The sequence below is a fragment of the Pseudomonas sp. GW823-FHT04A03 genome, assembly GCF_058796615.1.
The window spans coordinates 115,344-288,579 of sequence record NZ_JBXAIV010000001.1; the positions used below are offsets into that span (position 1 = coordinate 115,344).

154 protein-coding genes, 1 tRNA gene, 2 pseudogenes and 1 riboswitch (1 of these 158 running past the window's edge) are annotated in these 173,236 nt (G+C 60.6%); of the genes and pseudogenes, 78 read left to right on the forward strand and 79 right to left on the reverse strand.

The window, feature by feature from the left end; genetic code table 11:
- The 8 genes from AC1Q9F_RS00445 to AC1Q9F_RS00480 all read right to left on the reverse strand — a co-directional run.
- Positions 1-520, reverse strand: partial view of a FecR domain-containing protein gene (locus AC1Q9F_RS00445; RefSeq protein ID WP_492619361.1) — the 5' portion only. The gene continues 458 nt to the left of window position 1, outside the view; 520 of the gene's 978 nt are visible here — the first part of the coding sequence; its start codon is at positions 518-520; its stop codon lies beyond the left edge, outside the window.
- Positions 521-1,036 carry a sigma-70 family RNA polymerase sigma factor gene (locus AC1Q9F_RS00450; RefSeq protein ID WP_039771138.1) on the reverse strand — a complete coding sequence of 172 codons (516 nt, stop codon included), beginning with the start codon at positions 1,034-1,036 and terminating at the stop codon, positions 521-523.
- A gap of 84 nt (positions 1,037-1,120) precedes the next feature.
- Positions 1,121-2,305, reverse strand: a complete 1,185-nt coding sequence (locus AC1Q9F_RS00455) for an aminotransferase class V-fold PLP-dependent enzyme (RefSeq protein ID WP_492619360.1) — start codon at positions 2,303-2,305, stop codon at positions 1,121-1,123.
- A gap of 14 nt (positions 2,306-2,319) precedes the next feature.
- Positions 2,320-3,564, reverse strand: coding sequence for an MFS transporter (locus tag AC1Q9F_RS00460; protein WP_492619359.1), 1,245 nt, complete (start codon positions 3,562-3,564; stop codon positions 2,320-2,322).
- A 13-nt stretch (positions 3,565-3,577) separates the two neighbouring features.
- On the reverse strand, positions 3,578-5,431 hold the full coding sequence (locus AC1Q9F_RS00465; protein ID WP_492619358.1) for an IucA/IucC family protein: 1,854 nt from the start codon (positions 5,429-5,431) through the stop codon (positions 3,578-3,580).
- A gap of 45 nt (positions 5,432-5,476) precedes the next feature.
- Positions 5,477-6,625, reverse strand: coding sequence for an NAD/NADP octopine/nopaline dehydrogenase family protein (locus tag AC1Q9F_RS00470; protein ID WP_492619357.1), 1,149 nt, complete (start codon positions 6,623-6,625; stop codon positions 5,477-5,479).
- A 28-nt stretch (positions 6,626-6,653) separates the two neighbouring features.
- Positions 6,654-7,697, reverse strand: a complete 1,044-nt coding sequence (locus AC1Q9F_RS00475) for a PLP-dependent cysteine synthase family protein (RefSeq protein WP_492619356.1) — start codon at positions 7,695-7,697, stop codon at positions 6,654-6,656.
- Between the two features lie 14 nt (positions 7,698-7,711).
- Entirely contained in the window at positions 7,712-9,106 is a 1,395-nt protein-coding gene (locus tag AC1Q9F_RS00480) for a Y4yA family PLP-dependent enzyme (protein WP_492619355.1), read from the reverse strand.
- 588 nt (positions 9,107-9,694) lie between these two features.
- On the opposite strand from AC1Q9F_RS00480, the gene AC1Q9F_RS00485 reads away from it, so the two are divergent.
- The 22 genes from AC1Q9F_RS00485 to AC1Q9F_RS00590 all read left to right on the forward strand — a co-directional run bounded on the left by AC1Q9F_RS00485 (position 9,695) and on the right by AC1Q9F_RS00590 (position 33,347).
- Positions 9,695-10,582 carry an HpcH/HpaI aldolase/citrate lyase family protein gene (locus AC1Q9F_RS00485; protein ID WP_492619354.1) on the forward strand — a complete coding sequence of 296 codons (888 nt, stop codon included), beginning with the start codon at positions 9,695-9,697 and terminating at the stop codon, positions 10,580-10,582.
- 15 nt (positions 10,583-10,597) lie between these two features.
- The gene (locus tag AC1Q9F_RS00490) at positions 10,598-10,999 is read left to right on the forward strand and encodes a ParB N-terminal domain-containing protein (protein ID WP_127797825.1); all 402 of its coding nucleotides are present in this window, start codon (positions 10,598-10,600) and stop codon (positions 10,997-10,999) included.
- A gap of 160 nt (positions 11,000-11,159) precedes the next feature.
- A complete protein-coding gene (locus AC1Q9F_RS00495) occupies positions 11,160-13,364 on the forward strand; it encodes a TonB-dependent receptor (RefSeq protein ID WP_492619353.1) in 2,205 nt (734 codons plus the stop codon).
- A 101-nt stretch (positions 13,365-13,465) separates the two neighbouring features.
- Complete coding sequence (locus AC1Q9F_RS00500; protein WP_127797827.1) at positions 13,466-13,837, forward strand: fe2+ zn2+ uptake regulation protein; 372 nt, start codon at positions 13,466-13,468, stop codon at positions 13,835-13,837.
- Between the two features lie 206 nt (positions 13,838-14,043).
- Positions 14,044-15,000, forward strand: a complete 957-nt coding sequence (locus tag AC1Q9F_RS00505) for an AraC family transcriptional regulator (RefSeq protein WP_115077509.1) — start codon at positions 14,044-14,046, stop codon at positions 14,998-15,000.
- A gap of 141 nt (positions 15,001-15,141) precedes the next feature.
- Complete coding sequence (gene benA / locus AC1Q9F_RS00510) at positions 15,142-16,497, forward strand: benzoate 1,2-dioxygenase large subunit (protein WP_007958099.1); 1,356 nt, start codon at positions 15,142-15,144, stop codon at positions 16,495-16,497.
- Positions 16,497-16,985, forward strand: a complete 489-nt coding sequence (gene benB / locus AC1Q9F_RS00515; RefSeq protein ID WP_492619352.1) for a benzoate 1,2-dioxygenase small subunit — start codon at positions 16,497-16,499, stop codon at positions 16,983-16,985. Before benA ends, benB begins: the two co-directional genes overlap by 1 nt.
- A 46-nt stretch (positions 16,986-17,031) precedes the next feature.
- Positions 17,032-18,039 carry a benzoate 1,2-dioxygenase electron transfer component BenC gene (benC, locus tag AC1Q9F_RS00520; RefSeq protein ID WP_492619351.1) on the forward strand — a complete coding sequence of 336 codons (1,008 nt, stop codon included), beginning with the start codon at positions 17,032-17,034 and terminating at the stop codon, positions 18,037-18,039.
- Between the two features lie 27 nt (positions 18,040-18,066).
- Positions 18,067-18,828 carry a 1,6-dihydroxycyclohexa-2,4-diene-1-carboxylate dehydrogenase gene (locus AC1Q9F_RS00525; protein WP_492619350.1) on the forward strand — a complete coding sequence of 254 codons (762 nt, stop codon included), beginning with the start codon at positions 18,067-18,069 and terminating at the stop codon, positions 18,826-18,828.
- Between the two features lie 22 nt (positions 18,829-18,850).
- Complete coding sequence (locus AC1Q9F_RS00530; protein ID WP_492619349.1) at positions 18,851-19,972, forward strand: muconate cycloisomerase family protein; 1,122 nt, start codon at positions 18,851-18,853, stop codon at positions 19,970-19,972.
- Between the two features lie 18 nt (positions 19,973-19,990).
- The gene (gene catC, locus AC1Q9F_RS00535; RefSeq protein ID WP_007958078.1) at positions 19,991-20,281 is read left to right on the forward strand and encodes a muconolactone Delta-isomerase; all 291 of its coding nucleotides are present in this window, start codon (positions 19,991-19,993) and stop codon (positions 20,279-20,281) included.
- A gap of 41 nt (positions 20,282-20,322) precedes the next feature.
- Entirely contained in the window at positions 20,323-21,237 is a 915-nt protein-coding gene (gene catA / locus AC1Q9F_RS00540) for a catechol 1,2-dioxygenase (RefSeq protein ID WP_492619348.1), read from the forward strand.
- A 213-nt stretch (positions 21,238-21,450) separates the two neighbouring features.
- Complete coding sequence (locus AC1Q9F_RS00545) at positions 21,451-22,503, forward strand: isopenicillin N synthase family dioxygenase (RefSeq protein WP_492619347.1); 1,053 nt, start codon at positions 21,451-21,453, stop codon at positions 22,501-22,503.
- 42 nt (positions 22,504-22,545) lie between these two features.
- The gene (locus AC1Q9F_RS00550; protein ID WP_492619452.1) at positions 22,546-23,355 is read left to right on the forward strand and encodes a MetQ/NlpA family ABC transporter substrate-binding protein; all 810 of its coding nucleotides are present in this window, start codon (positions 22,546-22,548) and stop codon (positions 23,353-23,355) included.
- On the forward strand, positions 23,352-24,152 hold the full coding sequence (locus AC1Q9F_RS00555; protein ID WP_492619346.1) for a methionine ABC transporter ATP-binding protein: 801 nt from the start codon (positions 23,352-23,354) through the stop codon (positions 24,150-24,152). The genes AC1Q9F_RS00550 and AC1Q9F_RS00555 overlap by 4 nt, the downstream gene beginning before the upstream one ends.
- Entirely contained in the window at positions 24,149-24,820 is a 672-nt protein-coding gene (locus AC1Q9F_RS00560) for a methionine ABC transporter permease (protein WP_007955507.1), read from the forward strand. The genes AC1Q9F_RS00555 and AC1Q9F_RS00560 overlap by 4 nt, the downstream gene beginning before the upstream one ends.
- An 8-nt stretch (positions 24,821-24,828) precedes the next feature.
- Entirely contained in the window at positions 24,829-26,385 is a 1,557-nt protein-coding gene (locus AC1Q9F_RS00565) for a sugar ABC transporter ATP-binding protein (RefSeq protein WP_492619345.1), read from the forward strand.
- Positions 26,378-27,403, forward strand: a complete 1,026-nt coding sequence (locus AC1Q9F_RS00570; protein WP_492619344.1) for an ABC transporter permease — start codon at positions 26,378-26,380, stop codon at positions 27,401-27,403. Before AC1Q9F_RS00565 ends, AC1Q9F_RS00570 begins: the two co-directional genes overlap by 8 nt.
- Positions 27,404-27,434: 31 nt before the next feature.
- A complete protein-coding gene (locus AC1Q9F_RS00575) occupies positions 27,435-28,490 on the forward strand; it encodes a substrate-binding domain-containing protein (protein ID WP_102686711.1) in 1,056 nt (351 codons plus the stop codon).
- Between the two features lie 9 nt (positions 28,491-28,499).
- A complete protein-coding gene (locus AC1Q9F_RS00580) occupies positions 28,500-29,165 on the forward strand; it encodes a sulfite oxidase-like oxidoreductase (protein WP_492619343.1) in 666 nt (221 codons plus the stop codon).
- A gap of 387 nt (positions 29,166-29,552) precedes the next feature.
- The gene (locus tag AC1Q9F_RS00585) at positions 29,553-31,940 is read left to right on the forward strand and encodes a TonB-dependent receptor plug domain-containing protein (protein WP_207985929.1); all 2,388 of its coding nucleotides are present in this window, start codon (positions 29,553-29,555) and stop codon (positions 31,938-31,940) included.
- Positions 31,941-31,982: 42 nt separating this feature from the next.
- Entirely contained in the window at positions 31,983-33,347 is a 1,365-nt protein-coding gene (locus AC1Q9F_RS00590; protein WP_492619342.1) for an APC family permease, read from the forward strand.
- On the opposite strand, the gene AC1Q9F_RS00595 is transcribed toward AC1Q9F_RS00590, so the two are convergent.
- On the reverse strand, positions 33,344-33,805 hold the full coding sequence (locus AC1Q9F_RS00595) for a DUF3574 domain-containing protein (protein ID WP_492619341.1): 462 nt from the start codon (positions 33,803-33,805) through the stop codon (positions 33,344-33,346). The genes AC1Q9F_RS00590 and AC1Q9F_RS00595 overlap by 4 nt on opposite strands.
- 390 nt (positions 33,806-34,195) lie before the next feature.
- On the opposite strand from AC1Q9F_RS00595, the gene AC1Q9F_RS00600 reads away from it, so the two are divergent.
- Positions 34,196-34,705 carry a hypothetical protein gene (locus AC1Q9F_RS00600; RefSeq protein ID WP_007955499.1) on the forward strand — a complete coding sequence of 170 codons (510 nt, stop codon included), beginning with the start codon at positions 34,196-34,198 and terminating at the stop codon, positions 34,703-34,705.
- A gap of 65 nt (positions 34,706-34,770) precedes the next feature.
- Here AC1Q9F_RS00600 and AC1Q9F_RS00605 read toward each other — a convergent pair whose 3' ends face one another.
- The 6 genes from AC1Q9F_RS00605 to AC1Q9F_RS00630 all read right to left on the reverse strand — a co-directional run bounded on the left by AC1Q9F_RS00605 (position 34,771) and on the right by AC1Q9F_RS00630 (position 39,346).
- A complete protein-coding gene (locus tag AC1Q9F_RS00605) occupies positions 34,771-35,361 on the reverse strand; it encodes a helix-turn-helix domain-containing protein (RefSeq protein ID WP_165369529.1) in 591 nt (196 codons plus the stop codon).
- A 53-nt stretch (positions 35,362-35,414) separates the two neighbouring features.
- Positions 35,415-35,576: a hypothetical protein gene (locus AC1Q9F_RS00610; protein WP_007955494.1), complete on the reverse strand. Its 162-nt coding sequence runs from the start codon at positions 35,574-35,576 to the stop codon at positions 35,415-35,417.
- A gap of 112 nt (positions 35,577-35,688) precedes the next feature.
- Positions 35,689-36,573: a LysR family transcriptional regulator gene (locus tag AC1Q9F_RS00615; protein WP_492619340.1), complete on the reverse strand. Its 885-nt coding sequence runs from the start codon at positions 36,571-36,573 to the stop codon at positions 35,689-35,691.
- A 104-nt stretch (positions 36,574-36,677) separates the two neighbouring features.
- Positions 36,678-37,865, reverse strand: a complete 1,188-nt coding sequence (locus AC1Q9F_RS00620) for an MFS transporter (protein WP_492619339.1) — start codon at positions 37,863-37,865, stop codon at positions 36,678-36,680.
- A 152-nt stretch (positions 37,866-38,017) separates the two neighbouring features.
- Complete coding sequence (gene ahr / locus AC1Q9F_RS00625; protein ID WP_039773073.1) at positions 38,018-39,049, reverse strand: NADPH-dependent aldehyde reductase Ahr; 1,032 nt, start codon at positions 39,047-39,049, stop codon at positions 38,018-38,020.
- A gap of 51 nt (positions 39,050-39,100) precedes the next feature.
- Positions 39,101-39,346 carry a hypothetical protein gene (locus AC1Q9F_RS00630; RefSeq protein ID WP_085604716.1) on the reverse strand — a complete coding sequence of 82 codons (246 nt, stop codon included), beginning with the start codon at positions 39,344-39,346 and terminating at the stop codon, positions 39,101-39,103.
- A 163-nt stretch (positions 39,347-39,509) separates the two neighbouring features.
- Between AC1Q9F_RS00630 and AC1Q9F_RS00635 the strand changes: the two genes are divergently transcribed.
- From AC1Q9F_RS00635 to AC1Q9F_RS00645, 3 genes are all read left to right on the forward strand, one after another.
- Positions 39,510-40,157, forward strand: coding sequence for an ATPase (locus AC1Q9F_RS00635; protein ID WP_492619338.1), 648 nt, complete (start codon positions 39,510-39,512; stop codon positions 40,155-40,157).
- A gap of 86 nt (positions 40,158-40,243) precedes the next feature.
- A complete protein-coding gene (locus AC1Q9F_RS00640; protein WP_492619337.1) occupies positions 40,244-40,585 on the forward strand; it encodes a hypothetical protein in 342 nt (113 codons plus the stop codon).
- A gap of 155 nt (positions 40,586-40,740) precedes the next feature.
- Entirely contained in the window at positions 40,741-41,133 is a 393-nt protein-coding gene (locus AC1Q9F_RS00645) for a DUF1801 domain-containing protein (RefSeq protein WP_492619336.1), read from the forward strand.
- A 51-nt stretch (positions 41,134-41,184) separates the two neighbouring features.
- Here the strand turns inward: AC1Q9F_RS00645 and AC1Q9F_RS00650 are convergent.
- The 6 genes from AC1Q9F_RS00650 to AC1Q9F_RS00675 all read right to left on the reverse strand — a co-directional run bounded on the left by AC1Q9F_RS00650 (position 41,185) and on the right by AC1Q9F_RS00675 (position 44,824).
- Positions 41,185-41,259, reverse strand: a tRNA-Gln gene (locus AC1Q9F_RS00650).
- A 229-nt stretch (positions 41,260-41,488) separates the two neighbouring features.
- Positions 41,489-41,695 (reverse strand): hypothetical protein, encoded by a 207-nt coding sequence (locus AC1Q9F_RS00655; protein WP_007955480.1) that lies wholly within the window; start codon positions 41,693-41,695, stop codon positions 41,489-41,491.
- Between the two features lie 95 nt (positions 41,696-41,790).
- Complete coding sequence (locus tag AC1Q9F_RS00660) at positions 41,791-43,254, reverse strand: GDL motif peptide-associated radical SAM/SPASM maturase (protein ID WP_492619335.1); 1,464 nt, start codon at positions 43,252-43,254, stop codon at positions 41,791-41,793.
- A 103-nt stretch (positions 43,255-43,357) separates the two neighbouring features.
- Positions 43,358-43,936, reverse strand: coding sequence for a DUF1842 domain-containing protein (locus AC1Q9F_RS00665; protein WP_492619334.1), 579 nt, complete (start codon positions 43,934-43,936; stop codon positions 43,358-43,360).
- A gap of 41 nt (positions 43,937-43,977) precedes the next feature.
- Complete coding sequence (locus AC1Q9F_RS00670) at positions 43,978-44,604, reverse strand: DUF1842 domain-containing protein (RefSeq protein WP_492619333.1); 627 nt, start codon at positions 44,602-44,604, stop codon at positions 43,978-43,980.
- A gap of 34 nt (positions 44,605-44,638) precedes the next feature.
- On the reverse strand, positions 44,639-44,824 hold the full coding sequence (locus tag AC1Q9F_RS00675) for a DUF1843 domain-containing protein (protein WP_041475227.1): 186 nt from the start codon (positions 44,822-44,824) through the stop codon (positions 44,639-44,641).
- Positions 44,825-45,390: 566 nt separating this feature from the next.
- On the opposite strand from AC1Q9F_RS00675, the gene AC1Q9F_RS00680 reads away from it, so the two are divergent.
- Positions 45,391-46,308, forward strand: coding sequence for a LysR substrate-binding domain-containing protein (locus AC1Q9F_RS00680; protein WP_492619332.1), 918 nt, complete (start codon positions 45,391-45,393; stop codon positions 46,306-46,308).
- Positions 46,309-46,345: 37 nt separating this feature from the next.
- On the opposite strand, the gene leuD is transcribed toward AC1Q9F_RS00680, so the two are convergent.
- The 3 genes from leuD to AC1Q9F_RS00695 form a co-directional block, all read right to left on the reverse strand.
- The gene (gene leuD, locus AC1Q9F_RS00685; protein WP_492619331.1) at positions 46,346-46,954 is read right to left on the reverse strand and encodes a 3-isopropylmalate dehydratase small subunit; all 609 of its coding nucleotides are present in this window, start codon (positions 46,952-46,954) and stop codon (positions 46,346-46,348) included.
- 3 nt (positions 46,955-46,957) lie between these two features.
- A complete protein-coding gene (gene leuC, locus AC1Q9F_RS00690) occupies positions 46,958-48,379 on the reverse strand; it encodes a 3-isopropylmalate dehydratase large subunit (RefSeq protein WP_492619330.1) in 1,422 nt (473 codons plus the stop codon).
- Positions 48,380-48,495: 116 nt separating this feature from the next.
- Positions 48,496-49,425: a LysR substrate-binding domain-containing protein gene (locus AC1Q9F_RS00695; RefSeq protein ID WP_492619329.1), complete on the reverse strand. Its 930-nt coding sequence runs from the start codon at positions 49,423-49,425 to the stop codon at positions 48,496-48,498.
- Between the two features lie 176 nt (positions 49,426-49,601).
- On the opposite strand from AC1Q9F_RS00695, the gene AC1Q9F_RS00700 reads away from it, so the two are divergent.
- The 6 genes from AC1Q9F_RS00700 to AC1Q9F_RS00725 all read left to right on the forward strand — a co-directional run bounded on the left by AC1Q9F_RS00700 (position 49,602) and on the right by AC1Q9F_RS00725 (position 56,526).
- Positions 49,602-51,149, forward strand: a complete 1,548-nt coding sequence (locus AC1Q9F_RS00700) for a GMC family oxidoreductase (protein ID WP_492619328.1) — start codon at positions 49,602-49,604, stop codon at positions 51,147-51,149.
- 61 nt (positions 51,150-51,210) lie between these two features.
- On the forward strand, positions 51,211-52,134 hold the full coding sequence (locus AC1Q9F_RS00705; protein WP_207985946.1) for a LysR family transcriptional regulator: 924 nt from the start codon (positions 51,211-51,213) through the stop codon (positions 52,132-52,134).
- A gap of 115 nt (positions 52,135-52,249) precedes the next feature.
- Positions 52,250-53,779 carry a GMC family oxidoreductase gene (locus AC1Q9F_RS00710; protein WP_492619327.1) on the forward strand — a complete coding sequence of 510 codons (1,530 nt, stop codon included), beginning with the start codon at positions 52,250-52,252 and terminating at the stop codon, positions 53,777-53,779.
- Between the two features lie 19 nt (positions 53,780-53,798).
- Complete coding sequence (locus AC1Q9F_RS00715; protein WP_492619326.1) at positions 53,799-55,256, forward strand: aldehyde dehydrogenase family protein; 1,458 nt, start codon at positions 53,799-53,801, stop codon at positions 55,254-55,256.
- Positions 55,257-55,261: 5 nt separating this feature from the next.
- Complete coding sequence (locus AC1Q9F_RS00720) at positions 55,262-56,299, forward strand: catalase family peroxidase (RefSeq protein ID WP_492619325.1); 1,038 nt, start codon at positions 55,262-55,264, stop codon at positions 56,297-56,299.
- Positions 56,296-56,526, forward strand: a complete 231-nt coding sequence (locus AC1Q9F_RS00725) for a hypothetical protein (protein WP_492619324.1) — start codon at positions 56,296-56,298, stop codon at positions 56,524-56,526. Before AC1Q9F_RS00720 ends, AC1Q9F_RS00725 begins: the two co-directional genes overlap by 4 nt.
- A gap of 12 nt (positions 56,527-56,538) precedes the next feature.
- Here the strand turns inward: AC1Q9F_RS00725 and AC1Q9F_RS00730 are convergent, their stop codons facing one another.
- The 4 genes and pseudogenes from AC1Q9F_RS00730 to AC1Q9F_RS00745 form a co-directional block, all read right to left on the reverse strand.
- Positions 56,539-57,051: a GNAT family N-acetyltransferase gene (locus AC1Q9F_RS00730; protein ID WP_492619451.1), complete on the reverse strand. Its 513-nt coding sequence runs from the start codon at positions 57,049-57,051 to the stop codon at positions 56,539-56,541.
- Positions 57,049-57,606: pseudogene (locus tag AC1Q9F_RS00735) on the reverse strand (HD domain-containing protein); the annotation flags it as partial. The pseudogene AC1Q9F_RS00735 and the gene AC1Q9F_RS00730, both read right to left, overlap by 3 nt.
- Before the next feature lie 85 nt (positions 57,607-57,691).
- Entirely contained in the window at positions 57,692-58,249 is a 558-nt protein-coding gene (locus tag AC1Q9F_RS00740; RefSeq protein ID WP_492619323.1) for a helix-turn-helix domain-containing protein, read from the reverse strand.
- 78 nt (positions 58,250-58,327) lie between these two features.
- Positions 58,328-58,732, reverse strand: a complete 405-nt coding sequence (locus AC1Q9F_RS00745) for a RidA family protein (RefSeq protein WP_492619322.1) — start codon at positions 58,730-58,732, stop codon at positions 58,328-58,330.
- Between the two features lie 133 nt (positions 58,733-58,865).
- Here AC1Q9F_RS00745 and AC1Q9F_RS00750 point away from each other — a divergent pair, with 133 nt between their 5' ends.
- A complete protein-coding gene (locus AC1Q9F_RS00750; RefSeq protein WP_492619321.1) occupies positions 58,866-59,813 on the forward strand; it encodes a LysR family transcriptional regulator in 948 nt (315 codons plus the stop codon).
- 67 nt (positions 59,814-59,880) lie between these two features.
- On the forward strand, positions 59,881-61,041 hold the full coding sequence (locus AC1Q9F_RS00755; protein ID WP_492619320.1) for a radical SAM protein: 1,161 nt from the start codon (positions 59,881-59,883) through the stop codon (positions 61,039-61,041).
- Here the strand turns inward: AC1Q9F_RS00755 and AC1Q9F_RS00760 are convergent.
- Positions 61,023-61,910: a LysR substrate-binding domain-containing protein gene (locus tag AC1Q9F_RS00760; protein ID WP_492619319.1), complete on the reverse strand. Its 888-nt coding sequence runs from the start codon at positions 61,908-61,910 to the stop codon at positions 61,023-61,025. The two genes, AC1Q9F_RS00755 and AC1Q9F_RS00760, sit on opposite strands and share 19 nt — an antisense overlap.
- A gap of 137 nt (positions 61,911-62,047) precedes the next feature.
- On the opposite strand from AC1Q9F_RS00760, the gene AC1Q9F_RS00765 reads away from it, so the two are divergent.
- Genes AC1Q9F_RS00765 through AC1Q9F_RS00780 form a run of 4 tightly spaced genes read left to right on the forward strand, consistent with a single transcriptional unit; the run spans position 62,048 to position 66,283 of the window.
- Positions 62,048-63,100, forward strand: coding sequence for an agmatine deiminase family protein (locus AC1Q9F_RS00765; protein WP_492619318.1), 1,053 nt, complete (start codon positions 62,048-62,050; stop codon positions 63,098-63,100).
- A gap of 3 nt (positions 63,101-63,103) precedes the next feature.
- Positions 63,104-64,012 (forward strand): N-carbamoylputrescine amidase, encoded by a 909-nt coding sequence (gene aguB / locus AC1Q9F_RS00770; RefSeq protein WP_285355254.1) that lies wholly within the window; start codon positions 63,104-63,106, stop codon positions 64,010-64,012.
- A gap of 1 nt (position 64,013) precedes the next feature.
- Entirely contained in the window at positions 64,014-65,117 is a 1,104-nt protein-coding gene (locus tag AC1Q9F_RS00775) for an extracellular solute-binding protein (protein ID WP_492619317.1), read from the forward strand.
- A gap of 47 nt (positions 65,118-65,164) precedes the next feature.
- The gene (locus AC1Q9F_RS00780; RefSeq protein ID WP_492619316.1) at positions 65,165-66,283 is read left to right on the forward strand and encodes an agmatine deiminase family protein; all 1,119 of its coding nucleotides are present in this window, start codon (positions 65,165-65,167) and stop codon (positions 66,281-66,283) included.
- A 9-nt stretch (positions 66,284-66,292) separates the two neighbouring features.
- On the opposite strand, the gene AC1Q9F_RS00785 is transcribed toward AC1Q9F_RS00780, so the two are convergent.
- The 4 genes from AC1Q9F_RS00785 to AC1Q9F_RS00800 form a co-directional block, all read right to left on the reverse strand.
- On the reverse strand, positions 66,293-66,955 hold the full coding sequence (locus AC1Q9F_RS00785) for a glutathione S-transferase family protein (protein ID WP_492619315.1): 663 nt from the start codon (positions 66,953-66,955) through the stop codon (positions 66,293-66,295).
- A 30-nt stretch (positions 66,956-66,985) separates the two neighbouring features.
- The gene (locus AC1Q9F_RS00790; RefSeq protein WP_492619314.1) at positions 66,986-67,393 is read right to left on the reverse strand and encodes a RidA family protein; all 408 of its coding nucleotides are present in this window, start codon (positions 67,391-67,393) and stop codon (positions 66,986-66,988) included.
- Between the two features lie 24 nt (positions 67,394-67,417).
- On the reverse strand, positions 67,418-67,912 hold the full coding sequence (locus tag AC1Q9F_RS00795) for a PaaI family thioesterase (protein ID WP_492619313.1): 495 nt from the start codon (positions 67,910-67,912) through the stop codon (positions 67,418-67,420).
- Positions 67,913-68,076: 164 nt separating this feature from the next.
- Complete coding sequence (locus AC1Q9F_RS00800; protein WP_207985963.1) at positions 68,077-68,346, reverse strand: FecR/PupR family sigma factor regulator; 270 nt, start codon at positions 68,344-68,346, stop codon at positions 68,077-68,079.
- A gap of 215 nt (positions 68,347-68,561) precedes the next feature.
- On the opposite strand from AC1Q9F_RS00800, the gene AC1Q9F_RS00805 reads away from it, so the two are divergent.
- Positions 68,562-70,472, forward strand: coding sequence for a tyrosine-protein phosphatase (locus AC1Q9F_RS00805; protein WP_492619312.1), 1,911 nt, complete (start codon positions 68,562-68,564; stop codon positions 70,470-70,472).
- Between the two features lie 29 nt (positions 70,473-70,501).
- Here the strand turns inward: AC1Q9F_RS00805 and AC1Q9F_RS00810 are convergent, their stop codons facing one another.
- From AC1Q9F_RS00810 to AC1Q9F_RS00820, 3 genes are all read right to left on the reverse strand, one after another.
- Complete coding sequence (locus AC1Q9F_RS00810) at positions 70,502-71,476, reverse strand: AraC family transcriptional regulator (RefSeq protein ID WP_492619311.1); 975 nt, start codon at positions 71,474-71,476, stop codon at positions 70,502-70,504.
- 166 nt (positions 71,477-71,642) lie between these two features.
- Positions 71,643-73,325, reverse strand: a complete 1,683-nt coding sequence (locus AC1Q9F_RS00815; protein WP_492619310.1) for an MFS transporter — start codon at positions 73,323-73,325, stop codon at positions 71,643-71,645.
- 229 nt (positions 73,326-73,554) lie between these two features.
- A complete protein-coding gene (locus AC1Q9F_RS00820; protein ID WP_207985966.1) occupies positions 73,555-73,938 on the reverse strand; it encodes a DUF6124 family protein in 384 nt (127 codons plus the stop codon).
- 464 nt (positions 73,939-74,402) lie between these two features.
- Here AC1Q9F_RS00820 and AC1Q9F_RS00825 point away from each other — a divergent pair, with 464 nt between their 5' ends.
- The 4 genes from AC1Q9F_RS00825 (at position 74,403) to AC1Q9F_RS00840 (ending at position 78,306) form a co-directional block, all read left to right on the forward strand.
- On the forward strand, positions 74,403-74,834 hold the full coding sequence (locus tag AC1Q9F_RS00825) for an HhH-GDP family DNA glycosylase (protein ID WP_492619309.1): 432 nt from the start codon (positions 74,403-74,405) through the stop codon (positions 74,832-74,834).
- Positions 74,831-75,562, forward strand: a complete 732-nt coding sequence (locus AC1Q9F_RS00830; protein ID WP_492619308.1) for a DUF72 domain-containing protein — start codon at positions 74,831-74,833, stop codon at positions 75,560-75,562. Before AC1Q9F_RS00825 ends, AC1Q9F_RS00830 begins: the two co-directional genes overlap by 4 nt.
- A 101-nt stretch (positions 75,563-75,663) precedes the next feature.
- Positions 75,664-76,044, forward strand: a complete 381-nt coding sequence (locus AC1Q9F_RS00835) for a RidA family protein (protein ID WP_207985969.1) — start codon at positions 75,664-75,666, stop codon at positions 76,042-76,044.
- A gap of 273 nt (positions 76,045-76,317) precedes the next feature.
- Entirely contained in the window at positions 76,318-78,306 is a 1,989-nt protein-coding gene (locus AC1Q9F_RS00840) for a peptidase U32 family protein (protein WP_492619307.1), read from the forward strand.
- Positions 78,307-78,366: 60 nt separating this feature from the next.
- Here AC1Q9F_RS00840 and AC1Q9F_RS00845 read toward each other — a convergent pair whose 3' ends face one another.
- Positions 78,367-79,677, reverse strand: a complete 1,311-nt coding sequence (locus AC1Q9F_RS00845) for an MFS transporter (protein WP_492619306.1) — start codon at positions 79,675-79,677, stop codon at positions 78,367-78,369.
- A 369-nt stretch (positions 79,678-80,046) separates the two neighbouring features.
- On the opposite strand from AC1Q9F_RS00845, the gene yddG reads away from it, so the two are divergent.
- Entirely contained in the window at positions 80,047-80,985 is a 939-nt protein-coding gene (gene yddG / locus AC1Q9F_RS00850; protein ID WP_207985971.1) for an aromatic amino acid DMT transporter YddG, read from the forward strand.
- Here yddG and AC1Q9F_RS00855 read toward each other — a convergent pair.
- The 4 genes from AC1Q9F_RS00855 to AC1Q9F_RS00870 form a co-directional block, all read right to left on the reverse strand.
- Entirely contained in the window at positions 80,951-82,105 is a 1,155-nt protein-coding gene (locus AC1Q9F_RS00855; RefSeq protein ID WP_207985972.1) for an MFS transporter, read from the reverse strand. The genes yddG and AC1Q9F_RS00855 overlap by 35 nt on opposite strands.
- 86 nt (positions 82,106-82,191) lie before the next feature.
- Entirely contained in the window at positions 82,192-83,427 is a 1,236-nt protein-coding gene (locus tag AC1Q9F_RS00860) for an aromatic ring-hydroxylating oxygenase subunit alpha (RefSeq protein ID WP_492619305.1), read from the reverse strand.
- A 121-nt stretch (positions 83,428-83,548) separates the two neighbouring features.
- Complete coding sequence (locus AC1Q9F_RS00865) at positions 83,549-84,889, reverse strand: MmgE/PrpD family protein (protein ID WP_492619304.1); 1,341 nt, start codon at positions 84,887-84,889, stop codon at positions 83,549-83,551.
- Positions 84,890-85,012: 123 nt separating this feature from the next.
- Positions 85,013-85,972, reverse strand: coding sequence for a LysR family transcriptional regulator (locus AC1Q9F_RS00870; RefSeq protein ID WP_114882519.1), 960 nt, complete (start codon positions 85,970-85,972; stop codon positions 85,013-85,015).
- 366 nt (positions 85,973-86,338) lie between these two features.
- On the opposite strand from AC1Q9F_RS00870, the gene AC1Q9F_RS00875 reads away from it, so the two are divergent.
- From AC1Q9F_RS00875 to AC1Q9F_RS00910, 8 genes are all read left to right on the forward strand, one after another.
- Positions 86,339-87,373, forward strand: a complete 1,035-nt coding sequence (locus AC1Q9F_RS00875; RefSeq protein ID WP_492619303.1) for a quaternary amine ABC transporter ATP-binding protein — start codon at positions 86,339-86,341, stop codon at positions 87,371-87,373.
- 51 nt (positions 87,374-87,424) lie between these two features.
- The gene (gene proW, locus AC1Q9F_RS00880; RefSeq protein WP_169430059.1) at positions 87,425-88,378 is read left to right on the forward strand and encodes a glycine betaine/L-proline ABC transporter permease ProW; all 954 of its coding nucleotides are present in this window, start codon (positions 87,425-87,427) and stop codon (positions 88,376-88,378) included.
- Positions 88,379-88,420: 42 nt separating this feature from the next.
- Entirely contained in the window at positions 88,421-89,443 is a 1,023-nt protein-coding gene (gene proX, locus AC1Q9F_RS00885; protein WP_192564685.1) for a glycine betaine/L-proline ABC transporter substrate-binding protein ProX, read from the forward strand.
- A gap of 179 nt (positions 89,444-89,622) precedes the next feature.
- The gene (locus tag AC1Q9F_RS00890) at positions 89,623-90,939 is read left to right on the forward strand and encodes an NAD(P)/FAD-dependent oxidoreductase (protein WP_085604594.1); all 1,317 of its coding nucleotides are present in this window, start codon (positions 89,623-89,625) and stop codon (positions 90,937-90,939) included.
- A 63-nt stretch (positions 90,940-91,002) separates the two neighbouring features.
- Entirely contained in the window at positions 91,003-92,331 is a 1,329-nt protein-coding gene (locus AC1Q9F_RS00895; protein ID WP_492619302.1) for an MFS transporter, read from the forward strand.
- 66 nt (positions 92,332-92,397) lie between these two features.
- Positions 92,398-93,300, forward strand: coding sequence for a dihydrodipicolinate synthase family protein (locus tag AC1Q9F_RS00900; protein ID WP_492619301.1), 903 nt, complete (start codon positions 92,398-92,400; stop codon positions 93,298-93,300).
- Position 93,301: 1 nt separating this feature from the next.
- Positions 93,302-94,792: an aldehyde dehydrogenase gene (locus AC1Q9F_RS00905; protein ID WP_492619300.1), complete on the forward strand. Its 1,491-nt coding sequence runs from the start codon at positions 93,302-93,304 to the stop codon at positions 94,790-94,792.
- 128 nt (positions 94,793-94,920) lie between these two features.
- Positions 94,921-95,946 carry a GlxA family transcriptional regulator gene (locus AC1Q9F_RS00910; RefSeq protein WP_492619450.1) on the forward strand — a complete coding sequence of 342 codons (1,026 nt, stop codon included), beginning with the start codon at positions 94,921-94,923 and terminating at the stop codon, positions 95,944-95,946.
- Positions 95,947-96,070: 124 nt separating this feature from the next.
- On the opposite strand, the gene dmpG is transcribed toward AC1Q9F_RS00910, so the two are convergent.
- The 7 genes from dmpG to AC1Q9F_RS00945 form a co-directional block, all read right to left on the reverse strand.
- Complete coding sequence (gene dmpG, locus AC1Q9F_RS00915) at positions 96,071-97,090, reverse strand: 4-hydroxy-2-oxovalerate aldolase (RefSeq protein ID WP_492619299.1); 1,020 nt, start codon at positions 97,088-97,090, stop codon at positions 96,071-96,073.
- Positions 97,091-97,100: 10 nt separating this feature from the next.
- The gene (locus tag AC1Q9F_RS00920; RefSeq protein ID WP_492619298.1) at positions 97,101-98,042 is read right to left on the reverse strand and encodes an acetaldehyde dehydrogenase (acetylating); all 942 of its coding nucleotides are present in this window, start codon (positions 98,040-98,042) and stop codon (positions 97,101-97,103) included.
- Between the two features lie 58 nt (positions 98,043-98,100).
- Positions 98,101-98,892, reverse strand: coding sequence for a 2-keto-4-pentenoate hydratase (locus AC1Q9F_RS00925; RefSeq protein WP_492619297.1), 792 nt, complete (start codon positions 98,890-98,892; stop codon positions 98,101-98,103).
- Complete coding sequence (mhpA, locus tag AC1Q9F_RS00930; RefSeq protein ID WP_492619296.1) at positions 98,889-100,640, reverse strand: bifunctional 3-(3-hydroxy-phenyl)propionate/3-hydroxycinnamic acid hydroxylase MhpA; 1,752 nt, start codon at positions 100,638-100,640, stop codon at positions 98,889-98,891. Before mhpA ends, AC1Q9F_RS00925 begins: the two co-directional genes overlap by 4 nt.
- 13 nt (positions 100,641-100,653) lie before the next feature.
- Entirely contained in the window at positions 100,654-101,664 is a 1,011-nt protein-coding gene (locus tag AC1Q9F_RS00935; RefSeq protein ID WP_492619295.1) for a VOC family protein, read from the reverse strand.
- A 9-nt stretch (positions 101,665-101,673) separates the two neighbouring features.
- A complete protein-coding gene (locus AC1Q9F_RS00940; RefSeq protein WP_492619294.1) occupies positions 101,674-102,543 on the reverse strand; it encodes an alpha/beta fold hydrolase in 870 nt (289 codons plus the stop codon).
- Between the two features lie 169 nt (positions 102,544-102,712).
- Positions 102,713-103,351, reverse strand: coding sequence for a TetR/AcrR family transcriptional regulator (locus AC1Q9F_RS00945; RefSeq protein WP_492619293.1), 639 nt, complete (start codon positions 103,349-103,351; stop codon positions 102,713-102,715).
- Positions 103,352-103,513: 162 nt separating this feature from the next.
- On the opposite strand from AC1Q9F_RS00945, the gene AC1Q9F_RS00950 reads away from it, so the two are divergent.
- Together AC1Q9F_RS00950 and AC1Q9F_RS00955 are read left to right on the forward strand one after the other, a co-directional pair.
- Positions 103,514-104,587, forward strand: coding sequence for an amidohydrolase family protein (locus tag AC1Q9F_RS00950; protein WP_492619292.1), 1,074 nt, complete (start codon positions 103,514-103,516; stop codon positions 104,585-104,587).
- 110 nt (positions 104,588-104,697) lie between these two features.
- Positions 104,698-105,993, forward strand: coding sequence for an OmpP1/FadL family transporter (locus AC1Q9F_RS00955; protein ID WP_492619291.1), 1,296 nt, complete (start codon positions 104,698-104,700; stop codon positions 105,991-105,993).
- Here the strand turns inward: AC1Q9F_RS00955 and AC1Q9F_RS00960 are convergent.
- Together AC1Q9F_RS00960 and AC1Q9F_RS00965 are read right to left on the reverse strand one after the other, a co-directional pair.
- Entirely contained in the window at positions 105,981-107,075 is a 1,095-nt protein-coding gene (locus tag AC1Q9F_RS00960) for an alpha/beta fold hydrolase (RefSeq protein WP_492619290.1), read from the reverse strand. The two genes, AC1Q9F_RS00955 and AC1Q9F_RS00960, sit on opposite strands and share 13 nt — an antisense overlap.
- Positions 107,076-107,285: 210 nt before the next feature.
- Complete coding sequence (locus AC1Q9F_RS00965) at positions 107,286-107,480, reverse strand: PLD nuclease N-terminal domain-containing protein (RefSeq protein WP_492619289.1); 195 nt, start codon at positions 107,478-107,480, stop codon at positions 107,286-107,288.
- 167 nt (positions 107,481-107,647) lie between these two features.
- Here AC1Q9F_RS00965 and AC1Q9F_RS00970 point away from each other — a divergent pair, with 167 nt between their 5' ends.
- From AC1Q9F_RS00970 to AC1Q9F_RS00990, 5 genes are all read left to right on the forward strand, one after another.
- Complete coding sequence (locus AC1Q9F_RS00970) at positions 107,648-108,484, forward strand: AraC family transcriptional regulator (RefSeq protein WP_492619288.1); 837 nt, start codon at positions 107,648-107,650, stop codon at positions 108,482-108,484.
- Positions 108,485-108,535: 51 nt separating this feature from the next.
- Positions 108,536-109,132 carry a LysE family translocator gene (locus AC1Q9F_RS00975; RefSeq protein ID WP_492619287.1) on the forward strand — a complete coding sequence of 199 codons (597 nt, stop codon included), beginning with the start codon at positions 108,536-108,538 and terminating at the stop codon, positions 109,130-109,132.
- A gap of 108 nt (positions 109,133-109,240) precedes the next feature.
- On the forward strand, positions 109,241-109,948 hold the full coding sequence (locus AC1Q9F_RS00980; protein ID WP_492619286.1) for a class I SAM-dependent methyltransferase: 708 nt from the start codon (positions 109,241-109,243) through the stop codon (positions 109,946-109,948).
- Positions 109,949-110,064: 116 nt separating this feature from the next.
- Positions 110,065-110,760, forward strand: coding sequence for a tRNA (adenine(22)-N(1))-methyltransferase (locus AC1Q9F_RS00985; RefSeq protein WP_492619285.1), 696 nt, complete (start codon positions 110,065-110,067; stop codon positions 110,758-110,760).
- Positions 110,761-110,812: 52 nt separating this feature from the next.
- Positions 110,813-110,977: a DUF2986 domain-containing protein gene (locus AC1Q9F_RS00990; protein ID WP_492619284.1), complete on the forward strand. Its 165-nt coding sequence runs from the start codon at positions 110,813-110,815 to the stop codon at positions 110,975-110,977.
- Between the two features lie 77 nt (positions 110,978-111,054).
- On the opposite strand, the gene AC1Q9F_RS00995 is transcribed toward AC1Q9F_RS00990, so the two are convergent.
- The 5 genes from AC1Q9F_RS00995 to AC1Q9F_RS01015 form a co-directional block, all read right to left on the reverse strand.
- Complete coding sequence (locus AC1Q9F_RS00995; RefSeq protein WP_492619283.1) at positions 111,055-116,157, reverse strand: hypothetical protein; 5,103 nt, start codon at positions 116,155-116,157, stop codon at positions 111,055-111,057.
- 3 nt (positions 116,158-116,160) lie between these two features.
- Positions 116,161-120,426 (reverse strand): hypothetical protein, encoded by a 4,266-nt coding sequence (locus AC1Q9F_RS01000; protein WP_492619282.1) that lies wholly within the window; start codon positions 120,424-120,426, stop codon positions 116,161-116,163.
- A gap of 24 nt (positions 120,427-120,450) precedes the next feature.
- The gene (locus AC1Q9F_RS01005) at positions 120,451-121,629 is read right to left on the reverse strand and encodes a hypothetical protein (RefSeq protein WP_492619281.1); all 1,179 of its coding nucleotides are present in this window, start codon (positions 121,627-121,629) and stop codon (positions 120,451-120,453) included.
- Between the two features lie 287 nt (positions 121,630-121,916).
- The gene (locus tag AC1Q9F_RS01010; protein WP_492619280.1) at positions 121,917-122,759 is read right to left on the reverse strand and encodes a hypothetical protein; all 843 of its coding nucleotides are present in this window, start codon (positions 122,757-122,759) and stop codon (positions 121,917-121,919) included.
- 225 nt (positions 122,760-122,984) lie between these two features.
- Complete coding sequence (locus tag AC1Q9F_RS01015) at positions 122,985-125,375, reverse strand: DUF3772 domain-containing protein (protein WP_492619279.1); 2,391 nt, start codon at positions 125,373-125,375, stop codon at positions 122,985-122,987.
- A gap of 158 nt (positions 125,376-125,533) precedes the next feature.
- Between AC1Q9F_RS01015 and AC1Q9F_RS01020 the strand changes: the two genes are divergently transcribed.
- The 4 genes from AC1Q9F_RS01020 (at position 125,534) to AC1Q9F_RS01035 (ending at position 131,642) form a co-directional block, all read left to right on the forward strand.
- Positions 125,534-125,875 carry a hypothetical protein gene (locus tag AC1Q9F_RS01020; RefSeq protein WP_492619278.1) on the forward strand — a complete coding sequence of 114 codons (342 nt, stop codon included), beginning with the start codon at positions 125,534-125,536 and terminating at the stop codon, positions 125,873-125,875.
- Positions 125,876-125,974: 99 nt separating this feature from the next.
- A complete protein-coding gene (locus AC1Q9F_RS01025; RefSeq protein WP_492619277.1) occupies positions 125,975-127,231 on the forward strand; it encodes a TolC family protein in 1,257 nt (418 codons plus the stop codon).
- Positions 127,228-128,475, forward strand: a complete 1,248-nt coding sequence (locus AC1Q9F_RS01030; RefSeq protein WP_492619276.1) for an efflux RND transporter periplasmic adaptor subunit — start codon at positions 127,228-127,230, stop codon at positions 128,473-128,475. The genes AC1Q9F_RS01025 and AC1Q9F_RS01030 overlap by 4 nt, the downstream gene beginning before the upstream one ends.
- Positions 128,472-131,642 (forward strand): efflux RND transporter permease subunit, encoded by a 3,171-nt coding sequence (locus AC1Q9F_RS01035; protein WP_492619275.1) that lies wholly within the window; start codon positions 128,472-128,474, stop codon positions 131,640-131,642. The genes AC1Q9F_RS01030 and AC1Q9F_RS01035 overlap by 4 nt, the downstream gene beginning before the upstream one ends.
- Positions 131,643-131,706: 64 nt before the next feature.
- On the opposite strand, the gene arsH is transcribed toward AC1Q9F_RS01035, so the two are convergent.
- From arsH to AC1Q9F_RS01065, 6 genes are all read right to left on the reverse strand, one after another.
- Positions 131,707-132,396 carry an arsenical resistance protein ArsH gene (gene arsH / locus AC1Q9F_RS01040; RefSeq protein ID WP_492619274.1) on the reverse strand — a complete coding sequence of 230 codons (690 nt, stop codon included), beginning with the start codon at positions 132,394-132,396 and terminating at the stop codon, positions 131,707-131,709.
- Between the two features lie 11 nt (positions 132,397-132,407).
- Positions 132,408-132,878 (reverse strand): arsenate reductase ArsC, encoded by a 471-nt coding sequence (locus AC1Q9F_RS01045; protein ID WP_492619273.1) that lies wholly within the window; start codon positions 132,876-132,878, stop codon positions 132,408-132,410.
- A gap of 25 nt (positions 132,879-132,903) precedes the next feature.
- A complete protein-coding gene (locus tag AC1Q9F_RS01050) occupies positions 132,904-134,187 on the reverse strand; it encodes an arsenic transporter (RefSeq protein WP_492619272.1) in 1,284 nt (427 codons plus the stop codon).
- Between the two features lie 22 nt (positions 134,188-134,209).
- Positions 134,210-134,557, reverse strand: coding sequence for a metalloregulator ArsR/SmtB family transcription factor (locus AC1Q9F_RS01055; protein ID WP_011333823.1), 348 nt, complete (start codon positions 134,555-134,557; stop codon positions 134,210-134,212).
- Positions 134,558-134,673: 116 nt separating this feature from the next.
- On the reverse strand, positions 134,674-135,294 hold the full coding sequence (locus AC1Q9F_RS01060; RefSeq protein WP_492619271.1) for a LysE family translocator: 621 nt from the start codon (positions 135,292-135,294) through the stop codon (positions 134,674-134,676).
- Between the two features lie 44 nt (positions 135,295-135,338).
- Positions 135,339-135,806, reverse strand: a complete 468-nt coding sequence (locus AC1Q9F_RS01065) for a metallophosphoesterase family protein (RefSeq protein WP_207985998.1) — start codon at positions 135,804-135,806, stop codon at positions 135,339-135,341.
- Between the two features lie 260 nt (positions 135,807-136,066).
- Between AC1Q9F_RS01065 and AC1Q9F_RS01070 the strand changes: the two genes are divergently transcribed.
- Both AC1Q9F_RS01070 and AC1Q9F_RS01075 read left to right on the forward strand, forming a co-directional pair.
- Positions 136,067-137,599 carry a hypothetical protein gene (locus AC1Q9F_RS01070; RefSeq protein ID WP_492619270.1) on the forward strand — a complete coding sequence of 511 codons (1,533 nt, stop codon included), beginning with the start codon at positions 136,067-136,069 and terminating at the stop codon, positions 137,597-137,599.
- Positions 137,600-137,712: 113 nt separating this feature from the next.
- Positions 137,713-138,183 (forward strand): hypothetical protein, encoded by a 471-nt coding sequence (locus tag AC1Q9F_RS01075; RefSeq protein WP_492619269.1) that lies wholly within the window; start codon positions 137,713-137,715, stop codon positions 138,181-138,183.
- A gap of 685 nt (positions 138,184-138,868) precedes the next feature.
- On the opposite strand, the gene AC1Q9F_RS01080 is transcribed toward AC1Q9F_RS01075, so the two are convergent.
- Positions 138,869-139,231 (reverse strand): DUF6124 family protein, encoded by a 363-nt coding sequence (locus tag AC1Q9F_RS01080; RefSeq protein WP_085690553.1) that lies wholly within the window; start codon positions 139,229-139,231, stop codon positions 138,869-138,871.
- Between the two features lie 475 nt (positions 139,232-139,706).
- Here AC1Q9F_RS01080 and AC1Q9F_RS01085 point away from each other — a divergent pair, with 475 nt between their 5' ends.
- Together AC1Q9F_RS01085 and AC1Q9F_RS01090 are read left to right on the forward strand one after the other, a co-directional pair.
- A complete protein-coding gene (locus tag AC1Q9F_RS01085; protein WP_492619268.1) occupies positions 139,707-140,246 on the forward strand; it encodes a GNAT family N-acetyltransferase in 540 nt (179 codons plus the stop codon).
- 277 nt (positions 140,247-140,523) lie between these two features.
- Positions 140,524-141,375, forward strand: a complete 852-nt coding sequence (locus AC1Q9F_RS01090; protein ID WP_492619267.1) for a LysR family transcriptional regulator — start codon at positions 140,524-140,526, stop codon at positions 141,373-141,375.
- A gap of 5 nt (positions 141,376-141,380) precedes the next feature.
- On the opposite strand, the gene AC1Q9F_RS01095 is transcribed toward AC1Q9F_RS01090, so the two are convergent.
- The gene (locus AC1Q9F_RS01095; RefSeq protein ID WP_492619266.1) at positions 141,381-142,835 is read right to left on the reverse strand and encodes an MFS transporter; all 1,455 of its coding nucleotides are present in this window, start codon (positions 142,833-142,835) and stop codon (positions 141,381-141,383) included.
- A gap of 231 nt (positions 142,836-143,066) precedes the next feature.
- Here AC1Q9F_RS01095 and AC1Q9F_RS01100 point away from each other — a divergent pair, with 231 nt between their 5' ends.
- Positions 143,067-143,825, forward strand: coding sequence for an SDR family NAD(P)-dependent oxidoreductase (locus tag AC1Q9F_RS01100; RefSeq protein ID WP_492619265.1), 759 nt, complete (start codon positions 143,067-143,069; stop codon positions 143,823-143,825).
- A gap of 186 nt (positions 143,826-144,011) precedes the next feature.
- Here the strand turns inward: AC1Q9F_RS01100 and AC1Q9F_RS01105 are convergent.
- The 6 genes and pseudogenes from AC1Q9F_RS01105 to AC1Q9F_RS01130 form a co-directional block, all read right to left on the reverse strand.
- Positions 144,012-144,373 (reverse strand): annotated as a pseudogene (locus tag AC1Q9F_RS01105) (DUF6124 family protein).
- A gap of 418 nt (positions 144,374-144,791) precedes the next feature.
- A complete protein-coding gene (locus AC1Q9F_RS01110) occupies positions 144,792-145,853 on the reverse strand; it encodes an XdhC family protein (RefSeq protein ID WP_492619264.1) in 1,062 nt (353 codons plus the stop codon).
- 11 nt (positions 145,854-145,864) lie between these two features.
- Positions 145,865-147,217, reverse strand: a complete 1,353-nt coding sequence (locus tag AC1Q9F_RS01115) for a c-type cytochrome (RefSeq protein WP_492619263.1) — start codon at positions 147,215-147,217, stop codon at positions 145,865-145,867.
- A 17-nt stretch (positions 147,218-147,234) separates the two neighbouring features.
- Positions 147,235-149,487, reverse strand: coding sequence for a xanthine dehydrogenase family protein molybdopterin-binding subunit (locus AC1Q9F_RS01120; RefSeq protein WP_492619262.1), 2,253 nt, complete (start codon positions 149,485-149,487; stop codon positions 147,235-147,237).
- A complete protein-coding gene (locus AC1Q9F_RS01125) occupies positions 149,487-149,942 on the reverse strand; it encodes a (2Fe-2S)-binding protein (RefSeq protein WP_440094113.1) in 456 nt (151 codons plus the stop codon). The genes AC1Q9F_RS01120 and AC1Q9F_RS01125 overlap by 1 nt, the downstream gene beginning before the upstream one ends.
- Before the next feature lie 87 nt (positions 149,943-150,029).
- Positions 150,030-150,962 carry an AraC family transcriptional regulator gene (locus AC1Q9F_RS01130; protein WP_492619261.1) on the reverse strand — a complete coding sequence of 311 codons (933 nt, stop codon included), beginning with the start codon at positions 150,960-150,962 and terminating at the stop codon, positions 150,030-150,032.
- 229 nt (positions 150,963-151,191) lie between these two features.
- Between AC1Q9F_RS01130 and AC1Q9F_RS01135 the strand changes: the two genes are divergently transcribed.
- The 4 genes from AC1Q9F_RS01135 to AC1Q9F_RS01150 all read left to right on the forward strand — a co-directional run bounded on the left by AC1Q9F_RS01135 (position 151,192) and on the right by AC1Q9F_RS01150 (position 155,157).
- The gene (locus AC1Q9F_RS01135; protein ID WP_492619449.1) at positions 151,192-152,400 is read left to right on the forward strand and encodes an MFS transporter; all 1,209 of its coding nucleotides are present in this window, start codon (positions 151,192-151,194) and stop codon (positions 152,398-152,400) included.
- Positions 152,401-152,692: 292 nt separating this feature from the next.
- Complete coding sequence (locus tag AC1Q9F_RS01140; RefSeq protein WP_492619260.1) at positions 152,693-153,226, forward strand: leucine-rich repeat domain-containing protein; 534 nt, start codon at positions 152,693-152,695, stop codon at positions 153,224-153,226.
- 210 nt (positions 153,227-153,436) lie between these two features.
- Positions 153,437-153,958, forward strand: a complete 522-nt coding sequence (locus AC1Q9F_RS01145) for a MarR family winged helix-turn-helix transcriptional regulator (protein WP_492619259.1) — start codon at positions 153,437-153,439, stop codon at positions 153,956-153,958.
- The gene (locus AC1Q9F_RS01150) at positions 153,955-155,157 is read left to right on the forward strand and encodes an FAD-dependent monooxygenase (RefSeq protein ID WP_492619258.1); all 1,203 of its coding nucleotides are present in this window, start codon (positions 153,955-153,957) and stop codon (positions 155,155-155,157) included. Before AC1Q9F_RS01145 ends, AC1Q9F_RS01150 begins: the two co-directional genes overlap by 4 nt.
- A gap of 3 nt (positions 155,158-155,160) precedes the next feature.
- Here the strand turns inward: AC1Q9F_RS01150 and AC1Q9F_RS01155 are convergent, their stop codons facing one another.
- The 10 genes from AC1Q9F_RS01155 to AC1Q9F_RS01200 all read right to left on the reverse strand — a co-directional run bounded on the left by AC1Q9F_RS01155 (position 155,161) and on the right by AC1Q9F_RS01200 (position 163,031).
- A complete protein-coding gene (locus tag AC1Q9F_RS01155) occupies positions 155,161-156,078 on the reverse strand; it encodes a bifunctional helix-turn-helix transcriptional regulator/GNAT family N-acetyltransferase (protein WP_492619257.1) in 918 nt (305 codons plus the stop codon).
- Positions 156,079-156,135: 57 nt separating this feature from the next.
- A complete protein-coding gene (locus AC1Q9F_RS01160; protein ID WP_492619256.1) occupies positions 156,136-156,828 on the reverse strand; it encodes a phytanoyl-CoA dioxygenase family protein in 693 nt (230 codons plus the stop codon).
- 21 nt (positions 156,829-156,849) lie between these two features.
- Positions 156,850-157,173 carry a gamma-glutamylcyclotransferase family protein gene (locus tag AC1Q9F_RS01165; protein WP_492619255.1) on the reverse strand — a complete coding sequence of 108 codons (324 nt, stop codon included), beginning with the start codon at positions 157,171-157,173 and terminating at the stop codon, positions 156,850-156,852.
- 67 nt (positions 157,174-157,240) lie between these two features.
- A complete protein-coding gene (locus tag AC1Q9F_RS01170) occupies positions 157,241-158,278 on the reverse strand; it encodes an alpha/beta hydrolase family protein (RefSeq protein ID WP_492619254.1) in 1,038 nt (345 codons plus the stop codon).
- Between the two features lie 18 nt (positions 158,279-158,296).
- Positions 158,297-158,728: a bleomycin resistance protein gene (locus AC1Q9F_RS01175; protein WP_492619253.1), complete on the reverse strand. Its 432-nt coding sequence runs from the start codon at positions 158,726-158,728 to the stop codon at positions 158,297-158,299.
- A gap of 37 nt (positions 158,729-158,765) precedes the next feature.
- A complete protein-coding gene (locus tag AC1Q9F_RS01180; protein ID WP_207986018.1) occupies positions 158,766-159,248 on the reverse strand; it encodes an HIT family protein in 483 nt (160 codons plus the stop codon).
- 161 nt (positions 159,249-159,409) lie between these two features.
- Positions 159,410-159,712: a hypothetical protein gene (locus AC1Q9F_RS01185; RefSeq protein WP_492619252.1), complete on the reverse strand. Its 303-nt coding sequence runs from the start codon at positions 159,710-159,712 to the stop codon at positions 159,410-159,412.
- 99 nt (positions 159,713-159,811) lie between these two features.
- Entirely contained in the window at positions 159,812-160,738 is a 927-nt protein-coding gene (locus tag AC1Q9F_RS01190) for an ABC transporter substrate-binding protein (RefSeq protein ID WP_492619251.1), read from the reverse strand.
- Positions 160,735-161,094 (reverse strand): (2Fe-2S) ferredoxin domain-containing protein, encoded by a 360-nt coding sequence (locus AC1Q9F_RS01195; protein ID WP_492619250.1) that lies wholly within the window; start codon positions 161,092-161,094, stop codon positions 160,735-160,737. Before AC1Q9F_RS01195 ends, AC1Q9F_RS01190 begins: the two co-directional genes overlap by 4 nt.
- Entirely contained in the window at positions 161,094-163,031 is a 1,938-nt protein-coding gene (locus tag AC1Q9F_RS01200) for a TonB-dependent receptor plug domain-containing protein (protein ID WP_492619249.1), read from the reverse strand. Before AC1Q9F_RS01200 ends, AC1Q9F_RS01195 begins: the two co-directional genes overlap by 1 nt.
- A 93-nt stretch (positions 163,032-163,124) precedes the next feature.
- A riboswitch (cobalamin riboswitch) is annotated at positions 163,125-163,331 on the reverse strand.
- A gap of 29 nt (positions 163,332-163,360) precedes the next feature.
- On the opposite strand from AC1Q9F_RS01200, the gene AC1Q9F_RS01205 reads away from it, so the two are divergent.
- The 5 genes from AC1Q9F_RS01205 to AC1Q9F_RS01225 all read left to right on the forward strand — a co-directional run.
- Positions 163,361-164,680, forward strand: coding sequence for an EAL domain-containing response regulator (locus AC1Q9F_RS01205; RefSeq protein WP_492619248.1), 1,320 nt, complete (start codon positions 163,361-163,363; stop codon positions 164,678-164,680).
- A 151-nt stretch (positions 164,681-164,831) separates the two neighbouring features.
- Complete coding sequence (locus AC1Q9F_RS01210; protein ID WP_179695259.1) at positions 164,832-165,458, forward strand: response regulator transcription factor; 627 nt, start codon at positions 164,832-164,834, stop codon at positions 165,456-165,458.
- Entirely contained in the window at positions 165,459-169,139 is a 3,681-nt protein-coding gene (locus AC1Q9F_RS01215) for a transporter substrate-binding domain-containing protein (protein WP_207986024.1), read from the forward strand.
- Between the two features lie 171 nt (positions 169,140-169,310).
- Positions 169,311-170,453: an EAL domain-containing response regulator gene (locus AC1Q9F_RS01220; RefSeq protein ID WP_492619247.1), complete on the forward strand. Its 1,143-nt coding sequence runs from the start codon at positions 169,311-169,313 to the stop codon at positions 170,451-170,453.
- A gap of 262 nt (positions 170,454-170,715) precedes the next feature.
- On the forward strand, positions 170,716-173,236 hold a 2,521-nt coding region (locus AC1Q9F_RS01225; protein ID WP_492634776.1), incomplete at its 3' end, for an ESPR-type extended signal peptide-containing protein.

The following is a 173,236-nucleotide window of genomic DNA, read 5'->3' on the forward strand; positions in this document are numbered from 1 at the left end:
AAGGTCGAGGCTGCGCGGCGTTGTCCGGCGCGGTCTGCACCAGGATTTCGCCTTCGCGTAAATGGATCAGCCGCTGCCGGGTGTCGAACAGGATGTCGATGGCCGTGTCGGTGTTCAGGGTGATTTGCGAGCCGTCGGCCAGGGTCAGTTCGCGGCGCTGACCGACGGCGGTGTGGTAATCGGCGGACCATTGCTGCGACTGCGCGAGTTTCCAGCTGCCCCAACCGGCGGGTACCGCTGCCAGCAGCAAGGCCAGTTTGCCCAATGCTGCGCGGCGTTCAGGGTTGCTCGGGCGGTCCAGTGCCGACATCGCCAGCGACGGCGGCAGGCCGCCGAACTTGCTTTGCAGCAACTGTGCGCGGGCCCACGCGCGGTTGCGCTCGGGGCTGCTGACTTTCCAGTATTCCCACTCTGCACGCTCGGTTTCGCTGAGGTCGTTTTCACTCAGGCGCATCAGCCACTCGGCGGCTTCTTCGAGGATTTTCGGATCGAGCGGCGGTTCACTGCGGCGCGTGAGCATTCATTCCACCAGCATCAGGCACTGCACGAAAGCCTGTTTCATGTAGCGCTTGACGGTGATCAGCGAGACGTCCAGCTGCTCGGCAATGTCGGCGTATTTCAAACCGCCGATCTGCGACAGCAGGAATGCGCGTTTGACCAGCGGCGGCAGGGTGTCGAGCATCGCGTCGATTTCGTGCAGGGTTTCCAGCACCACGAAGCGCAACTCGGGGGAGGGCACTTCCGGCGCCGGCAAATGCGCGAGGGCGTCGAGGTAGGCGCGTTCCAGTGCCTTGCGCTGGTACCAGTTGATGAGGATGCCCTTCGCCACGCAACTGAGGTACGCCCGCGGTTGCTCGATGGTCGTGACCTGGGAGGCGAGGATCCGGGTGAAGGTATCCTGCGCCAGATCCGCCGCATCCATGGCGTTACCCAGTTTTTTCTTCAGCGTGGCGTACAGCCAGCCGTGATGGCCGCTGTACAGCGCTTCGATCACGCGCAGATGGTTGTCGTTGTTCGCGGGAAGGGTTTCGCTCATGGCTGCAGTGTTTTGCAATTGAGAAGTATTCCCAATGCTAGTGTACAAAGAGCCCGCGACGCAAGCGCGAATCAGCATCCGTTTTCAGGCGCGGGGCATTCTCAACAACGCGTTTACCATGGCGTCGATTTCGGCCTCGGTGTTGTAGGCGTGCAGCGATGCGCGGCTGACTTCCAGCAGGTTCCGTTGCTGCATGTCGAGCATGGTCGAGCGGAAGGTCGATGTCGTGACGTTGATGCGTTTTTCCTGCTTCGCCAGCCATACCTGGACTTGCGCCGCGCCGGCGTCCTGGCAGGTGAAGGTAACGATGCCAGACCTGACCGCGCCCCGATCCTGCGATGTAATCCCCGGAATATCAGCCAAACGGCTGCGCAGGTGTGCCGACAATCGTTGAATGCGCTGCCACATCGGCTCGATGCCTTGCGCCAGCGCATAACGGGCCGCCGCGCCCATGCCCAGTTTCGCCGCGACGTTGCATTCCCAGTTTTCGAAACGCCGGGCATCTCCGCGAATTTTGAAGGTGTCCGGGGTCAGTAATGAAGCCGCATGCAGGTCGAGAAACGCTGGCTCAAGGTTTTCGCACAAAGTCTTTTCGACGTAGAGAAACCCCATGCCCCGAGGGCCGCGCAGGTATTTGCGGCTGGTGGCCGCCAGCATATGACAGCCGATTTTCTGCACATCGATCGGCATCTGCCCGACGCCCTGACAGGCATCCAGTAGAAACAGAACCCCGGCCGCGCGGGCGAGGGCGCCGATCTGTTCGATGGGCTGCACCGGGCCGCCGTTGGTGGCGATCACCGGCAGCGACACCAGGGCAACCCGATCGTCGCCGAGCATGTCCCGCAGCGCCGGCAATGACACCTGGCCCTGTTCATCGTTGGGAATGACCCTGATCTCGATGCCGCGCTGTTGCTTGAGTTGCAGATAGGGAATGTAGTTGCCGGCGTATTCGGTGGTCGACGTCAGCACCACATCGCCGGGCCGCAGCGGCAATGAATAGAAGGCCATATCCCAGGCGCGGGTCGCGTTTTCGATCACCGCGATCTCTTCGGGCCGCGCGTTGATCAGTTGGCCGATGGCGTCGTAGACGTCCTCCACTTCCCTGGCCTGTTGCCCGGCGGCTTCATAACCACCGATCCGCGCCTCAAGTTGCAGGTGACGAGTCATCACTTCGATCACCGGATCGGGTATCAGCGCCGCGCCGGCATTGTTGAAGTGAATGAGTTGCTCGACACCCGGAGTGTCGGCGCGCAGTTGTTCAATGTTCAAAGCAAACTCCTTGATCAGTCACCCGGCGGGATCTGGCTCGGTTGCATGACCATGGGCCGGTAGCGCAACACAACGATGGGAATCAGCGCGAGGATGTAGGCGAGGCATACGAACAGGTAGGTGTACTGCAAACCATAGACCTGGCTGAGCAGACCACCGGCCGAGATTCCGGCAATGGACGCGAACTGTGCGGTGCTTTGGGCAATGCCCAGCACGTAGCCCTGGCGCGAGCTGTCGGCGGTTTTGGAGATCAGCGCCATCAATACAGGCGTCGTGGCACCGAGCAATACGCCCCAGATGAAGTAGGTACCGACGAATACGATCGGATTGCGGGTGACGCCGGCGAGTGCCGTCAGCGCGATGCAGCCGATCACGACATAAGTGATGCGTTGCAAGGTGTCCTGCTGGCTACGGTGCTCGAAGTATCGCGACCACGCGGTTGCCGACAGAATGAAACCCAGCGCCAGCAAGCCATAGCACAGCCCGACCACCGAGTTGCTGACCTCGAACACCGAGCTGACGTACAGCGAGAACGATGTCTGCGGCAGCATCCGCGCCAGCAGCAAAATGCCCATGACACCCAGCAGCGACAGCAGGGGCGTGCCTTGCCAGACGCTGGTGTTGTGGCTGACCGGAGCTTCTTTATCGGCAACCGGTGCTTTCTTCACCGGCGGCACGTCCGGCAATGTCACGGCGGCGACCACGGTGCAGATGGCGCACAGCACCGCAGCGATCATGTTGATCCAGAAGAACGTCGCGTAATCGAGGATCAACCCGCCAACCACCGCGCCGAGCAGCGAGCCGACGTTGGTGGAAATCTGCAGGATCGCGAACAGTCGCGCCCTGCGTGAAGGGGCCTCGATACTCACGCCATAGGCCTGGGCCGGGGCGATGTAGCCGGCGAAGGCGCCTTGCAGGAAGCGCAGGATCAGGATCACCCAGATGTCACTGCACAGGGCCAGCCCAAGCTGGGTCAATGACAGGCCGGCGAGGGCGCGGATCATCATCAACTTGTGGCCGTAGCGATCGCCGATACGGCCCCAGAATGCACTGGTCAGAATAATGCCCAGCATCGGCCCGACGTACACAGCGATGCTGGCGAAGCTGAATAGCGAGTCTGACGAGGTCAGCCCGCGCAGGTGGACGGGCCAGAACGGCCCGCTCATTTCCATCGCGCCCATCGAAATGAGCTGGATCGCGAACAGAAGATAAATCAGGACTCTTACGCGCGAACCCGCGATGGCACCTGCTTGGGTCATGGGTCAGCCTCGGTTATTGAACGACATTGAGCGGGTTGGTCAGCGTGTGCTGAATCCGGTAATTGGAGTACTGCATCATGTGCATGCGCAGCAACGAACGGGTCGGCCACGGATCATTGAGGAAGGCCTTGCGTTCGACTTCCCACAGATCCGGTGCGACACGCTCGCGTACCGCCGCGAACGCCTGCTCGGTCTCTTCACGGAGAATGTCCCACATCCGGTTGTTGTCCAGCGCGTACTCCTTGGTCAGCCACAGGGCCATTTCATGCAGGTGCGTGAGGAACGCCGCGTCGAGCACGAACATGCGCACCGGCTCGATATCGCCCTCGAACACCGTTGGCAGAATGCCCGGTTGCACGTGCGGTTGCAGGGTGTAGCCGCGTCCCTCCAGCAATGGAGCGTAGGTCCTGCCGTCACCGAAATCGCGGATCAGCAGACTACGTGCTTTGCCATCCGGGGAAAACAGCACCATCGTGTTCTGCTGGTGCGCCTCGAGCCCGATCCCGTACATCAGGTAGATCGCCACCACCGGGTGGGTGACCACTTTGGCGTACTGACGGAACCAGTCTTCCACCTGCGCGGCATTGGCCCGAACGCCATCGCGCTCGATCAGCTCAGTGAACAGCGGTCGGCCACTGCCCGGCAAGCGGGTGAACAGCGATGCCACGGTGATTGGCAGGCATTCATCGGTACGCTCGAACGCTTGCTGGCTGGCGCGGAACACCACCGACAGATGCCGGCCGGGGTGATCGTCTTGAGTGATCGCGTTCTTGTAACGCACACCGATCTCTTCCGGGAAGATTTCCAGGCGCTGCCCGAAACCGTTTTCGACCTCGAGGATTTTGGTGATGACGGTGCTGATGCGCGGCCCCATATGAATCGACTTGGCCTGCAGGCTGCGCAGCTCGCTGGTCATCCACACGGCAATCGGTAACTTGATCAGCGGCGCGCTCTCCTTGAGCACCGGCATCATCGTGCGGTACGACATGGTCGGCAGGGTCTGGATGTCCGGGCCGTCGGTGATCAGGGTGCCTTCTGCGATTTCTGCCGCGAAGTTTTTCAGCACGTAAGCCTGCAAATGCCACGCGTGAATCGGCAGCGGCAACCACTGGGATTCGTCGAGACCTTTTTCGTTAAGCGACGCTTTCCATTGCTCCCATTGCGTCGGGAAGTTGCCGGCAAACCAGCTGCGGTAATCGGTGACGTGGGGCATGCTTTCGCTTTTCGCCATATCGGCCCGCAGCGCAGCGATGCGCAATGGCACCTGGGCGTTGAACTCCGGCGACAGTTGCTCGACTTCCTCATCGCTGAGGCCCGGGCGGGCTTTCCACGTCGGATAGTAAGGGTGACCTTCCAGCGAGCCCCACTGGTCGAGAAGGATCGCGGCGTCCTTGGTGCTGGCGTGCTGACGCAGGTAATCAGTCAGGCTGTCGAGGCCCTGTTCCCGGGCGGCTGCGGCCAGGCGTGCGTTCCATTGCTGGCGATGCTGACGGGCGTGGGCGTCGTTCATCAGGCTGTTTTCCATGTCCGACTTGAGCCCGGCGATGCCTTCATCGGTCGGTTCGAAATCGAAGCTGTCGCGCAGCACATCCAGCAGGTCCTGATGGGTGTGGATCACCTGCCGTACGCCTTCATCGGTTATCAGGATCACGTCGCCGTCATTGACCACGGTGTCCGCCGGGCCTTTGGCAATGTTGGAAAAGAACACGTGGGAACGGCCGTCTTTCAGCGCGTACGTGGCCTCGTTGCCGGCGGCGGAGAAGCGCAGGCCCGAGCGATCCAGAATGTTTTCGGCAAACAGGCAACGGATCATCCGTCGCAGGGCATTCTTGCGGGAGTAGGTGATGAGTGTCTTGAAGTCATCCATATCAGCTATCTGCTCGTCGAGAAATTAATGAAAAGTTGAACCCGCTCACGCCGTGCGCGGCCAATGGCGGGGGAAGTAGTCGAGCGCCGAGTCGCGCAGGCCCTGCATATAGGAAACGCTCCATTGCAGGACTTCTTCGATGTAGGGGACTTTCAGTTCGAAGCGCCGGGCCATTTCCACCAGCAGCACCAGGCCGTAGGCAACGTCTTCGTTGAAGGCGCGGCTTTCGCGTTCGATCACGTAGCCAGCGCGGTTGTCGTCGGCCGGAATCATCGGGGCGAGGATGTCGTTGTAGGCCTGGTTGGTGCGCAGGATCGACAGCATGCTGCTCTGATCGCGGATCTGCTCGCCGTAGGCCTCGACGATTTCCTGCTTGAGGGATTTGACCGACGACAGGTCGATGCCCATGCGTTGGCTGATCACGCTGCACAGTTCCTGACTTTCCTGATCCATGCGCTCCAGAAAATAGGCGCCCAGCTCGGGGCATTCGGTCCACCAGCACATGCGCTGCGGGAAGATCTTGCGATGCCACTGGCCGTAGGGACCGATCAAGCCGTAGATCACCGAGCTGTGCATGATCGGGTTGCCCGGTGTCAGGGTGATTTCCAGGTAATGGTCGAGCATCGTCACGCAGGGGCCGTACAGCGTGGTGAGGATTTGTTCCAGGTGTTGCCGTGATTGCGCTGATTCCCGGTCGTGCAACGCGACATACAACTGGCTCTTGCCGCCACCCATCTTGACCGACACGCCCGGCTTCAGATCGAACGCGGTGTGCGGCACATCCTTCATGCCCCAGATCACCACGTTCGAGCGTTCGCCCAGTGAGGCTTCCGCCAGCCAGTCGAAACCGCAGAAACCAGGGATCGCGCCGACGTACACCGGTTTGCTCGTACTCAAATGCGGAACGATGTCTTGCAGGGTTTGCGGTCGGGCATGGGCCGGCACCGTGATGATCACGATGTCGGCGTCGGCAACCACGACGCTGGCATCGGTGCTGACCCGGTCCGGTCGCGCGCTCAGCGTCGAGCCATCCGGCATCAGCGCCTGCATCGGCAGGTTGGCGAGGTACCGGTCGACCACCTCTTGGTTGTTGGTGAGCATCGAAACCTGAACATTGGGCAGCTGTTTAAACAGAATGGCATTCAGATGCCCGGTCCGGCCCGCGCCGCAGATGGCGACTTTCAGCGGTTTCATACAGAGACTTTCCTGTGTGGGAGACGCGTCAGGCGACGCTCAATTGCAGGGGAGTGGCGTCGGATTCCAGCCAGCGGGTCTTGCCCAGCCAGCGGTCCAGTTGCGGTGCGACACCCGGGTCCAGCAGGTCGCGTTCTTCCAGCCATTTGTCGTCGAATACGGTGTGCAGGTACTTCTCGCCACCGTCGACGATCGGCACCACAACGTTGCCGGTCAGCGTGCCTTTGTGGATCAGCTCCAGCGCCTTGAAGATCGCACCGCCGGTCGAACCGCCGACCAGCAGCGCCAGGTTGCGTGCGATGTAGCGGGCGGTTTCGAACGCCTGAGAGTCGGTTACCTGCAAGCCCAGGTCGATGCAGCTGTAGTCGAGCACCAGGCCAACGGTGTCGCCGGCCGGGGTGCCGGTTCCCGACTGGTAATACGGATAACCGGGATGACCGAAGACGATGGAGCCGGCCGGTTCGACGGCGACGGTGACGATGTCCGGGTTGTGCAGTTTCAGGCCGCGAGCGATGCCGGTCATCGAACCGCCGGTGCCGACACAACCGACATAGGCACCGATGTGGCCACCCGCCTGGGCGATGGTTTCACGGACGAAGTCGCTGTAGCCGCCGGCGTTGGCCGCGTTGTCGGACTGGTTCATGAACACCGCGCCGGGGATCTGCGAGGCGAGTTCGGCGGCCAGCCGTTGACGCTCGACCACAGCCACTTCGTCTTCCCGGTACGTGCCGGCGACGAAGCGGATTTCCGCGCCCAGTGCCTTCATCACCGCGATCTTGTCCTGCGCCGCATGGTGGTCGACCACCGCAATGAAATGCAGGTCGAACTCGACAGCTGCCATGGCCAGGCCGATGCCGGTATTGCCGGAGGACGATTCCACGACCACGCCACCGGGTTTCAACTTTCCGGACTTGAGCGCCGCCAATACCATGTTGCGCGCCATACGGTCTTTAATACTGCCGCCGGGATTGTTCTTCTCTATCTTCAGCAAGAGTCGGGCGTTGGTATCCGGAACATCGATGCCCAACATTGGTGTATTGCCAATAAGATCCGAAACTTTATTCAGTATCATCTGGACGTCTTCCCTTAATAGTCAGGTGTGAATGCGTAGTTACCTTCCGTACAACAAGTCGCCGTCAGTCGCCGTGGCAACGGGTGGCGATGAAATTCGTTTTCCAGCAAGTCCATCTGATAACCGGCGGTGTTGGCGTAGACCAATAAATCGCCGGTTTTTGGTGTTGTTTCGAAGTTGATCAGTCGATGAGTGATCACGTCATCGTCAAGGCAACTATGCCCAGCGATGTAAGCTTGTATTGGAACTTGTCTTGACTCTTTCGAAGTGATCAGGACTGGATCGACAAGGTATTCAGACGAGAACCAGGTTTCGCAGGCGCTGAAACTGCTACCTTCGGCAAAGATCACAACTTTGTTGCCGGCCAGTTGTTTGGTGCGGGTCACGCGAAAGACGGTAATGGCTGCTTGATCCACCAGACTTCGACCGGGCTCCAGTGCCAGTTTTATATTCTGGCTCTTCAAGTAACCGGCAATGGTTTTTCCCGGGGAATGCTCCGACTCCAGGAATAAGTCCAGCCACTGACAAGCCGTCAGACTGCTGCCATAGGGATAAAAAGAGTTGGGCACTCGACGATTCTGATAATGACCAGGGTTGTTGTCGTTCTGCAAAAAACTGTCGTACTCCTGCGGGTCGACATAGCGCATCGGCAGGCCACCACCGATGTCGATCATGACCGGGTCGAGCCCCATCTCCCTGGCTGCATCGAAAAAACCGGTCATTTCACGGAAAGCCTGCACCCGGGTTTCGTAGCCGTACCCGCCGAGGTGGAAATGGAAACCTTCGAAGTGCAACGACTCACGAGATTCCGTCAGCCATTGCAGGCACTGAAACACGTCATCGGCGCCGATGCCGAAACGGCTCGCCGGGCAACTTGTCGGCCTGTAACGCAGCAGGACTCGGGCTTTGGCCGGTCCCTGCGTAGTGTCGAGCAGCGCTTTTAGCTGGCTGAACTCTTCCCGTGAATCCACACAAATCAGCGAACCGCCTTGCACCAGCGCTTGATGAAATGCGGTCGTTTTGGCCGGCCCGGTTGCGCACAAATGTTCCGCTTTGGTCCCGGCGCGCAGCGCGGCTTGCAGCTCAAACAGGCTCGATACGTCAGTGCCGATGCCTGACGACGCAGCCGCAGCCAGCAGGCATTGGGACTTGTTGGCTTTGGCGCCGTAGAAAATCGCGTAGTCAACGTCGTGCTTCTTCAGCACCGATTGCAGCGCGTGGGCGTTGGTCTCAAAGGCATGTGGCCACACCAGATTCAGCGGCGATCCGTGTTGTTTAACCAGCTCAACAAGTGTTCCCGGTGAATGTTGAAGAAAGTTTTCGATAACAGGATCAAGTAACGGTTTCAGCACTTTTGGGTATTGGGCTTCAGTTGTTTCTGTTATTTGCGGCGCAATTAATTCAGGCATAGGAAACCTCTGGCGTAAATAATCGCCATATGTATGTTGCGTGTTCTTGCTGCTCGTCAGGTGCGAGTGTTTAAAGAGGTGGAGGCGGATGAAAGATCCGCTCTGGAATTAAACAAGGGGCATGTTCTTTCATAAAATTTTCACAAATCTGTTTCATGAGAACCCCACTCCTTAAGGCTCGGGCAGGCAAGGAGAAGGCCAATAAAATATGGCCTTGTCGCTTTTAAAGTGCCATTACCTGACATGTAAATGACATCATTGCGCCGAACTTTCCGTGAACAAAATCGCAGGTCTTGATTTGAGTCTCGACCCTGTCAGCGGCTCGAACAATATTGCGAACAGGAACGATTATCAAGTAAGGTTTTCAAATATTTTTGAATGAACACACACAGCAGGGGAGTGCGAAACCGTTTGTTCGCCTGCTCAAGTAAGCGCTCGCGTATTGATTAAAAAATCCCTTAACACCTTGTTATTCAAGGTGTTGACGGTTGATTCAATACGCCTGGAATCAACCCGGTTTTTCCCCTGTAACAGGTGTTCGAATTTTTTTTGAAAACCCACGACTGAAGCACGCTCAGGAGAGTCCCGATGACTATTCGTCACAGCACCAACGCCACGCTTCCCATCAGCTACCTGTTCGTTCCCGGCAACCGGCCGGAGCGTTTCTCCAAAGCGGTCGAAGCCGGGCCGGACGCGATCATTCTCGACCTCGAAGACGCCGTTCATCCGAACAGCAAAGCCGTGGCCCGGGCATCGATCTGGGCCTGGCAGCAGAGCACGCCCGAAACCGCCTGCCAGCGTTACATCCGGCTGAACAGCGTCGGCAGCTCGCTGTTTCGCCAGGACATGACATGGCTGGGCGACATGCGCTACCCCGAGCGCTGCGCGGGGATTTTCCTGCCCAAGGCCGAATGCCCGGAGAGCCTGTCGCGCGTGGTCGAGCGCCTGCTGGAATGGAACCCCGAGCTGCAAATCGTCGCCATCATCGAGACCGCCAAGGGCCTGCATCAGGTCGAGGCGATTGCGGCGATTCCCGGGTTGGCGCGGCTGGCATTCGGCTCGCTGGATTTCTCTCTGGACATCGATTGCAGCCAGATTCCCGAGGCGTTTCTGTTCGCCCGCAATCGCATCGTGCTCGCTTCACGGGTGGCCGGTCTGCCGGCGCCGATCGATGGCGTGACTCCGGCCATCAGCGACATGGCGCTGGTCGAGCGCGACTCGCGTTACGCCCGTTCGCTGGGGTTCGGCGCCAAGCTGTGTATCCATCCTTCGCAAATCGCCACGGTGCAGAAAGCCTTCCTGCCCAACGCCCGCCAACTGGCGTGGGCGGACCGGGTCCTGAACGCGGTGGCGGGGGGCAGTCACGCGGTGCAAGTCGACGGCGAAATGGTCGATCTGCCGCTCATCGAACAGGCCCAGCGCCTGCGGGACATGGCCAGCCAGTACGCGCTGGTCGCCAACGCGGATGCCTGCTGAAACCGGGGGTGAATCATGGGACATGGTTACCAGATTGCCCTGCGTGCGCTGTGCGACGTGCGGCAATCCGAGCAGGTCGATCCGCTCAACGTGCAGCGCCTGCGCGAGGCGATCATCCAGGCCGGACACTGGCTCGAACCGATCATCGTCGAGCGTTCACGAGGCATCGTGATGGACGGCAATCACCGGTTCAACGCGGCGCGGGCACTGGGGTTGAAACGGGTGCCGTGCATCCAGCTCGACTACGCCGACCCAAGGGTTTGCGTGCGCCACTGGCAAACCGGGCAAGCGTTCGAAGTGGCGCAGATTTTCACCACCATCGAGCGCGGCGAGTTGTTCCCGTACAAGACCACCCGGCACGCGTTCGACCCCGCGCTGCCGGTGGTCTCCATCCCGTTGCAATGCCTGTATGACTGACCGGCGCAGGAGGGTGGGTTTGACCAACCCATCCTCCGGCGTTTTCCCTTCCCGGGATCCGCTCAAAAAAAATATCCGGCCACGCTGATACTTTTTCGATTGTCGACTGGCAAATAGGAGTCATTACCATTTTCAGCCACTCGAGAAGGACCCAAACGTCATGTCTGTTGCAAGCCGACCCTGCAGTGAACGCGCACTCACACTGGCCATTCGCACCGCGATGCTGAGTTCCATTCTGGCCGCAGGAAGCGCCACTGCCTGGGCAGCAGACCCCAAGCAACCCGAGCAACAGGACGCCGTCGCCACCGAAGGGCTGACGCTGGATACCACCAACGTCAACGCCCGTTACAACGGCGCGACCGCATTGCCGGAAGTCCTCGCCGGAGGCCAGGTCGCCCGTGGTGCGCGGCTCGGGATGATGGGCAACAAGGACGTGATGGACACGCCGTTCAGCGTGACCAGCTACACCGCCAAGACCCTCGCCGATCTGCAAACCGTCACCGTGGCCGATGCGCTGGAACGCGACCCATCGGTGCGCTCCACCGGGCAGACCGGCGGGATCGTCGATTCGTTTTTCATCCGTGGATTTGCGATAGGCGAGGGCAACCTCGGCGAGCTGGCCTATGACGGTGTATACGGTGTCGCGCCCAACTATCGGGTGTTCACCGAATACGCCGAGCGCGTCGAAGTACTCAAAGGGCCGGGCGCGCTGATGTACGGGATTTCGCCTAACAGCGGCGTCGGCGGCGTGATCAACATCGTGCCCAAGCGCCCGCTGGCCGAAGACCTGACTCGCTTCACCGGCAGTTACGCTTCGGACTCGCAAGTGGGCGGGCATCTGGACATCAGTCGGCGTTTCGGTGACGAAAACCAGTTTGGCGTGCGTTTCAACGGCAGCCTTCAGGGCGGCGACACCGCGGTGGATGATCAGCAAAGGGATCTCAACATCGGCGCCATCGCCCTCGACTACCAGGGCGAGCGCTTGCGCCTGAACCTGGATTTCATCAGCCAGAAAGAGAGCTTCGATGCGGCCTCGCGCCCGTTCACCATCGCGCCGGGCGTCGATGTTCCATCGGCGCCGAATGGTCGCACCAACCTGCCGCAGGACTGGGGCTGGTCGGACACCAAGGAGCAGTCGGCCTTGCTCGGCGGCGAATACGACCTCAACGATAACCTGACGGTGTTCGCCCACGCCGGCGGCGGTCGCTCTGACGTCAAGCGCATGTCCGACCAGGTGCCGCGAATCCTCAACGACGCCGGCGACACCAGCAACATCCCCGGCTACTACAAATTCAACGTCGACCGTTCGACGGCGGACGTGGGGATGCGAGCGCTGTTCGCCACCGGCCCGGTCACCCACACGACCACGGTCATGGCGACCCGTTATCAGGACGAGTTGTCCCGGGGCATCAACAACGGCACGGAGATCCGCTCGAACATCTACCACCCGGTGGACGTGCCCAAGCAGTACATCAACTCGCCGAAAGTGCTGCGCATTTCCGAATCGGAGCTGTCCGGCATCGCGTTGACCGACACCCTGGGCTTCCTCGATGACCGGATTCAGTTGACTCTCGGCGTGCGCCGTCAGGACATCGAGTCGCGCAACTACAACGCCTCGGGTTCGGTCAGCTCGCGTTACGACGACAACGCGACGACGCCGCTGGCGGGCGTGGTGGTCAAACCGTGGGACGACGTTTCGCTGTACTACAACTACGTCGAAGGCCTGAGCAAAGGTGACATCGCTCCGGGCACGGCGGCGAACTCCGGCGAAACCTTCGCACCTTACAAATCCAAGCAGCACGAAATCGGCGTGAAGTACGAACACGGCACGTTCATGACGACTCTGGCGCTGTTCCAGATCGAGAAGCCGAGCGGCGAAATCGGCGCCGGCAACGTGTTCTCGGTGCAAGCCGAACAACGCAACCGTGGTGTCGAGTTGAGCATGTTCGGTGAAGTGGCGCCGGGTACTCGTCTGATGGGCGGCGTGACCGTACTCGATGGCGAACTGACGGATTCGGCCACCGCCGCCAACCGTGGCAACAAACCGGTCGGCGTGCCGGATGTCCAGGCCAACCTCTGGGCCGAGTGGGATACACCGTGGGTCGAAGGTTTCACACTGACCGGCGGTGCGATCTACACCGACAGCCAATACGTCAATCAGGCCAACACCCAGGAACTGCCTTCCTGGACCCGCGTCGACGCCGGCGCTCGCTACGCCACCAAGATCGAAGGTCGGCCGACGACGTTCCGCGCCACGGTGCAGAACGTGTTTGATCGTGAATACTGGTCGGGTGTGGCGTCCTACGGCGCGTTCTCCCCGGGTTATCCACGCACGTTGCAGTTGTCGGCGACTGTCGACTTCTGATCGGGGGGCGCACTTGATGGCAGGACAGTCGAGTGCGCCTTCTTCTATATAGCTACGCACAGCGGTTGATCACAGAGCCTTCAAGGAAAAGGAGTATTCGAATGTTAACCAGCCCGGCATCGACTTCCTCTGGTACGCCATTGCCGATCCCGAAAGGCCAGCGGGCCTTCGATTTCGAGCGCAGCACCAATGAGCATATCCGTGAGCTGCTGCATTATTACGGGCTGCGCACCAGCCTGATCCGGATCAAGGTGATCGATGCCTTGCTGGTTGCCGCACGGGAAGGGCGCGCCGTTGGCGGGCGCGGGGTGCATGGGTATCTGCAAGCGTTTGTCAGCGGCATTCAGTTCATCAGCGTCAGGGAAGTGCTCAAGCGTTTGTGCGAGGAGGGCGTCATCGTGTTTCAGCCCGACAAAAGCTACCGTTTTACTGGCGAGGCCTACGCGATGCTGGAGCAGCATGCCGATCGCTGACTGATCGCGTTTGCCGTTCTGATCAAAACCACCTGTTCGCAGGTGGTTTTTTCGTTGGGGCCGTCAATCCTGATTCGCTGAAACCGTTCGATCACCGGACACCCGAACCTTCGTCCAATTGCCCGATCTTGCTCGCCGGCGTACTGTGACCGGTGATGGCGTAAACCGTGACCATCACCATAACGACAAGATCGAGTGCCTTGCCCATGGACAGCCGCCTGCTGAGCGACCGCAGCAGCGTGTTTCGCCACGCTGACCCGTATGCCGTCTCCGACTATGTGAACCAGCACGTCGGCCAGCATTTCATCGGCCTGTCCAAAACTACCCACCCGCAAGCCAGCCTCAACCACCGCAAACTCGCCGATCTCGATCTGTGCCGCATCAGCTATGGCGGCAGCGTTCGCGTCACGTCGCTGGCGCTGGAAACCGTGTACCACCTGCAAGTCCTGCTGCAAGGCAACTGCCTGTGGCGCGGGCATAAGCGCGAGCATCACCTGGTGCCGGGCGAATTGCTGTTGATCAACCCGGACGATCCGGTCGACCTGACCTATTCCGACGATTGCGAGAAGTTCATCCTCAAGGTGCCGGTCAGTGTGCTGGAGTCGGTGTGCGACGAGCAGCGCTGGCTGCATCCTGCCGGCGGCATCCGGTTTCTGCGCAATCATTACCGGCTCGACGAGCTGGAAGGGTTTACCAACCTGTTGGGCATGATCTGCCAGGAAGCCGAAGCCAGCGATCCGTTGCTGCGAGTGCAGGAGCATTACGCGCAGATCGTCGGCAGCAAACTGATCTCGCTGATGAACACCAACGTCAGCCGTGAATGCCTGAGTTCGCCGAGCGTCAGCTTCGAGCGGATCCTCGACTATATAGAGCGCAACCTGAAGCTGGATCTGCCCGCCGAACACCTGGCGGCCCAGGCGAACATGAGCCCGCGTTCACTGTACGCGCTGTTCGAACGCCAGCTCGGCGTGACCCCGATGCAATACATCCGCCAGCGCAAGCTGGAACGCATTCATGCCTGCCTCAACGATCCGAGCTGTCCGGTGCGCAACCTCACCGAACTGGCGCTCGACTACGGCTTCCTGCACCTCGGGCGTTTCTCCGAAAGCTATCGCCAGCAGTTCGGCGAATTGCCGTCCGTGACCTTCAAACGCCGCCACTGAATTCCCGCCCCGAAACAATCTGAAGCACCTGCCGCGCCGTCCTGCACAAAACGGATAGTGCTCTGCAGGATTCGGATATTGCCGCTCGCGTTGCCTCCCTAATCTGACCTGGCCTGAACAATAACAATGGAGGCCCCGGCCATGTCCCTGGGAATCGACTACCTCAATGCCATGCTTGAAGAGGACCCCGAAAAGGGTGCCTACCGCTGCAAGCGGGAGATGTTCACCGATCCGCGGCTGTTCGAACTGGAGATGGCGCACATCTTCGAAGGCAACTGGATCTACCTCGCCCACGAAAGCCAGATCCCCAACGCCAACGATTTTCTGACCCTCACCATGGGCCGCCAACCCGTGTTCATCGCCCGCAACAAGGCCGGTGAACTCAATGCCTTTCTCAATGCGTGCAGCCATCGCGGCGCCATGCTTTGCCGGCACAAGTCCGGCAACCGTTCCAGCTATACCTGCCCGTTCCACGGCTGGACGTTCAACAACAGCGGCAAACTGCTCAAAGTCAAGGACCCAAGCGAAGCCGGCTACCCCGAAGGTTTCAACTGCGAAGGCTCCCACGACCTGACCAAAGTCGCGCGTTTCGAGTCCTATCGCGGCTTTCTGTTCGGCAGCCTGAATGCCGATGTGAAGTCGCTTGCCGAGCACCTGGGCGAATCGGCCAAGATCATCGACATGATCGTCGATCAGTCCCCCGAAGGCCTGGAAGTGCTGCGCGGTTCCAGCTCCTACATCTATGAAGGCAACTGGAAACTCACCGCCGAAAATGGCGCCGACGGCTATCACGTCAGCTCCGTGCACTGGAACTACGCCGCCACCCAGAACCAGCGTCAGCAGCGCGACGCCGGCGAAGAAATCAAGACCATGAGCGCCGGAAGCTGGGCGAAGAAGGGCGGTGGTTTCTACTCGTTCGACCACGGCCACTTGCTGCTCTGGACCCGCTGGGCCAACCCCGAGGACCGTCCGGCCTACGAGCGCCGCGATGAACTGGCCCGGGACTTCGGCCAGGCCCGCGCCGACTGGATGATCGAGAACTCGCGCAACCTGTGCCTGTACCCCAACGTGTACCTGATGGATCAGTTCAGCTCGCAGATCCGCATCGCCCGGCCGATCTCTGTCGACAAGACCGAGATCACCATCTATTGCATCGCGCCCAAAGGCGAAAGCGCGGAGGCCCGGGCCAAACGCATTCGCCAGTACGAAGACTTCTTCAATGTCAGCGGCATGGCCACCCCGGATGATCTCGAAGAATTCCGCTCGTGCCAGACCGGCTACGGCGCCGGGCGCGGCTGGAACGACATGTCCCGTGGCGCGACCCATTGGGTCGAAGGCGCGGACGCGGCGGCCGAGGAGATCGACCTCAAGCCCTTGCTGTCCGGCATGCGCACCGAGGACGAAGGCCTGTTCGTGCTGCAACACAAGTACTGGCAGGAAACCATGCTCAAGGCCGCCGTCAGCGATAAAAACCTGATCCCCGTGGAGGCTGTGTGATGAGCAACCTCTACGACATCGTGCGCGATTTCCTCTACCGCGAGGCGCGCTATCTCGACGACGGCCAGTGGGATCAGTGGCTGGAACTCTACGCCGCCGACGCCAGTTTCTGGATGCCGGCCTGGGACGACCACGACACCCTGACCGAAGACCCGCAAAGCGAAATCTCGCTGATCTGGTACGGCAACCGTGGCGGCCTCGAAGACCGGGTGTTCCGGATCAAGACCGAGCGCTCCAGCGCAACCATTCCCGACACCCGCACCTCGCACAATCTCAGCAACATCGAGATCGTCGAGCAGGGCGAAGGGCAATGCCGGGTGCGCTTCAACTGGCACACCCTGAGCTTTCGTTATCAGGTCACCGACAGCTACTTCGGCAGCAGTTTCTACACCCTCGACCTGCGTGGCGAACAGCCGTTGATCAAGGCCAAGAAAGTCGTGCTGAAGAACGATTACGTCCGTCAGGTCATCGACATCTACCACATCTGATCGAGACGGCGGCGAGCCGGGCTCGACGCTGTGAGCGAGGTGCACCATGAGTTTCCAGATCGCACTGAATTTCGAAGACGGGGTTACCCGTTTCATCGAGGCCTCGGGCCACGAAACCGTTGCCGACGCGGCTTACCGCCAAGGCATCAACATCCCGCTGGACTGCCGCGACGGCGCCTGCGGCACCTGCAAGTGTTTCGCCGAGGCCGGGCGATACGACATGGGCGACAACTTCATCGAAGACGCCTTGAGTGAAGACGAACTGGCCCGGGGTTACGTCCTGACTTGCCAGATGCGCGCCGAAAGCGATTGCGTGGTGCGGGTGCCGGTCGGCTCGCAGGTGTGCAAGACCGAACAGGCGAGTTATCAGGCGTCGATCAGCGATGTTCGTCAGCTCTCCGAAAGCACCATCGCGCTGTCGCTCAAGGGTGAATCCCTGAGCAAACTGGCGTTCCTGCCGGGGCAATACGTCAATCTGCAAGTGCCGGGCAGCGAGCAATCCCGTGCCTATTCCTTCAGCTCGCTGCAGAAGAACGGCGAGGTCAGTTTCCTGATCCGCAATGTTCCCGGCGGCCTGATGAGCAGCTTCCTCACCGGGCTGGCCAGGGCCGGCGACAGCCTGAATCTCGCCGGGCCGCTGGGCAGTTTTTACCTGCGCGAAATCAAGCGGCCGCTGCTGCTGTTGGCCGGCGGCACCGGGCTGGCGCCGTTCACAGCGATGCTGGAGAAGATCGCCGAGCAGGGCAGCGAGCACCCGGTTCACCTGATCTACGGCGTGACCAACGATTTCGATCTGGTCGAACTTGACCGCCTCGAAGCCTTCGCCGCGCGCATCCCGAATTTCAGCTTCGGCGCTTGTGTGGCCAATCCGCAGAGTCAGCACCCGCTCAAGGGCTACGTCACCCAGCACATCGAACCGCGACACCTCAACGAAGGCGATGTCGACGTGTACCTGTGCGGCCCGCCGCCGATGGTCGAGGCGGTCAGCCAGTACATCCGCGAACAGGGCATCACGCCGGCGAACTTCTACTACGAGAAATTCGCGGCGGCCTGAGTCTTCTTTCTGAATTGCGAGGTTGTCATGAACAACAGATTCGCCAACAAGGTCGCGCTGGTCACCGGCGCGGCGCAGGGCATCGGTCGCCGGGTGTGCGAGCGCTTGCTGGAGGAGGGCGCGCAGGTCATTGCCGTCGACCGCTCCGAACTGGTTCACGAACTGCAAGGCGAGGGCGTGCTGTCGCTGACCGCCGACCTTGAGCAATACGCCGATTGCGCCCGGGTGATGAGCGCCGCCGTCGATACGTTCGGGCGTCTGGATGTGCTGGTCAACAACGTCGGCGGCACCATCTGGGCCAAGCCGTTCGAGCACTACGACGTCGAGCAGATCGAGGCCGAAGTGCGCCGTTCGTTGTTCCCGACGCTGTGGTGCTGCCACGCCGCATTGCCGTACATGCTCAAACAGGGGCGCGGCGCGATCGTCAATGTGTCGTCGATTGCGACCCGCAGCCTGAACCGCGTTCCCTACGGCGCGGCCAAGGGCGGAATCAATGCGCTGACTGCCTGCCTGGCCTTTGAAAACGCCGAGCGCGGGATCCGGGTCAACGCCACCGCACCCGGCGGCACCGAAGCGCCGCTCCGGCGCATCCCGCGCAACACCGCCGAACAGTCCGCGCAGGAGCAGGCCTGGTATCAGGAAATCGTCGCGCAAACCCTCGATAGCAGCCTGATGAAACGTTACGGAACCATTGACGAACAGGTCGGCGCGATCCTGTTTCTCGCCTCGGACGACGCCTCCTACATCACCGGCGTAACCCTGCCGGTCGGTGGCGGTGACCTCGGTTGATCACGTTTGAATGGACACTGAAATGAACCGGATCCTGATTGAAAACCTGTCGGCGATCATCGTCGACCTGCCGACCATCCGCCCGCACAAACTGGCGATGCACACGATGCAGAACCAGACGCTGGTGATCCTGCGCCTGGGTTGCAGCGACGGTATCGAAGGCCTCGGCGAAGCCACCACCATCGGCGGCCTGGCCTACGGCTACGAAAGTCCGGAAAGCATCAAGGCCAACATCGACGCGCACCTGGCGCCGGCGCTGATCGGTCTGGACGCGGACAACATCAACGCCGCGATGCACAAGCTCGACAAGATCGCCAAGGGCAACACCTTCGCCAAGTCAGGCATCGAGAGCGCATTGCTCGACGCCCAGGGTAAACGCCTCGGCCTGCCCGTGAGCGAACTGCTCGGCGGTCGGGTCCGCGACAGCCTCGAAGTGGCCTGGACCCTGGCCAGCGGTGACACCGCCCGCGACATCGCCGAGGCCGAGCAAATGCTGGAAGCGCGGCGGCACCGGATCTTCAAATTGAAGATCGGCGCCAACCCGCTGGAGCAGGATCTCAAGCATGTGGTGGCGATCAAGAAAGCCCTGGGCGAGCGCGCCAGTGTGCGGGTCGACGTCAATCAGTACTGGGACGAATCCCAGGCGATTCGCGGCTGTCAGGTGCTCGGCGACAACGGCATCGACCTGATCGAGCAGCCGATCTCGCGAGTCAATCGTTCCGGGCAGATTCGTCTGAACCAGCGCAGCCCGGCGCCGATCATGGCCGACGAATCCATCGAAAGCGTCGAGGACGCGTTCAGCCTCGCCGCCGACGGCGCCGCCAGCGTCTTCGCCCTGAAGATCGCCAAAAACGGCGGCCCGCGCGCCGTGTTGCGCACCGCGCAAATCGCCGAAGCGGCCGGCATCGCTTTGTACGGCGGCACCATGCTCGAAGGCTCCGTCGGCACCCTGGCTTCGGCCCATGCGTTCCTCACGCTCAGGCAACTGACCTGGGACACCGAGCTGTTCGGCCCGCTGTTGCTGACCGAAGACATCGTCACCGAGCGCCCGCAATACCGCGACTTTCACCTGCACATTCCACGCACCCCGGGCCTGGGCCTGACGCTGGATGAAGAGCGTCTGGCGCGCTTTCGCCGGCACTGATTCCCCAAGGAGAACGCCATGCTGTTCCACGTAAAAATGACCGTGAAATTGCCCGCCGACATGGACCCTGCCGTTGCCACAAAACTCAAGGCCGACGAGAAGGAACTCGCCCAGCGCCTGCAACGCGAGGGCCAGTGGCGCCACCTCTGGCGCATCGCCGGGCACTACGCCAATTACAGCGTGTTCGACGTCCCCAGCGTCGAGGCGCTGCACGACACCCTGATGCTGTTGCCGCTGTTTCCTTACATGGAGATCGAGATCGACGGCCTCTGTCGTCACCCCTCGTCGATCCACGCCGACGACCGCTGAGCCCGGACCCGACCCCACAACAACAAGATGAGGTGAACACCATGACCGTGAAGATTGCCCACACTGCCAAACTGCAAACGTTCTTCGAAGAAGCCGCCGGTTTCGCCAACGATGGCGGCAGCTCGCGCCTGAAAACCATCGTCCTGCGAGTGTTGCAGGACACCGCCCGGATCATCGAAGACCTTGAGATCAGCGAAGACGAATTCTGGAAAGCTGTCGATTACCTCAACCGTCTGGGCGGTCGCTCGGAAGCCGGACTACTGGTGGCCGGCCTCGGCCTCGAGCATTTCCTTGACCTGCTGCAGGACGCCAAGGACGCGCAGAACGGCTTGACCGGCGGCACGCCGCGCACCATCGAGGGCCCGTTGTACGTGGCCGGCGCGCCGCTCTACGAAGGTGAATGCCGGATGGACGACGGCAGCGAAGAGGGCGTCGCCACCGTAATGTTCCTCGAAGGCCAGGTATTCGACCCGCAAGGTCAGCCGCTGGCCGGCGCCACGGTCGACCTGTGGCACGCCAACACCAAAGGCACTTACTCGTTCTTCGATCAGAGCCAGTCCGAATACAACCTGCGCCGGCGGATCATCACCGACGCCGAAGGCCGCTACCGCGCCCGCAGCATCGTGCCCTCCGGCTATGGCTGCGATCCGCAAGGCCCGACCCAGGAATGCCTCGACCTGCTCGGCCGCCACGGCCAGCGCCCGGCTCATATTCACTTCTTCATTTCCGCACCGGGGCACCGGCACCTGACGACGCAGATCAATCTGTCGGGGGACAAATACCTGTGGGATGACTTTGCGTATGCGACCCGTGAGGGGTTGGTCGGGGAGGTCGAGTTTTTGGAGGATGCAGCGGGACGTCGAGCCGAATTGAAGTTCGACTTCCAGTTGCAGCAGGCGCCGGATGTGGCGGCGCAGCAGCGCAGTCAACGGCCACGGGCATTTCAGGACGCCTGAAGGCAAGAGAGGGAGCCCATGGCTCCCTCTCTTCTGGAAAATGTTGGAACTAAGCTAATGCAAAAAAGATATTTGTTCGGTGTTTTTAATATCGTTTAGTTTTGTTTCATAGACGAATCAAAAGCATCAAACCGATAGACCTCCCGATTGCCATGACGGCACAAGCTGAATCGATCACGGACTCTTCAGGTTTGATTCACACGGGAGTGAATCATGCCGCACACCTCAGATATCACCGCATTACCCATCCTCGACCTGTCCCTGCTCGACGGTACGCCGTCGCAACGCCAGGCCTTTCTCGATGACTTGCGTCATGCCGCCCGTGATGTGGGTTTTTTCTACCTGACCGGTCATGGCATCGACGCCGGCCTGCTCAAACAAGTGCAGGACCACGCCCGGCAATTCTTCGCCTTGCCCGACAGCGAGAAGTCCGCCGTCGGCATGATCAATTCGCCGCACTTTCGCGGTTATAACCGCGCCGCTTCCGAGATCACTCGAGGCCAGCCCGATCAACGTGAACAGTTCGATCTTGGCGCCGAGCGCGAGGTCTTGCCATTGAACGCCGACAGTCCGTTGTGGGCGCGGCTGCAAGGGCCGAATCAATGGCCCGAGGCGTTGCCGCAACTCAAGCCGCTGCTGCTCGACTGGCAGCAGGCGATGACCCAAATGTCGCTGCGTCTGCTGCGCGCATTCGCCCAGGCATTGTCGCTGCCGGAAGACGCCTTCGACCGGTTGTACGGCGACAAACCCAACGAACACATCAAGCTGATGCGCTATCCGGGGCAAGCCTCGACGGCGAGCAATCAGGGCGTCGGTGCGCACAAGGATTCGGGTTTTCTCAGCTTCCTGTTGCAAGACCAGCAGGCCGGCCTGCAAGTGGAAATCGAAGAGGGACGCTGGATCGATGCGCTGCCTCGGGACAATACGCTGGTGGTGAATATCGGCGAGCTGCTTGAGCTGGCCACCAACGGTTATCTGCGCGCCACGGTACACCGGGTGGTGTCGCCACCCGTGGGCAGCGAGCGCTTGTCCATCGCGTTTTTCCTCGGTGCGCAACTCGATGCAGTTGTCCCGCTTTATCCCTTGCCGACGGCGTTGCTGCGTGAGGCGCGCGGCCCGGCCAGCGATCCGCTCAATCCGTTGTTTCGCGATGTCGGCTGGAATTACCTCAAGGGCCGACTGCGCTCCCATCCCGATGTCGCTCAGCGCTTCTACGCCGATGCGTCGAATACTCCGACACCGCTTCGCAAGACCGCCAACGCCTGATCCATCACTCGCAAAAGGATTTTTCCCATGTTGAAAAAAGCAGTGTTGAAAAAAGCAGGCCTGACCCTGGCCGTCCTCGGCGCGCTGGTGACTTCGTTCAGTGCTCAGGCGCTGGAGCCATTGCGGGTTGCCGCCGACCCGGTGCCCCACGCGCAGATTCTGGCGTACATCCAGAAATTCGATCCGCAGCTCAACCTCAAGGTGATCGAAATCCCCCAGGGCGTGAACTCCAACGAACTGCTGGTGCACGGCGATGTGGACGCCAACTACTTCCAGCATCTGCCGTACCTGCAATCCCAGGAAAAGGCCCTCGGCGAAAAACTCGCGGTGGCCGCCACGGTTCACATCGAACCGCTGGGCATCTATTCCCATCGCCACAAAAGCTTCGCCCAGGTGCCGGACAAAGGCACGGTCGCCGTGCCGAACAACGTCACCAACCTGAGCCGCGCGTTGTACCTGTTGCAGGACAACGGCCTGATCAAACTCAAAGCCGGTTTCAATGATCCGGCCGCCGATCAGGCGACGCCCAAGGACATTGCCGAAAACCCGAAACACCTGAAGATCCTCGAAATCGAATCGCCGCAATTGCCCCGTGCGCTGGATGACGTGGACCTGGCGGTGATCAACGGCAACTACGCGCTGGAAGCCGGGCTGGTGCCGGCCAAGGATGCGCTGGGGCTGGAGAAGGCCGAACACAACCCTTACGCCAACATTCTGGTGACCACGCCGAAACTGGAAAACGATCCGCGCATCCAGCAATTGGCCAAGGACCTGACCTCGCCGCAAGTCGCCAAGTACATCGCCGAGAACTTCAAGGGTTCGGTGATCCCGGTGGCGGATGCCAAGCCATGATCGTCGTCGAGCAGCTGAGCAAGACCTATCCGTCAGCGTCGAGCCCGGCGCTGGATCAGGTGTCGCTGAGCATTCCCGATGGCGCGATCTACGGGATTCTCGGGCGCAGCGGCGCGGGTAAATCGACGCTGCTGCGTTGCCTCAATCTGCTCGAACGCCCGGATGCCGGGCGGATTCTGCTGGACGGCGAAGACCTCACGGCGCTGTCCGATAGTGAACTGCGCCGCCAGCGTCAGCGCATCGGCATGATCTTTCAGGGCTTCAATCTGCTGCATTCGCGCAACGTGTTCGACAACGTCGCGGTGCCGCTGGAAATCGCCAAGGTCGCCAAACCACAGCGCCATGAACGGGTTCGGGAACTGCTGGATCTGGTAGGCCTGAGCGACAAGGCTGAAGCCTTTCCGTCGCAACTGTCCGGTGGGCAGAAGCAGCGAGTGGGCATCGCCCGGGCCCTGGCGGCGCGCCCGGCGTATCTGCTGTCGGACGAAGCCACCAGCGCCCTCGACCCGGAAACCACCGCGTCGATCCTGGAGCTGTTGCGCGACATCAACCGGCAGCTCGGTTTGACCATCGTGCTGATCACCCACGAACTGGACGTGGTCAAGTCGATCTGCGATCACGCCGCGTCCATGGCCAACGGAAAACTGGTGGAGGCGGGGCCGGTGGCCCGATTGCTCGCCGACCCGCAGTCGGCTCTCGGCGCTTCACTGCGACCCAGTTGCGGCTTGCCGCTGGGGCATGACGCCCCCGGTTTGAGCTTTCTGCGGCAATACGGCGTACGGGCGGCCCACTCATGAACCGCGTGATCGACTGGAATGAAATCCTGCAACTGGTGCTCAACGCCACCGGCGAAACCCTGTACATGGTGCTGCTCGCCGGGCTGTTCACCTTGCTGATCGGCCTGCCGCTGGGGGTGTTGCTGTTCATCAGCCGCCGTCAAGGTCTGTACCCGTTGCCGAGGCTCAATCAAGCCTTGGGCGCGATCATCAATCTGGGGCGTTCACTGCCATTCGTGGTGATGCTGATTGCCCTGATCCCGCTGACCCGGCTGGTGGTCGGCACCACGCTGGGCAGCACCGCCGCCGTGGTGCCGATCACCATCGGCGCCTTTCCGTTTTTCGCGCGGATCGTCGAGAACGCTTTGGACGAAGTCGAAAAGGGCCGGATCGAAGCGATCCTCGCCATGGGCGGTGACATCCGCCACGTGATTTTCAAAGTGCTGTTGCCCGAAGCGCTGCCGGCGCTGCTGGCGGGCATCACTCTGACGCTGGTGATGCTGATCGGTTTTTCTTCCATGGCCGGGGTCATCGGCGGTGGCGGGCTGGGTGATCTGGCGATCCGCTACGGCTATCAACGGTTCAACAATGAAGTGATGGTCGCCACCGTCGTGGTGTTGGTCATCCTCGTCCAGGGCGTGCAAAGCCTGGGCGATCGACTGGTGCGTTCGCTGGCTCATCGACGTTAAGGAGTTTTATGGGTGCGCCTGTCGCCGTGGTCTCCGAACCACTGATTCGTGTACGTGAACTGAGCAAGACCTTTGGCTCGAACCGGGCACTGGACCGGGTCAGCCTGGATATTTTTCCCGCTGAAGTGGTGGCGCTGCTCGGCGCCAACGGTGCGGGCAAATCGACGCTGGTGAAGATCCTCGCCGGCAGCCAGACCCACGACGGCGGCGAGATCCGGATCGATGGCCTGCCCCGGCATTTCAGTTCGCCGCTGTCGGCGCGCCGCTTCGGCATCGTCGCGGTTCATCAGCAGATCAATGAAGGCATCGCGCCCGGATTGAGCGTGGCGGAAAACCTGCTGCTCGATGAACTGTGCCGCCCCGACGCCGACTTCTGGCTCAATCGCAAACGCCTGCTGGAACGCGCTGCGAGCATCGCCGCCGGCCTCGGTCTGGTGCTGCCGCTGGAGCAACCGATCGAACATTTGGGCCAGGCCGAACGGCAACTGGTGGTGCTGGCCCGCGCCTTTGCCCTGCAACCGCGATTGCTGATTCTCGACGAGCCCACGGCGGCCCTGTCGGATGCCGAGGCGCAGCGCCTGTTCGGTCTGATCGACACCTTGCGCAGCCGTGGCGTGGCGATTCTGTACATCTCCCATCGTTTGTCCGATCTGCAGCGAGTGGCCGACCGCGCCGTGGTCTTGCGTGACGGGCAACTGGCCGGTGAGTTCAGTGCCCGGCAATTGCCCGAGGCATTGGAAGCGATGCTTGGTCAGACGCTGGAAGCCCACGTCTACACGCCGCGAGCAGCGGGGCGCGAAGTGCTGAAACTGCGCGACGTGAAAATCCTGCCGCGCACCCAGGCTTTCGATCTGACCCTGCATGAAAACGAAGTGGTGGTGCTGACCGGGTTGCTCGGCGCCGGCAAAAGCGAAATCGCCGAAGTGCTGTTCGGGCTGCGCAAACCGGTGTCCGGCTCATTGCAACTGGACGGCGCCGACTGGCAGCCGGGCTCGCCACGGCAGGCAATCCAGAGTGGGGTTTTCTTCGCCGCCGAGGATCGCGCGAGCCAATCGCTGGTGCCGGATTTTTCATTGCGCCGAACCCTTACCTTGCCGTTTCTCGAACGCTTCACCCGTGGCGGTTTCATCCGCAACCGTGCCGAAGCGGCGGCGGTCGAGGCGCAAGTCTCGGCGTTGGGAATCAAGACCGCCGGCATCGATGTGCCGATGAGTGCGTTGTCCGGCGGTAATCAGCAGAAAGTCGTGCTCGGTCGCTGGCTGCTCGGCGAGGGCAGGGTGCTGATCCTCGACGAGCCATTTCAGGGTGTCGACGTGCGTGCCCGGCGCGAGATCGGCCAGTTGCTGCGCGAAAGCGCAGCTGGCCGCGCCACGTTGGTGATCTGCTCGGACGTCGATGAGGCGCTGGAGATCGCCGACCGGATCCTGCTGGTACGCGATCACGCGGTGGTGGCCGAGTACCCGCGTGCCGGGTTGGATCGCGCCACTCTGGTCGCCGCGCTGGCCGGCAGCGATCCGCAAAATTCTATTGTTCACGCCGCGCCAAGGAGTAGAGCGAGTGCCTGATTCGAGTTCCCTGTTGTCCTCCGCCCCGGCCACGTCCGAGCGCTTCGTGCAAGCGTTGATCCGCTACGGCCTGCTGTGGGTGCTGGCGTTGATCGTGGTGTTTTTCAGTGTCGCGGAACCGGCGTTTCTGCGGGTCGGCAATCTGTTCAGCATTCTGCAGTCAGTGTCGATTGTCGCGCTGCTGGCCTTGGGCGTGACGCTGACCATGGCCGTCGGCGGGCTGGATCTGTCGATCGGCGCGGTGGCGGCCATGAGCCTGATGATCGCCAGTTACGTGATGGTGGTGCTCGGTTGGGGCGCGGTGCCGGCGGTGCTGATCAGTCTCGCGGGTGGCGCATTGGTCGGGCTGCTCAATGGCTGGCTGATCGTGAAAATGCGCGTGCCGGACATTCTCGCGACGCTCGGCAGCATGTTCCTGGTGATCGGCGTGCAACTGATTCCCACGGGCGGCCGCTCGATTGCGTTGGGCATGACCCTGCCCAACGGCGACGAAACCGAGGGTTCATTCAGTGCACTGTTTCTGGCCCTGGGCCGTGGACGGCTGTGGGACATCGTGCCGGTCCCGGTGTTGATCACGGCGGTGGTCGCGGTGGCGGTGTGGCTGTTTCTCGAACGCACGCGCATCGGCCGGTTGTTCTATGCGATTGGCGGCAACGAGCAGGCGGCGCGACTGGCCGGTGCGCCGGTGCAGCGCTTCAAGTTGCTGGCTTATGTGCTTTCGGCGCTGTTGGCATCGCTGGGCGGGTTGTTGTTGGCGGCGCGTTTGGGGCGCGGGGATGTCAGCTCTGGTAACGGCTTGGTGCTCGATGCACTGGGCGCTGCGCTGATCGGTTTTGCCGTGCTCGGGGCGAAGAAGCCCAACGCGTTCGGCACGCTGGTCGGCGCGCTGCTGGTGGCCTCATTGCTCAACGGCCTGACCATGCTCAACGCGCCGTATTACGCGCAGGATTTCGTCAAGGGACTGGTGCTGGTGCTGGCCCTGATGTTCACCTTCGGCCTCGCGCATCGGGCGCGCTGAGCCGGTTCATTGATGCTTCAAGGAAAGATCCATGCACGGTTCAATCAAGCAGTTCGCACGTCATTGCCTCGCCGGGGCGTTGCTCTCGGCGCTGGCCCTTAATGCGCAGGCCAAGGCCTTGCCCGGCGCACCGGCGCCGTTCGATAAAGGTCAGGTACAGATCGCGCTGGTGGGCTATCTGTTCTCCGGAGATTTCCCTGAAGCCTACCTGCGCGGTGTGGAGAAACAGACCGAAGCGCTGGGCGCCAATCTGCGGGTGTTCGACGCCCGGCAACAGGCCGCCAGTCAGGGTGAAATGATCGATCAGGCCGCCGACCTCGGCGTCGACGGGATCATCGTGCAACTGGGTCTCGCGGAAACCCTCAAAGGTCCGATCGACCGGGCGCTCGCCAAAGGTATCAAGGTTGTCGCCTTCGACGTCGACCTGAACACGCCGCAAGTGACCCAGGTCGAGCAGGACCACCACGCGTTGGCGCGGCTGGCACTCGATCAAGCGGTCAAGGACAACGGCACCCGCTTCGACGCCGGGTATGTCTACATCAGCGGCTTCACGCCGATGGAGCGCCGCGACGAGATCTGGAGCCAGGTCAAGGCGAGCAATCCGGGGATCGTCGAGAAGGCCCGCTTCGGCACGCTTAATCCGCCGATTGCCAACTCGGTGGCCGATCAGGCCAGCGCCGTGCTGCGGGCCAATCCGGGGATCAGCGTGATTTTTGCGCCGTTCGACGAGTTCGCCAAAGGCGCGAAGATCGCGGTGGACGAGGCCGGTCTGAGCCGCAAGGTGAAGATCTACAGCGCCGACATTTCCACCGCCGATATCCAGATCATGAAAGAGCCGGACAGCGCCTGGGCCGCCACCGCGGCGGTCAATCCGCAAGTGGCCGGGGCGATTAGCGTGCGCAGTCTGGCGATGCTGATCGCCGGGGAAAATCCGGGGCACAAGGTGCTGGTGCCGCCGACCCTCATCACCCGTCAGCAACTGCTGGATCTGGACGTGAAAAACGTGCGGGATCTGGGGCAAAAACTGCCGGCCTTCGGTGACACCGCCAACGTCGCGCGGGCACCGTGGATTCCCGTGGCGAACTGAGGAGCCGACATGCACGACAAGGCTGCGCGCCTGCGCAAGAGCCGTTCGCCGAAAGCCGATGTGGCGCTGGGTGAACGGCTGCCGCCGGGGCAGGTGCTGACGGAGCGTTTCCCGATCCTGCACGAAGGCGAGGTGCCGGCCTATGACCTGGCGACGTGGTCGCTGCGCCTGTTCGGCACCTTGGCCAACCCGGTCGAGTTGACCTACGCCGATCTGCAAGCGCTTCCGCAACGCTCGTTGCAATGCGACATTCATTGCGTGACACGCTGGTCGAAGTTCGACACCCGCTGGAGCGGCGTGCACCTGCAAGACCTGCTGCAATCCCTGGACATCCGGCCGACATCGTCCTTCGTCATGGCCCACGCCGATCACGATTACCAGACCAACCTGCACCTCGACGACCTGCTGCACCCGGACAGCCTGCTGGCCACCCATTACGACGGTCAGCCGCTGACCGCGCAACATGGCTGGCCACTGCGTCTGGTGGTGGCGGGGCGGTACTTCTGGAAGAGCGCGAAATGGCTGCGCGGGCTCGAATTCACCGATCAGGAGCAACCGGGCTTTTGGGAGCGCAACGGCTTTCATTTGCACGCCGATCCGTTCATTGAACAGCGCTTCAGCGGCGATGCGCTGGACATTGCCGAAGATGCCTGGCGGGAAAAGGACTTCGACTGAAGGCATCTAACTTCGCACCGAAAAAACACAGATTAATAACGCTCTCTACAACAACGTGGAGTGCGTTCTTATGCGTAATTAGTTGCTGGTTAGTTGGGTATTCATGTTGTTGCGTAAACACAGGTGTTGCTCAGGCAACACTCCGTTCGTCGGGCATAACCTAAGCGTTATTGGTTCTTTTGCGGCAGGCGACCGCTCGTCTAGCATCGGTAAACAGGGGGTTCTACTAACTTTGGGGTTCTTGCGCTCTAACAGCCGATAGTTGTTCAACACACTTGGCTGCCTTTCTGAATATCAAAACTACAGCAGAAATTGCCGTGCACTGATTGCCGACACTTCATGATTCGGCAGCGGCCGGTTATTAACTGCGATTCAAGGAGCTGTCGCATGATTCACCGTTCGCGTTCATTACTCGCCATCGCTGTTGTCAGTGCAATCTGGCAACTTCCTGCGCAAGCTGAAGAGACTTCCGCGCGCGTCGACGATGACACACGGCTGGGTACCGTGCTCGTCACCGGGACCCGGGGCACCGCGCGTACGGTGCTGGATTCACCGGTGCCGGTGGATGTGCTGACCGCCGAGGACCTGAAAACCGCCGGCGCCAGTGGCGGCGAGCTGGGCCAGGCGTTGCAGACGCTGTTGCCGTCGTTCAGCTTTCCGCGCCAGTCCAACTCCGGCGGCGCCGACCATGTGCGCGCCGCGCAGCTGCGCGGCATGAGCCCGGATCAGGTGCTGGTGCTGGTCAACGGCAAGCGTCGCCACACGTCGGCAGTGGTCAATGACTCGTCGAAAATCGGTCGCGGTACGGCGCCGGTGGACTTCAACTCGATCCCGATCAGCGCGATCAAACGCATCGAAGTACTGCGCGACGGCGCCGGTGCGCAGTACGGCTCCGACGCGATTGCCGGGGTGATCAACATCATCCTCGACGACGCCCCCGAAGGCGGCGAAGTCTCCACCAGCTACGGCGCCTACCACACCCATCAGGACGCCATCGGCAAAACCACCACCGACGGCCAGAACAGCGTGACCACCGCCAAGATCGGCACGCGGCTGGGCGAGGAGGGCGGCTTCATTCGTGGCGGTACCGAGTACAAGGATCGCAACCCGACCAACCGCGCCGGCTACGACGGCTTCGCCGACACCCCGGGCCAGCGCAACTATGTGATGGGCGACGGTGTGGCGCGGGACGTCAACGCCTGGTTCAACGGCGAATTGCCGCTGGCCGGCGGCAAGGCCTACAGTTTCGGCACCTACAACGAACGCCACACCACCGGCGCCGAGTTCTATCGCTACCCGTCCGAGCAGCCGCAGTTCTACCCCAACGGCTACCTGCCGCAATCGCTGGGCGACAACACCGACATCTCCGCCACCGCCGGCTACAAAGGCCTGATCGGAGACGACTGGGATTTCGACAGCAGCGTCACCCACGGTCGCAACCGCTTCGAATCGGCGACCCGTCGCACCCTCAACGTCAGCCTCGGCGCGGACTCGCCGACCCGCTTCGACACTGGCGATTACGAGCTGCGCCAGACCACCACCAACCTGGATTTCAGCCGCGAATTGCGCCTCGGCGGCCGCTCGTTCGTGCTGGCGGTGGGCGGTGAATATCGCTATGAAAACTACCTGACCTTTGCTGGAGACGAAGCCTCTTACATCGGCTCCGGGGCCGATGGCGCCAACGGGCTGCGCCCGAGTGAAGAGTCGGATCTGGATCGCAACGTGTTCGGCACCTACGCCGAATTGTCCGGTGATCTCACCGATCGCTTCTTCGTCGATGCCGCCACGCGCTGGGAACATTACGATGACGCCGGCAGCAAACTCACCGGCAAGCTCAGCGGTCGCTACAAGTTGACCGATCAATGGGCGTTGCGCGGTGCGGTGTCGAACAACTTCCGCGCGCCGTCGCTGGCCCAGAGTGGCTTCCAGAATACCACCAGCAACTTCGGCGACGGCGGCACGCTCACCGACATCCGCGTGCTGTCGGTCAACGATCCGATTGCCCGTGCCCTGGGCGCGGAAAAACTCGATCCGGAAACCTCGAAGAACTTCAGCCTCGGCCTGACGTTCCAGTTGAACGAACGCTTCGATGCGTCGCTCGACGTGTTCCGCATCGACGTCAAAGACCGCATCACCCTGTCGCAGCGAATCGGCAGCGACGCGCTGGAAAGCTACATCAACGACAACTTCGGCGTGGCGGGCGTGCACGACGTCAACTTCTTCACCAACGCTGCTGACACCAGCACCGACGGCGCCGAACTGGTGCTCAACTACCATCAGCCGTTCTACGACGGGCAACTGGGCCTGACCACCGCGTACACCTACAACCACACCAAGGTCACCAGCACCAAAGGCACGCCGTCGCAGCTGACCGCCTTAGGCATCGGCAATGACGCGCTGGTCGGCGTCGAGGAACGCAACACCCTGACCGACGCCGCGCCCAAGGATCGCTTCGTGTTTTCCGCCAACTGGACCAGCGAGCACTGGGGCCTGCTCGGGCGTCTGACCCGTCAGGGCGAGACCACTCGGGTGTTCGATTTCGGCGACTCGCAGCCTGAGCAAACCTACGGCGCGGTGTGGCAGCTGGACGCCGAGGTGACCTACAAATTCACCCCGAAATTCAGCATCGCCCTGGGTGGCAACAACCTGACCGACAACTACCCGGAACGCTCCGGCTCGGCCATCAACTACGGCGGTAACCTGCCGTACGACGTGCTGTCGCCGATCGGCACCAACGGCGCTTACTACTACGCCACCGCCACTTACGGCTTCTGAGTCTTTTCCGCCATGGATGGCGGATCACCAGCGGGAACCTTCATGACTCAAACCAATGGCCCCAAGCGGCACCTGCCGGTGTTTCAGGCGTTGCTGATCACGCTGGGCATGGTCATCACCACCGACATTCTCAAAACCGCGCCGACCGTTGCCTTGAACGTCGGGCCGGAACATTTCTATTGGGTCTGGGTGCTCGGCGGACTGGCGTCGATGGCCGGGGCCTTGTGCTTTGCCGAGATGGCCACCGCGTTTCCGCATCCGGGCGGTGACTATCATTTCCTGCGCACCGCTTATGGCGAGCGCATGGGGTTCCTGTTTGCCTGGTCGCGATTCTCGGTGATGCACACCGGGTGGATCGCACTGTCGGCGTTCATGTTTGCCGACTACTTCAATGCGGTCGTGCCGTTGGGGCATTACGGGGCGGGGCTGTTTGCCGGTGCGATCATTGCTGCGTTGGTGCTGCTGAATCTGACGGGCAAGCACATTGGTTTTATCACCCAGACTGTGTTGGTCGGGTTGCTTGCCCTCGGGTTCTTGAGCATTGCCAGCGCCGGGGTCTGGCTGGCGTGGCAAGGGATCGAACCGACGCTGCCCAGTGATCCGGTGGTCCCCGAACACACCGGCGGGGCAGGTTTTTCCGCCGCGATGATCTTCGTGTTTCTGGCCTTCGGCGGCTGGAGCGATGCGGCGACATTGTCCGCCGAAGTGCGCGATGGCCGACGCGGCATTTTCATCGCCATGCTCGGTGCGCTGACGGTGCTGATGGCGATCTATCTGGCGCTGAACTGGGCGTTCGTCCAGGGGCTGGGTTTCGAAGGTCTGGCAGCGAGCAACGCGCCGGCGGTGGAACTGTTGAACCGCGCCTTCGGTGCTCCCGGCGTGCTGCTGATCCTGCTGATGGTCGGCATCGCGGCCATCGCCACCATCAACTCAACGCTGTTGGTCGGCGCCCGCACCACCTACGCCGCCGCCCGGGATGTGCCGCAATTGCGCCGCTTTGGCGAATGGGACGAGCGTGACGGTGTACCGCGAAAGGCATTGCTGGCGGAGGGGGCGGTGGCGTTGTTGCTGGTGTTGTTTGGCAGTTTTACTCAGAGTGGCTTCAACACCATGGTTGAGTATCTGACGCCGGTGTATTGGTTGTTTCTGAGTCTGAGCAGCCTGGCGTTGATCATTCTGCGCAGGCGTTTTCCCGAGGTGCTCCGGCCGGTGAGGGTGCCGCTTTATCCGGTTTTGCCGCTGCTGTTTTTCGGGTTGTGCGTTTACATGCTGTATTCCAGCGTGACGGTAGTGGGGTTGGGGGCGCTTTTGGGGATCGGGGTGTTGGTGGTTGGCGCGTTGTTGCTGGCCGGGTTGAGCCGCCTGGTGTCGACACCTCGGCAGGCTCTGCAACGGAGCGTAGATTAAAAGGACACCGCGGCCGGCTGAGACAAACGAAGCACCGACAAATCCCCCGTAATCCGCTTGTAAGCCAAACGAATCGCCTCGATGTCACTCTCACGTTTCGCGCTGCTTTCGTGCAGGATCACAATCACCTTGGTCGCCAGCCGCTCGGGCACTTTCGCGTCGTGGTCCTTCCACTGCCCATACGCATCGAACACGCTGAACCCGTCCGGGAACCGCGACGTCACTTCCTGATCGAGAAACTCGCGCCAGCGCGCCGGGCTCACCACACCTTCCTTGCCTTCCAGCGGCCCCACCGAGAAGTACAACTCGGTGCGCACCCACTGCGCCTGCGCCGGTCGTGTGGCGTCGCCCTGCAGGGTCGAACTGGCGGGATCCTTGGTATGCACGGAAACCGGAGGAGGGCTGGCACACCCGGCGACCGCCAGGAACAGTGCAGCCAGTAGTAAACGTTGCGGCATGGAACTTCCTTATTGTTAAGAACTGTCCCGAATTATAGAGGGGACGGTTAATAGCAATAAAAGATTAAAAAGTGGATCGTCGCTGAACTAATGGAATAAGCAAGCAAAGTGCAAATAATGCCCGCTGGTTAGAACGATTATTTCTTTAAGTTATTTGCTTGGTGTTGGATCGCATATCCATGACATTCAAAAACCTGCTCCCGCATTTGCCGGATCTGTCATTGCGTCTACTCTGCTGCTGCAACGGTTCAAGTCGCACGGAACGCTGCACTTGAAGCGTTTGAACAGCACTTTTTGCTGCTCGATGGACAGCTTGTTGCGGATTTCCCAATCCTTAGAATCCGCTCCATCAACTTCTCATCCAGTTCTTAATCCTCAGGGAGCTACACCATGATGAACGCCATGCAGATGCAAATGCCGATGAACGCCAACATGCCGATGATGCCGATGACGGGCATGCCGATGATGATGGCGACCATGAGCTGCGACATGATGGACGACGGCATGATGTGCAAGATGATGCCGGCCGCTGGCATGGACATGGCCATGTTCAAGAACAGCGCTGAAATGATGCAGATGATGATGGACTGCGGCATGCCGATGATGATGCATTGCGGCAACATGAGCATGATGTGCATGTCTCCGGCGGCCATGGCCATGCCGATGATGAACATGATGATGCCAATGCCGATGATGGGCATGCCGATGCCATCGATGAAGTGCGTGATGGAATGCACCATGATGGCCGACTGCATGATGTGCAAAATCATGCCGATGCCGGGCATGAACATGGACATGATGAAGAACTGCTGCGCCCTGATGATGAAGATGATGAACGACTGCAGCATGCCGATGATGATGAGCTGCAATGGCATGCCGATGATGTGCTGCACCTGCTGATTTCCGCCAGCGCATGAAAAAGCCCGACCGGGAAATTCCCGGTCGGGCTTTTTGTTGTTTGTTTGTCAGTCCAGGCGTTCGGGATAGGTGACCACCAGATACGCCACCGCTTCACTGTCGGCGGGGTTGCGGTATCGATGGGGCTGGTCGGCGTAAAACAGAATCGAGTCGCCCGTCGACAGCAGATAGCGCTCGTCGTTGACGCTGATCTCCAGCACGCCCTGAGCCACCACCAGGTTTTCCTGCACGCCCGGGCCATGGCCCTCGGATTGATCCTCGCCCAAGGGGCTCAGGCGCAGTTCGTAGAATTCCGACTGGCGCGCCACATCAAAGGGAAACAACGCGCGGCTGACAAAGGCACCACTGGCGCTGACCAGTCGCTTGCTCTGGCTCGCCGACAACACGGCCACGCCTTCAAACGCGCGATGTTCGAGAAACGCCGCCACCGACACCTTCAAACCCTTGGCGATTTTGCACAGCACCTTGATCGACGGCACGCTGCGCCCGGATTCGATCTGCGCCAGCATCGCCCGGCTCACGCCGCACTGGCGGGCAAGGGCATCCAGCGACAGGTGCCGCTTGCCGCGCAGGCGTTGCAGGTTCTGCGCGACGCGTTCACAGATCGGGTCTTCTTCCAGGGATTCGAGGTTGTTCAGGTCCAGCACAGGTTCATCGGCGCTCGCCAGAAAGCGCGAGGGTTCACGCGCGTTCACGCTTGACGCGTCTCGCTGGAACGAGCGGCCTGCACCCACTGGTAAGCCTGATAACCGGCATTGCGCGCATACATTTCCCACATCAGCCGGGCCTGTTGCTGGGCGTGGCGGCGTTTGCGGTAGACGGCGAAGTCGATCAGGTTGTCAGTCGGTTTCATGGCGCACTTCACTGTGTTCAATGACGGGATGAGGTGAGAGTACGCCGAGATATTTATAACGATAAATACTGATTTTTTATTTATTAATTCTTTCTGGTTATTTACTTGTTTGTCACATCTGGGCAAATGCGTTCAACAGAAAATCCCGCACATACACCCGGCTCGGACTCTGCAGCGCGCTCTTGCGCCACACCAGATACAGCACGTTGACCGGCGCTTCAGTCGGTACGGTCGGGGAAATCAGGCGGCCATCGGCAATCGCATCGGCACACTGATAATCCGGCAGAACCGTCCAGCCGTGGCCACCGATGGCGAGGTCCTTGATGATCCGCAGATCCGGAATGGTCAGCGAGGCCTGCAGTTGCGGGGCGATCTGGAACATCGACGACCACAGCGGGCGAACCAGGGCGAGGTCTTCGTCGAAGGCAATCAACGGCACTTGAGTCAGTTGATCCTGAGTCGGGTGTTCACCTAAGCGACCCAGCAGGCTCGGCGCGTAGACCAGCAACATGCGTTCGGTCAGCAGATGGGCGAAACCATGGGTCTGTTCGTCGGGCAGGGAAGCGGTGATCGCGAAGTCGATCTGCTTTGATTCGAGCATCTCGTAGATGCGCTTTTTCGTGCCGGTGTGGAAACGCAGCAGGAATCCTTCATCCATCAACGGTGCCAATCGCGCGGCGACTTGCGAGTGAATGAAATCCGAAGGGCCGACCAGATGAATCGTGCCGCCCTTGAGCAGACCGGGACGCAGTGACGCAATCTTGTTTTCCAGACCGTCCAGGTAAGGCGCGACCGAGCGGGCCAGCTCATCGGCGGCTTCGGTCGGCTCGACGCCCCTCGGCAGTCGATGGAACAGCGGTTTGCCCACCAGCGCTTCCACAGCCTGAACATGCATCGAAGCCGCAGGCTGGGTGATGCCCAGATGCTCGGCAGCCTTGGAAAACGACTTGGCGCGGTAGGCTTCGAGGAAGGTTCGCAGGTGCGTGAGGTGGCTCATGGGTTGGCGACGTCCGGGGGCTGAATCTGGTTTTTACCATGGCGGGCGGCAGGAGCGCTCGCCTCGGGAAAACGCCGTTGCAGCGTTTCCCGAGGCGACGCCGATCAGGCGTTGTCGGCCGGGCGATAACGCGGCGCGGAGCTCGCGGACATCTGCCCGAGAATCAGCAGCAGGCCGAGTGCCGAAACCACGGCGCCGGTGAGGCCGACGTAGCTCAGGCCAATCTGGCTGATGGTCACGCCACCGGCCACCGAACCAAGGGCAATCCCGGAGTTGAACCCGGCAATGTTCAGGCCAGCGGCGACGCCGTGGGCGTGAGGTGCATGCTGTTCGGCGATCCCGATCAGTCTCGCCTGCAAGGCTGGCACGGCGGCGAAGCTGAACATTCCGAGCAGCGCTACCAGCACGCCCATCATCACGGACGAACCGGAGAACGCCCACATGCCCGCGGTGACCAGCGCAATGCCGGCAATCAGCGTGGCACTGGCGCGGTCGACGCCCCAGGCATCGGTGAGTTTGCCGCCGAGCACGTTGCCGATGGCAGCCATCACGCCGTACAGCAGCATGAACACGCCGACGGTGGTGGCGGTGGTGCCGGTTACATCGGTCAGCACCGGGGCGATGTAGGTGTAGGCCACAAACGAGCCGGCGTAACCGAGCACGGTGACCAGCGCCCCGGCCAACAGCTTGCGATTCAACAATGCCTTGAGACTGTCGAGGGCCGAACCGCTGTCGGCGGCGGTCGGCAGTGGATCGCGCATGCCGAACAGCAAGCCGAAGAAACCGATCGCACCGAACACCGCGATGGCGGCCAGCACCAGACGCCACGACATCACGCCGCCCAGATAGGTGCTGATCGGCACGCCGATCGCCATGGCCAGGGTGAAACCACCAAACACCACGGCGACGGCACTGCCCGCCCGGCCGGGGCCTGCAAGGCGAGCGGCGGTGCTCGACGCCACAGCAAGGAACAAGCCGTGGCCCATGCCGGCAATGAAACGGGCGATCAGCATCAGCGTCAGGGTGCTGGAAAACGCCGCCGCCAGACTGCCGGCGCTGAACACCAGCGCCGTCGCCAGCATCACGTTTTTGCGTGACCAACTGGCCGTGAGCGCACTGAAGATCGGTGCGGCAACGGTAGCGCCCAAGGCATAGGCAGTGATGGTCGCGCCGGTGGCCTCGACGTTGACGCCGAGACTTTGCGCCATGACTTCGGTCAGGCCGATCGGCACGAATTCCGCGAGCCCGAGGGCGAAGGCGCTGAGGGTGAAGATGTAAATGACAAATGGCATGGGAGCCTCTCGCAAGTGGAAGATGGCGAGAGGCTAGGGTGTGCGTATCTATAAAAGAAATTCTGTTTTTGGCGTACAGGTATAAAAATATTGATAGGTCTTCGGCCAAGACAAAAAAAGGCGCGTGAGTTTTTGACTCACGCGCCTTTGGTTCATTTGCTGGCGTTCAACACAATCCGGTACCGCGCCTTGCCGCTGCGCAGATGGTCAACCGCTTCATTGACCTTGCTCATCGGAAATTCCTCCACCTGCGGCAGGATCTGATGCCGCGCGCAGAACTCGAGCATGGTCGCCGCCGTGGCAGGCGAGCCGACCGGGGAGGCTGACAGGGATTTCTGTTGCGGGATGAGGTTGAACACATGCACCGGAATCGCGTCGGGCACGATGCCGACGAAGTGCAGCCGGCCCTTGCCGCGCAGGGTGGCGAGCATGGCCGTCCAGTCGAGATTGGCGTTGGCGGTGATCAGCAGAAAGTCGAGGGTGCCGGCAATTGCTTTCAGCGCTTCGCTGTCGGTGGAGGCGACGACTTTGTGGGCGCCGAGGCGTTTGGCTTCGTCCTGTTTGCTCAGGGAAGAGGTGAAGGCTGTGACGTCGCAACCCCAGGCATTGAGAAAGCGCAGCGCCAGGTGACCGAGGCCGCCAATGCCCACCACGCCGACCCGGTCGGTCGGCTTGATGTCGAATTCCACCAGCGGATTGAAGACCGTGGAGCCTGCACAGAACAGTGGGCCGGCGAGGGCCGGGTCGAGGTTGTCCGGAAGTTTCAGCGCCCAGGCCCAGTGAGTGCGCAGCCGATCGGCGAATCCGCCATGGCTGCCGATGATCGTCGGTTTGGCGGTGGCGCACAGGTGATGGGAGCCACCGATGCAGGACGAGCAATGCATGCAGCTGCCCTTGTACCAGCCGATCCCCACGCGCTGGCCGACTTCCAGGCCGCGCACCTGCGGCCCTGTGCGCACGATGCGGCCGACCACTTCATGGCCGGGAATGAACGGGTATTGGCTGATGCCCCAGTCGTTGTCGATCAGCGACTGGTCGGAGTGACAGACGCCGCAATATTCCACGGCGACTTCGACTTCCTCATCGCCCAGCGGGCCGGGGTCGTAACTGAAGCGCTCCAGCGGCGCGCCGGCCGAAGTAGCGGCCCAGCCGGTGAATGTCGTAGGTTCGGTGTTATTGCTCATGGGACACCTCCAGGTCTGGCGCTGCGGGCGCAGCCTGAAGAGTCTAGCGTGTCATCGAGCGGGCGCTAGCCAGGTGTTCAGCACGCGCCGATCCAGTTCTTCCCAGTCCGCCATACCCAGCACTCGCGTGGTGTTGAGGCCGCGCAGATAACCGCGCAACTGATTGGCCGCGGCCCGCACCGACTCCGAATTGTCCGCTGACTGGCCCAGCACGGTTTCGTATTCGACCAGGTATTCGGCCACCCGGTCGCGGAATTCGGGCAGGACGGCATCGCGGATCAGATCAAAGGTTCGCACGGGTAATCCTCATCTGTTTTCGTTGTGATTGAGTGTGCAGCAGTCTGCACGCCGCGCAACTATTGGTTCAAGTAATAGTGACCATCAAGAAACGCAAGTTCTGCTTTGGCGCCGATGGGCGGAAAATCGCCTCCATCGAACACGCCGCTGAAGGAATTGCGCGATGAAGACTTTGACCCGACTGGCTGTAGTCGCCCTGCTGATGGGCGGGGTGGCCGCCACCGTAGCCCCGGCTTACGCAGACGACGCCAAATCGTGCCATTTTCTGCCCGTCGCCGGCAGCAGCGCCGCGCTGCAGCACTCGCAAACCGTCGGTGTGCTGTACAGCGAAAACACCCTGGACAACCTGCAATATCTCGAGCGTTACCACGATGTGGCGGTGAACGGTGCCAAGGATGCGCTCGATGCGCGGATCCGTGACGCCTTCGTCGACAGCTCCGATCCGGAGCTGGCCATCGACTGGCTGATGAGCTCGCTGCAACAACAGTTTCTCTCGGTGACCGTCTACGAAAACCTTGATGCGCTGGTGCAGGCTCATCCGGACGTGGTGGTGATGCTCGACACCCACAACCGGCTGCTGACCCAACGCAACAGTCAGGTCGAAGCGCGGTTTGCCGCACGCTTCTACGACGCCAACCTGCAATACATCGGCAAGGCCGAAGGCGCGGTGGAGAAGCAACTGCCGTCGGTGTGGGTACACAACAAGGCAGCGCCCGAAATCGCTGCCGGGATCGAACAGCAGCGCGACCTGCAACTGAGTGCCTTGAAGCAGTTCGACGATTCGCTCAAGGCCCTGGTGAGTGCAGGCTGAACACCCTAATCAAAAACGGCAACGGCAGTGCCTGTGACACTGAACGTTGCCGAAGAACCGAACCTTTTATTTTCAGGATTTTATCCATGCGTGCCTTTTTTATCCCTGCCATGGCTTCTGCCACTTTACTGCTGACCGCTTGCGCCTCTGCGCCGAACGACCCGACGCTGACCCTGCAGACGCACAAGACGCCCGCTCAGTACGCCGAATGTGTGGTGCCGAAACTGCAGGGCAGTGCGCTGAACCCGACCGTGTCGCAGACCCAGCGCAGCTACCGGATCGTGGTGCCGAGCAAAGTGTCGGCGGACAACGTCCTGGAAGCCTACAAGGCACAGGACGGCGGCAAGGTCTTTTTATATGAGCGCCACTTGCTGGCGTCGAGTTTCATGCCGTCGAGTTTTGAACGGGCTGCCCAGGAGTGCCTGTAACGCCTGACGGTTAACGCTTTTGACGATGCTCCTTTGGTTGGCCGCAACCAACCAATTCCTTTGCCCCGCACCTTGCGGGGCTTTTTTTTGCCCGGCGTTTGGCGCAGTCGGCGCTACGCTGGTTAGCGGACAAGGTTTTTCGGGAGATCAAGGAAATGAAGAAGGACAGCAGCGGCACGGCAACCGAGAATCCCTCGGCGCTGATCGACGCAAGAATCAAGGAGCTGAACGACTGGCGCGGCCAGAAACTGGCCGAGATCCGCGCGATCATTCATGAGGCGGATCCGGAAGTCGTCGAGGAATGGAAATGGCGGGGTGTTCCGGTCTGGTCACACAACGGCATCATCTGCACCGGGGAAACTTACAAGGCCGTGGTGAAAATGACTTTTGCCAAAGGCGCGACGCTGGAGGATCCGTCAGGACTGTTCAATGCCAGCCTTGAAGGCAACACCCGACGGGCGATTGATATTCACGAAGACGACAAGATCGATGCCAAGGCTCTGAAAGCGCTGGTGCGTTCGGCGATTACGTTGAATACAAAGAAATGATTTGCCGTTGAGGCAGAGGTGAAGCGGAGGAGGGTGAAACGAGGAAAAAAATGGCAGGGGCGGCTGGATTCGAACCAACGCATGGCAGGATCAAAACCTGCTGCCTTACCGCTTGGCGACGCCCCTGTAGCTATTGGTTTCAGTCCCGGGAGGACCTCTGCAACAGTGGGCGGCACTTTACCAGCGCTCTTGCGTTCTGTGAACCCCTGAAGCCAATAAATTTCAGGGAAAACAGCTACTTATTTCCCGGACGGCATCGCCGGTCAGGTTTTTCGGGCTTTTCAGCGATCGCCATGAAAACCGGCGCGACCGCTGTAGCCCGAAAACCTGGCAAAGACCTGCCTCGACAAACCGATCAGTTGCCGTCTGCAACCTTGCGTTCGATTTCGTCGACCTTGCGTTGCAACTCCTCAGCGTCCTGCTCCTTGGTGCGGGTCGACGAGGGCGTGATGACCTCATCCACGCCGCGGGTGTCGTCGTCCGGGTCCTCAAGATCGCGTTTCACCACATTGACCGGTTTGCCGGACGTATCAGTGGGTGGGGCTTTGCTGTCGTTGTTCATGGCGCTGACCTCCGTTGGCTTAAACGTTGGATGCAGCGCCACTGAGCGAGTTCGAGATTTTTCGCGGCGAGCGGGCGAACGGCTGCCACCACCTTTCAGCTCATCGAATCCGGCACTCCCGCCAGCAAACCGGTCAGCGTCTTCATGATCGCCTGCTGCCGGGCCCGGTCGGTCAGGTGCCGGGCCTCGGCGGCGGCGACATCGGCGTGGCAGTGCGGGCAGATCGATTCGTGCGGCTGGATGTATTGCAGGCAGTCGCGGCACAGGGCCAGTTGCGTCGGCAGGCGTCCTTCCTCGGGGGAGGACTGGCCCTGATTGATCCAGGCCAGTTTGATCACTTGCCCGCTGTCGCTGACGCTGCTGACTTTTTCACCGGTGTCGATGCGTTCGGTGATCAGGTCAAAGCGTCCGACCGCAAACGAGCGCTGGGCGGCGTCTTCGACTTTGACGATGCGCTCGCGCAAACCCTGTTTTTGCAATTCCAGTGTTCGGTAATGGCAGTAGGGATTGTTGCCGGGTTTGCCCAGCAGCGAATGCGACGTCCAGGTGCAACCGCCCCGGCAGACGTCATTGTAGTAGCAGCTTCGACAGTAGCCCCACAGGTCATCGACCGAGCGCAAGCGACCGAAGTGCATGCCTTCGCTGTAATGCCAGATGTCGTGCAGGCTCATGTTGCGCACGTTGCCGCCGGAAAAACCGACGGTCGCCAGTGACGGGCAACCTTTCACCGTGCCGTCTGCTTCCAGCGCCAGTACGGTCTGGCCGGCCGCGCAGCCGCTCCAGTGCACGCGCTCGTCACCGAAGCCGCGCCACAGATGTTCGTAAGGGCCGTAATAGCCGATGTTGTTGCCGACGTTCATCAGCAACCCGCGATCCAGCCCCTCGCGGTACAACCGGGCGAGCAGCGGCATCACTTCCAGCAGCTTATACGGCTGGAGCAGCAGTTCCGGATGATCGACAGCGTTGCCCATGGCCACCGTGATCTGGATCTGCCAATGGGTGGCGCCGAGCTCGATGATGGTGTCCATCAGTTCCGGCAGGTCCGGCAACGTGGCCGCGCCGATCTGGGTGTTGACGCTCACCGCCAGCCCCGACGCCTTGGCCCGGCGCAGGGTGTCGACGGCCTTGTCGAACGAACCGGGCACGTTGCGCACTTTGTCGTGCAGCGGCGCGAGTCCGTCCAGGGAAATGCCGACCCCGTTGAGCCCGGCATCGACCGCTGCCTGCATCTTCGCCGGGGTCAGATTGCGCCCGCCGGTCTGGATCGCGCAGTACATGCCGTGGTCGTGGATGGCGCGGATCAGTTGCGTCCAGTCCTTGCGCAAATAGGCTTCGCCGCCGATCAGGGTGATCTCGCGGGTGCCGAGAGCGGCGAGGGAATCGATCACGTCGAGGCATTCGCGGGTGTTGAGTTCATCGGGACGCCGATGCCCCGCGCGGGAGCCGCAATGCAGACACTTGAGGTCGCAGGCGAGGGTGATTTCCCAGACCACGTGCACCGGCACGTAGCGTTTGAGATCGGTGTCGCTGAGGTAGCGGGCAGGGCGGTTGTCTGTCATGGGAGATCCTTGCGCACGGGCCTGTGCGCGGCACAAGTGGACTGACCTCGATTGGCTGGAAGACCGGGCGCGGTCACCCATGACCGCGCCCGGGCCGTACCGCTTAGCGCGCTTCCAGTCGCGCGATTTCCGCATTCAACTGCGCAAGGGCACTGCGCAAGGCGTCCTCGTGGGCCAGCTGTTGTTCGCCCTGCTGCACGGCGACTTTCAACTGCGCCAGATCACCGCTGGCCTGAGCCGTTTGCACGGCCACCGCATACAGCGGATGGACATGATGCTCGGGCGGTAGAGGCTCAACACTCGGCGCCTGATGCACGGCAACGTGCCGCACGTCCTGCCACTGGCCGCCTTCGTTGTAGCGGTAATCGACAAAACCACTGGTCCAGTCGTTCAGAATGCCCTTGAGGCTGAACGTCTGGGCGATCTGGCTCAGCGGACCGCTCGGATTACCGCCGAGGGTGAGAATGATGTAGGTCTCGGTGGATGGCGTCAGCCTGGCCTCGGAATAGTCGCCCCAGACCCGGGCATGGAAATTAACCGGTGGCCAGGTGCTTTGAAACACGCTCGCGGTTCCGCTGACTTTTTTGCGGACGGTATCGACCACGATATCGAGGGTCAGAACCGGTGCGCCCAGCAGTGAATTGCTGGCGATGAGGCGGGTGTGAAAAAGTCCGATCGACATGATGCTGCTCCCTTGTGAAAGTTATGGTTCCAGATTGCCGATCAGCGACTTTGCACGCGGCTGATTTCTTTGTTGGCGTCGTCCACTGCTTTGCGCAGTAGCGGCAGTTGCTCCAGCTGCTGTCTGGCCTGTGCGGACAGGCTTTTCATCTGGGCCAGGTCACCGCTGGCGATGGCGCCCTGAATCGGCGCGGCATACAGCGGCACAACCGGTCTGTGCTGCTCGATCACCGGGCCGGGATTGAACGGCTGAAGGACATTCGAAGGCACCTCCACCAGATGCGCCGGCACGTTGTTCAGTTCGTGCCAACGCTGGCCGTCGAAGTACTCGTAGTTGGCCACGCCTTCGCGCCAGTCGGTGCCGACCACCAGATGGATCTTGAAGTTGATGATGGAGTTGGAGCCGGGGCCGCCATGGTTGCCCTGGGCGGTGATCAGGATCTTGCTGACACCGGGCTTCATTACCGTCATGTAGGTGTATTCGCCCCAGACGTCCGAGTCGATGTCGAGCGGCGGATTGGTTGCCTGAGTCACCGCGGCGTTGCCGGTGACATGCTGCTGTGGCGTGGACACCAGCAGGTTCAGTGCAAGACTCTGCGCCCCCGGCTGACCCGTACCGATCCGGTAGCTCACCGGGAACAAGCCGACATTTTGCTGAGTTGCTGACATGTTGATTGCCTCCATTGCAATGTGGGAAATGGCCTTAGGGTTTTTCCAGTCGAGAAACTTCTTTGGCCAGTTTTTCGTACGCGGTTTGTAGCTCCTTCGCTTCCGGCTTCGTTGAATCGCGCTGCTTCAACAAAGTCTTCATCTGCTGCAGATCGCCGCCGGTGATCGCGCTCTGGATAGCGACGCCGTAGGGCGGGATGTTGTGGTTTGAACCGGTCATATCGAGGCCTTCCTCGTGGGTGTGTGCCGCTCGACCCCTTGCGCAGAAGGGGCGCTTTTCCTGACAGGCAGGCGTACGACATCGGCCAGAATTCCGGCAACCGGGATTCTCGGCGACGTGACAGCCTGATCCGTCGGGATCTGATCAATCAGCAAATCGGTTCGCGCAGGGGCGACGCCGCAGCGCCGGCTCACGCGCAAGCGTCGTCAGCCAAAACCGTCGGGCCTGGCCTCGGGCGTCAATGAAGGGGGTTGCCGCTGGGGCAAACGGGGAAATCTCGCCTGTACGTTGTTCATCTTTCTGTCCTTGATAGAAAGCAACGAAACACAGGGATAGGTCGTTCACTCTTCAAGAGTGCAATACCCGCGCAAGCACAAAAACCATCCCTGATTTTTCTTCCAGTGCCGCTGATGGCGCTCGTCGAGCGACGTTTGCCAAGTGGCCATCATTTTGCCAGCCACGCAACCCTAGACCCGTTTGTGCAGGGCTGCCAGAAAAAGCGCCGAACGGTCATGGCCGCTGTTAATCTGCACGGATTGCGACATTGGAAACGGAAGAATCGGCCTATGAACACGAGTCGTGAATCATTCCCCTTGCCCGAAGACCTCAAGGTGTTCCTCACCGTCATCCGCAAGAACAGCTTTGCCAGCGCCGCCGACGAGTTGGGCTATTCGCCGGCCTACGTCAGCAAACGCATCGCGGTGCTGGAAACCACGCTGGCGACCAAGCTGCTGCACCGCACCACCCGGCGCATCGCGCTGACCGACGATGGCGAGCGGGTGCGGATCTGGGCGGAGAAGCTGCTCGGGGATTTCGATCAGTTTCTCGGCGAGATTTCCCAGGCCCGGCACCAGCCGGCGGGGTCGCTGCACATTTGCAGCAGCTTCGGTTTCGGCCGCAATCATGTGGCGCCGGCCATCAGCCAGTTGTCCCGGGCTTGCCCGAAACTCGACATCCGGCTGGACGTGTTCGACCGGGTGGTCGATCTGGTAGGCGAGGGTTTCGATCTGGAAATCCTCGTCGGCGATGACCTGCCGGGTCAGCACCTGGCGCGCAAACTGGTGAGCAACCGGCGCGTGCTGTGCGCCACGCCGGAATACCTCGAGCGCCGGGGCACGCCGCAATCCCTTGAAGACCTGAAAGATCACGATTGTCTGGTGCTCAAGGAGCGCAACAACGCGTTCGGCATCTGGACCCTGAGCAAGGACGGACAGGAAGAAACGGTGCGAGTGAATGGCCCGTTGTCCTCCAACAGCGGCGAGATCGTGCTGGAGTGGGCCTTGAGCGGCGGCGGAATCCTGTTGCGCTCGATGTGGGACGTCAAACCGATGCTCGAGCAGGGCAGGCTGGTGCAGGTGCTGGACGGCTATACCCAGAGCGCCAACGTCTGGGCGGTCTACCCGACGCGGCTCAGCGAGTCGGCGAAATTGCGGGTGTGCGTGGAGTTTCTGGAAGAGTACTTCCGCGATTTGTCTGTGGAATGAAAACGGGCGGTTCAATGAGCCGCCCGTTTTTTTGCCATCAACCCAGCCAGGGACTGTCCGCCAGATGCCGCGCTTCAAAGGCGCGGATCTGCTCGGTGCGTTGCAACGTGGTGCCGATGGCGTCCAGTCCCAGCAGCAACGACTGTTTGCGCAACTGATCGATCTCGAAGCCGATCAGCGTGCCGTCCGCCAGCTCGAGGGTCTGCTGCGCCAGGTTTACGCTGATCCGCGCGGTCGCCGGGACGCTGATTGCCTCGGCCACACGCTTGAACTGCGCGTCGTCCAGCTGAATCGCCAACACACCATTACGCTGGCAGTTGTCGTAGAAAATCCCGGCGAACGTGGTGCCGATCAAGGCCCGGATCCCCACTTGCTTCAAGCCCCACACCGCGTGTTCGCGGCTGGAACCGCAGCCGAAGTTGGGGCCGGTCACCAGAAACGCCGCGTCCTGCCAGGCCGGTTGGTTGAGCACGAATTCCGGGTTGGGTTCGCCTGAAGCAAGAAAGCGCAGATCGAAGAACAGTCCGCGATCCAGCCCCTGACGATCGATGCCCTTGAGAAACTGCTTGGGCATGATCACGTCGGTGTCGATGTTGGACGCGAGAAACGGCGCGGCACTGCCGCTGACGGTGTCGAAAGGTTGCATGGTTCAAGCCTCCAGCGCGACGGTGCGCACGTCAGTCAAATGGCCGGTGATAGCCGCCGCCGCGACCATCGCCGGGCTCATCAGGTGGGTGCGCGCACCGGCGCCCTGACGGCCTTCGAAGTTGCGATTGGTGCTCGACGCACAGCGATCACCCGGCGCGAGCACGTCGTCGTTCATCGCCAGGCACATCGAGCAACCCGATTGCCGCCACTCGAAACCGGCGTCGAGAAAGATCTGCGCCAGGCCTTCTTCCTCGGCCTGATTGCGCACCAGCGTCGAGCCGGGAACGATCATCGCCCGCACGTGGGTCGCCACACGCTTGCCGCGCACCACGCGGGCGACGTCACGCAAGTCTTCGATCCGCGCATTGGTGCAGGAACCGATGAAGGCATGGCTGATCGTCACTTCGTTCAGCGGCATGCCGGGTGTCAGGCCCATGTAGTCGAGGGCGCGCTGCAGGCCCTGACGCAGGATCGGATCGGGCTGGGCGGCCGGGTCCGGCACGTGCCCTTTGATCGGCGCAGCCTGATCGGGGCTGGTGCCCCAGGTCACCATCGGCTCCAGCGCGGCGACGTCGAGGATGACTTCACGATCGAACACCGCGCCCTCGTCGCTGTGCAGGGTTTTCCAGCGCTCGACGGCTTGTTCCCAGATCTTGCCCTTGGGCGCACGCGGCTTGAGTTGCAGGTAAGCGAACACCTTGTCGTCCGGCGCCATGAACGCACCCCGGGCGCCGGCTTCGACGGCCATGTTGCAGATGGTCATGCGCGCCTCGACGCTGAGGGCGCTGATGGCCGGGCCGGTGAATTCGATGGCGTAACCGGTGGCGCCGGAAGCGCCGATCCTTTCGATCAGCGCCATGATGATGTCCTTGGAGGTGACCCCTGCGCCCAACTCGCCGTTGACCGTCACCCGCAAGGTTTTCAGGCGCTTGTAGACCAGCGTCTGGGTTGCCAGCAGGTGCTCGATTTCCGAAGTGCCGATGCCGAAACCGAAGGCGCCCAATGCACCGTAAGTGGTGGTGTGGCTGTCACCGGCCGCGACCACCATGCCCGGCAAAATGAAACCCTGTTCTGGCGCAACGACATGTTCGATGCCCTGGCGTTTGTCCAGTACATCGAACAGCTCGATGCCGAAGTCGCGGCAGTTTTCTTCGAAGTACGACACCTGACGCGCGCCCCCGGCATCGGGCATGGTCGCGATGCGTTTCGGTGCGGTGGGGTTCACGTGATCGACCACCGCCAGCGTCGCTGCGGGCCGCCACACCTTGCGCCCGGCATCGCGCAGACCGCTGAAGGCTTGCGGGCTGGTGTATTCGTTGGCGACCTGGCGGTCGATGTAAAGCAGCACGTGGCCCTGATTGTCGAGGGTGCAGACGGTGTGACTGTCGATGTGCTTCTGGTACAGCGTTCTCGGGCTGGGCATGGCTTGCGCTCTTTTCTGTCCGGGGCAAAAACAACATGACGACAGAATATTGATCGCACAAATGGCATCAATAGCGCTTTGGTGAAGCGGTTAAACACGAACCGTGAGCAATGGTCTCAGGCCTTTGCACGCATTCCGCGCAGCGGATCGTCCAGCAATTCGAACTGCTCGGCCATGAAGTCGATCAGCATTCGAAGCGACGGCAGCATGCCCTGACGGCTGGCGAACACCGCGTAGATCATCTCCGTGCGCGGCGCCCAGTCGGGCAGCACCACCGCCAGTTGCCCGCGTTCGATGAAGTCATGCACCAGCGACATCGGCATCTGCGCAACACCCACGCTGTCGATGGCCGCGCAGCGCAGCATCGGCAGGCCTTTGGTGATCAATTGCGGGCGATGCTGCAGGGTGAACTCGGAACCGTCCTGATGGAACAGCGTCCAGCTATAAACCTGCTGCGGGCTGCCGTGGTGAGCGCTGGGGAACCGCGACAGGTCTTCCGGCTCGCGGGGTTTGCCCAGCCGGCTCAAGAGTGCCGGGCTGGCGACCAGACATTGCGGTCGCTGCGACAACACCCGGCTGACCAGCTCGGAATCCTGCAAGGGTGGCGGTCGCACCCGCAACGCCAGGTCGACGCCTTCGGCCACCACGTCGACCTGTCGGTCGCTGGCCTCCAGATGCACCTCGACACGCGGGTGCATGGCCATGAACCGCGTAATGATCCCGCCGACGCATTCCTCCAGCAGCGTCGTCGGACAGGTCACGCGCAACACGCCGCCCGGTTCGGCGCGGGTCATGGCAATCGCGGCTTCGGCGGCCTCGGCCTGTTTCAGCATCGCCCGGCAATGGTCGTAGTAGGTCTGGCCCAGCTCCGTCACCGAGAAGTGCCGGGTGTTGCGGATGATCAGGCGCACGCCCAGGCGCTCTTCAAGCAAGGCAATGCGCCGGCTCAGGTTGGATTTGGGAATGCCCAGCGCCCGCGCCGTCGGCGCAAAGCCACCGTGGTCCACCACCATCACGAAATACTGCAGGTCATTGAGGTCTAGCACGGGGCGGGATTCGCTGGAAAAGGGACGCCAACTATACAAGCCCGATTGTCCATTGTGTGGGAAGCAGCGGCCCGTTTTTCGGGACTGGTGGAGCGGGCGTCTCTCGCCGAGTCTGTGGGCGCGGCTGCCCGTTGCGGCAGGCCTTTACCTCACGCGACAAACAATAAGGAAGTGACATGACGGTCCATGACAAGGTGTTCGACTTTGTGATTCTGGGCGGCGGTTCTGCCGGCGCCGTGCTGGCGGCAAGACTGTCCGAAGAAGCGCAGTTCGATGTGCTGCTGGTCGAGGCGGGGCGGGCGTTCGACCCGGACGAATACCCTGAAGAGAGTTACAACGCCAACATCATCGCTGCCAATGGCGATGCCCGTTATGAGTGGGGCTACTTTGCCCGTCCGGTCGGGCAACCCCAGGCGGTCTATGCGCCACGGGGCAAAGTGCTGGGCGGCAGCTCCGCAATCAATGGCGCGGTGGCTTGTCGTGCGCTGCCTTTCGACTTCGAGCGGTTCACCGCCAAAGGCTTGCAGGGTTGGCGCTTCGAAGACGTCCTGCCGTACTACCGGAAAATGGAGAGCGCACCCCACGGCGAAGAGCAATGGCACGGCCGCAACGGCCCCTTGCCGATTCACCAGATGTCGCTGGAATTCATCACGCCCGTGCAGCGGGCGATGCTCGAAGCGGCCTGGGCCTGTGGCGCCCACAAGGTCGATGACTTCAACAACCCTGAGGCCAACAACGGCGCCGGCCCCAACCCGATGAACGTGGTCAATGGCGTGCGGGTGAATACCGCGATGGCCTATCTGACCCACGAAATTCGGGCACGGCCCAATCTGACCATTCTGGATCGCAGCCTCGTCGACAAAGTGCTTGTCGAGCAGGGCAAGGTGCAGTCGGTACGCCTGGCGGATGGCCGAAAGCTGCGGGGCAAAGAGGTCATCCTCAGCGCAGGTGCCTATGGCTCGGCCGCGATTCTGCTGCGCTCGGGCATCGGTCCGAAAGCGGACCTGCAAGCGCTGGATATCCCGTTGGTCAGGGACGCACCGGTCGGCACGCGACTGCTCGATCACGCGTTCTACTGGATGAATTTCAGCGGTCTGGAAACCCTGAAAGGCCAGGAACATCCGGTGGTGGGCGCGCAACTCTGGACTCACTCGTCCTTTGCCGGTTCTGACAAGGAGCTGGACATCGGTATTTCGCCCTCGCACCTGCTCGACCCGGCGATCAGTCGCACCGGTGTCGCGTTCTCGCTGGGTCTTGAACTGATGCACTGCACGTCCACCGGGCGCATTCGCCTGAACAGCCGCGACCCGGCCGATGCGCCGGTCATCGAACTGAATCATCTGACAACCGAAGACGACATGAACCGGATGGTCGAGTGCTTCCGCCTGGCACGCAAACTGGCCAATACCGAGCCGCTCAAAAGCCTCATCGTGGAAGAGCTTTACCCCGGCCCGTCGGTGGATGACAGCGACGAACAGATCCGTGCGGCACTGGCCAAAGGCGTAGGCACATTGCAGCACCCGTGCTCGACCGCGCCGATGGGTTTGCCGACCGATCCTGTCGCCGTGGTGGATGAACAGGGCAGGGTGTATGGCGTACAAGGGTTGCGCGTGATTGATGCGTCGATTTTCCCCGAGATTCCCCTGATCAACCTCAACCCGACCGTCATCATGATGGCGGAGAAGTTGTCGGACACCCTCAAGAAATCTCCTCTCTCAGAATAAAAACAATCACAGGCGCACGGCCGACGGTGGTCGTGCGCCTGGCATGCACTGGATGTAGAACTTGAATAAGCTTTGCGAGATGCAATCGTTCGTCATGGTGGTCGACACCGGCAGTATCACCGAGGCGGCCCGGCAATTGGGTACCGCCAAATCCATGGTCAGCCAGCGGATTGCGCAACTGGAAAAACGTCTCGGCAGCATCGTCCTCGAACGTGGGCGGCAAGCCCGGCTGACCGAGGCCGGGGAGGTGTTTTATCGTTATTGCGTACGGATTCTGTCGGAGGTCGAGGAGGCCGAAGACGCGGTGCTGGCCTTTCAATCAAGCCTGCGCGGCAGCCTGCGACTGGCGGCGCCGATGGCGTTCAGCATTCGTTACCTGACGCCGATCCTGTCGTCCTTCGCGGTGCGCTATCCCGAGTTGCGCCTGGACATCGAATTCGACGACCGCCACGTCAACCTGCACGAAGAACGCTACGACGCGGCGATCCGCATCGGCGAGTTACCGGACTCCTCGCTGGTGGCGAAAACCATCACCGCCAACCGCCACATCATCTGCGCCAGTCCCGACTATCTGGCCGCCCATGGCACGCCGCAAACCCCGCAGGAGCTCTCCGAACATTTCGCCATGCTCTACGTGAACCGTGAACCCCACGGCATGTGGACGCTACCGGTGAACAATGGGCTGGAATCGTTTCGCGTGCGCTGCCGGATGCGCACCAACAACGGCCATCAGCTGATGGAAGCGGCGAAGGCCGGCATGGGGCTGGCGATCCTGCCGACGTTTCTGGCGGCGCAAGCTATCGTGGACGGCGAACTGCAGGAGGTGCTGGCGCCTTACGCGCCCCGGGGCGGGAATATTTCGGCGGTGTACCGGCGCTCCCAGCGGGCCTCGCCCAAGTTGCAGGCGCTGACCGATTTTCTCTGCGAACAGATCGGCAGTCCGCCGGTGTGGGAGCAATTGCTCGCAGCCCATTCGGCCGGTTGAGCCGTTCGGGAAAAGCGAAACCGCGATTCGTTTTTCCCCGGCTTATGAGCCCTCGAACCCTTCAATAAGCTCTTCCTCAACAGGCGCGCTTTGACGCCTGACAGGGAAGAAACCGATGAACGATACCCTTGTAGATTCTGCGCGGCGTGCCCCGCTCGATGTGATCGTGGTGGGCGGCGGTTCAGCCGGCGCGGTGCTGGCCCGTCGCTTGAGTGAAAACGTCCGGCGCCAGGTGCTGTTGCTAGAGGCGGGCCAGAGTTTTGCCCCGGGCAAGTACCCCGAAATCGTCGCCAGCAGCGACGTGGTCGGTGCCAATGGCAATCGCCAGTTCGAGTGGGGTTACACCTCCCGGCCAGGCTACGTCGAACACCCGATCGGCGCGTTGCGCGGCAAAGTGCTGGGCGGCAGTTCGGCCATCAACGGCGCGGTAGCGATCCGCGCCCGTGCCACGGACTTCCAGCGCTGGAATCTGCCGGGCTGGAGCTACGAAGAATTGCTGCCCTCGTTCAAGAAACTGGAAAACCACAGCGGCGGCGCCAGCGCACTGCATGGTCACGACGGACCGTTGCCGGTGCGTCAACTCGGCAGCTCCGACGTCACGCCGATGCAGAAAGCCTTTATCTACGCCACGGTCGCCAACGGTTACCGGATGATCGACGACTTCGACGGCGCGAATGCCAACGGCGTCGGCCCGTACCCGATGAACATCGTCGACGGCGTGCGAGTGAACACCGGCATGGCTTACCTCACGGACGAGGTGCGGGCTCGCGACAATTTGCAGATTCGAGCCGACAGCCTGGTGGACAAGGTGCTGTTCGACGGCAAACGTGCAGTGGGTGTGCAACTGGCGAATGGCGAGCAACTACGCGCCAGTGAAGTGATTCTTTCGGCCGGCAGTTATGGCAGCGCGGCGATCCTGCTGCGCTCCGGCATCGGCCCCGGCGACGATCTGCGCGCGCTGGACATTGCCCAGGTCGCCGAGCTGCCGGTCGGGCAAAACCTGGCGGATCACCCGTTTTACTACAACGCCTACGCCGCCAAACCCGACCTGATCAGTCGCCAGTCACCGGCCATCGGCGCCAAGCTCTGGACCCACAGCCGCAGCGCCGAGCAGGGTGATCTGGACATTCACATCACCGCGACCCACCTGTTCCCCCATGACCAGAGCCCGACCCAGGTCGGCTTCGTGCTCGCGGTGGCGCTGACCCGGCCGTTGTCCCGGGGCAAGGTCACGCTGGCCAGCCGCGATCCGTCGGTGGCGCCGAACATCGATCTGAATTTCCTCGCCGAACCCATGGATCGCCAGCGTCTGCTGGACGGTATTCGTCTGGCGCGGCGGATCGGGGCGACGGCGCCACTCAAGGGCTTGATCCATTCCGAACTGAATCCGGGGCAGGGCAATGATTCCGACGACGCCTTGCTGGCGAGCGTCAAAGCCACGCTCGACACCTATCACCACCCGACCTCGACCGCACCGATGGGCCGGCCGGGCGATGCCATGGCCGTGGTCGACCTCGAAGCCCGAGTGATCGGGGTGCAAGGTCTGCGGGTGGTCGACGCCTCGATCTTCCCGGATGTGCCGTCGGTTGCCACCAACCTCACCGTGATCGCCACCGCCGAAAAAATCGCCGGCCTCTACGCCTGAATCCAAGGAAGTTTTCGTCATGAACAACACCAAGGTTTTGAACTGGATCGACGGCCTGTGGCTGGATTCCGGTGACTACAAAGATTCCATCAACCCGGCGACTTATGAGCTGATCGGTCGCTACGCCGAAGGCGGACTGGTTGAAGCGCAGCAAGGCATCGACGCCGCGCAACGGGCCTTCACGCAGACCCCATGGAAAGACGACAGTCAACTGCGCGCGCAGGTGCTGCTGGAACTGGCGGACGTCTTCGAACTCAACGCCGCAGAGCTGATCGACACCCTGGCGCTGGAGAACGGCAAGATCCGTCCCGAGGCCGCCTTCGAAGTCGGCATGGTGCCGTCCAAATTGCGCTATTACGCGGCGCTGGCCCGCACTGAATATGGCCGTGCCGCGCAACCCCGGCCCGGCAAGATCTCTCTGGTGATCCGTCAGGCCGTCGGTGTCGCGGGCATCATCGTGCCGTGGAATTCGCCGGTGGTGCTGATGATCCGCTCGCTGGCGCCGGCCCTGGCCGCCGGTTGCACCACGGTCATCAAGATGCCGGGGCAGACCGCGCAGACCAACGCGCTGGTGGCGCGGATCATGAGTGAAGCGCCGTCGCTGCCGCGTGGCGTGATCAATCTGTTCAGCGAGCAGGGCGCGGCCGGTTCGATCCATCTGGTGGAGTCGCCGAAGGTGCCGGTCATCAGCTTCACCGGCAGCACCGGCACCGGTCGGGCGATCTCGGCGGCGGGGGCGCAACACCTCAAGCGCTTCGGCCTGGAACTGGGCGGCAAGACGCCGATGCTGGTGTTCAACGACGCCGACCTCGACGCGGTGGTGCCGACGCTGGTCAAGGCGCTCACGGTGTTTTCCGGTCAGTTCTGCATGACCGGTTCGCGCCTGCTGGTACAGCGCGACATCGCTCACGTGTTGACTGAACGCCTGGCCGCTCGACTTGAAGCGGTGCGGGTCGGGCCGGCGGCGGATCCGGCCAGCGACATGGGGCCGCTGATCGACAAGCCCAACGTGCAGCGGGTCAATCAGGTGGTGGAAGAGGCGATTGCTGCCGGCGCGCAAGTCATCGTGCGCGGTGGGCCGGTGACTGACGGGCCGCTGGCCAAAGGCGCGTTCTATCGGCCGACGCTGCTGCGAGTCAGCGATCCGGAGATGGCCATCGTCCAGCGCGAAACCTTCGGCCCGGTGCTGACCCTGCAGGTGTTCGACAGCGAATCCGAGGCCATCGAACTGGCCAACAACAGCGAGTTTGGTCTGGCGGCCAGCGTCTGGACCCGCGACATCGACCGCTCGCTGCGAGTCGCCCGTGAACTTGAAGCCGGCACGGTGTGGGTCAACGACTGGGCGGTGGTCTACGACGAATTCGAGGAGGGCGGCTTCAAACAGTCGGGGCAGGGGCGTCTGAACGGCGTGGCGGCGATGGATGATTTTGTCGAGTACAAACACATCGCGCTCAACCCCGGTCGGCGTCAGGAGTGACCCCGATGCGATTATCCCGACCGTGGATCGTCGCGCTGCTGGCGGGGGCGCTGAGCGCGTCCCCGGCCTATGCCGCTGGCGAACAACCGCTGACTTTCACAAGGACTGATCCGGTGTCACAGGACAAACTCTACGACGCGCTGCTGGATGCGCTGTATGCCACGTTCGGCAAGCATCCAGGCTTTCGCGCGACCCATGCCAAAGGTCTGTTGGTGAACGGGACTTTCACCGCTTCACCGGCGGCGGCAACCCTCAGCCGCGCCGCTCATTTGCAGGGAAAACCGGTGCCAGTGGTGCTGCGGTTCTCCAACTTCAGTGGCGTGCCGGCCACGCTGGACGGCGATCCGATGGCCAGTCCGCGTGGGCTCGCGGTGCGCTTCAAACTGCCGAACGGCGAGTTCACCGACATTGTCGGCCACTCGTTCGACGGTTTTCCAGTGGCCACGCCCCTGGAATTTCTCGGCTTCCTGAAAGGCATCGCTGCAACGGTCGCCACGCCGCCGGATCCGCAGCCGTTGCAGGCTTTTCTGGCAGAGCATCCGAGGGCCAGGCACTTTCTGGAAACGCCGAAACCGGCGCCGTTGAGCTACACCAGCATCGAATACTTCGGCGTGAACGCGCTGGTTTTCAGCAACCATGAAAACCAGGAGCAGATCGTTCGCTACCGCATAGAACCGTTAACCGGCCAATTGCTGCTCAGCGACCAGCAAGCCGCCCGCATGCCAGCCGACTACTTGCAGGACGAACTGACGGCACGACTGGCGAAGGGCCCAGCGCAGATGCGCTTGATCGCGCAACTGGCAGCGCCGGGCGATGTGATTGAAGACGGCTCGATCCCGTGGCCAAGAAACCGCCACGAAGTCGAACTGGGCATTTTCACCCTCGATTCGCGGGTGCCCGCCGAAGACCAGCAAACCGCCCAGCAACGCCTCGACTTCAGCCCCGGCCGACTGCTCGACGGCATCGCCCTGAGCCGCGACCCGATGACCCTGGCCCGCGATCGCATCTACCAGCGCGCCGTGCTGCGGCGCCAGCAACCATGACCACCGAAACCGGCGCCCGCTGGAAGCAATGGCTGGTGTCATGGCTGGTGGTGTGGCCGCTGTCGGTGTCCATGCCGTGGGCACTGGCGGCGCTGCTGGAACTGGCGGACCTGCGATTGCCGGGGTGGTTGTTCAAGATGCTGGTGGCTGGGCTGATCTCGTTCAACATGGTGTATTGGCTGATGCCGCAGAGTTCGCGGTTAATGGCGCAGTGGTTGGTGCGTTAAGCGGTCCGGGCCTTACTCGGTGGCGTCAAAAGCCTTGTGGTAGCTGACGACACCGACCGGCATCTCACCGCCAAACGCCAGCGCCTGAAAGTACTCCGCCGGAATCCCCGGCAACTCCAGACCGGCATGGGCCTTGAAGCCAAAACGCCCGTAGTAGCCCGGATCGCCAAGCACCACGCAGCCAACCCCGCCAATGCGCTGCAACTCCGCCAGCGAAGCTTTCATCAACGCCGAGCCTATGCCTTGCTGCTGGCGGGTCGGGCACACGGAGATCGGGCCGAGGCCGTACCAGCCCTGAGCACCGGAGGAAATCGTCACGGGGGAAATGGCCACATGGCCGGCCACCGTGTCGTTGTCCACCGCCACCAGCGACACGCTGAGCTGGCCGGCGCGGCGCAGGGCGTTGACGATGAATTGTTCGGTGTGGCTGGAGTGTTCTTCGTGCTGGAACGCGGCCTCGGTGATTCGGGCGATTGTGTCGATGTCTTCGGGGCGTTCGTTGCGGATGGTGATGTTTGTGTTCATGCGTTCTCGGGTATCCCGGTCGATCAGGGTTCGAAGGGTTTCGAACAGCGGATCGGCATTGGTGTATTGCTTGCCGTAGGCCAGGTTGAAGCCATAGTCGAAGTCTGGCGGATTCTTCCCTTGAGTGTGTTGTAAAAGTGTTTCCAGCTTGTCGAGGGCCTTCACGGCCTTGGCTTCGGGGGAACTGGCGTTTTCGTAGTCGTCCCAGAGCGCGAGGATTTCGTTTCTCAGTGCGTCGTCCAGTGAGCGGGTGAGCAGCAGCAAGTCATTGCGCTCCTTTTCGCCCTTGTCGGGAAAACCGGCTTGATCGACCGCCGGGATGTCACCGTTGATGGCTTCGCCGAGGTCGTGGATGACGCACATCTTCAAGACCTTCAGCACGTCGAGCCCGGCCAGGTCGTCGGCGAATACGATCGCCATCAGGCACAGGCGCCAGCTGTGTTCGGCGGTGCTTTCGCTGCGTCCGGAGGAGGTGTGGGCGCTTCTGAGGACGTCCTTGAGCCGCTCCGCTTCGCGCAGGAAGTCGAGGCGTCCCTTGATTTTTTCGAGGTTCATACAGTGGCCGGCATAAAGAGAGCAGAGCTCAAAGCCTAGGCCCGGCCTCGATCATCGTCCACGCATAAAATATGCGGTGCGCGGCCTACAGCGTTTCCACCAGCCGTGCGGCGGTGCCGTCCGACAGCGCGATCCGCGTCCAGCGGCACAGGCTTTCGCGGATGGGGACGAGGGTTGAGTCATTGTGGCCGGTGACGAATTCCAGTGCCGGCGGCGCCGGGACTTCTCGCCAACCGGTGTCATCCAGCAAGGACTCCTTGTGCTGGATTTGCGCCGTCGCAAAGCGCCACAGCGACTGCCCCAGCAGATCGCTCAGCGGACTGCTGAACTGCGCGGCGCGGGCCGGGGAGCAGGCCAGCAGGCGATGGGTCAGGTCGCAGACGAGATGAACCGGGCGGGCGCTGTCCGTGACCAGTCGCGCGAGGGCCTGATCGGCGGCGCTGTCGAGTCGCGCCGCGAGCAGCTGTTCGAGCTGAAGATGCGCCTCCGGATCCATCGCCTGCACGCCGCTTTCCCAGCGGGAAATCGTCGACTGGGTGACCTTGAACAACTCGGCGGCATGGCTCTGCTTGACGCGGTGCAGCACGCGCCAGCGGCGCAGGGCGATGCCGGGCAGGCTGGGCTTCAACAAAGTGTCGGACATGGCGATGGATCGCAAAAGGAATGCGGGCCGACAGTCTGAAGACTGTCGGCCCGTGCTGCAAATCGACGCGATATCAGGTCATTCCGGCAGTTTGGCAATCACCTTGATCTCGAACTGAAAGCCATACAGCCAGGTCACGCCAACCGCTGTAATCGTCGGATGCGGCGCCTCGCCCCAGAATTCGGGCACCACTTCCCAGATGGTTTCGAAGGTCGATTGCGGATCAACCATGAACACCGTCACGTCCATCACGTCGTCGAAGCTGGCGCCGGCCGCGCCGAGGATCGCATTGAGATTGGTGAAGGCCAGTCGCACCTGTTGCTTGAGATCCGGCTCCGGCGAGCCGTCCTCAAGGCTGCCGACCTGGCCTGAGACAAACAGAAAACCGTTGGAACGTACCGCTGGCGAATACCGGTTGCGCTCGTAAAGCGCATGGCGTCCGGGCGGGAAAACCACGTCGCGTTTTGGCTGGGCACGGGTCATGGGTGTCTCCTTCAATGGGTTGAAAACCGGTGATGGAGAAACTCTAGGGGCTTGCCTCGGCGTGATAAACGCGCAACCTTGGCGATCACTGTTTGCAAATCCCAAACAATCGAGCCGCTATCAGAGGTGGGGTATGGACCGTTTTGACGCGATGCAAGCCTTCGCCCGAGTGGTGGAGGCGGGCAGTTTCACCAAGGCCGCCGAGACCCTGCACATGAGCAAGACCACCGTGACCCAGCTCATTCAGCAACTGGAGGCGCGGCTGCGGGTCAAGTTGCTCAATCGCACCACGCGTAAGGTCAACGTCACGGCGGACGGCGCGGCCTATTACGAGCGGGTGATCAAGTTGCTGGCGGACATGGACGATGCCGAGACAAGTCTTCCCGGCGCCGCGGCGCAGCCCAAGGGACGCTTGCGGGTCGATGTACCCAGCCCCCTGGCCAATCTGATCCTGGTGCCGGCGCTGCCCGGGTTTTACGCGCGTTACCCGGAGATCCAGATCGACATGGGCGTCAGTGACCGGATCGTCGACATCATCGATGAAAACGTCGACTGCGTGATCCGCGGCGGGGAGCTGCGGGATCAGTCGCTGATGGCCCGGCGGGTCGCCGATCTTGAACTCGGCGTATACGCCGCGCCGAGTTATCTGGCCCGGGCCGGCACCCCAACGCATCCCGGTGAGCTGGAAGACAGCCATCACCGGGTGGTCGGTTTCCTCTGGGCGCGCACCGGCAAACCGGTGCCTTACGCCTTGCGCAATGCACAGGAAAATCTGCTGATCAAGGGCCGGCATGCCCTGGCGGTCGATGATGGCAACGCCTATCTGGCGGCAGGCCTGGCGGGTCTGGGTGTGCTCTGGCTGCCTCGCTATATGTCGGCGGAGCATGAGGCCCGGGGTGAGTTGGTGGCGCTGTTCGAGGGCTGGGAGCTTGATCCGATGCCGCTGTACGTCGCCTACCCGCCGAACCGGCATATCAGCCGAAAGTTGCGGGTATTTATCGATTGGGTCGTGGAATTGATGGCCGAGCGTGCCAATGGCCCGAAATTTGCTGCTCGCGTTCCGGGACTGTCAAATAAATAGCGAATAACAGCGATCTCGAACGTCGGCAGGTCTGGTTGCACCGCTATTCAATCAAGGATTACTCGTAATGAATATGTACATCGATATTGTCGGCGCGTGCAATTTGAGCTGCCCTTCGTGTCCGATGGGTAACTCGGAAAACGCCAATTTCAAGAAAGCCATGCAACTCGACATGTTCAGGAAGATCGTCGAGAAGGCCCAAAGCGAAGGGGTCGAGTCGATATTTCTGTACAACTGGACCGAGCCGTTGATCCACCCGCGCATCGGCGAATTTGTCGAAATCATCAACGCGGCCGGTTTGCGCAGCGGTATCAGTTCCAATCTGAATCTGGCAAAAAACATGGAGACGGCGATGCTCGCCAATCCATGGTTCTTCCGCATCTCGCTGTCCGGCTTTTATCAGCACACGTACGAACAAGGGCACGTGGGCGGTGACATTGAAGTCGTCAAGGCCAACATGATCAAACTGCATGAGCTCAAGCAGAAACATGGCTTGACCACGCGGATCGAGGTCTATTACCACCGCTACCTGGACAACATCGAAGAAGAAGCGCTGATGCACGAATTCAGCCAGGCCTTGGGCTTCGAGTTCTCGAGCGGCTTTTCAGTGATGATGCCGCTGGAGAAGACGCTGGCGCTGATCGAGCGCGACCCGTCGGTGACCGATACCGATCGCAAGACCCTGCAGCGACTCGCGCTGCCGCCTTATGACGACCTGGTCAATCTGGTCCGCCAGTATCCCAAGCAGGCATGCACGCTCAAGGATGACTGGCTGGTGCTGGACTGTAATGGCAATACCGTCTTGTGTTGTTCCATTTTCAATCAGACCGAATATCAGGTCGGCAAATACCTCGACATGCCGCTGGCGCAACTGACCGAACGCAAGTCCACTCAGCCGAACTGCGCCGAGATGTGCGATCGCTGCGCGAACAACGGATTGCACATCTACGCTATGTCCCCCAACTCGGGATCGTTGAAAAGTCACGCCATCAACCGGATTGTCGACTTCCACCAGCGCACGATCAACGGCTTGCCGGTCGACAGCGACAGGCTTGGGCGCAATGGCGAAGTCAGTGCCGAGAACTTCGACGAAGCGCAATACCTGCATATGAATCAGGACGTCAAGAATGCGGTTTCCACCGGTGCTTTCACCAGCGGTTATCAGCACTACGTATTGTTCGGTCGGCTGGAAGGCCGGCTCGGCGCAGGTCAATACTCAGTGGTCTGAGCCGGCGGTTCGGGTTCTGCCAGTTGAGTTGACAGCCATTGACTGAAGCATCGCGCCATCGGGTCGTTCTCGCTGTCGCGATGCGTCAGCATCGCCCAGTTCGGGCCGCGAATGGTTTGCTCCACCAGTGGCTGCAACAGCCCGTTTTGTTGCGCCTGACGGCTGAGCAACTGACTGACCAGCGCGATCCCCAGACCTGAACACGCCGCGTCCAGCAACAGGCCCGGATCAGAGAAATTCAACCCCTGATCCTGCTGGCCGACATCGATCCCCGATTCCACCGCCCAATGGCTCCAGTCCATTTCCCGCTCGCCGTGCAGCGTTGTCCGCTGCGCGCTCGGCACGCTCAGCAGGCTCGGGTGACACGCCGGATACAGGCGGTCAGCGTGCAGAACCTTGAAGCTGCATTCAGCCTGCGAACTGATGTCGTCGCGCACCGCCAGATCGATGGTCTGGGTCGCCATGTCCGGCACTTCATCGGTGCTGAAAATCCACAGATCCACGTTCGGATGCTGACGGCGGAAATCCCCCAGCCTTGGCAGCAGCCAGTGCCGGGCAAACGCCGGCGTGGTGTTGAGCACCAGTTGATTGGGCTTCTGGTATTGCCCCAGCCGCCGGATACCCACCGACAGTTGCTGCAGCATGGCCTGAGTGGTGCTGAGCAGATCGTGGCCGGCGTCGGTCAGGGCGACGCTGCGGCCGCTGCGGAAAAACAGTGGTTGTTCCAAATACGCCTCAAGGCTGCGGATCTGCTGGCTGATGGCCGACTGCGTGAGGCTCAGTTCCTCGGCGGCCTTGTGAAAACTGCCCAGCCTTGCAGCGGCTTCGAAGCCGCGCAACGAGCTGAGGGGTGGCCAGTGTTTCAGCATGATCGATAAGTTCCTCTAATCAGTTTTCCGCTAAATCCATCGTTTGTTTGCCCTTCAGGCCGCCATTAGCATGCACGTCAACGCCGCCAAGGCTGTTTTCATTGAACACAATGGCTTAACTCAAAGGGCTTTTTACCATGCAGCAGAACAAAAACAACAACAGCGGTTGGATGATGCCGGCAGAGTGGGTGACGCACGCGGCGACCTGGATGGTCTGGCCACACAATCAGGCCCTGTGGGAGTCGGGCTGGGGCGTGACCTTGCCGTTGGTGCAGGAAGATTTCGCCCGCGTCGCCAATGCCATCGCCCGGTTCGAACCGGTGAAAATGGTCGTTGATCCGTCGGCCATCGCCAGCGCCAAAGCCTTGTGCGGGCCGAACATCGAACTGATTCCGCTGGCGGTCAACGACAGCTGGTGCCGCGACTCCGGCCCGAGCTTCGTCGTTCACCCGGAGCAAGGTCTGGCTGGTGTGAGCTGGCGCTTCAACGCCTGGGGCGGCAAGTCGGCCCATGACCTGGACGAAAGCCTGGCCCGCCGCGTGCTCAATCGTTTGGGCGGCGAGTGCTTCGGCACGGCGCTGAGCAACGAGGGCGGCGCGATCCATGTAGACGGCGAGGGCACGTTGATCACCACCGAATCGGTGCTGCTCAACCCCAATCGCAACCCAGGCGTGAGCAAGGCCGAGATGGAAGAAATCTTCAGTCGCCTGCTCGGCGTGAAGAAAACCATCTGGCTGCCGGGCGATCCGGATTACGTCACCGGCGACATGACCGACGGCCACGTCGATGGCGTCTGCGCCTTCGCTCGCCCTGGAGTGTTGCTGGTGGACGCGACTCACGATCGCAGCTCGGTGTATGCCGAAGTCGTGCGGGAAAACCGTCGCGCACTGGAACTGGCCACCGACGCCCAGGGCCGCAAGTTCGAGCTGATCGAACTGTACGAAGCCACCGATGCGGTGGACACCGAAGCCGAAGTGTTCTGCGCCTCGTACACCAACTTCTACATCGCCAACGGCGCGATCATCATGCCGGCGTACGGCATCGAGGCCGACCATGTGGCGGCAGAAACCCTGGCCAAGGCGTTCCCCGGCCGTGAAGTGGTGCCGGTGCAGATCAATCACCTGGCCCATGGCGGCGGCGGTGTGCACTGCATCACCCAGCAACAGCCATCCTGGCCGGTGGAGGGTTGATCGATGACGCTGCTCAAAGTCGCCACCACCCAGATGCCGTGCACCTGGGATCTGAAAAGCAACCTGGATCGCGCCGAGCAGTTGGTGCGTGAAGCGGCGGCGCAGGGCGCGCAGGTGATCCTGTTGCAGGAGCTGTTCGCCACGCCGTATTTCTGCATCGAACAGAGCCACCACCATATGGCGCTGGCCGAGGAGTACCGCGACAGTCAGGTGCTGTCGCGTTTCGCCGCGCTGGCCCGGGAACTGGGCGTGGTGCTGCCGCTGAGCTGGTACGAGAAGGCCGGCAACGCCTATTTCAATTCGCTGAGCGTGGCGGATGCCGACGGGCGTTTGCTGGGCGTGTACCGCAAGACCCACATTCCCAACGCCATCGGCTATCAGGAGAAGGAGTATTTCAGCCCCGGCGACACTGGTTTCAAAGTCTGGGACACCGCGTTCGGTCGCCTCGGCGTGGGCATCTGCTGGGATCAGTGGTTCCCGGAAACCGCGCGCTGCCTGGCGCTGATGGGTGCTGAAGTGCTGCTGTTCCCGACGGCTATCGGCTCGGAACCGGGCTGCGCGGATCTGGATTCACGCGACCACTGGCAGATGACCATGCGTGGCCACGCGGCTGCCAATCTACTGCCGGTGATCGCTTCCAACCGGGTTGGCCGTGAAGTGGCGGGCACCGATGCGACGCTGCAAATGAATTTCTACGGTTCGTCGTTCATCTGCAACCACAAGGGAAAAATGCTCGCCGAAGCCGACCGCGCCAGCACCGGTGTTTTGGTGCAAAGCCTGGATCTGGCAGCCATGCGTGAAGATCGCCTGAGCTGGGGCATCTACCGCGACCGCCGCCCGGAAATGTACGGCGCATTGTTGAGCCAGGACGGCCGTCACCTAAACGCCCGCTGGAATCCTCAAGGAGTCTGATATGCCTGTTTCACACAAGTGGTTGCTGGGCGCTCTAAGCCTGGCGCTGGCCGGTTTGATGCCCGCCGTGCACGCAGAAGACAAGACCTTGCGGCTGTACAACTGGGCGGATTATTTTGCTGAAGACACGTTGAGCAAATTCACCGCCGAAACCGGGATCAAGGTGATCTACGACGTGATGGACGGCAGCGAAACCCTGGAAGCCAAGATGCTCTCCGGTGGCAGCGGCTACGACCTGATCTTCCCCGGCGACACCGTGGCGGAGCGCTTGGTGCGTGCCGGCAGCCTGTTGCCGCTGGATCCTTCGAAGGTCACGGCGATGAACGACATCGAACCGGGTCTGCAGAAGCTGCGCAGCCATTACGAGCATTCGAACAAAGCCACAGTGCCGTACACCTGGGGCACCATCGGCCTGACCTACAACGCCGAGCAGATCAAGCAGCGCATGGCCGACGCGCCGGTCAACAGCCTCGACATGCTGTTCAAACCGGAACTGGCGGCCAAATTCGCCGATTGCGGGATTTCGATGATCGACTCGCCGGACGAAGTGCTGGCCGTGGTGCTCAACTATCTGGGCCGCGACCCGCGCAGCGCCAAGCCTGCGGATCTGGCAGCGGCCAGTGATCTGCTGATGAAGCTGCGGCCGTACATCCGCAAGTTCCAGTCGCAGCCGGTGACCGATCTGGTCAACGGCAACCTGTGCCTGTCCCTCGGCTACAGCGGCGACATGACCCAGGCCCAGCGCACCTCGGACAGCGCCGGCAAGCAGACCCGCTTCCAGTACCGCGTGCCGCGCGAGGGCACCACAGTGTGGATGGACACCATGGCCATTCCGGTGGATGCCAAACACCCGGAATACGCCTACGAATTCATCAACTTCGTGATGCGCCCGGAGAACATGGCCGCGATCAGCAATTTCACCGGTTACCCGACCTCCAACGCCAAGGCCCGGCCAAACGTGGATGAGGCGATGCGCAACAACCCGGACATCTACCTCGACGAAGCGACCTATGCTCGTCTGATACCGGGCAAGGATATTCCCCAGGCCGACATGCGCGCCCGCATGCGCACCTGGACCAAGTTCAAGACCGCCACTGCAAAGTGATTTTTCCGGGCTGCTTCGGCAGCCCCTTACACATCAGGAAGTTACACATGCCCACTCGTCGCGAGTTTATCAAACAGGTTTCAGTCGCCGCCGGCGTAGGCGCTGCCGTCATGGGCCTCGGCCTGTCACCGGCGCGGGTACTGGCGGCCAGCGAAGGTCGCTGGTTCATGCCCGACGAGGGCGACAAACACGAACGCGCCTACATGGCGTTCGGCGCGCAGGACGCGATCTGGGAAGACTTTACCGAAGACGTACAGGAAGCGCTGGGCCGGATCGCCCGCGCCATCGCTCGCTACGAACCGCTGACCATCTACTGCCGCAGCGGCGAACGCAGCTTGGCCGAAGAGATTTGCGGCACGTCCAACATCACCTACCAGATCGCCAACCTCGACGACATCTGGATGCGTGACATCAGCGCCAACTTCGTCATCGATGACAAGAACGGCCTGGGCGCGGTGGACTTCAACTTCAGCGGCTGGGGCAACAAGCAACAGCACTCGAAAGACGCGAAGATCGCCAAGCGCGTGGCGGCCGATGCGCAGGCGACCTACCAGCGCAGCGAACTGGTGGGCGAGGGCGGCGGCATCGAAGTCGACGGCCACGGCACCGCGATCATGACTGAAAGCTGCTGGGTCAACGAAAACCGCAACCCCGGCTGGAGCAAGGCCGATGTTGAGGCCGAGTTGAAAGCACGTTTGGGCCTGCGCAAAATCATCTGGCTGCCGGGCATCAAGGGCAAGGACATCACCGATGCCCACGTCGATTTCTACGCGCGCTTCGTCACGCCCGGCGTGGTGATCGCCAACCTCGACACCGACCCGCGCTCCTATGACAACAAGGTCACCCTGGCGCACCTGGAAATCCTGAAAAAGGCCACCGACGCCGACGGTCGCCCTTTGCAGATCCACACCGTTTCGCCACCGCTGAAACCGCGCAAGACCAAGTTCAACAGGGATAACGACGATTTCGCGGCCGGTTACATCAACTATTTCGTGATCAACGGCGCGGTGATCGCTCCGGAGTTTGGCGACAAGGAGGCGGACAAGAAGGCCTTCGACCTGCTGAAAAAGCTCTATCCGAACCGCGACGTGGTGCAGATCAACATCGACGCCATCGCGGCCGGTGGTGGCGGGATTCACTGCGTGACCAGTCACCAGCCAGCGTAAGGCCGAGCCTCAGCGGAAACGTTGGGGCAGGGCCTCGGCAAAGGGATAGTAGTCGAACCACGGTTTGGCTTCTTCGATGACTTGGCTGAATGAAGGGCGCTGCACCAGCCGTTCGAAGTAGGCGTTCAGGCGCGGTTGTTCGGCGGCAAACGGCACCAGCGTGCTGGCGTAGAACAGAGCCGGCGCGGCGGAGCAATCGGCCAGGCTGAAATCTGCGCTGGCGATCCATTCGCGGTCGGCCAGTTGCTGTTCGAGCATGCCGTACGCCGTGGCCAGCAGCGCCCGCTGACTGCTCAGATCGCCATTGGCGGACTGGATGCGGTCGGCGACGATCTGCTGCATCGGCGTCATCACGTAGTGGTCGAAGAACCGGTCCCACAGACGCACGTCCAGCGCGGTCTCCCAGTCTTCGGGAATCAGTCGCGTCGACTGCCCCGGTTGATGATCCAGGTACTCGATGATCACGCTCGATTCCGGCACCGTGCGCTGGCGCACGTGATCGCGCAGTACCGGGAATTTGACCAGCGGCCACAGCGCCTGAAGCTCGGCCCGTTCGGCTTCGCTGGACAGGTCGATCAAGCGTTTCTCGAAGGCAACGCCGTGTTCGTAGAGGGCGATCAGCGCTTTGTGGCAGTAGGACGACAACGGGTGGTAATAGAGGGTCAAGTCCATCGTTCAACACCTCGATGAGGGGGAGTGGCGTTACTCAGGTATAGCGCGCCTGCGCACCGCCACGCATTTGATTTCCACCAGCAAACCCGGGTGAGCCAGTTCGCTGACGCCGATGCAGGTCCAGGCGCAGAAGCCTTTGGGGAATACGCGGTTTTTCACGTCACGAAACACCGGCATGTGCCGGCTCATGTCGACGTGATAGGTGGTCATCTCCACCACATCGTCGAAGCTGCAACCGCCGGCCTTCAGCACTTCGTCGAGGTTTTCCCAGGCGCGGATGAATTGTTGCTCGGGGTCTTCGATGACCTTCAAATCAGCTGTCCGGCCCACCTGACCGGCGCAGTAAAGCGTGTCGCCGACCAGAACCGCCGGGGCGTAGCCGGCGCGTTCGACGATGGGTTTCATGGATTCGGGGATGATGATTTCGCGATCGGGCATCGTGTCTTCCTTCAGTGATGGATTTCAGCGACCGTGCGCGGCCGCCGCCAACTGCTCGGTATCCACTCGCACAAACACCGAATCACCCACCGCCGTCAGCACATCCCCGGCGTAGACCTCGCAGATCACCCGGGTCTTGCGCCCGACTTCACCGTCGACTCTGGCCTTCAGCGTCAACGGCACGCCCATCGGCGTCGGTTTGATGAACTTGATGCCGAGGTTGCCGGTGACGCAGTTGATGCGCGGCAGGCTTTCGGCTTCGCGGTTTTCCGCCCGGTAGTGATAAGCCATCGCCGTCCAGTTGGAATGGCAGTCCACCAGCATCGCGATCAAACCGCCGTAGACCAGCTCCGGCCAGCCGCAGTATTTGGTTTCGGGCACGTGCTCGGCCATGACGTGCACGCCGTCCTCGTGCCAGAAACTCTTGATGTGCAAACCGTGCGGGTTGCTGCTGCCGCAGCCGAAGCAGACGCCCTCGGGGGCGGCGGTGTCTTGCAGGGAGGTGTCGTGGGTGGACATAGCGGGGTCATCCTTAAACTGTTAGCCGAACCGGGCGGATTCTAACCCTGAATAAAGGACGAAGCTCGAGCGATGCGATTGTTCGTTCAGGCGATGCGGGACTGGGCAAGCCAGGGGGGGCGCAGCTTTACGTCAGATCCTCAACCCCAGCGTAACGCGGTGCATCAGCCACGTTGCGCCAGGTTGCGTTGAAACTCTTCGAAACTGCAGGGCAGCGTCGTGGCTTTGCGTTTTTTCGACTTTTCGCGCTCGTCCGGCAGTTGATCGCTCAATTCCCAGACCTCGAGCATCTTTGCGTATTCGAAGGCATGGCGCGGGTCGATCTGAATCCACTGCTGGAACGCCTGGCGTTCGTCGGGCGTGCAGGTTTTGTCTTGCAGGCGCAGGCACCAGTGCGCCGCTTGCGTCAGGATTTCATCATCTGCGTCGTTCATTGACGGGTTCCAGAAGGGGCGAAGACTGCAGTTTACGTGGGTGCTTGCAAAAAAAACGTCAAAGCACGGAACGGATTTAGTCGGCAACCACGGACAGAACGCGCGCGCGCCGGACAGATCGCGCCGCCATTTACGGTTTTCGAGGTTTTGCCATATTCAGTCACATTCCATTGTAGATAGTGGGCAGCCCAACCGGTTCCCAATGAGGCTGCATCGTGTTTCCACGTCTTCTGTGTTCGCTGTCCGTGTTGAGTCTGTCCATCGCCGCCGCCCACGCGGCCGAGCTTGATACCCCGCGCTTGAATGGCATCGACAATTTTCGCGATGTCGCCGGTATCACCACCGCTTATTCCACGGCCCATGACGGCACCATGCGCGCCGGCGTGTTCTATCGCTCCAACGCGCTGACGCCGACGGCGTCGGACCTCGCGACCCTCAACGGTCTGGGCATCAAGGCCGTTTACGACTTGCGTACCCCCAGCGAAATCGCCGGCACCCCGGACACGATGATCAGCGGCGCGACTTACCAGAACATCGACATCATCGGCGCCACCACATCGGGGGCGAACATCACCACGGTCTCTTTCAAAAGCGCGGCCGATGCGACTGCGATGATGCAAGAGACTAACCGCGCGTTCGTCAGCGACGCCGGCATGCGCGGGCAACTGGGTGTGCTATTCAACGAACTGGCCGGTGTCGATGGCGCCGCGCTGTTCCATTGCACTGCCGGCAAGGATCGCACCGGCTGGACGGCCGCGGTGCTGCAAAGCATCGCCGGGGTCGACAACGCGACGATCATGAGCAACTACCTGGCGACCAACGACTACACCGCCGACCGCGTGGCCAAGACCCTGGCGATGATGCCGCCGAGCATGGCGGCGATCTACGCGCCGCTGCTGGGCGTCGAGGCCAGTTATCTGCAAGCGGGCCTGGATCAGGTGACCGCGCAATACGGCAGCATGGACAACTACCTCAAGCAGGGGCTGGGCCTGTCCCAGGAAACCATCTATGTACTGCGCGGCAAAATGGTCGAGTACAACAGCCTGCCCGGTCAGGCAGGGCTGATCGGCAACGCCGCCGCTGGCGCGCAACTGTTGCAGGAGTTGCAGAACAGCAAACTCTCAGGCACCTACAGCGCCTACAACTACTACCTGCAATCGGCCATCGACGCCGGCACTCTGGGCGGTGTCGAGTCCACGGTCGGCGGTCAGGTGCACGCCGATGCCGCCAGTTATCTGCTGCGTCAGAACGCGATGATCGAACAGGCCTCCGCGCCATTCGCCAGCGGCACTGACCTCAAAGTCGGTCAATACCGGTTGTGGAGCACCGCGCTCGCCGGTTACCTCGGCACCGACGGCTCCGCCCATGCCCAAAGCAGCAACGAACACAGTCAGGGCCTGATGGTTGGCATCACGCAGCGTTTCTCCGAACAATTCAGCGCTCGCGGCGGCATCGGTTACAGCAAAGGCTCGGTGGGCGGCGCAGGCGGCGAGGCTGACACCGATTTCACCTTCCTCGACCTTGGCGCCCGTTATGGCTTCACCAGTCTGGAACGTGGCCTGTTTGTCGATGCCAACGTCAGCGCCGGTTACGTCGACTACGACAGCAAACGCGATCTCGGCGGTGGCCTCGGTTCGGCGAAGGGCGACACCCACGGCAATCTCAGTGGCGCGACGCTGGCGCTGGGGTATCGCATGCCGCTGAACACTGTGATTCTGGAGCCGAGCCTTGGCGTGCGGGTCAGCCGTCTGGACCTGTCGGGCTTTCAGGAGAAGGGCAGCGAGCTGGCTCTCAATGTCGATGACATTCAAGAAACCCGTCGCAGTGCGGTGGCCAATCTCGACGTCTCGTTCGCCCCGCTGCCGATGGGCGCGTGGCAACTGGTGCCGGGCGTGCGGGTCGGTTACGAGCATGTGCTCGGCGATCATCAGGTCGACAGCGAAGGGCAGCTGCTGGGGCTGGATATCGAACAGCGCGCGGCGTTCGACAACCGCGATCAGTTCAGCGGCGGCGTCAACCTGATGGCCAACCTCGGCGCCCTGAGCCTGGGCGCCGAAGTCGGTGCCAGCGGTGGCGGCGACAGCCACGGTTTCAGTGGCGGGCTCAAGGCCAGTTATCAGTTCTGATCAACTGAAAGTGAAGAAAAAGGACTGCCTCAGCGCAGTCCTTTTCGCATTTCAGCGGGGCTCACGCCGTAGGCATCCTGAAAGTACTGGCAGAACCGGCCGACATTGCTGAACCCGAATTGCAGGGCCACATCGGTCACCGATGACGATTGGCCTTGCTTCAATGCATCACAGGCGCGCTCCAGCCTGACCTGTCGTTGGTACGCGACAATCGAGGTGCCGACGAACCGCCGGAACCCTTCCTGCAACGCCCGCAGGCTGACGTTCACCAGCCCGGCCAGATCCGTTCCGCTGACCAGTTGCTCGGGATGCGCTTGAATGTATTCGATGGCCTGTTTCACATGCCGTGGCGCGATCTGCGCTTCGGGGCGGCGCAAGGCTTCGCTGAAGTTGTGCGGCCAGGCTTCGAGCACCGCGTCCACCAGCATTTCCCGCAGGCGTGACGGCATCAGCGAACCGGCGTTCAGCAGCAGATCGAACTCGGTGCCGGTGGCCAGATCGATCAGCGCACGAATGCCCTGAAACGCCGGGCTGTTCAGATCCACCCTCGGCTCGAAATGCAGCTTGTGCACGATCGGTCGGCCCAACAGCGATGACAATCGTTCGGTGAGCGCTGCGCGGCTGATCGACATGCCGTGCTGGGCGTGATTATCGACAAAACGCATCGAGCGCAGATCCGCCTTGTCGATGGCCAGCCCGATGTGCGGCAGGCCCAGGGATTCGGCCGAGTCATTGAAGATGATCCGGCCGGCGGTGGGAATCACGAAGGTGATTTCGTCGTAGGGCTCGGGGAACGCCACGGTGAAATCGCCCCGGTAGTGCATGCGCCGAAAACTGACCCCGTCATGCCGCCCGTAGACGCCGCCGATGATGATGTCCTTGGGCGGCGGCGGTGTGTCGCCATAACGATTGCCGAACATGCGGGAAAACAAAGCGCCGAAGTCATCGCAGGACATATCGGCGGATCTGAGGATGATGGTCTGGCGCGTCGGGCTTGAGTACACCGGGAAGGTCACCTTGGCAGTCGGGGCAAAGAGGCGCGAGGACGTTAGCAACCAAGAATGACAGTGACATGACACAAACGGATTACGTCGGGTGCCAGTGCGCCTTCAGAAACGAAGTGAGGCGTGCGTCGCCCGCTTCCTTGCAGAAGCGGGCAGCGCTCAATCCTCAGGTGTGATGGATATCCCGATCCTTGGTTTCCGGCATGAAGAAGATCCCGAGAATCGCCGTCATCACCGCAATCACGATCGGGTACCACAAGCCGTAGTAGATATCCCCGGTAGCCGCGACCATCGCGAACGCCACCGTCGGCAGGAACCCGCCGAACCAGCCGTTGCCGATGTGGTACGGCAGCGACATCGAGGTGTAGCGGATGCGCGCCGGGAACAGCTCGACCAGCCATGCCGCAATCGGGCCGTAGACCATGGTCACGTAGATCACGAGGATGGTCAGCAGCAGCAAGACCATCGGGTAATTGGTCTTGGCCGGGTCGGCTTTTTCCGGGTAACCGGCTTCTTTCAGCGCGGTCGTGAGGCCGGCAGTGAAGGCGTCGTTGCGGGTCTTGAAGTCGGCGGCCGGCAGGGTCGTGCCTTCGAAGCTTTCGATGACCTTGTCGCCGATGCGCACCTGGGCCACGGTGCCCGGTTCCGCCACCACGTTTTCGTACGGGATCGCCCGTTTGGCCAGGATGGTCTTCGCCAGGTCGCAGGAACTGGTGAATTTGGCCTTGCCCACCGGATCGAACTGGAACGAGCACTGGTCGGGGTTGGCGATCACCTTGACCGGGTTCTTCTCCTGGGCGATGAACACGTCGGGGTTACCGTACTGCGTCAGCGCGTGGAAGATCGGGAAGTAGGTCACCGCCGCCAGAATGCACCCGGCCATGATGATGCCCTTGCGCCCGATGCGGTCGGACAGGCTGCCGAAGATCACGAAGAACGGCGTACCGATCAGCAGCGAACCGGCAATCAGCAGGTTGGCGGTCTGCGGGTCGATCTTCAGGGTTTGCAGCAGGAAAAACAGCGCGTAGAACTGCCCGGTGTACCAGACCACCGCTTGGCCGGCGGTGCCGCCAAGCAGGGCCATGATCACGATTTTCAGGTTGTCCCAACGGGCGAAGGACTCGGTCAGCGGCGCTTTCGACGCCTTGCCTTCGGCCTTCATTTTCATGAACACCGGCGACTCGCTCAGTTGCAGGCGGATGTACACCGACACCGCCAGCAGCAGGATCGACAGCAGAAACGGAATCCGCCAGCCCCAGGCCTCGAACGCCTCGGTGCCCAGCGCCGTGCGGCAGGCCAGAATCACCAGCAGCGACAGAAACAGCCCCAGTGTCGCGGTGGTCTGAATCCACGAGGTGAAGAACCCGCGTTTGCCCTTCGGCGCATGCTCGGCCACATACGTCGCCGCACCGCCGTACTCACCACCCAGCGCCAGGCCTTGCAGCAGTCGCAGGGTAATCAGAATGATCGGCGCCGCGACCCCGATGGTCGCGTACCCGGGCAGGAACCCCACAATGGCCGTCGACACACCCATGATCACAATCGTGATCAGAAACGTGTGCTTGCGCCCGATCATGTCACCCAGCCGCCCGAACACAATCGCCCCGAACGGCCGCACCGCAAAGCCTGCGGCGAAGGCGAGCAGGGCGAAGATGAACGCCGTGGTCTCGTTCACCCCGGCAAAGAAGTGCTTGGCGATGATCGCGGCGAGTGAGCCGTAAAGGTAGAAGTCATACCACTCGAACACCGTGCCGAGGGACGACGCAAAAATCACCTTGCGCTCCTCGCGGCTGATGCTGTGGTTGGTGGGCGGCGCGCTGCCGGTGGACATGCTGTCGAGTACTGCCATGGGTGTTCTCCGTCGTGCTTGTTTTTGTAGGCCGGAGCACTTCATCAACGTCGCGTACCCGAGGCCTGTGGCGGATGCCGGATCAGGTGTTTCGTGGAGCGTGCACAGAATCACTGCCCCGCGCGGGAGGGCGGGGTTTTATTGAGCATAATTGGGATTGGGGGGATATCCAGTGGCGGGGATTGATCGACTGATGCAGGGGCGGCAGGAGAGACCTGCCGCCAAGGGTTTATTCCGTCGGCACGACGTTATCCAGCACCTGATTCACCGCCAGCTCCGCCAGCATCACGATCTGCGCGATGCCTTGTGCGGTCTTGCGGTGGGGGCCTTCGAGGAGGTCGACGAAGTTGTTGAGCATGACGTTGGCTGAGCCCAGGGTTTCGACGGCGTCGGCGAGCAGGGATTCGTTGTTGCTGGCCGGGTTGGCCTGGTAGAGGCGGTTGGGGTAGTAGGGCGCGGCCATCATGTGGGCTGAGATCGGGCCGAGGTGGTAGTCGAGGGCGCGGTTGGCGGCTTCGTTGAATCTTTTCGAATCAGGGCATTCGTAGGGGGAGGTTGGGTCGGTGATGCTGGCCGGTTCGGTGACCGGAGGATTCGGCGTGACTTTGAACATATTCATTCTTTTCCTGTTTTGAAGCCGCCAGACCCGAGCTACTAAACAGGGGTGGAGGCAGCTGTGCGCAGGTTAGTAGACCGGGGAAAAGAAGAAAGCCGGCGTGCCCGGGGGCACCCTACGCACAGCCACCATCAAATCCAGGTATGGGAATACCTGACTGACAGACACCTGTGCACTCTTCAAATACCAACGGGCTACTAAACCCGATCACTGGAAATCAGTGACCCGATCCAAGTTACCGGCCGACCCCAAGGCGCACAAGCCGGCGGATTCTGGCGTAGCGGTAGGCTCTGGCGCAAGGATTTGTAGGCATCCGGACGTATTCCGACATGTCTTTAAACGGCGCGATCCAAACCTGTTTATCGACCATCACCCAATGAGGAGAAGCCTGACGCTTTACGCGTCCAGGCCATTCGTCGCCAGCCTCGCACTCATCACGCCGACGCTCGCTCAAAAGCTGCATGACCAAAACCATCAGCGCCGAAGACTTGCATATCCGCCTCCACCCGTTGAGCGAATCAGCCCTGTTCAAATGGCTGCTCGCCAGTTTCCTGATGGGCAAACGAATCCAGGCCGAGATTGCCGCCGAAGCCTATCGAGTGATCGTTGAACGACACCAACGCGATACGCCGCGCAAACTCGGCCATTGCACCCATCGCGAACTGGTGCGGATGCTCGGCCAGGCGCATTACGTGCGTTACGACGAAACCACCGCCGAGCGACTGCTGGCGCTGGCTGCCAAATTGAATGAAGAGTATGCCGGGCGCGTAATGAACATGGTCGAGGCGAGCGCCGACCGTCAGGACTTCGAAAAGCGTTTGCAAGCCTTCGACGGCATCGGCCCGAAAACCGTGGAAATCTTCATGCGCGAAGCGGGCAAGGTGCTGTTTTGAGTGCGTCGGCGATCTTCATCGGCTGCGCGGGTTGGAGCCTGCCCCGCGAATACTGGCCGTCATTCCCGGAGCAGGGCACTCACCTGCAACGCTATGCCGCACACCTCAATGGCGTGGAAATCAACAGTTCCTTTTACCGTCCGCACCAACGCCAAACCTACGCCCGTTGGGCCGAGTCGGTGCCGGACGGATTTCGCTTTTGCGTGAAAATGCCCAAGTTGATCAGCCATGAGCGGCGCCTGCGGGACTGCGAACAGGAGTTCGATGCATTTCTTGAACAGTGCTCGGGGCTAAGCGATCGCCTGGGTTGTCTGCTGCTGCAGTTGCCGCCGTCGCTGGCGTTCGACGAAGCGCTTGCTGAGGCCTTTTTCGTCGAGTTGCGCCAGCGTTATTCCGGAGCTGTGGTGCTTGAACCGCGTCACGAGTCCTGGGCCGCCGCCGAACTGCTGTTGATGGCGTATCGCATCGCGCAAGCGGTGGTCGATCCCTCGCGGATCAGCACCGATGCGGCTCCGCATGGCTGGCCCAGCGTGCGTTATTGGCGGCTGCACGGTTCGCCGCGCATTTATTACAGCCCCTATGACTCGGCCTATCTGGAAAGGCTCGCCGGCGATTTATGGGTGGCGGCTATTGATGGCGTCGACACCTGGTGCATCTTCGACAACACCGCCAACGGCGCGGCAATCGGCAATGCGCTGGAACTGCGGCGGATACTGGCGCACAGCTGACACTCGATGTCCGGTCTTCCAACCGGCGAGTGTGTCTGTAAACTGGCCGCCCGAAACGGCGCGCGATGGCGCCGTCCTCACTGCCAGCGAAGGACTTTCCCATGGCCAACCAAGACATCACCTACACCCCGGATCCGGATGCAGACTCGATCTCTTCGGACGTCACCGAATTCAACGGCATCCTGATGTCGACCCAGATTCCGACCCGTGCCGACGGCAACCTGGAACTGGGCGACGTCACCGCGCAAAGCGAATGCACGTTGCAGGCGCTGAAAGTGGCGCTGGAAAAGGCCGGCAGTTCGATGGACCGTGTGTTGCACCTGACTATTTACCTGACCGACATGGCTGATCGCGCTGCGTTCAACGAGGTGTACAAGCGTTTCTTCGCCAAGCCCTGGCCGGTGCGTGCGGCGGTTGGCGTGGCGGCGCTGGCGGTTGAAGGGATGAAGGTGGAAGTGACTGCGATGGCCGCCAAGGCCTGATTCAGCCCCGTGACACTTCTTCCTGTGGGAGCGAGCTTGCTCGCGATAGCAGACTGTCAGTTGATGAAGATGTTGACTGATCCACCGCTATCGCGAGCAAGCTCGCTCCCACAGGTTTTTTGGGCGTTTCCGGGATCTGTGGCAAGCCAGCTCCAGGGATTGCGATGCTCCCGGAATTGTCGGCAGCTGCCACCCGGCAGCACAGGCGTGCCGCCCACGCGTTTCGCGGCTACAATGCGCGCCTCGACCGTGACAGCCTGACTAAAAAAACATATGTCCTTGCCCAAACATCACCTGGAACTGCTCAGCCCCGCCCGTGACGTGGCCATCGCCCGCGAGGCCATCTTGCATGGCGCCGACGCGGTGTACATCGGCGGCCCGAGCTTCGGTGCGCGCCACAACGCGTGCAACGAGGTGAGCGAAATCGCCGAACTGGTGGAATTTGCCCGTCGCTATCACGCGCGCATTTTCACCACCATCAACACCATCCTGCACGACAACGAACTGGAGCCGGCGCGCAAGCTGATCCATCAGTTGTACGACGCCGGCGTCGATGCGCTGATCGTCCAGGACCTGGGCGTGATGGAGCTGGACATTCCACCCATCGAGCTGCACGCCAGCACCCAGACCGACATCCGCACCCTTGAGCGGGCCAAGTTCCTCGATCAGGCCGGTTTCTCGCAACTGGTACTGGCCCGTGAACTGAACCTCAAGGAAATCCGCGCGATCGCCGATGAAACCGATGCCGCTATCGAGTTCTTCATCCACGGCGCGTTGTGCGTGGCGTTTTCCGGTCAGTGCAACATTTCCCACGCGCAGACCGGGCGCAGCGCCAACCGGGGCGACTGCTCCCAGGCCTGCCGTCTGCCGTACACCCTGAAAGACGAAAAGGGCGGCGTGATCGCCTACGAAAAACACCTGCTGTCGATGAAGGACAACAACCAGAGCGCCAACATCCGCGCGCTGGTCGAGGCCGGTGTGCGTTCGTTCAAGATCGAAGGTCGCTACAAGGACATGGGTTATGTGAAGAACATCACCGCCTATTACCGCCAGCGCCTCGACGACGTGCTCAACGACCGTCCCGACCTGGCCCGCGCCTCCAGCGGCCGCACCGCGCACTTCTTCATGCCGGACCCGGAAAAGACCTTCCACCGTGGCAGCACCGACTACTTCGTCAGCGAGCGCAAGATCGACATCGGCGCCTTCGATTCGCCGACCTTCACCGGTCTGGCAGTGGGCACGGTCGAGAAAGTCGGCAAGCGTGACATGCAGGTGATCACCCACGAGCCGCTGTCGAACGGCGACGGCCTCAACGTGCTGGTCAAGCGCGAAGTGGTGGGTTTCCGCGCCAACATCGCCGAAGCCAAGGGCGAGTTCGAGGAAGAAGGCGAGAAGCGCTACCGCTACCGCGTCGAGCCGAACGAAATGCTGGAAGGCCTGTACAAGCTGCGCCCGAACCACCCGCTGAACCGCAACCTCGACCACAACTGGCAGCAGGCCTTGCTCAAGACCTCCGCCGAGCGTCGGATCGGCGTGAGCTGGCTGGCGAAGTTGCGTGAAGAGCGTCTGGAACTGACCGTGACCAGCGAAGAGGGCATCAGCGCCAGCGTCGCGCTGGACGGCCCGTTCGGCGTCGCCAACAAACCGGAACAGGCGCTGGACACCTTGCACGACCTGCTCGGTCAGCTCGGCACCACCGAGTACCACGCGACCTCGATCAAACTGGATGCGCCGCAGGCGTTCTTCATCCCGAACTCGCAGCTCAAGTCGTTGCGCCGTGAAGTGATCGAAGCGCTGACCGCCGCCCGTGTTGCCGCCCACCCGCGCGGTTCGCGCAAGGCCGAGACCACGCCACCGCCGGTGTACCCGGAGGCGCATCTGTCGTTCCTGGCCAACGTCTACAACCAGAAGGCCCGCGACTTCTACCACCGTCATGGCGTGAAGCTGATCGACGCGGCGTACGAAGCCCACGAAGAGGCGGGCGAAGTGCCGGTGATGATCACCAAGCACTGCCTGCGGTTCTCCTTCAACCTTTGCCCGAAACAGGCCAAAGGCGTGACCGGCGTGAAAACCAAAGTCGCGCCGATGCAGCTGATTCACGGCGATGAAGTGCTGACCCTGAAGTTCGACTGCAAACCGTGCGAGATGCACGTGATCGGCAAGATGAAGGGCCACATCCTGAATCTGCCGCAGCCGGGCAGTGTGGTGGGGCATATCAGCCCTGAGGATCTGATGAAAACGATCCCGCGCGCGCCGCACTGATTAGCAGGCAATAAAAAACCGGTGACGAAAGTCGCCGGTTTTTTTATGCCCGCCAGAAACTCAACTGGCTTCGTAGCGCGATCCCGTTTGCGGCGCCGCTTCGCCACTCAACGCATCAACCATCGGAGGATGCTCCTGCGCCGCCTGACGCAGATCCTCGGTCACCCGCAGCTCGGCGCCAGTTGGCGAGAACGTCGCTGCCGCCGCAAACGGCGCCGGGTTGGCCGGCACCGGACGCTTGCCGCGACGCCAGAAGAAGAACGTCACCATGGCCAGGTTGACCAGCGCAAAGGCCCAGAACAGGCCGGTTTCGCCGTGGGCGTTCATCGCCGGCGAGATCAGCAGCGGGCTCATCGCCGAGCCCAGCGAATTGATCAGCAACATGCCCTGAATCATCGGCACCAGGGTTTCGACCGGCGCACGGTCGGCAGCGTGGCTGACCGCAACCGGATACAGCGCGAACACGCCGCCGCCCAACAGGAACAACATCGCCGCGAGCAGGGCCGAGGACAGCGGCACCAGCACGATCACCAGCGACAGCACGGTGCACGCGGCGCACAGCTCGGTCAGCACTTGCAGGCGATCCTTGCGGTCGGACCAGCGCCCGACCGGGTATTGCAGCAGCATTGCGCCGAGGATCGTCCAGGCCATCATGCTGCCGACTTCGCCGACGTTCAGGCCGATGCGTTGCAGGTACAGCGGCAGCAGGGTGTAGATCGCCGCGATGGTGACGCCGGAGCCGAAACAGCCGACCAGCCCGGTGGGCGACACGCCCAGCAGCGCTCGAGGCTTGAGCGGTTCGACCTGTTCCAGCAACGGCGAAACGCGCGGCAGGATTACGATCGGCAGCACCGACAACGTCGCGAGCATACCGGCGACCATGAACGGCGCGGTGTCGCCCAGACCGGTGATTTTCCCCAAAAACGCCTGACCCAGCACGCCGGCGCCGTAGAGGACGATCATGTACAGCGCCAGCAGACGGCCGCGAATCTTCGCGTCACCGGCCAGCAGCAGCCAGCTCTCGATCACCAGAAACACGCCGACCGTGGCCCAGCCGTTGATCAGGCGCAGCACGACCCAGCCCCAGGTGTCATAAAACAGGCCTTGCAGCAGGATGGTCGCGGCGATCAGCGAGGCGAAGCTGCTGTAGGCGCGGATGTGGCCGATGCGCAGGATCAGCCGATCGTTGAAGATCGCGCCCAGGGTCAGGCCGGCGAAATAGGCCGAGGACACGATGCCGATCATCGTCGCCGATTCGCCGGCAGCGCCCAGGCGCAGGGTGGTCAAAGAAGACAGAAAGCCGTTGCCCAGGGCAACGATGAATAGCCCGAGCAGGGGCGCCAGCGCCATGGCCAGCAAACGCGGTGTCATAAAAACCTCAAGTGATCGAACAGCGGAACGTGCGCCTCTGCGCATGCGAGTGCCAAGCCGAAGTGTGTTGAAGACAAACGACCGCCGAACGGGCAGGACGATTGAGCCAGGCTGACTTCGTGAAGTGGCCGGCTGTTCAAACCTGAGGGTTGTCATGGCTGCGGGCAGGCGCCGTTCGGGCGACTGCAAGAGGAGGCGCGATTTTAAGCCTTGTGTGGCGTTTGCCAAGATGCCGGGCCTGCGACGTTGGGACGCAGGCCGGATCGATAACGGCAGCGCATTCATTGCCCGGATGAAAAGTCGCTGTATCGATCCGGTTTCCCTCGTTAGCCTGTGCGGTCGAATCGCGATGTTGATCCAGAGGCAATGATGCAAATAAGAGGCGAGCGCGCCGCCACGGCGTGCGGGCTGTTGGCGATTGTGTTGTGGAGCACCGCCGCCGGGTTGATCAGGGGCGTCAGTGAACATTTCGGCCCTCTGGGCGGGGCCGCGATGATTTACACCCTGGGGGCAATCCTGCTGGTGATGTTTCTCGGGCGACCGCGCCTTCGTTCCACGTCAACACTCTATCTCCTGCTCGGCAGTGGGTTGTTCGTTGCGTATGAGGTGTGCCTGTCTTTGGCGCTGGGGTTTGCCAGTGACCGGCAACAGGCGATCGAACTGGGCGTGGTCAATTACCTGTGGCCGTGCCTGACGGTGGTGCTGGCGATCTTCATGAACGGGCAGAAAACCCGCTGGTTCATTGTTCCCGGCAGTGCGCTCGCGCTGTTCGGCATCCTCTGGGTGGTCAGCGGTCAGGGCCTGTCGCTGCCGGGGATCATCGCCAACGTCAATTCCAACCCGCTGAGTTACAGCCTGGCGCTGGCCTGTGCGATCACGTTTGCGCTGTATTGCAATGTCACGCGCCGCTATGCCAACGGGCAGAGTCTGGTGGTGCTGTTTTTCCTGCTGACGGCCATTGTTCTGTGGGTGAAGTGGGGCTTCAGCAGTGAACGGATTTCTGCCTTCACGCTGGGCAACTCCCTCGAACTGATCGCTACCGGCATCGCCATGGCCGGTGGTTATGCGTTGTGGAACATCGGCATCCTGCGCGGCAACCTGACCTTGCTGGCGACCGCATCCTACGGCGCGCCGGTTTTGTCGTCGGCGTTCGCCGCGCTGTGGCTGGGGGTCAGTCTGCAGATGCAGTTCTGGCAGGGCGCGGTGCTGGTGACCGCCGGATCGCTGCTTTGCTGGTACGCGACCCGGCAACGGACGACTACCCCGGCGCAGGTCATTGAACCTTCAGTAAACGACCGGCATAGCTGACAAACAGCAACAGAACCACCAACCCGCTCAAAGCAACGGTCAGGGTGCTGAGGTGAGCAACCATGCCAATGAAGGCCGGCCCCATCAGAATGCCCGCGTAACCCATGGAGATGATGGCCGGAATGGCTGCCCGCTGGGGCATGTGTTGCTGGCGACCGGCGGCGGTGAACAACACCGGGACGATGTTCGAGCATCCTGCCCCGACCAGCGCATAGCCGAGCAAGGACGCTTGCCAGCTGTCAAATCCCAACGAAATCGCCATGCCCGCTGCCGCGCAAACACCGCCGAGTGCCAGCACTCGCACGCCGCCCAAGCGACGCACGATCGCATCGCCGGTCAGGCGCCCGATGGTCATGGTCGTTGCAAAACACGCGTATCCCAATCCGCCGTAGCTGGGCTCCATGCCTCGATGAGACGCGAGAAACACCGCGCTCCAGTCCAGCATTGCGCCTTCAGTCAGAAAAACGATGAAGCAGAGGCTGCCCAACAGCAGCACGATTCCCCGTGGAACCGCGAACAAAGGCCCATCTCTTTCGGTGCCATAGGGCAGCAAGCTCGGCGCGGCCTTGTACAGGGCCGCGAGAATGATGGCGACCAGGCACAGAACACAGAGCAATGGCGCCAGGCCCAGGCTGAGCATCGCGGTCATCGCCACCGCACCCGCGATACCGCCCACGCTGTAGAGCCCATGAAAACCGGATTGCAGGGTTTCGCCGCTGTTCTTTTCAACGATGATCGACTGAATGTTGATGGCGCAATCGAGCATGCCCATGCTCGCGCCGAACAGCAGAACGGCAAGTGCAAGCCCGGGCAGCCAGGCCAGATGACTCAGGATCGGCAGCACAGCGCACAAGGCAAGGGTCGAACAGATGATCACCGGGCGGCAGCCGAAGCGCGCCGTCAGATACCCGGCAAAGGGCATCGCCACGATTGAGCCGATGCCGAAGCCCAACAGCAGCAATCCCAGGCCGCCATCGTCCAGGCCAGTGCGCGCTTTCACCAACGGCACAAGCGGCGCCCACGCCGACATGACGATACCGGTGATCAAAAACGTGATGCGGGTAGAAAGGCGTTCGCCGTCATTGGCGTTGATTGCCAAGGCGGGCGTAGAGGCAGACATGGAGGCTGACATCCTTATCGATGGGGTTGTGGTTCAGAAAACGTCGGCTCTTGCGTTGCAGGAGCCGACGTTGCAACGAGGAGCTGTCAGCCCACGGACTTCAACGGAATCGGCCCCTTTAACCGGTCCAGCATCGTGGCGCAGTACCAGTCATCGAACTGGCAGACGCCGGTTTCCGCCGTTTCCGAGTACGGCCCCGGCTCATAGGACGGGGACGTCACGCCACGCTGGGTGCCTTCGACCAGTGTGCGGTCCTGATCGTTGGTGGCGATCCAGACTTTGGTCAGGCGTTCGAGGTCGTAGTCCACGCCTTCCACCGCCGTGTCGGGCACCAGCCATTTGGTGGTGACCATGGTTTGCGTGGCGCTGATCGGCAACACGCGGAAGCTCAGTGCATGGTCGCCGAGGAAGTGGTTCCAGGTGGACGGGTAATGGAAATAGAGCAGGGCGCCGATGTCCGGCTCGGTGGTTTTGTCCAGCCGCCCGTTCACCGCAGGCTTGCCGTCCATGGTGTAGCTGACAGCACCCGACGACAGCGGGATGCGGGTCATGCGGTACTGACCGTTGATGTCCATCACCAGACGGCTTGGCAGTCCGGCTTTTTCGCAGGTGTTCCAGTAGGCCGTCAGGTGCGGATCATCCTCGCCGCCAGCGCCGCCCACGGACGGATTGTCGACGTAAGACTTCAGCAGTTCGGGATGGGAGCCGTCGCAGTGGTAGCACTCGCGGTTGTTCTCGAACACCAGTTTCCAGTTGCCTTGTTCGATGATGGTCGACTCGAACGCCACTTTGCAGTTATCGAGGTAATGCGGGGCAATGAACGGGCTGACGGCCTTGCGAAAGCCTTCGAAGTCCGGCGCCTTGGCGGCGACGCAGACATAGATGTAGCTGTGCACGATCTCGCAATGCACGGACTTGAGGTTGTATTGGGTCTTGTCGAAATTCTGGCCCATGTTGCCGGCGTACAGCAGGTTGCCGTCCAGCTCGTAGGTCCACTTGTGATAGGGACAGACCATTTTCGCGACCTTGCCGTGCTCGTGTTCGCAGATCTTGGCGCCGCGATGGCGGCAGGCGTTGTGAAACGCCCGGACTTCGCCATCCTTGCCGCGCACCACGGCGACCGGGTAATCACCGATCTGTAGAGTGAAGTACTGGCCGGGTCTGGAAATTTCGAAGGTGTGCCCGGCGAAAATCCAGTCCTTGTGCCAGATCTGCTCGAGATCCTGGCGATAGACGTTTTCATCCTTGTAGAGGGCGCCCGGCAGCGAATGCCAGGGTTTGCGCTGGGCGATCAGGTCAACCACGGTGTCTTTATTGTTCATTGTTATCCTCGTCATGCGCGTTATGGCCGGACCCGCTCGGGGGCGACGATAGTCAGCAGCCTAGCCGCGCCGGGAATGCCGTCACAAACGACATTTCCTGCGGGCAATCGATGCGTTGCGGTTATGGGTGAGGGCGTCCGAAGATCGGCTCAAGCGTGGCGATGGCCGACGGAGACTGGCCCAGATTGCGAATCGCCTGTTTCACCGCGAGGCTGCGTTCAAGGCCGAGGCTTGAGGCGAACAGGTCGAACTTCTGCTCCAGTTCTTCGCGGCTCAGGGCCGTTTCGGGATCGCCGCGTGCCGCCGTGATCGGGCTGACGAGTACGGTGCCGTTTTTCAGGGTGACGGTGACGCGCGAGAGGATTTCATTGGGGAATCGCGCGGAAATATCGGCGGCTTCGACGATCTCGATGCGTGTGCTCAAGGCTCGAATGTCGGCGGCGTGGATGGATTCGCCGGTGACTTCGTCCGGCCCGAGTTTGCCCCTGACGATCAGTGCCGCCAGCGGAAAGGCCAGGGCGTATTGCGCCTGATCGGCATCCGCCGGAGTGTGACCTTGCAGGCACATCGATTCATAGAAGGTCTCTACGCGGATTGTCTCGATCGCGTCAGCGTTGAGCCCGGCGTTCTCCTGTTGCAGTTGCAGCATCGCGGTCAGCGCCGGTTGCGCCCAACGGCACACCGGCCAGGGTTTGAAATACTGGCTGTCGATTTCCCAGCGCTGGCCGAGGTCAAGCCAGTGCTCGGCGACCGAGGCGTCCTCGACGGTTTCGGCCGGCGCGCCGGTCACGCCTTCCTTGGCCATCAGCAGCGCATTCAAACCGACAAACGCGCCGCTGCCGTGGGCGTCGCGCAACATGGTCGGAAAGGCGATCAGGCGCATCATCGGGCAACGGGCGCTGAAGTACTCGGCGATGCCCAAGGCATGGCGAAAGGTCGGCTCGTCAAAACCCAGTAAACGGGCGCCGGCGCAGACCACACCAATCGCCGAGAAACCGCCGGACGCGTGGTAGGTCGGGGAGGTCGCCATCAGCGCCGTTCCGGCGCGCAATCCGGTTTCATAACCGAGGCACAACGCGCTCAACAGTTCATGCCCGCTAATCTCGTTGCCTTGGTGATGCAGGGCATCGGCGAGGGCGAGCAGGGCCGGCACCACGGTCGCGCCGGCGTGCCCCTTGGATCGGAAGTGACCTTCGTGGGCATCGAGGCTGTCAGCGGAAAACCCGCCGGCCCAACCCGCGCCCAACAGGCTCACACGCTGACCGTCGAACAGCAGACGGCTGCCGCACTCGCCGGCGGGATAGTGGGAAACGGCGAAACGGCGCAGCGCCACACTCGTGTCGTTGGACGCGGCACCGGCCATGACGCCGACGATATCCAGCAGGCTGTTTTGCAGGATCTCCCGGGTCTTGGCCGGGGCCTGGAGGAAATCAAAGTCGCGGCAGAATTCGTAGAGTGACATTCAACAGTTCCTTCCTGTGAGGGGAACCGGCCAGATCCCGGCCGGCGCCGCTCCACAATGAGTCAGGAAGGTTGTGCGGCTCCAACGACATTTTCGTCGGGCAATTGATAACCAAATCGATGGTTAGCGGCGGGGAAACTTCGACAGGATCCACTCGCGAAACCGCCGTAGCGCGTCTTCGTTGTCGGCGTTTTCGCGGCAGCTCAGGTAATGCCAGCTGTTGCGCAGCTGCACTTCCTGCTCGATCGGACGCACCAGCAAACCGCGCTGCAACAGCGGCGCAACCAGATGATTCCAGCCCAGCGCGATGCCCTGATGGGTCAACACCATGCTGATCAGCAGGTTGTAGTCGTTGGCGTTGAAAATCTGCGGACTGGTCGCCGGGCGGTCGTCGATGTCGATGGACTGAAACGCCAGCCACACGCCCCAATCGACATGCTCAGCCACTTGCGAACGACCGTAAGGGCTGAGGTTGAGCAGGGCCGAATCGCGCACGCCTTCGATGGTGGCGATTTCCGGGTGCTGCTCCAGATACTGCGGCGTGCACACCGGATAGATCAGGTCATGGCACAGCGGGTAGCTGCGATAGCCTTCGCGGATGCGCGAAATCTTGGTGATGAACACATCGGGCTGAACGCCCGGTTCCATGGTCAGGAAGTTCTGGGTGGTGATCAGGTTCAGCTCGATGCCTTCGCTCTGGGCGAAAAACTCCGGCAAATGATTCGACAGCCACAGCGCAGAGAACGCCGGGGAGCAGCAGATGGTCAGCACCTTCTTGACCGACTGACTGCTGCGGATGCGCTCGGCGGCCTGGGCGATGTTGACGAACGACAGCTGCGCGGCATCGAAGAACAGCGCGCCCGCCGAAGTAAGCTCAACGGCCCGCCCGACGCGGGTGAACAACTGCGCCCCGAGGTAGCTTTCCAGCTCGCGGATCTGCCGGCTGATCGCGGCTTGCGAAACGCACAATGCTTCGGCGGCACGGGTGAAACTCTGGTACTTCGCGGCCGCGACAAATGCCTTTACGGCCCTCAAGGACGGCATCTTCAGCAAGATGGTGTCTGGGTCGACATGCTTGGTCATCTGTACGGCCTCCTCACGATACGGCTCCCGGGCGAAGCGCGACGAGGGTAGCCCAAGCCTGCGCGCAGGGATACGCCGGCGTCGCAGCAAGGATAGTCGCGGTCGCTGGCAGGCGATGGCTGCTTCAAACGGGGGAGAGCGGCGGAATCGATAACCCGACGTTATCAACATGTCCCTGTAAATGTCGTTGGATTAAGCAGGGGGATGCTAATAAATTTGAAATGTCCCTCGTTCCTGGGGTCCCAAAAATAATAAAAGGAAACCCGTCGTGACGACATATAACTATTACCGCTGCCGCTCAAAACCAGTTTCGCTCGATTGCATATTGTTTGAACCCGAATATGCACTACGCGATGGAGGCAAGGTATGACTCGCTCCGACGAAATAATTTGCGTAAAGAATGTTTATAAAGTCTTCGGTACTCAGCCAGCACTGGCCATGAAGTTGATCGAAGAAGGCGCATCGAAAGCGGAAGTATTCAAAAAGACCGGCCAGGCCATCGGTGTGTTCGATGCCAACTTCTCGGTCAAACGAGGCGAGATCTTTGTCATCATGGGTTTGTCGGGCTCCGGCAAATCGACCATGGTTCGACTGTTCAATCGCCTGATCGAACCGACCTCCGGCAGCATCTTTCTCAATGGCCGGGAAATCACCGGCCTGGGCGACAAGGACCTGCTGCAGGTGCGCCGCAAAGACATGGGCATGGTCTTCCAGTCGTTTGCCCTGATGCCGCACATGAGCGTCATCGACAACGTCAGCTTCGGCCTGGAAATCAGCGGTGTCAGCGAAAAGGAACGCTACTGCCGGGCCATGGGCGCCCTTGAGCAAGTCGGGCTTTCCGGGCAGGAAATGTGCTTTCCTCATCAGCTCTCCGGCGGCATGCAGCAGCGGGTCGGCCTGGCCCGGGCGCTGGCCAACGATCCGGCTATCCTGCTCATGGACGAAGCGTTCTCCGCGCTCGATCCGATGATCCGCAGCGAGATGCAGGGCGAGCTGATCAAGCTTCAGGCCGAGCAGGATCGCACCATCATTTTCATCTCCCACGACATTGAAGAAGCCGTTCGCATCGGTCACCGCATCGCGATCATGGAGGGCGGGCGCGTGGTGCAGATCGGCACGCCCCGTGAGCTGCTGTGCAACCCGGTGAACAAATATGTCCGGGACTTCTTCAACGGTTTCGACACCAGCCGGATATTGCGCGCAGGCGATATCGCACAAACCGATTCGGGCATTGTTTATGAGCCGGGTCGTCAAACTCCGATAAAGGCCGACGCTTCCTTGCGCGAGATTTTTCACCTTGTTGCGGCTTCATCTACACCAATGCCGGTAGTCGATGAAGGTGGACTTTATAAAGGGTCGATCTCGCAAGGGCATCTTTTAAGTTGCCTGGGTAATAACTGAGCTTCTGTTAAACAAGAATGATCACGCAGTAAGCAAGTGCGAGGTAGCGTCATGTCCGACTTTAACTTTCTGGATCCCTTCCAGAGTTTGAATATTCCGCTGGGATCGTGGGTTGAAACCGCCCTTAAATACCTGGTGCATAACTTTCGGGATGTGTTCCGCTCGATTCGCTGGCCGGTCGATCAGGTGCTCGACGGCGTCCAGTGGGGGCTGCTTTCGCTGCCGCCGACGGTGTTCATCATCATCGCCGGGCTGATCAGCTGGCAGATCGGCGGTAAACGCATCGCGATCTTCAGCGTGGCAACCCTGACCGGGCTCGGGCTGATCGGCGTGTGGAACGACGCCATGGTCACCCTGGCACTGGTGCTGACCTCGCTGTTGTTTTGCGCGGTGATCGGGATTCCGCTGGGCATTCTCTGCGCCCGCAGCGACCGCACGGAAATGGTCATCCGCCCGGTGCTCGACGCCATGCAGACCCTGCCGGCGTTCGTGTACCTGGTGCCGGTGGTGATGCTGTTCGGCATCGGCAACGTGCCCGGCGTGATTGTCACGATCATCTTCTCCGTCGCGCCGCTGGTGCGGCTGACCAACCTCGGCATCCGTCAGGTGCCGGCGGACAAGGTCGAGGCGGCGCGCGCCTTTGGCTGCACACCGATGCAGATGCTGATGAAGGTTCAATTACCGCTGGCCGCGCCAACCATGATGGCCGGGCTGAACCAGACCTTGATGCTGTCGCTGTCGATGGTGGTGGTCGCCTCGATGATTTCGGTCGGCGGGCTGGGGCTGATGGTGCTCAGCGGCATCGGTCGCCTCGACATGGGCCTGGCCAGTGTCGGCGGAGCAGGGCTGGTGTTGCTGGCGGTGTTCCTCGATCGCCTGACCCAGGCCATGGGTGAACGCAGCGCCGATCTGGCCACCGGGCAGCGCTGGTATGAAAGCGGACCGGTCGGCCTGGTCATGAAGTTGAAGAAAAAGAAGAACGTTGCTCGCGCGGTTATTAACTGAACCTTTCTGCTCACCGATTAAAACTCCAAAGCGTGGTGAAACATGAAACTGGCAAATCTCAAGAAAAGCGTCGTGGCAGGTGTGGTTGCTTCAGTCATGGGCACGATCCTGTGTTCGGCAGCGTTCGCGGCTGACGCCAACAAGCCCGGCGCCGGCGTGTCGATCACGCCGATTTTCCCGACCATCGCCGAAGAGCGCTTTCGCGGTGAAGTGGTCGTGGCCGGGCTCAAGGAACTGGGCTACGACGTCAAGCAGCCAAAGGAGACCGATTACCCGGCGATGTTCCTGGCGCTGTCCTACGGCGACGCGGATTTCACCGTGCATGAGTGGGAGCACCTGCACGAAGCGTTTTATGAAAAGGCTGGCGGCGATGACGTGATGGTCAAGGTCGGGCAGATCATGAAAGGCGTTTTGCAGGGTTACCTGATCGACAAGAAAACCGCAGACGCCTATCACATCAAGGATCTGTCGGATTTGAAGAAGCCGGAGATCGCCAAGCTGTTCGACAGCAACGGTGACGGCAAGGCCGACCTGACCGGTTGCAACCCGGGCTGGGGCTGCGAAGTCATGGTCGAGCACCACATGAAGGCCTACGGCCTGGAACCTACCGTCGTCGACAACCGCGGCTCGTACTTCGCGCTGATGGCCGACACCATCGCCCGCTACCAGCAAGGCAAACCGGTGCTGTTCTTCACCTGGGTGCCGCAGTGGATTTCCAGCGTGCTGGTCGAAGGACGCGACGTGGTCTGGCTGCCGGTGCCGTACACCGACCTGCCTGACGGCAAGGAAAGCAAGGACACCTTCTACGAAGGCAAGAACCTCGGCTTCCCGGTGGACACGGTCAACGTTGTCATGAACAAGGAATTCGCCGAGAAGAACCCGGTGGCCCGCAAGTTCCTCTCCGAAGTCAGCATCAGCACCGCCGACGAAAGTGCGCAAAACCTGAAGATGCAGCAGGGCGAGAAGTCCCTGGCCGACATCAAGCGCCACGCCGCCGAGTGGATCAAGGCCCACCAGCAAAGTTACGACAGCTGGCTGAGCGATGCGCGGGCGGCGGCCAAGTAAGCGGGTTGTTCGCTGGTTCGAGTGACGGTTATCCAGTGGCGCAAAACGCCGGGCGACAAGCCGTCATTCAAACCCATTCATTTACGCAACTTTGATGGCTGTTTTCATTCAACGCGATTCCGCGCGTTCGCTTCGTGTCGGGTTCGATTTGTCATTTCAACATTAAACGGTTCAACACTATGAAAGTCAGTTCGCTGCCCGCCGATGATGACAGCTGTGGCTGGTTCCACCTGAGCCGGCCGCGCAGCCCCGAGCCCGGCCATCGCGGACACCGTTCGGCGCGTTGGGTGGTCGTGGGTGCCGGCTTCACCGGGCTGGCGGCGGCACGCCAGCTCGCGCTGAACTTCCCGGACGATGAAGTGGTGCTGATCGAAGCGCAGGAAGTGGGGTTGGGGCCGTCCGGTCGCAACGCCGGTTTCGCGATTGATCTGCCCCACGACATCGGGGCCGAGGACTATATCGGTGATATCGATCTGGCCCGGATCAGTCTGAAGCTGAACCTGGAAGGTCAGTCGATCCTGCGCAATCTGGTCGATCAGTTCGGTATCGATTGCCAGATGAAAGCCTGCGGCAAGTATCAGGCCGCCGTGGAAGAACGCGGGATCGCGGTGCTGGAAGCTTATCGCCGGGGTCTCGACAAACTCGGTCAGCCGTATCAGATGATCGAGGCCGAAGAATTGCCCGAGCATCTGGGCACCCGTTTCTACCGCAAGGCGTTATTCACCCCCGGCGCGGTGCTGGTTCAGCCGTCGGCGCTGGTGAAGGGCCTGGCGGACAGTTTGCCGGCGAACGTCACCCTCTACGAGCGCACGCCGATTCTGGAAGTGGAATACGGCGCCAAGACCTTGCTCAAGCACGCTCACGGCAGCATCACCGCCGACAAACTGATCCTGGCCAACAACTCGTTCGGCATGCGCTTCGGTTTTCTGCAGGGCCGCATGTTGCCGATCTACACCTACGCCAGCATTACCCGCCCGCTGACCGAAGAGGAGCAAGCACGTCTGGGCGGCAAGCCGTTCTGGGGCGCGATCCCGGCCGACCCGTTCGGCACCACGGTACGGCGCACCCCCGACAACCGTTTGCTGATCCGCAACAGTTTCAGCTTCAACCCCGATGGCCGCAGCAACAGCAAATACAACGAGCGCTTCGTGCGCCGGCACCGCGCCTCGTTCGATCAGCGCTTCCCGATGCTGCCGGGGGTGAAGTTCGAATACACCTGGGGCGGGGCGCTGGCCATGTCGAGGAACCACAACGGCTTCTTCGGCGAACTGGCGCCGAACGTTTACGGCGCGCTTGGCTGCAATGGCCTGGGCGTCACCCGTGGCACGGTCACCGGCAAGTTGCTGGCCGACTGGCTGGCCGGGGAGCGCGACGGCTTGATCGATTTTCTGTTGCAGGCCCCGGGGCCGACGGGCAACCCGCCCGAACCGTTTCTGTCGCTGGGCGTGAACATGAACCTGAAGTGGGGGCAATACCGCGCCGGCCGCGAAAGTTGAACGCTCATCGCCCGCCCTGCGCGATGAACTGAAGTAGCGATGCACTGAATACAAGGACAAGAAATGAACAACGTTGCTGTATCAATCGAGGACGTACCGCTCAATGGTTTTCATCGTCTGCTGACGATCCGTTCGGCCGGTGGCTCCTTTGTCGACGGGTATGTTCTGAGCATCATCGGTGTGGCGCTGGTGCACATGTCCAGGTCTCTGGCACTGGACGATTTCTGGGAAGGCATGATTGCCGCCTCGGCACTGATCGGCATTTTCTTCGGCGGTTTTCTTGGCGGCTGGCTGACCGATGTGCTGGGGCGCAAGCGTCTGCTGTTTGTCGGGCCGACCCTGTTCATCGTGGCCTCGCTGGCGCAGCTGTGGGTCGATTCGGCGGCGGCGCTGTTCTTTCTGCGGCTGCTGCTGGGAGTGGCGGTCGGCATCGAGTACCCGGTGGCGACCTCGCTGCTGGTCGAGTTCATGCCGCGCAAGTATCGCGGCCCGCGTCTGGCGACGCTGACGATCATGTGGTTCGCCGGGGCTGCAACGGCGTATGTGGTGGGCGAGCTGATGTTCAAGCTGTGGGGCTCCGATGCCTGGCGGCTGGTGCTGGCCAGCGCGGCGATCATCGGCGCCATGCTGTTTCTGGTGCGCATCGGCACCCCCGAGTCGCCGCGCTGGCTGCTGAGCAAGGGCCGCGCCGCCGAAGCCGAGGCGATCATCAAACAGGTCTACGGCAACGATTTCTCCCTGGCCAATCTCCCCGAACATCGCGTGGGCGAGAAGCTGACGATCTTCAACCTGCTGCACTCCGGCTACGGCAAGCGCATGTTGTTTGTCGTGGTGTTCTGGACCTGCTCGGTGGTGCCGCTGTTCGCCGTGTATGCCTTTGCGCCGAAGGTGCTGGCCGCGCTGAATCTGCAGGGCGACTGGTCATCCCTGGGATCGGTGGCGATTACCTTGTTCTTTGTCATCGGCTGCGTGATTTCGACCCGGATCATCAACCGTGTCGGCCGACGCAATCTGCTGATCTACAGTTTTCTCTGCTCGGGCCTTGCGCTGCTCGGGCTGGCCGTCGGTCACGCCGGGCCCAATGCGCTGGTGCTCGCCTTCTTTGCCGTTTACGCCTTGTTCATCGGCGGCGCCCAGGTGCTGACGCTGGTGTACCCCAATGAACTGTTTCCCACGGAAATCCGCGCCTTCGCGGTCGGTGTCGGCACGTCACTGTCGCGCATCGGCGCGGCGGCGGGGACTTATCTGGTGCCCGTTTCCCTGAGCACGCTGGGCATCGCCCAGACCATGTACATCGCGGCGGCCGTCACGTTGGTCGGCCTGGTGCTGTCGTGGGTGCTCGCGCCGGAAACCCGCTCGCTCAACCTGCAACAGGCTGCCTCGCTGAATTGAACCTTGCCCGGGCCATACCGGCGTCGGGCAACCGCATTGAACACTGTAATCACTGGAGAAAAACCTATGAACTTTGACGGCATCTTTACCCCTGCCATTACGCCTTTGTCCGCCGATGGCCAGATCGATTATTCGGCCTTCGCCGAAGTGGTCGAATACCTGATCGAGTCGCGGGTTCACGGCATCGTCATCGGTGGTTCGACCGGCGAGTACTACGCCCACACTACTGCCGAGCGGCTGAAAGTGGCCGAGCGCGCCAAGGAAGTGATCAACGGCCGTATTCCGCTGGTGATCGGCACGGGCGGTATCCGCACCGAAGATGCGGTGGCTTTCGCCGAGCACGCCAAGTCGATTGAGGCCGACGCAATTCTGGTGGGCTCGCCGCCCTACGCCTTGCCGACGCAAAAGGAAATCGCTGCGCACGTGCTGGCCGTGGACAAGGCCGCCGGCCTGCCGATCATGCTCTACAACTATCCGGCGCGGATGGGCGTAGCGATGGGGCCCGAATTCTTCGAGGCGATTGCCGGCTGCAAGAACATCGTCGCGATAAAGGAAAGCTCCGGCGACACCGCCCAGTTGCATCGTCTGGCGCATTCGCATCCCTCGATCCAGCTGTCCTGCGGCTGGGACGACATGGCCCTGGAGTTCTTCGCCTGGGGCGCGCGCAGTTGGGTTTGCGCCGGTTCGAACTTCATTCCGGCCGAGCACATCGCGCTCTACGAAGCCTGCGTTCTGGAGAAGAACTTCGACAAGGGCCGGCGGATCATGTCGGCGTTGTTGCCGCTGATGGATGTGCTGGAAAGCGGCAAGTTCGTGCAGTCGATCAAGCACGGCAGCGAACTGGTCGGCCTGCGGGCCGGTGGCGTGCGCAAGCCGATGCAGACGCTGGAAGCGTCCGAGAAGGAAGTGCTGGAAAGCGTGATCAAAACCCTCAAACAGAATGTGGCGCGCATCGTCGCGGAGGTTTGAAATGGCCGATCTTCTGAGTCAAGCGCAATACCGCGAGTTGGCAGCGAAGCTTGAGTTTCGCAATCAGGCGTTCATCAACGGCGAATTTCGCAGCGCGCTGTCCGGCAAGACGTTCACCACGACCAACCCGGCCACTGAAGCGGTGTTGACCGAGATTACCGCCTGCGGTGCCCAGGACGTGGACGTCGCTGTCGCCGCCGCCAAGGAGGCGTTCGAGGACGGACGCTGGCAGGGCCTGGCACCGTCGGCGCGCAAATCGGTGTTGCTGCGGTTCGCCCAGTTGCTGGACGACCACTCCCATGAACTGGCGGTTCTGGAAAGCCTGGACAGCGGCAAACCGATCCGCGAATGCCAGAACATCGACGTGCCCGAGACGATTCATACCCTGCGCTGGCACGCCGAGCTGATCGACAAGATCTACGACTCGACCGCACCGACCGGTAACGGCGCGGTGACCATGGTCGTGCGCGAGCCGATCGGCGTGGTCGGCCTGGTGTTGCCGTGGAATTTCCCGCTGCTGATGCTCGCGTGGAAGATCGGTCCGTCGCTGGCCGCTGGCTGCTCGATTGTGGTCAAACCGGCCAAGGAAACTACCTTGAGCACCCTGCGTGTAGCCGAGCTGGCGCATCAGGCGGGGATTCCGGCCGGTGTGTTCAACGTGGTGCCCGGCGGCGGCAAGGAGGCGGGCGAACCGCTGGGCCGTCACCCGGACGTCGCCATGGTCAGCTTTACCGGTTCCACTGATACCGGGCGGTTGTTCCTCAAGTATTCCAGCGAATCCAACCTGAAACGCATCGTGCTGGAGTGCGGCGGCAAGAACCCGGCGGTGGTGATGAACGATGTCGAAGACGTCGATCTGGTTGCCCAGCACGTGGTCAACGGCGCGTTCTGGAACATGGGCGAAAACTGTTCGGCCTCGTCGCGGCTGATCGTGCATTCGGACATCAAGGACGAATTGCTCCAGCGCGTGCAGGTGCATCTGGCCGACTGGAAAATGGGCGATCCACTGGACCCGGAAAACCGTCTGGGCTCGATGATCAGCAAGGCGCATTTCGAGAAGGTCCGTTCATACCTCGACCATGCCCGGGACGAAAACCTGTCGGTGCTGGCGGGGGGCAACACGGCCGATAACATCTTCGTCGAGCCGACAATCGTCGATGGCGTCAGCCGTGACAGCCGTCTGTTCCAGGAGGAAATCTTCGGCCCGGTGCTGAGCGTGACCACGTTCACCTCCGTCGACGAAGCGATCAGCCTGGCCAACGACACGGCTTATGGCCTGGCCGCGTCGGCGTACACCGGCAGCTTGCGCCATGCGCTGAAACTCTCGCGGGGGATCCGCGCCGGCATCGTCACCGTGAACTGCTTCGGCGAAGGCGATGCGTCGACGCCTTTCGGCGGCTACAAGGAGTCGGGATTTGGTGGGCGTGACAAGTCGATCTGGGCCCATGACCAGTACACCGAGCTGAAAACCATCTGGATCGACGCGTCCTGATTCATCGCGGTTTTTCGCAGGTCACTTTCGCCCCGATCGGTACGCACGTACCGGTTGGGGCGAATTGCGTTCATTCCCGAGTATTTTGCCGCCCCGGCGGTTAGCATGGCGCTACAACAATGAAACCGATGGACCACACCTTGATCGAACGACGCCAATTCAGCGGTGGCATGAAGGGCAAGAACCTTCGCTACCTGAACGAGCCCGCCAGCGGGCCGGGACGCATGACCCGCACCGGGTTTGTGCTGCTGGAGCATTTTTCCCTGCCAGCGTTTACCCAGGCGCTGGACACCATCATTACTTCGAATCTGCTGCGCCCCGGTCTGTTTTCCACGCGAACCTTCGGCCTGAGCGATGGTGAGGTGATCAGCGATCTGGGTCTGGTCATTCGCCCGGATGCGCGACTGGAGACGGGAGCGATACAGGAACTGGATCTGCTGGTGATCTGCGGCGGTTACCGCACGGAATTGAAAGCGAGCGACGAGTTCATCAACCTGCTGAAAATGGCCTCCGAGGCCGGCGTGTTGCTGGCCGGGCTGTGGAACGGCGCGTGGTTCCTGGGCCGGGCAGGGGTGCTGGAAGGCTATCGCTGTGCGATTCACCCGGAGCATCGACCGGCGCTGGCGGAGATTTCCAAGGCGACTCAGGTCAGCAGCGAACCCTACGTGATCGACCGCGACCGGCTGACCGCGTCCAGTCCGTCCGGTGCATTCCACATGGCGCTGGACTGGATCAAGGGGCTGCACGACAAGGCGCTGGTCGAAGGCATCGAAGACATTCTGGCGTTCGAGGAATCGCGTTACCGGCGGATCAAGCCGACGGAGAACATCTGCGTCAGCGCGCCGTTGCGTGAAGTGGTGAAGCTGATGGACGCCAATCTGGAGGAACCGCTGGAGCTGGAACAACTGGCGGTGTACGCCGGTCGATCCCGGCGTCAACTGGAGCGGCTGTTCAAGGAACAATTGGGCACCACGCCGCAGCGTTATTACATGGAACTGCGCATCACTGAGGCCCGGCGTCTGCTGCAACACACCGAGCTGTCTCAGGTGGACGTGCTGGTGGCGTGCGGATTCGTGTCGCCGAGTCATTTCAGCAAGTGCTACAGCGCTTACTTCGGTTATCGCCCGTCCAAGGAAAAACGGCTCGTCAAATGATAAGAACAAGGCGCCTGTCGTGGGCGCCCGAAGTCGCAGCGCACACGCTGCCGGAGCTCTACCCGATACAGCTCAGAGACCGGCCCACCGCTGCGTGGGCGGTAAGCCGGCCATGTTGCACGGTTCAACGCTTGAGCAGATCCAGCGCGACGTCGACGATCATGTCTTCCTGCCCGCCGACCATGCGCCGCTTACCCAGCTCGACAAGAATGTCGAGGGTCTTGAGGCCATATTTGGCGGCGGCAATTTCGGCATGCCGCAAGAAGCTTGAATAGACGCCGGCATAACCCAGTGCCAACGTTTCACGGTCGACTCGTACCGGCCGATCCTGCAGCGGGCGGACGATGTCGTCAGCGGCGTCGAGCAGCCTGTAGAGGTCGGTGCCGTGGTTCCAGCCGAGACGTTCGGCGGCGGCAATAAAAACCTCCAGCGGCGCGTTGCCGGCGCCGGCACCCATACCGGCGAGACTTGCATCGATCCGGTCGCAGCCTTCCTCGACAGCGGTGATCGAGTTGGCGACGCCCAGCGAAAGGTTGTGGTGGGCGTGCATGCCGGTTTCGGTTTCCGGTTTCAGAACGGCTTTGAACGCCCGGAATCGCTCGCGAACGTCCTGCATGTTCATCGCGCCACCGGAGTCGGCCATGTACACGCAGGTCGCGCCATAGCTTTCCATCAGCCGGCCCTGGGCCGCCAGATGCTCAGGGGCGATCATGTGGCTCATCATCAGGAAACCGACGGTGTCCATGCCCAGTTCGCGAGCGTATTCGATGTGCTGTTTCGAAACGTCGGCCTCGGTACAGTGCGTGGCGATGCGCACCACCCGTGCGCCGGCGTCATAGGCGGCCTTGAGGTCGTGCACCGTGCCGATCCCCGGCAGCAGCAGGGTGGTGATTTTGGCGTGCTCGAGGACATCGGCCGCCGCTTCGATCCATTCCAGATCGGTATGGGCGGCAAAGCCATAGTTGAAGCTCGAACCCTGCAGGCCGTCGCCGTGGGCGATTTCGATCGAATCGACCCTGGCCTTGTCCAGTGCGCGCGCAATGTCTTGCACATTCTGCAGTGAGTACTGATGTCGGATGGCATGGCTGCCGTCGCGCAGGGTGACGTCGGAGATGTAGATTTTCTTGCCGGGATTGAATGTCATGTCGGGCCCCTCAGGCGTTGAGCATCGACTGCGCCATGCGCTCGGCAGTGGCCAAGGCAGCGGAGGTCATGATATCGAGATTGCCGGCGTAGGCTGGCAGGTAATGGGCGGCGCCTTCGACCTCGAGGAATACCGAAGTTTTGAGGCCGCTGAAGCGTCCCAGCCCCGGAATGTTCAGGGGGGCCGATTCGGCAATGACGTCGAACTGAACCTTCTGTTTCAAACGGTAGCCCGGCACATAGGCCTGGACTGCCGCCACCGTCTCCTCGACGCAAGCCTCGATCTGCGCCTGATCGGCGGTTTCGGACAGCACGAACACCGTGTCACGCATCATCAGCGGAGGTTCGGCGGGGTTCATGATGATGATCGCCTTGCCTCTGGAAGCCCCACCCACCATTTCGATAGCCCTGGAGGTGGTTTCCGTGAACTCGTCGATGTTGGCGCGGGTGCCGGGGCCGGCGGATTTGCTGGCGATCGAAGCGACGATTTCGGCGTAGTGAACCCGGGCAACACGGGATACGGCAGCGACCACTGGAATGGTCGCCTGACCACCACAGGTGACCATGTTGACGTTGAGTCGATTCAGGTTTTGCTCCAGGTTGACCACTGGAATGCAGTAAGGGCCGATAGCCGCCGGAGTGAGGTCGATCAGGCGGATACCCGGCTTGATCGAGCGCAGGAGCTTCTCGTTCTCCAGATGGGCACCCGCCGAGGTGGCGTCGAAGACGAAGTCGATGTCCTTGAACGTGTTCAGGCGGGTCAGGCCTTCAACGCCCTCGTGGGTGGTCGCAACGCCCATGCGTTCAGCACGGGCGAGACCGTCGGACGCAGGGTCGATCCCGACCATCACCGCCATTTCCAGGTGTCTGGCGTTGCGCAGAATCTTGATCATCAGGTCGGTGCCGATGTTGCCGGAACCGATGATGGCGACCTTGAGTTTGGTTTGACTCATGGGAGCAATCTCTCAGAAGGGCCAGGCCACGGCAGCCTGGCGCAGAAGGACGGGCAGGTCAGATGAAGCGGCAACTGATCTGGCCAAGTCGGGTCAGGTGCAAGTGCAGACTGTCCCCGGCCACGAGAGGCGTCATCGGCCCCAGGGCGCCGGAGAGCAACACGTCGCCGGCCTGCAAGGGACGGCCCATCCGGGCCATGGTGCGAGCCAGCCACAGGCAGGCGTCCACCGGATTGCCGAGACACGCGGCACCGACACCGATCGAGGCCGTGGCGGCATTCTTTTCCAGCAGCATGCCTTCCAGCCGAAGGTCCAGCGAGGCGAGTGGAGTCGGCTGTTTACCCAGCACATACAGCCCCGATGAAGCGTTGTCCGCCACCGTGTCCACCAGCGATATGTTCCAGTTCTCGATGGCCGAATCGACGATTTCCAACGCAGGCACCACGTACTCCACCGCCCGCAGCAGTTCCGCGAGGGTCGTATCTTCATATGGAAGATCGCGGCCCAGAACGAACGCAATCTCGCCTTCGGCCTTGGGCTGGATCAACTGACTGACCTGGATTTCAACGCCATCGGCGATTTCCATATCCGCGAACAGCATGCCGAAATCCGGTTGATCGACGCCCAGTTGCTGTTGCACGGCAGCCGAGGTCAGTCCGATTTTACGGCCGACCAGGCGTCGCCCCTGGGCCAGCGCCCGTTGGGTGTTGATCTCCTGTACGGCATAGGCGCCGGTCAACGAATCGATACCGAATGTGGACGAGATCCGTGCACAGGGTTCGCGTTGCTCCCGTGCTCTGGCCAGGGCTGCGGCGGCGTCTTGCAGAGGCTGCAAAGGGAACTGGCTCATGCGATTTTCCTCAGCAGCCGGGGTTCTTCCGCGACGACGTCAGAACCAGGGCTCCATTGCAGCTGGAACTTGAGTTCGTTGATCGCCCGATCCAGATCCGCGGCCTCGACCATGGCGAAGGTGAATTTGTCCGGGCGCACCACGGCGACGGCTCCGCTGGAGAACCCCGAGCGCTTGAACCACGCGACCATCTCACCCTGCACATCCTCCAGTTCGAGCAGTTCACTGGTATTGGAACGACCGGTATCGGCGCCCTGTGGACGGGTACCGAACGGGAAGAGGGTGGCGAAACGCGTGTGCTGGATATCCAGCAGTTTCCGCGACGCCTGACTCAGGTGGGCGCGTGGATCGACCTCAAGACCGATCAAGGCAAAACCGTCGCCCAACAGGTCGTCGAGCAATACGCGCTGGCCCTTGAAGGTGCGGACTTCGGGTTGCGGAATCATCCGGCCTTCCGGGGAGCGCCGATGGCGGCGTGGCATGCCCAGATAGCTGTCAGGGGCATAGGTCGGGGCCGGTTTGAAACGGCCTTCGCGAACATAGCGGCCAAGAAATGGTGTCGCCAGGACGGTCTTGACCAGCAGGTTACGCATCAGACTGGAAACGGGGCTGGACATCGAGACGAAGTCTTTCATCTGCACCGAAATATCAATCATCGCCTTGGCATGGTGGAAGCGTTCGCTGCCATAGGTATCAAGCAGCCGCTCACCGGCTTGCCCCTTGATCACGGCGTCGATTTTCCAGGCCAGGTTGTAGGCGTCACGCACACCGGAACTCATGCCCTGACCCATGAACTGCGGCGTCATGTGGGCAGCATCGCCGGCAATCAATACCCGGCCCTTGCGCCAATCCTTCGCCACCAGGGCGTTGAAGGTGTAGACCAGCTTGCGTTTGACCTCGAACTTGTCCGGGTCGACGTAACGGCTGATCAGGTTGCGCACCACGGTCGGGTCTTCCATCTGTTCGCGCGTCTGGCCGGGCATCAGCATGAATTCGAAGCGATGGAAACGACCGGGCTGAGGACAGCAGACTGTCGGGCAATCAGGGTCGCAGATGAAACTGAAATAGGGCAGATGACGCAAGGCATCCTCGCCTTCCTTCATCTCCAGGTCGACCACCAGCCAGGGTTCGGGAAAGTTCTTGCCGCTCATGCCGATGCCCAAGGCCTCGCGGACCGTACTGCGGCCGCCGTCCGCCCCCACCAGATAGCGCCCGCGAATAGTTTGCGGGTCCGGATCGACTTCACAGGCCTGACGGGCATCCGTCGCATCACTGAAACGAAAGGTGCTGGTGGCCTGATGGGTCACGGTCACCCCATGTTCATCCTGTGTGAACTGCGTGAGCTCGCGGCCACGGGCAACCCGCACATTGGGGTAACGCTCGAGCAGATCGCTCAGCGTGGTTTCCAGCCAGGGCTGGTAAAGGAAGTTGATGATCGGCCAGCCATAGGGGCGATCGAGGCGCCAGTACTGGCCGAGGATCTTGCCATTGGCCAGCACCCACTGAGCGGGGGTATCGACTTGCATGTTGGCTGAAAGCTCGGCGGCAACACCGGCCGCCTGCATGACGCGCATACACTCGTCGTCCGTGTAGACCGCCCGGGCGTTGCCATAAAACAGTGGCTCGCGCTCCAGCACAAGCACCGACAGACCACGCTTGCCGAGCAGATGCGCGAGCGTGGCGCCCGTCGGGCCAAGCCCGGAAATAATCACGTCGACGCTCGTTACAGACTCGTTTTTGTTATTCATGACGATATCTCTCTTACAGCGGTGAATATTCGGGCTTGAGCAACGAACGTGTGCCGCGGGCGAAGTTGGCCAGGTTGGTGGCCAACGTGTGCCAGGCACCGCTTTTCTCCGGGCGATGCCCCCACAGGCTGATGCCTTGATAGGAGGTTGTGCGCCAATGCGCCTCATCGACCACCCTGGCGTTGCAACCCAGTTCCAGCTCGAAACCGCTGGGGCTCATCACGTAGAACGATTGCTCACGGTCGTTGGGGTGCTCACCGATTTCGTGGGCCATTTCGAAACCGAGCGTGCGGCAGCGCAAATAGGCGTTGGTCAGTTCGCTGACCGAGGTGGTCAGCATGTTCATGTGTTGCACACGGGTACGAATCGGATCCATTGGCAGGCCACGCAAACGGGCGATGGCAATCGAGTGGTGACGTTCGTTGACCCGGAAGAAATCAATGTCCAGGGTCACTCCGGCAATCCGCTCGACGATGTGGTCGCTGGCTCTTGCATCAAATATTTCCTGCCAGAAACGTTGCATCTGCTGTGGTTTGCGCGAGGTGATCGCCAAGTGGCCCATCCCGGCGGAACCGGTGATGAAACCTGCACTGAGCATGTTCAGTGGCTTGTCGGTCAGCAGCGGCTCCCAGAACAGCTCGACGGCCATGCGTTTGGGGCCGAGCACCCGCCAGAACCTTTTCACGCCGCGTTGTGCGGCTTCTTCCGGTTGGCTGGGCTGCGCTTGGATACCGAGGCGTTGCAGGCGTTTGAGCACTTCATCGAGGGTTGACTGGTCGCGTAACTGCCAGCCGACGGCAAGAAAATCTTCCTGCGGACCTCGCTGGATGATGATCCGCCGCTGGTGCTGATCCATACGAAAAGCCAGGGTTTGCTCGTCCGAACTGGCCAGGTGCAGGCCGATGCCGTGCTGGAGCAGCTCACGCCAACGCGCCAGGTGGCGAGACTCGATCAACGCATAGCCCATGCTGCTGGCGCCGAAGATGTCCGGCGTTGTTCGACTGATCGTTGCTTGATTGTTCATGACGACAACTCAGCGCGCTGTGCGACTGGCGAGGAACGCCAGGGTCACGGAGTTGAATTCGTCCGCACGTTCCCACTGCACCCAATGACCGGTCCGGCTGAACAGGTAGAGGTTGCAATCCGGCATGCGGCTGCGCAGCGCCTCGCCGCCGCTGGGACGATTGACCTTGTCGTCCGCGCCCCAGAGCACCAGGGTCGGAACCTGGCAATGCTTGAGGCGCGAATCGCGGGTGAAATCCCAGCGCGAGAAGCTGGGAATACCGGTTGGCCGGCGCAGGGGAGGGGCCGCAATGACCTGCGGGTCGATACTCGCCTCGAAACGCTCGCGGATCATCTCGTCACTGACCTGGCTGCCGTCATACACCAGGTAGTCGCGGATAAAACGCGTGATCTTGGCCAGCGTCGGGCCTTCACCGTTGTAGTAGTCGAGCAACAGCTTGAGACCCGGTGTCGGCAGGCTGCGAGTGGTATTGACGCCACCGGGGCCCATCAGCACCAGAGCCGACACCCGGCCGGGTGCATCCAGCGCCATGCGCAAGGCACAGGCACCACCCAAAGAGTTGCCCACCACGTGAGCGCTGCTGATGTTCAGGGTGTCGAGCAGGCCGAGCATCGCCCCCGCGAGATCGCCGAAGGGGTCCTTGCGATCCACACCTTTGGTGGATCGGCCATAACCGGGCATGTCGACCACAATGACCCGGAACTGCTGGGCAAGCGATTCGATATTGCGCGAGTAGTTGGAAAGCCCCGAGGCTCCCGCTCCGCCACCGTGAAGCATCAGCAGAGGATGGCCGACGCCCGTTTCGCTGATGAAAATCTGCCGACGACCCACTTGCACCGTTCGTGAGGTCAGGGCAGGAAGAGGTTCTTTATTGTTCATTGTCAGTTCCTGGCGTGAGGCACTTCGACCCAGGCGATGGGTACGTGCTTTCGGCAGACTCTAACACTCAAGATTAGAATTGAACAACAGTGTTCAATTGTCTTTTTTGTGGACAATAAAAAAGCCAGACTCCCAAGGGATCTGGCTCAAGAAAAATCAGCGCAGGACATCAGGCGGCGAGAAGGGGCAGATCCTGAGTTGCGATGCTGCGCGCGTAATCGGCTGGCACGCCGAGCGCCCTGAGAACGAATTCGGCCATATCGGAACCCGCGTCGCGCCAGGTTTTGTGACCCTGAAGTACCAGCATCGTGGCCCCCAGCACGCCACCACCGATCATCGCCATCACCGAAGGCAGTTGCTCCTGTCGAAAGCTGTATTGCTCACTGCTCAGGCCGCTGAGCACATCGTGCATGGGCGGACCGCTCCACATCTGTTGCAGCGTCTCATTGCTGGCCCCGTAGCGCACGATAAACGCCCCCCAGTGCGGCTCTTCATGGGCGCGGCGGATATACAGGCGGATACCGGTGGCCAGGCGGACGGCGGGGGACGCATGGGGATCTGCACTGCGCGCGGCCCTGTCGTTCATTTCGGCACTGAGCTGGCTGGCGACATCTTCGAACAGCGTCTCCACCGAGTTGAGGTTGTTGTAGATCGTGCCGCGCGCTACCCCGGCGATCTGCGCCAGTTCGCTGACATTGACCTCTTCGACACGTTTCTCGACAAACAGCCGGATCGCAGCTTCATGGATGCGCTTCTGCACGGGACTGAGTTTCAAAGCAATGAGCTCCAACGGAGAAATTCCGGACATTGAACAAGCGCGTTCAAAATAAAGCAAATCAGCGTTTGTCGATCATTGACATAATTGAACACAAATGTTCAATATTGATCTCGAAAGTTGTACGCCCACCGAGCACAGTTCTTTACCCAGTGGCCGTAGGCGCTCGGTCGAAGCCCAAACAAGAGAGTCAGCATGTCAATCAAGCAAGGCCGTATCGATGTCCACCATCACATCATTCCACCTGCATTCGTCGATGCGATGAATGCCAGAGGGCTGCACTCCGTTGCGGGAGCGCCGCTGCCAGCCTGGACGCCGGAAAAATCCATTGAGGTGATGGATGCGAACGGCATCGAACGGGCAATCACCTCGCTGTCTGCGCCCGGCGTCCACTTCGGTGACGGGGTCCGACAAGCCAGCGAGCTGGCGCGACGCTGCAACGAGTTCGCCGCGCAGATGCGTACACGCTATCCGAGCCGTTTCGGCAACTTCGCGGTGCTGCCGATGCCGTTCACCGAGGCCGCCTGCCGTGAAGCCGTTCACGCGCTGGACGTGCTCAAGGCCGAGGGCATTGTTTTGCTGGGCAGCACCGACGGGGTGTTTCTGGGTGATCCGCGCTTCGACGAACTGATGGCCGAACTCGACCGCCGAAAAGCCGTGGTATTCATCCATCCCAACATGCACCAGACCAGCGAAAGCATCGGTCTGCAGACCCCGGGATTTCTCATTGAGTTTCTCTGCGACACCACGCGCGCGGCAGTCAATCTGATCCTTGGCGGGACCATGGAGCGCTATCCCGGCATTCGCTGGATTCTGTCCCACTCCGGCGGCTTCCTGCCGTTTGTGGCCTGGCGTGTCTCGCTGGCCAACATGTTGCCGGAATTTCAGCAGCACGCGCCGCAAGGGGTCATGACCTACATCCGTCGCTTTTACTTCGACACGGCGTTGTCACCGTCACCTTATTCCATGGCGGCGCTCAAGGAACTGGTGGAACCGTCACACATTCTTTTCGGCAGTGACTATCCCTTTGCCCCGGCTCCCGCCACGGCGCTGCAGTGCCGGACGCTGGAAAGCCTGGAGATGTGGTCGCCGGCGATCATGCACGGCATCAACCGGGCCCATGCACTCAGTCTTTTTCCGCAGTACCGCCAGCCGAATGAAGTGGTCACTCCGGCGCCGATCTATGAGGGCGAATCCTTCTCTCAACGCTTGCGACGCAGCATGACCCGACCGATCGGTGCGCTGGCAGAGCGGATGCGCAAACGCTGAATCAATCCGTCGCCAAGGATGGGCGGCGACGTTTCACATCATTGAATCCAGAGATCCACCCGCGTGCCTCGGGTGTTCGCGCCCGCCAAAAAAATAACAAGAGCCAAATCATGACAATAAGAAATCAGCTTTGCGTGCTGGGGCTTTGCCTCACCTCCACTCAACTCCTGGCCAACGGCCTGCAAATCAACGAACAAAGCATAAGCTCCGCAGGCAAGGCTTATTCCGGTCGGGCTTCTGATGTTCAGGACGCCTCCATCGTTTACGGCAACCCCGCCGGCATGTCCCGTCTGGCGGGTGAACACGTCAGTGGCGGTCTCAGTTTCATCGTTGTCAGTTCGCGCATCAGCAACGTCAATACCACGGTGTCGGGCACTTCACACGGCGATATGGTGCCTGATCCGATCGTCGTGCCATCGGGCTTCTACACGCTGCAACTCAACGATGACTGGCACGTGGGCTTCGGGGTTTACGCCCCTTTTGGCGGGAGCACAGACTATGAGAGCACCTTCCAGGGACGCTACCGCAGCTCGCAGACTCAGGTGAAGGTCGTTACCTTGCAGCCGACGGTCAGTTACCGGATCAATGATCGACTGTCCGTGGGTTTTGGGCCGACGATCAACCGTATCGACGGGCTGCTCGAAAGCAAGATCGCCAACAGCGCGGTGGGCGGGCAGGGCGACGGGACTGTCAAAGTCACCGGCGACGACACGGCCATGGGCTTCAGTCTGGGCATCCTGTTCGACCCGCTCGACGACCTGACCCTGGGGCTCACCTATCACTCCAGAGTCGATTACAACCTGAGCGGAAAGACCAAGGTCTCAGGTGCCAATGGATTGCTGGCACCGATCCCGGGGCTGGGGCTGCCGGGGCTCAACGGCAAATATGACGCGAGCCTGGATTTCACTTCACCGGAAACGGTCGATGCCTCGGCGACCTGGCGTATCAATGATCGACTGGATGTCTCCGCCGGCGCGTTGTGGAGTCGCTGGAGCCGCGTGCAGGAGTTGAGGGTGCTGAATTCCGGCGTGCCACAGGCCTATGGCCCTTTCGATACGATCCTCGAAACCCTGAAGTGGCGTGACACCTGGTCGTTCTCCACCGGCATGTCCTATCGCCTGAACAAGCAATGGAAGGTTCGTGGCGGGATCGCCTATGAACCGACGCCGATGCCCAATCAGTACACATCCACCCGTGCGCCAACGGGAGACCGGAAGATTTTCACGGTGGGCCTGAACTGGCAGATGACCGATCAGACCTCTCTGGATCTGGGTTACGGCTACATCCACGAAGACCCGGTGAAGGTTTCACAGGACACGACGCAGGGTGGCCTGCGCCCGGGTTATAGCGCCACCTACCAGAACACGGTCAATGGCGCTGGGCTGCAGTTGAATCACAGCTTCTGATCAGTCTTGCTCGACGACAAGAGGTGATCGGCGTCGATGATCGCTTGAGCGAAGGCTTTCGGGTCTTCCTGTGGCAGGTTGTGACCGATGCCGCCGTTGATCAGGCGGAACTGGTATTTGCCGGTGAAGCGCTTGGCGTAGTCCTCGGGCGCCGGGTGCGGCGCGCCGTTGGCATCGCCTTCCAGGGTGATAGTCGGCACGCTGATCGACGGTGCGGTGGTGAGTTTCTGTTCCAGTGCATCGTACTGGCTTTCACCCTGCACCAGGCCCAGACGCCAGCGGTAGTTGAACACGGTGATCGCGACGTGATCCGGGTTCTGCAAGGCCTTGGCGCTGCGGTCGAAGGTGGCGTCGTCGAAGGCCCATTTCGGTGACGCCAGTTGCCAGATCAGCTTGGCGAAATCATGGGTGTTCTTGGTGTAACCGGCCTCACCACGGTCGGTGGCGAAGTAGAACTGATACCACCACTGCAACTCGGCCTTGGGCGGCAGCGGATTCTTGCCGGCGGCCTGATTGCCGATCAGATAGCCGCTGACCGATACCAGCGCCTTCACCCGTTCAGGCCACAGCGCCGACACGATGTCCGCCGAACGCGCGCCCCAGTCGTAGCCGCCGAGCACGGCTTGTTTGATCTTCAGCGCATCCATGAAATCGATCACGTCACTGGCCAGCGCCGCCGGCTGGCCGTTGCGCACGGTCTTGTCGGACAGGAAATGCGTGTCGCCATAACCCCGGGCATACGGCATCAACACCCGATAACCCTTGGCCGCCAGCAGCGGCGCGACGTCGTCGTAGCTGTGAATGTCGTAGGGCCAGCCGTGCAGCAGAATTACCACCGGGCCATTGGCCGGGCCGGTTTCGGCGTAGGCCACGTCCAGCAGGCCGGCCTTCACGTGTTTCAGCGGGCCGAAGGGCAGGTCGGCTTTGACGCTGGCGGCCTCGGTCTTGATCGCCTCCGGTGCCGTGGTTTGTGCCTGGGCGAGCGCGCCGAACTGCAGCAGCGCGGTGGCGAGCAGCGACAGGCCCAGCAGGCGGCGACGGTTTTTCCCGGTAGCGACGGTGGCGTGTGGTGCGTGCTTCATGGCAAGTCTCCTTATGATCGGTGAGGGCCGGGTTCTGGCTGAACCCTTCGTATCTGGCGTTCATTAAAGACTGGCCACGTATCTGCGCTGTTTCCGTTTTCGTTGGCTGATGCGAGGGCATGTATCCGGGAGGCGTTCGTACACACTGCGATACAAACCTGCGGCCAACAAAAAGCCCCGAATGTTCGGGGCTCTTGCTTGCCTTCGGCTTCAGGCCTGAGTGACGTGCTTTGGCCCGGCCAGCGCCCAGGCGATCAGCCCGAACAGCGGCACAAACACGATCAATACAATCCAGACGCCTTTGTTGCTGGCTTTCCCCTCACTCTTGCGCACCCGGTTGATCGCCCACAATTCGATGAGCAAAAGAACGACGGCCAGTAAGATCCACGTGGTTTCAAGTTGCATGGGCTACCTCCTGATGGTCATTGGGTTAGGCGGGGCATGCCACTCAGGGTTCATTAAATTTGCTTGATGGTTTGCCTTGCGCACCTGCACAAATGTTCTAAACCCATCGGCAAAGTCGCGGTAACGTAGACGCCTTTGACGAACAACCACTGCCTTCGGAGCCTTGCGTGGACAAACGCAACTGGATCGAGCTGTCCCAGGATGCCGACACCGGGATCGAGTCGATTCGTGCCCATTTCCAGGGCCACGCCTACGATCCGCACTGGCACGACAGCTTTCTGGTGGGCGTCACCGAGCAGGGCGTGCAGCAGTTTCATTGCCGGCGGGTGCGGCATCTGAGTACGCCGGGCAAGATTTTCATGCTGGAACCGGGTGAGATCCACGACGGACACGCGCCGACGGAGGAGGGCTTCACCTATTCCATGCTCTACCTCGACCCGCACTGGCTGGAGCGCGAATTGCGCGTGCTGTTCGAGCATGCGCCGGACAACAGCCAGCTCGGATTCACCGATACCCTGAGCCAGGATTCGCGCCTGTCCACGGCCATCAATCAGGCCTTCAACGCCCTGCATCAAGGCGATTTGCGCATCGTGCGCCAGACCGCCATCGACACCTTGCTCGGTTCGTTGACGTCGCACCTCGACTGGCGCAAGCGTCAACTTTTCGATCCGCGTCTGCCACGAGTGGCCGAGGTGGCGCGGGACTATCTGCATGCGCACGCCTTCGAGGACATCGGGCTGGGCGATGTGGCCCAAGCCTGCGGGGTCGATCGCTTTCGACTGACCCGGGCGTTCAAGGCTGCTTTCGGCTTGGCGCCACACGCCTACCTGATTCAGTTGCGACTGGCCCGCGCCCGGCAGTTGCTGGCGCGCGGCGAAACACCCGCCACCGTCGCCAGCGCCCTCGGTTTCGCCGATCAGAGCCATCTCGGGCGCTGGTTTCGCCGTGCCTATCACCTGACGCCGGCGGACTACCGCAAGCGCTGCTCAATCCTTCCAGACTGAACCCCGCACAACCGCGACCATGGCCTCCTGTTCTGATTCGGGAGTCCTGTCATGGAATCGTTGTTGCCATTTCTGCTGTTTTCCTTCGTCGCCTCGATCACCCCGGGGCCGACCAATATTCTGGTGATGAGCTACAGCTCGCGACGCGGTCTGACGGCCACGGTGCCGATCATCTTCGGTGCCTGTGTGTCGGCGGCGCTGGTGGTGCTGGTGGTCGGGCTCGGCGTGGGGGAAACCTTGCTGCGCTATCCCCGTGTGCAGCAGGCGATGGCCTGGGGCGGCGTGCTCTGGCTGAGCTGGCTGGCGTGGCAGATCTTTCGCAGCACGCCGCCGTCGCTGGATTCGGCCACAACGGCAGATGGCGGCTTTAGCGTATTCGGCGCCGCCGGCCTGCAATTGATCAACCCCAAGGTATGGATGATGGCCGTGGCGGTGGTGAGCGTGTTTGCCGGTGGCAGCGAGGACACCGCCCGGATGGTGCTGTTGTCGCTGGCGTTTCTGCTGGTCAGTCTGCCGTGCATGACGGCGTGGGCACTGCTGGGCGTGGGCAGTGCGCGGTTCTTTGGCTCGCCACGGGCATTAAGGCGCATGAATGCCGGGCTGGCGTTTTTGTTGTTGCTGTCGGCCTGGTTGACGGTGTTGGTCTAAGCATCGGTACCTTCCGCATTCCTGACAGGAATGCACCGCATAAAATCAATGAATTTCTATTATCAGTCCTCGTGACGTAGGGTGATTCAACGACACGGAGAAACGCCCTTGAACGCTTCCTCTACTGAAAAGTTCGACACCTCCCGCGCCAATGAATATGGCAAGCAAAGCCGCATTGCGCTGGCGGGCTATGACGCTTGCCATGACCTTGCCGCGTGCATGTTGGCGGCCAGCCTCGGTAACGCCGGTTCGGCGCGTATTCTGGCGGTTGGCGCAGGCGGGACAGCCCGGGAAATCATCGCGATGGGAAGCCTGGAGCCAGGCTGGCGTTTCATGGCGGTTGACCCTTCCGAGCCGATGCTGGCGGCGGCGACCGAGCAGTTGCGGTCGCATGACTTGATGGCGCGAACGGATCTGCATCTCGGGCCTGTCGACGACTTGCCTGCCGATGAGTCATACGACGCGGCCACGGTGATCGGCGTTCTGCATCATCTGGAAGGCGATGAGGCCAAGCGAGCGCTTCTGCAATCCATTCGGGCGCGTTTGAAGCCGGGTGCTCCGCTGATCGTGGCCGGCAATCACTATGCGTATGCCAGCCAGCCGTTGCTGCTGGAAGCGTGGGGACAACGCTGGCGCCAGAACGGTGCCAGCGCCGATGAGGTGAAGGCCAAACTGGGGAAAATTCTTCAGGGCGCCGATCCTCCGCATTCCGAGGCGGCGGTTCAAAAGCTGTTGAATGAGGCCGGATTCGGCGAAGCCACCCGATTTTTCAGCAGTCTGTTCTGGGGAGCGTGGTTGACGCGTAGAACGGGTTGATTCGGGGCTGAGTGACGAATCCGACCACACGCATTTGAAATCCCCGCCGTTGCCCCCCAGAATCGCGCCCCGTTCCGGCCACCAGCGTCGGGCGTTCAGAGTGAAAGGGGTTGCGGTTGAACGAACAGACATTGTCCATGCGCCTGGAGCGGGTGGCGGCGCACGTGCCGGCCGGTGCGCGGCTGGCTGATATCGGCTCGGATCACGGCTACCTGCCGGTGGCCCTGATGCGCCGTGGCGCGATCGCGGCGGCGGTGGCGGGCGAGATGGCCGAGACGCCGTTCCGTTCGGCGCAACGCACCGTGCGCGAAAACGATCTTGAGCAGCAGATTACCGTGCGCCTGGCCAATGGCTTGATGGCCGTCGAGCCGGCGGACGGGATCACGGCAGTTACCGTGTGCGGCATGGGCGGCGAGACCATTCGCGACATTCTCGAAGCCGGCAAGGCGCGTCTGAGCGGCCGCGAATGCTTGATCCTGCAACCCAACGGCGGCGAACAACCGCTGCGCCAATGGCTGATGGACAACGACTACCGAATCCTCTGCGAGGAAGTCCTGCGAGAGAACCGCTTCGACTACGAAATCATCGTGGCCGAGCGAGGCGAGCCGGTGACGTATACCGCCGAGGAACTGTACTTCGGGCCGCTGCAGTTGCAGGCGCGCAGTCCGGCGTTTGTCACAAAGTGGCAGCATCGGCTGCGGCATAAGCAGCAGACGCTGGCTCATTTTGGACGGGCACGGCATGGGGTGTGCGAGCGGAAGGTGCAGGATCTGAAGCAGCAGGTGCAGTGGATCACTGACGTGCTGGGGTGAAGCAGGCCCAACGCTGATATCATTCAAAGACTTTAAAGCAGGCCAAAACACCATGAACCGTCAGAAAAAACTGCAACAGCTCTTCAAGGAAAAATCCAGAAAGGCCAACGCCAAACTGGCACCCAAGAACAACAAGCCGAAGTACATCAGCAAGGCGGATCGTTTGAAGCTGGCGGCTGAGGCTGCGCCCGAATCGATCGAATCCACTGAGGCCTGATCAAACAGGGGCGCAGTGACGCTGCTGTCACTTGAGCCTGCGTCATTATGTTGTAACGACTCCGGACTCACAGGCCGTTACGGGACTATTCGACACCTGACTCCCTTGATGCTGAAGAAGCGAAGATTGGTTGGCGAGGACCAGTGAAACTCGACCTGATAGTCGACGACGCCCGACTCCCACCAGTCGAGCAATTGATCGACCGGCCTGCCTTGTTTGATGTTGACGTTCCTTAATGGAAACAACGGACGATTCACTGGGGGCGCCACATCAACGGATATTGCCTCACTTCCACTATTCGTAAAGTAGACCTGTGGTGTTTCGACGCGCTGTTCGTGCGATATCGTGATGCTGAGGTCGTGTGATCGCCACTCGCTGTCATTCGAGAGGATGGCACGCCGGCCGATGAGGCCACTGTTGTTTGTGAAGTCGTGTTTCGTAAGCAGGAGTTTTGAGACGAGTTGCTCAATGGTAAGCGAGCTGGCAGTCAACGTGATGGGTTCGTTCTGATAAACATCGACTACCGCTTCGATTGACAGTGGATCCGCGTTCGACAGCTTTTCGCTGCTCATTCCGAACTCCGGAGCAAAAATGCGCCCTGGTGCAGCGTTGCCCGCAGTCATCGAGTTACGCGTCTGCAGGGCTTCGATCTGGTAACTGCGCCATACGGGTAGCTCCGCAAGGACAATCAGGATCAATCTGCGTGCGGCCGCGTCTGTGTCATTGCGCAGTAAATGGGCGGTGATCGCTCCCTCCTTGTGCGGCCATTCGTTGGGGACGATCTCAATTTCAATTGTGTTGCCTTCCGGTTCAGCCTTGAAATTGAGTGCGAGCCACTGCTTGCTTTTCTGTAGCGATGGAATTGTTGCAGGCAGAGCACTTTTACTCATTTGTATGAAGATGTCAGGCGATAGTGCGAGATTGAAATTGTCCCTGGATGTGTTGAAATCGATGGTGTCCGATAGCTGTTTGGCGAAATCGCTTTCGGCCTTCGGGGCCATTTTGGAGTTTTCAGGTTGATCTGGCATTACAACGTCGAGATTGATTCGCAGGGAATCGCCGTTCAGGCTTTCCACTAGCGTCTCTTCGTCGCCTTCGATCGTCATGATGAGTGCGACCATCGGATCGTCGAGTCGACTGCTCAGCGGGGTAGGGCGTGAGGAGCCGATCCAGCGGTACGCGTTGGTCTCATCCTTGTCCTTACCTTCCAGGCGGCCGTGTTTGAGCGCCGTAAGACCGTATAGTCTGATCCTGTCGAGATTGGTCCAGCCAGGCACCTCTTCTATCTTGATCGGCAGCACCGCCAGCAGTTGAGGCATCTCGACTCGTTTTCGCGATGCCAGGAAAATGGAAGGCTGTGTGGTTCCTCCCATGACCCCATTCGGAATCGTGCATTGCACGATGGGAATCGCAACGGTCGGTGAATCCTTATCAAATTGGCCGATCGACTTGTCGATAATGGCTTCGAAGGTTTGAAGCTCCGGTTCGGTCACTGTGAATTCATCGTCATAGCGGCGATCAGACAAAGGTTCGAGAAAGCCGAACTGCTCGTCGTTTGGGGAAAAGCTTTCTGACACAGAAAGTGTGACCTGATCCTCGACGGCTGCAGTAGGGCCACCCATTTTCGCAATCTGCCTGTAAGCCGACATCCGAAAGAAACTGGCGGGCAGTATCCTGTTAGCCGCTTGATCACCGGTGAGGCGGGAGTAGAGATAGGCTTTGGAGTCGAAAAATACGCTTGGATCGCGTTTGAAGTCCGTTGCGATACGCGTGACCAACTGTGCCCTGACCACACCTCCGGTCGCCGTCGCTCGCGCCAGATCGATAATGGCTGCTGGAAAAATCGGCTTGCCCTGAGGGTCGACGCAAGCCGGATCGTGCATGGGCCACGCCAGTGCGGCGAGATTATTCATCAGTGCTGAATAGCCGTTAGCATCCTGGCCGTAATCATAAAGCGTCTTGAAATAGTGCGACCATTCTGATGCGGTGTTGGCCTTCGCGAGTTCTGTATTGCTGCAGTTGATCAGGCAACCAATCCACTGCAGGTAACGACGGTACATCGTGTCGGTTTTCGCGCCAAAGAGGGGATGAAACTGGAGTGGCCGGAACCCGATCGGCATTAAGGTGACTTGTGCTTTACCGGGTGCCGGGTCGACCGGCCCCTCGGGCACGATCCAGTCGTCAACGTCTACAATATCGTGCGGCAAGCGCCTGGTATCGGCGCTACTCGCCGCGCTTCCGCCAAGCAGACTGCGAAAAACCCGTGTCTCGGCCGATTCCGAGCTGTCTGCATCGATGCCATCCGATCGCCTCCTGAGATCGCCAAGCCACTCTGCGAACCCAGCCTTGATCTGCGAATCATCCGGGTCCGTTGTATCGACGTTGCGCACCACGCGACCTTCATGATCGTAAGTGTCGTCCAACGGCAACGGCTCGCCGTCATCTTTCGTGGTCAGAAGACGCACCAGGCTCCAGGAAGACGGCTCCCCTGCGGGAGTCTTATCCGCCGGCCGCTCGATGTCGAGCCGGAACTCGATTGCGTTAGAAAGCTGGTAGATGCGGTTCGCGTCACCGCTACGACTCATTACCACCGGCAGTTCCAGGTCATCTTCCGGGATGGTGTCGTTGGGAATGTTGCAGAGCCTGGACAATTTGCTCTGCACCAATGTCTTGATGTCATGAACGAATTGGCCACGCGCCACCGGCTGGAGCGAATCTCCCAACCTGAACTTGCCATCACTGCCAAGACCGGAACGGAAATCGTAGCGGACGAGGTGGGGAGCGAGAAGAATCCTGTCCGCCGCGCAAAGCTCGGCCACCGCATTCCAGGCCTCGACAAACAGTGCTTGTCGATCAGTGTTCGTACCGACGTTATTCGCTTTCAGAAAGCGTTGTCTGAAAATCAGCGTGGCGACCTCGTCTTCCGTGTATGGCGCGGTTGCCGGGCCCGAGAATCTTACTGTGAGAAACTTGAGCAATTCTTGATTCGTGCCGCTTCCAACCTTGGTGCGGACTGTCGTGGCCATTTTGATGGGAAAGTCGAGCGGGCGTGCAACGTGGAGATCCGCAAGCGTGACTTGCGCCGCACCTGAGGTGTCGTTGTGTCCGTCCAGCTCCGGCCCATGTACGTGGGCAAGGCGCGGTGACAGGGTGTAGGCCGCAGGCTGCGATGATGCGCGGTCATACAGCGCCTTGAAATGTTCTGGAATTGAAGGGAGATCCAGTTTCTTTCCATCGGTGGTCATCGCTCTGGCCGCCGTCGAAAAGTGGTAGGTGTGCAATCGGCACTTAGCGGCCGCAAAGTCCTCCTGATAGACGGGATAGAGGTTTCCTCGTCCGGTCAGATCCTCAGACGGTTCGCTTGAGGCCTGGCCGGAAAGCCGCAAATTGACGAAGCTTATAAGATCGTCCTGGAACTCCTCGGACGGCGTGACCGTTTCTATCGCCTCGTTTTTGTCGTGGACGAGCGGGTAAGTAACCTGTGCTACGGCCTCTACTCGGCTTGACGATTGGGCGAACTGGAAAGTGATGTCCCCCGCCAATCCTATGGACGGAATCAAGTACTTCTGTTCGTCTTCCGGCACAGAAGTGACAAGTTTGAGACGATGAAACTCCTCCTTGTTATTCGATCCTTCGGGCGGTATCGGATATCGGGTTTCCCAATAGGGCGGATCAGCAGAACGCTGCTGTGCGGTCAGTCGTGTGGATCTGCCGATAAGTAGAGTGACCCCGTTGCCGTTCAGGTCGGCGTCCACTTCTGGTTTTACAAAGAACAGCAGTGTTGGCAATGCTCCGCTGTCGGCAGCATCCCAAGGCAGCTCTCCCCAGAAGACAAACTGGGGCTTTACGCTCAAGCGCCTGTCGTTCTCGTTCTCCCAGTCAACCTCATAGGTGAAAAACTGCTGTAGCGTCGTTTGTTGCGCGGCCCAATCCAGGCCTTGAATCACGCGATCCAGTTCCGCGAGGAAATCGGCACGATCCTCGGCATGAGGTATCAGGCGCATGAGCGCGAAACCGTTCGGGCCGGTTGCCTTGGGGAAACCACGATAGAGGCGCAGCCGACATTGCAGCGCAACAAATGGCCGAAACTCCAGCAGAGGCGGAATCAGCGAGAGACCGGACGCTTTTGATGACGTGCGGGCGCTCAACTGGTCTGGCAAACGGACATCGACCCTCAAACGTCGGACATCAGCCAGAAAAAGGTCATTCTCGGGCATGCCGGGCGCGGCTTCACGGCGGCGCACGAAGCATACTCCGGCGGCGCGAAAGGGAAACGTCGTCAGCCCGTCGTTTACGTAGATGCGCCTTGCAAGATCCGGCATCCAGTTCAGCTCCACCTTGCCGGGAAACTGCGTATCTAGAGCGGCGAAGAAGTTTGCGATGCTGTCCTGCCCTGGTGCAACGAGGGCTGAAAAACGGAACTCCTTCAATGCCACACCAGCACTCTCGAGTGTGATCTTAAGGTCGGTGACGGTTTTCAGTTTAGCGAGATCGGATCGTGACCCCAGGCGAAGTGTATGGCCAAGCAGGCTATGAAGGCTTGCGGCCGTGCCCCCTCTTTGTGGTGCCACAACCGGGATGATGGCTGTGTCTGTCGACACTCCTGCAATCATTGAATCAGTCGCGAGAAATGTCCGACCGAGTGTCTGAGCGCGCATCATCTCGTCAGCCAGGACCTCAAGTGGCGCATTCTCCCTCAGCGCATCGTTGAGACTCTCGATGTATCCATAGGCAAAAGGCTTCCCCTGCTTCGGAGGCCGAGCGGGTTCGGGCGTGATTTTGTTCTCGCCTTCACCGTCGACTCCAGGTTTATTCAACTCGTAAAGCTCGTTGGGGTCGACGACGCTCAGGCGCTGTGACCGCTGAACGATGTCGATTTCCGACCACGCTCCACCGTCGTATTGAATGGCAACTCTTATGTCCACATCGCTGGGGAACGTAACTGGCTGGAAGCGTGCGGAGTCTGGCACTACGACTTCCGAGACCATCTTGTAGTCGACGGTATTGCCGGTATGGCCGGCGACGATCCAGTCCTTGAAGTCTTCTTCGTAGGCATCGGGTTGGCTGGCGTCAGCGATGAGCACATGCGGCCGGAAAGTGAGCCACAATCCACCTCTGGCAAGGCTCCCCCAGTCGGCAAAGAAGAGGTCTGAGGCAATCAGAAGAAGTGGGCGGCTCATTGATTACCTCAAGACGAGACGATGCCTGAATGGCATCGAGATTGATGTGCTGATGCCACGGCAAACCTTGAACCAGCCTGAACCGATACAGGCACTCGCTGACGCGCGCGCGGAAAGCATGAAGTCCAGCTGCAAGGCGACATCGTTGACTCTGGGAAGGTTGACGTCTTCCGGATCCAATCCCCAGAGAAGAGTTGCGCGCGCTTCCGCCTGCGCAATCACGCTGACGTGCGCCGAGATGATCCACCAGCGTAGCGATCCATGACCTTCTACAAGAATGCCGACTGCGCCGACGAGTCGAAGTCCTTCGAGCGATTTGCTGTCAAGGTCGAGCACCACGGCGCCTTCGGCGATGACGTAAATCCCCGCTCTCACCCAGACCTCGAAAATCCCGCCGCCGAAGCTCGCCCCCAGACCCGCCTGCAGCGCGTAACCACCGGCGAAAATAAGATATCTGTCGGTGGTGTGGACGTCTGTTGTCTTGCGATATCGAACGTAGAGGCCGCCAGAACCCTGAAACGGCGTGCAGATAGCACCGAAGGTCCGGTTCCATGCACGTATTCCGTTGGGTGTCGTCCACGGGAAACCGACATCCAGTAAAAAGCTGCCATTCGCTGCGATCTCGACCGACACCACTCCGCCCATGAAACGAAAAGAGCCGGTCTGGACCGCTGGCACCGTAAAGGAAACGATGAAGCTGTCTTCCTCGGGTCGATCGCGCTTCACATAGAGGCAGGAAATCGCGAAGGAATAGCCGAACCATTCATTGAACAGCGTGCCGCGCAGCATCAGGCCGTAGAACGCCCGATCCTGGAACAGGAATTTGCCGTCCAGAAGACCTTTCAGTACCGAAAAGCCGGCGGCGAACAACCAAGGCTCCGCGTTCTGGTTGACGTCTAGCGGGAAGATACTTTCGTCTTGAATCGATTTCGCGATGCTGGTTCTGGTTTCGTCCGAAGAACTCCAGTCGCCGGTGTCGGTGTCAATGCAGATCAGATCCTTCGCGAGCGCTGTATTCAGCGTCAGATTGTTACCGACGAGTAACCAGGAGAAATCCAGGAAGTTGTTCCCCGGCGGCACAGTTTTCGGTTCTCCATTCAGTGGGTTGCCGAAGAAGCAGACAAATCCGCGGCGTCCGGTTTTCGGCACTGAGAAGAATGCAAGCGTGAGATCCGAGAGAATGGTTTTATCCAGAATTTTCAGTTCGACGCCTTCCATGATGATCCATGGCGTTTCGGTGCCGTCCTTATAGGTTTTCTTCTCCAGCGCCAGCTTCGTGATATGCAGTTCGAGGATACGGGCGAGATCAAGATGGAAATTGTCGAAGCCGGCGGCGCAGAGTCCGATTCTTAAAGCGTCGGCCGAGAAGCCGAAGTCGGTTCCTGACAGTACCTGTCCAAGACCGAGGGAGAAGTCGAGGTTCAATTTGTCGAAAAGCTTGCCAGCCAGTTCCGGCAAATCGGCGGCGGTAAGGCGAATGTCGATGAGGAAGATGCGCTTTGGGTCGGATGTCCAATCTTTCAGAACCAATGTCTTTTCCCACCCGAACTTATTCTCCCAATCGACTCCAATGCGACGGATCTTGAGGGCAAGCTGCGGCAGGTTGAACAACTGAAAATGCGGAACGTTGACGTCGAGCTTGATGGCGGGGTAGCTGATCCGTAGCCAACTCAGATCCAGGCTCACTGTATCGGGCAGGCCGATACCCAGCCTCTCAAATGAGATCCGGCCGTTGCCGTCCGAGCTGACGTTGAAGAAATCGTTGAACTTCGAATCAAGATCAAGCTTGCCCAGCTTGATGTCTCCATCGAAATCGATCCGCGCTCCTTTTTCCGAGTCGTAAACGACTTCCGCACCTTTAAACCATATTTGTTCAATGAGGCCCGGCGGGGTGCGTGGCTCAAGAATTGCGATCTCTTTTTCGATCTCACCCCTGAAACGGATACGCGGCTCCCCTTCGTTTTTTGGGGGGACTTCCAGGCGCCCACGCAGCTTGACACTCCTCCAGTCTTTGGGCTGATCCTTGACTTTTTGGTACTGCATACCGAAGACACTTTGAAAGGAAAGCGTTGCTCCGGCATCGAAGCGCACGAGCCGACTGTCGCGCCACAAGGCGTCGATATAATCGAACTTGTAGATCGTCTCATCGTCGTCGTGCTTCAGGGCAGGCAGTTTCGGATCCTCTTGGTTCTGGTACCAGACCCGTCCGTTAAGACTGGTGCCGCTCTCATCGGCTGACTTCGACGGAGTAAGGGCGAGATAGCGGAAGCGCAGAGTAGGGGGGATGCCTGGAGGAGGAGCGGGCAGTAACGATCGAATGACCGGATGCTCGGAAAAAACGAAATCCAGGTTGAAGAGGATCAGTCCGAGCCAGGCCTTGGCTTTGATGGGTTGATCGATCACGTCGTTCAGAAAGTCTGCTGAGCGCCCTTGAATATCAATATCGCGAACCGGTTTGAGACCGAGGCTTTCGCGTTCGAAAATCTCTTTTAGCGAATAGCGTTCACTGAGTTTCAACACGGCGAGTGGAAGATCGGTTTCGGGCTCGTCGTGAGTCACCGGCATTTCGACTTTCAACTCAGGGAACCGGAGCGAGTCAGGTGCAAGGGGTTTGGCGGGTGGATGGATTGTGAAGTCGCCAGCGCCCGATTTTCGCAGAATCAGGTAGTCGGGCGCTTTTCCCGCCGGAATCTTTACCTGAACCTGGAACAAGCCGTAGTCGCGAATGACCTCATAGGCTGCGGGCTGCAAACCGTCTGCCTGAATGCTTTTGGACGCAATCGCGATTGTGCCTGCGGATTGGGCTCCGGGAGCAAAGAGCTGCGTCAGCTTCATCGTCTGGTTGCCTGCCGGACTTTCGATCAGCGAGGTATCGTGCCTGGCGGAAAGCAACTGATGCGACAACGTGGCGGCGCGAGTATTCAGCTGGGCGTAGTGCTGTTGACGAACATCGGTTGATCTGGTTACTGCGTGACGAGCGAGATTGTCTGCAATCAACGCAAGGCCGATGTTGCCGTTTTCAAACTTCCAGACATCTACACATTCAGAACCTTCAGAAACCGCAGACCCGGCCGTGTAGGCATCACCCGCTTTGGGGTGCTCAAGAAGGGTATTGAACTCTATCCACGGCAACGTGACATCGGACAGCATCTGCGGATCGACAGGCGGAAATACGGCACCGGGAAACTTGAGGGGTTTTGTTTCATGCTCACAGCACAAGTGCGCAGTTCCCTGTGATTTCACGCGCGCCTTGGCGAGCAAACCGTGAACCGGCCCGGGCACCAAACTGACGCGTACACCCTTGTCGGCAGGAAGCGATGCCGCGACCAGCAATGAACCGATCTGCTTGTCTTGATGCAGCCTCGCCGACAATGAGAGCGGCTTGCTCAGTCCTATTTCTATTGGTTTGTTGTCTGCTGACAGCAGCCCGAAAAGTGTAATCACCGGGCCATCGGTTCCGTTGGGGCCGGCCAGTGTGACGGCCGACAATATCGTACCGTTGGCATCGCCCCTCAGTTCGGCAACCAACCGATAGTTATCTGCTCGAATCGGAATCGATACTGGATTGTCGGCAGACAAAGCGGTTGCCCGATCATGGACATCCGCATTGAGAGGCAACCCGAATTTCGCCGGTTGAGAGTCAAACTCGAGTTTCAGTGTTCCGATGGGTGCTGACAGATCGATACTTTTCGCGCGCGAGCTATGCCCGCGTTCATACAACCAGTCTCTTGTGCCGTTTGGTCGCCTGGCGAGGATTCCCGTCTGAGCAGCACAGAAACTCTCTTCCAACTCAATACGCATCGCACCGAGATCGAGCACGGCACGACCCATCTCCACACTTATTGCCAAGGGTAGTTCGCTGGGTTTCAGGATATGGGTGGCTGCTGAGCCAAAACTTTGCCCAATCCTGCCTTCCTTTACAGTGACGGCATTGTTTGCTGTTGCGTTGCCTGCGAGTTGCAGCGCAGCGACAAAGAGCGAAAGTGTCCCGCTGCCTTTGCCATTTTGCTCGATCGTCAGGCGACTGATTGCCTCCGGAACGCCGTCTGCTAGTCGCCAGTGTCCACCTGTTTTCACGACACGCAGTGTGGCGCGCATGATGATCTGTGTAGATGAGGTATCGACTTTGAGTTCGAGGTCGACTTTGAGTTTGTCATTGGCGATGTGTAAGGCCCATGTCTTCACTGTGAGACCGTGAACCGCAGGGGGATTGACTGTCCCGTCCGGTCTGACAGTAAGATCGAGACCGAGAAGTGAGATGCTGGACATGAAAACTCCTTTCCCGCCTGTGCGTTATTGAGCCCAGAAAGAACCAAGGATCTGTTTGCGATGACCTACAAGCAGTACGTCGCGGTGTGCCAGCAGAATGCGTTCCGGACAAGCGTCCATCTCTGAACAGAGACTGGTTGCGTCTACCAGCTTGCCGCCGGGCGCCGCCGTTGCACCTGATTGCAACTCGATTGAGTAATAACCTTCGGGGCTCACTGTCGACTTGTCGCTCCCGTGCAACGTGATGAGGCCGCTGGCGGTAGGGTCGTTCTCCTCGCCTTTCATCGCAAGGTTGGCCTGTTCTCGCCAGAGACCAACAATCTCTATTCCGAAGATGCGCTCCATGTCCGCGACCGTAGTGCACGGAGGGACATAACGGACTCCTTCCTCGCTGCTCAAACGAACGGCGATATTTAACTCAATGTTGTTGCGCGCGCGTGCAGGCGTCGATTGCGTATACACCATAAATTCGCTGCCCTGTTTTTCACCGATGAGGCCCGCTTGTTCGGCGTAAAACCAGCTGTCTGATCTGATGGCGATTGCACGCGAACCTTCTTTTCCAGGTGGGAGTGTCACATGCAGGGTCCGGCTCGCAAGGCTGTCTGGTATCTTCCGGTCTTGTTCATCCGCGGAGCAGAAAACGCGCTTTGCGAGCTGAGAAATCGTTCTCTTCGAGATATTGCTCTTTTCCACAAACTGATAGTCGACACGAATGTTTTCCAGAAAGGGTTTGAGGATATGGACGGGATAGGTTCCTGTTCCACTCTTCACCCGACTGGAATAGGTGTCGCTCTCTTCGCCATACATGAGCGGCCATGCGCCAGGTTTGTATCGATCCTGTTCGGACATCGAGAGCAGCGTTGTCATGAAGAAGGCATTTTCTCGCCCAAGCGCGAGGCCTTTGGCGATCGATCCATCTACATCAGGTACTGTATAGGTGTACGACGACGGGAGGGTTTGCTGCTCTGTTTTTTCGTTACCGTAGGGGAGGGCTATCGAGTCGAGGCGGATCCTCATCCCGGCTCCGACATCAAGATGACAGCTACGCGCTGATTCCGGATTGTCGGGGTTCCAACAGTTTTTGTCGTTCAAACCGAGATAGGCGATGCGTTGGTTCAATGCATCGACTCCACCAGTAAGTCTTGCTGTGCACCCAGACAAAACCACTGTCGTGATCACAACAAATAGAACTCCTTTTTTCATGATTGCCTCCGTTCCAGATCAGGAAATGTTCGCCACCATCGTTTCTCTAAACAGTAGGCAAACTTCAGTCAGGTTGTAATTGACGCCCGTGAAAACTGACCAAGAACGGCAGGTCTTTTTCTAGTGATGGAACATGGATGAAACTGCTCTTTCGTGTTGCTCCTTCCAGCAGTGCTCAATATTCAAAAGTGAGCAACGATACAAAGTGCACTTTAAAAACGATTCGAGAACTGCACATCTCAGATGTAACCAGAGCCTTGTTCGATCAACTGCCGGATGCCCGCCACCTAAACGACGCTTCGACTGGCGTAGGTCACGCTATCGCGAGAAGCCTGGTCCCACGCCCAGTTGACTGTTTTGTTGAACCCAGCATTTGCCGGGTCATTGAGCTTGCCCCAGTAGGCAAACGGGTACTTGCCATGTGCGAGAGGGGAGCCTGCGACAACAATCACAACGTGTCCGTTACCCGTTTCCCTGCGCGCTCCAATCACGAACTCGCCTCTTGCAGCTGCTGAAGCAGCCCTTTGTCCAGCCTGAGCATCCGATCCCAACTCTGTCCAGCCATTGGCCGAAGTCAACTGACCAACAATGTCATTGGCCTGTCCGGTCAATGTGATTGCAAACTCTTGAGCTACTGCCTTGGCGAAGCCTGAACAATCGGAGGCGTTTTCAGGGATTTTCAAAAGCTTTTCGCAGTTTTGTTTGATTCGGTCTGCGTTTGAGAGGGGAGCGGAAAACTCGGTAATGGATTGCAGGGCGCGCGGACTCACAGTCGAGGCAAATGATTGACCTCCCCACTTCGGTATTTGTGTGCGGACAAAACCTTCAATGAAATCGGTACCCGCGTAACCAATACCCACAACACCGAAGAACATCTCGGAAGAAATGTTGGCAGCTGCATTTGCCTGGAAACCAGCTATGGTGAGAATGCCGATCCCGCCAGCGATTGCCCCGATAAAAAGACTGAAGACTAAACGAGAGACGTCCAGTCCTTCGGAACGAAGTGTCGTTCCCTCAGCCGCTGCTCCATCGCTTGCCTTTTTGAGGCCGACGATAGCGCGCAGTCCTTGGCCAAATGCGCCTGCAATGACACCGATCATGATAAGTTGCAAAAGCTCATGTCCAGCCATGGCGGTTACCTTACATCCTTGATGTTTGGTAGAGGGTAGACGAACCTTGGAATTGGTCAAAAAAACCTGTCAGCGAAGTGTTCACATATTTGTGCAGACTTGATTCATTCGAAGGTTCATGAAAAGCGAGTTCGCTGAAACGCTCTGATAAGCGGTCTGATACTTCCCGTCTGGAGAGGAGGCAGCGGCTTTTCAATCCTTGAAGTCCTGAAGCGGCGTTCTTTCTCAACCACCAGGCTGCACCGGCTTCGCCAGCTCAATCCCCGCCGCCCCCAGCCGCTTGAGAATCTCGAACAGCAAATCACTCTTGGTCGTCCCGACAATCCTCGGGCTGGCGACATAACCGGTCACCGTCAACGTAATCCCGTCCGGCGTCAGTTTGCTGAAGCGCACGAACGGCGCCGGTTTTTCGAGGATGGTTTCGTGTTCCTTGTAGGTGTCGAAGAGCAGGTTCTGCACCTGTTCGGGATCGATATCCAGCGGGAACATCAGCTCCAGCGTCGCCACGCCCTGGGCGCTGCCGCCGAGGGTGACGTTGCGCAGGTTCTGCGAGATCAGTTGCGAGTTCGGCACGATCACGATCGAGCGGTCGCTGAGCTGGATTTCGGTGGCGCGCACGTTGATCCGGCGGATGTCGCCCTCGACGCCGCTGATACTGATCAGGTCGCCGACCTTGACCGGGCGTTCGGTGAGCAGGATCAGCCCGGAGACGAAGTTCTTCACGATCTCCTGCAAGCCGAAGCCGATGCCCACCGACAGGGCGCTGACGATCCACGCCAGGTTGGTCCATTGCACGCCCAGCGATGACAGGGTCAGCAGGATCACCACCGCATAACCGATGTTGGAGAACAGCGTGCTGAGCGAGGCGCACATGCCCGGATCCATGTCGGTCTTGGGCAGGAACTCGTTGTCGAGCCAGCGGCGCAGGGCCCGGATCAGGTAGATGCCGATCAGCAGGGCCAGCATCGCGTTGAGCAAATGGCCGGGGACGATGTTCAGTTTGCGCAGACCGGCGCCGCCGAGGATCGTGCCGATGTTGTTGGCCAGTTGGCCCAGGGTGGTGCCGATCCCGCCGACGAACAGCGTGATCACCGCCAACAGCAACAGCGCAGCCCGACCGAAGCCGGCCAGCAGGGTCGAGGCCTGTTCGAGACGCCGATCACCCACGCCGAGCAGTTGTTTCAGCGCCTTGCCGCTGGAATGGCGGGGCGAGAAGAAGTATTCGCAGCTGTCCTTGAGCAACTGCATCAGCAGGTAAAAGCCGGAAAACACGATAAACGCCCACACCAGTTCGTAGGTGATGAACCGCGCGAGCGACACATACCCCGTCAGCAGGGCGCCGAACGACAGCACCATCGCCAGGGTGGCCACGGTGTAAATCACCCCGGCAAAGGTGTTGCCCGCGACCTGCGTATCCCCGGCCGCCACCAAAACCTTGCGCACTCTGCCGACACGCATCAGCAACGTCGTGACGATGCCCAGCACCACGATCGCAATCACTCCGCGCCCGGCGATCACGATCTGGCTGCTCATGCCGGAGGCATTGCTGACCTGCACCGACGTCACCAGTACCAGCAGCGTCGCGGCCAGGATCCGCGCGAACGGTTGCAGCGTGTCTGCCACCTCGTCGGCCACCGCCGGCAGCCGCCATGACGGATGCTCGGTGGACAGCAAGGCGCGGCTCAGGCCGGTGATCAGCACGCAGGCGTAAACGACTTTTTCGAACTCATCGGAAAACGTCGCCACCATCGGCGGCAACGGCACGTGCCGGGTGCACGCGTAGTAAAACAATTCCAGGGCGATGGCGGTGGTCGCGAGTGTTGCCAGGGCCGAGGCAAACGCCAGTGAACTGCGACGCAGCCGACCCTCCGGCATGCGATGAATACACACCCAGGCCATCCAGCGGCCAGCGAGCCGCCGTCCAAACGTCCAGACGATGAACGCCAATATCACCAGCAGGGCGGTGTAAAAACGCTGGCCGGGTTGCCAGGCTTCGGCGCCGGTCTGTTGTACCTGTTCGACGAAAAACCGCAGGCGCTGGCGGTCATCCTCCGAAGGATTGAAAAGAGGCGTCCAGAAACCGGGATTCAGAATGCTGTGGGTGCTGAGCGTCAGTTCGCTTTCGAGCAACGTGCGGCGGATGCCGGCGATCTGGGTGATCAGGTCCGTGGCGCTTTGCTTGAGGGTGGCGAGGTTCTTCAGCGCGGTATCGACTTTGGTTTTCTGCTCGATCAGCGTCGCCCGTTGCGCGGCGATATCGGCTTGTTCGGCGGCAACCGCTTCGGCCGGCGCGGCACCGAGCACACCCAGTTGCACGGTCAGTTGCGCCTGTTGCGGCAACAGCGAGGCCGACAGCCGATCGATGTCCAGAATGAACGTCTGCACCCGGTCCTGCGGGCCTTCGAGTTGGTTGTAATTATTGGCGGACGAAATCTGCTGCTTGAGGCCGTCGAGGCGCAGTTGCAGGGCTTGCAGATCGCTTTGAGTGACGCCTGGGAGTGGGGCACCGGTGCTGACGTCCGGGGTGCCGGACAAGTCGGCGGCCGACACCGCCACGAGCCCCGAACCGAGCACGATCAGGGCGACGAACATCAATGACTTCAATGCATTACGCATGGGACTGGCCGATTCCGGTTGATCACACAAGCATTGAGGTTAGGTGATCGGGCGCCTGCTGCATCATTTTCTGCTGCTAATCCTGGCTTAATGCGTGTCCGGTGAGATCGCCGGGCAGCCGATTGTAGGCGCTCGTTTTCACGACTAGACTCCCGGCCATGAAACGCTATCTGCGGTTTTGTCTCGTTTTCCTGATCAGCCTGGCGCTTCCCCTCAGCGGGATGGCGGGCGTGCAGGCACCGACAGAACCGTGCCCGATGCAAACAATGGGCATGGCGATGATGGACGGCATGAACATGGATTGCTGCAAGGACATGAAGAGTCCTGTCGACCATGGTTCCCCCTGCAAACCCGGCCAGGAGTGCAAGACCGGCGGCCTGCTGCAAGTCGCGATCCTCAAGCCGCCCGTTACCGTGTTCAGTCCTGTCACGCATTCGTTCTTCAGTGATTCCCTGCCCGTAGCGGCCCCGTCCGGGGTCTGGCGACCGCCCCGCACCTGATTCCTGTCCCCCCTTGAAGCTCATTCCGCCCAGGCGGAGTGATTTGGCTGTGCGCGTGTTTTACGCCGCGCGCAGTGGACGATCACAGGAATCGTAAACATGACATTCAAGTGCAATTGCACGGGTTGGCCTCTGGTGGCCGGCCTTGCGGCAAGCGTGCTCGCGTGGCCGGGTTTGGCCGCCGCGCTGACGCTCGATCAAGCGCTGCGGCTGGCCGAAAACAATGCGCCGTCGCTGACCGCACAGGATCAGAAAATCCAGGTCGCCAGCAGCGCGGCCATTCCGGCGGGCGAATTACCCGATCCCAAACTGGTGCTCGGACTGCAGAACTACCCCGTGGGCGGCCCGGATCGCTGGAGCGTCGATCAGGACTTCATGACCATGCAAATGGTCGGTTACCGGCAGGAGATGCCCAACGCAGACAAGCGCAAGGCGCGTATCAAAGTTGCCGACGCAGCCGTTGAGCGCGCGGCGGCCGAGCGCAGGGTCGAGCGTTTGAAGGTGCGTCAGGCGACGGCGCTGGCTTGGATCAGCGGCTATTCGGTCGAGCGCAAAGAGGCGTTGTTCCAGGACTTGTTCAAGGAAAACCGTCTGCTGAGCGAGACCGTCCGGGCGCAGATTGCCGGTGGCCGCGCGCAACCTGCGGATGCGGTGACGCCGAAGCAGGAAGCGGCCCGACTCGCCGAGCAACAGGACAACCTGACCCTCGAGCGCACCCAGGCGCGAGCCGCGCTCAAACGCTGGATCGGCGCCGCCGCCAACGACAAGCCCGAAGGCGGTTTGCCCGTGTGGCCGGTCGATGCCTCAACTTTCAATCATCAACTGCAACACCACCCCGAGCTGGCCGCTTTCGCCCCCACGACCCGCGAAGCCCAGGCCAGGGTGCAAGAGGCGGTGTCGGAGAAAAAGTCCGACTGGAGCTGGGAAGTGGATTACCAGCACCGGGGTCGGGAGTTTGGCGACATGGTCAGCGTGCAGTTTTCCTGGGATCTGCCGCTGTTTCCCGAGACGCGGCAGAACCCGAAAATCGCCGCCAGACAGGCCGAACTCAGCCAGCTGCAAGCCGAGCGCGAAGCCCTGTCCCGCGAGCACACTGAGCAGCTTGAGAACCAGTTGGCCGACTACCAGCGCCTCGATCGGGCGGTGCTCCGCACTGAGCAAAGCCTGGTGCCGCTGGCCAGAGAGAAAGTCGATCTGAGCCTGGCCAGTTATCGCGCCGGCCAGGGCGATTTGAATGCGGTGGTCAGCGCCCGCCGCGAACTCATCGAGGCCCGCCTCAAACAGATCGACATGGAAGAACAGCGCGCGCTGACCGCTGCGCGCCTGCATTTCGCTTATGGGGAGACCAGCCTGTGAACCTTAAACAATGGAACGGTGTGTGGCTGGCCGGCCTCGCGCTGGCGGTGGGTGTGGGTGGCGGTTACGGATTGGCCTATCAACGAATGAATGGTGGAACGGCTGCAGCTCCGGCGCCGAGCACCGAGCCCAAGGCCTTGTACTGGTACGACCCGATGTACCCGCAGCAGAAGTTCGACAAGCCGGGCAAATCACCCTTCATGGACATGCAACTGGTGCCGCGATACGCCAGCGGCGGGGAGGGCAGTGCGACCGTCAGCATTGATCCAGGGTTGAGTCAGAACCTCGGTCTGCGTGTGGCGCCGGTCAGTCGCGGCGCCTTCACCTCGAGCCTCGATGTGAGCGGTGTGCTGGCGTTCAACGAGCGCGATGTCGCGGTGATCCAGGCGCGCACCAACGGGTTTGTCGAGCGGGTCTACGCCCGTGCGCCGGGGGATGTGCTCACGGCTGGCGCGGCGTTGGCTGACATTCTCGTGCCGGAATGGACGGCGGCCCAGAGCGAGTTTCTGGCGCTCAGGCGCAGCGGCGATGCCGACCTGATCGCGGCAGCGCGCCAGCGGTTGGGTCTGACCGGGATGCCAGCAAGCTTGATCGCTCAAGTGGAGCGAAGCGGCAAGGTGCAGCCCGAACTGACGGTCACCAGCCCTTTGGGTGGTGTACTGCAAGAACTCGACGTGCGGGCGGGCATGACCGTGGCGAGCGGTGAAACTCTGGCGCGGGTCAACGGGCTGAACAGTGTCTGGCTTGCCGTGGCGGTGCCGGAATCGGAGACCGGTTCAGTTGCCGTGGGGCATGCCGTTGAAGCGCGCCTGCCGGCCTTTCCCGGCAGAGTATTCAACGGAACGGTCAGCGCGATTCTGCCGGACACCAACCCGGACAGCCGCACCCTGCGCGTGCGGGTGGAGCTGGCGAATGCCGATGGCCGATTGCGGCCGGGGATGACGGCGCAAGTGCGGCTGAACCGATCGACCGGGCAAGACAATCTGTGGGTGCCGAGTGAAGCCGTCATCCGCACCGGCAAGCGCGCCTTGGTCATGCTCGCCGAAGACGCGGGGCACTATCGCCCGGTGGAGGTGCGGCTCGGCCAGGAAAGCGACGGCAGAACGGTGATCCTCCAAGGCCTGGCAGAAGGGCAGAACGTCGTGACCTCCGGCCAGTTTCTGCTCGATTCCGAGGCCAGTCTCAAGGGCATCGTCGCCGAGCCGCTTGAAACGGGCGGGAACGTTTCGGGGAGCCAGCCATGATCGCCGCGCTGATTCGCTGGTCCGTCGCCAACCGTTTTCTGGTGCTGCTGGCGACGTTGTTTGTCACGGGGTGGGGCATGTGGTCGGTGCAGAGCACGCCGATCGATGCGCTGCCGGATCTGTCCGATGTGCAGGTGATCATCCGCACGCCGTACCCCGGACAGGCGCCGCAGATTGTCGAGAATCAGGTGACCTATCCGCTGACCACCACCATGCTCTCGGTGCCGGGGGCGAAAACCGTACGCGGTTATTCGTTCTTCGGTGACAGCTTCGTTTACGTGCTGTTCGAGGACGGCACCGATCAATACTGGGCGCGCTCGCGGGTGCTGGAATACCTGAGTCAGATCCAGAGTCGCCTGCCGGCCAGTGCCAAACCGGCGTTGGGCCCGGATGCCACCGGCGTTGGCTGGATCTATCAATACGCGTTGGTGGATCGCAGCGGCGGGCATGATCTGGCGCAGCTTCGGGCGTTGCAGGACTGGTTCCTCAAGTTCGAACTCAAGACCCTGCCCAACGTCGCCGAGGTCGCTACCGTCGGCGGCATGGTCAAGCAGTATCAGGTGCAGCCCGATCCGGTGCGGCTGGCCAGCCTCGGCATCACCCTGGCGCAGGTGCGCGAAGCCATCGGCAAGACCAATCAGGAAACCGGTGGCGCCGTGCTGGAAATGGCCGAAACCGAATTCATCGTGCGTGCTTCCGGCTATTTGAAGACGCTTGATGATTTTCGGGCGATCCCGCTCAAACTCGGTGCTGGCGGGGTGCCGGTGACCCTGGGCGATGTCGCAACGGTTCAGACCGGGCCGGAAATGCGCCGGGGCATCACCGAGCTGGACGGCCAGGGCGAAACCGTCGGCGGCGTGGTGATCCTGCGCAGCGGCAAGAACGCCCGCGAGACCATTGCGGCGGTCAAGGCCAAACTCGATGACATGAAAAGCAGCCTGCCGCCCGGCGTGGAGATCGTCACCACCTACGATCGCAGCAAGCTGATCGATCGGGCCGTGGAAAACCTCAGCCACAAACTGCTGGAAGAGTTCATCGTCGTCGCGCTGGTCTGCGGGATCTTCCTCTGGCACTTGCGCTCTTCGCTGGTGGCGATCATTTCGCTGCCGGTGGGCGTGTTGATCGCCTTCATCGTGATGCGTTATCAGGGCTTGAACGCCAACATCATGTCGCTGGGCGGGATCGCCATCGCCATTGGTGCGATGGTCGATGCGGCGGTGGTGATGATCGAAAACGCCCACAAGAAAATCGAGGCGTGGCACGCGGCCAATCCGGGGCAGGCGCTCAAAGGCGAGCGTCATTGGCAGGTGGTGACCGACGCGGCGGCGGAGGTGGGGCCGGCGCTGTTTTTCTGCCTGCTGATCATCACGCTGTCGTTCATTCCGGTTTTTACCTTGCAGGCCCAGGAAGGGCGGCTGTTCGGCCCGCTGGCGTTTACCAAGACCTACGCCATGGCGGCGGCAGCGGGACTTTCGGTGACGCTGGTGCCGGTGCTGATGGGCTACTGGATCCGTGGGCAAATTCCGGATGAGCGACGCAATCCGCTCAACCGCTGGCTGATCCGGATCTACCAGCCGGCGCTGGATGCGGTGTTGCGCCGGCCGAAGTTCACTTTGCTGGTGGCACTGTTGGTGTTTGTCAGCGCGGCCTGGCCGATTTCGCGGCTCGGTGGTGAATTTCTCCCGTCGCTGGACGAGGGTGATCTGCTGTACATGCCTTCGGCCTTGCCGGGTTTGTCGGCGCAAAAGGCCGCGCAGCTGTTGCAGCAGACCGATCGGCTGATCAAGACCGTGCCCGAGGTCGAGCACGTGTTCGGCAAGGCTGGCCGCGCGGAAACCGCTACCGACCCGGCGCCGCTGGAGATGTTCGAAACCACCATCCAGTTCAAGCCCCACGATCAATGGCGCCCGGGCATGACCCCGGAAAAACTCGTGGAAGAACTGGATCGCGTGGTGCGGGTGCCGGGCCTGACCAACATTTGGATTCCGCCGATTCGCAACCGCATCGACATGCTCGCCACCGGGATCAAAAGCCCGATCGGCGTGAAGGCCGCCGGCAACGATCTGGCGCAGATCGACGCCGCGACCCAGGCTGTCGAGCGGGTGGCCAAAGGTGTGCCCGGCGTCAGTTCGGCATTGGCCGAGCGCCTGACCGGTGGCCGCTACATCGACGTGGATATCGACCGCAACGCCGCCGGCCGCTACGGGCTGAACATCAGCGATGTGCAATCCATCGTGGCCGGTGCCATTGGCGGGGAAAACGTCGGGGAAACCATCGAGGGGCTGGCGCGGTTTCCGATCAACATCCGTTATCCACGAGAGTGGCGTGATTCGCCCGGCGCGCTGGAGCAATTGCCGATCTACACGCCTTCCGGCAGCCAGATCACCCTTGGCATGCTGGCGAAGATCAAGGTCACGGACGGCCCGCCGATGCTCAAGAGCGAGAATGCCCGGCCGTCCGGTTGGGTGTACATCGACGTGCGGGGGCGGGATATCGCTTCGGTGGTGGCCGATCTGCGTCGCGCGGTCAGCGAACAGGTGAAGTTGCAGCCCGGCATGAGCCTGAGCTATTCGGGGCAGTTCGAGTTTCTGGAGCGGGCCAACGCGCGGCTGAAACTGGTAGTGCCGGCGACGTTGCTGATCATCTTCGTGCTGCTCTACCTGACGTTCGCTCGCTTCGACGAGGCGCTGCTGATCATGGCCACGTTGCCGTTCGCGTTGAGCGGCGGTGCGTGGTTCCTGTATCTGCTGGGCTACAACCTGTCGGTTGCGACCGGGGTCGGGTTCATTGCATTGGCGGGGGTTTCGGCCGAATTCGGCGTGATCATGCTGCTCTACCTGAAAAACGCCTGGGCCGAGCGCGAAGGCCTCGGCGACCACTCCGAACGCGGGCTGATCGCGGCGATTCGCGAAGGCGCCGTGCAACGTGTGCGCCCCAAGGCGATGACCGTAGCCGTGATCATCGCCGGCCTGTTGCCGATTCTGCTGGGCAGCGGCACCGGCAGCGAAGTCATGAGCCGCATCGCCGCGCCCATGGTGGGCGGCATGGTCACGGCGCCGCTGTTGTCCCTGTTTGTCATTCCGGCGGCGTATCGCCTGATGCGCCGTCGGCAGTTGCCCGCTGAAAACAAGTCACTTGAAAGCGATGGTGCTTCCATCCAGCCGTAACCCGGTGACGAAAAAAAACCGGTGCGAACGTTCGCACCGGTTTTTTTATTGTGGGGTTTGGTCATCAGATCGACCGCTGATTGACCCGCTGCATCAATTCCTCCGCCGACTCCTTGCGCTCGGAATAACGATCCACCAGGTCCGGGCGATCACGCAGCAACAGCGTGAATTTCACCAATTCTTCCATCACGTCCACCACCCGGTCATACAGCGCCGAGGGTTTCATGCGGTTGCCTTCGTCGAATTCCAGATAAGCCTTGGGCACCGACGACTGATTGGGGATGGTGAACATGCGCATCCAGCGGCCCAGCACGCGCAGTTGATTGACCACGTTGAAGGATTGCGAACCGCCACAGACCTGCATCACCGCCAGGGTTTTGCCCTGAGTGGGACGCACCGCGCCGAGGGCCAGCGGCACCCAGTCGATCTGCGCCTTGAACACCGCCGACATCGCGCCGTGACGTTCCGGTGAGCACCAGACCTGGCCTTCGGACCATTGCATCAGCTCGAGCAGTTCCTGGACTTTCGGGTGATCGCCCGGCGCATCGTCCGGCAGCGGCAGACCCGAAGGATTGAAGATTCGCGTCTCGGCACCGAAGTGCTCCAGCAACCGTGCGGCTTCTTCGACCAGCAAACGGCTGAAGGAGCGCGGACGGGGCGAGCCGTACAGCAACAGGATGCGCGGCTTGTGCGCGCCTTCGTCACGCGTGGTTGTTTGAACCAGTGAGGGATCGAGGTTGGGCAGGTCGGTCATGTTGGCTCCGGTTACAGCGTGCTGATGCGGTCGAGCTCGCGCTTGAGGGCATCACGGTCAAGTTGGGCGAAGGGCAGGGCGAGGAAGGCCCGGCAGCGGGTTTCGATTTGGGCGAGGGTGGCGTGGAAAGCTGCGTCGATGGTGCGTTCATCGCCGACCACGTCCGACGGGTCTTCCAGCCCCCAATGGGCTTTCAGCGCCGGGCCGAAATACACGGGACAGGCTTCACCGGCGGCCTTGTCGCACACGGTGATGACGATGTCCGGCGGGTTGTCTTCGAAGGCCTCGTTGCCCTTGCTGCTCAACCCGGCGATGGAAATACCGGCCGCCTGCAACGTGGTCAGGCTGCGCGGCAGCACCTGGCCCTTGGGGAAACTGCCGGCGCTGACTGCTTCGAAACCGGCCGGCGCCAGATGGTTGAACATCGCCTCCGACAGAATGCTTCGGCAGCTGTTGGCGGTGCACATGAATAGAACGCGCATGATGATTCCTCTTTCCAGACAGGCGTTAAACGCTCAGGCGCAGGGCCAGGGCAGACAAGGTGATGAACAGAATCGGCAAGGTCAGAACCACGCCGGTCTTGAAGTAATAACCCCAGGTGATGCGGATCCCCTTGCGCTCCAGCACGTGCAGCCAGAGCAGCGTCGCCAGACTGCCGATGGGGGTGATTTTCGGGCCCAGGTCGGAGCCGATGACGTTGGCGTAAATCATCGCCTCGCGTATCACGCCGACGGCATCACTGGCCTGGATCGACAACGCGCCCACCAACACCGTCGGCATGTTATTCATCGCGGACGACAGCAGGGCGGTCAGAAAACCCGTGCCCAGCGCCGCGCCCCAGAGCCCGGTGCCGGCCAGATAATTCAGTGCCGCCGCCAGATAGCCCGTCAGCCCGGCGTTCTTCAGCCCGTACACCACCAGGTACATGCCGAGCGAAAAAATCACGATCTGCCAAGGGGCTTCGCGCAGTACACGCCGGGTCGAAATCACATGACCCCGCGCCGCTACCGCGAACAGCAATGCGGCGCAGACTGCAGCAATCGCACTGATCGGAATGCCCAGCGGTTCTAGGGCGAACAGACCGATCAGGAGCAGCCCCAAGACGATCCAGCCGACACGGAAAGTCAGCTCGTCGCGGATGGCCAGTCGCGGATCCTGCAAGTCATCCAGTGAGTAATGTGTGGGTATGTCACGCCGGAAAAACCAGTACAGCACCCCCAGAGTGGAGGCCACAGCAACCGCGTTGACCGGCACCATCACCGAGGCGTATTCGCTGAAGCCCAGGCCGAAATAATCGGCGGAAACGATGTTGACCAGGTTGGACACCACCAGCGGCAGGCTTGCGGTATCGGCAATGAAGCCGGCCGCCATGACGAACGCCAAGGTGGAAGCCGCCGAGAAGCGCAGGGCGAGCAGTATCGAAATCACAATCGGCGTCAGAATCAGCGCCGCGCCATCGTTGGCAAACAGCGCAGAAACGGCCGCGCCCAACAACACCGTAAAGGCGAACAGACGCCGGCCATCGCCCTTTGCCCAACGGGCGACGTGCAACGCGGCCCACTGGAAAAAACCGGCTTCGTCGAGCAACAGGCTAATGATGATGACGGCAATGAACGTCGCGGTCGCGTTCCAGACAATGCCCCACACCGTGGGAATATCGCCCAGGGTCACAACCCCGCTCAGCAACGCCAGCACCGCGCCGAGCGTCGCACTCCAGCCGACACCCAGCCCCTTCGGCTGCCAGATGACCAGCACGATGGTGAACAGAAAAATGGCAAAAGAAAAAAACATGGGAATCCCGAAAGCCTGAGGCTTAGCAGCAAGCGGAGGTGTTGAGCGGGCGATCGCCCATGGCCGCCAGCCGCGCGCTGTTTTCTTCCAACCAGACGGTGTTGGCAGCGAGCGTGGTTTCAAGCAGCGTGCGAATCCATGCCGGCAAATCAGGGTTGAGCCGGTAATAAACCCACTGGCCCTGACGGCGATCCAGCAACAGCCCGCAGGTGCGCAGTTGCGCGAGATGGCGGGAGATTTTTGGCTGACTGTCGTCCAGCGCGCAGACCAGTTCACAGACACACAGCTCACCTTCACGGGTGATCAGCAGCGTGGCCCGGGCGCGGGTTTCGTCGGCGAGGCATTTGAAAACGGAGGCGGGGTTGAGCATGACGATGCCTTCAGTACATATGGTTGTCCGAATATACGGATATCCATATGTATTGGGCAAGTCTTCTTTTGATGAAGTGGCAGCTCTCGACCGAAGGTGTGTTTAGCGCAGGCGCCTCAACGCTTGCTGAACGCCAACCGCGCGGCAAACAACACGAAAATCATCCCGGTGGTGCGATCCATCCAGCGAATTACCTTCTCCCGGCGCAGAAAACTGGACAGCGGCTGCGTCGCGCCAATCAACACCAGCGACCAGATCAGCCCGAGCACCACGTGAATGCTCACCAGCCCGAATGTCCACGGCACCAGCGGCTGACCTTGCGGAATGAACTGCGGCAGAAACGACACGTAGAAAATCCCGATCTTCGGATTCAGCACATTCCCCAGCATTCCCTTGAAAAACCAGTTCGCCCCCGGCTTGCCGTCGGCCTCGGCCGGTGACAGCGAGCGGCGAGGGCGCAGCAGCATGTTCAACCCCAGCCACGACAGATACGCCGCGCCGCAATACTTCAACAGGTTGTAGGCCAGCTCCGACACCGCAATCAACGCCCCCAACCCAAACGCCACCGCCGCACCCCACAACAGGCAACCAGCATTGATCCCCAACGCCGCGCGCAAGGCCTGCTGCTTGCCTTCGACGGTGGCGGTGCGCAGCACCAGCGCGGTGTCGAGACCGGGCGTCAGAGTCAGCAACGTGGCGGCGAGGGTGAAGGCGAGAAGGTTGTCGGCGATGGACATGGCGCGTGGGTTCCCTGTTCTGGATGGAGGGAACGGTAGCGGTTTCAGGCGGGGGGATCCAGCAGGGAGATCAGGCGCGGTTCGATGCGATCGGGTTGTATATCGAGGATCGCCAGCGTGACCGGCAACTTGAAACGCCGAGGGCCGGCGCTGCCGGGGTTTACGTAGAGACGGTCACCGCGCCATTCGATGCGGGGTTTGTGGGAGTGACCGGTGATGATGAGCTTGATGCCCGGATCGAGATCGGCGGGGACGTCGGCGATGTCGTGGACGAGGAGGGTTGGCCAGCCGTTGAGGGTGAAGGTCAGGAGGTCGGGCAGGTTTTCGGCGCACGGGCTGTTGAGGTCGTTGTTGCCGCGCACGGCGTGGACGGGGGCAATTTTGGCCAGTTGGGCGAGGATGTCCGGATTGCCGATGTCGCCGGCGTGGATGATCTGATCACAGCCCTGGAGCGCGGCGAGGGCTTCGGGGCGGAGGAGGTTGTGGGTGTCGGAGATTAGGGCGGTTTTCATGGGGGGCTCACCGTTGGTGGTTCGGGTCGGAGCGGCTACTTTTGGCCAAAAGTGGCTGTTGCAGATGTCTCCAGGTTGCTCTTCAGTGCTCAGTAGCCAGCTCACTGGCATCCACTGTCACGGGGCAGGCCTATAGCGACTTTAGTCGCTGTCGAAAACGAAAATTAATGCAGGTAGTATGCAGTGGCCTTGTGCCATTTTTTTACTAAGGCTGCGCTATACCTCTACTTCTCCCCGCGACCCTGGAACGGTGACACGCAATGGATGCCAGCATTCAGAAGATTGAACTCTACGGCCACGCCCTCGAAACACCACAGAGCAAGCTTGATACAAACCTGGTCAGACAAGCATTCTCGACGATTGCCTCGACGTGGTCGCGGAAAATCAATGCCGGCTTCTACGACCTGTTTTCCAACCTGGATAGTCTCTATGAAGACGGCGACGATCTGGCACATGAGATCCGCTCCCAGGCGATAGGTCAAAGTATCAAACTCACCGTGGCCCACGGGATCTACGATATCGACGAAGAACGCTTCTATGACGCGTTCATGCAGCGCTACGATTCATGGGATGAAGACTTCGGCGTATTGGCCGAGCAATACGAGGCCATCGTCGAGCGCTCTGCCGAGCTGGATGCGCATCGCACCAATCGACGCCGTGGGCGCCGCCAATGGGTCGGCTACGGTACAGAGAAGGCGGTGTACGATGCCGACGCGAAAAACCTGATGTCCAACATTGGTCATGGTGTATTCAACCTGATGGCCAAAGGGGTCAGCGCACTCGGCGACTCGTTCAAGAAGGATGAGATTTTCAAGAGTCCGGCAACGGTCAAAGCTTTCGCGGACGGTGCCAGCAATATCGTCAATGCAGCCTATTTGGCGACGCTTGATGCAATCAATGCCGATTCGCCCGGAAAGTTGCATTCCTACTCGAAGGACGAGATCAGAAAGTCCCAGGCGATCACCGAAAATATTGAAAAAGGCCTGATCCCCGATGATGCCGTGCTTCCGTCGGCGATCAAGGCGATCAGTGCTTATCCCTACAACGAACGGATCTACCCGATCCTGCTGCGCAAGTTCGGCGGTGATCAAGGGCGGCTGGACGGTGTCGTGGAGTACTTCGGTATGGGCGGGCTGCTCAAGGAAAAACAAGCGCTGATCCAGGAACAATTGCGCCAGAGTGACCTCAGCACAGTTGAAAGTTTCAATGCCAGTCGCCCCGCTATCGAGCGCTATGCGCAATTCATCTGTTATGAACGTTTCGACGAACACTGTGAGCGAGTGATCGAGAAAATCGTGGCGCGCGAAACTCAGGCAAACTCGCCGTCTGGTGTTACAGCCGCACTACCAGACGCAGCAACGCACAGTATCAGCGGGTTGAACGTGGCGACCGCCACCCAAGGTTTCAGGTCCAATGCCGACCACAAGTTCTACGTGGCGCCGGACTTGCCGGCGAAGAAGATTTTGACATTTGAATCCAAAAACGCGTTGAACATTGCCAAGGACAAAGTGGCTTTCTACTTTGACGAAACCGTGTTCGGCTCTGGCGACAAGGGCGTACTGGTTGATCTTGAATACGTCTATGTGCACCTGCAATTCAAGGAGTCTCATCGCGTGGCACTTGCTGATATCGCCGACGTTAGCATCAGCGGTCTGATGAATAAAAAGCTGACGATAGCCAAACGTGACGGAACGAGGGTGGATGTGGTTCTGACCCAAAGCAACAAGGGCGCGACCAGCCTGAGCGAGGCAATTTTGGGGATGGTGCGGTTGAAAGGGGCGACGGGGAACTGATTTATCAGGTCGATAAACTTGTTGGTCTGATGTTTTTGACACTACGGAATAAATCAGTCCGCTTTTATTCGACAACTACCGCTATGGCAAAAGTATAGGCATAGGCAACTCTTATGAATAACAACCGCTCAGTCTCTGCTGCAATCGGTGAATACCTTGTTCTTGGAGAACTGTTGAAAAGGAACATTGAGGCCTATCTGGCTCATGGGGAAACTCAAAAGGGATGGGACCTCGTAGTCGTCACGAACGAAAGCACGAAGCGTGTTCAAGTCAAAACAATCGATTGGCCAAAACAACAAGCGGTCAACGGAAGTTTTGCAGGTGGATTCGATTACCTTGTCGTTGTTCTGCTTGACAGGCTAAATCCCCGAAGTCGGTTTTTCGTGTTTGAACATGAAGAGCTTGATGCTCTTCTTTCTGCACCAAATCAACAGAGAGTGGGAGGAAAACGAACTCTAACCATGAGTCAGAAATCGATGAATTTTAAGGTTAAAATTCACGAGGATAACTGGAAAGTCCTGCAGCCGGGGCCAACGGAGTCAAGGCAAGAAGTCGTCCATGTGGAGGCGGAAAGTGAGGCCTAGAAAAAAGAAAAAGGGACTGATTTATTTTCGAGAAATAAATCAGTCCCTTTTTTGATTCGATCTGTTAGCCGCTTTAGATACCCCCGAAACCGAAAAGCCAGAAAAGCAAAGCACTGCCTCTATGCCCCTCATACTTCGATTCACTATCTAGCTGTTTTCGACAATAAAACAAACTGATGATGGCTGGGATAAATAACAGAGTGAACAACCATTGAAACGCAATTGTTGATTTCAAGGTGATCGCCAAAAGTAAATTAATTAGAGTCGTGCCGATAATGAATAAGTTGTATCTGATATGTCGACGCTTCATTGAAGCAAAGCTTTCCCAATCATAAATCAGCCAGTCGTGGGAAAAATCGTCGCATTCAGGACACCTAAGGCTTTGGGGAAGCTTGTCTGCGATATGACCGCAGCTAGGGCATCGAACTTTCATGGCGCTATCCTGACACTCCTTCATTAGTTGACATGCCATATCGTGGTAAGCGCGAGATCTATCGAGGGATAACGCGATAGGGATGACGGCAAGCCCGACTACGATAAAGAGGGTAGCAGGACACAATCTATTTGCCCGTAGTCTGTCCACCGACTGCTTTTGGCCGAAAGCTGCCATTCACCATGGCAGCTTCGGCCAACGCTCATTCCCTCTGTCGTTCCGAACTAGCCGGTCACCAAAGAGGGCTAGGGTTTAGCTCTTCACCTCAACATGATCCAACGCCTGATTAACCGCCAATTCACTCAACATCACCAACTGCGCAATCCCGATCGCGGTCTTGCGATGGGCGGGCTCCAGCGTGGCAGCAAAGTTATTAAGCATTTCACTCGCCGATCCCAATGATTCGCTGGCGTTGGCCAATAAGGATTCGGTGTTGTAGGCCGGGTTAGCCAGATACATGGGGTCGTGTTTATGGTGGCTACCCATGATGCGTTGCTGTGGGGTGAGGTAGTGATCGAGAGCCCGTTCGGCGGCTTCGTTGAGGGTTCGGGAGTCGGGGAATTTGTAGGGGGAGACCGGGTCGGTTTCTGGTGGGTTGGGTGTTGGTTTGAACATGGATGAATCCTCTAGCGCGATTACCAAAAGGAACCATCACCCTTCGCTACCAAACGTTGGGTGGCGGCCATACGCGGGTTGGTAGACCGGTCGCACTAGAACCCGGCGCCCACGAATGAGCCCCACGCATGACCACCATGAAATCCGAGCCCTGAGAAAGGGCTGCACACGGTGACGCCATGAGTCTAGAACGAAGCGGGCTACCAAACCCCATCACTGTTTTTCAGTGACCCGGAAACGATAGAACCCGCGTCCCAGACGCACAAGCCGGCGGATTCTGGCGTAGTCGTAGGCAATGACGCAAGGCGTTGTAGCCTTGAGGAAGTAACGCTGCGTGTCTTTAAACAGCAAAGGCCAAAACCCTTAAACAACCTCCGATGGCTCCTTCAATAACCATCGTATTGGATCTTTCCACGGCGCTCTGCTGCCATAGACTGGCTGCATCCCCAAGCCCTCCGGAAAGGACACCACCACCGTGCACGACTTCAACTGGCAACCCGTTTTGTCCGGGAACACGTTAAAGCTCCGACCGCTGACCGACAATGATTTCGAGGGCATGTTTCTCGCCGCCAATGACCCAGGCATCTGGGCCGGTCATCCCGCCAGTGATCGGCATGAACGGCCCGTGTTCGAGGCGTATTTCGCCGCTCGATTGGCCACCGCCAAAGCGCTCACCATCACCGATAGCGAGTCCGGGCAGATTGTCGGGATGTCGAGCTTCTACGTGCCGCCCGACCTGCCGGAGAGTATCGCCATCGGCTACACCTTTCTGGTGCGGGCGAAGTGGGGCGGTGATGCCAATCGCGAGTTGAAGGATCTGATGCTGGCGCATGCCTTCAAGGCGTACGACACTGTGTATTTCCATATCGCGCCTACAAACATTCGCTCACAAAAAGCTGCGTTGAAGATCGGTGCGACGCACTTGTATGACGCCGAGTTGCAACTCTCTGCTGTGCCAGCCCTGTGTCAGTGCTACGGGCTCAAAAGAACTCAATGGGCTGGGTCAACCGATTGAATCCAAGGCAGCCATTTCGCCCATTCAGAAAAGAAGCAGAAAAGGGGACTGATTTATTTTCTGAGAAATATGAGAAGTAAATCGAGAAATAAATCAGTCCATTTTTTCCATTTTTTCCTCTATCCCCTTTTTCCGAATCGAAGTGGTGGATGCCCAAGGCAAGTAGAGCGATCCGCTCCGACGTTGTTGATGGCCTCAAAGCACATGGCTCACGGGTATTGCTGCGGGACGGCCATTGTTGCAACCTCATCGTTCATTTTTTGTATGGGACGAGGGCATGGACTGGAGTGACATGCGGGTCTTCCTGGCAATTGCCCGCAGCGGCTCGTTGGGAGGTGCCGCCAGGCATTTGGGGGGCAGTCACCCGACCGTCGGGCGACGCCTGCAGGTGCTTGAGCAAACCAGCGGGCAAGCCTTTTTCCTGCGGACGGCTCAAGGGCTGGTGCTCACGGATGTTGGCGAGAGGATTCTCAGTCTGGCGCAGGACATGGAACACAGCGCCCTGGCCATCGAGCGTCGTCTGGCAGGTCATGGCGATCAGCCGGAAGGCCTGTTGCGCATATCCTCGGCCGACTGGTTCGCCTGCCATGTGTTGGCGCCGATCCTGAGCGAACTGGTGCAACGGTATCCGTTGATCGTTCCCGAAGTCATCGCCGGGCATCGGCTGTTCGACCTCGCTCGCCGGGATGCCGACATCGCCTTCCGGATCGTGCCTTTCACCGAACCCGACATCGTCCACCGCAAGCTGACAACCCTGTCTTACGGACTCTACGCCGCTTTGCATGCTCCGGCGCCGCAGCCGGACGGTGAAGGCCTGGGGCTCATCCTCATGAACGTGGCCCAGGCTCATTACCCCGACGTGCAATGGTTGCAGCAGCGGTATCCGCGGGCCCGCACAGTGTTCACCAGCAGCAGCCGTACAGTCCAGGCGCAGATGTGCGCGAAGGGGCTTGGCGTTGCCGTATTGCCCCGCGTCCTCGGCGATTCCATATCAGGACTGCGACTGCTGGATGAGGACGAGCCACCGCCCGGGCGCGACATCTGGATGGGTTATCACCAGGACATGCGCCAGATGGACCGGTTGCGTGCGTTGGCCGACCTCGCTTCCAGCATGATCGGCGCGGGCTAGGCTCCTCAGGTCAAACGGACAGTCGATGCCTCCGGTATCTGCGCTGGCTGGCGCGCTAACGTCAGGCTTATCGCTGCCCCCACGGCCAGACAGACGGCGATGCACAGTACAGCGATAGTGAACGCGTAAGCGATGCTGACCGCCGTAGCCGGTTCCCCCAGCAAGGTATAAAAGACACCGCCAATCAGCGCGACGCTCAGCGATGTGCTGATTTGCAGCGTTGCGCTGGTGATGCCTGCGATCATTCCGGCATACGCCGGCGCGACCCGTCCCGTGACCATGCGCATCAACGTCGGCAGGCCCAGCCCTTGTCCCAGACCAATCAGGAACAGGATGGTCGTGAGTGATGTGAAGGACGGGGCGAGGGTGGTCGGCGTCACTGACACGAGCCAGCCCAGCCATAGCAATCCGAAAACCTCCAGTCCCATGCCTATGGGGTTCACGTAGCCCCCGAGGATGCGTCTGAGTAGAGGGACCGACAGGGGACCGAGCAGAAATCCCGCGCCGAACGGCAGGAAAATCAGCCCGGCATGCAGCGCAGTCATATGCAGCGCGCCTTGCAGGTACATCGAAAACATCAGAAAAAACACACCGATTGAATAGAAGCAAAGCGCGACCAGTAGCGCTCGCCCCAGGCCCGGCGCTTTCAGTACGGCCGGGGCGAGGATGGGAGTCCCTCCGGCTCGGTGCAATCGGTTCTCGTAGCGCCAGAACAACACCGCCAGCACAGGGCTGGCGGCCAATGAAAGCCATGCCCACAACGGCCATCCTGCCTCGCGACCTTCAATCAACGGCACGACCAGAGCGGTCAGGGTCAGCATCGACAACGCTGTGCCCACCAGATCCAGCTTGCTTGCCTGCTGCGCACGGGTTTCTTTAAGAACCGGGATGCCGAACGTAATTACCAACAATGCAATCGGCAGATTAACGAGAAAAATCGCCCGCCACCCCATGCCCAACACGTCGACTTCAATCAGAAAGCCGCCCAATGCCTGACCGATCACGGATGCCAACCCGAACACGGCTCCGTACAGGCTCAATGCCAATGGTCTTTCCGACGCAGGAAAAATCGCCTGCACCGATGCGAGCGCCTGAGGAGCCATTACGGCGGCGGTCACCCCCTGCAAGGCTCGGCCGAGGATGAGGGGCCACGGCGAACCTGCCAGGCCACACATCATTGACGCGGCGGCAAAACCCAGCAGGCCAAGGAAGAACATCCGCCCGCGACCGTACAGGTCGCCGAGTCGCCCGCCGGTAATCAGCGTCACGGCATAGAGCGTCGCATAAAAAGAAATCACCAGCTGCTCGGCAGAGGAACCTGTCCCCAAGTCGTCCTGTATCGAGGGCAGCGCGACGTTGACGATAAAAAAATCCAGGGGCGGTAGAAACGCACCGACGAGCAATATGGCAAACATCAACCAGCGCCGGGGTTCGGACACTTCGATTTCGATTCGAGACATGACAGGCATCCTGTAAGGAAACTCAGGTTTGACGACTAGTGAAAGGCAAGGCTTCGCGCCCGCTCGGACTAAGTCATGGGGTCCCAATTTAGGGAATCAGTCCTGCGTTTTCGCCTTACAAAACTGCACGATCAATGTTCATTCCTGTCAGTGCCGCTCTGCTCCGATGACGCTCACCATGAGCAAGGTCGTTTCAGACGACCCCCTTTATCAACGACCGAGGAGTCAGACATGTCAGGTAAATTCATCGATCAGGTTGCCGTCGTGACCGGCGGTTCCACGGGGATCGGATTTTCCATTGCGCAAGCCTTGATCGCCGAGGGCGCCAAACGCGTTTACATCACTGGACGGGCAGCGGGAACGCTGGAGGCGGCGGTTGCCAGACTCGGCGACAAAGCTGTCGCGGTGGTTTCCGATGTATCGCGTCAGGCTGATCTAGACGCGCTCAAAGCGACAATCCAGGCGCGGGACGACCGGCTTGACGCGGTGTTCGCGAATGCCGGGATCTGTGAGAAAAATCCGCTCGGAGAGACCAGCGAGGCTGCTTACTACGCCATGTTCGACGTGAACGTGAAAGGCGTTTTTTTCAGCGTTCAAACACTTCTTCCCTTGATGAAAGACGCTTCGTCCATCGTCTTGACCGCCTCGATCTGCTCCAGCAATGGTATGGAGGGTTTGAGTCTGTACAACGCGTCGAAGGCGGCGGTGCGATCATTTGCACGCACGTGGGCCAACGAACTCAAGGACCGCAAAATCCGCGCAAACGTGTTGAGCCCTGGCTTCACACGCACGCCGCTGATGGACAACGGGCTGAAAATGAGCGAGATCGACATCGCTGCACTACGCCAATACGTCGAGCAAATCACGCCACTGGGCTACATGGCACAACCTGAAGAAATTGCCAGCGCGGCACTGTTTCTGGCCTCGGTCGACGCCAGATATGTGAATGGCGTGGAGCTGATGGTCGACGGTGGTTTGTCGCAAATCTGAAGTCTATGTCGCTGCGAACGGCCGGCTCCACGACATAAAAAAGAGGGCGGACACTGAAGCTGGAGATTGGACCTGGTCACAATCGGCAACATTTGCTTTGGCCGACAGCTGCCATTCACCATGGCAGCTTCGGTCAACACTCATTCCTGTGGCGTCGAACTAGCCGGTCACCACAGGGGCAAACGCTTAGCCCTTCACCTCAACATGATCCAACGCCTGATTCACCGCCAATTCACTCAACATCACCAACTGCGCAATCCCGATCGCAGTCTTGCGGTGAGCAGGCTCCAGCGTGGCAGCAAAGTTGTTGAGCATTTCGCTCGCCGATCCCAATGATTCGCTGGCGTTGGCCAATAAGGATTCGGTGTTGTAGGCCGGGTTAGCTAGGTACATCGGGTCGTGCTTGTGGTGGCTACCCATGATCCGTTGCTGCGGAGTGAGGTAGTGATCGAGGGCGCGTTCGGCGGCTTCGTTGAGGGTTCGGGAATCGGGGAATTTGTAGGGGAAACCGGATCGGTTTCTGGTGGGTTGGGTGTTGGTTTGAACATGGATGAATCCTCTAGCGCGATTACCAAAAGGAACCATCACCCTTCGCTACCAAACGTTGGGTGGCGGCCATACGCGGGTTGGTAGACCGGTCGCACTAGAACCCGGCGCCCACGAATGAGCCCCACGCATGACCACCATGAAATCCGAGCCCCGAGAAAGGGCTGCACACGGTGACGCCATGAGTCTAGAACGAAGCGGGCTACCAAACCCCATCACTGTTTTTCAGTGACTGGGAAACGATAAAACCCGCGTCGTAGACGCACAAGCCGGCGGATTCTGGCGTAGTCGTAGGCAATGACGCAAGGCGTTGTAGCCTTGAGGAAGTAACGCTGAGTGTCTTTAAACACGGATGGAAGAAACCCTTAAACAACCTCCAAAGAAAATTAAATATGAGAATCATCCGACCGGCCTCCCACTTCACAGAGGTGGCGCAACATTCAAGGTGTGAACTTGGTTTTTTGCGCAGGAGGCCACAGACTCAATGGAGTGTTTCGCTTGGGCGACGCTGAGCCCACTCGGCAAGCACGCACCATTCTTGGCCGCAAGAATCTCGGCCATCACGCTAACGGCGATTTCTGCAGGCGTTTTGCTGCCGATGTAGAGGCCGATCGGCCCGTGCAGGCGCTCAAGCGACGTCTCGGTCTCGCCAAAATGTTCGATCAGGCGTTCGCGGCGCAGCTGGCTGTTGCGACGAGAGCCGATGGCGCCGATGTAAAACGCCGGGCTGTGGAGCGCTTCGAGCAGAGCCAGATCGTCGAGTTTGGGGTCATGACTCAAGGCGACAATGCAGGTGCGCAGATCGACCGCGAAATCGCGGACCACGTCGTCCGGCATGCCGACAATCCGCTCCACGCCATCCACCGCCCAGGTTTCGATGTACTCGGGACGCGGATCGCACACCGCCACCTTGAAACCGTTGAACAGCGCCATGGTGGCCAGATACTCGGCCAGCGCGCCGGCGCCGATCATCAGCATCCGATAGCCTGGCCCCAGGGTGTTGAGCATTTGCGTGCCATCGAAGTTGAATTGTTCCGGCGTCGCGGTTGGTTCGAGCATGACCTGACCGGACTCTAACTTCAGGCGACGACGGACCAGTTGCCCGGCGTCCAGTTGCACTAACAACGAGTCGAGTGACTGCCACGCCGGGTTGAACTCCAGGATCAGTTCAAGCGTGCCACCGCAGGGCAGGCCGAAGCGATGCGCCTCATCGGCGCTGACGCCATAGCGCACCACTTGCGGCGCGCAGTCGCTAAAAGCGCTGCCGCCATGGGCCGTGGTATAGCGATGGATCAAATCGTCTTCGATGCAGCCACCGGACACGCTGCCCACCACGCGACCATCGTCACGCAAAGCCATCATCGAACCCGTTGGCCGTGGTGATGAACCCCAGGTGCGCGCCACCGTGGCGAGCAACACACGCTCGCCGGCGGCAAGCCAGTCCCGCGCTGTGCGCAGAACCAGCAAGTCGATGCTCTCCATCAGGTTTTCCTCTAACGCATCTGCAGAATGATCGGGCTGCTGCTGGCCGGATCGGTGTGCTCACGAAGTTTGCCCACCGTCTGCGCGTCAACAGCACTGCTTTGATTACCCCAGATGCTGCGCATGAAAGTCAGCACTTCGGCGATCTGCTGATCCGACAATTGCTCACGGAAGGCCGGCATGCGATAGGCATCCGGCACGCCAGCCGCCACCACACGTTGCGCGCCATTGAGGGTGATGTTGATCGCCGAGGCGCTTTCCTTGGCCAGTGCAGACGTCGCGCCGGCCAGCGGTGGCATCCATTGCGCTTGACCCTTGCCGTCCAGACCGTGGCACGACGCACAGCGCGTCACGTAGGTATGAGCACCGGGCGAGTCCAGACGTTGCGCTGCCGAAACCGCTTGGTACTGCCACGGCGCGCCATCTCGTTCGCGATCCCCGGGAAGCGACTTCAGATAGTGGGCAATCGCGGTCAGATCTTCATCGCTCATGAATTGCGTGGAGTTGTTGAACGCCTCGGTCATCGAGCCGTAGACCACCGCATGTTGGTTGCGCCCGGTCTTGAGGAACTGCACGATTTCCGACTCGCTCCAACGGCCCAGCCCGGTGTTGTGATCATCACGCAGGCTCGGTGCGTACCAGCCATCGAGCAGGGCGCCGGCGAGGTATGGCTTGCCGGACTCATCCAGTGCCTTCTCGTTGAACGCCAGGCTGCGCGGCGTGTGGCAACTGCCACAGTGCCCGGCGCCCTGCACGAGATAAGCGCCGCGGTTCCATCGTTCATCCTGCGACGGTTTTGTCACGTAAGGTTCGGTGTCGACAAACACGCCGTTCCACAGTGCAATCGGCCAGCGCAGGTTCAGCGGGAACGGAATCGAACTCGGGATGTTCGCCTGTTTGACCGGCGCCACGCCTTTCATGAAGAACGCGTATAGCGCACGCACGTCATCGTCACTGAGCTTGGCATAGGACGGGTAGGGCATCGCCGGGTATAACCGGCGACTGTCGGGAGCTACGCCGTGGCGCACGGCACGGTCGAAGTCCGCCAGGCTGTAGTGGCCGATGCCGGTTTCCATATCCGGGGTGATATTGGTCGCATGGATCGCGCCCAGCGGTGTGGCCATTTCCAGCCCACCGGCGAACGGCGCGCCATCCGGCACGCTGTGACAGGCCACGCAATCGCTGAGTCTGGCAACGTATTCGCCACGCGAGACCAGTGCCGGGTCGATGTCGGCCACGGCGATCTGATGGTTTTCAAGGCGCGAAACAGGCTCGCGGGTGACATACCAGGCCAGCAGGCCTGCCGCAACCAGACACGGCACGGCCAGCCAGCCAGCGGTTCTTGCGAATCGGCTGTTATTCATGAACGCTCCGGCGCTGATCAGGTGAAGGAGTGTCGGCTCAGGGGCAGGCTGCGCACCCGCTGACCGGTTAGCGCTGCCACCGCGTTAGCGACAGCGGGCGCGACCGCAGGCAATGGCGGTTCACCGATGCCACCCATTTTTTCCCCGCTCTCGACCACACGCACATGAACCCGTGCCATCCGCGCAGGCGGCAGGATCGGATACAAGTCGTAGTTGCGCGCCCGGGGTTTGCCGTCCACCCAGACAGATTCCTCCACCAATGTTTGCGACAGTCCCAACGCCACGGCACCGTTCACCTGAGCCTCGACAATCGCCGGATTGACGATGCTGCCGGGGTCAATCGCCTGCCAGATGTCGTGCACCTTGACCTGGCCGTTTTCGATGGACACCTCGGCGATCACCGCAGTCTCCGTACCGAACGGCGAAGCCATGGCCACACCGCGCGCACGCCGGCTGCCATCCTCGGCGGTAAACGGACCGCGCTTCCAGCCACCCGACAACTCACCCACTGCTTGCAACAACGTGGTCAGCCGTTTGTTCTCACGCAGCAAATGCAGGCGCAAGTCGAACGGGTCTTTGCCGCCCTTGTCGGCCAGCTCATCAAGGAACGATTCATAGAAGAAGTCGTTGAGGGAGTTACCCACCGAACGCCAGTAACCGAGCATTGCCGGGCCTTTGACGTAGATCTGCGCGATGCGTTTGTTGGGGATCGCATAGGACTTGCCCGACAAGCCTTCAAGCGCCGTCGGGTCGAGCTTTTCACCTTGCTTGCCGGCGAGGGCTTCGGTCGGGCCTTCGGTGGCACTGATCGCTTCGATTGCCAGCGGCCAGCCGTCACTGTCCAGTGCCGCGCGGAAATTCACGGCGGCAACCGGGCGGAGCACATCACGCAGGAACTCTTCTTCGCGACTCCAGATCAGCTTGACCGGACGGCCAACTGCTTTCGACAGCGCGATCGCCTGCGGGTAGGGATTGGCGGAGTCGTAAAGGAAATGCCGGCCGAAGAAGCCTCCCAGCAGCGGCGAGTGCAAGGTGATGCGCGACGGATCCAGGCCTGTGCGTTTGGCGATGTCGGCACGGAACATGTCCGGCGCCTGATTCGGCAGCCAGACTTCCAGCGAACCGTCCGGATTGAATCGGGCCAGTGCTGACGGCGGCTCCAACTGCCCGTGGTTCAGGTATTGGTTGTGGTAAGTGGCGTCGATCCGGGTCTTGGACTCCTTGAGAATCGAAGCCACATCGCCTTCATGTTCATCATCCTTGGCGGGGCCTTTATCTTCAGCGAGGCGCGTGAGCCAGGCGTCGCTGGAAAAGTCGGCGGGCATTGGCCGCACTTTGCTGTCGGCGGTGGGTTCTTGCCAGTCGACCTGAATCGCCTCGACGGCACGTTTGGCGTGCCACCAGCGCTCGGCGACCACCGCCACAGCGCCCGGCAGACGATGCACGGAATGCACGCCTTTCATTGCCTTGACCTGGTCTTCGTTGCGCAGATTGCCCACCGTCATCCCCAGACGCGGGGCATGTTGAACGGCAGCATGGAGCATGTCGTCGATCTTCAGATCGATGCTGTACAGCGCCTTGCCAGTGGACTTGTCGTAGGCATCGAGGCGCTTCACCGGTTTGCCGATCCAGCGGAACTGACTCGGATCACGCAGTTTCACAGAGGCCGGATCGGGAACCGGCAGATCCATCGCACGCTCTGCCAGTTCACCGTAGGCCAACGAGCGCCCGGACTTGGCATGCACGACCTTGCCTGGCTCGGTGCTCAACTCGCTCACCGGCACGCCAAGTTGCTGAGCGCCCGCCTGTAACAGCATGGCGCGGGCAAGGGCACCGAGGCGGCGCATGACCGGGTAACTCATGCGCACCGACATACTGCCGCCGGTGATGCGCATGCCGTTTTCCATCACCACATAGGCTTCGCCGGGCGGCGCGGCCTCGACCAGAAAGGTCGCCGGGTCGGCATCCAGTTCTTCACCGACAATCTGCGCCATCGCAGTGAACGTGCCTTGTCCGCCTTCCATGAATGGGCAGAGCAGACGCACGTGGTTGTCCGGGCGGATCTCGAGAAACGCCGGGACCTGCGTGCCGCGATCGGCAGTTGCAGTTGCTGCAGCCGCTTGTACGCGCGTCACACCCAGCGGAAGGCCGAAGCCGAGGACCAGTGCGCCGACAGCGGTACCGGTGAGAAAACGTCTGCGCGAAACATTGATCGGTTCGTGCAGGTCCAGTGCTGAGGCTTGCAGTGAGGGGTCGATTCGAACGTTCATCACGCTTCTCCCTTGCCGGCAAGCTCATGCACGGCAGCATGAATGGCGTTGTAAGTACCGCAGCGGCAAAGATTGACCATCGCCGCCTCGATCTGCGCATCACTCGGTTTGGGGTTTTGCTTGAGCAGTGCGGTGGCGGCCATCACCTGCCCGGACTGGCAGTAGCCGCACTGGGCGACCTGCAGATCGACCCAGGTCGAGACCACCCGTTTGCCCACTTCATCGGTTTCGATGGCTTCAATGGTGGTGACCTCGCGGCCGACGACGCCGGCCACCGGCGTGACGCAGGAACGCACCACATTGCCGTCCACCAGCACCGAACAGGCGCCGCATTGCGCCAATCCACAGCCGTACTTGGTCCCGGTCATGCCCAGATCATCGCGGATCACCCACAGCAAGGGCGTATCGGCGTCGGCATCGACCTGATAGGTCTTCTGGTTGATTCGTAGTTCCATGGTTCACCCGCTGATCATCGGTTGACGTGCATTGTTATGAGCGATGACACGCGGCGAGGCGCATCACCGGTGAAGCTGGTTGTTCGATCAATTCGCTACGGTGCCGAGCGCTTCAGCCTCGAACGGTTGTCCGCGCAGAAGGGCGATGTCACGACTTGGAGCCGTGCCGAACAGCCGGCCGTATTCGCGGCTGAATTGCGAAGGACTTTCATAGCCGACCGCAAACGCCGCCCGCGACACATCGAAGCGCTCTACCAGCATCAGCCGCCGTGCCTCGTTGAGCCGCAGCCATTTCTGGTACTGCAGCGGACTCATACCGGTGAGCTGGCGGAAATGATGGTGAAAAGTAGGCGCGCTCATCTGCACCCGCGCGGCCAGATCGTCGATGCGCAGGGCATCGGTGTAGTTGACCTTGAGCCAGTCAATGGCCTTGGCGATGCGATAACCCTGGCCATCGACGGCAATGATCTGTCGCAGCCGTGGGCCTTGGTCGGTGTGGAGCAGCCGATAGTGGATCTCTCGGAGAACCAGCGGCGCCAGAATCGGGATCGCCTCGGGTTCATCGAGCAATGCCAGCAGGCGATCGAGCGCGTCCTCCAAAGCTGACGACAGGCTGCCAATCGCAGCCCCCGTACCCGTTGATGGCTGGCGTTTCGCGGGCAAGCCGCTCTTGGTAATGACCTCGGCGAGCATGCTGACATCCAGCTTCAGCACGAGGCCGACACAGGGCTGTCCGGGACTGGCGAGCATCACTTCGGAGTTGGCGGGCAGGTCCAGCGACGTGACCAGAAACCGCGACGGGTCATAGCTGTAACCCTCACCGCCCACCCACAAGCGCTTTTCGCCGCGGCCCACGAGAATCAGGCTGGGCTCGATCATGCACACAACGGGGGGCGCCGGCTGGTCGCGACGAAACAGAGACAGACCGGGTATCGGCGTGGCGAAGTCGCCCGGTGCGCGCACGTGCGGGTCGATGTGCACGGCCAAAGGCGATTCCTGGGGCGGAGGGGTAGGGATCATGTCGGGTCACTCCTGTTGACCGAACTCTAATGCGCGCGCGAGACGTTTCCTATCCATCGCCCTGCATCGCCAGAGGATCAGGCAAGCATTCAAGAGGAATGCGCTAGGGAAGGGCCGGATTGACCGGGAGAATGTGTCTATCTGTTACAGGGGCAGTGCCCGCATGGGCGAAGAACTACTTACCCCTGCGCATCAAATCCACACGTATTCCGCACCACAGGTTGTTCTCATGACGTTTGTTTCTACAGATCCTTCTAAAAGAACTGGCGGCTGGAGCGCCGTGCTGGCCATGTCGTTGGCGGCATTCGCCTTGGTCGCTTCAGAATTCATGCCGGTCAGCCTGCTGACGCCGATTGCAGCAGATCTGCACATCACCGAAGGTCAGGCCGGGCAGGGGATTTCCGTGTCCGGTGCCTTTGCATTGATCACCAGTCTGTTGATTGCCTCGGTCGCCGCTCGCATCGAACGGAAGAAATTGTTGTTGGGCCTGACCTTGCTGATGATCGTCTCCGGTACGGTCGTCGCGTTCGCCCCGGGCTACGCGTCATTCATGTTTGGACGCGCCTTGATCGGGATCGCGATTGGTGGTTTCTGGTCACTGTCGGCGGCGACCGCCATGCGCTTGGTGCAACCTGATCAGGTTTCCCGTGCGTTGGCCATCGTCAATGGTGGTAACGCCCTGGCGACGGTCATCGCCGCTCCGGCGGGGAGCTTTCTGGGCTCGTTGATCGGCTGGCGTGGCGCATTCTTCTGTGTGGTTCCGGTGGCAGCGTTGGCAGCCGTGTGGCTGCTGATCAGCCTGCCGTCCTTCAAGGCCGAGCGCCAGGCAAGTAGCGGCAACGTTCTGAGTCTGATGAAGCAGTTGCCAGTTGCTTTGGGCATGGTCGCCGTCAGCGTATTTTTCATGGGCCAATTCATGCTGTTCACCTACCTGCGGCCCTTCCTTGAAGGCGTGACTGGCGTCAGTGTCTCAACCTTGTCCTTCATGCTGCTGGGGCTTGGAGTGGCAGGTTTTATCGGCACCTTTCTGATCGAACGGTTTATGGGTCGCGGCCTCTACCGTACGTTGACCGTCATCCCGCTGATCATGGCGGCCATCGCGCTGGCGTTGGTCAGCTTCGGCAAGTCTGCGGTGCTGACCGCTGTGTTGCTCGGTCTGTGGGGACTGGTTGCCACGGCCGCGCCGGTTGGCTGGTGGACATGGCTGGCGCGAACGCTTCCGGATGATGCAGAGGCTGGAGGCGGCTTGCTGGTGGCCATTGTCCAACTGGCGATCGCCGCAGGCGCAATCATTGGCGGTCTGGCCTTTGATCTGAGCGGTTACAAAGCTACCTTCGAACTCAGCGCCGCCGTGTTGGTCTTCGCGTCTGTGCTGGCCTCGCTGGCGGGTCGCAGTGCCATTGAAGTTCATCCAACCGCATCAAACGCCACCGTCTGATGAAATAGAACCCATTGGTGAAAAGGGGACTGAAAAGGGGACTGATCTATTTTCCTGGGAGGCTTCACGTTTCGTCTTATGGAACAATTTCTAAGGATGTCAGCCATGGGGCTGTGTTTGGATCGCCCGTTTTCTGAAGAAGAACTGGCGAAAGCGACGAGCTCGATCTACGGAACATTTCAGCAAAAGTATGGCCGACGGTGCTCTCTGGATGTAAAGCGAAGGAGCTGTCCCTTTACAACCTCAAGCTTGCTTCGCTTGAGGGATCGAGCGGTTAACCCATACACGACGATTGACGCTGGAATGGGCAACAAAAATTGAATCGCTGGAACCTGTTTCCAGACTGAGTGGCCTGACGCATCTGGCAATTGGAAACTTCCCAAAGTTACGACGCCTTGACGGGCTTGAGAAGCTAAGTGAACTGACCGAGCTGCGTCTGTGCGGCAGCCTGGGTGGCGGGTCAGCTCTACGCCTTGAATCAATCGAACCTGTTAGTCGTATTTCCACGCTCACCCGATTTTCGCTGGCCAACGCGAAGTTCGAGGTCGATGACATCACGTTCCTCGCTCGCTGCACGCATCTGCGCCACTTGAGTTTGACGAACCAGTTTGATCGATCGCAGATCGCCTTTCTCGCCAGCCGATCGAATGACCAGCTCGTCGAGCCTCTGACTGCCTATGTGGAAACACATCTGCGTTGTACGAAGTGCAGTGGTCTGACGTCCATGTTCAGGGGGCGAAGAATGCCTTTCCTTTGCCCGGCATGTGATGCACCTCGATTCGAAAAGCTCACCCGCCAGTTCGAGCAGTTGGTGAACGATGCATGACAAATTAAAGAAAAGGGGCTGGAGAGAAGGGAGCTGATTTATTGACTGAAAAATAAATCAGTCCCCTTTTTGCTGTCCCCTTTTTGCTTTGCTTCGAAGAATTGAGCGGCAGAGGGCGATTTTTTCAAAACTAGCTAAGCAAGTTAGCTATATGCTACCTTCGCTCGCCACACACCGATCAGCTCCAAAATCCCCGGAAAACTCCTGCCCATGACGTCGCCATCATCTGCGCCAAACACAGCCGAAGACCCACGCACCCTGCAAATCGCCAGCGATCCCGTGGGCCAGCAGTTGCAACAGATCGCCATCCTGACCCGCGCAGCGGCCGGTCAGTTGGGTGTCGCACTGGGCATCAATCAGACCGACGTGGCGGCGCTGGAACATTTGATCACCGATGGGCCGTTGCCGCCGACCGAGCTTGCCTCGCGTCTGTCCGTGACCACGGCGGGCATCACCCAGGTTATCGACCGGCTGGAGCGCGCCGGACATGTGGTGCGCGAGCGACAGCTCAACGATAAGCGCCGGGTGCTGGTGTGCCCGGTGCCGGAATCGGTGGCGCAGGCCTATCGGCATATCGCGCCGATGCTCAATGGGCTGAGCGCGGTGCTGGGTGCGCTCGACGACCGGGATCGCGCAGTCATCGAGACCTTTCTCGGGCAGGTGATCGAGGTCTACCGCAACACGTTGCCGGGCAGCACGACCGCCACTTCTGAAGCGCAGGACTCAGAATGAAACCACAGAAAATACTCGTCACCGGTGCAAGCATCGCCGGCCCCGCGCTGGCGTATTGGCTGTCGCGTCAGGGTATGGACGTCACGGTGGTCGAGCGGGCGCCGGCGTTTCGCGATGGCGGGCAAACCATCGACGTGCGCGGCGCCGGGCGTGAAGTAGTGCGGCGCATGGGGCTGGAAGATCTGATTCGGGCGAACACGACTCACGAGCAGGGCATCGCTTTCGTTGACCGGGACAACCAGACCAAGGCGTTCATCGGGGTCGATGCGTTTGACGGTGACGGGCCAATTGCGGAACTGGAAATCCTGCGCGGTGAGCTCGCCAAGCTGTTGATCCAGCACAGTGAGGACCGGGTCACCTACCGGTTCGGCGACAGCATTGAAACCATCGAGGACGATGGCGAGCAGGTTCATGTGCGTTTCAAGCAGGGCGGGGAACAGGTTTACGACCTGGTGATCGTGGCCGAAGGCATCGGTTCGACGACCCGCAATCAAGTGTTCGGCGATGAAGTGAAGCGGCGCCCCCTCGATCTCTACACGGCCTATTTCACCGTGCCTCGACAGCCGAGCGACGGCCAGGTGATGCGCTGGCACAACCTGCCGGGCGGCCGTTGCGTCTGTTTACGTCCTGACAACCTCGGCACCACGCGTGCGTTTTTGTCTTTTCAGCAAGCGCCGAGCGGATACGAGAAGCTGGCGCAGGACGCACAGAAATCCTTGCTCAAAAAACTGTTTGCCGATGCCGGTTGGGAAACGCCTCGCGTGCTCGCCGCGCTGGATAACACCACCGATCTGTATCTGGAAGCTGTGGGTCAGGTCCGAATGCCCCGTTGGTCCAAGGGGCGCATCGCGCTGCTCGGGGACGCGGCCTATTGCGCGTCGCCCATCAGCGGCATGGGCACCAGCCTGGGACTGTGCGGCGCCTACGTATTGGCCGGAGAACTCGGGCGCCACGCCGATCACCGTCAGGCCTTCGCCGCCTATGAAGCGCTGATGCGTCCGTTCGTGGCCCAGGCGCAAAGCGTGCCGAAATTCGCCCCGAGACTGGCCTCGCCGCATTCGCGTCTGGGCATTGCACTCGGCCATGCCGTGCTGCGGATGGCCACTGCGCCGGGGCTCAAGAAACTGTTCGGCAAAATCCTTTCGCCGAAAGCTGACGCGATCGTCCTGCCTGACTACGACGACTCACCGCGAGCATAAACCTTACAACTCGATCGCCCAGGTCTGACTCACCAGCTCCTTGCCGAAGCTGTGAATCGGCTCTTCCTCGACCAACTCAAAACCTGCCCGCTGATACAACCGGCGGGCATCCACCAGATTGCTGGTGGTCCACAGAATCATCTTTTTGTAGCCGACATCCCGGGCAAACCGCAGGCATTCCTCGACCAGCCGATTGCCGATCCCCAGGCCCCGCGCACTGGCGTCCACATAGAGCATGCGCAGTTTGGCGGTGGTTTCATCGTGGCGGACAACGAACACCGAACCCACCACCTTGCCGTCCTTTTCCGCGATCCAGCAGCGCTCGCCCGTGGGGTCGAATTCGCGCAGGTACTTGGCGACGATCTCGGCCACCAGCGCTTCGAACTCCGAATTCCAGCCGTATTCGCGGCTGTAGATCGCCGTCTGCTGATGCACCACCAGCCCCATGTCGCCGGGTTGTGGATCGCGCAGCAGGTAGGTCGTCGGCTGGCCACCTTCGAGCAGGGTTTGAATCTGCTTCATGGAGGCGATCAGTTGCAGTTGCTGCGGTTCGGCGAGGCGTTCGAGCAGGATGATGACCTCTTGTCGCGAGGCTTGCTCCAGCGGCGCGAGGATCTCGCGGCCGAGGTCGGTGATGTGCAATTGACTGGCGCGGGCGTCGGTGACGGAGGGGACTTTCTGGATCAAGCCCTTTTTGTCGAAACCGCTGATGATCCGGCTCATATAACCCGCGTCGAGGCTGAGCATCTGGCGTAGGTCGGCGCTGGTCAGATCGCCGCCGGACGCGAGTTCGTAAAGGATGCGCAGCTCGGTCAGCGAGTAGTCGCTTTGCAGCAGATGCTCCTGCAACACGCCGATCTGATGGGTGTAGAAACGGTTGAATTGCCGGACGATGTCGGCGCGGTCGGTGATTGTGGACATGGCGTCATGCTCATATGTTTGCCTTGAGCAACTATATAGTTGCCTGAGGCAAACAAGTCAAATGAATGATTCCACGATCCCAAACGCAAAGTCCCCCGGATCGAACCGCTCGGACGTGTCCATCTGTATGTTTCGCAAGCTCACCGTTTCCAGGTGTGTGGCGAAGAGCAATTCGGAAAACCAGGTGATCAACAGGGTGCGCCGGCGTGCGCCGCTGGAGTTCAGGCTGCCAGCGTGGATCAGGTCGGCATCGAAGATCAGGATGTCGCCCGCGCTGCCCGTCAGTTGCACAGATCGGGACTCGTCAGTGAAGTCGAACGGAAGCTCGCCCGGTGCAGGGCGATGACTGCCGGGGACAATGCGGGTTGCACCGTTTTCCGGGCCGTAATCGTCGAGGTACACCAGCGTGTTGACGGTGTCGCCGGGGCGTTGCGCTGACAAGTCGCGGTGCAACTGCTGGTGGCCACCATTGGCGAGCGGTTCGCGGCCCTCGACCTGTGAGAGGAAGAAGCGTTCGCCGATCAACGCGCCCACCACCGCCAGCAATTGTGGCAATCGGCACACGGCCTGAACGACCGGGTCAGTGTCCAGCTGCGAATGGCGCCAGTCGCTGCCACGGGGCACGGGCCATTCGCTTGAAGGCTTCACGCCTGCATCGAAGACTGCGCGCAGAGTGTACAGCCATGCCGGCGCAATTGCCTGGCGCAGCAGCACGTAGCCGTTTCGGTGGAGTTGCTCGCGGTCAGCCACAGACGTCCTCCGTTTTGTTGGTTACCGCAGAGCGTAGACAAAAGCCTCAACGACGGCGCCGTCCTCCAGCGTCACCTTGGTCAACACCCGCTGATACTCAGCCCCTTCAAACTCATCCAGCGCGGCCCAGTGCAGGTGAAAGTTCTCGGAGGCGAACACGTAGCCTTCGATCACATCGCCATCCTCGGCAATCACCAGTCCAGGAAAACCCATCGCCGCGCCCCAGCCGGCCTGCGACAGGCGCCCCTTCAACGAAGCGGCCTGCCACGTGCCGCCGATGTTCAGCATTACATGCTCATTCGGGCGGCCAGGGCCCAGGGTTCCATAAACGAAGAGACGTTCCACGATTGCTCCTGCCAGTCAAAAAAGGGAGGGATCCTGACCTATGCGCGATGTGCAGGCAACAGCGCGATCAGTTCTGCGCCGACCGGCTCAGAAAACGGTCGATCAACGCCACCACCTGTTGCTGGATCACCTCACGCGAACGCGCGTCGCCGTCCGCGCAAATGATGCCGTCGCCTGGCGAATCTTCTTCCAGCAGCGCCACGGCGCCGGGCTTGCACAAGGACATGAAGCTGAAATGGCTGGCGTCGCTGATCTCGACATACTGCGAGGTAGCCGAAGGCAGGCGCGTGGCGAGATTCGCCGATTCCAGTTGGGCGGGAAGGTCTTCGGAGGGGACGCCCGCGCCGATCACCAGTGTCGGAACCGACAGCGCGGCGAGACTGGCGTCGGTCATCCCGCGTGACAGGCCCAGGTCCAGTGAAACGATGGCGCTGACGCGTTTGTCGCTCAAGTCTGCGCTTATCCGGTTCTTCGCTTCCGGCGTGTCGGCAACGTTGATCGTTTTGTAGACCGAGCAACTGGCGAGTTTTTGATGGACTGCGCAGTCCTCGGCAAAGCGCTCGGGATCGAAGCGTGTGCCGGCAATTTCCAGAGCGGTCCAGCCGCCAAGCGAATGGCCGGCGACTGCAATTCGGCCCTTCGAGACTGCACCAAATTGCTCCGGCTCAGCCGCGACAGCATCAATCACACGGCTTATGTCGGCAGGTCGTTGCCACAACTGTGCAGCGGCTTTCGGACTGCGATCATGAGTCGTAGTGCCGGGGTGATTGACTGCCGCGACGATGTAACCCTGACGGGCCAGCGCACTGGCGAGCCACGCCTGATTGCTCCAGTTGCCCCTGAAGCCGTGGGACAGCACCAGCAATGGATGATCACCCGCCGTTGGCGGCGCCTCGCGCACCGCCGAAGTCCCGACGAACACCGCGTCGTCGGCAATCAATTGAGCGGGGGCGGTGGTCTTGGCGGGATACCAGACGACCATGTCCAGCGGGCGTTCGTTGCGCGTGTCCGCCAGCGTGGCGGATCGGAAACCGATGGGGTTTTCGTCAGCGTTTGCGCTGGTCGAAAGGCAGATCAGAAGCAGGATACGGAATGCGTTTTTCATTGTTTTTATCTTCCTTGATCAAATCGGGCAAACAGGACGTTCGCCCAGACGTTCTACCAGTCTTACGAGATAACCGTCCGGATCCTGAACGAGAAATTCACGCTGGCCGACCTCGGCGTCATCAGCGCGATACCAGGTGTCTTTGCAGGTTTTATAGAGTGAGATCTGCGCGGTGCCCAGTCTTTCGATGATGGGAGCAACCGCCTCAACGTCAATCTGCAGATTGACGCCTCTTCCGAAAGGCTTGCTCAGTTCCGCCGTCAGCCACTGGCCTGCATCCGGATCAACCTGCTCGAGCATGACTTGAGCGCCATTCAGGTCGAGGTAGGCGAAGCCGTCTTCCGGGCGTTGATAAGCGATGGTGAAGCCCAGGCAGGAGACCCAGAAAGCGAGACTGGCCTGCAGATCCGTGACCATCAATTCTGGAACCAGTTTGTTTCGTTCAAACATGGGGTGAAATTCCTTTTCATTCGGTTCGATGATTTGATCACTTGAAGGCGTTGCGCAGTGCTTCAATCACCTCTTCAACAGAGTGGCCCTCGATGGCCGGCGGAGTGGGATTCTCACCAAATTCTCGCCAAACGAACAGCGTCAGCTCTGCGCCATCGGTTGATGACAAGGGATTCTCGGCGTAGGCGAAAGACTCGAGCAGGCGATAGCGGGAGTCTTTCCAGAACAGGTCTTCGACCCAGTCATAGACCGGTATGAAATGGAAGTGGAGGGGCAGGCCGGGTTCATGACCGAACCGACCGATATAAAGACGCTTGGGCTTCAGATGATGCTCGATGATTTGCTGGGTTTTGGCGAGCAGCCCTCCTAGCTCCGCCAGTGCCTCAGTCGACAGCTCGGCCAGTGAATTGGTTTTGATCCTGGTTCCCAGCATCAGATAGCCAGGAAGTGCACTGCCCAGATGGTGATTGACGATCCAGTGCTCGGTTTCATGAAGAATGAAGTGCGGGGCAATTTCCATGTGCCATAGGTCCTGGGGCAAGCGGTGCGCCAGCGTAGCAAAAGTGCAGGTCTTTCAGCCGAAGATAGAAAAATAGATCTGTCCCCATATGCACTTTTATATACAAGAAAGCCCGGCGGATAAGGCCGGGCTTTTGTCGAGTGCTGCGGTAAACCCTGCATTCAGACGTTACGACGTTCGATCAGACGGTCAGAACCACCTTCGGCAACCGCATCGCTGAACAGCGGATCGGTTTCGGTCGCGGCAACCGCATCGCTGAAGAGCGGATCAGTTTCAGTTGCGGCAACGGCATCGCTGAACAGTGGATCAGTCTGGGTCGCAGCAGCAACGGCGTCACTGAACAACGGATCGGTCTGAGTCGCAGCAGCGACCGCATCGCTGAACAGTGGGTCAGTCTCGGTCGCCGCAAAAGCATTCAGGGCGAAGAGCGAGAAGGCGATACCGAGGAGGGTTTGGCGTTTCATGGTTCTGTACTCCGTGTGCAGTGGGTTGGTATGGAGCAGATCCTACGCTTTGGATTCGATATGAGAACTTCATTGAATTAATGGTTGTTATTGATGCAGTCAATGATTGGGCTCGGTCGCCCGAAGTGCTCTGAACTGCTGCGCCAATCCCAGCGCCACGCGACCGCTGTCCACCGTGGGTAACAGATGGGTGAAGGGGATGTCGATCATCCGGTTCTGGCGCACTGCCCGCAGGGTCGACAGCACCGGATCCTGCGTCAGCAACCGACGCTTGCGGCTGGCCGGTGACCATTGCGCATCGGCCAACAGAATCACGTCCGGATCACTGGCGAGCAGGGTTTCGCGGCTCACGGTTACGCGATACTGATTGATGTCGGCGAACAGGTTGCGCGCGCCGGCAGCGGCCAGCAGCGGAGTGACGAAACCCCGTCGGCCCTCGCTGTCGAGGCCGTTGACCTCACTGTCCAGATAGAACACCGACAACGGTTTGCCGGAGCCGGCCAGCGCCCGGGCGCGGTTCAGATCAGCGTCCAGCGCATCGCTCAGTTCCCGGGCTCGCGGCTGTTTGTGCAGCAGCGCGCCGAGGGTCGAGAGGTCGTTGCGGATGTGTTCGAAGTAGTCCAGCGAATGCCCGTTGCACGCTGACTCCAGCAGATAGGACGCCACGCCGTTGCGCCCCAGCCCGCTGCGCGACGTCACGCCATTGCCGAAGGCCGAAGCGAACCCGCCGATCACCAGATCCGGCTTCTGCGCGTACAGCACTTCGCTCGACGGATAGCGCGGCGCAATCACCGGCACGCCGAAATACTCGGACTTCGGCGCACCGGTGTCATCCAGATAGGCGACACCTGCCAGCGCCGGGCCTGCACCCAGCGCCAGCACCAGATCGGCGGCGTGCTGATTGAGGGCGACGATCCGCGACGGTGGCAAGACCGGCGCATTCCAGGTCTTGCCGCAGTTGCGATAACTGTCGGCCCAAACGGGCAGCGCGCAGAGCAGGGCGCCCCAAAAAACGAGCCTTCTCATGAGCGCGCCCTGATCAGCAAATCCTCGACCACTTCACCGCCCACCAGATGCCCTTCGACCAGTCGTTGTGCATCCGCGTGACTGCGAACACCGTACCAGCACGTCTCCGGATACACCGTCACAATCGGCCCCAGGTTGCACGGGAACTGACAATGGGTGCGGGTCAGCAGAACGCCGCCGGGCGTTTCTATTCGGTCATGCGCCAGCAGATGCCGGCGCAGGGTTTTCCATAACTGCAAGGCGCCGCGCTGGGTGCAGCGCGGGCCGGTGCAGAGGAACACGTGGCGCGCATGCTCGGGCACATGCGACCAGTCCGGGTGCGAATCGACGCCGTCGGTGGTGATGATGTCAGCCATCAGAAGCGGTACGTGTAGCGGACTTCGGAGGTGAATGGCCGCCCGAGGTTGTCGACGTTGTTCGAGCGACTGGTGACGTAATCGCGGTCGAACAGGTTCTCCACCAGCAGGCTCACCCGGTGCTGATGGGCACCGTCGAGGTAGCGCCAGGCGTCGGCATCCACCACCGAGTAATGGCCGTACTCGACCTGTTTCGAGCTGATGACATCGCGGATATAACGGATCGCACCGCCAGCGCCCCACATCCGGTCGACCGACTCGTAGCCGACGCGTGAACGGGCGAAGAAGCTCGGCACATCGTTGAGCGTGACGCCGGCGCGCGACTCGGTGAGGTTGCGGGTCATGTCGGCCTGCAAGCTCCATTGTTCGTTGAGCGCCAGTCTGGCGTCCGCCTCGAACCCGCGCATCTGCACCCGGCCCTGGCCGTTGACCCACTGGATGTCATCGAGGGTGATCAGGTCGTCGATCTTGCGTTTGAACAGCGTGACGCTGGTGCTGAACTCGCGGTCGAGCAGCAGGCCTTTGTAATCCAGACCGAGCTCGGCATTGCGGCTTTTCTCCGGTTTTAGATTACGGTTGCCCAACTCATCACCGGGCTCGTTGACGAACAACTGCTCGGCGTTCGGCAGTTTGTAGGCCGTGCCGTACTGCCCGCGCACGGACCAGTTTTCGTTGAGGTCATACAGCGAGGTGAGCATGCCGACCGTGGCACTGTCGCCACCGCCCATGGCTTCGTGACGGATGCCGATGCTCGGGTGCCAGTCGGGCAGGGCGTCGATCTGCGGGCGCAGTTGAGTATAGAGCGCGTGGGCTTCGGCCTTGTCGTTGTCGATGATCAGCACATCGTCCTGGCCCTTGAACCACTGGTTGTCCGTACCGAACACCAGCACATGCCCGCCGGGCAATTCAGCCTTGCCTTCGGCCTGCACGCCCCAATCGGTGAAGCCCCAGTAGTCGTTGTGATTGATGGTTTTTGTGCCGCCGTTGGCGGTGTTGTTGATGCGCGTGTAGCGGGTGTCCCAGTCGTTGACATGACCTTTGACGAAATAGCTCAGGCGCTCGTTGAGCGTCTGTTCGAAGGTCGCCGTGGCGATCTGCTGGATGCGGTCGTTGGTGGTCTTGTGGTTGTCCACCGGGCGGGCGAAATCGAGGTTGGCGTCGGCGTATTGGTAGAACAGCTCCAGGCGTTTGTCATCGCCGAAGGACTGAATCGCCTTGCCGCCGAAGGTCGTGACTTCATAGGCGCGTTTCTTCTCGGTGACGTTTTTCAGATCGCGATTGCGAAACGGCTGGTAGCCGTCCGAGACGTTATGGCTGACGTAGGCCAGCAAGCCCAGATCGCCGAAACCGTTGCTGAAAATATTCTCGACCCGCGCATCACCGGTGGTGCCGCCGAAGGTGTCGAGGCCCATGTTCACTTCGCCGGACGCTTTGCGGCTCTGCGGGCTGCGGGTGACGATGTTGATCACGCCCGATACCGCTTGGGTGCCGAACAACAGGCTCTGCCCACCCTTGAGCACTTCGATGCGTTCGATGGCGTTGGCCGGCAGCGTGTCCAGGTACAAACCGCCGTACAGGCGATTGTTCAGGCGCACGCCGTCGAGCAGGATCAGCGTGTCGTCGTTGCGCCCACCCAGCAGGGAATAAGTGCCGTAGTCGAACGGGCCGTTTTTCGGCGCGACGTACAGGCCGGGAATGAACATCTGCATCACCCGGCTGACATCGGCGCTGGGGCCGGCGCGTTCGATCTGCTCGCGGGTGACGATCTCGACCTTGCTGCCGAACTGCGCCATCTCGGCAACGGTGGTGGACTCCACGGACGGCGCGGAAACGATTTGCTGATGGAGTTCGAGCGGCGTGTCATCCGCCAGCAACAGGGGGCTGAACAGACAGCCGAACAACAGGGATGGAGCCGGAGTGTTGAAAGGTTTGATCATTGTCTTCTCGAAAGGATCTTCGCAGAAGAGCATGCAGGAGAAGGCATCGCGCACACGCCGACACCGGCCCATGCCCGCCCACCGCAGGATTTTGCCAAACAGACATCTCAGGCCGGTCTCCGGGCTCGCGCGTATGGACGCTTTCACCTTCCCATGGCCGTCTGGCCACAGTGGTGTGTCGAAAGCATCACGCGCCTACCGTTGCGGGGGCAGCACCGGACTTGCTCGAAAAAGAACGTACCGGTTTCCCGTTTCACCCCATGCACGGCGGCATGGGACACCTGAAACAGGGCGGCATCTGAACATTCGGATGACCGTTCGTCAACAAAGTGTTCCTGGGGCTGCTCAATTCAGTGCTTGGGAAATTTCCTACAAATCGCAGAGACGAATCCTTCGTTTCAAGTGATGTGGAATTGTCAGAATTTCCACCACAAGTCATTGGCAGAGTAGTCGGCGAGATGTACGCACCCAGCGTTCTGGTTTTAGAAGATCAATCGTTTCAGCGTGGCGCGTTGGTGAAGGCTCTCCAGCATCTGGGCGTCAGCGACATTTTGCAGGCGGGTGACAGCGAGCGGGCGATGGCGCAGATAAGCCGGGCAGGGGGCGTTGATATCGTGCTCTGTGACCTGAGCAACAGTGCAGTCAACTGTCTGGATTTTCTGACCCGGGCCGGGGAAAGCGGTATGGCGCGTGCGGTTGCACTGTGCAGCGAGCTGACGCCGGAACTGCGCCGTGCGGTTGAAGAGATGACCTGTCTTTCTGGGTTGCAAATGCTCGGTGTCATGAGCCGACCCACGCAGCTGTACAGGTTGCAGGAAATCCTCAGTCGCTACGCTCGCCGACGGCTGGCACCGGACGTCGAGCCCTCAGCTCATTCCAGGCTCCCGGGTGAGGACGATGTGCGGCGAGGGCTGGCCCAAGGAGAGTTCAAGGCCTGGTTTCAGCCCAAATTCGAGTTGAACACCTTTGCGGTGGCTGGTGCGGAGGCGTTGGTGCGTTGGCAGCACCCGGTCAGGGGCCTGCTGCTGCCTCGGGATTTTCTGGCGGCGGTGCTGGCCTACGATCTGGTCGACGAAATGCTCAAGCAACTGCTGGAGCAAGGGATGGATGTGCTCAACGCCTTGCGCCGATCCGGCCAGGGCCTGGAGCTGGCGTTCAATCTTCACGCTTCGCAACTGGCTCGCAATGACCTGATCGAGCACATCGAGCAGTTGTTGAAGCGTCACGATTTCCCGGGACGAACGTTGTTGTTCGAAGTGGCGGAAAACGGCTTGCTGGATGTTCCCCGAACGACCCGGGACAACCTGCTGCGTCTGCGCATGATGGGCTGCGGTCTGTCGATCGATGATTTCGGCATGGGTTTTTCTTCGCTGACGTTGCTCTGCCAGCTGCCGTTCAACCAGCTCAAGCTCGACGGCCAACTCGTGCGCTGCATCGATGATCCACGCACCCAGGCAATGGTTACCAGCACCGTGGCACTGGCCCGCGCGCTGAACATGAACCTGGTGATCGAAGGTGTCGGCAGCCACGTTATCCGCGACGGCCTGGTGTCGATGGGGTGTTCATTCGGTCAGGGCTTCCACCTGGCGCGCCCGATGGAGGCCGAGCGGTTCCTGCGATGGCTGCAGGCGCCTGATTCAGTCAATTGAAGGCGCCAGTTCCGGTAGAGAAATAGATCGATATAACTGCCTGATTACCGAGTGATCCGGGCAGCATAAGCCAGCGACATGTTCCATACTTTTGTGATGCATGGTCCCTTTCGTCACTGGCAGTTCCTGTGCGTATAGCTGTGAGGTTCAAATGCATAAAGCGCTGGTTGTAGACGATCACCCCTTCATTCGGGCAGCGGTGAAAGTGTTGCTTGAACGTGAGCAATTCGAAGTCGTTGCCGAGGCTGACAATGGCGCTGACGCGGTGCAGATGGCTCGCGAGCATCAGCCACAACTGATTCTGCTGGATATCGCCATGCCCAGCCTCGACGGTCTGGAAGTCATCAACCGGATCAGCGCGCTGAAACTGTCGAGCAAGATCCTTGTGCTGACCTCGCAGTCCGCGGCGTTCTACGCCATGCGCTGCATGAAGGCGGGGGCTGCCGGTTATATCTCGAAAACCGATGAATTAAGCGAGCTGAGCAAGGCGATCAAGGCGCTGATGGCCGGTTATACCTTTTTCCCCAACCTTGCAGGAAACTCGGTACGGCGCAGCGATATCGACTCCACAGAAGTGGAGATGATTCGCGGCTTGTCCGATCGAGAACTGGTCATATTGCAGCAACTTGCCAAGGGACTGAGCAACAAGGAAATCGGTGATGCGATGCTGTTGAGTAACAAGACCGTCAGCACTTATAAAACCCGCCTCATTGAAAAGCTCAACGTGAAGTCAGTGGTGTATCTGGCTGACTTTGCCAAGCGCAATAATCTGATCTAGATGAACACTCTTTTGCGTTGCGTCGGGTTGGCCGTCTGTCTGTTGGGTCAGTTGGGAAGCGTTTCGCCGGTACAGGCAACGGTGCAGACCTTGAACCTCTTCGGTCGCTCGAATGGTGACCTGCCTTCGGTCGTTCTGGATGAAGAGGACTGGCGCTGGCTGCGTGACAAAGGATCACTGCGTCTGGGGGTGTCAGTGCCGGACAGTGCGCCTTTCGGCATGATCATCGGCGGTCAGGATTACGAGGGCATCACGGCCGATTACGCCGCGCTGCTGGCCGGCATGTTGCACACCCGAATCGAAGTGCTGCGTTATGACTCCCGGGCCGAGGCGATGCAGGCGCTCAGGGATGGCGAGCTGGACCTGGTCGGCAACGTCAACAGTTTCGACGGAACGGATTCCGAGCTGGCGCTCACCAGCCCCTACGTGCAGGCACCGTCGGTACTGGTGACTCGCAGTGGCGCCAGCAAGGTGCTGGCGCCCGACCTGGCGGGTAATCGTCTTGCCATCGTTGATCACGTTCAGCCGACGGAAGCGGTCACCGGGAGCTATCCCATGGCTGTGCTACAGCTGCACCCGTCGGCCCAGAGCGCGATCGGCGCCGTGGCATTCAATCAGGCGGATGCGTACCTGGGCGATGCCGTCAGTACCCATTATCTGGTCGGTAAATACTTCCTCAATGACGTCTACCTGACGATGTTGCCGGGCATGTTCAGCACGCATTTCTCGTTCGCCCTGAATCAGCGCAACAGTCAGCTGCTGCACATCATCAATGCCGCGCTGGAGGTGATCCCGGTCAGTGACCGCATGACGATCCTGCGTCGCTGGGGGGCAGGCGATCTCAACGTTGCCGGCCTTGACCTGCTCCAGTTCACCGAAGCCGAACAACGCTGGATGCAAAAGCACCCCCGCCTGACCGTAGCCGTCAACGACGGTCTGCCGCCGGTCTCCTTTTTTGACGGGCAGGGTGAATTCCGCGGCGTCGGTGCCGAAGTGCTGGCTAAAGTCAGCCAGCGCACCGGCCTGAAATTCGATGTCCTGCGCAGCAACTCAATGGAGAAACTGGTCGAGCAGGTCCGGGCCGGCAAAGCGGATCTGATCGCGGCCTTCACCCCCAGTACTGCCCGTGAGGGCGAACTGCGGTTCACCCGGCCTTATATGACCAGCCCGTTTGTGCTGATCACGCAGGACGGGGCGGGCAGACCGCAATCGCTGGAGGGCATGGTCGGCAAACGACTGGCGATGCGGCGTGGCAATGCGCTGAGCGATTACATTCGCGGGCAATTCCCGGGCATTCAGTTGATCGAGACAACGACCTCGGCAGAGGCACTGGCGCTGGTGGACAAAGGCGAAGCGGAGGGGGCGCTCAATTCGCTGATCAACGGGCGTTACATGATTCTGCGCGAATACCGCGACCGTCTGCGGGTGGCCGGCGTTGTCGGTCCTCTGTCGGCGCCGACCGGGTTCGCCACCGATCGTGGGGCGCTGGAGCTGTATTCGATTCTGGACAAGGCCCTGCAAAGCATCCCTCCGGAGGAACTGGACGAACTCACGAGCCGTTGGCGCCATGACGTGGTGATCGATAACGACAACTGGCTGCACCACCGCTCGGCGGTCATCCAGGGTTTTGTCATCTTCGGGTTGCTGTTGATGCTGGCGCTGGTGTGGATCGTTCATTTGCGCAAGCTGGTACTCACCCGCGAAAAAGCCCAGCGAGCACTCAACGATCAGATGGAGTTCATGCGCGCCTTGATCGATGGCACGCCCCACGCGATTTACGTGCGCGACCGTGAAGGGCGGCTGATCAGTTGCAACTCCGCCTACCTGGACGCGCTGGGTCTGCCGCGCGAAGCCGTGATGGGCAAGCGACTGACCGACAGTCCGGTGGTCGGTCGTTCCGATGCCGAGACATTCCAGGCCGAGTACATCAAGGTCATGGAGAGCGGCACGCGCTGGATCAAGGATCGCACCTACATCCACACCGATGGTGCGGTGCACACGGTGTATCACTGGATGCTGCCGTACAACACCAGCGAAGGTGTGGTGATGGGCATCATTGCCGGCTGGATCGACATCAGCGACCGTCAGCGTCTGATGGATCAACTGCAAAGCGCCAAGCAAAGCGCCGACGACGCCAACCGGGCGAAAACTACCTTTCTGGCGACCATGAGCCATGAAATCCGTACACCGATGAATGCGGTGATCGGCATGCTCGAACTGGCGATGAAGAAGGCCGATCAAGGCGTCATGGACCGCTTCGCCATCGAAGTGGCCTCGGGGGCGGCCCGAGGCTTGCTGGACCTGATCGGTGACATTCTCGACATCGCCCGCATTGAATCCGGACGCCTGTCCCTGACCCCGGAACGGGCCAGCCTGCGGGAGCTGGTCGAGTCGGTGGTGCGCATGTTCGAAGGCGTGGCGCGGCAGAAGGGCGTGCGGTTGTTGCTGGACTTCGACCTCAAGGCCAGTCGCGACGTCCTGATCGATCCGCTGCGTTTCAAACAGATTCTGTCCAACCTGCTGAGCAATGCGATCAAGTTCACCGACGAAGGCGAAGTGCGCTTGGGCGTTCAGGCGGTGCTCAGCGCGTGCGGTGAGCGCCTGGCGATTCATGTTCAGGTGAAGGACTCCGGCATCGGCATTTCGGCCGAGGATCAGGCGCTGTTGTTCAACCCGTTCGGCCAGGCCCGCAACAATCATCAGTCGGCGCGGGGTGGTTCGGGGCTGGGGCTGGTCATCAGCCGCACCCTGTGCGAAATGATGGACGGCCATTTGCACCTGACCAGCGTGCCGGGCAAGGGCACGCAGATCGATATCTGCCTCGACCTTCTGATCCTGCAACCGGTGCCCGCTGCCGAATTGCCGGCGGCAGCACTCACGGATCAGGCGGCTGTGCTGAACATTCTGGTGATCGACGATTACCCGGCCAACCGGTTGCTGCTGTCCCAGCAGTTGTCCTACCTGGGCCACAGCGTCAGCGACGCCGAGGACGGCGCCCATGGCCTGCGTGCCTGGCGCAATGGCCGCTTCGATGTGGTGATCACCGACTGCAACATGCCGGTCATGAACGGTTATGAATTGACGCGGGCCATCCGTGACGAAGAAAAATCCTCGGGGGCCGAACCTTGTCTGATCCTTGGCCTGACCGCCAATGCCCAGCCAGAGGAAAAAGACCGCTGTCTGGCTGAGGGAATGGACGACTGTCTGTTCAAACCGATCAGCCTGGGTGACCTGAGTGCCCGACTTTCCTCGGTGCAGTCAGGGGCGGAGCCTCCCGCGCAAGGCGCGGTGAACCCTATGGTCGAGGGCGATATCAATCTCGGCAGCCTGCAACAACTGACCCGTGGTGACCAGACCGCGATCAGGAAACTGCTGGGGGATCTGGCCAGCAGCAACGAAGAGGACATGCTGCGCCTCATCAAACTGTTCGGCGAACACGATCTGTCGGGACTTTCCGACCTGGCTCACCGGGTCAAGGGCGGGGCGCGGATCATCAAGGCGAGTGGTCTGATTCTGTGTTGCGAGCAGTTGGAAAACGTCTGTATGGGAGCTGACTCTGTCGCGCTGACAGAGGCGGTGGATGCGCTACAACAAGCGATGGAACGATTGGCGCAGACGCTGGAGCAGCATATGGCCGACCCGGAAGCGGTCGAGGACGGGGCCAGTGTTGCCGTCGATTAAATGCCTGTCGTGACTTTGGGAAAATTCCTACACCGACAAGGAAGTTTCCTAAAGATACCCGCAGGCCAGGCCCGGACAATGGGCTCATTCCTTTCAGAGTGAGCCGCTTCCATGCCCATGCTCCCGCTACGCATACTGGTTCTTGGCGACACGGCCTCCGGTGCCTCGAGGATGGCCAACCGGCTGCGACAGGCCGGCTGCCAGGAAGTCTCTGTCGCCACCGAGCGCGTGCAGGCCCTCGCGATCCTCGAACAGACCGGCCCGGTGGATATCACACTGTGCGACATGCCCATGGAAAGTGCGGATACTCAGGATCTTCTGCAGGGCATGGCCCGATCCGGGCGGGCAGGGTCGATCATCATCTGCCGTACGCTGTCAGCCGATTCACGCAGTGTGCTGGGGCAGCTGATTTCGTTGTTGGGCATGGCGCTGCTGGACGATGTCAGCAAGCCTTTGCAGCCGGGAGCATTGCAGTTGTTGCTGGCCAAGCACATGAACGAGCCCATCAATGAGTCAGGCGTGCTGCCTGTCGTACCGGCCACCGAAGACGAGGTACGACGGGCGCTGTCCCTCCATCAGCTGCACACCTACTTTCAGCCCAAGTTCAACCTGCAGACGGGCGATGTGTGCAGTATCGAAGCGCTGGCCCGCTGGCACCATCCGTTCAAAGGTGTCTTGCCGCCTTCGGTGTTCATGCCGGTTATCGAGCGCTGTGGATGGCTGGATGAGTTGCTGTTCCTGCAACTTGAGCAAGGTCTGAGGCTTCAGCGCCAGGCACTCAACCAAGGGTTTGCCCTGAATGTCGCGTTCAATCTGCACGCGGGGCAACTGGTCAATCCGCAGCTGCCGGGCCGGATTCAGACCCTGTTGGCGGCTCATGATCTGCCCGGTTCCGGCCTGACCTTCGAGCTGACGGAAACGGGCTTGCTCGAAGCCCCGGCGATTAGCCTGGAAAGTCTGGTGCGCTTGCGAATGATGGGTTGCAGCCTGTCCATCGATGACTTTGGCGCAGGTTTTTCTTCGTTGCAGCGGCTGTGTCAGTTGCCGTTCAACGAGATCAAACTCGATGGCGAGTTCGTACGCGGGCTCAGACATGAACCGCGCCGCCGCGCCGTGATCAGCAGCACGCTGGCACTGGGCGAGGCGTTGGGCATGTCGGTGGTGGTCGAAGGGATCGAAACCGAAGAACAGCGCAAAGTGCTGCTGGAACTGGGTTGCAAACAAGGACAGGGCTACTTGTGCGCGCGGCCGATGTCGGCGGCCAGTCTGTTGAACTGGCTGGATCTTCAGCGAGGAGAAGAGGCCACTTGTTAGGTGGCTTGTTCCAGTGCACAACGCGCGGGTCAATTCAGAAAAGGCATAACGCCAAAGACATTTATTACATGTTCTTTGGCGTTTTTTTATGGCCGTATTTTTGATGTTCGTTAGTTGGGAAATTTCCTACAAACAGCAGGAAATTTCCTAACTTAATCCGCAGGGGCAGTCGAGAAAATACGCTCACTTGATTCCATTGTGATGCCTGTTCGCTACGTCAAGCGAAGTTCGAATCTCGTTGTTTTCGCGAGGGATTCGATGTTTGTCGGCGAGGTTCTGTATCCGCAATCGAATTAAAGGCGGAAGTCATCAGGCCATTGATGACGCGTATCTCGGAGGCTGGCTCGCGCCAAGTTTGAAAATGAACAAAATCTACTCTGTGGTCTGGAACGCTTCGATGGGTTGCTGGACGGTGGCTTCCGAGCTTGCTGCGACCAAAGGCAAGGGATCGGGAGCCAAGTGCGCTGCCGGCGTGGGCATTGCGTCGGGGGAGTCGGCGTGGGGAACTTCCCTCGGTGACGTATTTTTGCTGAAAGGTTTGATGGCGGCGTTAGTCCTGGCGCTGCCTTTAACGGGACATGCCTCAACCATATATTCATCCGGCGGATCAAACTGCAGCAACACTACCCCATCTCAAGATTTTGTTGGCCCAGACACTACCACCCGCACTTCTATTTTGACGGATGGCAGCGGATATTATTCGACGATTGCCGGTTGTGGCGCCAACGGGAGTGCCAAGAATGCTGTAACCCTGTTTGGTTCTGGTTCGCAAGTGACTGGAAACTATGGCACCGCGCTTGGCTTTATGGGATCGGCAGGGATACAGGCTATCGCTGTCGGCGCACAAGCCACCGCATCCGACTACAGCATCGCCATTGGCACTTTGAGTAAATCTTCCGCCGCTGGCGCTATTGCGATCGGCGGATATCCTGCTGCGGGCGTTAAAGATGCTCTGGGCGCACAAGCGGCTGCGCAGGATGCAATTGCAGTCGGCAGCGCGTCATCCGTCGTGGCGGCTGGTACTTCAGGCATAGCCATTGGCCGTGGTGCCATTGTCAATGGTGCTTCCGGTATTGCGCAGGGTGACGGAAGTATCAGTGGCGCAACCGGCCAGAACGTTGCGATCGGTTCGTCCGGCACCACCGCCAATTCCAGCACCGCTGCCGGCGGTGCAGTGGCAATCGGGCGCGCCCAGAAAGCCACGGGCAACGGTGCAGTTGCGATCGGTGATCCGAACGTAGCGAACGGTACCGGCGCAGTGACGATGGGTGCGGACAATACGGCGGCCGGCAATCTGGCCGGTACGGTCGCGGCCAATGGCGCGGTTGCCATCGGTAATGCCAATAGCGCAATCGGCCAAGGTTCGGTGGCATTGGGAAATGCCAGCAATGCGGCTGCAGCAGGCGCCGTGGCGCTGGGCGATACCGCAGTGGCCAGCAGAACCAACGACGTGGCGCTTGGTTCGAAGTCAACGACAGCGGCTCCTCATACCGGTACTACTGCGCAATTTGGTGCTACTGCAGCGGGCGTGGAGGCAGCGGCTTCGACCAATGGCGTGGTGTCGGTGGGGGCGGTGGGTACCGAGCGCCAGATCCAGAACGTGGCGGCAGGCGTGATTTCTGCCACCAGCACCGACGCCATCAACGGCTCTCAGCTGAATTCGGTGGTCACCGGCGTCAACAACGTTGGCACGACAACCGCCAGCACGTTGGGCGGCGGCGCGACCTATAGTCCGGCGACCGGCAATATCAGCGGCTTCAGTCAGCCGATCACCAGTATCAGCGCGACCGGTGCAGTGACCGGGCCTACAGCACAAACGACCGTTGCAGCTGCCTTGACGGCGCTCAACACCAATGTCGGCAACACGGCCAACATCGCCGTCAAATACGATGCCGTCGGCGGCAACAGGATTACTTTGGGTGCGACGGGCGGCGCCGGAGCAGGCGCACCGGTGACGATCACCAACCTGGCCCCGGCGGCGCTGAATGGCACCAGTACAGATGCGGTTAACGGGTCGCAGCTGTTTACGAGCAGTCAGAACACGGCAGCGGCATTGGGCGGTGGCGCGGCGGTCAATGCAACAACCGGAGCCTGGACGGCCCCGAGTTATTCCACCAACAGCATCAGCGCGTCCGGTGCCAACACAGGCCCGTTGGTGAGCAACAACGTCGGCGCAGCGCTGACCAACCTCAATACCGGCCTGACCAACACCGCTGCCGTGGCGGTGAAGTACGACGATGCCGCGACTAAAACCCAGGTGACCTTCAACCCGGCGGGCGCCTCGGTCAAGTTGACCAATGTCGCGGCCGGTGCCTTGAACTCCACCAGCACCGACGTGGTGAACGGCTCGCAACTGTTCTCGACAAATCAGGCCGTCGACAACATCGTCAACAACGGTACCGGCATCAAGTACTTCCACAGCAATTCGGTTCTCGCCGACAGCACCGCGAGCGGCCAGGACAGTGTTGCCATCGGCCCGCTTGCGAGTGCGACCATTACCAATGGTGTGGCGCTGGGCGCCAATTCGTCCGCCACTGGCACGACTTTGGCCAATGCGGCTTACGGCGTAGGTGGCGCCGCGACGGGTGGCGAAGTGAATATCGCCAACGGCGCCAACGGCCGTCGCATCACCGGTCTTGCCGCCGGTTCCAACGCAACTGATGCAGTCAACGTCAGCCAATTGAACAAAGCAGGGCAGGACACCGCGACCGCTCTGGGCGGCGGCGCTGCGGTGGATGCAACAACCGGTGTTTGGACGGCCCCGAACTATTCCACCAACAGCA

What these genes read in the sequence shown, in the direction of transcription:
- AC1Q9F_RS01125 (WP_440094113.1), bottom strand. Translation starts at nt 149,942, where the DNA reads ATGGAACTACGAATCAACCAGAAGACCTATCAGGTCGATGCCGACGCC.
- benA (WP_007958099.1), top strand. Translation starts at nt 15,142, where the DNA reads ATGTCCCTGGGAATCGACTACCTCAATGCCATGCTTGAAGAGGACCCC.
- AC1Q9F_RS00505 (WP_115077509.1), top strand. Translation starts at nt 14,044, where the DNA reads ATGGACAGCCGCCTGCTGAGCGACCGCAGCAGCGTGTTTCGCCACGCT.
- dmpG (WP_492619299.1), bottom strand. Translation starts at nt 97,090, where the DNA reads ATGACATTCAATCCCGGCAAGAAAATCTACATCTCCGACGTCACCCTG.
- AC1Q9F_RS01080 (WP_085690553.1), bottom strand. Translation starts at nt 139,231, where the DNA reads ATGTTCAAACCAACACCCAACCCACCAGAAACCGACCCGGTCTCCCCC.
- AC1Q9F_RS01170 (WP_492619254.1), bottom strand. Translation starts at nt 158,278, where the DNA reads ATGAAAAACGCATTCCGTATCCTGCTTCTGATCTGCCTTTCGACCAGC.
- AC1Q9F_RS00465 (WP_492619358.1), bottom strand. Translation starts at nt 5,431, where the DNA reads ATGGATGACTTCAAGACACTCATCACCTACTCCCGCAAGAATGCCCTG.
- AC1Q9F_RS00725 (WP_492619324.1), top strand. Translation starts at nt 56,296, where the DNA reads ATGACCACCGAAACCGGCGCCCGCTGGAAGCAATGGCTGGTGTCATGG.
- AC1Q9F_RS00610 (WP_007955494.1), bottom strand. Translation starts at nt 35,576, where the DNA reads ATGAAACCGACTGACAACCTGATCGACTTCGCCGTCTACCGCAAACGC.
- AC1Q9F_RS01010 (WP_492619280.1), bottom strand. Translation starts at nt 122,759, where the DNA reads ATGGCTGGACATGAGCTTTTGCAACTTATCATGATCGGTGTCATTGCA.
- AC1Q9F_RS00950 (WP_492619292.1), top strand. Translation starts at nt 103,514, where the DNA reads ATGTCAATCAAGCAAGGCCGTATCGATGTCCACCATCACATCATTCCA.
- AC1Q9F_RS00785 (WP_492619315.1), bottom strand. Translation starts at nt 66,955, where the DNA reads ATGGACTTGACCCTCTATTACCACCCGTTGTCGTCCTACTGCCACAAA.
- AC1Q9F_RS00765 (WP_492619318.1), top strand. Translation starts at nt 62,048, where the DNA reads ATGCAGCAGAACAAAAACAACAACAGCGGTTGGATGATGCCGGCAGAG.
- benC (WP_492619351.1), top strand. Translation starts at nt 17,032, where the DNA reads ATGAGTTTCCAGATCGCACTGAATTTCGAAGACGGGGTTACCCGTTTC.
- AC1Q9F_RS00815 (WP_492619310.1), bottom strand. Translation starts at nt 73,325, where the DNA reads ATGGCAGTACTCGACAGCATGTCCACCGGCAGCGCGCCGCCCACCAAC.
- AC1Q9F_RS00875 (WP_492619303.1), top strand. Translation starts at nt 86,339, where the DNA reads ATGACTCGCTCCGACGAAATAATTTGCGTAAAGAATGTTTATAAAGTC.
- AC1Q9F_RS00920 (WP_492619298.1), bottom strand. Translation starts at nt 98,042, where the DNA reads ATGAGTCAAACCAAACTCAAGGTCGCCATCATCGGTTCCGGCAACATC.
- AC1Q9F_RS01020 (WP_492619278.1), top strand. Translation starts at nt 125,534, where the DNA reads ATGAAACGCTATCTGCGGTTTTGTCTCGTTTTCCTGATCAGCCTGGCG.
- AC1Q9F_RS00940 (WP_492619294.1), bottom strand. Translation starts at nt 102,543, where the DNA reads ATGAACAATAAAGAACCTCTTCCTGCCCTGACCTCACGAACGGTGCAA.
- AC1Q9F_RS00795 (WP_492619313.1), bottom strand. Translation starts at nt 67,912, where the DNA reads ATGTCCACCCACGACACCTCCCTGCAAGACACCGCCGCCCCCGAGGGC.
- yddG (WP_207985971.1), top strand. Translation starts at nt 80,047, where the DNA reads ATGCAAATAAGAGGCGAGCGCGCCGCCACGGCGTGCGGGCTGTTGGCG.
- AC1Q9F_RS00910 (WP_492619450.1), top strand. Translation starts at nt 94,921, where the DNA reads ATGGACCACACCTTGATCGAACGACGCCAATTCAGCGGTGGCATGAAG.
- AC1Q9F_RS00660 (WP_492619335.1), bottom strand. Translation starts at nt 43,254, where the DNA reads ATGACAGACAACCGCCCTGCCCGCTACCTCAGCGACACCGATCTCAAA.
- AC1Q9F_RS00645 (WP_492619336.1), top strand. Translation starts at nt 40,741, where the DNA reads ATGAAGAAGGACAGCAGCGGCACGGCAACCGAGAATCCCTCGGCGCTG.
- AC1Q9F_RS00825 (WP_492619309.1), top strand. Translation starts at nt 74,403, where the DNA reads ATGACCAAAACCATCAGCGCCGAAGACTTGCATATCCGCCTCCACCCG.
- AC1Q9F_RS00680 (WP_492619332.1), top strand. Translation starts at nt 45,391, where the DNA reads ATGAACACGAGTCGTGAATCATTCCCCTTGCCCGAAGACCTCAAGGTG.
- AC1Q9F_RS00975 (WP_492619287.1), top strand. Translation starts at nt 108,536, where the DNA reads ATGGAATCGTTGTTGCCATTTCTGCTGTTTTCCTTCGTCGCCTCGATC.
- AC1Q9F_RS00615 (WP_492619340.1), bottom strand. Translation starts at nt 36,573, where the DNA reads ATGAGCCACCTCACGCACCTGCGAACCTTCCTCGAAGCCTACCGCGCC.
- AC1Q9F_RS00595 (WP_492619341.1), bottom strand. Translation starts at nt 33,805, where the DNA reads ATGCCGCAACGTTTACTACTGGCTGCACTGTTCCTGGCGGTCGCCGGG.
- AC1Q9F_RS01130 (WP_492619261.1), bottom strand. Translation starts at nt 150,962, where the DNA reads ATGATCCCTACCCCTCCGCCCCAGGAATCGCCTTTGGCCGTGCACATC.
- AC1Q9F_RS01220 (WP_492619247.1), top strand. Translation starts at nt 169,311, where the DNA reads ATGGCCAACCGGCTGCGACAGGCCGGCTGCCAGGAAGTCTCTGTCGCC.
- AC1Q9F_RS00760 (WP_492619319.1), bottom strand. Translation starts at nt 61,910, where the DNA reads ATGCTGAAACACTGGCCACCCCTCAGCTCGTTGCGCGGCTTCGAAGCC.
- AC1Q9F_RS01185 (WP_492619252.1), bottom strand. Translation starts at nt 159,712, where the DNA reads ATGAAACGCCAAACCCTCCTCGGTATCGCCTTCTCGCTCTTCGCCCTG.
- AC1Q9F_RS01120 (WP_492619262.1), bottom strand. Translation starts at nt 149,487, where the DNA reads ATGAACGTTCGAATCGACCCCTCACTGCAAGCCTCAGCACTGGACCTG.
- catA (WP_492619348.1), top strand. Translation starts at nt 20,323, where the DNA reads ATGACCGTGAAGATTGCCCACACTGCCAAACTGCAAACGTTCTTCGAA.
- AC1Q9F_RS00715 (WP_492619326.1), top strand. Translation starts at nt 53,799, where the DNA reads ATGAACAACACCAAGGTTTTGAACTGGATCGACGGCCTGTGGCTGGAT.
- AC1Q9F_RS00620 (WP_492619339.1), bottom strand. Translation starts at nt 37,865, where the DNA reads ATGCCATTTGTCATTTACATCTTCACCCTCAGCGCCTTCGCCCTCGGG.
- AC1Q9F_RS00900 (WP_492619301.1), top strand. Translation starts at nt 92,398, where the DNA reads ATGAACTTTGACGGCATCTTTACCCCTGCCATTACGCCTTTGTCCGCC.
- AC1Q9F_RS01055 (WP_011333823.1), bottom strand. Translation starts at nt 134,557, where the DNA reads ATGCTCAACCCCGCCTCCGTTTTCAAATGCCTCGCCGACGAAACCCGC.
- AC1Q9F_RS00865 (WP_492619304.1), bottom strand. Translation starts at nt 84,889, where the DNA reads ATGTCACTCTACGAATTCTGCCGCGACTTTGATTTCCTCCAGGCCCCG.
- catC (WP_007958078.1), top strand. Translation starts at nt 19,991, where the DNA reads ATGCTGTTCCACGTAAAAATGACCGTGAAATTGCCCGCCGACATGGAC.
- AC1Q9F_RS00700 (WP_492619328.1), top strand. Translation starts at nt 49,602, where the DNA reads ATGACGGTCCATGACAAGGTGTTCGACTTTGTGATTCTGGGCGGCGGT.
- AC1Q9F_RS00895 (WP_492619302.1), top strand. Translation starts at nt 91,003, where the DNA reads ATGAACAACGTTGCTGTATCAATCGAGGACGTACCGCTCAATGGTTTT.
- AC1Q9F_RS00675 (WP_041475227.1), bottom strand. Translation starts at nt 44,824, where the DNA reads ATGACCGGTTCAAACCACAACATCCCGCCCTACGGCGTCGCTATCCAG.
- AC1Q9F_RS01145 (WP_492619259.1), top strand. Translation starts at nt 153,437, where the DNA reads ATGACGTCGCCATCATCTGCGCCAAACACAGCCGAAGACCCACGCACC.
- AC1Q9F_RS01050 (WP_492619272.1), bottom strand. Translation starts at nt 134,187, where the DNA reads ATGTTTTTTTCTTTTGCCATTTTTCTGTTCACCATCGTGCTGGTCATC.
- AC1Q9F_RS00635 (WP_492619338.1), top strand. Translation starts at nt 39,510, where the DNA reads ATGAAGACTTTGACCCGACTGGCTGTAGTCGCCCTGCTGATGGGCGGG.
- leuD (WP_492619331.1), bottom strand. Translation starts at nt 46,954, where the DNA reads ATGCAACCTTTCGACACCGTCAGCGGCAGTGCCGCGCCGTTTCTCGCG.
- AC1Q9F_RS00750 (WP_492619321.1), top strand. Translation starts at nt 58,866, where the DNA reads ATGGACCGTTTTGACGCGATGCAAGCCTTCGCCCGAGTGGTGGAGGCG.
- AC1Q9F_RS00560 (WP_007955507.1), top strand. Translation starts at nt 24,149, where the DNA reads ATGAACCGCGTGATCGACTGGAATGAAATCCTGCAACTGGTGCTCAAC.
- arsH (WP_492619274.1), bottom strand. Translation starts at nt 132,396, where the DNA reads ATGACCGACCTGCCCAACCTCGATCCCTCACTGGTTCAAACAACCACG.
- AC1Q9F_RS00590 (WP_492619342.1), top strand. Translation starts at nt 31,983, where the DNA reads ATGACTCAAACCAATGGCCCCAAGCGGCACCTGCCGGTGTTTCAGGCG.
- AC1Q9F_RS00730 (WP_492619451.1), bottom strand. Translation starts at nt 57,051, where the DNA reads ATGAACACAAACATCACCATCCGCAACGAACGCCCCGAAGACATCGAC.
- AC1Q9F_RS00480 (WP_492619355.1), bottom strand. Translation starts at nt 9,106, where the DNA reads ATGCCTGAATTAATTGCGCCGCAAATAACAGAAACAACTGAAGCCCAA.
- leuC (WP_492619330.1), bottom strand. Translation starts at nt 48,379, where the DNA reads ATGCCCAGCCCGAGAACGCTGTACCAGAAGCACATCGACAGTCACACC.
- AC1Q9F_RS00845 (WP_492619306.1), bottom strand. Translation starts at nt 79,677, where the DNA reads ATGACACCGCGTTTGCTGGCCATGGCGCTGGCGCCCCTGCTCGGGCTA.
- AC1Q9F_RS01110 (WP_492619264.1), bottom strand. Translation starts at nt 145,853, where the DNA reads ATGGAGAGCATCGACTTGCTGGTTCTGCGCACAGCGCGGGACTGGCTT.
- AC1Q9F_RS00860 (WP_492619305.1), bottom strand. Translation starts at nt 83,427, where the DNA reads ATGAACAATAAAGACACCGTGGTTGACCTGATCGCCCAGCGCAAACCC.
- AC1Q9F_RS00450 (WP_039771138.1), bottom strand. Translation starts at nt 1,036, where the DNA reads ATGAGCGAAACCCTTCCCGCGAACAACGACAACCATCTGCGCGTGATC.
- AC1Q9F_RS00585 (WP_207985929.1), top strand. Translation starts at nt 29,553, where the DNA reads ATGATTCACCGTTCGCGTTCATTACTCGCCATCGCTGTTGTCAGTGCA.
- AC1Q9F_RS00580 (WP_492619343.1), top strand. Translation starts at nt 28,500, where the DNA reads ATGCACGACAAGGCTGCGCGCCTGCGCAAGAGCCGTTCGCCGAAAGCC.
- AC1Q9F_RS00925 (WP_492619297.1), bottom strand. Translation starts at nt 98,892, where the DNA reads ATGAGCCAGTTCCCTTTGCAGCCTCTGCAAGACGCCGCCGCAGCCCTG.
- AC1Q9F_RS01135 (WP_492619449.1), top strand. Translation starts at nt 151,192, where the DNA reads ATGACGTTTGTTTCTACAGATCCTTCTAAAAGAACTGGCGGCTGGAGC.
- AC1Q9F_RS01065 (WP_207985998.1), bottom strand. Translation starts at nt 135,806, where the DNA reads ATGAAAACCGCCCTAATCTCCGACACCCACAACCTCCTCCGCCCCGAA.
- AC1Q9F_RS00800 (WP_207985963.1), bottom strand. Translation starts at nt 68,346, where the DNA reads ATGAACGACGCAGATGATGAAATCCTGACGCAAGCGGCGCACTGGTGC.
- benB (WP_492619352.1), top strand. Translation starts at nt 16,497, where the DNA reads ATGAGCAACCTCTACGACATCGTGCGCGATTTCCTCTACCGCGAGGCG.
- AC1Q9F_RS00600 (WP_007955499.1), top strand. Translation starts at nt 34,196, where the DNA reads ATGATGAACGCCATGCAGATGCAAATGCCGATGAACGCCAACATGCCG.
- proW (WP_169430059.1), top strand. Translation starts at nt 87,425, where the DNA reads ATGTCCGACTTTAACTTTCTGGATCCCTTCCAGAGTTTGAATATTCCG.
- AC1Q9F_RS00890 (WP_085604594.1), top strand. Translation starts at nt 89,623, where the DNA reads ATGAAAGTCAGTTCGCTGCCCGCCGATGATGACAGCTGTGGCTGGTTC.
- ahr (WP_039773073.1), bottom strand. Translation starts at nt 39,049, where the DNA reads ATGAGCAATAACACCGAACCTACGACATTCACCGGCTGGGCCGCTACT.
- AC1Q9F_RS00525 (WP_492619350.1), top strand. Translation starts at nt 18,067, where the DNA reads ATGAACAACAGATTCGCCAACAAGGTCGCGCTGGTCACCGGCGCGGCG.
- proX (WP_192564685.1), top strand. Translation starts at nt 88,421, where the DNA reads ATGAAACTGGCAAATCTCAAGAAAAGCGTCGTGGCAGGTGTGGTTGCT.
- AC1Q9F_RS00955 (WP_492619291.1), top strand. Translation starts at nt 104,698, where the DNA reads ATGACAATAAGAAATCAGCTTTGCGTGCTGGGGCTTTGCCTCACCTCC.
- aguB (WP_285355254.1), top strand. Translation starts at nt 63,104, where the DNA reads ATGACGCTGCTCAAAGTCGCCACCACCCAGATGCCGTGCACCTGGGAT.
- AC1Q9F_RS00460 (WP_492619359.1), bottom strand. Translation starts at nt 3,564, where the DNA reads ATGACCCAAGCAGGTGCCATCGCGGGTTCGCGCGTAAGAGTCCTGATT.
- AC1Q9F_RS00555 (WP_492619346.1), top strand. Translation starts at nt 23,352, where the DNA reads ATGATCGTCGTCGAGCAGCTGAGCAAGACCTATCCGTCAGCGTCGAGC.
- AC1Q9F_RS00565 (WP_492619345.1), top strand. Translation starts at nt 24,829, where the DNA reads ATGGGTGCGCCTGTCGCCGTGGTCTCCGAACCACTGATTCGTGTACGT.
- AC1Q9F_RS00835 (WP_207985969.1), top strand. Translation starts at nt 75,664, where the DNA reads ATGGCCAACCAAGACATCACCTACACCCCGGATCCGGATGCAGACTCG.
- AC1Q9F_RS00995 (WP_492619283.1), bottom strand. Translation starts at nt 116,157, where the DNA reads ATGAGCCGCCCACTTCTTCTGATTGCCTCAGACCTCTTCTTTGCCGAC.
- AC1Q9F_RS01190 (WP_492619251.1), bottom strand. Translation starts at nt 160,738, where the DNA reads ATGAGAAGGCTCGTTTTTTGGGGCGCCCTGCTCTGCGCGCTGCCCGTT.
- AC1Q9F_RS00855 (WP_207985972.1), bottom strand. Translation starts at nt 82,105, where the DNA reads ATGTCTGCCTCTACGCCCGCCTTGGCAATCAACGCCAATGACGGCGAA.
- AC1Q9F_RS00495 (WP_492619353.1), top strand. Translation starts at nt 11,160, where the DNA reads ATGTCTGTTGCAAGCCGACCCTGCAGTGAACGCGCACTCACACTGGCC.
- AC1Q9F_RS01090 (WP_492619267.1), top strand. Translation starts at nt 140,524, where the DNA reads ATGGACTGGAGTGACATGCGGGTCTTCCTGGCAATTGCCCGCAGCGGC.
- AC1Q9F_RS01060 (WP_492619271.1), bottom strand. Translation starts at nt 135,294, where the DNA reads ATGTCCATCGCCGACAACCTTCTCGCCTTCACCCTCGCCGCCACGTTG.
- AC1Q9F_RS00790 (WP_492619314.1), bottom strand. Translation starts at nt 67,393, where the DNA reads ATGCCCGATCGCGAAATCATCATCCCCGAATCCATGAAACCCATCGTC.
- AC1Q9F_RS00840 (WP_492619307.1), top strand. Translation starts at nt 76,318, where the DNA reads ATGTCCTTGCCCAAACATCACCTGGAACTGCTCAGCCCCGCCCGTGAC.
- AC1Q9F_RS01025 (WP_492619277.1), top strand. Translation starts at nt 125,975, where the DNA reads ATGACATTCAAGTGCAATTGCACGGGTTGGCCTCTGGTGGCCGGCCTT.
- AC1Q9F_RS01070 (WP_492619270.1), top strand. Translation starts at nt 136,067, where the DNA reads ATGGATGCCAGCATTCAGAAGATTGAACTCTACGGCCACGCCCTCGAA.
- AC1Q9F_RS01195 (WP_492619250.1), bottom strand. Translation starts at nt 161,094, where the DNA reads ATGGCTGACATCATCACCACCGACGGCGTCGATTCGCACCCGGACTGG.
- AC1Q9F_RS01200 (WP_492619249.1), bottom strand. Translation starts at nt 163,031, where the DNA reads ATGATCAAACCTTTCAACACTCCGGCTCCATCCCTGTTGTTCGGCTGT.
- AC1Q9F_RS00945 (WP_492619293.1), bottom strand. Translation starts at nt 103,351, where the DNA reads ATGTCCGGAATTTCTCCGTTGGAGCTCATTGCTTTGAAACTCAGTCCC.
- AC1Q9F_RS00780 (WP_492619316.1), top strand. Translation starts at nt 65,165, where the DNA reads ATGCCCACTCGTCGCGAGTTTATCAAACAGGTTTCAGTCGCCGCCGGC.
- AC1Q9F_RS01045 (WP_492619273.1), bottom strand. Translation starts at nt 132,878, where the DNA reads ATGCGCGTTCTATTCATGTGCACCGCCAACAGCTGCCGAAGCATTCTG.
- AC1Q9F_RS01215 (WP_207986024.1), top strand. Translation starts at nt 165,459, where the DNA reads ATGAACACTCTTTTGCGTTGCGTCGGGTTGGCCGTCTGTCTGTTGGGT.
- AC1Q9F_RS00755 (WP_492619320.1), top strand. Translation starts at nt 59,881, where the DNA reads ATGAATATGTACATCGATATTGTCGGCGCGTGCAATTTGAGCTGCCCT.
- AC1Q9F_RS00710 (WP_492619327.1), top strand. Translation starts at nt 52,250, where the DNA reads ATGAACGATACCCTTGTAGATTCTGCGCGGCGTGCCCCGCTCGATGTG.
- AC1Q9F_RS00490 (WP_127797825.1), top strand. Translation starts at nt 10,598, where the DNA reads ATGGGACATGGTTACCAGATTGCCCTGCGTGCGCTGTGCGACGTGCGG.
- AC1Q9F_RS01155 (WP_492619257.1), bottom strand. Translation starts at nt 156,078, where the DNA reads ATGTCCACAATCACCGACCGCGCCGACATCGTCCGGCAATTCAACCGT.
- AC1Q9F_RS00740 (WP_492619323.1), bottom strand. Translation starts at nt 58,249, where the DNA reads ATGTCCGACACTTTGTTGAAGCCCAGCCTGCCCGGCATCGCCCTGCGC.
- AC1Q9F_RS01150 (WP_492619258.1), top strand. Translation starts at nt 153,955, where the DNA reads ATGAAACCACAGAAAATACTCGTCACCGGTGCAAGCATCGCCGGCCCC.
- AC1Q9F_RS01035 (WP_492619275.1), top strand. Translation starts at nt 128,472, where the DNA reads ATGATCGCCGCGCTGATTCGCTGGTCCGTCGCCAACCGTTTTCTGGTG.
- AC1Q9F_RS00745 (WP_492619322.1), bottom strand. Translation starts at nt 58,732, where the DNA reads ATGACCCGTGCCCAGCCAAAACGCGACGTGGTTTTCCCGCCCGGACGC.
- AC1Q9F_RS01115 (WP_492619263.1), bottom strand. Translation starts at nt 147,217, where the DNA reads ATGAATAACAGCCGATTCGCAAGAACCGCTGGCTGGCTGGCCGTGCCG.
- AC1Q9F_RS00670 (WP_492619333.1), bottom strand. Translation starts at nt 44,604, where the DNA reads ATGTCAGCAACTCAGCAAAATGTCGGCTTGTTCCCGGTGAGCTACCGG.
- AC1Q9F_RS00960 (WP_492619290.1), bottom strand. Translation starts at nt 107,075, where the DNA reads ATGAAGCACGCACCACACGCCACCGTCGCTACCGGGAAAAACCGTCGC.
- AC1Q9F_RS01015 (WP_492619279.1), bottom strand. Translation starts at nt 125,375, where the DNA reads ATGCGTAATGCATTGAAGTCATTGATGTTCGTCGCCCTGATCGTGCTC.
- AC1Q9F_RS00870 (WP_114882519.1), bottom strand. Translation starts at nt 85,972, where the DNA reads ATGACCAAGCATGTCGACCCAGACACCATCTTGCTGAAGATGCCGTCC.
- AC1Q9F_RS00475 (WP_492619356.1), bottom strand. Translation starts at nt 7,697, where the DNA reads ATGATACTGAATAAAGTTTCGGATCTTATTGGCAATACACCAATGTTG.
- AC1Q9F_RS00965 (WP_492619289.1), bottom strand. Translation starts at nt 107,480, where the DNA reads ATGCAACTTGAAACCACGTGGATCTTACTGGCCGTCGTTCTTTTGCTC.
- AC1Q9F_RS01175 (WP_492619253.1), bottom strand. Translation starts at nt 158,728, where the DNA reads ATGTTTGAACGAAACAAACTGGTTCCAGAATTGATGGTCACGGATCTG.
- AC1Q9F_RS01095 (WP_492619266.1), bottom strand. Translation starts at nt 142,835, where the DNA reads ATGTCTCGAATCGAAATCGAAGTGTCCGAACCCCGGCGCTGGTTGATG.
- AC1Q9F_RS01000 (WP_492619282.1), bottom strand. Translation starts at nt 120,426, where the DNA reads ATGTCCAGCATCTCACTTCTCGGTCTCGATCTTACTGTCAGACCGGAC.
- AC1Q9F_RS00655 (WP_007955480.1), bottom strand. Translation starts at nt 41,695, where the DNA reads ATGAACAACGACAGCAAAGCCCCACCCACTGATACGTCCGGCAAACCG.
- AC1Q9F_RS00500 (WP_127797827.1), top strand. Translation starts at nt 13,466, where the DNA reads ATGTTAACCAGCCCGGCATCGACTTCCTCTGGTACGCCATTGCCGATC.
- AC1Q9F_RS00640 (WP_492619337.1), top strand. Translation starts at nt 40,244, where the DNA reads ATGCGTGCCTTTTTTATCCCTGCCATGGCTTCTGCCACTTTACTGCTG.
- mhpA (WP_492619296.1), bottom strand. Translation starts at nt 100,640, where the DNA reads ATGAATAACAAAAACGAGTCTGTAACGAGCGTCGACGTGATTATTTCC.
- AC1Q9F_RS00990 (WP_492619284.1), top strand. Translation starts at nt 110,813, where the DNA reads ATGAACCGTCAGAAAAAACTGCAACAGCTCTTCAAGGAAAAATCCAGA.
- AC1Q9F_RS00470 (WP_492619357.1), bottom strand. Translation starts at nt 6,625, where the DNA reads ATGAAACCGCTGAAAGTCGCCATCTGCGGCGCGGGCCGGACCGGGCAT.
- AC1Q9F_RS00820 (WP_207985966.1), bottom strand. Translation starts at nt 73,938, where the DNA reads ATGTTCAAAGTCACGCCGAATCCTCCGGTCACCGAACCGGCCAGCATC.
- AC1Q9F_RS01100 (WP_492619265.1), top strand. Translation starts at nt 143,067, where the DNA reads ATGTCAGGTAAATTCATCGATCAGGTTGCCGTCGTGACCGGCGGTTCC.
- AC1Q9F_RS00935 (WP_492619295.1), bottom strand. Translation starts at nt 101,664, where the DNA reads ATGAACAATCAAGCAACGATCAGTCGAACAACGCCGGACATCTTCGGC.
- AC1Q9F_RS00530 (WP_492619349.1), top strand. Translation starts at nt 18,851, where the DNA reads ATGAACCGGATCCTGATTGAAAACCTGTCGGCGATCATCGTCGACCTG.
- AC1Q9F_RS00545 (WP_492619347.1), top strand. Translation starts at nt 21,451, where the DNA reads ATGCCGCACACCTCAGATATCACCGCATTACCCATCCTCGACCTGTCC.
- AC1Q9F_RS00485 (WP_492619354.1), top strand. Translation starts at nt 9,695, where the DNA reads ATGACTATTCGTCACAGCACCAACGCCACGCTTCCCATCAGCTACCTG.
- AC1Q9F_RS00775 (WP_492619317.1), top strand. Translation starts at nt 64,014, where the DNA reads ATGCCTGTTTCACACAAGTGGTTGCTGGGCGCTCTAAGCCTGGCGCTG.
- AC1Q9F_RS00665 (WP_492619334.1), bottom strand. Translation starts at nt 43,936, where the DNA reads ATGTCGATCGGACTTTTTCACACCCGCCTCATCGCCAGCAATTCACTG.
- AC1Q9F_RS01075 (WP_492619269.1), top strand. Translation starts at nt 137,713, where the DNA reads ATGAATAACAACCGCTCAGTCTCTGCTGCAATCGGTGAATACCTTGTT.
- AC1Q9F_RS01005 (WP_492619281.1), bottom strand. Translation starts at nt 121,629, where the DNA reads ATGAAAAAAGGAGTTCTATTTGTTGTGATCACGACAGTGGTTTTGTCT.
- AC1Q9F_RS00720 (WP_492619325.1), top strand. Translation starts at nt 55,262, where the DNA reads ATGCGATTATCCCGACCGTGGATCGTCGCGCTGCTGGCGGGGGCGCTG.
- AC1Q9F_RS00575 (WP_102686711.1), top strand. Translation starts at nt 27,435, where the DNA reads ATGCACGGTTCAATCAAGCAGTTCGCACGTCATTGCCTCGCCGGGGCG.
- AC1Q9F_RS01210 (WP_179695259.1), top strand. Translation starts at nt 164,832, where the DNA reads ATGCATAAAGCGCTGGTTGTAGACGATCACCCCTTCATTCGGGCAGCG.
- AC1Q9F_RS01180 (WP_207986018.1), bottom strand. Translation starts at nt 159,248, where the DNA reads ATGGAAATTGCCCCGCACTTCATTCTTCATGAAACCGAGCACTGGATC.
- AC1Q9F_RS00905 (WP_492619300.1), top strand. Translation starts at nt 93,302, where the DNA reads ATGGCCGATCTTCTGAGTCAAGCGCAATACCGCGAGTTGGCAGCGAAG.